The organism is Rhizobium sp. NPDC092011, from assembly GCF_044756305.1.
GTDB lineage: Bacteria > Pseudomonadota > Alphaproteobacteria > Rhizobiales > Rhizobiaceae > Rhizobium.
In genome coordinates, this window is sequence record NZ_JBIVSO010000005.1 from 170198 (window position 1) to 337277 (window position 167080).

Annotated in this window: 152 protein-coding genes, 1 tRNA gene, 2 pseudogenes and 1 riboswitch (1 of these 156 only partly in view); of the genes and pseudogenes, 68 read left to right on the plus strand and 87 right to left on the minus strand. The window is 59.7% G+C overall.

Annotated features, from left to right (window positions below):
• A protein-coding gene (locus ACIQJ2_RS21975) for a YciI family protein (protein ID WP_199144027.1) crosses the window boundary here: on the minus strand, positions 1 to 235 show its 5' portion. Its footprint begins 113 nt before the window's first position; only the first 235 of its 348 coding nucleotides appear in the window; its start codon is at positions 233 to 235; its stop codon lies off the left edge, out of view.
• 189 nt (positions 236 to 424) lie between these two features.
• Complete coding sequence (locus ACIQJ2_RS21980) at positions 425 to 1318, minus strand: LysR family transcriptional regulator (protein ID WP_199144029.1); 894 nt, start codon at positions 1316 to 1318, stop codon at positions 425 to 427.
• A gap of 528 nt (positions 1319 to 1846) precedes the next feature.
• On the opposite strand from ACIQJ2_RS21980, the gene odc2 reads away from it, so the two are divergent.
• Positions 1847 to 2980 (plus strand): ornithine/lysine decarboxylase, encoded by a 1134-nt coding sequence (odc2, locus tag ACIQJ2_RS21985; RefSeq protein ID WP_400672060.1) that lies wholly within the window; start codon positions 1847 to 1849, stop codon positions 2978 to 2980.
• A gap of 113 nt (positions 2981 to 3093) precedes the next feature.
• A complete protein-coding gene (locus ACIQJ2_RS21990) occupies positions 3094 to 3684 on the plus strand; it encodes a GNAT family N-acetyltransferase (protein WP_199144032.1) in 591 nt (196 codons plus the stop codon).
• Positions 3685 to 3864: 180 nt separating this feature from the next.
• Here the strand turns inward: ACIQJ2_RS21990 and cysE are convergent, their stop codons facing one another.
• From cysE to ACIQJ2_RS22010, 4 genes are all read right to left on the minus strand, one after another.
• The gene (gene cysE, locus ACIQJ2_RS21995) at positions 3865 to 4680 is read right to left on the minus strand and encodes a serine O-acetyltransferase (RefSeq protein WP_400672057.1); all 816 of its coding nucleotides are present in this window, start codon (positions 4678 to 4680) and stop codon (positions 3865 to 3867) included.
• 16 nt (positions 4681 to 4696) lie between these two features.
• Positions 4697 to 5686: a WD40 repeat domain-containing protein gene (locus ACIQJ2_RS22000; protein ID WP_199144036.1), complete on the minus strand. Its 990-nt coding sequence runs from the start codon at positions 5684 to 5686 to the stop codon at positions 4697 to 4699.
• Positions 5686 to 6798 (minus strand): CobW family GTP-binding protein, encoded by a 1113-nt coding sequence (locus tag ACIQJ2_RS22005; RefSeq protein WP_400672054.1) that lies wholly within the window; start codon positions 6796 to 6798, stop codon positions 5686 to 5688. Before ACIQJ2_RS22005 ends, ACIQJ2_RS22000 begins: the two co-directional genes overlap by 1 nt.
• 138 nt (positions 6799 to 6936) lie before the next feature.
• On the minus strand, positions 6937 to 7728 hold the full coding sequence (locus tag ACIQJ2_RS22010; protein WP_199144040.1) for a creatininase family protein: 792 nt from the start codon (positions 7726 to 7728) through the stop codon (positions 6937 to 6939).
• Between the two features lie 86 nt (positions 7729 to 7814).
• Between ACIQJ2_RS22010 and ACIQJ2_RS22015 the strand changes: the two genes are divergently transcribed.
• The 3 genes from ACIQJ2_RS22015 to ACIQJ2_RS22025 all read left to right on the plus strand — a co-directional run bounded on the left by ACIQJ2_RS22015 (position 7815) and on the right by ACIQJ2_RS22025 (position 10463).
• Positions 7815 to 8327, plus strand: a complete 513-nt coding sequence (locus ACIQJ2_RS22015; protein WP_199144042.1) for a MarR family winged helix-turn-helix transcriptional regulator — start codon at positions 7815 to 7817, stop codon at positions 8325 to 8327.
• A 115-nt stretch (positions 8328 to 8442) separates the two neighbouring features.
• Positions 8443 to 9465, plus strand: a complete 1023-nt coding sequence (locus ACIQJ2_RS22020) for a LacI family DNA-binding transcriptional regulator (RefSeq protein ID WP_199144044.1) — start codon at positions 8443 to 8445, stop codon at positions 9463 to 9465.
• A 29-nt stretch (positions 9466 to 9494) separates the two neighbouring features.
• On the plus strand, positions 9495 to 10463 hold the full coding sequence (locus ACIQJ2_RS22025; RefSeq protein WP_400672051.1) for a 2-hydroxyacid dehydrogenase: 969 nt from the start codon (positions 9495 to 9497) through the stop codon (positions 10461 to 10463).
• A 32-nt stretch (positions 10464 to 10495) separates the two neighbouring features.
• On the opposite strand, the gene ACIQJ2_RS22030 is transcribed toward ACIQJ2_RS22025, so the two are convergent.
• On the minus strand, positions 10496 to 11266 hold the full coding sequence (locus ACIQJ2_RS22030; protein ID WP_400672048.1) for a gamma-glutamyl-gamma-aminobutyrate hydrolase family protein: 771 nt from the start codon (positions 11264 to 11266) through the stop codon (positions 10496 to 10498).
• A 295-nt stretch (positions 11267 to 11561) separates the two neighbouring features.
• Between ACIQJ2_RS22030 and ACIQJ2_RS22035 the strand changes: the two genes are divergently transcribed.
• From ACIQJ2_RS22035 to ACIQJ2_RS22075, 9 genes are all read left to right on the plus strand, one after another.
• On the plus strand, positions 11562 to 12668 hold the full coding sequence (locus ACIQJ2_RS22035; protein ID WP_400672046.1) for a TRAP transporter substrate-binding protein: 1107 nt from the start codon (positions 11562 to 11564) through the stop codon (positions 12666 to 12668).
• Between the two features lie 231 nt (positions 12669 to 12899).
• A complete protein-coding gene (locus ACIQJ2_RS22040) occupies positions 12900 to 15203 on the plus strand; it encodes a putative bifunctional diguanylate cyclase/phosphodiesterase (protein WP_400672044.1) in 2304 nt (767 codons plus the stop codon).
• Positions 15204 to 15554: 351 nt separating this feature from the next.
• Complete coding sequence (locus tag ACIQJ2_RS22045) at positions 15555 to 16310, plus strand: N-acyl amino acid synthase FeeM domain-containing protein (protein ID WP_400672041.1); 756 nt, start codon at positions 15555 to 15557, stop codon at positions 16308 to 16310.
• 180 nt (positions 16311 to 16490) lie between these two features.
• Positions 16491 to 16715 carry an aa3-type cytochrome c oxidase subunit IV gene (locus ACIQJ2_RS22050; protein WP_400672039.1) on the plus strand — a complete coding sequence of 75 codons (225 nt, stop codon included), beginning with the start codon at positions 16491 to 16493 and terminating at the stop codon, positions 16713 to 16715.
• A gap of 109 nt (positions 16716 to 16824) precedes the next feature.
• A complete protein-coding gene (locus ACIQJ2_RS22055) occupies positions 16825 to 17988 on the plus strand; it encodes a Re/Si-specific NAD(P)(+) transhydrogenase subunit alpha (protein WP_400672037.1) in 1164 nt (387 codons plus the stop codon).
• Between the two features lies 1 nt (position 17989).
• The gene (locus tag ACIQJ2_RS22060; protein WP_400672035.1) at positions 17990 to 18388 is read left to right on the plus strand and encodes a proton-translocating transhydrogenase family protein; all 399 of its coding nucleotides are present in this window, start codon (positions 17990 to 17992) and stop codon (positions 18386 to 18388) included.
• A gap of 10 nt (positions 18389 to 18398) precedes the next feature.
• Positions 18399 to 19793, plus strand: a complete 1395-nt coding sequence (locus ACIQJ2_RS22065) for an NAD(P)(+) transhydrogenase (Re/Si-specific) subunit beta (RefSeq protein ID WP_400672199.1) — start codon at positions 18399 to 18401, stop codon at positions 19791 to 19793.
• Positions 19794 to 19942: 149 nt separating this feature from the next.
• Positions 19943 to 20347 carry a YciI family protein gene (locus ACIQJ2_RS22070; protein WP_199144060.1) on the plus strand — a complete coding sequence of 135 codons (405 nt, stop codon included), beginning with the start codon at positions 19943 to 19945 and terminating at the stop codon, positions 20345 to 20347.
• Positions 20344 to 21600, plus strand: coding sequence for an RNA polymerase sigma factor (locus ACIQJ2_RS22075; RefSeq protein ID WP_400672033.1), 1257 nt, complete (start codon positions 20344 to 20346; stop codon positions 21598 to 21600). The genes ACIQJ2_RS22070 and ACIQJ2_RS22075 overlap by 4 nt, the downstream gene beginning before the upstream one ends.
• A 3-nt stretch (positions 21601 to 21603) precedes the next feature.
• On the opposite strand, the gene ACIQJ2_RS22080 is transcribed toward ACIQJ2_RS22075, so the two are convergent.
• From ACIQJ2_RS22080 to ACIQJ2_RS22100, 5 genes are all read right to left on the minus strand, one after another.
• Positions 21604 to 23259 carry a sensor histidine kinase gene (locus ACIQJ2_RS22080; RefSeq protein ID WP_199144064.1) on the minus strand — a complete coding sequence of 552 codons (1656 nt, stop codon included), beginning with the start codon at positions 23257 to 23259 and terminating at the stop codon, positions 21604 to 21606.
• A 253-nt stretch (positions 23260 to 23512) separates the two neighbouring features.
• A complete protein-coding gene (locus tag ACIQJ2_RS22085) occupies positions 23513 to 24583 on the minus strand; it encodes an NAD(P)/FAD-dependent oxidoreductase (RefSeq protein ID WP_400672031.1) in 1071 nt (356 codons plus the stop codon).
• A gap of 115 nt (positions 24584 to 24698) precedes the next feature.
• Positions 24699 to 25574, minus strand: a complete 876-nt coding sequence (locus ACIQJ2_RS22090; protein ID WP_199144067.1) for a tetratricopeptide repeat protein — start codon at positions 25572 to 25574, stop codon at positions 24699 to 24701.
• 138 nt (positions 25575 to 25712) lie between these two features.
• Positions 25713 to 25925 (minus strand): 30S ribosomal protein S21, encoded by a 213-nt coding sequence (gene rpsU / locus ACIQJ2_RS22095; protein ID WP_004117638.1) that lies wholly within the window; start codon positions 25923 to 25925, stop codon positions 25713 to 25715.
• A 121-nt stretch (positions 25926 to 26046) separates the two neighbouring features.
• Positions 26047 to 26193: a hypothetical protein gene (locus ACIQJ2_RS22100; protein WP_400672028.1), complete on the minus strand. Its 147-nt coding sequence runs from the start codon at positions 26191 to 26193 to the stop codon at positions 26047 to 26049.
• A 108-nt stretch (positions 26194 to 26301) separates the two neighbouring features.
• Between ACIQJ2_RS22100 and ACIQJ2_RS22105 the strand changes: the two genes are divergently transcribed.
• The 8 genes from ACIQJ2_RS22105 to ACIQJ2_RS22140 all read left to right on the plus strand — a co-directional run bounded on the left by ACIQJ2_RS22105 (position 26302) and on the right by ACIQJ2_RS22140 (position 33225).
• A complete protein-coding gene (locus ACIQJ2_RS22105; RefSeq protein ID WP_400672026.1) occupies positions 26302 to 26553 on the plus strand; it encodes a hypothetical protein in 252 nt (83 codons plus the stop codon).
• An 8-nt stretch (positions 26554 to 26561) separates the two neighbouring features.
• Complete coding sequence (locus tag ACIQJ2_RS22110; protein ID WP_400672025.1) at positions 26562 to 27032, plus strand: hypothetical protein; 471 nt, start codon at positions 26562 to 26564, stop codon at positions 27030 to 27032.
• 112 nt (positions 27033 to 27144) lie between these two features.
• Complete coding sequence (locus tag ACIQJ2_RS22115) at positions 27145 to 28398, plus strand: sarcosine oxidase subunit beta family protein (RefSeq protein WP_400672022.1); 1254 nt, start codon at positions 27145 to 27147, stop codon at positions 28396 to 28398.
• Entirely contained in the window at positions 28398 to 28817 is a 420-nt protein-coding gene (locus tag ACIQJ2_RS22120) for a hypothetical protein (RefSeq protein ID WP_400672020.1), read from the plus strand. Before ACIQJ2_RS22115 ends, ACIQJ2_RS22120 begins: the two co-directional genes overlap by 1 nt.
• 15 nt (positions 28818 to 28832) lie before the next feature.
• A complete protein-coding gene (locus ACIQJ2_RS22125; RefSeq protein ID WP_400672017.1) occupies positions 28833 to 29198 on the plus strand; it encodes a sarcosine oxidase subunit delta in 366 nt (121 codons plus the stop codon).
• Positions 29195 to 32191 (plus strand): sarcosine oxidase subunit alpha, encoded by a 2997-nt coding sequence (locus ACIQJ2_RS22130; protein ID WP_400672015.1) that lies wholly within the window; start codon positions 29195 to 29197, stop codon positions 32189 to 32191. The genes ACIQJ2_RS22125 and ACIQJ2_RS22130 overlap by 4 nt, the downstream gene beginning before the upstream one ends.
• The gene (locus ACIQJ2_RS22135; protein WP_400672012.1) at positions 32184 to 32732 is read left to right on the plus strand and encodes a sarcosine oxidase subunit gamma; all 549 of its coding nucleotides are present in this window, start codon (positions 32184 to 32186) and stop codon (positions 32730 to 32732) included. The genes ACIQJ2_RS22130 and ACIQJ2_RS22135 overlap by 8 nt, the downstream gene beginning before the upstream one ends.
• A 64-nt stretch (positions 32733 to 32796) precedes the next feature.
• Positions 32797 to 33225 carry a hypothetical protein gene (locus ACIQJ2_RS22140; protein WP_400672009.1) on the plus strand — a complete coding sequence of 143 codons (429 nt, stop codon included), beginning with the start codon at positions 32797 to 32799 and terminating at the stop codon, positions 33223 to 33225.
• On the opposite strand, the gene ACIQJ2_RS22145 is transcribed toward ACIQJ2_RS22140, so the two are convergent.
• The 13 genes from ACIQJ2_RS22145 to ACIQJ2_RS22205 form a co-directional block, all read right to left on the minus strand.
• A complete protein-coding gene (locus ACIQJ2_RS22145; protein WP_400672007.1) occupies positions 33222 to 33710 on the minus strand; it encodes a MaoC family dehydratase in 489 nt (162 codons plus the stop codon). The two genes, ACIQJ2_RS22140 and ACIQJ2_RS22145, sit on opposite strands and share 4 nt — an antisense overlap.
• A gap of 179 nt (positions 33711 to 33889) precedes the next feature.
• Positions 33890 to 35863, minus strand: coding sequence for a glycogen debranching protein GlgX (glgX, locus tag ACIQJ2_RS22150; RefSeq protein ID WP_400672004.1), 1974 nt, complete (start codon positions 35861 to 35863; stop codon positions 33890 to 33892).
• Positions 35864 to 36161: 298 nt separating this feature from the next.
• Positions 36162 to 37790, minus strand: a complete 1629-nt coding sequence (locus tag ACIQJ2_RS22155) for an alpha-D-glucose phosphate-specific phosphoglucomutase (protein ID WP_400672002.1) — start codon at positions 37788 to 37790, stop codon at positions 36162 to 36164.
• Positions 37791 to 37794: 4 nt separating this feature from the next.
• Positions 37795 to 39237, minus strand: a complete 1443-nt coding sequence (glgA, locus tag ACIQJ2_RS22160; protein WP_400671999.1) for a glycogen synthase GlgA — start codon at positions 39235 to 39237, stop codon at positions 37795 to 37797.
• Positions 39238 to 39240: 3 nt separating this feature from the next.
• On the minus strand, positions 39241 to 40503 hold the full coding sequence (gene glgC / locus ACIQJ2_RS22165; RefSeq protein WP_199093799.1) for a glucose-1-phosphate adenylyltransferase: 1263 nt from the start codon (positions 40501 to 40503) through the stop codon (positions 39241 to 39243).
• A 26-nt stretch (positions 40504 to 40529) separates the two neighbouring features.
• Positions 40530 to 42737 (minus strand): 1,4-alpha-glucan branching protein GlgB, encoded by a 2208-nt coding sequence (gene glgB, locus ACIQJ2_RS22170; RefSeq protein WP_400671997.1) that lies wholly within the window; start codon positions 42735 to 42737, stop codon positions 40530 to 40532.
• A complete protein-coding gene (locus tag ACIQJ2_RS22175) occupies positions 42734 to 45196 on the minus strand; it encodes a glycogen/starch/alpha-glucan phosphorylase (RefSeq protein ID WP_400671994.1) in 2463 nt (820 codons plus the stop codon). Before ACIQJ2_RS22175 ends, glgB begins: the two co-directional genes overlap by 4 nt.
• A gap of 291 nt (positions 45197 to 45487) precedes the next feature.
• Positions 45488 to 46735, minus strand: coding sequence for a pilus assembly protein TadG-related protein (locus ACIQJ2_RS22180; RefSeq protein WP_400671992.1), 1248 nt, complete (start codon positions 46733 to 46735; stop codon positions 45488 to 45490).
• 150 nt (positions 46736 to 46885) lie between these two features.
• A complete protein-coding gene (locus tag ACIQJ2_RS22185) occupies positions 46886 to 47764 on the minus strand; it encodes a transglutaminase domain-containing protein (protein WP_400671990.1) in 879 nt (292 codons plus the stop codon).
• A 4-nt stretch (positions 47765 to 47768) separates the two neighbouring features.
• On the minus strand, positions 47769 to 50186 hold the full coding sequence (locus ACIQJ2_RS22190; protein ID WP_400671988.1) for a circularly permuted type 2 ATP-grasp protein: 2418 nt from the start codon (positions 50184 to 50186) through the stop codon (positions 47769 to 47771).
• A gap of 13 nt (positions 50187 to 50199) precedes the next feature.
• The gene (locus ACIQJ2_RS22195) at positions 50200 to 53520 is read right to left on the minus strand and encodes a DUF2126 domain-containing protein (protein WP_400671985.1); all 3321 of its coding nucleotides are present in this window, start codon (positions 53518 to 53520) and stop codon (positions 50200 to 50202) included.
• Between the two features lie 180 nt (positions 53521 to 53700).
• Complete coding sequence (locus ACIQJ2_RS22200) at positions 53701 to 55128, minus strand: mannose-1-phosphate guanylyltransferase/mannose-6-phosphate isomerase (protein ID WP_400671982.1); 1428 nt, start codon at positions 55126 to 55128, stop codon at positions 53701 to 53703.
• 387 nt (positions 55129 to 55515) lie between these two features.
• Positions 55516 to 56616 carry a DUF475 domain-containing protein gene (locus ACIQJ2_RS22205; protein ID WP_400671979.1) on the minus strand — a complete coding sequence of 367 codons (1101 nt, stop codon included), beginning with the start codon at positions 56614 to 56616 and terminating at the stop codon, positions 55516 to 55518.
• 397 nt (positions 56617 to 57013) lie between these two features.
• Between ACIQJ2_RS22205 and ACIQJ2_RS22210 the strand changes: the two genes are divergently transcribed.
• A complete protein-coding gene (locus tag ACIQJ2_RS22210) occupies positions 57014 to 57265 on the plus strand; it encodes a hypothetical protein (protein ID WP_199149978.1) in 252 nt (83 codons plus the stop codon).
• A gap of 30 nt (positions 57266 to 57295) precedes the next feature.
• On the opposite strand, the gene ACIQJ2_RS22215 is transcribed toward ACIQJ2_RS22210, so the two are convergent.
• Together ACIQJ2_RS22215 and ACIQJ2_RS22220 are read right to left on the minus strand one after the other, a co-directional pair.
• On the minus strand, positions 57296 to 57772 hold the full coding sequence (locus ACIQJ2_RS22215; RefSeq protein WP_199149977.1) for a hypothetical protein: 477 nt from the start codon (positions 57770 to 57772) through the stop codon (positions 57296 to 57298).
• A gap of 81 nt (positions 57773 to 57853) precedes the next feature.
• Positions 57854 to 58084, minus strand: coding sequence for a hypothetical protein (locus tag ACIQJ2_RS22220; protein WP_199149976.1), 231 nt, complete (start codon positions 58082 to 58084; stop codon positions 57854 to 57856).
• A 211-nt stretch (positions 58085 to 58295) separates the two neighbouring features.
• On the opposite strand from ACIQJ2_RS22220, the gene ACIQJ2_RS22225 reads away from it, so the two are divergent.
• Positions 58296 to 58610 (plus strand): hypothetical protein, encoded by a 315-nt coding sequence (locus ACIQJ2_RS22225; RefSeq protein WP_199149975.1) that lies wholly within the window; start codon positions 58296 to 58298, stop codon positions 58608 to 58610.
• A 151-nt stretch (positions 58611 to 58761) separates the two neighbouring features.
• Here the strand turns inward: ACIQJ2_RS22225 and ACIQJ2_RS22230 are convergent.
• Positions 58762 to 58836, minus strand: a tRNA-Val gene (locus ACIQJ2_RS22230).
• 83 nt (positions 58837 to 58919) lie between these two features.
• On the minus strand, positions 58920 to 59282 hold the full coding sequence (gene cpdR1 / locus ACIQJ2_RS22235) for a response regulator CpdR1 (RefSeq protein WP_004117561.1): 363 nt from the start codon (positions 59280 to 59282) through the stop codon (positions 58920 to 58922).
• Positions 59283 to 59554: 272 nt separating this feature from the next.
• On the opposite strand from cpdR1, the gene ACIQJ2_RS22240 reads away from it, so the two are divergent.
• Positions 59555 to 60454 (plus strand): N-formylglutamate amidohydrolase, encoded by a 900-nt coding sequence (locus ACIQJ2_RS22240; RefSeq protein WP_246762318.1) that lies wholly within the window; start codon positions 59555 to 59557, stop codon positions 60452 to 60454.
• A 375-nt stretch (positions 60455 to 60829) separates the two neighbouring features.
• Entirely contained in the window at positions 60830 to 61603 is a 774-nt protein-coding gene (gene hisN / locus ACIQJ2_RS22245) for a histidinol-phosphatase (RefSeq protein WP_400671974.1), read from the plus strand.
• Positions 61604 to 61756: 153 nt separating this feature from the next.
• On the opposite strand, the gene ACIQJ2_RS22250 is transcribed toward hisN, so the two are convergent.
• The 3 genes from ACIQJ2_RS22250 to ACIQJ2_RS22260 all read right to left on the minus strand — a co-directional run bounded on the left by ACIQJ2_RS22250 (position 61757) and on the right by ACIQJ2_RS22260 (position 64520).
• Entirely contained in the window at positions 61757 to 62731 is a 975-nt protein-coding gene (locus ACIQJ2_RS22250) for an alpha/beta hydrolase (RefSeq protein ID WP_199149973.1), read from the minus strand.
• A gap of 139 nt (positions 62732 to 62870) precedes the next feature.
• The gene (locus tag ACIQJ2_RS22255) at positions 62871 to 63938 is read right to left on the minus strand and encodes a cyclic nucleotide-gated ion channel (RefSeq protein WP_400671970.1); all 1068 of its coding nucleotides are present in this window, start codon (positions 63936 to 63938) and stop codon (positions 62871 to 62873) included.
• A gap of 102 nt (positions 63939 to 64040) precedes the next feature.
• Complete coding sequence (locus ACIQJ2_RS22260) at positions 64041 to 64520, minus strand: Lrp/AsnC family transcriptional regulator (protein ID WP_400671968.1); 480 nt, start codon at positions 64518 to 64520, stop codon at positions 64041 to 64043.
• A gap of 131 nt (positions 64521 to 64651) precedes the next feature.
• Between ACIQJ2_RS22260 and ACIQJ2_RS22265 the strand changes: the two genes are divergently transcribed.
• Both ACIQJ2_RS22265 and ACIQJ2_RS22270 read left to right on the plus strand, forming a co-directional pair.
• On the plus strand, positions 64652 to 65068 hold the full coding sequence (locus ACIQJ2_RS22265; protein ID WP_400671966.1) for a DUF2000 domain-containing protein: 417 nt from the start codon (positions 64652 to 64654) through the stop codon (positions 65066 to 65068).
• Positions 65069 to 65479: 411 nt separating this feature from the next.
• Positions 65480 to 65944, plus strand: coding sequence for an Hsp20 family protein (locus ACIQJ2_RS22270; RefSeq protein WP_199089504.1), 465 nt, complete (start codon positions 65480 to 65482; stop codon positions 65942 to 65944).
• A gap of 110 nt (positions 65945 to 66054) precedes the next feature.
• Here the strand turns inward: ACIQJ2_RS22270 and ACIQJ2_RS22275 are convergent, their stop codons facing one another.
• Positions 66055 to 67080, minus strand: a complete 1026-nt coding sequence (locus ACIQJ2_RS22275) for a bile acid:sodium symporter family protein (RefSeq protein ID WP_400671963.1) — start codon at positions 67078 to 67080, stop codon at positions 66055 to 66057.
• A 103-nt stretch (positions 67081 to 67183) separates the two neighbouring features.
• On the opposite strand from ACIQJ2_RS22275, the gene ACIQJ2_RS22280 reads away from it, so the two are divergent.
• Positions 67184 to 68041 (plus strand): LysR family transcriptional regulator, encoded by an 858-nt coding sequence (locus ACIQJ2_RS22280; protein WP_199149968.1) that lies wholly within the window; start codon positions 67184 to 67186, stop codon positions 68039 to 68041.
• Between the two features lie 199 nt (positions 68042 to 68240).
• Positions 68241 to 68363, plus strand: coding sequence for a hypothetical protein (locus tag ACIQJ2_RS22285; protein ID WP_281436314.1), 123 nt, complete (start codon positions 68241 to 68243; stop codon positions 68361 to 68363).
• 73 nt (positions 68364 to 68436) lie between these two features.
• On the opposite strand, the gene ACIQJ2_RS22290 is transcribed toward ACIQJ2_RS22285, so the two are convergent.
• Complete coding sequence (locus ACIQJ2_RS22290; protein WP_400671959.1) at positions 68437 to 69483, minus strand: threonine aldolase family protein; 1047 nt, start codon at positions 69481 to 69483, stop codon at positions 68437 to 68439.
• 564 nt (positions 69484 to 70047) lie between these two features.
• Between ACIQJ2_RS22290 and gltB the strand changes: the two genes are divergently transcribed.
• Positions 70048 to 74787 carry a glutamate synthase large subunit gene (gltB, locus tag ACIQJ2_RS22295; protein ID WP_199149966.1) on the plus strand — a complete coding sequence of 1580 codons (4740 nt, stop codon included), beginning with the start codon at positions 70048 to 70050 and terminating at the stop codon, positions 74785 to 74787.
• 177 nt (positions 74788 to 74964) lie between these two features.
• Positions 74965 to 76419 (plus strand): glutamate synthase subunit beta, encoded by a 1455-nt coding sequence (locus ACIQJ2_RS22300; protein ID WP_400671955.1) that lies wholly within the window; start codon positions 74965 to 74967, stop codon positions 76417 to 76419.
• A 65-nt stretch (positions 76420 to 76484) separates the two neighbouring features.
• On the opposite strand, the gene ACIQJ2_RS22305 is transcribed toward ACIQJ2_RS22300, so the two are convergent.
• From ACIQJ2_RS22305 to ACIQJ2_RS22315, 3 genes are all read right to left on the minus strand, one after another.
• Positions 76485 to 77234, minus strand: coding sequence for an aminoacyl--tRNA ligase-related protein (locus ACIQJ2_RS22305; RefSeq protein WP_400671952.1), 750 nt, complete (start codon positions 77232 to 77234; stop codon positions 76485 to 76487).
• A gap of 234 nt (positions 77235 to 77468) precedes the next feature.
• Positions 77469 to 78668, minus strand: coding sequence for a DUF459 domain-containing protein (locus tag ACIQJ2_RS22310; protein WP_400671950.1), 1200 nt, complete (start codon positions 78666 to 78668; stop codon positions 77469 to 77471).
• Between the two features lie 83 nt (positions 78669 to 78751).
• The gene (locus tag ACIQJ2_RS22315) at positions 78752 to 79975 is read right to left on the minus strand and encodes a lytic murein transglycosylase (RefSeq protein ID WP_400671947.1); all 1224 of its coding nucleotides are present in this window, start codon (positions 79973 to 79975) and stop codon (positions 78752 to 78754) included.
• A gap of 202 nt (positions 79976 to 80177) precedes the next feature.
• Here ACIQJ2_RS22315 and galU point away from each other — a divergent pair, with 202 nt between their 5' ends.
• Entirely contained in the window at positions 80178 to 81065 is an 888-nt protein-coding gene (galU, locus tag ACIQJ2_RS22320) for a UTP--glucose-1-phosphate uridylyltransferase GalU (protein WP_199149961.1), read from the plus strand.
• A 107-nt stretch (positions 81066 to 81172) separates the two neighbouring features.
• On the opposite strand, the gene ACIQJ2_RS22325 is transcribed toward galU, so the two are convergent.
• The gene (locus tag ACIQJ2_RS22325) at positions 81173 to 82690 is read right to left on the minus strand and encodes an outer membrane beta-barrel protein (RefSeq protein ID WP_400671944.1); all 1518 of its coding nucleotides are present in this window, start codon (positions 82688 to 82690) and stop codon (positions 81173 to 81175) included.
• A gap of 196 nt (positions 82691 to 82886) precedes the next feature.
• Here ACIQJ2_RS22325 and ACIQJ2_RS22330 point away from each other — a divergent pair, with 196 nt between their 5' ends.
• Positions 82887 to 83882: an SIS domain-containing protein gene (locus ACIQJ2_RS22330; protein ID WP_400671941.1), complete on the plus strand. Its 996-nt coding sequence runs from the start codon at positions 82887 to 82889 to the stop codon at positions 83880 to 83882.
• Here the strand turns inward: ACIQJ2_RS22330 and ACIQJ2_RS22335 are convergent, their stop codons facing one another.
• Together ACIQJ2_RS22335 and ACIQJ2_RS22340 are read right to left on the minus strand one after the other, a co-directional pair.
• Positions 83883 to 84341, minus strand: a complete 459-nt coding sequence (locus tag ACIQJ2_RS22335; protein ID WP_199147555.1) for an NfeD family protein — start codon at positions 84339 to 84341, stop codon at positions 83883 to 83885.
• Position 84342: 1 nt separating this feature from the next.
• The gene (locus tag ACIQJ2_RS22340) at positions 84343 to 85359 is read right to left on the minus strand and encodes an SPFH domain-containing protein (protein ID WP_199147553.1); all 1017 of its coding nucleotides are present in this window, start codon (positions 85357 to 85359) and stop codon (positions 84343 to 84345) included.
• 315 nt (positions 85360 to 85674) lie between these two features.
• Here ACIQJ2_RS22340 and ACIQJ2_RS22345 point away from each other — a divergent pair, with 315 nt between their 5' ends.
• A complete protein-coding gene (locus tag ACIQJ2_RS22345) occupies positions 85675 to 86583 on the plus strand; it encodes a S1C family serine protease (RefSeq protein WP_199147551.1) in 909 nt (302 codons plus the stop codon).
• Between the two features lie 128 nt (positions 86584 to 86711).
• Here the strand turns inward: ACIQJ2_RS22345 and hemH are convergent, their stop codons facing one another.
• The 9 genes from hemH to ACIQJ2_RS22390 form a co-directional block, all read right to left on the minus strand.
• Positions 86712 to 87746, minus strand: coding sequence for a ferrochelatase (gene hemH, locus ACIQJ2_RS22350; protein ID WP_400671937.1), 1035 nt, complete (start codon positions 87744 to 87746; stop codon positions 86712 to 86714).
• Positions 87747 to 87842: 96 nt separating this feature from the next.
• Positions 87843 to 89957 carry a 5'-nucleotidase C-terminal domain-containing protein gene (locus ACIQJ2_RS22355; RefSeq protein ID WP_400671935.1) on the minus strand — a complete coding sequence of 705 codons (2115 nt, stop codon included), beginning with the start codon at positions 89955 to 89957 and terminating at the stop codon, positions 87843 to 87845.
• Positions 89958 to 90104: 147 nt separating this feature from the next.
• A complete protein-coding gene (locus ACIQJ2_RS22360) occupies positions 90105 to 90428 on the minus strand; it encodes a hypothetical protein (protein WP_400671932.1) in 324 nt (107 codons plus the stop codon).
• Positions 90429 to 90456: 28 nt separating this feature from the next.
• Positions 90457 to 90843, minus strand: coding sequence for a hypothetical protein (locus ACIQJ2_RS22365; RefSeq protein WP_199147543.1), 387 nt, complete (start codon positions 90841 to 90843; stop codon positions 90457 to 90459).
• A 181-nt stretch (positions 90844 to 91024) separates the two neighbouring features.
• Complete coding sequence (locus ACIQJ2_RS22370; protein ID WP_400746593.1) at positions 91025 to 92476, minus strand: homospermidine synthase; 1452 nt, start codon at positions 92474 to 92476, stop codon at positions 91025 to 91027.
• Between the two features lie 242 nt (positions 92477 to 92718).
• A complete protein-coding gene (locus tag ACIQJ2_RS22375; RefSeq protein WP_199147539.1) occupies positions 92719 to 93003 on the minus strand; it encodes a YciI family protein in 285 nt (94 codons plus the stop codon).
• Positions 93004 to 93006: 3 nt separating this feature from the next.
• Positions 93007 to 93648, minus strand: coding sequence for an aminotransferase class IV family protein (locus tag ACIQJ2_RS22380; RefSeq protein WP_400671925.1), 642 nt, complete (start codon positions 93646 to 93648; stop codon positions 93007 to 93009).
• Complete coding sequence (locus ACIQJ2_RS22385) at positions 93633 to 94793, minus strand: aminodeoxychorismate synthase component I (RefSeq protein WP_199147535.1); 1161 nt, start codon at positions 94791 to 94793, stop codon at positions 93633 to 93635. Before ACIQJ2_RS22385 ends, ACIQJ2_RS22380 begins: the two co-directional genes overlap by 16 nt.
• A gap of 24 nt (positions 94794 to 94817) precedes the next feature.
• Complete coding sequence (locus tag ACIQJ2_RS22390; RefSeq protein WP_400671921.1) at positions 94818 to 96668, minus strand: M3 family oligoendopeptidase; 1851 nt, start codon at positions 96666 to 96668, stop codon at positions 94818 to 94820.
• A gap of 221 nt (positions 96669 to 96889) precedes the next feature.
• On the opposite strand from ACIQJ2_RS22390, the pseudogene ACIQJ2_RS22395 reads away from it, so the two are divergent.
• From ACIQJ2_RS22395 to ACIQJ2_RS22420, 6 genes and pseudogenes are all read left to right on the plus strand, one after another.
• A pseudogene (locus ACIQJ2_RS22395) lies at positions 96890 to 98141 on the plus strand (sigma-54-dependent transcriptional regulator); the annotation flags it as partial.
• 107 nt (positions 98142 to 98248) lie between these two features.
• Positions 98249 to 98470 (plus strand): annotated as a pseudogene (locus ACIQJ2_RS22400) (helix-turn-helix domain-containing protein); the annotation flags it as partial.
• Positions 98471 to 98645: 175 nt separating this feature from the next.
• Positions 98646 to 100604, plus strand: coding sequence for a DUF882 domain-containing protein (locus ACIQJ2_RS22405; RefSeq protein ID WP_400671918.1), 1959 nt, complete (start codon positions 98646 to 98648; stop codon positions 100602 to 100604).
• A 314-nt stretch (positions 100605 to 100918) separates the two neighbouring features.
• The gene (locus ACIQJ2_RS22410; protein ID WP_400671915.1) at positions 100919 to 101533 is read left to right on the plus strand and encodes a hypothetical protein; all 615 of its coding nucleotides are present in this window, start codon (positions 100919 to 100921) and stop codon (positions 101531 to 101533) included.
• A 163-nt stretch (positions 101534 to 101696) separates the two neighbouring features.
• Complete coding sequence (locus ACIQJ2_RS22415; RefSeq protein WP_400671912.1) at positions 101697 to 102539, plus strand: glycosyltransferase family 25 protein; 843 nt, start codon at positions 101697 to 101699, stop codon at positions 102537 to 102539.
• A 16-nt stretch (positions 102540 to 102555) separates the two neighbouring features.
• Positions 102556 to 103257 (plus strand): polysaccharide deacetylase family protein, encoded by a 702-nt coding sequence (locus ACIQJ2_RS22420; RefSeq protein ID WP_400671909.1) that lies wholly within the window; start codon positions 102556 to 102558, stop codon positions 103255 to 103257.
• A gap of 72 nt (positions 103258 to 103329) precedes the next feature.
• On the opposite strand, the gene copC is transcribed toward ACIQJ2_RS22420, so the two are convergent.
• The 5 genes from copC to ACIQJ2_RS22445 form a co-directional block, all read right to left on the minus strand.
• Positions 103330 to 103698, minus strand: coding sequence for a copper homeostasis periplasmic binding protein CopC (gene copC, locus ACIQJ2_RS22425; RefSeq protein ID WP_199147521.1), 369 nt, complete (start codon positions 103696 to 103698; stop codon positions 103330 to 103332).
• Between the two features lie 123 nt (positions 103699 to 103821).
• Positions 103822 to 104415: an SCO family protein gene (locus ACIQJ2_RS22430; protein WP_400671906.1), complete on the minus strand. Its 594-nt coding sequence runs from the start codon at positions 104413 to 104415 to the stop codon at positions 103822 to 103824.
• Positions 104416 to 104464: 49 nt separating this feature from the next.
• A complete protein-coding gene (locus ACIQJ2_RS22435) occupies positions 104465 to 104962 on the minus strand; it encodes a copper chaperone PCu(A)C (RefSeq protein WP_400671904.1) in 498 nt (165 codons plus the stop codon).
• 56 nt (positions 104963 to 105018) lie between these two features.
• Positions 105019 to 106392 (minus strand): PepSY-associated TM helix domain-containing protein, encoded by a 1374-nt coding sequence (locus ACIQJ2_RS22440; RefSeq protein WP_400671902.1) that lies wholly within the window; start codon positions 106390 to 106392, stop codon positions 105019 to 105021.
• 246 nt (positions 106393 to 106638) lie between these two features.
• Positions 106639 to 107055 carry a hypothetical protein gene (locus ACIQJ2_RS22445; RefSeq protein ID WP_400671899.1) on the minus strand — a complete coding sequence of 139 codons (417 nt, stop codon included), beginning with the start codon at positions 107053 to 107055 and terminating at the stop codon, positions 106639 to 106641.
• A 135-nt stretch (positions 107056 to 107190) separates the two neighbouring features.
• Between ACIQJ2_RS22445 and ACIQJ2_RS22450 the strand changes: the two genes are divergently transcribed.
• The 4 genes from ACIQJ2_RS22450 to ACIQJ2_RS22465 all read left to right on the plus strand — a co-directional run bounded on the left by ACIQJ2_RS22450 (position 107191) and on the right by ACIQJ2_RS22465 (position 112107).
• Positions 107191 to 108453: a flavin monoamine oxidase family protein gene (locus ACIQJ2_RS22450; protein ID WP_400671896.1), complete on the plus strand. Its 1263-nt coding sequence runs from the start codon at positions 107191 to 107193 to the stop codon at positions 108451 to 108453.
• A gap of 284 nt (positions 108454 to 108737) precedes the next feature.
• Entirely contained in the window at positions 108738 to 109835 is a 1098-nt protein-coding gene (locus ACIQJ2_RS22455) for a branched-chain amino acid aminotransferase (RefSeq protein ID WP_400671893.1), read from the plus strand.
• Positions 109836 to 109967: 132 nt separating this feature from the next.
• Positions 109968 to 110891, plus strand: a complete 924-nt coding sequence (locus ACIQJ2_RS22460; RefSeq protein WP_400671890.1) for an NAD(P)-dependent oxidoreductase — start codon at positions 109968 to 109970, stop codon at positions 110889 to 110891.
• Positions 110892 to 111057: 166 nt separating this feature from the next.
• Entirely contained in the window at positions 111058 to 112107 is a 1050-nt protein-coding gene (locus ACIQJ2_RS22465; RefSeq protein ID WP_400671887.1) for an NAD(P)H-dependent flavin oxidoreductase, read from the plus strand.
• A 152-nt stretch (positions 112108 to 112259) separates the two neighbouring features.
• Here ACIQJ2_RS22465 and ACIQJ2_RS22470 read toward each other — a convergent pair whose 3' ends face one another.
• From ACIQJ2_RS22470 to ACIQJ2_RS22480, 3 genes are all read right to left on the minus strand, one after another.
• Positions 112260 to 112511, minus strand: a complete 252-nt coding sequence (locus tag ACIQJ2_RS22470; protein WP_004117455.1) for a DUF2312 domain-containing protein — start codon at positions 112509 to 112511, stop codon at positions 112260 to 112262.
• A gap of 172 nt (positions 112512 to 112683) precedes the next feature.
• Positions 112684 to 112989 (minus strand): DUF1244 domain-containing protein, encoded by a 306-nt coding sequence (locus ACIQJ2_RS22475; protein WP_400671885.1) that lies wholly within the window; start codon positions 112987 to 112989, stop codon positions 112684 to 112686.
• 28 nt (positions 112990 to 113017) lie between these two features.
• Positions 113018 to 113812, minus strand: a complete 795-nt coding sequence (locus ACIQJ2_RS22480) for an N-formylglutamate amidohydrolase (RefSeq protein WP_400671884.1) — start codon at positions 113810 to 113812, stop codon at positions 113018 to 113020.
• 204 nt (positions 113813 to 114016) lie between these two features.
• Here ACIQJ2_RS22480 and ACIQJ2_RS22485 point away from each other — a divergent pair, with 204 nt between their 5' ends.
• Positions 114017 to 114505: a DUF1036 domain-containing protein gene (locus tag ACIQJ2_RS22485; protein WP_199147562.1), complete on the plus strand. Its 489-nt coding sequence runs from the start codon at positions 114017 to 114019 to the stop codon at positions 114503 to 114505.
• Positions 114505 to 115944, plus strand: coding sequence for a pyruvate kinase (pyk, locus tag ACIQJ2_RS22490; protein WP_400671882.1), 1440 nt, complete (start codon positions 114505 to 114507; stop codon positions 115942 to 115944). The genes ACIQJ2_RS22485 and pyk overlap by 1 nt, the downstream gene beginning before the upstream one ends.
• A 115-nt stretch (positions 115945 to 116059) precedes the next feature.
• On the opposite strand, the gene ACIQJ2_RS22495 is transcribed toward pyk, so the two are convergent.
• Positions 116060 to 116299: a helix-turn-helix transcriptional regulator gene (locus ACIQJ2_RS22495; RefSeq protein WP_199147499.1), complete on the minus strand. Its 240-nt coding sequence runs from the start codon at positions 116297 to 116299 to the stop codon at positions 116060 to 116062.
• A gap of 98 nt (positions 116300 to 116397) precedes the next feature.
• Positions 116398 to 116961, minus strand: coding sequence for a hypothetical protein (locus ACIQJ2_RS22500; RefSeq protein WP_199147497.1), 564 nt, complete (start codon positions 116959 to 116961; stop codon positions 116398 to 116400).
• Positions 116962 to 117033: 72 nt separating this feature from the next.
• On the opposite strand from ACIQJ2_RS22500, the gene ACIQJ2_RS22505 reads away from it, so the two are divergent.
• Both ACIQJ2_RS22505 and ACIQJ2_RS22510 read left to right on the plus strand, forming a co-directional pair.
• Entirely contained in the window at positions 117034 to 117627 is a 594-nt protein-coding gene (locus ACIQJ2_RS22505; protein WP_400671878.1) for a hypothetical protein, read from the plus strand.
• Positions 117628 to 117758: 131 nt separating this feature from the next.
• Positions 117759 to 118394: a LysE family translocator gene (locus ACIQJ2_RS22510; protein WP_400671875.1), complete on the plus strand. Its 636-nt coding sequence runs from the start codon at positions 117759 to 117761 to the stop codon at positions 118392 to 118394.
• Between the two features lie 107 nt (positions 118395 to 118501).
• On the opposite strand, the gene ACIQJ2_RS22515 is transcribed toward ACIQJ2_RS22510, so the two are convergent.
• The 4 genes from ACIQJ2_RS22515 to ACIQJ2_RS22530 all read right to left on the minus strand — a co-directional run bounded on the left by ACIQJ2_RS22515 (position 118502) and on the right by ACIQJ2_RS22530 (position 121034).
• The gene (locus ACIQJ2_RS22515) at positions 118502 to 119473 is read right to left on the minus strand and encodes a threonine/serine dehydratase (RefSeq protein ID WP_400671873.1); all 972 of its coding nucleotides are present in this window, start codon (positions 119471 to 119473) and stop codon (positions 118502 to 118504) included.
• A gap of 153 nt (positions 119474 to 119626) precedes the next feature.
• Positions 119627 to 120238, minus strand: coding sequence for a DUF4865 family protein (locus ACIQJ2_RS22520; RefSeq protein ID WP_199147489.1), 612 nt, complete (start codon positions 120236 to 120238; stop codon positions 119627 to 119629).
• A 2-nt stretch (positions 120239 to 120240) separates the two neighbouring features.
• Entirely contained in the window at positions 120241 to 120636 is a 396-nt protein-coding gene (locus ACIQJ2_RS22525) for a cupin domain-containing protein (protein ID WP_400671871.1), read from the minus strand.
• A 5-nt stretch (positions 120637 to 120641) separates the two neighbouring features.
• Entirely contained in the window at positions 120642 to 121034 is a 393-nt protein-coding gene (locus tag ACIQJ2_RS22530; protein ID WP_400671869.1) for a tautomerase family protein, read from the minus strand.
• Between the two features lie 110 nt (positions 121035 to 121144).
• Between ACIQJ2_RS22530 and ACIQJ2_RS22535 the strand changes: the two genes are divergently transcribed.
• Positions 121145 to 122092: a LysR substrate-binding domain-containing protein gene (locus ACIQJ2_RS22535; protein WP_400671868.1), complete on the plus strand. Its 948-nt coding sequence runs from the start codon at positions 121145 to 121147 to the stop codon at positions 122090 to 122092.
• Here the strand turns inward: ACIQJ2_RS22535 and ACIQJ2_RS22540 are convergent.
• From ACIQJ2_RS22540 to ACIQJ2_RS22565, 6 genes are all read right to left on the minus strand, one after another.
• Positions 122071 to 123120 carry an alpha/beta fold hydrolase gene (locus ACIQJ2_RS22540; RefSeq protein WP_400671865.1) on the minus strand — a complete coding sequence of 350 codons (1050 nt, stop codon included), beginning with the start codon at positions 123118 to 123120 and terminating at the stop codon, positions 122071 to 122073. The two genes, ACIQJ2_RS22535 and ACIQJ2_RS22540, sit on opposite strands and share 22 nt — an antisense overlap.
• Before the next feature lie 216 nt (positions 123121 to 123336).
• Positions 123337 to 123969: a hypothetical protein gene (locus ACIQJ2_RS22545; protein ID WP_199147481.1), complete on the minus strand. Its 633-nt coding sequence runs from the start codon at positions 123967 to 123969 to the stop codon at positions 123337 to 123339.
• 92 nt (positions 123970 to 124061) lie between these two features.
• Positions 124062 to 124187, minus strand: coding sequence for a type B 50S ribosomal protein L36 (gene ykgO / locus ACIQJ2_RS22550; protein ID WP_003582204.1), 126 nt, complete (start codon positions 124185 to 124187; stop codon positions 124062 to 124064).
• A 152-nt stretch (positions 124188 to 124339) separates the two neighbouring features.
• A complete protein-coding gene (locus tag ACIQJ2_RS22555) occupies positions 124340 to 125398 on the minus strand; it encodes a 5-(carboxyamino)imidazole ribonucleotide synthase (protein ID WP_400671856.1) in 1059 nt (352 codons plus the stop codon).
• Positions 125395 to 125889 (minus strand): 5-(carboxyamino)imidazole ribonucleotide mutase, encoded by a 495-nt coding sequence (purE, locus tag ACIQJ2_RS22560; protein ID WP_199096177.1) that lies wholly within the window; start codon positions 125887 to 125889, stop codon positions 125395 to 125397. Before purE ends, ACIQJ2_RS22555 begins: the two co-directional genes overlap by 4 nt.
• Before the next feature lie 19 nt (positions 125890 to 125908).
• Positions 125909 to 126112 (minus strand): YdcH family protein, encoded by a 204-nt coding sequence (locus ACIQJ2_RS22565; RefSeq protein ID WP_037151625.1) that lies wholly within the window; start codon positions 126110 to 126112, stop codon positions 125909 to 125911.
• Between the two features lie 231 nt (positions 126113 to 126343).
• On the opposite strand from ACIQJ2_RS22565, the gene ACIQJ2_RS22570 reads away from it, so the two are divergent.
• Positions 126344 to 126517 (plus strand): DUF465 domain-containing protein, encoded by a 174-nt coding sequence (locus tag ACIQJ2_RS22570; protein ID WP_199147477.1) that lies wholly within the window; start codon positions 126344 to 126346, stop codon positions 126515 to 126517.
• 230 nt (positions 126518 to 126747) lie between these two features.
• Here ACIQJ2_RS22570 and ACIQJ2_RS22575 read toward each other — a convergent pair whose 3' ends face one another.
• Positions 126748 to 127008, minus strand: coding sequence for a helix-turn-helix transcriptional regulator (locus tag ACIQJ2_RS22575; RefSeq protein WP_184702641.1), 261 nt, complete (start codon positions 127006 to 127008; stop codon positions 126748 to 126750).
• Between the two features lie 225 nt (positions 127009 to 127233).
• Here ACIQJ2_RS22575 and ACIQJ2_RS22580 point away from each other — a divergent pair, with 225 nt between their 5' ends.
• From ACIQJ2_RS22580 to ACIQJ2_RS22600, 5 genes are all read left to right on the plus strand, one after another.
• The gene (locus ACIQJ2_RS22580; protein ID WP_400671853.1) at positions 127234 to 127887 is read left to right on the plus strand and encodes a thiamine phosphate synthase; all 654 of its coding nucleotides are present in this window, start codon (positions 127234 to 127236) and stop codon (positions 127885 to 127887) included.
• Between the two features lie 9 nt (positions 127888 to 127896).
• Positions 127897 to 129126 (plus strand): tetratricopeptide repeat protein, encoded by a 1230-nt coding sequence (locus tag ACIQJ2_RS22585; protein ID WP_246761961.1) that lies wholly within the window; start codon positions 127897 to 127899, stop codon positions 129124 to 129126.
• A gap of 305 nt (positions 129127 to 129431) precedes the next feature.
• Entirely contained in the window at positions 129432 to 130232 is an 801-nt protein-coding gene (locus ACIQJ2_RS22590) for an inositol monophosphatase family protein (protein ID WP_400671850.1), read from the plus strand.
• Positions 130233 to 130365: 133 nt separating this feature from the next.
• Positions 130366 to 131412, plus strand: a complete 1047-nt coding sequence (locus tag ACIQJ2_RS22595) for a flagellar motor protein MotA (protein ID WP_400671847.1) — start codon at positions 130366 to 130368, stop codon at positions 131410 to 131412.
• Between the two features lie 3 nt (positions 131413 to 131415).
• Entirely contained in the window at positions 131416 to 132447 is a 1032-nt protein-coding gene (locus tag ACIQJ2_RS22600) for a peptidoglycan -binding protein (RefSeq protein WP_199094967.1), read from the plus strand.
• 170 nt (positions 132448 to 132617) lie between these two features.
• Here ACIQJ2_RS22600 and ACIQJ2_RS22605 read toward each other — a convergent pair whose 3' ends face one another.
• Both ACIQJ2_RS22605 and ACIQJ2_RS22610 read right to left on the minus strand, forming a co-directional pair.
• A complete protein-coding gene (locus ACIQJ2_RS22605; RefSeq protein ID WP_199147467.1) occupies positions 132618 to 132806 on the minus strand; it encodes a YegP family protein in 189 nt (62 codons plus the stop codon).
• A 109-nt stretch (positions 132807 to 132915) separates the two neighbouring features.
• On the minus strand, positions 132916 to 134733 hold the full coding sequence (locus tag ACIQJ2_RS22610) for an ABC transporter transmembrane domain-containing protein (protein ID WP_400672194.1): 1818 nt from the start codon (positions 134731 to 134733) through the stop codon (positions 132916 to 132918).
• A 174-nt stretch (positions 134734 to 134907) separates the two neighbouring features.
• On the opposite strand from ACIQJ2_RS22610, the gene rpmE reads away from it, so the two are divergent.
• Complete coding sequence (gene rpmE, locus ACIQJ2_RS22615; RefSeq protein ID WP_004117397.1) at positions 134908 to 135129, plus strand: 50S ribosomal protein L31; 222 nt, start codon at positions 134908 to 134910, stop codon at positions 135127 to 135129.
• 154 nt (positions 135130 to 135283) lie between these two features.
• Here the strand turns inward: rpmE and ACIQJ2_RS22620 are convergent, their stop codons facing one another.
• From ACIQJ2_RS22620 to ACIQJ2_RS22635, 4 genes are all read right to left on the minus strand, one after another.
• Positions 135284 to 137221: a GTP-binding protein gene (locus tag ACIQJ2_RS22620; RefSeq protein WP_400671842.1), complete on the minus strand. Its 1938-nt coding sequence runs from the start codon at positions 137219 to 137221 to the stop codon at positions 135284 to 135286.
• Positions 137222 to 137478: 257 nt separating this feature from the next.
• A complete protein-coding gene (locus ACIQJ2_RS22625) occupies positions 137479 to 137994 on the minus strand; it encodes a DUF1465 family protein (RefSeq protein WP_184702660.1) in 516 nt (171 codons plus the stop codon).
• Between the two features lie 368 nt (positions 137995 to 138362).
• Positions 138363 to 138554, minus strand: coding sequence for a DUF1192 domain-containing protein (locus ACIQJ2_RS22630; protein WP_400671839.1), 192 nt, complete (start codon positions 138552 to 138554; stop codon positions 138363 to 138365).
• 28 nt (positions 138555 to 138582) lie between these two features.
• On the minus strand, positions 138583 to 139857 hold the full coding sequence (locus ACIQJ2_RS22635) for an MFS transporter (protein WP_199148287.1): 1275 nt from the start codon (positions 139855 to 139857) through the stop codon (positions 138583 to 138585).
• 224 nt (positions 139858 to 140081) lie between these two features.
• Between ACIQJ2_RS22635 and ACIQJ2_RS22640 the strand changes: the two genes are divergently transcribed.
• Positions 140082 to 140243, plus strand: a complete 162-nt coding sequence (locus ACIQJ2_RS22640) for a hypothetical protein (protein ID WP_199094960.1) — start codon at positions 140082 to 140084, stop codon at positions 140241 to 140243.
• A 48-nt stretch (positions 140244 to 140291) separates the two neighbouring features.
• Here the strand turns inward: ACIQJ2_RS22640 and ACIQJ2_RS22645 are convergent, their stop codons facing one another.
• From ACIQJ2_RS22645 to ACIQJ2_RS22685, 9 genes are all read right to left on the minus strand, one after another.
• A complete protein-coding gene (locus ACIQJ2_RS22645; RefSeq protein ID WP_400671835.1) occupies positions 140292 to 141209 on the minus strand; it encodes a PhzF family phenazine biosynthesis protein in 918 nt (305 codons plus the stop codon).
• A gap of 167 nt (positions 141210 to 141376) precedes the next feature.
• The gene (locus ACIQJ2_RS22650; protein WP_400671832.1) at positions 141377 to 142651 is read right to left on the minus strand and encodes a serine hydrolase domain-containing protein; all 1275 of its coding nucleotides are present in this window, start codon (positions 142649 to 142651) and stop codon (positions 141377 to 141379) included.
• 227 nt (positions 142652 to 142878) lie between these two features.
• On the minus strand, positions 142879 to 144078 hold the full coding sequence (locus tag ACIQJ2_RS22655) for a phosphoglycerate kinase (RefSeq protein WP_400671830.1): 1200 nt from the start codon (positions 144076 to 144078) through the stop codon (positions 142879 to 142881).
• A gap of 73 nt (positions 144079 to 144151) precedes the next feature.
• On the minus strand, positions 144152 to 146002 hold the full coding sequence (locus tag ACIQJ2_RS22660; protein ID WP_199148291.1) for a potassium/proton antiporter: 1851 nt from the start codon (positions 146000 to 146002) through the stop codon (positions 144152 to 144154).
• A gap of 316 nt (positions 146003 to 146318) precedes the next feature.
• Positions 146319 to 146903 (minus strand): putative glycolipid-binding domain-containing protein, encoded by a 585-nt coding sequence (locus ACIQJ2_RS22665; RefSeq protein ID WP_199148292.1) that lies wholly within the window; start codon positions 146901 to 146903, stop codon positions 146319 to 146321.
• Between the two features lie 2 nt (positions 146904 to 146905).
• A complete protein-coding gene (gene gap / locus ACIQJ2_RS22670; protein ID WP_400746595.1) occupies positions 146906 to 147916 on the minus strand; it encodes a type I glyceraldehyde-3-phosphate dehydrogenase in 1011 nt (336 codons plus the stop codon).
• A gap of 1005 nt (positions 147917 to 148921) precedes the next feature.
• Positions 148922 to 149926 (minus strand): D-erythronate dehydrogenase, encoded by a 1005-nt coding sequence (gene denD / locus ACIQJ2_RS22675; protein ID WP_400671825.1) that lies wholly within the window; start codon positions 149924 to 149926, stop codon positions 148922 to 148924.
• A 10-nt stretch (positions 149927 to 149936) separates the two neighbouring features.
• Positions 149937 to 150638, minus strand: coding sequence for an aspartate/glutamate racemase family protein (locus tag ACIQJ2_RS22680; RefSeq protein WP_400671822.1), 702 nt, complete (start codon positions 150636 to 150638; stop codon positions 149937 to 149939).
• 161 nt (positions 150639 to 150799) lie between these two features.
• Positions 150800 to 151690, minus strand: a complete 891-nt coding sequence (locus ACIQJ2_RS22685) for a LysR substrate-binding domain-containing protein (protein ID WP_400671820.1) — start codon at positions 151688 to 151690, stop codon at positions 150800 to 150802.
• Positions 151691 to 151895: 205 nt separating this feature from the next.
• Here ACIQJ2_RS22685 and ACIQJ2_RS22690 point away from each other — a divergent pair, with 205 nt between their 5' ends.
• The 10 genes from ACIQJ2_RS22690 (at position 151896) to ACIQJ2_RS22735 (ending at position 164504) form a co-directional block, all read left to right on the plus strand.
• Positions 151896 to 153197, plus strand: a complete 1302-nt coding sequence (locus ACIQJ2_RS22690; protein WP_400671817.1) for a D-serine ammonia-lyase — start codon at positions 151896 to 151898, stop codon at positions 153195 to 153197.
• 124 nt (positions 153198 to 153321) lie between these two features.
• Complete coding sequence (locus ACIQJ2_RS22695; RefSeq protein WP_400671816.1) at positions 153322 to 154869, plus strand: ABC transporter substrate-binding protein; 1548 nt, start codon at positions 153322 to 153324, stop codon at positions 154867 to 154869.
• Positions 154870 to 154902: 33 nt separating this feature from the next.
• Positions 154903 to 155844, plus strand: coding sequence for an ABC transporter permease (locus tag ACIQJ2_RS22700; protein ID WP_400671814.1), 942 nt, complete (start codon positions 154903 to 154905; stop codon positions 155842 to 155844).
• Between the two features lie 2 nt (positions 155845 to 155846).
• Complete coding sequence (locus tag ACIQJ2_RS22705) at positions 155847 to 156737, plus strand: ABC transporter permease (RefSeq protein WP_400671811.1); 891 nt, start codon at positions 155847 to 155849, stop codon at positions 156735 to 156737.
• Positions 156734 to 157738: an ABC transporter ATP-binding protein gene (locus ACIQJ2_RS22710; RefSeq protein ID WP_400671809.1), complete on the plus strand. Its 1005-nt coding sequence runs from the start codon at positions 156734 to 156736 to the stop codon at positions 157736 to 157738. The genes ACIQJ2_RS22705 and ACIQJ2_RS22710 overlap by 4 nt, the downstream gene beginning before the upstream one ends.
• A gap of 41 nt (positions 157739 to 157779) precedes the next feature.
• Positions 157780 to 158784, plus strand: a complete 1005-nt coding sequence (locus tag ACIQJ2_RS22715) for an ABC transporter ATP-binding protein (RefSeq protein ID WP_400746598.1) — start codon at positions 157780 to 157782, stop codon at positions 158782 to 158784.
• A 48-nt stretch (positions 158785 to 158832) separates the two neighbouring features.
• The gene (locus tag ACIQJ2_RS22720; protein WP_400671804.1) at positions 158833 to 160395 is read left to right on the plus strand and encodes a D-aminopeptidase; all 1563 of its coding nucleotides are present in this window, start codon (positions 158833 to 158835) and stop codon (positions 160393 to 160395) included.
• Between the two features lie 90 nt (positions 160396 to 160485).
• Positions 160486 to 161673 (plus strand): glycine C-acetyltransferase, encoded by a 1188-nt coding sequence (locus tag ACIQJ2_RS22725; RefSeq protein WP_400671801.1) that lies wholly within the window; start codon positions 160486 to 160488, stop codon positions 161671 to 161673.
• 58 nt (positions 161674 to 161731) lie between these two features.
• Positions 161732 to 161816, plus strand: a riboswitch (glycine riboswitch).
• A 126-nt stretch (positions 161817 to 161942) separates the two neighbouring features.
• The gene (locus tag ACIQJ2_RS22730) at positions 161943 to 163184 is read left to right on the plus strand and encodes a D-amino acid dehydrogenase (RefSeq protein WP_400671798.1); all 1242 of its coding nucleotides are present in this window, start codon (positions 161943 to 161945) and stop codon (positions 163182 to 163184) included.
• Between the two features lie 318 nt (positions 163185 to 163502).
• A complete protein-coding gene (locus ACIQJ2_RS22735; protein ID WP_400671796.1) occupies positions 163503 to 164504 on the plus strand; it encodes an IS30 family transposase in 1002 nt (333 codons plus the stop codon).
• A 494-nt stretch (positions 164505 to 164998) separates the two neighbouring features.
• On the opposite strand, the gene acs is transcribed toward ACIQJ2_RS22735, so the two are convergent.
• Positions 164999 to 166951: an acetate--CoA ligase gene (gene acs / locus ACIQJ2_RS22740; protein WP_400671794.1), complete on the minus strand. Its 1953-nt coding sequence runs from the start codon at positions 166949 to 166951 to the stop codon at positions 164999 to 165001.
• 3 nt (positions 166952 to 166954) lie between these two features.
• A partial coding sequence (locus ACIQJ2_RS22745; RefSeq protein WP_400672192.1) for an NAD(P)(+) transhydrogenase (Re/Si-specific) subunit beta occupies positions 166955 to 167080 on the minus strand: 126 nt, incomplete at its 5' end.

Genomic DNA, 167080 nt, shown 5'->3' on the forward strand with positions numbered 1-167080 from the left:
CCAGCTGTTCCTTGCTCTCGATATAGGGGCCGTTGAGAACCGAGGGCTTGCCATTCGGCGCACGCACCACGGTTGCCGTCGAGGAGTCCTGCAATCCGCTGCCCGCCAGGAATGCTCCGGCCTTTTTCAGCACTTCCGTGTAGGCGGCGTAAGCCGCAAACATCTCGGCCTTCTGCTCCTTCTTAGCATTCTTATGTTCGGCCTCGTTCCAATACACCAATAGCATATACTGCATGACTCGTTCCTTTCTCGAGTTACGCGGAGCCTTAGTGCCCGCTGCAGCAGTGACGTTTGAGCCGGCGCGATTTTGACAGGGCGCGGAGAGAAATTTCAAGCGAGACAGAGTTGAACGCATTACGTCCATTGACCATGCGGGACATGGGCAATCGGCCGGAAGCCTCGCTGGCTTTGACAGCCGGAGTGCTCAGCCGTTCTTGCGGAACCAGTTGTGCAGGTAGTCCACAAAGATGCGCACCTTTGCCGGGAGGTAGCGCCGATGCGGATAGACGGCATAAATGCCGCGGTCGGTCGGGAGATAGTCGTTGAACAGCGTCAGCAACTGGCCGCTTTCGATCGCCTTGCGTCCGATGAAATCCGGGACGACGGCAATGCCAAGGCCCGAAAGCGCTGCGCGCAGCGTTGCATGCGGGCTGTTGACCTCGAGCGAGCCGTTGATGGCAACGTTGAAGATGGTGCTGTCGGCATCGACGAAACGGATGCTGCCCTGCGAGCGCGTGTTGGTATCGATGATGAACGGCACGCGTGTCAGATCGGTCGGATGCTCCAGGGACGGATAGCGATCGAGGAACTCCTGCGTCGCGCAGAGATGGACGCGGAAGTCTGAAATCTTGCGGGCGATCATGCCGGAATCTTCGAGCTTGGTGATGCGCACGGCCACATCGAAGCCTTCCTCGATCAGATCGACAAAGCGGTCATCTGCCGCGATCTCCAATGCCAGATCCGGATTTTCCTTGGCAAAATCGATCAGCGACTGTCCGACTTCGGCATCGACGAATGTGCGCGGCACCGAAACGCGCAACCGCCCTTTAAGCTGCTGGTTATTCTCGCGCACGAGGTCGGCAAGATTGTCGATCTCCTTCAGGATGTCGGAAGCGGTGCGATAGTAGGTATGGCCTGCCTCGGTCATGGAAAACTGGCGGGTGGTGCGGTTGAGCAGCAGCGCGCCGAGTTCATCCTCGAGTTCACGGACATATTTCGAGAGCAACGCCTTGGAGCGTCCGGTCTTGCGAGCCGCCGCCGAAAACCCCTCTGCTTCCACCACGTCTATGAAGGCGCGAATCCGGGTCAAGGTATCCATGGCGAAGCTCCCCGTTAACTGTTTCCGGATGTTGAACAAAACGCGCTGATTTGTTCAATTATTTTTTTAGGGAGCAGGTGAAAAAATTTCTTGATTATGATCGCGAATGTTCCTATTTCCGGATCAGCCCAAAGTCGCACGTGCCCGTGGGTGTCCGCCGATCCTCGATGTGGTGAGAAAATCGGTAAGGTACCTGGAACTAACCCCTCCAGTCGCTATTTCGGCCAACCGAAAAATGCGAGGACATCTGAAGCAACGACGGTGCGGGCCTTTTTGTTCTCTCCCGGCTTTCCATCAGCCGGGGTTACTGAAGAGGCACACCTTCATTGCCGGAAGTGCGGTTGGGATATTCCCTCCAATCCATGGCAGACAAAGCGAATTAGCGCCGCTTGCGGCACTCGTTCAACATCCGCGCTTCGCGCATTTGCACGGTACCGGGGTCTCCACCGGCTGGTTCCTAAGCGAATGAGCGTCGCCCTTTGTCCTCTGGGTTTTCCCCGGAGCTTTTGGAATTGAAAGGGAATTGACATGACCACCCAGCGTATTCGCGACTTTCTCGCTACCCGACGTCCGGACGGTCCTTGCCTGGTGGTCGATCTCGACGTCGTCCGCGATAACTTCCGTGCCTTCCGTCATGCCATGCCGGACAGCGCCATCTATTATGCTGTCAAGGCCAACCCGGCTCCGGAAGTGCTGCGCCTGCTAGCAAGCCTCGGCTCCAGCTTCGATTGCGCGTCCGTCGCTGAAATCGAAATGGCGCTCGATGCCGGTGCGACCGCTGCCCGCATTTCTTTCGGCAACACCATCAAGAAGGAGCGCGATATCGCCCGTGCACACGCACTCGGTATCAACCTCTTCGCCGTCGACAGCCATGAGGAAGTCGAGAAGATTTCCCGTGCCGCTCCGGGCGCTCGCGTATTCTGCCGCGTTCTGACGGATGGCGAAGGCGCCGAATGGCCGCTGTCGCGCAAATTCGGCTGCGTCCCGCAGATGGCCGTCGACGTTCTCGTCTACGCTCACCAGCTGGGTCTGGAATCCTACGGCGTGTCTTTCCACGTCGGCTCGCAGATGACCAAGGTCGATGCATGGGACGATGCTCTTGCCGATGCCAAGCGCGTCTTCGTTTCGCTCGCCAAGCAGGGCATTCACCTGCAGATGGTCAACATGGGCGGCGGTTTCCCGACCAAGTACCTGCGCGACGTTCCGTCGGCCGAAGCCTATGGCAAGGCGATCTTTGCGTCTCTGCGCGCCCATTTCGGCAACCAGATCCCGCACACGATCATCGAGCCGGGCCGCGGCATGGTCGGCAATGCCGGCGTGATCAAGGCTGAAGTCGTCCTGATTTCGAAGAAGTCGGACAATGATGCCGCACGCTGGGTTTTCCTCGACATCGGCAAGTTCGGCGGTCTCGCCGAAACCATGGACGAGGCGATCCGCTACCCGATCCGCACGGAGCGCGACGGCGACGAGATGGAACCTTGCGTCATCGCCGGCCCGACCTGCGATTCGGCTGACGTGCTTTACGAAAAGAACCTCTATCCGCTGCCGGTGACGCTCACCATCGGTGATGAGGTCATGATCGAGGGCACCGGCGCCTATACCACGACCTACTCGGCCGTTGCCTTTAACGGTTTCGACCCGCTGAAGGCCTACATCATCTAAGGTCCCATAAGGATCCGAAGTGCGATAAAGCCGCCCCCGTAGCCAGTCGGGGCGGCACCCTCACAATAGATTGTCACCGCCGCTGATAACGGTATTGGGTACGGGAGGCCAAGATGGCCGCTGTTCTTGATTCTGTCCGCGCATTCTTTGCGCCCACAACATTCACACTCGACCTCGAAAACGCGGGCGATGTCGTCGCGCGCGAAAGCCTGCTCGACCGCGCCATGGGGCCAGACCGCCGCAAGAAGTCGTCGGAAAAGCTGCGTCAGGGCCGCGTACCGGCCGAAGGCCTGGCGCTGGTTGCGCGTGATCGCACCGGCCACGTTATCGGCACTGTCCGCCTCTGGAACGTCGAAGCCGGCGTCGATCGTGAGACTCGTCCGGTCGATGCGCTGCTGCTCGGCCCGCTGGCCGTCGATCCCGCCTATGAAGGCAAGGGCGTCGGCTCGGCGCTGATGCGCGCCGCCGTCATGGAAGCCAAGAAGCGCGAGCATGGCGCGATCCTTCTCGTCGGCGATGCGCCTTACTACGAGCGCTTCGGCTTTTTTGCCGCAAAGACCCGCCATCTGGTGATGCCAGGCCCGTTCCAGCGCGAGCGCTTTCTGGCTCTGGAGCTCAAGGAAGGCTGGCTCGACAGTGCAGCCGGTCTGATCGTCGCCAGCGGCCGCAAGCTGGCTCAGCCGCCGATCTCCAAGGCTGCCTGAAAGTTGTTTGCCTTCGCTGCGAACGGGTGAGGGCACTGCCATTTTGCGGAACTTCGCTTTGACGTCGCTAGGTGACGGGAAGATGGGGCGCTTTTCGTTGAACAGCGAAAGCGCTCCATCTTCCTGTTCTTTTGCGCGTTGCGGCCGGAAAACCGCTGCGCATTTTTTCCTGAAAATGCTCTAAATATTCTGATCCATCGTTTCGGCCGGGATCTCGTCGGCGCGATGGATGCGCACAACCAAAGCCGGTACGCCGGCGACGGTGCAATGCGCCGGAACCGGCTTCACCACGACGCTGCCGGCTGCGACCTTGCTGAAGGCGCCGACCTCGATATTGCCGAGAATTTTCGCACCGGCGCCGATCATCACGCCGTGGCGGATCTTCGGATGCCGGTCGCCGCTTTCCTTGCCGGTGCCGCCCAAGGTGACATTCTGCAGGATAGAGACCTCATCCTCGATGACGGCGGTTTCGCCAATCACGATGCCGGAGCCGTGATCGAGCATGATGGACGTGCCGATCTTTGCAGCCGGATGGATATCCGGCCCGAAGACGAGCGAGACGAGATTGGAAAGCCAAATGGCAATTTCCCTGCGGCCCTCCATCCATAGCGCATGGGCGATACGATGCGACTGCAGGGCATGAAAACCCTTCAGGTTCAAAAGTGCATGCAGATAGGTCGTGCAGGCCGGGTCGCGCGTGCGCACGGCAACGAGGTCGGCCTCGGTCGCCTGCAGGATTGCAGGATGCCGCGTCAGCACGTCGGACAGCAGCGAAAGCATGTCACCGTGCTCGATCCTGACGACGCAGAGCCGTGCCGCCAGCACGTTGGCAAGGTTTTCGGCATTGGAGCTGCTGGCAAGCAATTGCGCCTGCAGCAGCGGGGCGAGCGTCGGCTCGCGGGCCGCAAGCTCGGCGGCCTCGCAACGGATCACATCCCAGACGTCCTCGGCTGGGGCAGGGGTATTTCCGGCTAGCGCCGTTCCTGACTTGGGCATGATCCTGTCTTTCTGTTTAGGCCGAAACGTCGACAACGCCGCAGTCTCCGGCTTCGGAGGCGAAAGCGAGCAGTTTGCCGGATTTGCTCCAGCTCATCGCCGTGATCGCACCCTTGCCGGGCCGGCGCAAGAGCGCCTCCTTGGCGTCACCGACGCGGACCGCCAGGATCATGCCGTCGATGAAGCCGATGGCGAGGATGTCTTCGGCCGGATGGAACTTCACGCAGGTCGCCATGATGTTGGCGCGGCTGCCGAGTTCGAGCGGTGCCTTGCCCATCGGGCCGTCCTTGCCCTGGAACGGCCAGACGATGGCGGCCGGTGCGCCTGACGATGCAAGCCACTTGCCCTTTGCCGACCATGACAAGGACTTCACCTTGGCGGGATAGCCGGTCATGCGCATGTGACGGGCTTCTGCACCCGGCTTGGCGTCCAGCTTCCAGCCGTGCAGGGCGTTTTCCTGCATGGTGGTTACGATGAACTGGCCGTCCGGCGAGAAGGTGACGGCGGTGTGGGCGCCCTTCCATTCCAGATTGACCGGCGGTGCGCTCATGCCGACCCAGTGCAGCGATACGCCGTTATAGCGGGCAGCGGCGATGCGCAGGCCCTTAGGTGCAAAGGCAATGCCTTCCACCGTGCGCTCCTCGGCGAATTCCTTCGTCGCACCGTCAGACAGGCGCACGACGGTGCTCTTGCCGTAGGAATAGGCGACCGAGCCCTGCGGCCCGGCAGCGACCTGGCTGATCCATTTGCGTGGCGCTTCGGCCAGCACCGTTACGGAGCCATCGGCTGCGATGCGCAGGACCTTGCCGTCTTCGCCGCCGGAAATCAGGCTCTCGCTATAGGGGTCGCGAATGCAGGTGAGCATGCCCTGGTGGGCTTCGGTGACCTTGTCCCCACCTTCCAGTCGATGGATAGCGCCGGCGGCGCTGGCGAAGAGGGGGGTGTCACCTAAAAATTCGACGGCCAGAACGTGGCCGTCGATATCAAGCGGAGCAACAGTCGGCATCAGGCAGACGCCTCGCAGGCTTTGAAGCTTGCTTCCAACTTTTCGCGGTCGAGTTCGCGACCGATGAAGACGAGGCGGCTTTCATGCTTCTCGCCATCCTTCCACGGACGCTGGTGGTCGCCCTCGATGATCATGTGAACGCCCTGAACGACATAGCGCTCCGGATCGTCCTTAAAGGCGATAATACCCTTGAGGCGCAGGATGTTGGGGCCTTGCGTCTGCGTGACCTTCTGGATCCAGGGGAAGAAGCGTTCGGCATTCATCTCGCCGCCGCGCAGCGAAACCGACTGTACGGTCACGTCATGGATCGGCGATGGAGCGTGGTGATGATGGTCGTGACCATGGTCATGATCATGATGGTGATGATCGTGGTCATGGTGGTGGTGGTGGTCATGATCGTGATCGTGATGGTCATGATCGCAATCCGGGCCGCAGACGTGATCGTCGTGGCCATGCTCGAGGAAGTGCGGGTCGTTCTCGAGCGCACGTTCCAGATTGAAGGCGCCCTGGTTCAGCACGCGGGCGAGATCGACGCCGGAGCGGGTCGTCTTGTAGACGCGGGCGGCCGGGTTGATCGCGCGGACGACATCCTCGATCTGGGCCAGCTCTTCCGGCGATACCAGGTCCGACTTGTTGATGACGACGACATCGGCAAAGGCGATCTGGTCTTCGGCCTCGCGGCTGTCCTTCAGGCGCAGCGGCAGGTGCTTGGCGTCGACGAGTGCGACGACGGCATCGAGCTCGGTCTTGGCGCGGACATCGTCGTCCATGAAGAAGGTCTGGGCGACGGGAACCGGATCGGCAAGGCCTGTGGTTTCGACGATGATGCCGTCAAAGCGGCCAGGGCGGCGCATCAGGCCTTCGACGACGCGGATGAGGTCGCCGCGAACGGTGCAGCAGACGCAGCCATTGTTCATTTCGTAGATTTCTTCGTCCGACTCGACGATGAGGTCGTTGTCGATGCCGATCTCGCCGAACTCGTTGACGATGACGGCGTATTTCTTGCCGTGATTTTCGGAGAGGATGCGATTGAGCAGCGTCGTCTTGCCGGCGCCGAGATAGCCGGTGAGAACGGTAACGGGAATGGGCTTTTGCGTGGCTGTTTCGGTCATGGGAGCCTCGAAATATGGAAGGTTGCCCCGGGGAGCAGACTTTGGTCGGGTTCCATATAAGGAGTTGGCGACCTCAGTTCAAAGGCTTTTATATGTTATAAGATCACATTGGGTTGCGGCGGCAGACTGGCAAAGAGATCATGTGAGGATCGACATGTCGAAACCGTCGACGTCTTCGAGCAGCTCGACAAGGCCCTTGACGGCATGTGCGATCAGTCTTTCGCCCTTTTCCGCTGTCGCCACACCGGCATTGCCGGTGACGCCGTGTTCGCTGAGGTCGGACATCTTCCAGCCGAAGGCATGGGGGCCGTAGGCGCGAAGGTGATTGAGGTCGCGGATGAAATCGGATTGGCGGGATGGAAAGTTTGCGGCTTTCGTCATCTCGACCTTCTCCGGGTGGAGGGCGAGCATGACGGAGGTCTCGATATCTCCGCCGTGAATGTCGATGGCCTTGTCATCGGGCGAGATCAGGCCGTCGGGCACGCCGAAGCGGGTCCAGCTGGTTGCGACCGCCAGCATGTTGAAGCGCACGCGCGCTTCCGTCGCGACGATTGTTATCAGCGGGGAGTTGCCGCCATGGGCATTCAGCATGACGAACTTGCGGATACCAAGGTTGCTCATGCTCTCGGCAGTTCCGAGCCAACGGTTGACGGCCTCGTCGAAGGACAGCGACCTGGAGCCGGCGACATCCATGTGCTCGATGGAATAGCCGATGGGCTCGGCAGGCAGAAAAGTGACCGGCAGATCGGCAGGCAAAGCAACCTTGAGGCGTGAGACGATGCCCTCGGCGATCAGCCTGTCCGTATCGAAGGGCAGATGAGGTCCGTGTTGCTCATAGGCGCCAAGTGGCAGCACTACGATCCATTTTGCCCGTTCTTCAGGGGGGAGTGTAGCATCATTGTCGTCGAAACATGGCAAAGGATGCGCCATCTGAGGGTGTGCCTCTTGTTTATGTCAATAACCTGCGCAATGTCATAGCGTGATGGCGCATCGGCGAAAAGGTCAACGGAATCACGATGGGTAAGAAGAACAAGGTCGGGAAGAAAAGTAAGTCAGGTAAGAAGAAGGATCACCGGGACTACACGCTTGCTGATCTGTCGCCGGCATTAACACAGGCGGCGCGTTCGATGCGAACGGTGATGACCCGCAACCTGACGGCAAGCGGTCTCTATGCCGGGCAGGACGGCGTCATTCTTGCGCTTTCGGCCAGCGACGGTCTTCCGGCCGGATCGTTGGCGCAGAAACTCGGCGTCAAGGCGCCGACGATGACGCGCACGATCGGGCGCATGGAGGCGCAAGGCTTTGTCGAACGGCGGCCGGATGCCGAAGATGCCCGCTTGACCAAGGTCTATCTCACCGAGGCGGGCCGCAACAGCGTCAGCGAGATTGAAAGCTCTGCCGCCAGCTGTGATGAACTCGCGACGCGCGGCTTCTCGGAAAAGGACATCCGCTCGCTCGTTCGTTTGCTCAAGGCGATCGAGAACAACCTCCAGGCGGGCGATGACGACGAGGACGATGAGGAAATCTGAAAATCCTCACGAATTCGAGTTGCGCGACGCGATTAAAGCTTTTAATTAAATATTTTAAATTCCGGAATCGTAAAACGAACGGAATAGGTTACGGCTGCTCACGGGGAGGGAGCGCGTGGCGCAAAAGATAAAGCTTTCGACGATCGCGGAAACGCTCGGCATTTCAACTGCAACCGTATCTCTGGCTCTGCGTGACAGTCCATTGGTCGCGGTCAACACGCGAGAGAAGATCAAGGACCAGGCGCGAGCGCTGGGTTACATCTACAATCGTCGCGCAGCGAGCCTCAGAACGTCGCGATCGGGCATCATCGGCGTCGTCGTTCACGACATCATGAACCCGTTCTACGGAGAAATCCTGAAGGCGATCGAAAGCGAACTCGACCGCAGCCGCCACACCTTCATCCTCTCCAATCATTATGATTCGGTCGAGAAGCAGCGAACGTTCATCGAGACTCTGCTGCAGCTCGGCGGCGACGGAGTCATCATGTCTCCGGCAATCGGCACACCGCCGGAAGATTTCGAGCTGGCGGAAGAAAACGGCATGCCGGCCATCCTCGTGGCGCGCCAGATCGAGGCGCTCGATCTGCCGACCTATCGCGGCGACGACAGCTACGGCATCTCGCTTGCCACCAATCACCTGATCAGCCTCGGCCATCGTTCCATCGCAATGATCGGTGGCACGGACCAGACCTCGACGGGGCGCGACCGCTATCAGGGCTATGTCAATGCGCTGCGCAAGGCTGGAATCGAAGTCGATTCCAATCTGCGCATTCCCGGAGCGCGCTCCAAGCAAGGCGGCTTCGAGGCGGCGGTGCACTTCCTGTCATTGCCGCAAAAGCCGACGGCGGCGGTCTGCTGGAACGATCTGGTCGCCATCGGGCTAATGAACGGCATTTCCCGCGCGGGCCTGGTACCGGGACGGGACATTTCAGTGACCGGCTATGACGACCTGGAAGAAGCCGCGATCGCAACGCCGGCACTGACCACGGTCTGGAACGGTCAGGCCGAGGTCGGAAGACTTGCCGCGCGAGCGCTTTTGGATAGGTTGGCAGGAAGCCATGAGCCGGATGGTATCCATCTCATCAAGCCGGAAATGCGCATCCGCCAGTCAACGGCGCCCTACAAGGCTCGCCTTTAGTCGCGCCCGTATCCAAAGAGGAAAGTTCCATGTCCGATAGCCGCGTCGCCATCCTCGTTCCGGGGAAGATACACCCGCGTGTTCTCGAAAGGCTCGGAAAGCAGTTCGACGTTGTTTCCGTCGAACGCGACGGGGGGCCGAATGTCGATGCCAAAACCGCGGCGCGGGTGCGCGGCGTTGCAGTCGGAGGTGGCTTCAGCGCCGCCTGGATCGATGCCTTTCCGAATCTTGAAGTCATCGCCAATTTCGGCGTCGGCTATGACGGCATCGATGTGAAGCACGCCGCTTCGAAGGGGATTGTCGTTACCAACACGCCCGACGTGCTGAACGACGAGGTTGCGGATACGGCGATTGCTCTCCTGCTGAACACGTTGCGGCAGTTTCCGAAGGCGGAAAGCTGGCTGCGCGAGGGGCGCTGGGTAAAGGATGGTGCCTTTCCGCTCTCTCCCTTCTCGATGAAGGGCCGCCGCGTCGGCATTTACGGGCTCGGCCGCATCGGGCTCGAAATTGCGAGGCGGCTCGAACCGTTCAAGGTGAAGATCGGCTATCACACCCGCTCGCCGCGCGACTCGCTGCCCTATGACTACTATCCGACGCTGAAGGAAATGGCGCAGTCGGTGGACACGCTGATTTCCATCGTGCCGAAAACAGCGGAGACCCATAAGGTCATCAATGCGGAAATCCTGTCGGCGCTCGGGCCGCAGGGCGTATTCATCAATGTCGGCCGTGGCTGGTCAGTCGATGATGACGCGCTGATCGCCGCTCTCGGCAATGGTACGCTGGGGGCTGCCGGCCTCGATGTCTTCTATGACGAACCCAATGTCCCTGCCGGTTATCTCTCGCTGTCGAATGTCTCGTTGCTGCCGCATGTGGCCTCCGCCTCGGTACCGACACGCGACGCCATGGCTGATCTCGTCGCCGACAACATCGTCGACTGGTTCGCCAAGGGCCAGCCGATAACGCCGGTGCCGGAAACGCCGGTCAAGCCGCGGGGCTGACCACGCGGCGCCCGCAAAGGAACAAAAATGCTTTATTGGGCGGCGGCGAGCCGCTCCTTGCTCGCTGCATAGTCGCGAACCGCGTCCCCGAAGGCGACGAACAGTTTGCGCGACGGCGAATCCGTTTCGGCCCAGTATTCCGGGTGCCATTGCACGCCGACGGCAAAGGCCCGGGCGCCGATAACGGAGACGGCTTCGATGGTGCCATCCTCGGCCAGAGCTTCGACCTGCAGTCTCGGCGCCGTTTCGGCAATCGCCTGGCGATGTAGCGAGTTTACCTTTACTTCGCCCGGACCGACAACGCGGGCGATGCAGGAACCTTCCTTGACGAAGACGCTCTGGCGGATCGAATACATCGTGTCGCGATCGACATTCTGCGGCTTGCGATGATCCCATATTCCCGGCTGATCCTGGATTTCGCTGGCAAGCGTGCCGCCAAGGGCGACGTTCAGCTCCTGAATGCCGCGGCAGATGGCGAGCATGGGAATCGCGCGCTCGATGGCGCGGCGGATAAGCGGCAGCGATGTCGCGTCGCGCGCCGGATCGAAGGGGCCATCGCTATCTTTTGCTTCTTTCCCATAGAGCGACGGATGCACATTGGTAGCCGAGCCGGAGACGAGCAAGCCGTCGACGCGATCCAGAATGGCGTCCGCATCGTTGTCGCTCTCAAGCGCAGGCACGATCAGGGCCATCAATCCCCCTGCCTTCACGGCGGCGTGGACATATTGTAGCTGTACCGCATGCCAGTTCGTTCCGTCGAACTCGCGGATATCGGCGGGAATGGCGATGATCGGTCTGGACATTCTAGGCTCCGGAAGATGCGACAGGGGCTATTTTCTCAGACCCCTGACCGACGAAGATGTCAATCCGAGGGCGAATTCTCATCGGCTCCAATCTACGTGAATATGGCTTCGGCGGCAACGTGAAGTGGTTTCCACGAGGCTTTGCCTTCATTCGTCACAAGGATGTACAGGAATCGCCATAATGCGATGCGAGAGCAAACTTGAAAGACTGTGTGCGGCGTGGTTAGTTCCATCGCTTGCGCCGGGTCGGGGAGCGCGCCGCTCTCCAGCAAAGCCGTCCGTATGGGAGAATTCGATGGATCGCCGTTCCTTCATAAGGCGGGCAGGAGCCGTTGGCGCAGGTGCTGCCGCCTCGGCACTTGCCAGTCCGGCCCTGGCTCAGGAATCGCCGAAGGTCACCTGGAAAATGACCTCGTCGTTCCCAAAGAGCCTGGATACGATCTATGGCGGAGCCGAGGATATCGCCTCCCATGTGTCCGATGCGACCAATGGCAATTTCATTATCCAGGTCTACGAGGCCGGCGAAATCGTGCCCAGCGCGCAGGCGGTCGATGCGGTGAGCGCCGGAACCGTCGATGCTGCGCATACGTGTTCCTATTATTTCGCGAACAAGGATCCGACCTATGCCATCGGCACGGCGCTACCGTTCGGTCTCAATGCCCGGCTGACCAATGCCTGGTTCTACCAGGGCAACGGCAACAAGCTGATGAACGAGTTTTATGCGACGCAGGGCATGTTGGGCCTTCCTGCCGGCAATACCGGCGCGCAGATGGGCGGTTGGTTCCGCAAGGAAATCAACACGCTCGACGATCTCAAGGGCTTGAAGATGCGCCTGGCCGGTCTTGCCGGAAAGGTGATGGAGAAGATCGGCGTTGCCCCGCAGCAGGATATTGCCGTGAACGATGTCTACGGCGCGTTGGACAAGGGCACCATCGATGCGGTCGAATGGGTTGGCCCCTATGACGACCTGAAGCTCGGGCTGCAGAAGATCGCGAAATACTATTATTACCCAGGATGGTGGGAAGGCGGCGCCGTAGTGCATGCCTTCTTCAACCTGGAAAAATGGAGCGCGTTGCCGAAGAACTATCAGGCCGTTCTTACCGACGCCTGCGCTTTTGCCAACACCAATATGCTGGCGAAATACGACGTGAAGAACCCGCAGGCCTTGAAGGAAATCGTCAAGCAGGGCGTGACGTTGCGGCCCTTTAGCCAGGAAATCATGGAGGCCTGCTTCCAGGCCGCGGGCACACTTTATGCCGAGCTTTCCAAATCCAACGATTCCTTCAAGCGTATCTATGAAGACCAGGTTGCTTACAAGAAGGACGCGTATTTGTGGATGCAGCTCTCGGAATACACGTTCGATACGTTCATGATGATCCAGCAGCGGGCAGGCAAGCTATAATCGACGTTGCATAAGTGTTTAATGATGTTTTGTTTTATTTATTAGTCACTTAAATATTAAGCTGCAGGCGGAACTCACTTGGTTCAGTTGCACGAATACGATGCGTGTCGTAACGTCAACTCAACCTAAGTTACCGGCATAATTGGAAAATCTGTCCAGATGCGTGCTATTTGGGCAATCAAATTTTAAAGTGTTTCACCTAGGGTGTCCGCCGCATCAGGGGAACTCTGAATGAAGCCTCCAAGCCCGGACACCGTACCGACGGATGTTTATCTGTCGTTCGTCAGTTCGCTTTTCGGAAACCGTAAAACATTGTTTACGGGCGTGGTCGTTCATATCCTGACGTATGTCATCGTCTTCATGAGCACGCGCGCGAGCATCTATCTCGTTCTCTGCCTGGCTTTTGCGGCTGTTTTCGCACTGCGGATGTATTCGTTCTGGCTCTTCGACGCCGCCGACAAGCACGGTTTCAAGCGCGCCGATATAGCGCATTGGGAAACCCGCTATGTCATCGGAGCGGCGGGAACCGCTTCCATTCTCGGTATCGGCAGCGGCTATGCCATCCTCATGGTGCAGGATCCGCTCGCGGAATTCATCTGCATCGCGGTGACGATGGCGTCGATGGTCTCGATCGTCGGCCGCAACTACGGCTCCCAGAAGGCGATCGATCTCCAGACCCTGGCCTGCTGTCTACCCATTATCATTGCTTGTCTGATGTCGGAGCAGCTCTACAAGGCTGTGGTGTCCATCATGCTCGTCCCGTTCGGATTGACGACGCGGGCGATGGCGAACGGCGTGCGCGAATTTCTCTACAAGAACGTCATTGCATCGCGCGAAATCTCGCAGATCGCCGACCGGTTCGATACCGCGCTCAACAATATGACGCATGGCCTGTTCATGCTCGATGCCCACAATCGCATCCTCGTGGTCAATCGCAAGGCATGCGAGCTCCTGAATTTCTCGCATCAAGAGCAACTCAAGGATTGCGAATTCGACGTCGTGCTGCGTTACGGCGCCCGTCATGCCTTCATCGACGGTTCGCTGCCGGGGCTTATTCAGCGGCAGATGGCGCAGCTTGTCAGCGGCACGCTTTCGCGCACCCTCATCCAGTTCAACGAGGATCAGTTCCTCGAGTTTTCGGCAAGTCGCCGCGCCGACGGCGTCGTCATCCTGATTTTCGAGGATGTGACCGTGCGCATCCGCGCGGAGCGCAAGATCCTGCACATGGTGCGCTACGACCCTCTGACGGGGTTGCCGAACCGTGAATATTTCGTCGAACTGGTCAAGGAAAAGCTCGCGGCGCGAACCGTCGAGAGCCAGGTCGGCATCCTCGTCCTCGACGTCGACGACTTTAAGCATGTCAACGACACCAAGGGCCATGTGACCGGCGATAGATTGCTGGTTGCCATCGCGGAGCGCCTGAAGGAGCTTGCCGGCACCACCGTGCTTCCCGCGCGGCTGGTGGGCGATCAATTCGTGCTGTTCTTCCCGAACGAGGACAATGCGCCCGACTTGGATTCTCGGGTGCGCGCGCTGCACGCCGCGATGACAGGCACCTACGATGTCGATGACAATAGCCTCCGGATCTCGTTCAGCGGCGGATACGTCACCATGTCGAGCCGCGAGTTCCGTCCGGAAGAGTGGCAGATCAAGGCCGACCTGGCGCTGTTCGATGCCAAGCTGCGCATGAAGGGCGGTTGCAGCGCCTTCGAACAGGAGATGGACGCGCGCTATGTCGAGCGACAGAAGCTGAAGGACGATCTGCGCGAGGCCGTGGAGACCGGCAAGCTTCTGGCCATGTACCAGCCGATGTTCACGCCGGACGGCTCCCGCATCGATTGCTGCGAGGCGCTGGCGCGCTGGGTCCACCCGGAAAAGGGCTCGATCCCGCCCAATATCTTCGTGCAGATCGCGGAAGAGATGGGCATCGTCGGCGGCATCACCCGCTTCATGATCAATCAGGCTTGCCGGGACTGTGTCTCATGGCCGGCGCCGATTGCCGTGTCCGTCAACCTCTCGGCGCACGACCTGCGCAGCAACGATATCGTCGATGTCGTGGTGCAAGCACTCGAGACATCGGGCCTCGAGCCGTCGCGGCTGCATCTCGAAGTGACGGAAAGCTGCCTGATGGACGAGATAGCGACCGTTCGTTCGATTCTGGCGGATCTGCGCGCCAAGGGCATCACGATTGCGATCGACGATTTCGGTACGGGCTTCTCAAGCCTGAGCTATCTCGATTCACTGCCGGTGGACGTCGTCAAGATTGATCGGTCCTTCGTCCGCGACATCACGACGGACAGCCGTCGTTTCAAACTTCTCTGCGGTATCGTCGATCTCTCCCGCGCCCTTAGCCTCCATATCGTGATCGAAGGCGTTGAAACGCTGGAGCAACTGGCACTGATCGTCGAGAAGGATCTGGCCGATATCATCCAGGGCTATGTGTTCTCCATGCCCGTGGCGCAGGAGCAGGTTGCCGGCATGGTGGACAGCCTCAGCCGGCGACAGTCGGGGTTGCGGCACGATCACGTCGCCTGACGCATCCGACAGAAGCGTCCTGGATCGTCTCTTCAAGACATATAGACGTGTTGAATAGCGGCCTTGTTTTGCTGCCAGGTTCGCTCGCGCAGATCATTCATTTCCTTTGAATCATCCAACAGACCTCTGCCCGTTTGACCCGGAGCAGATACGGATGTGATGCCACCCGCATCCTGTCCCCGGTCTCGCCAGGGTGAAGATTTGAACACTTTGCTGGGCTTAAGCCTATACCGGTATTCGTTAAGAAAATTAACCTTAATGAACGAATAGTTAATAAAATTTAAAACAAATATTGATCAAATTTTCCATTAATACGAATGATGGTCCGTTAACCATTACGGAACATTAACCATGACTAACATGAGTGCTTTGCAAAACAGCTTCGCGGGCAAGCTGATGGAGGTGCTCGATCACGTGGAATACCGCCGGATCGAAAGCAGCGAAGACATGGAGGATGTCGCGCGGCTACGCTACAAGGCCTACAAAGCGCGCTCCGTCCTGCCGGTGGCCGCTAAAAACCTGATCGATGACATCGACTTCGACGACCACGCCTATATTTTCGGGGTCTATTACTACGAAGAGCTGGTGAGCACGGTGCGAATACACCATGTCACGCCGGATCATCGGGTATGCCAGTCGACCGGCATCTTCCCCGACGAAATTCACGCTTTCCTCGATGCCGGCATGTCGCTGATCGACCCCGCCCGCTTTGCCGTCGATCCCGACCTCGAACTGGAATTGCCGGCGTTGCCTTATCTCACGTTGCGGCCAGCGATCGTCGGTGCCATCTATTTCGACACCGATCGAGTGATGCAGCATATTCGCCCGGCGCATGCGGCCTTCTACAAGCGTGTCTTCTATGCCGACACGGTTGTTCCGCCGCGCATGACCAAGACCTACGGCTTCGAGCTGACGCTGTTGGCATCGCGGTCGAAGGAGATTCGCGGGAAGTTGATGAAACGCTATCCGTTCTTCGATTCGGAGCCATACGAACGGCGCATGATGTTCTCACGCAGCAAGGATAATAGCTCACCTCCTCTGACCATCCTGCCGACGGCGCGGCTGGCAAGTGGCGGAAGGCGTGAAATTCACGGGCAATTCGGCTAGCCTGCGTACGGCTGCGACCTTCTCGTGCATTGCATTTCTTCTCGCTTTGTGTAACCCCTCGGTAGAGGAAATTTGGCTGCGGCATCGTCTTGCTTGGTGCCGCCGCTTTTGAGGACGAACTCCAACCCTTGGCGCATTATCGAGCCCATGGGTTGAGTGCATCGAGGGGAGATTTTTTGAATGGCCGAACATCATACTGGATCCGCCGAACTGGGTGCTCCGATGGACTACAAGGAGCACGAAAAGACCTACAATCTTTTCATTTCGGGCGCCAAGGTCGGATCCGCGATCATCGCGGCATTGCTGATTGCCATGGCGGCGGGCTTCTTCGGTCATGCCGGCTTCCTCGGCGGTATACTTATTTTCATCGTTCTTTCCATCGCCAGCATCGTCCTTCTGCGTTGACGCTTCCGCGCTGATCGACGCCGGGTCACAGGCCCGGGCCTTCCCGTAATTCTACAGGTTGACGCGCCATCGTATGCGATGCGCTGCCGTTTGATGCGAGGTGTTGTCGTTGGGCAATCTGGTTTTCGTGGCCAAGGAAAGCGTGGCGGAAGAGACGCGTGTCGCCGCTTCCGCCGAGAGCGTGAAGAAGATGAAGAACCTCGGCTTCGATGTCGTCATCGAAGCCGGCGCCGGCGCTTCGTCGCGCGTTCCGGATGCCGACTATGAAGCCGCCGGCGCCCGTGTCGGCACCGCCGAGGACGCGAAGGCGGCGGATGTCGTCCTCAAAGTCAGGCGACCGACAAGCGGGGAGATTTCCGGCTATAAGAGCGGCGCGATCGTCATCGCCATCATGGATCCCTACGGCAACGAGGCTGCTCTTGCCGAAATGGCGCGTGCCGGGCTGACGAGTTTCGCCATGGAACTGATGCCGCGCATAACGCGCGCGCAGTCGATGGACGTCCTGTCGTCGCAGGCCAACCTCGCCGGCTATCAGGCAGTGATCGAAGCTGCCGCGGTCTATGACCGGGCATTGCCGATGATGATGACGGCGGCGGGCACCGTGCCGGCGGCAAAGGTCTTCGTCATGGGTGCCGGCGTTGCCGGTTTGCAGGCCATTGCGACGGCCAGGCGCCTGGGCGCCCTGGTTTCGGGCACCGATGTTCGCCCCGCCGCCAAGGAACAGGTCGCCTCGCTCGGCGCGAAGTTCATTGCCGTGGAAGACGAGGAATTCAAGGCGGCTGAGACGGCTGGCGGCTACGCCAAGGAAATGTCTAAGGAGTATCAGGCCAAGCAGGCCGCCCTCGTCGCCGAACATATCGCCAAACAGGATATCGTCATTACCACGGCGCTGATCCCCGGTCGGCCCGCACCGCGGCTCGTCGGCCGCGAGATGCTGAAGGCGATGCGTCCCGGCGCCGTTGCCGTCGACCTTGCCGTCGAGCGTGGCGGCAATATCGAGGGTGCCGAATACGGCAAGGTCGCTGATGTCGAAGGCGTCAAGGTGATCGGATATCCGAACATGGCCGGAAGGATCCCGGCAAGTGCCTCGGCTCTCTATGCCAAGAACCTGGTCACCTTCCTGGAAACCATGGTCGACAAGGACAGCAAGAGCCTCGGATTGAACCGTGCCGACGAATTGATCAAGGCGACGATGCTGACCGATGGCGGCGAAGTCGTGCATCCGAATTTCGTCGATCCCGACCAGCCGACGGTCAAGAAGGGAGATCTCTGAGATGGCCAGCCAAGCAATGGACCAGGCACTTCAGCAATTGAATGATGCTGTCACCGCCGTCACGAACGCCGCCGCGCAGGCGCCGCAGGCCGCAAGCGCTGCAACGGGCGGAGCAATCGATCCCTTCGTTTTCCAGCTGGCAATCTTCGTGCTGGCGATTTTCGTCGGTTACTACGTGGTCTGGTCGGTAACGCCGGCCCTGCACACGCCGCTGATGGCGGTAACGAACGCCATCTCCTCGGTCATCGTCGTTGGTGCGCTGCTGGCTGTGGGCATTTCCGCGAGTGGTCTCGCCACCGGCTTCGGCTTCGTGGCGCTAGTCCTGGTCTCGGTCAACATCGTCGGTGGTTTCCTTGTCACCCAGCGCATGCTGGCGATGTACAAGAAGAAAGACAAGTGAGAGCGGCATGCTGAGCAATATCGCGGCTTTCCTCTATCTCGTCTCCGGCGTCCTGTTCATTCTGGCGCTGCGCGGGCTCTCCCATCCAGCAACCAGCCGGCGCGGCAATCTCTACGGCATGATCGGTATGGGCATTGCCATCGTCACCACGCTGGTGCTGGCAACGCCGTCGTTTGGTGGCTTCGTGCTCATCATTCTCGGTCTTGCCATCGGCGGCGGGGCAGGGGCCTATATCGCCCGCGTCATTCCGATGACGTCGATGCCGCAGCTCGTGGCCGGCTTCCATTCGCTTGTCGGTCTGGCAGCCGTTCTTGTTGCGGCTTCCGCGCTCTATACGCCGTCTTCCTTCGGCATCGGTGAAATCGGCCAGATCCACACGGAAGCCCGCATCGAAATGGCAATCGGCGTCGCCATCGGCGCGTTGACGTTCACCGGCTCGATCATCGCCTTCCTGAAGCTCGACGGGCGCATGTCCGGCAAGCCGATCATGCTGCCGAACCGGCACGTCATCAACGCCGCCCTGCTGATCCTGATTGTTTTCTTCATCACCAACCTTGCGATCAGCGAGAGCCATTTCGCCTTCTGGGCCGTCGTCCTTCTGTCGCTGGCGCTTGGTGTGCTGCTGATCGTGCCGATCGGCGGCGCGGACATGCCCGTCGTCGTGTCGATGCTGAATTCCTATTCCGGCTGGGCCGCCGCCGGCATCGGCTTTACGCTCGGCAATCTCGCGCTCATCATTACCGGCGCGCTTGTCGGATCCTCGGGTGCGATCCTGTCCTACATCATGTGCAAGGGCATGAACCGCTCCTTCGTTTCGGTTATTCTCGGTGGGTTTGGCGGCGAGACGGTATCGGGCGGGGCCGACAATTCCGACAAGATGGTAAAACTCGGCTCGGCCGAAGACGCGGCCTATCTGATGGCCAACGCCTCAAAGGTCATCATCGTGCCGGGTTACGGCATGGCGGTGGCGCAGGCTCAGCACGCGCTGCGCGAAATGGCCGACAGGCTGAAGGCGCATGGCGTCGAGGTGAAATATGCTATCCATCCCGTAGCCGGCCGCATGCCCGGGCATATGAACGTGTTGCTCGCCGAAGCCAACGTGCCCTATGACGAGGTCTTCGAACTCGAGGACATCAATTCGGAATTCGCTCAGGCCGATGTCGCCTACGTCATCGGCGCCAATGACGTGACGAATCCGGCTGCGCGAGACGACAAGACTTCGCCGATCTACGGCATGCCGATCCTCGATGTCGATAAGGCCAAGACCTGCCTCTTCGTGAAGCGTTCGCTCGGCTCCGGTTATGCCGGCATCGACAATACGCTGTTCTACAAGGACGGCACGATGATGCTCCTGGGCGACGCCAAGAAGGTGACCGAGGAAATCGTCAAGGCGATGAACGACTAAGCGTCGAAACGCGCGGAGCCCTCGATCGGGATTATCGCTCTGCGCGTCTCGTTCTTCAAAAAAGTCAGATCTATTTATGAGCTGCCGTCGATTTCGCGGTGTCTCGTTCGTCGTGTGCTATGTTCTAACCAATCAAGGAGACAGAACTCATGCGATTCATGATGCTGATGATTCCCGACGGCTACGCTTCTGCCGCGCCCGATGCCTTGCCCAGCCTGGAGGCGATCGAAGCGATGATGAAATATAATGAAGAGCTGAAGAAGGCCGGCGTGCTCCTGGCGCTCGAAGGGCTGCATCCTCCGGCTTCCGGCGCGCGGGTGAGCTTCAAGGGCGGAAAGCCTACCGTCGTCGATGGTCCCTTCGCCGAGGTCAAGGAGGTGCTGGGTGGCTATTGGATCATCGATGTGCGCTCGCGCGACGAGGCCATCGAGTGGGCGCGTCGTTGCCCCGCAGGAGAAAACGCCACCATCGAGGTTCGTCGCATTCAGGAGATGAGCGATTTCCCCGAGGATGTGCAGAAGGCGGCTGCAGGCTTCAGCGAGCTGAAGGGGTGACCACCTCCGGTGCCATCGAGGCGGTCTGGCGGATCGAGCAGCCAAAGCTCGCCGCCAGGCTGAACCGCTTGCTGCGAGACATCGGGCTCGCCGAGGAGATCGCGCAGGATGCCTTCGTGCTGGCCCTAGAACGCTGGCCCCAAGATGGTATCCCGCGCAACCCGGCGGCGTGGCTGACACAGGTTGCGAAGAACCGCGCGCTTGACCGGTTGCGTCGCACTACGCTGATCGACCGCAAGAATCGCGAATTCACGATCGATCTTGCCGAACTTGAGCGCGCGATGCCCGATATCGAGGCCCTGCTGGATGAAGATATCGATGACGACCTGCTGCGGTTGATCTTCACCGCCTGCCATCCGGTATTGCCGCCCGAACAACGCGCGGCTCTAGCCCTGCGGCTGCTGGGCGGCCTCTCCACCCAGGAAATCGGTCATGCATTTCTGTTGCCCGAGGCCACCGTTGCCCAACGCATCGTTCGCGCCAAGAGGACGCTGCGCGAGGCTGGTCTTGAGTTCGAGACGCCACGCGGCGAGGAGCGAAGGGAGCGTCTCGCGGCCGTGCTGGAAGTGGTCTACCTCATCTTCAATGAGGGATATGTCGCGACGCAAGGGCCGCATTGGTTGCGGGACGATTTGTGCGGCGAGGCATTGCGCCTCGGGCGATCGCTGGCGGCACTGATGTCCAACGAGCCGGAGGTGCTGGGGCTGCTCGCGCTTATGGAGTTGCAGGCTTCGCGCTTCGCGGCCCGGACCGACGACGCGGGCAATCCGATCCTGCTGCTCGATCAGGACCGCAGTCGGTGGAACTGGTCGCTCATCCGCAGTGGCCTCGATCATCTGAGCCGTGCGTTGCTCCTCACACCAATGCCCGGTCCATATCTACTGCAGGCGATGATCGCGGCATGTCATTCCCGGGCCACGACCGCCGCCGAAACCGACTGGATCGCCATCGCCGCCTATTACCAGGCGTTGGCTCTGGCCGCCCCGTCGCCGATCGTCGAGCTTAACCGAGCGGTCGCCGTCGGCATGGCGTTCGGAGCCGCGCAAGGGCTTGTCATCGTCGATGCATTGAAAGACGAGCCGCGCCTGAGGGAGTCACATTTGCTACCGACCGTGCGCGGCGATCTTTTGGAGAAACTCGGACGAACCGCGGAGGCTCGCGTCGAGTTTCACCGCGCCGCCGAGATGACGGGAAACAGCAAGGAGCGCGCGGTGCTGCTTGCGCGCGCCGAAGCAACCGTCGCCCAGACATAGGCGTCAGCTACGTTCGCGTTCCATCATGCTGCGCGGGGAGAGCAGCGTCCAGACGAGACCGGTTGGGCGGAAGTCTATGTCCACATTGCCTCCGAAGGCGGCGGCGGCATGGACCTTGGTGACGGTGGTGCCAAAGCCGGCTTCGGTTGGCTGCTTGACCTCGGGGCCGCCACTTTCGCTCCAGACGAAGCGGATCATCGGCCCGTTTTCACCGATCTCATTTGCCCATTCGATTTTGATCTTGCCTTCGGGTGCGGAAAGCGCACCGTATTTCACCGAATTGGTTGCCAGCTCGTGCAGGACGAGTCCGAGATTCTGAACGGCCTCGGGCTTCAGCAGGAAATCGTTGCCTTGCACGTCGAGCTGCTGCGGCGCCTGCAGAAAGGTCGCGAGATGGATGTCGATCACTCGCCGCAGCGAGACGCCGGACCATTGTTCGCTGGTCAGCACTTCTATCGAACGGGCGAGCCCTTCCAATCGGTCTGCGACCGCTCGCTGGAACGTGTCGACGCTGTCCGTCTGCCGCGCGAGTTGGCGTGTCATCGCCTGGGCGAGCGCCAGCAGGTTCTTGGTGCGGTGCACGAGTTCGTGCATGACGAAATGGAGCCGATCTTCCGTGACGCTGCGGTCGAAAGAGGCGTTGGAGAGTGCGACTGCCACCTGGTTGGCTTCGACAACGCTGGTGTCGATCGGAGCGACAATCTCGCCGCGGCCCATGCGATCGGCCATGTCGGCGATGCTCTGTATGGTGATGCGCACCTGCCTTGCCAGTGCGTAGACGGCAATCAGCGCGATCAGCAGCAGCGTGACACCGCCATAGATGAGAAAGCGCCAGGTGCTCATCAGAGAAGACTGCGCCGAGGCGATCGGCCCCCAGACCACTGCCTTCCATGACCAGCCGGAGATCTGCGCGTAGCCAAGCAGAGAGCGTGGCAGGACCTTCTCATCCTGATAGACGCCGCTGGATGCAATCAGCTTCGACAGGATCTCCTTGTTGAAAGCATCGCCCGGTGCATGGATCGTCGGGCCGCTGGCCGCGACGACATGGCCGGACTTGTCGATGACAGCAGCCGACCAACCCGGCGGCAACGCCTCCGTCGTCACGAGTTTGGCAAGGTCGTTGGCATCCTGGGTGATAGCCAGGGCGGCGCCGGCCGGGGAATGCTCGAGCGGCAAAGTGACGTTGTATACCCAACGTCGTGCGGTTGAGGCCACGAAGACATCGGAGGTCTCGATGCGTCCGGAATCCAGCGCCGATTGCAGCGCGGGCATATTGCCCGTCTTACCGAGCGCCTTGCCGAGAGGCCAGCGGGTATTCAACCGAATCTGGCCGTCCTTTTCCATGAGCAGCACGAAGAGCGAATCGGTTCGCAAAACCGTCTCCGTCCGGGCGAAGAAGGTAGCGATGTCATTGGTTTCCAGCTCCGGCGAAGAGGAAAGCAGCCGCAGCGTGGTTGCCATGTCCTGCAATTGCCGGTCGATAACGCGCGCCAGACCTTGAGCTGCTTGGACAGTATCGCCCTTCAGGGCGTCGCGTTCATTGTCTTCGAGCTGGACGAGGAGTAGAGCGACAAAGGCCAGGATAGGCAAAGCGATCGCCAAGGCGATGGCGATCAGATAGGCTCCAATCGACGCTTTTGGGAAGTGCGGCTTCCTCATGGAGCGATCAGCAGGTCAGATCTCCGGATCTATCGACCACGCTGGCAGAAGCGGAAATAATGGTTCTGGTCATCATGCCAAGCGCCCCCATGCTTAGACCCGAGCTACATGCTCTTTAGGCACCCATGTTAGGGCCCCGTAAATTACCTTGCAACATCTGAAAAGTCATTGCTGCGAAATCATAAGCGATCCCCGATATTTACGACCATAGCGATTTGTTTCGGCCGCCTCGACAACCGCGATGTCCGTCTGATCAAGCAAAGCGAGAAAGGCGGAACGCGGAAAGCTGCGGCAAACTCGCACCATCAAGCATCTCCTCGGCGGCAAGCAGCCCGACTAAAGGCGCCAGCGTCACCCCGGAATGGAGAACCGCCAGATAAAGGCCGGGTTGAGCATCGACGCTTCCGAGGATGGGCAGGCCGTCCTTCGGTGTCGGGCGGTAGCCGACCGTGTGAAAATCCAGCGCCAGCGCCTCGCCACCCTTCAGTGCCGCCTTGACCTTGCCGAACAGCTCGTCGGCTGCCCCTTCCGGATCGCCGGCGGGATCGGTGCCGCCGAAATCGCTGCCCGCGATGATGCGTCCCTCCACCGTCTGACGCATGTGCAACTCAGGCGCCATGACGAGGCCGTTCAGCAGTTTTGGTGCAGGGCGGGAATGAACGATCAGGCCTGGCGGTGCTTCCAGCGGGAGGTCGATGCCGGCGGATGCTGCAAGCGCCACCGTTCCGGCGCCGGCGGCGAGGACGACATGATCCGCTTGGAAGATCCCCTGGCTGGTTTCGACGCCGGTGACGCGGCCATTCTCCGTCAACAGGCGTCTGACCTCGATATCAGACAATAGCCTTGCCCCCCGATTCCCTGCGTCTTTCAGCAGAATCTCGGCGGCGGCAACCGGCTCGACGGCACCCTCTTCGGCGACATGCAGCGCATATTCCGGCGGCTCCGCAAGGTTCGGCTCGATCATTGCGCTGGCGGTCTGATTAACCGGCTGGAGGCCATAGCCCCAGCCGTGATGTTGCGCTGCGTAGGCGTCCAGTTCGGCCTCGGGGAGATCCCAGCACAATCCACCGCACCAACGGAGCGGCAGATCGGGCAGCTCTCTTGCAAGCCGCGACCATTCGGCCATCGAACGACGACGGAAGTGGAAGTAGAATTCCGGGTTGCCCCAGCTCGCATTGATCCAGGCGAAAGAATTCGGGGTCGCAACGCCGCCGACCTTTTCGGCAACCACCGTGACATCTGCGCCTTTACGCTGAAGATGCCAGGCGATCGAGGCGCCGATGATTCCGGCGCCGATGACGATGATTTTCTGGGCTGAGGGCATGTCGCTGTCTCGTTCGGATGGGAGACTTGAAGACTATGCGTTCATCGGAGCAAAGAAAAGCCGCCGGGCGAAGCATCGCCGGCGGCTGAACATGTCATCAGGATGCGGGTTCCTATCAGGCCCCGCCGCCCACGCGAGCCAGACCGTCTCTGGCCGGCTGATAATTGGGATCGAGATTGACCGCGTGCTGGTAAGAGCGGCGGGCTTTCGCCTTGTCGCCCTTGCGCTCGTAGACGAAAGCCTGATTTGCCCAGGATTCGGCGACCTTGTTGTTCAGGTCGATCGCATGATTGAAATCCGCGAAGGCGTTGTCGTCGTCATTCTGCGCGAGATAGGAAATGCCGCGGCTGTTGTAGGGTTCGGGCGAGTTCGGCGACAACGAGATCGCCTTCGAGAAATCGTCGATCGCCTTGTCCTGCTGATTGCGCTTCTGGAAGATCACGCCGCGGCCGTTATAGGCGCGGCCATCCGTCGTTCCGAGGCTGATGGCCTTGGAATAATCGTTGAAGGCATCGTTGTCGCGGCCAGCCTGGCGATAGAGATTGCCGCGGCCGATATAGGCGACATCGTAACTGCCGTTGATCTGCAGCGCCGCATTGTAGTCCGCTATTGCTTCCGGCAGCTTGCCCATGTTGCGGTAGATGAGCGCGCGATTGGCATAGGCCTGGTAGAATTTCGGATTGAGCTGGATCGCCTGATTGAAGTCGCCGAGAGCACGGTTGAAATCCCCGCCGCGGCCATACGCCGTGCCGCGAACGTTGTAGCCTTCCGGATCCTGCGGATTGGCACTGATGACCGAAGTCAGTGAAGCGATATTTTCCGAGGAGCCTTGTGCCTTGTCGATGCGGATGACGCTATCGGTGGAGGCCGTCTGGCAGCCGGAAAGGCTGATTGCAGCAAGAATCGCCAAAACTGGCAGGGCCGCGACTTGCTTCGAAACTCGGGAGGAGAAGTTCGAAGTGCGGTACTTTTCGAAAGTCGTCATTGCCATTATCGGGTTCGCTTTCCCCATGCGTCATATCAGGCTGTTCTGATTTAATCCGATTTGCGCAGAGAATAAATCAAAAAGGCGGCGGCGAACGACTCGCCCCCGCCACACATGCATCTGAAAACGTCGAAAAAACGGCGATTACTTGGCAACAAGGCCTTCGCGCTGAGCGCGCTTGCGAGCAAGCTTGCGAACGCGACGAACAGCTTCAGCCTTTTCGCGAGCACGCTTCTGCGACGGCTTTTCGTAATAGTCGCGCATCTTCATTTCGCGGAAAATACCTTCGCGCTGCATCTTCTTCTTGAGAGCGCGGAGAGCCTGGTCGACATTGTTATCGCGGACAAGTACCTGCACGAGAATCACGTTCCTTTGGTTTGGTTGATGCCAACGGCGACGGCAGCGCCTGGAGGCAAAAATATAACGTTCGCGCAGCCGTAGCCTTGCGATTGGTTAGGCGAGATAGCAGATCGGTTTGTCAAAGTCTAGCCAGATCGTGAGTTTGCAGAGGAAAAAGCGGTTTGTCGAGCATTGAATTGGCCTGATTATGCTGTTCCCACCATAGGGTGTAGGCTTGAACCTGCGCGTCTTTTGGAAGCGGCGCGCTTGCTTGAAACGTCAGCATGTCGGCTCTCATTCGCAATGAGGCGGCAGCCTGATTCCACGGTTGGCGAATGCGGAGGGGGAGCACGCTATGGATTCACGCCATCTAGCAGGAGATAGGAAAGGGTTCATGGCGCTGATGCTCACTGCGATGCTTGTCGGCGTCGTTCTGGCGTCAATGCTCTTGCCGGCCGCGGCCGGCGAGGTACGCTTCGGCAAGAATGTCCGGGTCGGTGGCCACGATTTTTCGAACCAGACTTTCGACAGAAAACACCGTGCTAAAATCTATCTCTACAACCTGAAGCCGCACAGAGAAGGATGCGTCTGGCGCAAGGATGGTCATGGCGGTCGGGTGAAGGTTTGCCACCTCCAGCGCAAGTAGGGGGAACTATGAGTGATCAGATCGTGCCGACGAGCGTTCGGTATTACGAGCGCCTCACATATGCCGGGATGGCGGTGATTTTTATGAATCAGGTCGTGAACTGGGATAAGGCGGGGGCCAAGCATTTTTCCGAAGCGCCGCTTGCCTATGTAGTTGTACAGGTCGCGTTTCTTTGCGTCCAAATCTTCTGGGTTTGGCTGGTTGTTCGCAGGCGGCTGAACTGGGCGCGCTGGGCGACGCTTGGCGCGCAATTCGTGATGATGTTCATCATTGGTTGTGGCTTCGGCATGCTCGTCGATAGGGGCCACGCCGACGGAACCGTTTTGGAACTCGTTTTCTTAATTCTGGCGACTTCGTCTTATCTGCTTGCGGCGTGTCTTCTTTTTACGCGTGACGCAATACCATGGTTTGTTCCTCAGAGGGTTGAATGCAGCCATGCGGATGCCAACACCTCGAATGGTTCGGCTCATTCTTTTTAGCCGTGTCGAAAGCCGGTCCTGAATGCGTCGCAAAAGAGCCGTTGTGTCGGTTTCTGATTTGCGATTTGTATGATCCACAGAATGGCGTCTTGCCTGAAGGAGTTGAGGGCGAATGCGTAAATACTCGGTTTTTGCCGTGGCACGGGAAGCGATGCGGGCTCACAAGGGCTGGGAGGCTCAATGGACCTCGCCGGAGCCGCGCAAGGAGTATGACGTCATCATCGTCGGCGCCGGCGGTCATGGCTTGGGCGCGGCCTACTATCTCGCCAAGGAGCATGGCATCACCAATGTCGCGGTGATCGAGAAGGGCTGGCTCGGCGGCGGCAATACCGGCCGCAACACGACCATCATCCGCTCGAACTATCTCTATGAAGAGAGCATGCACATCTACGAGCATTCGATGAAGCTCTGGGAGGGGCTGTCTCAGGATCTCAATTACAATGTCATGTACTCGCCGCGCGGCGTGATGATGCTGTCGCACAATGTGCATGACCAGCAGTCCTTCAAGCGGCATATTCATGCCAACCGCCTCTATGGCATCGACAATGAATGGCTGACGCCGGAACAGGCGAAAGCCTATTGTCCGCCGCTCGATATTTCGAAGACGGCGCGCTATCCGATCAACGGGGCTGCCCTGCAGCGTCGCGGCGGCACGGCGCGACACGATGCGGTTGCGTGGGGCTTTGCCCGCGCGGCTTCCGACCGCGGCGTCCACATCATCCAGAATTGCGAAGTGACCGGCATTCGCCGCGGGCCGGATGGCCGTGTGACCGGTGTCGACACCAGCAAGGGTTTCATCGGCGCCAAGAAGATTGGTGTTTCGGCTGCCGGCCATACGACTGTCGTCATGCAGATGGCAGGCGTACGCGTGCCGCTGCAATCGAGCCCGCTGCAGGCGCTCGTGTCCGAACCGCTGAAGCCGATATTCCCCTGCGTCGTCATGTCGAACACGGTGCATGCTTATATCTCGCAGTCCGACAAGGGCGAGCTCGTCATCGGCGCCGGCACGGACCAGTATAATTCCTACAGCCAGACCGGCGGTTTGCAGATCATCACCCATACGCTGGATGCGATCTGCGAGCTCTTCCCGATGTTCCGCCGCGTGAAGATGATGCGCTCCTGGGGCGGTATCGTCGACAACACGCCGGACCGTTCGGCGATCCAGTCGAAGACGCCGGTGCCGGGCCTTTACGTCAATTGCGGCTGGGGCACGGGTGGCTTCAAGGCGACGCCGGGTTCGGCCAATCTCTTCGCACATCTTATCGCTCGCGACGAGCCGCATCGGTTCAATGCCGGACTTAATCTGGATCGCTTCCGCACCGGTCGTCTGATCGATGAAGCGGCAGCCGCTGCTGTGGCGCACTGATGCCGACGGCGGTCGGGATTGTTCTTACGGTCGGCCTTTCATTGCCGGCAGGAGCGGTTGTGACCGAAGTCAACGATCTCTTTCCAGGGGCCGAGGATGTTCGCATGCAGGTGATCCACAAAGCAAAGGACGAGGCGGACTGGCCGTTCACGGCCGAAAGCGGCGTGCTTGCCTGCGTCAAGGTGCTGAAAAAGCCGACGGTCTATTTCGTGCCTGAGCAGACGCCTGAGGCAAAGAGAGCATTTGCGATCGACACGGATCTTTTGGGCATGAGCCTGGTCAATCTGGGAATGACCAACGTACTCAAACCCTACGGATCGTTGGAGACGCTGCTGAAGCGCATAACACCATTTGTCACCATGGGACGGCGGCTCTGCGCCCAGCCTCCCGGCACAAGCCTTTCGGGCACCGAGCTTTAACACAGGTAGAAAACGATGCTGCTGATTTACTGCCCCTATTGTGAGGAAGAGCGTTCGGAACTCGAATTCCGCAATGCCGGCGATGCGCATATCGTGCGGCCGGCCAACATAGCCGGGATCTCGGATGAAGAATTCGAGGAATATTTCTTCCTGCGCGACAATCCGAAGGGCCTGATTTTCGAGCGCTGGCGGCACATTCATGGCTGCGGCCGCTTCTTCAATGCGGCGCGCGACACGGTGAGCGATCAGTTCTACCGCACCTACAAGGCCGGCGAGCCGAGGCCGGATCTGGCAACGCTGAAGCCCGGCGCTTCGGAGCCGGCAACCCAGCATCAGAACGAACAAGAACAGACGGCACAAAAAGAGGGATTTGCTGAATGAGCGGCGCCAATCGTATCGCGGGCAAGGGACGTCTGACGCCGGCCAGAACCGCTCGCTTCACCTTTGACGGCAAGAGCTATACCGCGCTCGAAGGCGACACCGTCGCCTCCGCGCTGCTCGCCAACGGCGTTCATCTCGTTGGCCGCTCCTTCAAGTATCACCGTCCGCGCGGCATCCTATCGGCCGGGGCCGAAGAGCCGAACGCACTGCTCGATATCTCGCGCGATGCGGCGCGCAGGCAGCCGAACGTGCGCGCCAGCGTGCAGGAAGTCTTCGACGGCATGAAGGCGCAATCGCAGAACCGTTGGCCCTCGCTCGCCTTCGATGTCGGCGGCGTCAACAATCTGATGTCTTCCTTCTTTGCCGCCGGCTTCTACTACAAGACCTTCATGTGGCCGAAGGCAGCCTGGAAGCATATTTATGAGCCGCTCATCCGCCGCGCTGCGGGCCTTGGCGTCGCGCCGACGGAAGAGGATCCGGATCACTACGCCAGCCGCTATGCCCATTGCGACGTTCTCGTCGTCGGTGCCGGCGTTGCTGGTCTTTCCGCAGCGCTCGCCGCAGCCGAGACCGGAGCGAAGGTCATCTTCTGCGACGAGCAGTCTGATGTCGGCGGCGCGCTGCGCTTCGACACCGGCGTCAAGATCGACGGCGTCGAGGGGTATGACTGGGCGCAGGCTATCGTCGCCAAGCTCAAGGCGATGCCGAATGTCGAGGTGCTGACCCGCACGACGGCTTTTGGCTATTACAACCACAACTTCCTCGGCCTTGCCGAGCGGGTAACCGACCATCTGGCAAAGCCGGGCCGCAATCTGCCGCGCGAGCGTCTTTGGCAGGTCCGCACCAAGCGCGTCATCCTGGCGACCGGCGCCATCGAACGCCACATGGTGTTTCCGAACAACGACCGTCCGGGTATCATGCTCGCTTCGGCCGCGCGGGCCTATCTCAATCACTATGGTGTCGCCGTCGGTGCGAAGATCGGCGTCTATACGGCGCATGATTCCGCCTATGAGGCGGCATTCGATCTGAAGCGCGCCGGTGTCTCGGTCGTTGCCATCGTCGACAGCCGCGCCCGTCCGGGCGAAGCCGTTCTGGCCGAGGCAAAGCGGCTCGGCATCGAAGTGATGACTGACTATGCCGTCGTCGACACCGCTGGCAAGCTGCGCGTCTCCTCCATGACTGTTTCGCGCAACGGCAGCTCCGCCACCCGCAAGATTGCCATTGACGCCCTGCTGGTCTCGGCCGGCTGGACGCCATCGGTCCACATGTTCTCGCAGTCGCGCGGCAAGCTGAAGTTCGAGGCGGAGAAGCAGCGCTTCCTGCCGGGCACTTACGTTCAGGATTGCCTTTCCGTCGGCGCCTGCAACGGAACGGATGGGCTGCAAGCCGCAATCGAGGAATCGCTGGCAGCCGGCGAACTGATGGCGCGCGCCACCGGAGCCACCAATGGCGGCGAGAAGATCCAGCTTCACGCCGAGCAGGCCTTCGAATGGACCGGCGGCATGATCGGTGCTGCCGAGGGTGCGGGGCCGGATACGAATGCGAAGGCCTTCGTCGACTTCCAGCACGATGTCTGCGCTAAGGATATCCGCCTTGCCGTGCGCGAAGGCATGCATTCCATCGAGCACATCAAGCGCTTCACCACCAACGGCATGGCGTCCGACCAGGGCAAGCTTTCCAACATGCACGGGCTGGCCATTGCCGCCGAGATGCTCGGCAAGGACATTCCGCAGGTCGGTCTCACCACCTTCCGCGCGCCTTACACGCCTGTCACCTACGGCACACTCATCAGCCATTCGCGCGGGCACCTTTTCGATCCCGCCCGCAAGACGCCGATGCATGCCTGGGAAGAGGCACACGGCGCGATCTTCGAAGATGTCGGCAACTGGAAGCGCGCCTGGTTCTATCCGCGTGCCGGCGAGACGATGCATCAGGCCGTCAATCGCGAATGCCGTACGGCGCGCGAGGTGGCCGGCGTGTTCGATGCCTCGACGCTCGGCAAGATCGAAGTGGTCGGGCCGGATGCAGCCGAGTTCCTGAACCTGATCTACACCAATGCCTGGGATACGCTGAAGCCCGGCCGCTGCCGCTACGGCATCATGACGCGCGAAGACGGCTTCGTCTATGACGACGGTGTCGTCGGACGCCTGGCCGACGATCGTTTCCATGTGACGACGACAACAGGCGGTGCGCCGCGTGTGCTGCATCATATGGAAGACTATCTGCAGACCGAATTCCCGCATCTGAAAGTCTGGCTGACCTCGACCACCGAGCAGTGGGCCGTCATAGCCGTGCAGGGACCGAAGGCGCGAGAGATCATCGAGCCGCTCGTCGAGGGGCAGGATCTGTCCAACGAGGCCTTCCCGCATATGAGCGTGGCCGAGTGCAAGGTCTGCGGCGTGCCGGCCCGGCTGTTCCGCGTCTCCTTCACCGGTGAAGTCGGTTACGAAATCAACGTGCCGGCCGATTACGGCCAGTCGGTTCTGGAAGCCGTCTGGGCTCGCGCCGAGCCGCTGGGCGCTTGCGCCTACGGCACCGAGACGATGCACGTCCTTCGCGCCGAAAAGGGCTACATCATCGTCGGCCAGGATACGGATGGTACGGTGACGCCTGACGATGCCGGGCTTGCCTGGGCCGTCTCAAAGAAGAAGACGGATTTCGTCGGCATTCGCGGCCTGAAGCGGCCGGATCTCGTCAAGGAAGGCCGCAAGCAACTGGTCGGTCTCGTCACGCGCGATCCGAAGGTGGTGCTGGAGGAGGGCGCGCAGATCGTCGCCGACCCGAACGAACCGAAACCGATGACCATGCTCGGTCATGTCACTTCGGCCTATTGGTCGGAAAATCTCGGCCGCTCCATCGCCTTCGCGCTGGTTGCCGGCGGTCGCGAGCGCATAGGCAAGACGCTCTATGTGCCGATGCCCGACAAGACGATATCAGTCGAAGTGACGGATCTGGTGTTCTTTGACAAGGAAGGAGGCCGGATCAATGGCTGATCTCGCTACCCGCAAACTGCCACTCGCCGGCCGCCATGGCGGTTCCGCCGCGGTTCGCCTGACAGCTGCAGCTCCCGCAAGCCGTATTGCATTGCGTGCCCCAGCCGATTCCGTCGGCGGCCTTTCGCATGTGCTCGGCCTGCAATTACCGACCCGGTCGAAAACCTCAGCCAGCAACAATGGTCGTCATGCGCTCTGGATCGGTCCGGACGAATGGCTTGTCATCGATGAAAACAGCGCCGATCTGATGGGCGCGACTGCATCGTCCGGTGTGTTGCACTCGGCGACCGATGTGTCGCATCGCAATACCGCTGTCATCGTCTCCGGCCCCGGTGCCGAAGCGACGATATCGGGCGGCTGCCCGCAGGATCTGTCGCGCGAGGCCTTTCCGGTCGGAGCTTGCTCGCGCACGTTGCTCGGCAAGGTCGAAGTCGTGTTACTGCGGCTGGACGAGGAAACATTCCGCGTCGAGGTCTGGCGCTCCTTCTCCGATTATGCCTTCGGCCTTCTGAGCGAAGCTGCGGAGGATGCGGGTCTTTAGGCTCGACATGCTCTCCCGAGCAAAGCTAACGCAAAATTGGAGCACGACATAACAGCCTTAACTGATGGCAATCGATCTTGTCTGCCATCAGTTTCGGTCCCATAATGGTTGTATCGGCGGCGTCGAAATGCTCGCCTTCAACCCGTGCACTGGGACGCGCGACACAAAGGTTCTGCCCATGGGCTCTGACAAAGATGGCCGTGAAGCTGATTCCAAGTCGTGGTCCGGAATAGGATGTGACGAAAGTGCGCAGCCAGAGATATCAAGTAAATTTAGCGCTTTTGATCGTTTTCGAAACTACTTTAAGCTTTTTATAATTATAATAACATTGCTCAATATAATTGATTTGGTTATTGGCGGCAAAATTTCCTTTGATGCCATTTCCATATATCATGCGTTAATATTCCAGATCCTCGAAGTTTTAGGCGGAATTGCGCTGATTTTTGTGATCGTACTCAGGGAGGAGATCCACTCCGCCCTGAAGAAATTCTAAGTCTCCTCGGGCCGGTCCTTCGGATCGAACTGCGATATGGTCGTCCATGTCGCAGTCAGCGCCGGCTTGCGTTCGTTCTCGATTTCAACGGTTACGTCGTGCGTGAGCATCAGCATGCTGGCGCCGCGCAGCCGCGTTTCGGCAAGCAGGAAGCGTCCGCGCACCCGCGCGCCGCATTTGACCGGCGACATGAAGCGGATTTTCTCGAAGCCGTAGTTGATGCCCATGGTCTGTTCGCGGATCTTCGGCAGACCGCTATAGTTCATTGCTGAAAGTAAAGAGAGCGTCAGGAAGCCGTGGGCGATGGTGCCGCCATAGGGCGTTTCCGCTCTGGCGCGCTCGGGGTCGACGTGAATGAACTGATGATCGAGCGTGGCATCGGCGAAGGTGTCGATCATCGTCTGGTCCACGACGATCCAATCGGAAATGCCGATTTCCGTTCCCGCAAGTTTCATGATCTCAGCAAGCGATATGTCGCCGGGCATTCCATCCTCGTCAGTTCAAGAGCATGATGCCGAAAAGTGTGCACGGTTTTCGGGCGATATCATGCTCTGCCTCTTTTATTCCAGAGCCGGATGATTTTAAGTCGAGTTGACCTAAAATCATCCGGCTCTGGTGGCCACTGACCCTTTCTGGCGAATCGGAACGGAAAGTGCAACGAGGATCAGGATTCGACGAAGAAACAGACGGTACGGGCAGGGATGGCGATGTGCTCTCCGGCGGGCGTCTCGTCTGACGCCGTCAGCCGCGACCAGCCGCCTCTTTCCGAGGTCGGCAGCGCGGCGCCGAGTTCTACCGTGGAGCGGTTGAACAGCATGGCAAGGCGCGTCGTTTGGCCATTGGCGCGATCCTCGGTCCGGATCGCCATGCCGAGCATGCCGGCGTCAGGCGCTTCCCAATCCGGCACCGACATCGGCTTGCCGGCCGCCGAGAACCACAGCACGTCGCCATCGCCCTTGAAGAAGTCCATATCGGCAAAGGCGGAGAAGCGGCGGCGCAGGCCGGCGAGCCAGGCGGTATGGCCGATCAGTTCCTCGTCCAGCGTCGTCCAGTCCATCCAGGTGATGGCGTTGTCCTGGCAATAGGCGTTGTTGTTGCCCTGCTGGCTGCGCCCAGCCTCGTCGCCTGCGGTCAGCATGATCGTGCCGCGTGTGGCAAACAGGGTCGAAAGCATGGCTTCGATATCGGCGCGGCGCTTGTTCAGGATAGACTGATTGTCCGTCTTTCCCTCAACGCCATTGTTCCAGGAGTAATTCTCATTGTGGCCGTCGCGATTGTTCTCGCCATTGGCCTCATTGTGTTTGTTCTCGTAGGAAACGAGATCCATCAGCGTGAAGCCGTCATGGGCCGCGAGGAAGTTGACACTGCGGGTCTGTGTGCGTCCGTCGCGGCCGAAGATGGAAGAGGAGCCGGCAAGAATCGTTGCGAGCCCGCCGATCCCTGCGTCGCCACGCCAGAAGCGGCGCAAGTCGTCGCGGGCGCGATCGTTCCATTCGAGGAAGGGTGCCGGGAAGCTCCCCAGCTGGTAGCCGCCCGGACCGATGTCCCAAGGCTCGGCTATCAGGATGCGATCCCGAAGTACCTCGTCCGCCAGCATGGTGCGCAGCGTCATGCCGTCAGGATCAAACCCGTTGCCGCCGCGCCCGATCACCGTGGCGAGATCGAAGCGGAAGCCGTCGATGCCGGCATGCTGGACGAAGTGGCGGAGGCTATCGATGACCAGCCTGCGTGTCGCCGGCTGGTCGCAGGCGACGGTGTTGCCGGTGCCGGTGTCGTTGACCAGCGTGCCGGGTCGATCCGGCAGGTGGCGGAAGTAGGTGGGGCTGTCGAGGCCACGCAGCGAAAGCGTCGGCCCGTGGCGGTCACTTTCGCCGGTATGGTTGAAGACGAGATCGAGGATAACCGCGATGCCTTCGGCGTGAAGAGCGGCGACGGTCTCGCGCAATTCTTTCACGCCACCGGGGGCGAGCCGCGGATCGAGCGCCATGAAGCCGACCGGATTGTAGCCCCAGCCATTGGTGAGACCGAGCGGCGGCAGGTGTCGTTCGTCGATCCAGGCAGTGATCGGCATCAACTCCACCGCATCCACCTGCAGGCGTTTAAGGTGGGCAATTATCGAGGGATGGGCGAGGGCGGCGACGGTGCCGCGTTGCTTGGCCGGTACATCGGGGTGCAGCGCGGTGAAGGGCTTGACGGCGATCTCATAGATCAGGCCACCCGCCTGGAACAGCGGCTTCGTCAAGGCAACGGCCATGTCGCGTGAGACGATCGCCTTCGGCATCAGGTCTTGCGTGTCTTCGCCGACGATGCCGAGACGCGGATCGTATTGAAACGGTCGATCCAACTCCTTGGCATAGGGGTCGATCAGCAATTTGGACGGGTCGAACCAAAGGCCTTGATCGGGATCATAGGTGCCGTGGGCGCGCAAGCCATAGCGCATCCCCTGTTTGGCGCCCTTGACGAACAGGCGATGCTCGTCGCCATCCCGGGTGAATGGCAGGCGCAGAACCTCCTTCTTGCCCTCCGCATCGAACACGCAGAGTTCGATGCGTTCTGCGCACCTGGAGGTGACGGCGAACTCAACGCCGGCATCTGTGAGGGTAGCGCCAAGGGGAGAACGGATTGTCTGATCTGACATGTCTCGAGGGCTTTCCGGATCGCTAGAGGCAGTTCGCTCTCCCTGCTAGCGGGAGAGGTTAAAGCGCGTAGCGATCTTTCAGATGCGCTTCACACGCTTTAGCTCTTTGATTTCACGCATATCGTAGCCGCAAAACCGCTGCACATTTTTGCGCGACATGCTCTAGACTTGAAAGACTGAACTTTGGTGCGGCGAATTTTTAGAAGGTCTCTCAGGCTGATCGCCGCCGCACTGCATTCGGACGCGGCTGGACGCCTTCTCCCCGCATATGCGGGGAGAAGGTGTTTAGGTCATCGGTTCAGGTAATAACCGTCGGCGCATCGCGGCCGGTATGGCCCTTGATGTCGGCAATCGCCTGTGCGGCGGCGATGAGGTCTGCCAGCGCTTCCTGCGTCTCGATATTGTGGCGGGTCGAATCCGGTTCGTAACGCTCGATATAGACGCGCAGCGTCGCGCCCGTTGTGCCGGTGCCGGAGAGGCGGAAGACGACGCGGGAACCGCCCTCGAACAGGATGCGGATGCCCTGATGCTGGCTGGCGGACTTGTCGACAGGATCGTGATAGGCGAAGTCGTCAGCGGCGGAAACCGTGAGGTCGCCGTATTTCGTGCCGGCCAGGGTCGGCAGCTTCTCGCGCAGAGCGGTGATCAGGCCGTTGGCGGCATCGGTATCGACGCCCTCGTAATCGTGGCGGGAATAATAGTTGCGGCCGTAGGTGGCCCAATGTTGCGTCACGATATCGATGACGCTTTCACCGCGCACGGCCAGAATGTTCAGCCAGAGCAATACGGCCCATACCCCATCCTTCTCGCGAACGTGGTTCGAGCCGGTGCCGGAGCTCTCCTCGCCGCAGATCGTCGCCATGCCGGCGTCGAGCAGGTTGCCGAAGAATTTCCAGCCGGTCGGCGTTTCGTAGATGCCGACGCCGCGCTTTTCAGCAACGCGGTCCGCAGCACCGCTTGTTGGCATGGAGCGGGCAATGCCGGCAATGCCGTGCGAATAGCCGGGCGCGAGATTGGCGTTGGCTGCCAGGATCGCCAGGCTGTCGGACGGCGTGACGTAGATGCCCTTGCCGATGATGAGGTTGCGGTCGCCGTCACCATCCGATGCCGCGCCGAAATCGGGCGCATCGTCTCCCATCATCTCGTCGTAGAGTTCCTTGCAGTGGACGAGGTTCGGGTCCGGGTGATGGCCGCCGAAATCGGGCAGCGGCAGGAAATTACGCACCGAGCCGTCTGGCGCGCCGAGACGGATCTCGAAGATTTCCTTGGCATAGGGGCCGGTAACGGCGCTCATCGCGTCGAAACAGATGCGGAAGCCGAGGCTGATGAGATTGCGGATCGCGCCGAAATCGAACAGCTCCTCCATGAGGGCAGCGTAATCTTCGACCGGATCGATGACCGAAACGATCATGCCGCCGACATCTTCGCGAGCGATGCGATCGAGGTTGATATCTGGAAAGTCGGCGATCTTGTAGTTGTCGATAACCTTGGTGCGCTCAAAAATAGCGTCGGTGATCTTTTCAGGCGCGGGGCCGCCATTGCCGATATTGTATTTGATGCCGAAATCTTCGGTCGGGCCGCCGGGATTGTGGCTGGCCGACAGGATGATGCCGCCGAAGGCCTTGTATTTGCGGATGATGTTCGAGGCAGCAGGCGTCGAGAGGATACCGCCCTTGCCGACCATCACCTTGCCGAAGCCATTTGCGGCGGCCATCTTGATGGCCTTCTGGATGACCTCGCGATTGTAGTAGCGACCGTCGCCGCCGATGACCAGGGTCTTGCCCTGATAGCCCTCGAGCGAATCGAAAATCGACTGGATGAAGTTCTCCGCGTAATTCGGCTGCTGGAATTCGGGAACCTTCTTTCGCAGGCCGGAGGTGCCGGGTTTCTGATCCGTGTAGGGGGTGGTGGATACGGTTTTAATCATCGGGTTAAGCGCCTCTCGAGACTAGACTGGAGTAGAGAGCGGCATAGCGTTCTGCGCTCCTGCCCCAGGATACGTCGGATTTCATGCCCTGCTTTTGCATCTGCGTCCAGACCTTTCGGTCTTGAAAAAGGTGCATGGCACGGCGCATGGCTTGCAGCAGTCCTTCGGCGGTAACGGGCGAAAACTGGATGCCGGTCGCGACTTTCGCCTGGAGCGCGGCATGGTTGGCGTCGATAACGGTATCGTTAAGGCCGCCCGTCCGTGCGACGATCGGCAGGCAGCCATAGCGTAAGCCATAAAGCTGCGTGAGACCACAGGGTTCGAAGCGCGAGGGGATGATAATGGCGTCGCTACCGGCCTGCAGCAGATGCGACATGGGCTCGTTATAGCCGGCCGAGACGCCGACACGGCCGCGGTGTCGGCCGGCTGCGGCAAATAGCGCGCCTTCCAGCGCAGCGTCGCCGGCGCCGAGGATTGCAAGCTTGCCGCCCATTTGGACGATCTCGCCAGCGATGCTCGCCAGAAGGTCCATGCCCTTCTGCCAGGTCAGACGGCTGACGACACAGAAAATCGGGCCATCATCGACATCTAAGCCGAAATGTTCGACCACGCGTTGGCGGTTCGCGGCGCGGTCCTTCAGCGTCGTGGCGCTGTAGGTCTGCTCGATCATCGCATCGGTTGCCGGATTCCAGACGTCATCGTCGATGCCGTTGACGATGCCGTGCAGGCTGTTCGCCCTGCTGGCGATAACGCCTTCGAGGCCCATGCCGAATTGCGGCGTCAGAATTTCCTCAGCGTAGGACGGGCTGACGGTGGTCAGGGCATGAGCCGTCTGCAGTCCGCCCTTCAGAAAGCCGACGTCGCCGTAATATTCGACCCCCTCCACGGAAAAGGCGTGCGCCGGCAGGCGCAGGCCGGGGAAGATATCGGAGCCGAACTGGCCCTGAAACGCGATGTTGTGGATAGTGAGTACGCTCGGCAGCTCCGGCGTGGGATAGTAGCGCATGTAGACCGGCACCATCGCCGACTGCCAATCATGCGCATGCACCAGATCCGGCCGCCAGCCCGGCAGCAGGCCTGCGGCTATTTCCGCGCCAGCCAGCGACAGAGCGGCGAAACGCCGCCAATTGTCCGGATAGTCCTTACCGGTCGCATCGACATACGGGCCGCCGGTGCGGTTGTAGTAAGCCGGCGCATCCAGCACGAGGAAGGAAATGCCGGCGTGCTCGACTTCCAGCACGGTCGCCTTCTCGCCGAGCAGGTCGGCGAATTCGAGGCGGGCGACCGGCTTGCGAATGACCTTCATGACCGCGGGATAGCCCGGGATCAGGGTCTTGGTGTCGATGCCAAAGGGCTTTAATGCGATTGGCAGGGCGCCGGCCACATCGGCCAGCCCCCCTGTCTTGATCAAGGGGAAGACTTCGGACGATACCGAGAGAACCTTCATAAGTTACAAATCCAGCTTGTCGATCATCGTTTGGGTGATCAGGCAGATGCCGCTTTCCGTACGACGCCAGCGCTTGGCATCCAGCTCCGGATCCTCCCCGACGATCAGGCCTTCCGGAATGGTGACGCCATGGTCGATGACGACATTCTTGAGCTGCGCGCGGCGACCGACCTTCACGCCCGGCAGCACCACCGCCCCCTCCAGCTTGGAGTAGGAATTGGCACGCACGCCGGTGAACAGCAGGCTGTTATAGAGGCTGGCACCGGAGATGATGCAGTCACCTGCAACCACCGAGGAGACGGCCGAACCGCGGCGATCTTCGTCGTCATGGACGAATTTGGCCGGCGGGCTGATTTCCGCATAGGTCCAGATCGGCCAAGACTTGTCGTAGATGTCGAGCTCCGGCACCACGGCGGTCAGGTCGATATTCGCCTGCCAGTAGGCATCGATCGTGCCGACATCGCGCCAGTAAGCCTCCCGCTCGAAATCGGAGCGGACGCAGGACTGCGTGAAGCGGTGTGCGACGGCTTTGCCGTTCTTGACGATGTAGGGGATGATGTCCTTGCCAAAGTCTCGGCTGGAATTCGGGTCCGCAGCGTCGCGCTTCAGGCATTCGATCAGGAACTTCGTGTGGAAGACATAGATGCCCATCGAGGCCAGCGCGAAATCCGGATTGCCCGGGATACCGGGTGGATCAGCGGGCTTTTCGACGAAATCGATGATCTCGTCCTTCTCGTTGACATGCATGACACCGAAGCCGACGGCTTCCATGCGCGGCACTTCGAGGCAGCCGATGGTGACCTGGGCGCCTGAATCGACGTGCTGCTGCAGCATCCATTCATAGTCCATCTTGTAAATATGGTCGCCGGCAAGGATGACCATGTATTCCGGGCCGTAGGGCTCGATGATGTCGATGTTCTGGTAGACGGCGTCGGCGGTGCCTTCATACCATTGCGTTTCCGACACGCGCTGCGAAGCCGGCAGAATATCGAAACTCTCGTTTCGCTCCGGGCGGAAGAAGTTCCAGCCGCGCTGCATGTGGCGGATCAGCGAGTGCGCCTTGTACTGGGTGGCGACACCGATGCGGCGAATACCGGAATTGAGCGCGTTGGAGAGGGCGAAATCGATGATGCGGGTCTTGCCGCCGAAGTAGACGGCCGGCTTGGCGCGGCGATCGGTCAATTCTTTCAATCGACTGCCTCGGCCCCCGGCAAGAACGTAGGCCATGGCGTCGCGTGCCAGCGGCTGGAAACGTTTTTCTACCATTTTATTCCTCCCTGTCCGTAATGATCTCAAAATTCCGGTTCGAGCATGATGGTCGCCAGCGGGGGTAGCGTTATTGTCGCTTGTATGCCGCCGCCGGCACTTACGGCCTGCACACGCCCGCCGTTGCCCTTGCCGCTGCCGCCATAAATGTCGGCATCGGTATTCAACACCTCGCGCCACCGCCCCTCAGCTGGCAAGCGCAATGTATAATTCTCACGGTAGACTGGCGTAAAATTGGTGATGACCGCAACCGGTTTTTCACCCGGCGCCTTGCGCAACCAGGCGAAAACCGAATTCTCGAAATCATCGACCACAAGCCATTCGAAGCCATCGCCTTCACAGTCGCGTGCATGCAGTGCCGGCTTGCTGCGATAGGTGAAATTGAGATCGCGGACGAGGCGCCGCATGCCTTCATGCATGCGATACTGCAGCAGGTTCCAGTCCAGCGCGCGCTCTTCGCTCCACTCACTCCATTGGGCGAATTCCTGGCCCATGAACAGCAGCTTCTTGCCGGGATAGCCCCACATGAAGGCATAGTAGGCGCGCAGATTGGCGAATTTCTGCCAGTCGTCACCGGCCATCTTGGCGATCAGCGATCCCTTGCCGTGCACGACTTCGTCATGGGAGAGCGGCAGGACGAAGTTTTCCGAGAAGGCATAGATCAGGCCGAAGGTCAGCTCATTGTGATGATACTTCCGGTGCACGGCCTCGCGGGAGAGATAGCTCAGCGTGTCGTGCATGAAGCCCATGTTCCACTTGAAGCCGAAGCCGAGGCCGCCTTCGTGGACCGGCTGCGAAACTTTCGGCCAGGACGTGGATTCCTCGGCGATAGTCATGACACCCGGGTGGGCGCCATAGACCCTCGTGTTCATGGACTGGAGAAAGCGGACGGCTTCGAGGTTTTCGTTGCCGCCATATTCGTTGGGGATCCATTCGCCATGCTTGCGCGAATAATCGAGGTAGAGCATCGAGGCGACAGCATCGACGCGCAAACCGTCCAAATGGTATTTTTCCGCCCAGAAGAGGGCATTGTTCTCGAGATAGGAGAGAACCTCGGTACGGCCGAAATTGTAGATCGCCGTATTCCAATCGGGATGGAAACCCTTGCGCGGATCCTCGTGCTCGTAAAGCGCGGTGCCGTCGAACCAGCGCAGGCCGTGCTCGTCGGTCGGGAAATGCGCCGGCACCCAATCGAGAATGACGCCGATGCCGACCTTGTGGCAGCCGTTGACGAAACGGGCGAAACCGTCAGGCTCGCCGAAGCGGGCGGTCGGGGCGTAGAGGCCGGTCGTCTGATAACCCCAGGAAGGATCGTAGGGGTGCTCGGTGATCGGCAGGAACTCGATGTGGGTGAAGCCCATATCGACGCAATAGGGGATCAGGCGTGAGGCAAGCTCGTCCCAGGAGAGCATGGAGCCGTCATCGCGGCGCTGCCAGGAGCCCGCATGTACCTCGTAGATGCTGATGGGCTGCCGGCGCTGGTCGACGCTTGCCCAATGCTCGCGATGCGCCGCATCCTCCCAGACCTGATTGAGTTCGTTGGCCGTGACGGATGCGGTCTTGGGGCGCAATTCGCTGCGGCGGGCGAAAGGATCGGCCTTCAGCGGCAGCAGCACGCCATCCTGCCCGCGGATCTCGAACTTATAGGCGACGCCGGCCGGCACATCGGGCGCGAAGATCTCCCATATGCCGGAATCCGACCGGTAGCGCATGACGTGCCGGCGGCCATCCCAGTTGTTGAAATCGCCGACGACCGAAACGCGTTGAGCATTCGGCGCCCAGACCGCGAAATGAAAGCCCTGGACCCCTTCATGCTTCAGCGGATGTGCGCCCATCTTGTCGAACAGGCGCAGATGCGTGCCCTGGCGGGCAAAGTAGTCGTCCATCGGACCGAGGACCGGGCCGAAACTATAGGGGTCGGTTACTGCCCATTCGGCATCAGCGCGCCGGGCCCGGTAACGTACCGGTTGTTGTTTGGAGAGTTTTACCTCGCCGGTGAAGAAACCCGCCGAATCGAGGCAATCGAGTTCGCCGATGACGGTGCCATCGAGCGCCGTCGCGGTCACTGCTTCGGCGCCGAGAATGAAACAGCGGGCCACAAATCCATCGTCGACCCGGTGGACGCCGAGGACGGCGAACGGATTGGAATGGGTGCCTGCGAGGATTGCAGCAATATCGTCTGCCGAAATGTCCCTCAAGCCTGTGCCGTCAGCGGGTCTCTTCGGCTTTTTCATCCAGCTCTCCAGATTTCCTTGGCATATTGACGGATCGTCCGGTCGGAGGAGAACCAGCCCATGCGTGCGGTGTTGTTGATCGTCTTCGCGTACCACTCCGACGGATTGGCCCACAGGATGTCGACTTCGCGTTGCGCCGAAGCGTAGGCATCGAAGTCGGCGGCGACCATGAACCAGTCGTGGCTATAGATGCCTTCGATCAGGCTGGCATAACGGCTGCGATCGTCCGGCGAGAAGACGCCGGAGGCGATGGCCGCAAGCGCCTGGGCGAGTTCGCGCGAGCGCTCGATGACGGCACGAGGATCGTGGCCGTCGCTGCGCAGGCTGGCGACTTCGTCTGCCTTCAGTCCGAAGATGATGATGTTGTCTTCGCCGACATTGTCGCGCATTTCGACATTGGCGCCGTCGAGCGTGCCGATGGTCAGCGCGCCGTTGAGGCCGAATTTCATGTTGCCGGTGCCCGATGCTTCCATGCCGGCGGTCGAAATCTGCTCGGAGAGGTCGGCGGCCGGAACCATGACTTCGGCGAGAGAGACATTGTAGTTCGGCACGAAGACGACCTTCAGCAGGCCGCGCACCGACGGGTCGTTGTTGATGACGCGGGCGACATCGTTGATCAGCTTGATGATGAGCTTGGCATTATGATAGCTCGGCGCCGCCTTGCCGGCGAAGAGCTTGACGCGCGGCTGCCAATCCAGCTCCGGATGCGAGCGGATCTGGTCGTAAAGCGCCACCGTCTCGATGATATTGAGAAGCTGGCGCTTGTACTCGTGGATGCGCTTGATCTGAATATCGAACATCGCGTTCGGGTCGAGCTTGATGCCCATGCGGCTGGCGACGAGATTGGATAGCTGCACCTTGTTGGCGCGTTTTACCGCGGCAAACTTTTCCTGGAAGGCGCTGTCGTGGGCGAATTTGTCGAGCGGCTTTAGCTTTTCGGCATCGTCGAGAAAATCGTCGCCGATGGCTTCACGGATAAGACCGGTCAAACCGGGATTGCACTGCATCAGCCAGCGGCGCGGTGTGATGCCGTTGGTCTTGTTGTTGATGCGATCCGGATAGAGCTTGTGCAGGTCGGCAAAGACCGTGACCTTCATCAGGTCGGTGTGCAGTGCCGAGACGCCGTTGATGGAGTGCGAACCGACAAAGGCGAGATTGCCCATGCGCACGCGACGATCGCCGTTTTCGTCGATCAGCGAGATCGAGCGGATCTCCGTGTCGTTGAAATTGCGGGCCTTGCGGGCCTCGACGAGGATCTTCGCATTGATGGCGTAGACCAGCTGCATGTGGCGCGGCAGAAGCCGTTCGAAGAGCGGCACGGGCCAGCTTTCGAGAGCCTCCGGCAGCAGCGTATGATTGGTGTAGCCGAACGTCTCGCGGGTGATACCCCAGGCCTTGTCGAAATCGAGGCCGTGAACGTCGACCAGCAGGCGCATCATTTCGGCGACGGAAACTGCCGGATGCGTGTCGTTCAGCTGGATCGCGACCTTGTCCGCCAGATTGGTCAGGTCGTCGTACTGCTGCAGGTGACGGCGCAGAATGTCCTGCAGCGAGGCCGAGGAGAAGAAGAACTCCTGGCGCAGACGGAGTTCCTGGCCGGCAGGCGTCGCGTCGGCGGGATAGAGGACGCGCGTCAGGCTTTCAGCTTTGTTGCTTTCCCTGAGCGCACCGATGTGATCGCCGGCGTTGAAGGCATCCAGCAGGATCGGGTCGATCGGCTGTGCCGACCAGAGGCGCAGCGTATTGACGCGCTTCGCCCGCCAGCCGACGACGGGCGTATCGAATGCGGTGGCGATGACGCGCTCGGCCGGTTTCCATACATAGCGGGGCTGATCGTCATGACCGCCGACCGTTTCGACGCAACCGCCGAAGCCGATTTCGTAGGAGCTTTCTTGGCGCTCGAATTCCCAAGGGTTGCCGTGGGCGAGCCAGGTTTCCGGCAGTTCTACCTGCCAGCCATCGGCCATCTGCTGACGGAACAGGCCGTGGACGTAGCGAATGCCGTAGCCATAGGCCGGCACGTCGACGGTCGCCATGGATTCCATGAAGCAGGCGGCGAGCCGGCCAAGACCGCCATTGCCGAGCGCGGCGTCGGGCTCCAGGCCGGCGATGACGCGGATGTCGACGCCAAGCGAGGACAGGGCATCGGTGATCTCTTCCATCAGGCCGAGGTTTGAGACCGCGTCGCGCATGAGGCGTCCGATCAGAAACTCGAGCGATAGGTAGTATACCCGCTTGGCGCCGGTCTCGTAGACGCGGCGGGTCGATTCCATCCATTTGTCGATGACGCGGTCGCGTACAACGAGGATCGTGGCTGTCAACCAGTCGTGCGGCTTGGCCACTTTCGCATCCTTGCCGATGCGATAGGTCAGGCGTTCGATGATTTCTTCCGCAAGGATTTCGGGGCGGGAACTGCGCGGGGCGGGGACGGGAAGATCGGCCTTCGTCAAATTATTCATATTATCAACTCTCGCCATTTGTGTTTTATATTCAGGGTGTTATGCCCGATTAAACCGAATTTCCTCTCCTCTTCCCTAGCAGTTTACGCACTGATGTAAAGCAGTTGCAACAAGTGAGTTGAGCAGATGCCAAAATAGCCGCCAACTGCTCTCTCCCGGCGGGAAAAGACTTGATTCCGATGATGTTTCCGGCTCTTATTCGCGCACCGTCGAAACAGAAAACCCCGCGATACTCGTATCGCGGGGTTTTCTGTTTAAAATCCATTCATGGTTGTTTGGCGTGAGGCCCGGTCACTGCGTCAGGAGCGTCATCTGTTTGGATGTCTCGGTAGCGATCGTCTTAAACGCGTTGAACAGATCCGCCGCGCTTTGAGGCGTAAAGTAGTCGGAAGCCGAGGTGGCGCAGTATTTCAGCAATGCCTGACCATTTGCAGGCGCCATAAAGGCAATTGTATATACGTGAATGCCGTTGCTGCGTGCTTTGTCGCATTGGATTTTGGTAGTCGCATCGGCATTAGCCACGTTGTTGTCGCCATCGGTCATGAAAACGATGTACATGGTGGGGTTTGCCACGCCGCTTTTCTTCTTGTGCTGTAGCTGCTCATTCGTCAGCCCTGCCGTGGTTGAAGGTTGCGTCAGCGCGCTGACTGCGGTCGTGAAAGCGGGTGCGGAATTCGTCGAGCCGCTGGAAGTCAAATTGTTGACATAAGTGGCGATCCCACTCGTACCCCATGCCAGAGATGAAGGCGTTTGAGCGGCGTTGTTATAGGATACCGCACCGGTGCGTACATACATCATGTTCGGATCGGCGCTGTTCAGTTGCGCGGAAAGATTGGATGTCGCGATCTTCAACGATTGCATTTTGCTATAATAATTCGGTTTGGTGCCGGTGCAGGTGCCAGTCACCTGCTTGCCATACGAATTTGTCGTCGTGCAGCTGTAGGTGTACGTTGTCGTGGGTTGATCGCTATTAACCGTATCCGTGGCTTCGTCCATGGAGCCGGATCGATCCAGAACGAAATACATCGACAAGGCATTCTTCTGGGATTCGGAAGTTTTCCCGCTCGTCGAGCTGCTTGACGTGCCGACATTCAATGAGCTTTGACCGAGCAGCTTGGTCATACCGTTCGCGGTCATGGAATATGACGCGTTCACGACGACCGAATAACCGACATTGCCTGAGGAATCTGTCGTCTTTGTCACCGTCGCGGTAACGCCGGATTTAAGCGAATTCGTTGAGGTGGTGTCGCCGCCAAGATAATTCGACATCTGCCCAAGAACGAGACTGGTAGCCAGGTCCTTTGCGTTTGCCGTGGTTGCGCCACCATTGACGAGTGCTGTGGCCGTGGCGAGTGCAGCGGCGTCTGTCGCTTCCTGTAGCTGGCTGCGCGACAGCGACATGTTCGCAACATCGATTGCAACCCCGCCGCCTGCAACCAGCACCGGTATGGCCACTGCGGTCAGAATACCGAAGTTGCCGGCACTATTGCCGAGAAGTTTCTTAAATGTACGAAGTATATCCGAACCGGAGATCATCATGTCCGCCTGCTGGAGGGAGTTAAAAGCCTCAAGAACGGGCGGGACTATCGATGATAAATATGAGTCAATCGTTTAAGTGGTGGTTTTAATTTTAATAAACCGCCAGTTTGGTATCATTTTGATTGTGTCTTATACTATATTAGCTTTGTACTATATTAGTGGAATGACATCTACGGCCTGAACCGTCTTTTGGTTACCATAGCCTTTCAAGACTCCGATAACGGGGGCGACATCGGAATAATCGCGGCCATAGCCGACGACGATATGGTCTGTGCCGGCCGGAATGTTGTTGGTAGGATCGAGCTCGATCCAGCCCGCGATCTCGCCACACCAGACGCGCACCCAGGCATGCATCGCGTCGGCGCCTTCGAGCCGCTCTTTGCCTGGTGGCGGGATGGTGCGCAGGAAGCCGCTGACATAGCCGGCCGGGATGCCGAGGCTGCGCAAGGTGAGGATCATCACATGCGAGAAATCCTGGCAAACGCCGCGTTTCAGGCGGAAGGCCTCCTTGGGCGAGGTGTCGACCGTCGTTGCCTTCGGATCGTAGGTGAAGTCCTTGTGGATCTGGGCGCAGACCGCATGGGCGATCTGCATGGTCGTCAGCTTTGTCGTCTTCCACTGCTTGCCGTAAGCGGCAATCTCGGGTGTGTCCGGCAGGCGAGGGCTGCTGCCGAGGAAATGATGCGGCGAGGCGGGATCGATCGACCAGCAATCGCTGATTTCCTCGGGCAGCTTCGCCAGCAGTGGCGAGAAGTCTGCCGCGACCGGCTGGCTTTCGACCTGAACTCGAGCCTGCATGCGGATATCCAGTTTCTGATGCGGATCACGCACCAGGATGGAGGTTGCCGGATGCTGGAAGAAATCGGTGAAGTTCGACTGTTCGTTCGGATGGGGGCTGATTTTCAGCGAACCGGCAATCAGACGCTGGCGATTGGCGAGCGACAGCGGCAGGAGGCGCAGAATGTGGCGCGCGCCGCTGGCCGGAACGTCGTAGATATAGCCCATATGCAGCGACAGGTCGTAGAGCATTACATCATCCGAGATAGGTGCGGGCGAGCAGATCGGAGAGCTGCTCCAGCTCTCGTTCCAGCCGCTGATAGACCTCGCCGTTCATCGTTTCCGGCGTCATGACGGCGAGCCCCGAATGCAATCGCATGGCTTCCCGATAGAAGGGCGACATCTGACCGTTGACGAAGGCGTTCGGCAGTTGCTCCACCTCGTGGCGGATCTCGTTCACCTGGAAGAGGATCGAGCGTGGGTTGAGAGGATCAAGCGCCAGAAGATCGGTCACTGTCAGGCGAGCGGTGTTGACGTTGTAACGGCGTCGATGGGTCATGACGCTGTCGCCGATTTCGAGCAGCATATCGAGCGCGCCATCGGGCGCATCGGGGCCGGACATGTGGCCGAGCAGCCGCGTCATGTGCAGGCCGCGCTCGATATAGCGGCCGAGCGACAGGAAGCGCCAGCCGGTGAAGCGATACATGTTCTCGTGGACGAGGCCGGCAAAGCCTGCGAGCTTGCGCAGCAGGACGGTCATGGCATGGCTGGCGTCGTCGCCGTGCCTGACATTTTCCTTGAAGCGGCGGGCGGTCTTGGCAAGGTCGGTCAATGCCAGCCAGCCGTCCGGAGAGAAGCGATCGCGGATATTGCTGGCCGAATAGACGGCGCTGTCGATGTTGCGCAGCAGGCTTTCCGGCACCGCCTTGCCGATGTCGATGTCGATGCCGGCGAGATAGGCGCTGACATTGGCGAGCAGCGGCTGATCCGGATCGGCAGCTTCAGCAAAACGCCCGTGCCAGGCGCGCAGAATGCGCAGCGCCCCTTCGGCACGCTCGATATAGCGGCCGAGCCAGAAAAGGTTGTCGGCGGCACGGCTCGGCAGGCTACCCGGCATGTTGCGGGTGAAGCTTTCTTCGGTCGGCAACAGTGTGTGTGCTTCGACGGGCTTATCGGAAACGATCCAGACGTCGGCTGCCGAGCCGCCCGACTGCATGGCAATGGCGGCGACATCGTCGCCGCTGCCGATGCGGGCAAAGCCGCCGGGCATGATCTGCCAGCCATTTTCCGTGCGGGCGGCGAAGACGCGCAGGCTCATCGGCCGCGGTATCAGCTTGCCATTGACCCAGGCCGGCGTTGTCGAAAGGGTGACGACCTCCTGTCCGACCAACTTGTGACCTTCGGTCGCCAGCCAGTCAGCAATCGAATCGCGGGCGGTGCTGCGCAGTGTTGAACCGAGCACCGATTGGCCGTTGTCGTCGAAGAAGGGCATGCAGGAATAGGCCGGCCCGATGACCATCTTCTCGATGTTGGCCGCGACATGCTCGCGCTCGCTCTTCTGGCCGCACCACCAGGTCGCGATTGACGGCAGCTTCAGTTCCTCGCCGCGCAGATGCCGACAGATGGTCGGCATGAAGGCGAGCAGGGCGCGGGTTTCCAGAATGCCGGAGCCGAGCGCGTTGACGATGCTGACGGTCTGTGCCCGCAGCGCCTCGACCATGCCCGGCGTGCCGATATGAGAGTGCTGGTTCAGCTCAAGCGGGTCGGCATAGGACGCGTCGAGGCGGCGCCAGAGCACGCTGATCGGCCGCAAGCCGGCGACCGTGCGAACCATCAGCTGGTCTTTGACGACCGTGATGTCCTCGCCTTCCAGCAGCATGAAGCCAAGATAGCGGGCGATATAGGCGTGTTCGTAATAGGTCTCGTTGGCCGGTCCCGGGGTTAAAACCGCGACACGTCCTTCGCCGCCGCGTTTGCCACCGAGCAGCGCGTCGCGAAAGGCGCCGAAGAAGGAGGCGAGGCGATGAACCTTGGTTTCCGCATAGATGTCGGAGAAGGCGCGAGTGGTGGCGACGCGCGTTTCAAGCGCAAAGCCGGCGCCAGACGGCGCCTGGGCACGGTCGGCCAGCACCCACCAGTTACCATCGGGGCCGCGGCCGATTTCGAAGGCGAGAAAGTGCAGATAATGGCCGTTCGCCGGTTTCACGCCAGCGAGCGGGCGCAGGAATTCCGGATTGCCGGCGATCAGGGCAGGCGGTAGCAGGCCTTCGTTCACCAGGCGACTGTCGCCGTAAATGTCGGCGATGACGTCTTCCAGCAGATCGGCGCGCTGGCGCAGACCTTCGGAGAGGCTTTGCCATTCGCGCTCGTCGATCAGAACAGGGATATGCGAGATCGGCCAGTTGCGCTCGCTGACGCCTGCTGCGCCATAGGCCCGATAGAAAACGCCGGCATCGCGCAGATAGCGGTCGGCGCGGGCAAAGCGTTCGGTCAATTCCTGTTCCGACATACGGCTCAGTGCAGATAGCAGATTCTGCCAGACCGGCCGCACCGCACCGGTGTTATCGACCATTTCGTCGGCGACGCCGGCCAGCGCGCTATAGGCAAAGGCCGGATCGTTGCCGATTCCAGCCTTCACGTCGTCGCGTTTTTCCGCCGCCGGTTTTCTAGCCATGTACAGTTCCGTCTCAAATTCCTGCCGGCCGCCGAAGATCGAGCGTCAGCGGGAATTCCACCGATGCGGTCTCAGGTCTCAGGGCATAGCCGCCTGCTGTATGCCCCCAAGGCTCGAAACGCGCAAGACGCCGTGCTTCCGCCTCGTTGCCGTTGATCGGGAAGGTGTCATAGTTTCGGCCGCCTGGATGAGCAACATGATAGATGCATCCGCCGATGGAGCGTCGCGACCATGTATCGTAGATATCGAAGGTCAGCGGCGTATCGATGGGGAGGACGGGATGCAGGCCGGAAGCGGGATGCCATGCCTTGTAGCGCACGCCGGCGACGGAGACGCCGGCCATTCCCGTCGGCGTCAGCGGCACGGGCCGACCGTTGCAGGCAATTGTGTAGCGGGAAGGATTGGCCGTTTCGAGCCGCACCTGTAGGCGCTCTACCGATGAATCGACATAGCGTACGGTGCCGCCGATGGCACCTTCTTCACCGAGCACATGCCACGGTTCCAGCGCCTGGCGCAGTTCCAGCTTGCTGCCCTCGTATTCCACTTCGCCGCAGAAGGGGAAGCGGAATTCGAGCTGCGCCTGGAACCATTCCGGCCGGAGATCGAAGCCGCTTTCACGGAGATCGGCGAGCACGTCGAGGAAATCCTGCCAGATATAATGCGGCAGCATGAAGCGGTCGTGCAGTGTCGTGCCCCAGCGGACGAACCTGCCGTCGATGGGGTTGCGCCAGAAGCGGGCGATCAGCGCGCGCACCAGCAATTGCTGTGCAAGGCTCATGCGGGCATTCGGCGGCATCTCGAAGCCGCGGAATTCGACGAGGCCGAGCCGCCCCGTCGGTCCATCCGGCGAGAACAGCTTGTCGATGCAGATTTCCGAGCGATGGGTGTTGCCCGTCACGTCGGTCAGGAGATTGCGGAAAAGCCGATCCACAAGCCATGGCAGCGGCTGCAAGCCTTGGCCCGGTGCTGGCACCTGGGCAAGGGCGATTTCCAGCTCATAGAGGCTGTCGTGACGGGCTTCGTCGATACGCGGCGCCTGGCTGGTCGGCCCGATGAACATGCCGGAAAACAGATAGGAGAGCGAGGGATGGCGCTGCCAATGCAGCACAAGGCTCTTCAACAGGTCGGGGCGGCGAAGGAATGGGCTGTCGTTCGGATTGGCGCCGCCGACGACGACATGATTGCCGCCTCCGGTGCCGGTGTGACGTCCATCGATCAGGAACTTGTCCGTGCCGAGACGTGTTTGCCGCGCTTCCTCATAAACCGCAGTCGTGATGTCGACGCAGTCCTGCCAGTTGGATGCAGGGTGGATATTGACTTCGATCACGCCCGGGTCCGGCGCGACGCGAATGACGTTGATGCGTTCGTCCTGCGGCGGCGAATAGCCCTCGATGTGAACCGGCAGTCCAAGTTCAGCCGCGGCATTCTCGGCCGCTGCCAGCAGCTCGAGATAATGTTCGATCTTTTCCACCGGAGGCATGAAGACGCAGAGCCGACCGTCACGCGGTTCGACCGAGATGGCGGTGCGAACGGCGCCACCGATTTCGCCGAGCGTCTGTTCGACCCGCGATTGGGCGCTATCGTCCGACTGGAAGGAAGCTTCCGGCATGGCGCGGCCGGCGGGCAGGATGACGTCAGGCAGAGGCGTGCGCGGAATGGAGGGATCGGCCGTATGGATATAGGGGTAATGCGACGGCGGCACATAGGGGAGCGTGCCGAGCGGCAGGCGATAGCCGACCGGCGAATCGCCCGGCACAAGGAAAATCTTGCCACGACGCGTGCGCCACTTTTCACTGACCCAGCGTGTCGTGCCGGCACGCGCGTTCCAGGCCTGTACGGGCAATATGTAGCCGGTCGGGTTTGTCAGGCCACGCTCGAAGACGCGGGCGATGCGGCTGCGTTCCTCCGGATCCTTGAGCTTCGAATTGGAAGGATCGACGTTCTCGGGCAGACTGCCTTCCTTGACGATCCATTCAGCCGGATCTTCGTAAGCCGGTTGCACCATGTCGGGCTCGATCGCCAGTTCCTTGGCAATCGCATTCAGAAGCTTGCCGGCGCTCTCCGAGTCCGCGCCGGTCTTTGCCGTTTCTTCGGCGATCAGCGCGGGGTTCTGCCAGATCGGCCTGCCGTCCTTGCGCCAGTACAGCGAGAAGGTCCAGCGGGGCAGGCCTTCGCCGGGATACCATTTGCCCTGGCCGTAATGCAGGAAGCCGCCGGGCGCGAAACGCTCGCGCAGGCGTCGGATCAACTGATCGGCAAGGTCACGCTTGGTCGGACCGACGGCTGCCGTGTTCCATTCTTCCGACTGGAAATCGTCGATCGAGACGAAGGTCGGTTCGCCGCCCATCGTCAGGCGTACATCGTCCTGTCTGAGAACGGCATCGACTTTTTCTCCAAGCGCGTTCAATGCATCCCAGCTTTCGTCGGAGAAGGGTTTGGTGATGCGCGGATGTTCGGCGACGCGGGTCACCGTCATCGCGAAGTCGAACTCGGTGCTTGCCTCGCCGAAGTAGCCGCCGGAGATCGGGGCGGCGTTGCGATAATGCGGCGTGGCGGCAAGCGGAATGTGGCTCTCGCCGGTGAGCAGTCCCGAGGTGGGATCAAGACCGACCCAGCCGGCGCCGGGAAGATAGAGTTCCGCCCAGGCATGCAGATCCGTGAAGTCGACTTCGGTGCCGGACGGGCCGTCGAGCGCTTTCAGGTCAGGTGTGAGCTGGATGAGGTAGCCGGAGACGAAGCGGGCGGCGAGACCGAGGTGGCGCAGCACCTGCACCAGCAGCCAGCTGGTGTCGCGGCAAGAACCCTTAGCCTTTTCGAGCGTCTCCTCTGGTGTCTGCACCCCGGCTTCCATGCGGATGACATAGCCGATCTCCTGCTGCAGCCTTGCATTGATGCCGACGATCATATCGACGGTCGGCTGTTCGGAGCGGTCGAGCGTGTCGAGGAAGGCCTGGAGCCGCGGCCCGGTTTCTTCCGGCGTCATATAGATCGACAGATCCTCGCGGATCGTCTCCGGATAGGCGAAGGGCCATTTGGTGGCTTCCTCTTCGACGAAAAAGTCGAAGGGATTGTAAACGGTCATATCGGCAATGAGATCGACCTCGATCTTCAACTCTGTGACCGGATCGGGAAAGACGAAACGGGCGAGGTAGTTGCCGTAGGGATCTTGTTGCAGATTGACGAAGTGATTTGACGGCGTGACCTTCAGCGAATGGCTCAATACGCGCGTTTTGGAATGCGAGGCGGGTTTCAGGCGGATGATCTGTGGGCCGAGGCGGACCGGATTGTCGTATGTGTAGTGGGTGAGATGGTAGATGCTTGCCGTGATAGCCATACGTCTCTTTGCCTAGCCCGCATCATTGTGCGGTGATTGCTATTCCCGAAGGCAGTGTGTGCAATGCAGCGAGAGAAAGCAAGACGTCTTGGCGGTTGGGGGAAGTCTTGCAGTGTCCGGTCAAAATAAAACGGCGAGCTTTTGCCCGCCGCTCGAGAATCTTTATTCCACTGGTTGCAATCAGCTTCTGCCGAACTCGTCGACGAGGCGGATGATATCGTCTTCGCCGAGATACGAGCCGGTCTGTACTTCGATCAGTTCCAGCAGGATCTTGCCGGGATTTGCCAGACGATGCACTTCGCCGAGCGGGATATAGACCGACTCGTTTTCGCGCAGCATCTGCACGTTTTCGCCGACCGTCACCTCCGCCGTACCCTTGACGACGATCCAGTGTTCGGAACGATGGTGATGTTTCTGCAGCGACAGCTTCTTGCCGGGCAGCACGAAGATGCGCTTGACCTGGAAGCGGTCGCCATTGAGCACCGACGTATAGCCGCCCCATGGGCGATAGGATGTCGGATGCGTTTCGGTGAGTTTCGCCGTCTTCTTCTCGCTCGCCAGCAGTTTGACGAGCTTGCCGACTTCCTGGCTGTCCTTGAGGCGGCCGACATAGACGGCGTCTTCGCTGGCGACCACGGCGACGTCCTCAAGCCCCTGCACGGCGACGTGCAGGCTATGGCTCATGACGAGCGAGTTCTTGGTGTTGACCAGCGTCGTGGCGCCGGTCGTCACGTTGCCGCTTTCGTCACGATTGCCGACTTTCCAGACCGAATCCCAGCTGCCGAGATCGGACCAGATGAAGGGGGAGGGAACAACGGCCGCGTTGGCCGTCTTCTCCATCAGAGCGTAGTCGATGGAAATATCCGGGCTCTTGGAGAAGTGATCCGCATCGAGGCGGGTGAAATCGAGGTCGCGTGTCGATTTGGAAACGGCCTTGCTTGCCGCCTTTTCGACCTCGGGGGCGAATTCCTTCATCTCGGTTACGAGCTGGGCGGCGGAGAACATGAACATCCCCGAATTCCAGTAGAAGTTGCCGCTGGCGACCATCTCCTTCGCCTTTTCCAGCGCCGGCTTTTCGACGAAGCGCTTGACGGCGTGAGCACCGCTCGGGAGGGCCTTGCCGCTTTCGATATAGCCATAGCCGGTCGCTGGTTCGGTCGGCGTAATGCCGAAGGTGACGAGCTTGCCCTGCAGTGCCGTATCACGCGCCTGGCGCACGCAATCATAGTAGGTCGTGGTGGCATCGATCTCATAGTCGGAGCCGAGGACGTGCATGATCGCGTCCTTGCCGAAAAGCTCGGTCACGAGCGCCGCGGCGGCGGCAACGGCGGCGGCTGTGTTGCGGGCGACCGGCTCCAGCAAGATCGCGGCCAGCTTCAGGTCCAGCTCACGCGCCTGTTCGGCGACGAGGAAGCGGAATTCCTCGTTGGTTAGAACGATCGGCGCTTCATAAAGCTCGGCATCCGCGACGCGTTCCAGCGTGTTCTGAAACAGCGTCCTGTCGCCGATGAACTGGATGAACTGCTTCGGTGCGGAAGCGCGCGACAGCGGCCAAAGCCGTGTGCCCTTGCCGCCTGCCATGATCACCGGAACGATTTTGGCTGCCATGCTCTGCCTCCCCTGGACGCTTCATTCTGGAACTGCTTGCGAAGATACACAATCAATACTCTATGGGTTACGTTTTGCGGGCAACTTCAATCGCGATTGCGTTATTTTTTTATGAAACGCCGGCGTCAATATTTCGGGATGGCAAATATTCCGGACGCCGATGCAGAGGTTTCAACGGTTTTTGGCTGAAAGCGCCGGAAAAGGTATGGGCGAGCGCCGCAAAAGCAACGCTCGCCCATGATCAAGATGTGCTCGCAGGCGCGAGGCCCACGTTTATTTGGTTTGCCGCCCGAAGCGCATTGCGATCTCCAGAATTCGCTTCCTGCGCTTTAGCTCTTACGCATTGGCGCAGCCGCAGAACGGCCGCGCCCTCTTGCGCCACATGCTTCAGGCTTCCGCCCGGTCGCGTTGCTCATCATGGGCAGCAGCATGGGTAAGACCGTTGCGCTTGTTGTAGCGGATCGACGACCAGAGCGAGATACCGATCAGGGTCGCGCCGCCAAGGCCGGTGATGACTTCCGGAATATGCGTCAACGTCTGCACATACATGATCACCGAAAGGATCAGGATGGCATAGAAGGCGCCATGTTCGAGGTAGCGGTAATGGGCAAGCGTGCCCTTTTCCACCAACATGATCGTCATGGAGCGAACATACATCGCACCGATGCCGAGGCCGATGGCGATGATGAACAGGTTCTGCGTCAGGGCAAAAGCGCCGATCACGCCGTCGAAAGAGAAGCTCGCATCGAGGACTTCGAGATAGAGGAAAGCACCGAAGCCGCCTTTTGCCGCCGCGGACATCGTCTTTTGCGAGGCGTCCAGGAAGCCTGCCAGCACCTCGACAAGCAGGAAGGTCAGCAGGCCATAGATCGAAGCATGCAGGAAGGTCGTCGCATCGTCGCCGTCGAGAATGTAGGTGAAGGCGAGGACAATAACGAGCACGAAAGCGATTTCAACGCCTTTGACCGTGGCGTAATGCGCCATGCGCTTTTCAATGAAGCTGATCCAGTGAACATCCTTCTCGTGGTTGAAGAAGTAGGTCAGGCCGACCATCATCAGGAAGGTGCCGCCGAAGGCCGCGATCGGAAGATGTGCGGCCCGCATGATCTCGCCATACTGCTCCGGCTTGGTCGCGGCGAGCTTCAGCGCTTCCCAGGGATCGATCCACGCGGCGATGGCAACGATTGCCAGCGGAAAGACGATGCGCATGCCGAAGACGGCAATGATGATGCCCCATGTCAGGAAGCGATGCTGCCAGACGGGGGTCATTTCCTTCAGCTTGTTGGCATTGACGATGGCGTTATCGAAGGAAAGCGAAATTTCGAGCACGGCCAGAACCGAGCATATGAAGAACGCCGTCGCCAGGCCGCCAAACGTGCCTGTGGTGTTCCAGCCTAAAAAAGCCCCAAGGGCAAGGCCGCCGATGGTGACGGCGAAAGCCCAGCCGAAATAGCTGAGCAAGGATTTGGAAGCGGTGGGCGTCGTCATCGACGCACCTCGCCGCAGAGGAGGTTGAATCCCGAAAAAGCGCGCAGCCACATACCGTAGACGGCATGCGGGTGAGGCATGGTCAAGCTGTTCATGGAAAAAGTCCGCCGGCTCATCTGCAGGCGGTACCGACATCGCGAGAGCGCCGTAAAAACTCTCGCCAGAGGGGCCCGGCACCATAGTTCAATCCATCGCCGATGTCAGGGAGGCGTGGAGATTGATATAAGGTAGTGAAGTCACAGCGGACGTCAAGAGCCAGGGGTTGAAATCCTGCCCGAGGCACCACTTCCAAATTCGACAATGTGGGGAACCAAACGGGAAGGGTGGCGTTTGACCATCAGGCTTGTTTGTGCTGCCCGTCTTGCCTGGATGACTGAGACCGATAGGAGAACTTCCCATGAGCCCTAATCCCATTCATCATAAAGCGCAGGAAAAGAAGCCGGAGTTGACCGAACGGCAGAAGAAGGCACGATCGAATACGCTTCGTCAGGCGCAGGTGCTGCCGCCGCACCAGGTCGATCTCACCCTGCATCCGGTAACGCATGAGGACGTCCATGTGCCGGCCCATGTCAACGGTGCGGACCTGTCGCGTGAGGCGCCGGCCGACGCCAATCATGGACATAGGCCGAAAAGCGGTTCGCGGCATTGATGCGGCCGCGAACCATCCAATGATCCGTGCCTATTTGTGGCGAGGGGTCTTGCCGTCTGACGTGAAGCTGCCATTGAAGCTCATCTCGGGCGATTTGGCCGAGCATTGGATGGCGATCGCCTTGCCCTCGTAGGGGTTTGCGAAAGTGCAGGTACCCTTGGCTTCGACCTGGCCCGACATCTTGTTGCCGGCTCCCGTCGAGATAACGTCGATCGGCAATTGTGCGGTGCCCTTCTGGCTGCCGGGCTTGATGCCTTTGCCATTGCCGCGGAAGCCCAGCATTTTGCCGCCGGAGGTGAAAATGAAGGTCACGGAGCCATCAGGTGCGGTCACGCTGGCGAGTTCCGCCTTGCAGCCTTTGGAGGCGTCGAGCTTGCCAACCACGAGTTTGGAGCATTTTCCAGTGACGACGGTGACGCCCTGTGTCGGAAAATTCTCTACGGGCGCAGCCGCGGCCGATGTGGCGACCAGCGCCGTCAATCCAAAAGCAATGCATGCGAATCGCATAAGAGGGGCTCCTTTCAAGCCCCTGCAAGTTCGCCGATCAAAATGTGGCAGTCAACCCGAAGCCTTCATGGGGTTCGGGCGTCATTCCGGAACGAGCGAGCCGATCAAGTGCAGCAATGCATTCTGCCTGTTGCCGCCGCCGGCCAGAAATTCATAGAGGGTCATGGTTTTTTCACTGCCGCCATCGACCGTAAAATCGGCTTCACGGATGACGAAGACCTCGCCGCTTTCCGTGTCCCGGGCAAGATGGAAATGATACTCGTCTCCATTTGGCTTGTGGTTTTTGTAGAAGTGCCGCTTTACGACCGTCATCTCGTCCTCCCGTATGACCAATGCCCTGATATGACAGTAGGATGACGGCGCGCTTGGAAGTCAAGCGGCTTGTGGCGGGAAGTTATGTCGCAGGGTCACCAGGGCCGGATCGCTGTGAACATCAGCATGTGATTGGATATCGGTGAAAAGGCGATTATTCTAAATCCTGCGCTCGAATATTCGAGCCGCTACAAGCGGGAGATCGAAGCTCATGAAAATGATGTTGGCTTTGGGTGCGATATTGAGTCTGGCATGCGTCTCAGCCGGCGAGGCGCCTTCGAATTATCAGTCCTATCATGGTGCCGTGCGCGTCGACAGCGATCCGGTGTTGCTGGCGAAATATGGCAGAGCCCTCAATCATTGCGAACCTGAGGCCTACTCCTGGCGGCGAGGCTCGCCGGATCCGGAGAGCACGCTTTACTGGCTGGCGCTGAGAAACTGCCTCTATCGCCAAGGGTTCCTGGATAGGGGCGCCTACGCCTATCCGACGACGACATTGGGACTTCGGCATATTCTGGAGCAATAATCCGCAGGGATCTATCGCTGCCGCTAGCGCATAGCTGCCGGACGAACACCGGACGGACAAAGGTTCGGCAGGAGATCGGCGCATTGCGGGAACCTGAAACTGAAAAGGCCTTTCGATTTCTCGAAAGGCCTTGCTTTTCAGCGAATTAGGATGGTGGGCGTGACAGGGATTGAACCTGTGACCCCTACGATGTCAACGTAGTGCTCTCCCGCTGAGCTACACGCCCATCCGATGGCGGCGCATAGATCACAAAACCCCGGGTGCCGTCAATAGGCTTTTTTCGGTTTTGTGACGAGGCCGCCGGAAGCCTTACGCGGCAAGGAGTTTGTTGACTTCATCGACCAGCTCGCGAAGGTGGAAAGGCTTGGAAAGGACCTTCGCATCCTTCGGTGCCTTCGAATCAGGGTTCAGTGCCACTGCGGCAAAACCGGTGATGAACATCACTTTCAGATCCGGATCGAGTTCGGTGGCGCGCCGCGCCAGCTCGATGCCGTCCATCTCCGGCATGACGATATCCGTCAAAAGCAGCGAGAACGGCTCTTCGCGCAGCCGGTCGTAGGCGCTTGCTCCATTGTCAAAGGACAAGACCTTGTAGCCGGCTTTTTCGAGCGCCTTCACAAGGAAGCGACGCATGTCGTTGTCATCTTCGGCAAGAAGTATCTTCTGGGTCATCATCTCTATCGCTAATCAATATTGTCTTGTTGGCACGTCCAGGGTTTAGGTTAGCGCTCCGCCGTAAACAAGCCGTGAATGGTGAGCCATAACGCGCTCATCCGGCATTTGTTCGAGGCATAAGCACATCCTACGAAAACGTTTCAGGTTTTCGCTGAGCGCACATCGGGAGATTTCGATTTCGGCGCTTTGGATTAAGGCCATTTCGGTCAAGTTACTATGGACTTGCCGTCATGCAACTGGCAACATGACAACTGCGACAAGTTGTTGACATGGTAAAGACGTTGATGTCCGCGGAAATGCGTAGTTACGAGATTTACGAGGTATTGGAGCCCGCCTCCCAGACGATACCGTTTGTCTATAGCTCGCCGCATAGCGGCCGCATCTATCCTCCTGATTTCGTCGCTCAATCCCGCCTGCAGGGCATCGCCATACGCCGCTCGGAAGATCACTATGTCGACGAGCTTTTTTCGGCGGCAAGCTCTCTCGGTGCACCGCTGCTGCTCGCCAATTTTCCGCGCGCCTATATCGATGTGAACCGCGAGCCCTATGAGCTCGATCCGCGCATGTTCGACGGCGCCCTGCCGCCCTATGCGAATATCAATTCGCTGCGGGTTGCGGGCGGGCTCGGCACGATCCCGCGAATCGTTGCCGAGAATATGGAAATCTATGCGCGTCGCGTGCCGGTAGAGGATGCGCTTCAGCGAATCGAAACGATCTACAAGCCCTATCATGCGACCCTTCGGCGGCTGATTGCGCGCACGCATGTCAAATTTGGTTTCGGCGTGCTGGTCGATTGTCATTCCATGCCGGGCAATATCCGAATCGCCGGCAGCAATATCCGGCCGGATTTCATTCTCGGCGATCGCTATGGCACCAGTGCCTCGGCTGAGCTGTCACGCGCGGCCATGCAGATTCTTGAAGAGCTGGGTTTCAACGCGGTGCGCAACAAGCCCTATGCTGGCGGTTTCATCACCGAGCACTATGGTCGTCCATCACGCGGGCTGCACGCGCTGCAGATCGAGGTTAACCGCTCGCTGTATGTCGACGAGACGACGCTGGAGAAGCGCCCGGATTTCGATCAGATCGCCGCAGCCATCACGCTCTTTATGAAGCGCATTGCCGAACATGTGGAATCCTATACAGGCGATCCCGCGCTGGCCGCGGAATAGGATCGATTTCCGTATTTCATTCTGAATATTTGGGATGTTCTCGCGTCACCGCGACCGGCAATCCTGCTTGTGCGGGCGTCGTCGTGCTTCTTGCCGGTTGGTCATCTGACAATGCGCAAAAAGAACCGCGCTCGTGGCGCGGCTAAGTCTAGGGAGGAAACACCCAGGAAGGGCATTTACAGTCGGAAGACTGTAGCGGGATAATGCTGCTGCATTGCACAAATGTCAAGCATTTTGTTGCACTGCAAAATATCTAGGCAATTTGAAAAATCCTGCCTGATTCGCAGGCATTCTGCGCGCTGTGTCATCATCCGGTTTGCTTCGTGGCGCTTATGCGCTATGACATCGCCATCCCGCCACGCACCTGGATTGACCATGCTCCCCGATCGCTCGTTTTTCTATCGACTGGCCGAAGCGGCCAAGGCCGAAACCCTGCCGCGCTTCAGAGCTGGCGTTGACGTGGTCAACAAGGAAGCCAAGGGCTTCGATCCGGTGACCGAAGGCGACCGCGCCGCAGAAGTGGCGATTCGCGCGCTGATCGAATCAGAGTTTCCCGGTCACGGCATTCTCGGCGAAGAGCACGGTAGCGTCGGTCTCGATCGCGAGCATGTCTGGGTGATCGACCCGATCGACGGCACGCGCGCATTCATCTCCGGCGTTCCGGTGTGGGGCACGCTGATCGGCTTGCAGAAGAACGGTCGCGCCATCATGGGCCTTATCGACCAGCCTTTCACCGGCGAGCGCTATTTCGCCGATGGTAACGGGTCCACCTATTCCGGTCCGGACGGCGAAAAAAAGCTGCAGGTTCGCGATTGCGGCGACCTCTCGAACGCTATTCTCTTCACCACGTCACCGCATCTGTTCGTCGGCGAGGAGCTTGCCAAGTATCGCGAAATCGAGAGCCAGGTGCGTCTCTTCCGCTACGGCACCGATTGCTATGCCTATGCGTTGCTGGCGGCCGGCCATGTCGATCTCGTCATCGAGAATTCGCTGAAGCCCTACGATGTCGGCGGTATCATTCCGGTCATCGAGCAGGCCGGCGGCATCATCACGACATGGGATGGCGGCCGTCCGGAGATGGGCGGTTCGATCATCGCGGCCGGCAGCCGTGCCGTCTATGAGCAGGCTCGGGCTATTCTGGCTCGCTAGAGCATTTCCAGGAAAAGCGCGCAGCGGTTTTCCGTCCGGAATGCGTAAAGAACCAGGAAGATGGAGCGTGTCCGCGATTCAAAGCGGAGCGGAAACGCTCTCTGATCTCAATCTGTGCATGGCTTATCGGGCGATTTGCGAAAGACGGGTCTCTTAAGCCCCTGCTTCCACTTCATAAGCATTCGTCACCGCGTCGCTGCCGGGAATGAAAGCGTGGATCGCGGCGAGTGCCTGGTTTCGGTAGATATCCCGCTCCTGCAGGATTTCATGCTTGGACCCGTGAACAGGCACGAGTTGTGCAGCCCGAAAGTAACGCGACAGCCGTTCCTGATTGGCATAGGGCACCACGCCGTCTCGCGTCGGTGCGATCAGAACGGTCGGAATGGGTATCGAGAACAGGTGTTCGGGTCTGTTGACAAGCTCGATCGTCTGGAAGGCCTGGGATAGCCAGCGTGCCGTCGGCGGCCCCAGGCAGAGCTGCGGATAGGTCGCGCCGATACCGATATTGCGCCGATAGCGCTGCTCGTCCGTCGTCAGCGGATTTTCGGCGAACGGCTTTTCCTTGAATTTCTTGCTGAACTGCATGCGGCCAAGTCCGATATTGCTGGCCGTACTGGAAAGAAAGCGGATGAGGTTGGGGGAGGCGCCGTGACCCATCAGGCCAATAAAGGGCGCGGACAGCACCATTCGCTCGATGCGGCTTCCGAGCCTGGGGGCGGCAGACAGAGCGATCAGACCGCCTGTCGAATGTGCAAGCAGAAAGAAGGGAAGGCGCGTATCCGGCAGGACGATTGTGTCCAGGAAAGCCGTGAGATCGCGCTCGTAGTCAGAAAACCGGCGGACATGGCCGCGCAACGGATCCTTCAGCAACCGCTCCGATCCACCCTGACCGCGCAGATCGAAGGTTGCAACCCAAAGACCCTTGGCCGTGAGATCGCGGATCGTCTCGAAATACTTCTCCATGAATTCGTTGCGGCCCTGCAGCAATACCACGGTCCCGCGGGCAATCGGCTGCTCGCACCGGAAAACGGCATAGCGCAGTTTGCGCCCGTCGAAGCTCTCGAAGAACCCTTCGGTGCGGTTTTCCGGCACTGGATTGTCTGCCGTGGAATAGAGGACCGAATCCATCGCGATGTCGCGCCTCGCTTGAGAAATGGCTTGTTCTAAGGGGATAGCTCAGGTGGGACGAATTGCAACAGGTTTGTGGCTTTTCTCGGCATGAGGCCTTCCCGGGGCTCTTGAGGGACGGGACGCGGGATTGTCCTTATCAGGATTTCGGCGCTGCACCGCGCCGTTCGAGTGCGGTCTTGCGGATGATCTCGGCGATCTCCGGGCTGCTGCTCGACAGCATCTGGAAATCCGAGGAATAGAGCGACAGCAACGAGACTTCGGTCGTGGCGCTGACGGTTGCCGAGCGGGGTTCGCCGGTGATCAGCGCCATCTCGCCGAAGAAACTTCCGGAGCCAAGTTCCACCGGGTTCGGGGTGGCGACGCTGACGCGACCTTCGACGATGAAGAACATCTGGTCGCCGGCCTCACCCTTGCGGCAGATGATGCCGCCGGCTGGCACGACGCGAGGTCTCAGCGCGCGCACGATTTCGATGAGCGCTCCCGAGCCAAGTTTCTGGAACAGCGGCACGGCTGCGACCAGCTGCCAGTTGCGCACGAAATCCTGGCGGCGGACCTCCTCGTAGAAGCCTGTGGCGAGGATACCGGCCCAGAGTGCGAAGATGCCGATCCCGCTCATCATCACCAGTCCGGCGAGCACGCGACCGGCAAAGCTCTGGGGGATCTCATCGCCATAGCCTGTCGTCGACAGCGTGACCACCGCCCACCACATGGCCAGCGGAATGCTGCCGAACTTGTCCGGCTGAACGTCGCGCTCGATGACATAGGCCGCGAGTGCGGCGGCGAAAAGAACGATGACGAAGATCGAGGTGACGCCGATCAGGTTGCGCGCCTCCTTGGTCAGGACCCTGCCCAAGAGGCGAAAGAAGGTCGAACCGCGTAGCGGCTTCAGCAGCCAGATGGCGCAAAAGAGGCTTTGGTCGCGGCCGCGGGCGAGAAAGAATGCGGCCAGGGGGACCAGAACGGCAAGCACGTCGACGGCTATTTCCAGCGATCTGCCGCGGATGTCTCTCGCCCGCTGCATGATCAGCGTCTCGATCAATTGCAGAACATAGGCGACCCACACGCAGATGAGCACGATTTCCAGGGTGCTTCTGGTCTGGCCGGTCATATCGGGCGTGGTGAGTGCGGCCACGGTTGCCAGACCGATTGTCGCGAGCAACGCATTCAGCGATGCGGAGATTTTCGAGAAAGAAAGTGCCGACATTCGATACCCCAGGGCAGGCCCGCCATATCGCCAGCATAGGATGCCTCCGATCCCGGCGTAAAGGCCCGGCAGTTCATGCCCGGCAATCCATGTCATCAGCCGCTATCGCTGGCCGACATCCAGAGGAAAACCCTTGAAGGGCTTGATCTCCTTGAGCACGAACGTCGTTTGCATTTCCTTGATGCGCGGCAGGCGGCGAACGACGGCCATGGCGAAATCCGCGTAACTGTCGAGGTCGGCGGCAACAACCTGCAGCAGGAAATCGGCGTCGCCGGCGATGCTGTAGCACGCCACGACTTCGCTCAGCTTCAAGACATCGCGCGAGAATTCCTCGGCTTCCGCTTCGCTATGGCTATCGATCTTCACCCGGATGAAAGCCAGCACGCCGAGGCCGATCTGGCGCCTGTCCAGGGTTGCCGTGTAGCCCTGGATCACGCCGGTTTCTTCCAATTGACGCACGCGCCGCCAGCAGGGGGACGTAGAGAGCCCGACTTCCGACGAAAGGGCCTGGTTCGTCAGGCGTCCGTCCTTCTGGAGCGCTCCGAGAATTTTCAAGTCGATCTGTTCAAGCGTTGAGGGCATATCTGGCCGTAATTTCCGTTAGACTAGGTAGATTCTACCATATTCAATCAAATCCCGGCAATGAAAGGTAAGATCGTCCCCGGTATTGGAGATAACCTGATCGGGAAATCAACGTCAGCAACAGGCCTCCCATGTTTCCCGATATTCGTCTCGCCATCGTCATCAATCCGGACCTGCCGCTGGGGCTGATCGCCAACACCGCCGGCGCCATCGCAATCGGGCTGGGGGCGCGATTTCCAGTACTTGCCGCGCAGCAACTGACCGACAGGGAAGGGCGCGCCATCGACATCAGTTCGAACATGCCGGTTCCGATGTTGCAGGCCGATGCCGAGACCATCCGGTCGCTACTATTGAAGGCATTGCCGCAACAGGGCGAGCGGGCGGTCGTTGCATTTCCGGCCTTTGCGCGCTCGCTGCACGACTATAGGGAGTATGAGGCAGCATTTCCCGACCGCGACCTCAACATGGAAGCGATCGACGGCTTGGGAATTGCAGGCCCGTCGAAATGGGTGAAATCGCTGACGGGCTCGCTGAAGCTGTTGCGATAACGGCCGACGTCGCCTCGATTGCGGACGGAAAACCGCGTCACTCTTTTTGTTGAATTGATGGGTCGCCGGAAAGAAAAGGGCCGGCTCGCGGGATAGAGAGATCCGCTTCGCCGGCCGAGCAGGACTGAAGAAGAAGGGACGATACACTTCAGTCATCGGATGATGGTGTTCCGATGGTTTATTGATAGACCCGCCAGCCTGAACGGGTTCCGAACCGCTCGTTCATCTACGGTTCACGCAGCTTTCTTTGTAAAATGCGCCCTGCCGCAGAGGGGGCTTGAACTCTGGAAATGCGATCCCCATCTCTTTTTCGCGGGTGCCAAACGGGCCTGCGGAACCGTCCCGAGGCTGCCAGAAGTGGGGTCATGGGACAAAAATTGAAATCGCAATCGTCGCTCACAGGAGGACTCCATGCGTCACGTAGACTTCTCTCCCCTCTACCGTTCTACCGTCGGTTTCGACCGTCTTTTCACCATGCTCGACAGCCTTGGCCAGCCGGATCAGGCCCAGACCTATCCGCCCTACAACATCGAGCGCACGGGTGAAAATACCTATCGCATCACCATGGCCGTTGCCGGTTTCGATGAAAAGGAACTGAGCATCGAGGCTCATGCCCATGTCCTTCAGGTCAAGGGCGAAAAGAGCGAAGAGCCGGCTGAAACCAGCGAATATCTTTATCGCGGTATCGCCAAGCGCGCCTTCGAGCGCCGTTTCCAGCTCGCCGACCATGTCGAGGTCCAGGCTGCTTCGCTGAAGAATGGTTTGCTGCACATCGATTTGCTGCGCAACATTCCCGAAGCCATGAAGCCCCGCCGGATCTCTATTGAAGCCGAGCCCGTGGAAACCCCGAAGGCTATCGAGGCTCACATCAACTAACCCATGCCGGGGTGGCGGACTTAGGCCCGTCGCCCCTGATCCTCCCAAGATCAAACAAAAGCGGCGTCCCACAGGGACGCCGCTTTTGTTTTGGCGGTATGGGCAGGCGCTCAGGCTGCGCTGGTCGCTTCGCCCGATTTTGCCCCTGCCTGTGCCTTTGCGGCCTCGCGCCGTTTGGCGGCGTCGGCATATTTCTGGGCGAGCACGGCGCAGGTCATCAGCTGGATCTGGTGGAACAGCATCAACGGCAACACGATGGCGCCGATGCTCTGGCCGGCGAAAATGACATTGGCCATCGGCACGCCGCTTGCCAGAGACTTCTTGGAGCCGCAGAAAGTGATGGTGATCTCGTCTGCTTTGGCAAAGCCGAGAGCGCGGCTGCCGAACATGGTGATGCACAGCACCATCGCCAGAAGCACCATGTTGGCGACGATGACCGTGATGATGTCGAGCACGGAGAAGGTATGCCACAGGCCTTCAACGACGGCCTCGCTGAAAGCCGAATAGACGACCATAAGGATCGAACCGCGGTCGACGGGCATCAGGATCTTCTTCTTCGAACGAATCCAGTCGCCGATCCACGGCTGCAATAGCTGTCCGGCAATGAAGGGTGCCAGCAGTTGCAGCATGATCTGCCACAGGACATCCCAGGAAAAGCCGCCGCCCTGACCGCCGACCGAGAACAGGATGCCGACCAGCAGCGGTGTCAGGAACATGCCGAAGATGTTCGAGGCCGAAGCGGAGCAGATGGCGGCGGGCACGTTGCCGCCAGCGATCGACGTGAAGGCGATTGAGGACTGCACGGTCGAGGGCAGGACACTCAGGAACAACATGCCGGTATAGAGCGACACGGGCAGGATGCTGTTCGGGACGATCTGACCCATCGCCAGTACAAGGAGCGGGAAGACGCCGAAGGTGGTCAGCAGGATGACGAGGTGCAGCCGCCAATGCAGCATGCCGGCAATGACGACATCGCGCGACAGGCGCGCACCATGCAGGAAGAACAGCAGGCCGATGGCGAAGTTGGTGGCAATGCCAAAATACTTGGCGCTCGCGCCATGTACCGGAAAGAAGGATGCCGTCAGAACGGTGAGCACCAGCAGCATGGTGAAGGTGTCTGGAAGAAAGCGGCGCATCGTGCCAATCCCAATCGCAAGTCTTGATATTAATCCTTGCAGATAGACCTATCGCGATCCACGATGCAAGGAATAACAGTTATCGTAAAGTCGGATAAGCATCATGCTGGACCTCACACAATTACGCAGTTTCGTCGCCGTCGAGCAGATGGGCAGTTTCACGCTGGCGGCGGAGCGGCTTGGTCTCGGCCAATCCACGGTCAGCCAGCATATACAGCGTTTGGAAACCGAGCTTGGCCGCAAGCTCTTGGCGCGCGACACGCATCGCGTCGTTTTGACGGGTGATGGCGAGGCGTTGCTTGGCCATGCCCGGCAGATGCTCTCGATCGAAGGCGAGGTGCGGCAGCTCTTTGCCGGCAACAGCCTGCGGGGCAGCCTGCGCCTCGGTGTCTCTGAGGATTTCGTCACCAGCCAGCTTCCCGATGTGCTGGAGGAGTTCGTTCGGTCGCACCCCTCCGTCGATCTCGAGTTGACGGTCGCCTTGAGCGGCACTCTCTATGAAATGCAGGATAATGGCGATCTCGATCTGGTGCTCGCCAAGCGTCGGCTTGGCGATGTCAGAGGAACGCTTGTTTATCGCGAGCCGCTGGTCTGGCTGGCACGCGATCCGGAGCGGATCCGCAATCTTGCAGCGCCCTTGCCGCTGATTGCCTTTCCGACGCCGAGCGTTACACGGGCGGTTGCGCTGGAGGCGCTGCGCCGGCAGCAGATGCCGTGGCGGATCGTCTGCACCTGCGGCAGCCTCAGCGGCCTGACGGCGGCAGCGCGCGCGGGCATGGGGGTTCTCGTTCAGCCGAGGAGCATGGCGCCTGCGGGTTTGATGGAGATCGCGCCGGGTTGGCTGCCGGCTCTAGAGGACGTCGAGTTCGTGCTCGTGCCCCGCAAGGGCGCGGACCAACTTTTGGTTAGAGCGCTCTCCGAGGATATTCTGGCGAAGGTCAGAGGTCCGCGATCAAGCTGACGATAGTCGGCCTATCACGCGACGGTAAAAGCCGTTTTCGATCATGCCGCTAGGATCGGGCATTTGCCGTCACATATTTCGCCGGCGCACATTCTTCTTCATGCGGCCAAATCGTTTGGCGGAGACGATTCAGACTGACGTCAGCTTCCGGCGCTATCTTGAGTAGCGATGTACGAGCTGCGCAAGGATATCCGAGCCGATGACATATGGTGCCATCTTCATTTCCGGGCTTGTTGTCTGCGTCATGGCAATGACGATGATCGTTCACCGCGCACCAGCCGCCGATCTATCGAGCTTTGCAATGCTCGCCCATAGCAACTAAGAATTATATTCCAGTCGTTCTTCTGAGCGCCGTCCGGCAAGAAGCCGGCTACGGCGCTCCTTTTAATCTGCCATCAGGCCAGGCAGGCGAGGAAGTTCGCGACATCGGCTTCGGTTGTCGCGAAGCTGGTCACGAGGCGGATCAGCGTTTCATCGCTGCCGACGAGTTCCGGCTGAGATTCCGGGATCGGCCATTCATAGAATTTTGCGCCCTTGTCTTCGGCTGCCTTGGCGGAGGATTTCGGTATGATTGCGAAAACCTCGTTGGATACCGTTGGCCAGGCGAGGTGGGCATTCGGAGCCTTCTCGATGCCGGCGCGCAGACGGTCGGCCATGCTATTGGAATGGCGGGCGAGATCGAGCCAGAGACCATCCTGGAAATAACCGTCGAACTGGGCGGCGATGAAGCGCGACTTGGAGAAAAGCTGGGCGGCGCGCTTGCGGATGAATTGCATCTCCTTTGCCTTCTCGGGATCGAAGAAGACAATGGCTTCTGCGCACCAGCAGCCGTTCTTGGTGCCGCCGAAGGACAAAATGTCGACGCCGCGCTTCCATGTCATCTCGGCCGGGCTGGCGCCGAGGGCAATCAGAGCATTCGCGAAGCGCGCGCCATCCATATGCAGCGGCAGGCCGTTCTCTTTGGCGATGGCGGCGATGGCGTCGATCTCGGCGAGCGAATAAACGGTGCCGATTTCCGTCGCCTGCGTGATGGTCACGGCAGCGGCGCGACCATGATGCACGGCATCCTGCGGAAAGCGGCCAACCTTGGTGGCAAGCGCCTTGGGATCTATCTTGCCGAGCGCTCCGTCCACCGTTGCGAGGCGCGCGCCGCTGAAGAAATCAGGTGCGCCGCATTCGTCTTCGGCGACATGCGCCTCGGTATGGCAGAAGCTGATGCCTCCCGGCTTTTGAACGCTGGCAAGCGACAGCGAGTTGGCAGCCGTGCCGGTGGCGACAAAGAAGACGGCGACTTCACGCTCGAAGATCTCGCTGAATTTGGCTTCGATTTTTTGGTCGAGGTCGCTCGTGCCGTAGGCCGATGCGAAGCCTCCGGACTCGGCGAGGAGACGTTCGGCGATCTTGGAATGGGCGCCGGCCCAATTGTCGGAGGCAAAGAACATGGAAATGCACCAAATAAAATGAGTGAGCTACGGGAGCGATAGATAGGGTCGGCGGGACATTACGCCAATGCAAAAACCTATCAAGAGCAAGAACTTGAAGAACCCATCACAGAAATTGATCTGCGCAATCAACAAATAAAATGATGCGCTAAAGCGAAACTTTATTGCTCCATTTCTGCAGCATAGGCAATCTTCCGTCTTTCGTTGTCGAATTTTTGCCGTTTTGCTCTTGCGAAGGCACAAGCTTTCTGGCATAGAGCTGATGAATTAGGACAGGGTTGCTGTCCTATTTTGGCCGCCTAGGCCGAAGATGCGTCGAAGGGTCCTGACGATGTTGGGATTTCGAGCTATAGTTACCGGGAGCATGCCTCTGAAAGCCTTTCGGCTGCGGGCAGGGCGGCGGTGGAATAGCAAGGCGCGAACGCTGACGACAGGCTCCGCAACGGGGCCATGGTTCGCGGCCGGATCTTCACAATGCAACAGAGCTGTCGCGCGTCGGCGCCGGAAACGGACCGCGCGGGACGAAGGAGCGCCCGCGAGGCGGGCCTTACCGGAGGGAAGACGATGACGAACAGGAAGACGTTCACGAGTTTTGACCAGACCGCTGTAGCCAACGCTGCCGCGACGGCCAAAACGTCGAAACGTGCCAATCGTTCGAAGTCGGTGGGCATCCCGCCGAAACAAGGCCTGTACGATCCGCGCAACGAACATGATGCCTGCGGCGTCGGCTTCGTTGCGCACATGAAGGGTCGCAAGTCGCATCAGATCGTGCGTGACGGCCTGTTCATCCTCGAAAATCTGACGCATCGCGGTGCCGTCGGCGCGGATCCGCTGATGGGCGACGGTGCGGGCATTCTCGTGCAGATCCCCGACCGTTTCTTCCGTGAGGAGATGGCCAAGCAGGGCATCATCCTGCCGAAGGCCGGCGAATATGGCGTCGGCCATTTCTTTCTGCCGCGCGACGAGGCGCTGATCGAGCATTTCAAGACCGCGATCAAGCAGGTCGTGGTCGAGGAAGGCCAGGTTCTGCTCGGCTTCCGCGACGTGCCGGTCGACAACTCCTCGCTGTCCAAGGCACCTGAGATTGCGGCCACCGAGCCGTATCATGTGCAGGTCTTCATCGGCGCCGGCCGCGATGCCGGCACGAACGAGGAGTTCGAACGCCGCCTCTTCACCCTGCGCAAGGTGATCTCCAACCGCATCTATGCGGAATACGAGGGCGAAGAGAGCAGCTTCTATCCTGTCTCGCTGTCGAGCTCGACCATCGTCTACAAGGGCATGTTCCTCGCCTACCAGGTCGGTGCTTATTATAAGGACCTGTCCGATCCGCGGTTCGAGACGGCGGTTGCCCTCGTACACCAGCGCTTCTCGACCAACACCTTCCCGTCGTGGAAGCTGGCGCATCCCTACCGCATGGTCGCGCATAACGGCGAAATCAACACGCTGCGCGGTAACGTCAACTGGATGGCCGCCCGTCAGGCATCGGTATCTTCGCCGCTCTTCGGTGAGGATATCTCCAAGCTCTGGCCGATCTCCTATGAAGGACAGTCGGACACGGCCTGTTTCGACAACGCGCTCGAATTCCTCGTGCGCGGTGGATATTCCATGGCGCATGCCATGATGATGCTCATCCCGGAAGCATGGGCCGGCAACCAGCTCATGGCTGCCGAGCGCAAGGCATTCTACGAGTATCATGCTGCCCTGATGGAGCCGTGGGATGGCCCGGCCGCCGTTGCCTTTACCGACGGCAAGCAGATCGGCGCGACGCTCGACCGCAACGGCCTGCGTCCGGCCCGCTATCTCGTCACCGACGACGACCGCATCATCATGGCATCCGAAGCCGGCGTTCTGCCTGTTGACGAAGAGAAGATCATCCAGAAGTGGCGCCTGCAGCCGGGCAAGATGCTGCTGATCGACATGGAAAAGGGCCGCATCATCTCAGACGACGAGGTGAAGTCGGAGCTGTCAAGCAAGCACCCCTATCGCAACTGGCTGAACCGCACGCAACTGATCCTCGAAGACCTGAAGCCTGTTGAGCCTCGTGCGTTGCGCCGTGACGTGTCGCTGCTCGATCGCCAGCAGGCCTTCGGCTATACCACCGAGGATACCAAGCTCCTGATGTCGCCGATGGCGACGACGGGGCAGGAAGCCGTCGGCTCGATGGGCACGGATACGCCGATCTCGGCCATGTCCGACAAGGCAAAGCTGCTCTACACCTACTTCAAGCAGAACTTCGCGCAGGTGACGAACCCGCCGATCGACCCGATCCGCGAAGAACTCGTCATGAGCCTTGTTTCCTTCATCGGACCGCGTCCGAACCTGCTCGACCATACCGGCATGGCCAACGCCAAGCGCCTGGAAGTGCGCCAGCCGATCCTGACCAACGGCGATCTGGAAAAGATCCGCTCGATCGGTCACACCGAGGACCGCTTCGACACAAAGACGCTCGACTTCACCTATGATGTCGAACGCGGTGCCGAAGGCATGCCCGAGATGCTCGACCGTCTCTGCGAACGGGCGGAAGCCGCCGTTCGCGGCGGCTACAACATCATCGTGCTCTCCGACCGCCAGATCGGCCCGGACCGCATCGCGATCCCCGCGCTGCTGGCGACGGCTGCCGTGCATCACCACCTGATCCGCAAGGGCCTGCGCACCTCGGTCGGTATCGTCGTCGAAACCGGCGAGCCGCGCGAAGTGCATCAATTCTGCCTGCTGGCGGGCTATGGCGCGGAAGCGATCAACCCTTATCTTGCCTTCGACACGCTGCTCGACATGCATCAGCGCGGCGAATTCCCGAAGGAAGTGGACGCGACCGAAGTCGTCTACCGCTACATCAAGGCGGTCGGTAAGGGCATCCTCAAGGTCATGTCGAAGATGGGCATTTCGACCTATCAATCCTATTGCGGCGCGCAGATTTTCGATGCGATCGGCCTGCAGCAGGAACTGGTCGACAAGTATTTCTTCGGCACGGCAACGATGATCGAAGGCATCGGTCTCGAGACCATTGCCGAGGAAACCGTTGCGCGGCACAAGGCTGCTTTCGGCGGTGATCCGTTGCTGGCGAGCACGCTCGACATCGGTGGCGAATATGCCTACCGCATGCGTGGCGAAAGTCATGCCTGGACGCCTGACGCGGTGGCCGCCCTTCAGCATGCCGTCAGAGGCAATGCCGAGGACCGCTATCGCGAATTCTCCGAAATGGTCAATGATTCGGCCCTTCGGATGAACACCATCCGCGGCCTCTTCAAGATCAAGGGTGCGGAAGCGCTCGGTCGCAAGCCGATCTCGGTCGACCAGGTCGAGCCGGCCGTCGATATCGTCAAGCGCTTCTCGACGGGCGCCATGTCCTTCGGCTCGATCAGCCGCGAGGCGCACACGACGCTGGCGATCGCCATGAACAGGATCGGCGGCAAGTCGAACACCGGCGAAGGCGGCGAAGAAGCCGACCGCTACATGCCGCTCGTCGACGGTTCGCCAAACCCGGAACGTTCGGCCATCAAGCAGATCGCGTCCGGCCGCTTCGGCGTGACGACGGAGTATCTGGTCAATGCCGACGTGCTGCAGATCAAGGTTGCGCAGGGCGCGAAGCCCGGCGAAGGCGGCCAGCTGCCCGGCCACAAAGTCGACGCAACGGTTGCCAAGACCCGGCATTCGACGCCGGGTGTCGGCCTGATCTCGCCGCCGCCGCACCACGACATCTACTCGATCGAAGATCTGGCACAGCTGATCTTCGACCTGAAGAACGTCAATCCGACCTCGGACGTATCGGTCAAGCTGGTCTCGGAAGTCGGCGTCGGCACGGTTGCCGCTGGCGTCGCCAAGGCGCGCGCCGATCATATCACCGTTTCGGGCTATGATGGCGGCACCGGCGCTTCGCCGCTCACGTCGCTGAAGCATGCAGGTTCGCCATGGGAAATCGGCCTCGCCGAGACCCAGCAGACGCTGGTGCTGAACGGGCTGCGTTCGCGTATTGCCCTGCAGGTGGATGGTGGTCTGAAGACCGGTCGCGACGTCATCATTGGCGCTCTGCTCGGTGCGGACGAATTCGGCTTCGCCACCGCGCCGCTGATCGCGGCCGGCTGCATCATGATGCGCAAATGCCATCTCAACACCTGTCCAGTCGGCGTCGCCACTCAGGATCCGGTGCTGCGCAAGCGCTTCAAGGGTGCGCCTGAGCATGTCATCAACTACTTCTTCTTCGTTGCCGAAGAAGTGCGCGAGATACTCGCCTCGCTGGGCGTTGCCAAGCTGGACGACATCATCGGCGCTTCCGAGCTTCTGGAAAAGGACGAGATGCTCGCCCATTGGAAGGCCAAGGGACTCGACTTCAGCCGTATCTTCCACAAGGTCGATGCGCCGAAGAAAGAGACTTATTGGACGACCGTGCAGAAGCACCCGATCGACGACATTCTCGACCGCACGCTGATCGAGAAGGCGGAGCCGGCTCTGTCTTCCAAGACGCCGGTCGCCTTCGAAGTCGACATCAAGAATGTCGACCGTTCGGCCGGCGCCATGCTGTCGGGCGCGGTTGCCAAGCGCTACGGCCATCGCGGCCTGAAGGAAGATACGATCAACGTCACGCTCAAGGGGACCGCTGGCCAGTCGTTCGGCGCATTCCTGGCGCGTGGTATCACGTTCAAGCTCATCGGCGACGGCAATGACTATGTCGGCAAGGGTCTCTCGGGCGGCCGCATCATCATCCGTCCGCCGGAGAATTCGAAGATCAAGGCCGAGCATTCGATCATCGTCGGCAACACCGTGCTTTACGGTGCGACCGAAGGGGAGTGCTACTTCCGGGGTGTTGCAGGTGAGCGCTTCGCGGTCAGAAACTCCGGTGCGGTCGCCATCGTCGAAGGCGTGGGCGACCATGGCTGCGAATACATGACCGGCGGCGTCGTCGTCGTGCTCGGCGAAACCGGGCGCAACTTCGCGGCCGGCATGTCGGGCGGTGTAGCCTATGTGCTTGACGAAAAGGGTGATTTCGCTAGCCGCTGCAACATGGCCATGGTCGAACTGGAGCCGGTTCCCGAAGAAGACGAACTGTTAGAGAAGCTGCATCATCACGGCGGCGATATCATGCACAAGGGACGCGTCGACGTCTCCGATGACATGACGCGCCATGATGAAGAGCGTCTCTACCAGCTGATTTCGAACCATTTCCACTATACGGGCTCGACGCGGGCCAAGGAAATTCTCGATCACTGGGCCGATTACCGCCCGAAATTCCGCAAGGTCATGCCGGTCGAGTACCGTCGTGCGCTTGAGGAAATGGAGCGCGGTCGCATGAGCGTGGCGGCGGAGTAATCCGCCCCGGCTTGTCAAGCCAGTCGAGGATTTCGCCTCGCATTGCGGTCGCCGACCAGGCGATCGCAACTGTCGAATAGCGGAATCGGATTTGAATTAAAGTGCCGGACTGGGCAACGTAGATGACCCTCAGGCACGGGAGCCGCGGCTCCTCTTTTTGAGTGAGGAAACGATAGCATGGGCAAGGTAACAGGCTTCTTGGAGATCGACCGTCAGGTCGGCAAGTATCAGCCGGCTTCGGATCGCATCCGGCATTTCCGCGAATTCACGATCCCCATGTCGGACCAGGAAGTGCAGAAACAGGCAGCGCGCTGCATGGACTGTGGCATTCCCTATTGCCACGGCCCGACCGGCTGCCCGGTGCACAACCAGATCCCGGATTGGAACGACCTCGTCTATAACAACAACTGGGAAGAGGCGATCCGCAACCTGCATTCGACCAACAACTTTCCGGAATTCACCGGCCGCGTCTGCCCCGCACCTTGCGAGGAGGCCTGCACGCTGAACCTGGAAGACGCACCGGTCGCCATCAAGACCGTCGAGCAGGCGATTGCCGACAAGGCCTATGAACTGGGCTTCATTCGTCCGCAGCCGGCAACGGTGCATACGGGCAAGAAGGTTGCCGTCATCGGGTCCGGCCCTGCCGGCATGGCAGCCGCACAGCAGCTCGGCCGTGCCGGTCATGAGGTTCACCTCTACGAGCGCGAAAGCAAGCCCGGCGGCCTGCTGCGCTACGGCATTCCGGACTTCAAGATGGAGAAGAACTTCATCGATCGCCGCGTCGAGCAGATGAAGGGCGAAGGCGTCACCTTCCATTGCGGCGTCAATGTCGGCGTCGATGTCAAGATTGAACAGCTTTTGGCCGATCATGATGCGGTGCTTTATTGCGGCGGCTCGGAAACCCCGCGCGAGGCCGGCATTCCCGGCGTCGAGCTGGCCGGCGTTCATGACGCCATGCCTTATCTCGTGCAGCAGAACCGCCGCGTCGGCCGCGAAAACATCGACAGCGCCGGCTGGCCTGCCGACCCGATCCTGGCCGGTGGCAAGCATATCGTCGTCGTCGGTGGTGGTGATACCGCCTCGGATTGCGTCGGCACGGCATTCCGCCAGGGTGCGGTGAAGGTCACCCAGCTCGACATTCGCCCGCAGCCGCCGGAGAAGGAAGACAAGCTCGCCGTCTGGCCGTTCTGGGCGACGAAGATGCGCACCTCTTCCTCGCAGGCCGAAGGCGCGGTTCGTGAATTCCAGGTCGCGACGCTGGAATTCATCGGCGAAGACGGCGTGTTGACCGGTGTGAAGTGCTGCGAAGTGGATGAGCGCCGCAAGCCGATCGCCGGAACGGAATTCGTCATCCGCGCCGATCTCGCCTTCATCGCCATCGGCTTCCGCGGCCCATTCACCGACAGCGTGCTCAAGGAACTCGATGGCAAGCTGACGCTGAACACGGACCGCCGCGGCTCGACCAACGTCGTTGCCAACGACAAGGACTACAAGACCTCGGTCGACAGGCTCTGGACCGCCGGCGACGTTCGCCGTGGCCAGTCGCTGGTGGTCTGGGCGATCCGCGAGGGCCGCCAGGCCGCGCGTGCGATCGACGAAGCCCTGATGGGCGCGACGATTCTGCCGCGGTAAGCCTTACCGATATCGTCTGTCAATCATGCAGAAGGCCGGGCTCGCAGAGAGCCCGGCCTTCTGTCTTATCTGCTTGCGGCAATGTTCCAATTGTAGATGCAACGGTCGAGGCCGATGGCGATCTCAAGCACCGTGACGTCATGGTCGATCGCCGGGCCTTTCTTGGCTTGGCTGCGGTAACGCTGTGGGAAATCCGTACGCTTCGAAATGGAGCAAACCTCCATCCATTTGTCGCCATTGTCCACTTCGATATCCATCGTGACCTGCGAGTAGGCCGGCAGGCGGTCCGACGGCACGATCCTGCTGGGCAAGTGGATGACCGAGGCAATCATGCGGCGAACCGGCTCCAAGCTTGCCATATGATAGTCGTTGCCGCTATCGGCGGTGAAGGCGCATTGGAATTCGAGCTGCCAGAACTCCTTGAGCCGCACATGCTTGCTCGGTTGATCCTGTTCGCGGCGATAGGATTTGCCTGCCTGCCAGATGCAGAGAGGCAACCGTGTCTTCGAATGATTGCCGAGAAGATGTTGCATGTAGATATAGGTGGAAGGTGTCGTTTCCGGGCGAAGCACAAGTTCTGCCTCGGTTTCCGATAGTCGTTCCTGCACCCATATATCCGAATTGGAATAGGCGTCGGAGACCAGGTTTCTCGGCATCAGGGTAGGAGCTTCGACCCTGCGGATATCCCAGGCCGGGTTTGCCGATCGTAGGAAGGTTGAGACTTCGTCGGAAAAGAAGCGGATGAGGTCGTCACGCAGACGAATGTCTCGCTCTTCCCAGTGAACGAGCGAATTGACGTTGTAGATATTGAGCACGTGCCATTCTCCATGGGCAACGTTGATGTTTTGGAGTGAGGGGCTTTACGTCCAGCAATGGCCGGACGCGCAAAGCCTCCGGTCGTCACGACTGGACGCGGAGACCGCGGCCGGAGAAAGCGCGCAAAACCGCGGCCTGCAGGCAGGTGCGGTTACGATCGATTTGATCTGCGCGGTCGGTGCTCATGGCATTTTTCTATTGGCGCACGGCAGGATTGTCAAACGGCTTCGCCTTCAAGGCGTGGCGGTCGGCGTCGCAGGTAGCCGATAGTCATCCACACGACCTGCGGGGGCAGGAGCCATCTGGCCCTTGTCGACCAAGAGATCCCTTGGCGAAGCCGCCGCCGCAGCCGGTGCTGGCGAAGCGCCCAGAAGCTGCGAGCCGCCATCGAGATCGGGGTCGGAGAGGCTCATCGGCGGCGTGCTCACGATTTTCTCCGGCTCCGCGCCCGGCAGGCTCGCCTGCTGTGCGGGCAACGGGCTGCCGGTGTCGAGGCGGGTAATATCCGGGCTTGCCTGATTGCCCAGCAAACGCCGCGCCGATTTCTCGACATAGAAGGCGATCTTGCGCTTGCCGGCAGCCGTCATGTTGACACCGTCGGCGGTTCTGAGACGCACCTGCTGGCCGTTGATATCGGAGCCGGTCACGACGAATTCGCCGTTTTGATCGGTGAAGCCGTCCCATATGTCTATGAACTCGCCACCGACGGCCGCCATCTGGCTTTGGTAGAGATGGTTGAGCTTGACCGCACTTGCCGTCAGCTGGTCGGATTGGAAGGGCGGCAGCCCGACCCATAGCAGCGGTATATGCCGGTTTGCTGCCAGCTTGGCAAATTGCTGCACCCGCTCCTCGTAGGCGAGAAACCAGGGGTCCGTGCCGTATTTTTCGTTCAGTCCGTCGCCGATGATCGGTTGCCTGTCGTTGGCGCCGAGCATGACAATGACCATTGCCGGCTTCAGCTGATCCATCATGCCTGTCAGTTGCTGAGGCCAGTTGTAGTAGTCCTGGCGGACGAGGCCGGAAGCCACGTTGCCGCGTGTCTGGATGACAACGCCGGGTGAAGCCGAAAAGGCGTCTTCCAGTCCGGTTCCCAAGCCGCTCGCCAGAAAGTCGCCGACGACGAGGATCGTCTTTGCGTCCGGAAGCTTTTCTGCCGCTGGCGGCGTTTGCGGCTGAACCGCTACCGGCTGTCGCGGCGGCGGCGTCGGCCGTTTGCGCGGCTGGCTCTTTCTTTGTGGCGGCGGCTGTTCGGCGGGCTGGTCGGGATAGTCCGGCTCGCGGGTACCGAACAGCATGTCGAACAGGTTTCTGCGCGGCCGTTCCTGCGCCTCGGCCGCCGGCGACAGGCAGCCGAGCGCGATGACGGCCGAGAGCAGTGCCGTGAAGAGAGCCCTCAGGGTGGCCGTGATCGCGCGGGCAGGTCGCTGTTTCATCATCTCTTTCCGCTCACGGCTCGTGATCGCATGAGGGGCTTTTCCCCGTCCAGCGAACCTGGAGCCCACAGATGGCGGCGATCCTATTTACGCAATGCGTTCAACAGGTTCATCGAGGGCTCACCATCTGCATCCATACCGATGCGCTGCTGAACCGCGGAGATGGCAGCCTTCGAGCCGGACCCGAAATTGCCGTCGACAACGCCATCATAATAGCCGAGCTGCTTCAGCCGCGTCTGCAGCTCGAACTTCTGCTGGACATTGAGCGTGCCGCTCGGGCGTGGCCAGGATTGCTGCATGCCGCCATAGCCGGCAATCTGATCGGCAAGCAGGCCGACGGCCAGGGCATAGCTGTCGGAAGCGTTATAGCGCTTGATGGTGAAGAAGTTGCCGGTCATCAGGAAGCCGGGGCCGTTCGAGCCGCCGGGCATCTTCAGTTGCGCGCGGTCGGAGGTCTGGCGGAAGCCCTTGCCGCCCGGACGAACGAAGCCGAGAGCCGCCCACTGGGCGATGGTATGCGTCTTGCCGACCTGGGCGTGACCGCCGGGCGGGACGACGACTTCATAGCCCCAGGTACGACCGGTGCTCCAGCCGTTCTTGGCGAGCAGGTTGGCGGTCGTGGCCAGAGCGTCCGGAATTGAGTTCCAGATATCGGCGTGGCCTGTCCCGTCGGCGTCGACAGCGTAGAGCAGATAGCTGGTGGGGATGAATTGGGTGTGGCCCATGGCGCCAGCCCAGGAACCGTTGAGGTCCTTGCGCGAGATATCGCCCTTCTGCAGGATCTTCAGCGCGGCGATAAGCTGTTTTTTGGCATAGCCTGCCCGTTTCGGGTCGGCATAGGCAAGCGTCGCCAGCGCACGGGGCACGTAATGTAGCCGGTCATTCTTGGCGAGAACGGCGCCGTAGTTCGACTCCATCGACCAGATGGCCAGCATGATGTTGCGATCAACGCCGAAGTGCTGTTCGAGCGTGCGCAGTGTGGACCCGTATTTGACCGCCATCTTACGGCCAATATCGACCGTATAGGGATTGACACGGGAATCCAGATAATCCCAGATTTGGGATTTGAATTCCGGTTGATACTGCGCCTTTTCAAGGACCGTGGGGTCGGGATCCGTCACGCCGGCAAATGCATTGCGGTAGGTCGATTGCGTAATGCCGCTCTTTGCGGCGGTCGCATAGAAGCCCGCGATCCATTTTTGGAACCCTGGGTCGGCATTGGCGTTAACGGGAGCGAGTCCCGCGAAGGCACCGAGCGCGAGCGCCAGAGCGAGACCAAGAAGGGAGTTTTTGCGGTTTACGGTCATCTACAGCCTTGTCCATCGATTGTTGGATTTCGGTGCGGCGATGCACGTAGCATCGGCCCAAGCTTGACACTAAACGAACGAAGTCAACAAATTCTTTACCATGGAAGTGCCGGCCAGTCATTATTTGCAAAACAGTAGCAAATTTAATCTACTGACCCTTAGAATGGCTTGGCGCCAGCTATTTAATGCCCAGGAGGTATGAGTGGGACAGCATAAGAAGGTTCGTAAGGCAGTATTTCCGGTCGCCGGACTAGGGACGCGGTTCTTGCCGGCGACCAAGGCGGTGCCGAAGGAAATGCTGACCGTCGTCGATAAGCCGGTAATCCAGTATGTCGTCGATGAGGCGATGGAAGCCGGTATCGAGCATTTCGTATTCGTGACGGGCCGCAGCAAGCACGTCATCGAAGATTACTTCGACATTCAGTTCGAACTCGAGCAGACTTTGCGCCAGCGCAACAAGAATGCCGAGCTGTCGCTGTTGAACGGTCTGCTGCCGAAGGCCGGCACGGCAAGCTTCACGCGCCAGCAGGAGCCGCTCGGTCTTGGCCATGCCGTCTGGTGTGCGCGCGAAATCGTCGGTGACGAGCCGTTCGCGCTGCTGCTGCCCGACATGGTCATGCGCGCCGAAAAGGGCTGCATGAAGGGCATGATCGAGCTTTACGAGCATAGCGGCGGCAATGTCATCGCCGTTGAAGAATGCGCTCCGGATCAGACCCATAAATACGGCATCGTCGGTGTCGGCGAAACGGTCGGTAATGGCTTCCGCATCACGGAAATGGTCGAAAAGCCGGCCAAGGGTACGGCTCCGTCCAACTTCTTCATCAACGGTCGCTACATCCTGCAGCCGGAAATCTTCCGTATCCTGGAAAGCCAGGAACGGGGTGCCGGCAACGAGATCCAGCTGACCGACGGTATGCTGAAGCTGGCGCAGAACCAGGATTTTGCCGGCTATCACTTCCAGGGCCAGACCTTCGACTGTGGTGCGAAGGACGGCTTCATCCTCGCCAACGTTGCCTTCGCATTGGCACGCGCAGATATTCGTCCGACCATCGAGGATGAGTTCAAGGCGTTGATCGCTGCTTTGAAGTAAGCTGCCGATCGCTCCCTGCTGAAAATTCAAGGCCCGGCTATGCCGGGCCTTTTTCATTGTCGAAGCAATGGTTTTCGGCGAGGATCAGGCGCATTGCGAAATCGCCGTCAGCGCTTCACAGTCAAGCCGACGCCGGCCTGGAGCTGACGGGTATCGTCGCCGGCCTTTCTGGTAGTCAGCTGATAGCCAAGATTGCCTGTCAGATCGAGATAGCGGTTGATCCCCCAGGTCAGGCCCAGGGCCGCGTCATATTCGGTCTCGTCGGATACGCTGCCGCTCGAAGGGTAGTCTCGCCAAATCGTTCCGCCCGTTACCTTGGCGGTGAGATCGTCGCGCAGCTGGTGGCTCACGGTGCTGGTGAGCTGGTAGGCGGTGTAGCCGCCCAGGCCTGGAGTCGTCGACGGTTGAACTGTGCTCGAAAGGCCGATGCTGACATCGGTGCCGCGCTGCGGTGACCAGGCGAGGCTGCCATCGATCGTCGGTGCGTCGATCGAGGCGAGGCGCGCATCGTCGAATTGCGTGTGCTGATAGCCAAAGCCGAGCTCGCCCTTCAGCTTTTCTCCGAGATCGAGCTCGATGCCAGCCTTGCCGCCATAGCTTTGGTTTGAGCGCGCGTAGCCGTTGCTGTCGCGCGTCTGGTCGTAGACCGCGGCGCCGAGGTCGGCTTCCACAAAGGGAATGATTGCGGGCGACAGCTCGTAACCGATGCGGCCGCGCCACGTGCCCGCCGTCTGGTCGCGGTCGCTGAGCGTGACCTGGGTTCCATCGGAGAGCACGGCGTTGGAGTAGATCGTTCGGGTCAGCGCAACGGCCGTCGAGCCGCGCAGCACGCCGAAGTCGCGCTCCAGCGAAAGCCCGGTTGAGAACTGGTTGACGGCGGATTGCTTCGAAGCGCCGATAATGGCGTTGGGATCGCTGGTATCTTCCCTGTAAAATTGATAGCCGGCCGTGACATGGGCAATCGTGTTGGCGGGAAGGTCGAGCCGCAGGTCGGCATTGATCGTAACCACAGGCCGTTCTGCCGCGGTGCCGCTGAGATTCTTCTGCCAGACGCCTTCGCCGGTGACGGTCAAGGCGTGGCGATCCCAATCAGAAGTCAGCGTGCTGCGCAGGTCCGTCTGCAGGAAAGTGCGGTTGTCCTTGACGGCGCCGGTACTGTTTCGTTCCACATTGATCGACTGGTTGATCGATGGACGGAGCGTGAATGTGCCGAGTGGAATGCCCTGAGCGTCGGCGCGATCGGGATATGAACGCGCCCTCAGTCCGTCGACAGTCGGTTCCCGCGAGTTGACTCGACGCAGGTCGTCATCGAGCGTCGAGCCTGTCGTCAGCGAATCCAAGCGAAGACGCATGTTCGGCGGCGCGTCGGCATTTGCGCTGGATGCCTGATTTGTGGCGGATGCCGGCTGCGCGCCGGCTGCGGATGCCCCTGTGGGATCAGCCGTCGGGTTCGATGTCGGCGCGGCTGTCGGCAGCGAGTCGTCGAGATTTTGGTCAGGAGGAAGCGATTGGGCACTTGCGGACATCGGCGCAGCGAATGCGACACCCCAGCCCAGCAAGGCGGATGTTGCCCATGCCGTCAGCCGGAGGGTGCTTTTCCCCGCCTTGTTCTTGCCGATGCTCATTTTATCTAAGTCTGACCTTGCTGGAAATACTCTAAATCCTTACTCAAGTGTAAAGCTGTGTGGTTAACGGTTGGTTGCTAAACGCGAGTTGCTTGGAAAGAACCGGTAATATTCCGGAGCTTAGACAGCGAGCTGCAGCTGCGGAGAGGGCGGATCTTCGGTGGACAGATTTGCAGAAAAGCGTTAGGCCTCGCTCATGAACAAGAGAGCTGTCAGATTGATCGAGAACGGTGCGATCGAATCCGCCATGCGGACCATCGAGACCGAGAGACGGGGCCTCGAAGCGCTGGAACGTGCCTTGGCCAACAGTCTAGCCGGGCCCTTCAGCCGCGCGGTCGAGATCATCGGCGATATCAACGGCCGTGTCGTCATTACCGGCGTCGGCAAAAGCGGCCATATCGGCAACAAGCTTGCCGCCAGCCTGGCCTCCACCGGCACCCCGGCGTTTTTCGTTCATCCCGTCGAGGCCAATCATGGCGATCTCGGCATGATCACGCAGGATGACGTCATCATCGCTATCTCCTGGGGCGGCGAAAGCGCCGAACTTCGGGGCATCATCAGCTATTCCCGCCGCTTTTCGATCCCGATGATCGCGATCACAGCCGGCGAGAGTTCGACGCTGGCGCGCGAGTCGGATGTCGTTCTCCTGCTTCCGAAAGAGCAGGAGGCCTGTCCGCACGGACTTGCGCCGACCACGTCGACGATGCTGCAGCTCGCCATCGGCGATGCGCTCACTGTAGCATTGCTCGAGGCCCGCGGCTTCACCGCCGAGGATTTCCGCACCTTCCATCCGGGTGGCAAGCTCGGCGCCAGCCTCTCGCATGTTGCCGATATCATGCACAAGGGCGACCGGGTGCCTCTGGTCAAGCTTGGCACCGGCATGCCCGAAGCGGCGATGATGCTGTCGAAGATGCGTTTCGGCTGTGTTGGCGTGATCGATGAAGAGGGATGCCTGTGCGGCATTGTCACCGATGGCGATATCGCCCGCAATCTCGGAGCCAGCCTTGCCGAGAAGCTGGTGGATGAGGTCATGACTCCCAATCCGAAGACGGTGAAAGAAACGACGCTGGCGACCAGCGCCATGGCCGTGCTCAATCGTCACAATATTTCAGCACTCATGGTGATCGATGATGCACGCCGGCCGATCGGCGTCGTGCATTTCCACGATCTGTTGCGGATCGGCGTTGCCTGATCAGACGGGTTCAACTGTCAGTTCGCGGCCATTGCTGGCAACGACCTTGACGCGGGTGCCGACCGGCAAGTCCGGCCCGTTGACTGTCCAATAGGTATCGTTCAATCGGATGCGGCCCCGACCTTCGGTGATCGGCTGATCGAGCGTTGCCGTGCGCCCGACGAGGCTCGCGCCGCGCTGGTTCAGGAAAGGCTCGTCCGTGACCTGGTTGTTGTTGTAGATATATCGCCGCCCGATGAGGGTGACGACAACGGCCGATGCCGCAAAGATCAGCCATTGCACCTGCCAGGTCCAGAAGGCGCTATCCCACAAAAGCAGCGAGAGCGCCCCGACGATGATGCCGGCGAGGCCGATCCAGACGAGAAAGAAGCCGGGCAACACCAACTCGGCGGCAAGCAACACGAGACCTAGAAGCCACCAGCTCCAGGGACCGAGTTCGACGACGAGGTTGTCGAACATCTCAGGTCTCCCTTGATATCAGCGGGTTGACGGAAGGTGTGGTACGTACGGGTCCCGAGCGCGGCCGCGGAGGCTGCGGCGCTCCATTGCCGTCGCCATTGTCGCCGAAGACTTCGCGGGCGATGGCGCCGATACCGCCGAGCGAACCGATGAGGGAGCTTGCCTCCATCGGCATCAGAACGATCTTGGAATTGTTGGCCGAGCCGATCGAGGTCAGGGCCTCCGTGTATTTTTGTGCGACGAAGTAGTTGATCGCCTGCACATTGCCTTCGGCGATGGCCTCGGACACCATGCGGGTGGCCTTGGCTTCGGCTTCCGCAAGGCGTTCGCGGGCCTCGGCATTGCGGAAAGCAGCCTCGCGCTGGCCTTCCGCCTGCAGCACGGCCGACTGTTTTGCACCTTCGGCGCGCAGGATCTGCGCAGCACGCAAGCCTTCTGCCTCAAGAATCTGGGCGCGCTTTTCGCGCTCGGCCTTCATCTGCCGGCCCATGGCGTCAACGAGATCCTTCGGCGGCTGAATGTCCTTGATTTCGACGCGCGTCACCTTGATACCCCAGGGCTCGACCGCCTCGTCGACCACGCGCAGCAGCCGCTCGTTGATAGCGTCGCGGTTGGACAGAAGTTCGTCCAGATCCATCGAACCCATGACCGAGCGAATGTTGGTCTTTGTGAGGTTGAGAATCGCGCTTTCGAGATTGGTGATCTGATAGGCAGCCTGCGCCGCGTTGAGTACCTGGAAAAAGGCGACCGCGTCGGCGGAGACGCTGGCATTGTCCTTCGTGATGACTTCCTGTGTCGGCACGGCCAGCACCTGTTCCATCACGTTCATGCGCACGCCGATCGTTTCGATGAAGGGCACGATGAGATTGAGTCCGGGCTCCAAGGTGCGAATATAGCGGCCGAAGCGCTGGATTGTATAACGATAGCCCTGCGGCACGGTCTTGATCCCTGCAAACAGCACCAGGATGACCAAGATCACCAGGGCAACCACGACGATGCTGAACCCACCGACTACCATTGAATTCCTCCTTGGCGCTTGTCCGCGATGCGGATCTTGCGTCCGACAAAAAAGCGCCGCCATGTCGTTACCGCTTCGGTCGCATACGCGAAATGGCAGCTCAATCAGATGTGGTGGGTTAGCACGTTCTCGGCAAGGGAGGAATGGGGTGCTACAACACCTCTTCGGTTCTTTCGTGCGCGAGGAGATGATCAATCATTCGCGATCCGGCTCTTGCGCCTGACGATTGATATTCATACCTTATTGGTAAGTTCTTCGGCCCCGCTGACACGTAAACTTTCGGGCCCAGCCATAGCGCATCGTCAGGGTGAAACAATGAATATGGATAGGACCTTACGGTCGGTCGTGGCCGTTCATGCCTCAATTCCGGAAGACGCCTTCACGGCGGCGACGCTCGGCACCCGCAGGGAAGGCAATGGCGTCGTCATCCGGGGGAACGGGCTGGTGTTGACGATCGGCTATCTCATCACGGAAGCGGAGGAAGTCTGGCTGACGACGAATAGCGGTCGTGTTGTGCCGGCGCATGCACTTGCCTACGATCAGGAGACGGGATTCGGTCTGTTGCAGGCGCTGGGCCCACTGGACGTGCCGGCGCTTGAATTCGGCGACGCCGACAAGGCGGAGATCGGCGATCCCGTTGTCATCGCCGACGGTATCGGCCAGTTCGTAGAGGCGAAGATCGTCGCCAAGCAGGAGTTCGCGGGCTATTGGGAGTATCTGCTCGACGAGGCAATCTTCGTCGCGCCGGCGCATCCTTCCTGGGGCGGCGCCGCTTTGGTGGACGAAGACGGCAAGCTTATCGGTGTCGGCTCGCTGCATCTGCAGATGGCGACCCAGAACGGAGAGGGGGCCGACATCAATATGGTCGTGCCCATCAATCTGCTGCTGCCCATTCTCGACGATCTCGTCAAGCGCGGTCAGGTCAACAAGCCGCCGCGGCCATGGCTGGGCGCCTTCTCTGCGGAAAGCAATGGCGAGGTCGTCGTCATGAGCGTGACCGAGGGTGGTCCCGCAGCCAAGGCGGGACTGCGCCGCGGCGATGTCATCTCGGAGATCCGCGATGCGGAGGTGGATGGGCTTGCCGATTTCTACCGCAAGATATGGGAGAGCGGGCCTGCGGGCGCCGAAATTCCGGTGCGGGTCTTGCGCAACGGCCGTGAGACTTGGCTGCGCATAAAATCCGCCGATCGACGCAGCTTCCTCAAGAAGCCGCAGCTGCAGTGAAGTGGTGGCCGGGATCGGCGCATGTCGTGCAAAGCGAGTGCGGTTTTGCACGACATGTTCAGAATCGAGCGGCTAAAGCGCGCGAGGCGAATCTTGGAGATCGCGACGCGCTTTAGCCCGGCGACCGATCAAGCCCAGCCGAGCAGTTCCCGCCGTACGACTTTCTCCAGTACGTTCATGCCGTCCCCGGTGTCGTTGAGACAGGGGATATGGGTGAATTTCTCGCCGCCATTGTGGTGGAAGGATTCGGCTGCCTGCTCGGCGATCTCCTCCAGCGTTTCCAGACAATCCGAGACGAAACCGGGATTGAGCACGGCAATGCGCTTTGTGCCGTTCTTGGCAAGCTGTTCCACCGTCTTGTCCGTGTAGGGCTGCAGCCACTCCTCCGGGCCGAAGCGGGACTGGAAGGTGACCATGAACTGGTCTTCTGAAAGGCCGAGCTTTTCGCGCAGCAAGCGGCCGGTCTTTTGACAGAAACAGTAATAGGGGTCGCCCAGCTTGAAGTAGGACATCGGTATGCCGTGGAAAGAGGCGAGGATCTTTTCGGGCTGCCAGTCCAGCGTCGAGAGGTGTCGGGTCACCGAATTGGCAAGCGCTTCGATGTAGGTTTCGTCGTCGTGATATTGCGGGACGGTGCGGACGGCCGGCTGCCAGCGCATCGTCGCCAGTTTTTCGAACGCTTTGTCGTTGACGGTCGCCGTCGTTGCCGCCGCATATTGCGGGTAGAGGGGAAAGAGCACGATGCGCTCGCAGCCGTCATCCTTCAACGCCTGGATGCGATCGGCGATCGAGGGTTGGCCGTAGCGCATCGCCCAATCAACCTTGACGTTCGGCAGATCGCGCAGGCGCTCGGCCATCAGGTCTGACTGGTTGCGCGTGTAGGTGCGCAGATAGCTTTCGTTCTTGTCCTTGTTCCAGATGGTCTCGTACGCCTTGCCGACTTTCTGCGGCCGGGTATTGAGCACGATGCCGAAGAGGATCGGATACCATTTCCAGCGCGACCATTCGATGACGCGGCGGTCGGTCAGGAATTCGCGCAGGTAGCGGCGCATCGAGGAATAGTCGGTGCCATCGGGTGTGCCGAGGTTGATGAGCAGCACGCCAACCTTGCCGTATTTCACGCTTGGGTGATCGGACGGAAGCGTTGTCGGGTTTGCTGGCATCGGTTGAATTCCTCTCAGGATACGGAGCACTTCACATAGGAACAAAAACCGGTCCGGGGAAGCCCGGACCGGCTGGTTGATGCGAGACAAATCGTCTTACTTGGCCGGAATTCTCAACTTTTCGCCGACAGGCAGATGATGGGGCTTGATATTGCGATTGGCGGCCAGAAGTTTGCGCCATTGCTTGGCACTGCCATAGTAGGCTTTGGCGAGATCCCAGAGCGTATCGCCGGCGACGATGACATGCGTTGCCGGGGTCTTCGGCTGCTCGTTGACGGCAGCCTTCGGCGCGATTGCTGCGGGCTCCGCAGCTGCCGGTGGAACAGCGGTCGGGGTTTCGGCAGCAGGGGCTGACGTGGCAGGCGCCGACTTTACCGGATCCGTTTTGACCGGATCCGCTTTTGCCGGAGCGGCTGGCGCCGGCGTCGGATTTGCCGGCATCGTCGTGCTCGGAGCGGTCACGGAAGGAGCAGAGGTGGCCGGTGCCGTCGTAGCCGGCGGAGTGGCGGTGTTTTCGGCGGCAGCCGGTGCCGGCTTTTGCTCAGTCGCAGCCTGCGGCTTGGTATCGACGGGCTTTGCCGGTTCGGGCTGGGCGGCTGGCGCTGCAGCGACCTGCGTCACGCGGCCATCCGTGTACGGCTTGTAGGGATTGTGGGCAGCAAGATAGTCGGCGACCACCGATTCCAGATTCGGGCCGAAGTCATAGGCATTCTTTGCGTCCTTGGCGAAGACCGTGTAACCGTCGCCGCCGGCCCGCATGTAGTTGTTGCTGACGACGCCGTAAGTCTTTTCAGGATCGATCGGCTTGAATTCTGTGCCTTCCTGCACTTCGACCGAGACGAGACGGCTGCCTGCCGGCTTCGATTTGTCGAAGCTGTATTTGAGACCGGCAACCTGCGGGAACCGGCCGGCACCGTCGTCGATCTGGCTGAGGCCGTTTTCAAGCGCCGCCTTCACATCGGCGCCGGTGAGCTGGAAGGTCGCGACCGTGTTCTGGAAGGGCAGCACGGTCAGAACGTCGCCCATGCTGACATCGCCGGCAGCGATGGAGGCCCGCAGGCCACCACCGTTCTGGATGGCGATGCTGATGCCCTGTGCCTTGGTGCGATCGAGCATGGCGTCGGCGACGAGATTGCCCATCGGGCATTCCTGGACGCGGCAGATTTCGCGCGCACCCTCTATTGGCCCCTGCGAATTGCCGATGACCTTCTTGCGTAATTCTTCGATCGGCTTGGCCATCTCCTGCACGCGGGCGAGGATCGTCGGGTCGGGCTTGATCGAGGCGTCGAGCAGGATCGGATCGCCCTTGGCCTCCTTGACCGCGCCGTTGTCATCGAAGGTGACGACGAGATCGCCGAGATATTTGCTGTAGGAGGCGGCCTGAACGACAGGGACCTTATAGCCCGCCGGGTTGTCGACCATGGTCGGATAGGGGCCGGCTGCTTTCGGATCCGTGTTTGACAGCAGCGTATGCGAATGGCCGCCGACGACGACGCTGACGCCGGCGATCTTGGCGATCTTCTCGACATCGCGGGGATAGCCGACATGAGTCAGCGCGATGATCTTGTTGACGCCCTGCGATTTCAGCGCGTCCACCTCGGCGCTGATGGCGGCCGCATCGTCGGTGATCTTCACATGCGGGCCGGGAGAGGCGAGTTCTGGTGTTTCGGTCGTCACCGCGCCGACGATGCCGATCTTCTGGCCACCGATGTCGAGGACGATCGACTTCTTGATCCGGTTGCCGAGCTTCGACTGGTCGTCGATCACCAGATTGGCCGTCACGACCGGGAACTGCGCCTTGTCGAGGAAGGCGGCAAGCGGACCTTCGCCATCGTCGAACTCATGATTGCCGACGGTCATGGCGTCGATCTTCATATCGTTGAGGAATTCGACTTCGGCCGCGCCTTTGTACGTCGTGTAGAATAACGAGCCCTGGAAATTGTCGCCGGCATCGAGCACGACGACATTCTGGCCGGCAAGGGCGGCGCGGCGATGGTCGATTGCAGCCTTCAACCGGGCGGCGCCTCCGAAGCATTCATTCTTGGCTTCCTCTGCTGCCGAGCAGGTTGCGTCGAACTTGTTGATCGATTCCACGCGCGAATGGAAATCGTTGAAGTGCAGGATGTTGAGCTGATAGTCCGCGAAGGCGGCGCTAGTGCTGAGCGCCAAAACCGCGGCGGCCAAAAGACCCACTCCGAAGGGCTGCTTCATCTATCTCTCCTGTTCGTCTTTGCAATCGGCCCGCGCACAACCCGCAGCGGTCCCCCATGCGAATGTTTTCATCATGGCGGAGCGAGCGCAAGCGAAAGCTGTTGGCTTCTTTAGGATTTTACAAAGCGACGGAGCGCGATGGTCACGTCAGGTGCAGGCTTCGATGGGAGCGCTTCCATAGGATTCACGGACTGCCAATGCGGCATTCCAACCGACGGAGATGAAGAGGAGCAGACAGCACAAGGCCACCGCAAAATGGAAGCGCCGACTGCGATCCCGATAAAGCAGGATCGCGCCGGCGCCATAGATCAGCAGGGCTGGAAGCGCGAAAATGAGGATGCTGATGGGCCCATCGCAATCGAGCGCGTCGATACCCTGCGCCCTGTAGGTGTTGACGGGAAATACCACCGCCATAAGGGCGAGGGGCAATGCCGCAATGAGAGCCAGATAAAGAACTGTCATGCTGCGCATGGCGTCCTATCCATCCGGTTCTACCCGCTCAGCCCTGGCGATTGAGAGAGAAGTGCCCGCCCGTCTCGGAGGTGCAGTTCAGCTGGCCTGGGTTCGCCATGAAGCAATTCACCTTGGAGCTGGTGCGCTTGATGTTCGAGTAGAGGTTGATCTGGATCACGCCGGAAGGATCGGTCGTGTAGGTTCCTGAAGCCATCTGCTGGTTCGTGCCGTCGGTCGTGTGCGTTTCGAACCGGCCGGCGTTGAACGTCGAATTCAGGCCGTTTGAATCGGCCCAGCTGCCTTCCACCGAGTTTGTCCGCGGCTGTGCGCCCGGGCTCATCGTCATCGGCGGCGGTCTCGATCCACCGAAATCGACGCAGGCGGACAGGGCTGCTGCGACAGCAACGAGGGAAATGGTGGTTCTGAGCTTCATAAAGGTCTCCCGCGATGAAGGGCGGAGTGGTGTCGTATCGGTTGTGAGAAAGATGGCGCGGCTATTGGGTTAAAGCAAGGCTTCAGAAGGCAACTGCTTGATTTATCCCGCTTGCGTAACAAAAATGCCCGCACGATCTGTGCGGGCATTCCAGCATTTCGCATCGCGAATGCTATTCCTATCAGCGAACGAGGATGTTCTTGAACTGCCAGGGATCCTTCGTGTCGATGTCTTCCGGGAACAGGCCCGGACGGCCGTCGAGCGGGGTCCAGTCGGTATAGTGACCTTCAACCGGGCCGAGATAAGGCAGCTGCACTTCGAGGCAGCGCTTGTAGTCGATCTCGTCGGCTTCGACGATGCCGGCCGTTGGGTTTTCGAGCGCCCAGACCATGCCGGCGAGAACTGCAGAGGTTACCTGCAGGCCGGTCGCGTTCTGGTAAGGAGCGATGCGGCGGGTCTCTTCGAGAGACAGGCGCGAGCCGTACCAGTAGGCGTTCTTGTCATGGCCGTAGAGCAGCACGCCGAGTTCGTCGATGCCGTCTTCCAGCTCGTCCTCATTGAGAACGTGGTGAACCGGCTGTGCGGTGCCGCCATTGCCGAACATTTCGTGCAGCGAGAGCACGGCGTCGTTGGCGGGATGGTACGCATAGTGGCAGGTCGGGCGGAAGGTAACTTCGCCATCCTTGTCACGGACAGTGAAGAAGTCGGCAATCGAGATCGACTCGTTGTGCGTGACAAGGAAGCCGTATTGCGGACCAGGCGTCGGGCACCAGGTGCGGACGCGGGTATTGGCGCCCGGCTGCTCGAGGTAGATCGCCGCCTTGTTGCCCTTCTTGTGCTTCTTGGCGTTCTTCGGCATCCAGTTTTCATGGGTGCCCCAGCCGAGTTCAGCCGGCTGCAGGCCTTCGGAGATGAAGCCTTCCACCGACCAGGTGTTCCAGAAGACGTTGAGCGGCTTCGGATGCTTGGTGCGCTGGGTGTCGCGTTCGGCAATGTGAATGCCCTTGACGCCGACCTTCTTCATCAGCTTGGCCCAACCTTCGCGGTCGTGCTGATCCGGCTCTTCGAACTTCAGGCCGAGATCCTTGGCCAGATTGACGAGCGCCTGCTTGACGAACCAGGAGACCATGCCCGGATTGGCGCCGCAGGTGGAAACGGCTGTCGTGCCGCCCGGGTTCTTCGCCTTTTCCTTGCGCATGGTTTCGCGCAGAGCGTAGTTGGTGCGGTCGGCGTTGTTGAGGCTCTTGTCGAAATAGAAGCCGAGCCAGGGTTCAACGACGGTGTCGATGTAGAGCACGTCGAGCTTGCGGCACAGCTTCACCAGGTCGAGCGAGCCGGTATCAACCGAGAGGTTGACGCAGAAGCCCTGGCCGCCGCCTTCCGTCAGGAGCGGCTTGAGCAGCTCCTTGTAGTTGTCCTTGGTGACGTGTTCCTTGATATGACGGACACCGTGCTTCGCCAGGATTTCCATATCGGCTGGTTCTTCACGCGGGTCGATGACGACCATCCGGCTCTTGTCGAATTTGAAATGGCGCTCGATCAGCGGCAGCGTGCCGCGACCGATGGAGCCAAAGCCGATCATTACGATCGGACCGGTAATTTCGGCATATACCGGATAGTTGTGTTTCGTCATTCTTTTCTCCTTCGAAAGGCAGGACGCCGTTCGGTTCACGAAATTCAATCAGAGTTTGCGCGAAAACGCGAGGTGAGCGGCTCTAATCATAATTTGATGTCACAATAAAGAGCTGTTCAGAGTTAGCCGGACAAAGTCAAGTCGGCGCCAACATACACGCCATATGCGACGAGTTTGTTGCCTTCAAGGGTGGTTTTCGCTGAGATATCAGGAATCGGCTGTTGATCTCGGTCCGCCGTCAGTTACGCCTTCAGGGTTTCCAGCCCGTCGATGACGGTGGTGAGGGCAATTTCCTGAACCTCGTAAGCGGCGATTCCGTGGATGGTGAAGGGGTCGGCCGCGACATGGGCTTCCAGTTCGGCGCGTTCGCCACGCGCGAAGATGACGCCGCCCGTGCGTGGAACCTTGCGACCGGATGCGAGGAACCAGCCCTTGGCATATCCTTCCTTCACCCAGGCCATATGCGGCTCCATATGCTTGTCGGCTTCGTCATTGCTCTTGAGGTAAGTGAGCGAGAGGATGAACATCAATCAATTCCATAGAAGTTGCGCGCGGATCAGGCCGCGCAGGGAGTTTCCGACGTAAAGGGGGCGATCTTTCAGGTCGTCTAGCCGGATACGGCCGACACGGGCCTTGCGTTGGCAGATCAGCTCCGTGCGCAACACGCCGGCAAGTAGGCCAGAGGAAATGGGCGGGGTGCGAAGAGTGTCGGGACCATCCTCGACGAAGACAGACGTGATGGTGCCTTCGCAAACCTCGCTCTTCTCGTTGAGGAGCAGCACTTCGTCCGCCTCGTCGGGCCGATATTCGGCGCGTGCCTCTTCGTAGACGGCGCGACGCGTGGTCTTGACGCGCAACAGCTTGTCGGCGGAATCGAGCCGGGTTGCGGCAATGCGGACGCGCCATATCGTCTCGGGCGGCAGGGCTGAGAAGGGCGCTGTCGTGACATCCGCCTGTCCGTTGGGGTCCAGCGTCAACCTCACCCTCAGGGGTGTGGAAGCATTGGCAACGGCTTCTTCCAGTTTGGCGAGCGCATTTTTCGGAGCCGGGAAGCCAAGGCGGCGTGCGGAGCGCTGTAGGCGTGCAAGATGCAGGCGCAGGCGGACGAAGCCGGTTTCCGGCTCGTAGCGCAGCGTCTCGATCAGGCAAAAGTCCTCTACCGGTCGATCCATCGGTCCCCCACGGCGAAGCGCGCCTTAAGGAGGCATTCCTCGTATTCCGCTTCCGCCGTCGAATCGAAGACGATGCCTCCGCCGACATTGAACACCGCGCGGCCGTCTTCGAAAAGCGTGATCGTGCGGATCGCCACCGAAAAACGCATGGCGCCAGTCGGGGAAATCATGCCGATCGCGCCGCAATAGGCATCGCGGGGACTGTCCTCCAGCCCATGCAGGATTTCCATCGCCCGCATTTTCGGCGCGCCGGTGATCGAGCCGCAGGGGAAGAGCGCGGCGAAAAGGTCTCGAATGGTCATGCCCGACAGCAGCTTCGCCTGCACATGGCTCACCATCTGGTGCAGGGTCGGATAGGTCTCGATCTCGAACAGCTTGGGCACATCGAGCGTGCCGACCTCCGTGACGCGGGAGATATCGTTGCGCAGGAGATCGACGATCATGCGGTTTTCGGCTTGCGTCTTCTCGTCGGCCAGCATCGCGGCGATGATCGCTTCGTCTTCGGCAGCATTCGCGCCGCGTTTGGCCGTGCCCTTCATAGGGTGCGTCTCAATCCAGCCTTCCTCATCTGTCCGGAAGAAAAGCTCCGGCGAACGCGAGAGGATAATCGGGCCGCCGAGATCAACGAGTGCGCCGTATTTCACAGGCTGCCGTTCGATCAGCGACCAGAAGGCGGCCCGCGCATCACCATTCCAGCGGGCCTCAATCGGCATGGTGAGGTTTGCCTGATAGCAGTCTCCCAGCCGAAGATGTTCGTGCAGGCTGTCGAACCTCTCTTTATATGTCGGGAAATCCCAGGCGGCTTTCGGCTCCGTCAGGAATTCTTGATTCTCCCGACGTTGCATCGTTTGGCCCAACGGGTGATCGTTTGCTGCCGGCGCATCGAAGACGCCGAAACACAGCAGCGGCGTTTCCCGATTCTCCTCGATAAACGCGGCCAGCTTTTCTTCGAACAGATAACCGGCTTCATAGGCCATGTAGCCCGCCAGCCATTTTCCCTGCTGCCTGGCCTTCTCCATCCGATCCAATGCATCGAAGAATTCAGCGCATGTTTGAGCGGTAATGATCTCGGCCGGTTCGGCAAAGATCATCAATTGTCCTGTGCTGTCGTCCCTGAAGAGGACGTAGGGTCGGGCGTCGGCCATGGCGCAATTCTTTGCCGATCTTTGTCATGCAGTCTTATCTAGCGCTTCCAGCTCGTCGATTAGCCCTTCGATCATCGACAGTCCCTTGCTCCAGAACGACGGATCGGTCGCATCGAGGCCGAAGGGCTTCAGAAGCTCCGAATGATGCTTGGTGCCGCCGGCCTTCAGAAGCTCGAAATACTTCTCCTGGAAGCCCTTCTCGGCATTGCGGTAGACCGCATAGAGCGAGTTTACCAGGCAATCGCCGAAGGCGTAGGCGTAGACATAGAAGGGCGAGTGGATGAAGTGGGGGATGTAGGCCCAGTAGGTCTCGTAGCCCTCGGATATCTTGATCGCCGGTCCGAGGCTGTCGGTCTGCACGGACAGCCACAATGCGTTGATGTCATCCGCCGTCAGCTCGCCGTTCTTGCGGGCGGTGTGCACCTTGCGCTCGAATTCGTAGAAGGCGATCTGGCGCACGACCGTATTGATCATGTCCTCAACCTTCTGGGCAAGCATGGCCTTGCGCTCGCGCTTGTCGGTGGTCTTGTCGAGGAGGGCGCGGAAGGTCAGCATCTCGCCGAAGACGGAGGCAGTTTCAGCTAATGTCAGCGGCGTCTGGCACATCAGGGCGCCCTGGCCGCCGGCCAGGACCTGATGCACGCCATGGCCAAGCTCATGGGCGAGCGTCATGACATCGCGCGGCTTGCCCATATAGTTGACGAGCACATAGGGATGGGCTGATGGTACGGTCGGATGCGCAAACGCGCCCGGCGCCTTGCCGGGGCGAACCGGCGCGTCGATCCATTCTTCATCGAAGAAGCGCTTGGCGATATCGGCCATTTCCGGCGCGAAGTTGCCATAGGCTGATAGCACCGTCTCCTTCGCATCGTTCCAGGGGATCAAAGCATTGGGCGTTTCCGGCAGCGGCGCGTTGCGGTCCCAGAAATTCATCTGGTCCATGCCGAGCCACTTGGCCTTCATCTTGTAATAGCGGTGCGAAAGACGCGGATAGGCCTCGCGAACGGCGGCGGCCAGCGCGTCCACCACTTCACGCTCGACGCGGTTTGCCAGATGCCTGCTATCGGCGATGTCTTCGAACCCGCGCCAGCGGTCGGAGATTTCCTTGTCCTTGGCGAGCGTGTTGGTGATCAGCGTGAAGGTGCGCAGATTGGCCTTGAAGGTTTCGGCAAGTGCCATGGCGGCCTTGCGACGTGCTTCCGGATCCTTTTCCTGCAACATGTTCAAGGCGACTTCCAGCGGATGCTTCTCGCCGTCGATTTCGAAGCGCAGTTCGGCCATCGTCTCGTCGAACAACCGGTTGAAGGCGGCGGCACTGGTCATGGACTTCTCGAGGAACAGCTGCTCAAGCTTGTCGTCGAGCTGATGCGGCTTGTCCTTGCGCAGGTCGACGATCCAGGGGCGATAGTGGCCGGCAGCCGGATCGTTCGCCATGCAGGCGTCCATGACGGCGTCATCGATGCGGTTGAGTTCCAGCGAGAAGAACAGCAGGTGGGACGCGTAATCCGTCAGCCGCGTCTGCACGTCGCCATAGAGTTTGCCGTTGGCGGGATCGCTGGTGTTGGAAAAATAGGTGAGCCCGGCGAAGGAGCCGAGACGGCCCATGATGTCGTCGAGTGCCTCATACTCCTTAAGGGCTGCGCCGATGCCTGCCTCGCCGGTCTTGCCAGCGGCGTCGGCAAGCTTGCCCTTCCACTTTTCCTCGAAGGCAACGGCGAGCTTCCCGGCCTTTTCCATATCGCCCATGAATTCCGGCGAATTCGCCGACGGATAGAGGTCGCTGAGCTTCCAGGCCGGCAGGTCTCCAAGCGCGCCGCTTCCTGCAGCTGGGGTCGCGGAGAAGTTAAGGGCTCGATGGAGCGAGGTCGGGCTCATGGGCGATATTTCCTCTGCTTTATTATTTCGGAACGTCCGGTTCGTTCGTGTCTATTCGGCTGGAAAGCCTGCCGCAAGGCCTGATTTTCCTGCACCGGCGGGTTGAATCATAGGCCAGGATACATTCGTCACAATGATTAAAATGCGATGATTTGGCAAAACTTCATGTTCAAGCCTTTCTGCGAGTGTTTGCGTCAGGTTTCGCATGAAGTGAGGCACCAATGACCGTTTATAATGGCGCCAAGGCTGGCGCGCAGGTTCTCGTTGTTGAGGATGATCCGATTCAACGTCGCCTGCTGAAAAATGCCATCGAGCGGCACGGACACGTGGCCCATTTGGCAGAGAATGGCCGTTTCGGCCTTGAAGTTCTGAAGCGTAACAGCGAGCAGATCAATGTGATCGTGCTCGATCTCATGATGCCGGAAATGAACGGCATCGAGTTTCTGGGTGCGCTGAACGACATGGGCATCGACCTGCCTGTGATCGTGCAGACGGGGCAGGGCGGTATCGACACCGTGGTGCAGGCCATGCGGGCCGGCGCCTTCGATTTCGTCGTCAAGCCGGTATCGCCGGAACGCATAGCTGCGTCCATCGCCAATGCGCTCAAGCTCGACCAGCGTGAGGCGAAGGCCCGCGCCGGACGCAAGTCGCGTTCCAGCGCCATCACCTTCGACGATATCGTCTCGGCAAGCCCGGCGATGATGCGCGTGCTCGATCTTGCCCATCGCGCGGCGCAATCGAACATCCCCGTCGTGCTGGAAGGCGAATCCGGTGTCGGCAAGGAGCTAGTCGCTCGCGCCATCCAGGCTGCCAGCGATCGCGCCGGCAAGCCCTTCGTCACCGTGAACTGCGGTGCGATCCCGCACAATCTGGTCGAAAGCATTCTCTTCGGACACGAGAAGGGTGCATTCACCGGTGCGGCCGAGCGCCATGTCGGTAAATTCATGGAGGCCGACGGCGGCACTCTGTTCCTCGACGAGATCGGCGATCTGCCGCTGGAAGTACAGGTCAAGCTGTTGCGCGCGGTGCAGCAGGGAGAGATCGAGACGGTCGGCGCGCGGGTCGCGCAGAAGGTCAATGTTCGCCTGATTTCCGCCACCAACAAGGACCTGATCGAAGAGGTCAAGGCCGGCCGGTTCCGCGAGGACCTCTATTACCGCCTGAACGTCTTCCCGATCACCATGCCCGCTCTGCGCCGCCGCAAGGAGGATATTCCTCATCTGGCGCGCGCCTTCGCTGATCGTTTCGCAATTGAGCAGAAACTCGACTATTCGCTCTCCATCAGCAACGGCGCACTTGCCCTGCTGACGGCCTATGACTGGCCGGGCAATATCCGCCAGCTCGAAAATGCCGTGTTCCGGGCGGTCGTTCTTTCGGAAGGGCCGGAGCTGCTGGATACCGATTTTCCGCAGATCGCTGCACAACTGCCCGGCTATTTCACCGGCGAGCATCCGACCTTAGTTGTGGATAATTCCCACGTTCAGGCCGGAGAAACTGCAACGGAAGAGCGAATGGAACGCAGCATGCGGGTGGTCCCATCCGAGATGGCTGCAACCTCTCCGCATTCCGCCGGCGACGCGCTATCGGGTGCTTCCGACAATGTCATTGTCAGCACGAATACATCGGGAGATGTACGAAAACTTGCGGATGTGGAGGAAGAATTGATCCGATTCGCCCTGAAATTCTATCGGGGACAGATGAGTCAGGTCGCACGGAAGTTGGGAATCGGGCGCTCAACTCTCTATCGTAAGTTGAAAGACTATGGTATAGACCCGGATGACCCGCAGAAAAGCGCGGCCTAAGGGGATGCTTAACGTTTAGGCAAGCATATTTTGTTACCCGTCGTAAAGCACTTGTTAGTGCATCGTTCACCATGTATGAAGAGGGCGACCATGTGTGGCATTTTTGCCATCGTGTCACCGCAATTGACAGCCATTTGGAACACGATGCGACATTGTCTGTCGGACGGGGATCGAATTGCCGAACTTGAGTAGAGATACCAAGCCTAATAGCTTGAGCCGGTTTTCTGCGTGCTCGAACTTATTTAGCAAGGTGGCCAAGGTTGTAGCCGTTGGCCTCCTTGCTTTGGCCGTTTCTACTCCCGTTTTCGTTGGCACGCCCTCCCAGGCGGGTGGTGAAACCCGCAGCCTGAAGATCTATTACGTTCATACCGGCGAAAAAGCCGTCATCACCTACAAGCGCAACGGAAAGTTCGATCCGGATGGTCTGGAGAAGCTGAACCGCATCCTGCGCGACTGGCGCAAGAACCAGCCGACGAAGATGAACCCGCGCCTGTTCGACCTGATCTGGGAAGTCTACCGCGAAAGCGGTTCGCACGAATTCATCTACGTCATCTGCGGTTTCCGCTCGCCGGGCACCAACGAGATGCTGCGCACGCGCAACGCCCACACAGGCGTTGCGAAGAAGAGCCAGCATATGCTCGGCAATGCGATGGATTTCTATATTCCCGACGTCAAGCTCACCAAGCTGCGCGAACTCGGCATGAAGCTTCAGGAGGGCGGCGTGGGCTACTACCCGACCTCGGGCTCGCCCTTCGTGCATATGGACGTCGGCGGCGTGCGTGCATGGCCGCGCATGGATCGTCAGGATCTCGTTCGCCTGTTCCCGGACGGCAAGACGATGCATATCCCTGCCGATGGCCGGCCTCTGCCGGGCTACCAGGAGGCGGTTGCCGACTATAAGCGCCGCATGTCGTCCGATATCCAGATGGCCAGCTCTTCGTCGCCTCGTCGTGGCTTCTTCGCGCGCCTGTTCGGTATCGGCGGCGGTGCTGACGAGGAAGAGGACAATGCCGAAAGCGGCGCGGCCGCTGCGCCGGTGGCTGTCGCTTCGGCGACCCGCAAGGCTCAGCCGGCTCCGGCCGCAAGCGACGACGGCGACGACAGCGCTCCCGTTCTGGCTCAAGCCAAGCCTCAGGTTCAGGTTGCCAGCATAAACGCGCCCGTTCCGCAGGTTCGCCCGGCTTTCAGCAATCAGCCTGCCGGCAGCGAGGTTGCCTCTGCTCTCGTATCGCAGCCGAGCAGCGATGCGCAGGCCGCGCTTGCCGCCGCTATGCCTGAAGCCAGCGACCAGCCGCAATTTGCCGATCTGCGCTCCTATCGCGTGCCGGTGCCTTCGCTGCTTGAGCGCCGTGCGCCCGGCGATGCCGAAGTCGCTTCCGCCGAAGCTGACATGAAGGGCCAGATTGCGGCAGTACCGCTGCCGGCACAGCGCCCCGAAGTTGCCGAAAGCCTCCTGGCTTCCGCCAATGCCGATCAGGAAGCGATGGACGACCAGGCCGATGCGAACACGCTGTCGCCTTCGATTATTGCTGCTCTGGAGCAGAGCCGGCCGGACCGGTCGGATGCCAATGTAGCCGCTGCGGCGACCCCGGCGCTCAACAATGTTGCGTCGAAAGATCAAATTGCGCCGGCGAGCAATGGTGTGATTGACAACAGTGCCGCGCAGGCAATCGCGTCCGTTCTGCCGCAGCAGCGGCCGACGCAGCAAATGCCGATGCAGGTGGCCGCGCTGGCGCCGATCCGCAATGAGGTTAAGGCCACCAGCCGTCGCTTCAACGATAATTTCGATGCGGCAAGGCCACAGGAGCGTCCGATCGCTGCCGGTATTCCGGCCAAGGGCGGCCGCCCGAACAAGCAGGACGCGGTCGATGCGGATGCCAGCCATGCAACGATCACGACTGCGCCGAAGCTGACGGAGAAGATGATTTCCCAGTGGGCGATCGCAAAAGCCCGCGTGGAGATCGTCAATCGTCCGGTTAAGGCACCGCGCTTCGTGAGCCCTGCGCTCCGTGCCCAGCCGACGGCCGTTTATACCGACGGCTTCAAGGTCCAGACAGCCTCGATCGATCCGGAGCGTTTCAGCGGTTCGGCAGTGAACTTCCTTCAAGTGAAGAAGTTCAACTCGGTCGAATAAAAAGGCTGCATCTCGGTATTCAGGGAGCCCTCTTGGGCTCCTTTTTAGTATCGCACATGAAATAATATTGTTGCAGCTGCATCGATGCGGAAGCATCGTCATCGCACCCAACTGGAGCCATTTCGGCGAAGATACTCAGCAGCCTTGCGTGAAAACAAAGGGATAGAGTATTTCCGGGGCTTCGCCTACAGGCAATAGATCTCACCCGTTTGGATTATTGTGCCGCTTCCTTTGTTCAGTAGTAATGTTGACTTAATTTTACTTCATATCGCATAGCTGCGTGAGAAAGTATCAGGGGTGGGCATTTTCAATCTATGCGGAAGACGGCTGTTATTATCGGCAATGGAGAGCTGCATCGTGATCTATCCGAGATCGTGGATAATGCAGACTTCACAATGCGCTTCAACGAGCCAGCGGCCTCGGCCGATATGACTGGGTCGCGCACGGACATCCTTGTGCTCGGAGCGTCCGGCGGGACAACGCAGCGCCCGCTTTCAACCCCTTCTTTCCTGAGCAGCGTGGCTTTCAAGGCGGCAGAGAAGGTCGTGCTTGCCTATCATCCAGACAGCGTCCGCAAACCTCGCGGCAGGCTTCGCCCTTTGTCGCCCCGCACGGGTCGCGCGGGCGACTGGGTCAAACGGACGATCGAGCTTGTCGGAGCCGCCGGCAAGGAAGTTCGCATCATGCCACGGCAGTTCTATATTGATGGCTATTCCGAACTCGGAGTGACCGAGTGCCGGATGCATCAAGCTTCGACAAGCGCCGGTTTCTTTGGAATCCGCTACGCGTTGTCAACATTGCCTGCCTGCGAATGGGAAGTGAAATTGTGTGGCTTCAGCTGGGAGGGAGCGGAGCGCCATTCCTGGCTGGACGAGCGCCGCTGGGTCAAAGACAAGATTGCGAGCGGTCGAATCAGCATGCTTGTATGATCAGCGCCAATTCATCGAGAGATCGCATCTCGCGATGCGTTGGGATGTCGGCATGTATATCAGGGTTGAATAAGGCGAATTTCAGTTTTGGCTCAGTTTTGCCTAATCTCGCTTTCATTCACGGTTGCTAGAGCCTGCTTTTACAGTATCGGGGTTACATTTAATGCAGAATCGCGAATTCAATCCGTCTTCAGCGATCCCGCTTGAAAGATCGCATATGGGATTCGGATTCGATAAGGTTTCCAACGCGAGCAAGCACGGCTCACCTGAGCCAGGCCAGCCCGTCATTCGCGCCTTCGTCGTCCACCTGGATCGCGCGCGCGATCGCATGCCGCAGGTCGAAAGGTTGATGGCGAAGCTTCCGGTCCCCTCTGAGATCGTCGAGGCCGTGGACGGAAGGCAGCTGACCAAGGCCGAGATCGACCAGGTATATCGCCGCCGACTTCACAAGCCGGCCTATCCTTTCGAAATGAGCACCGGCGAGATCGCCTGCTTCCTGTCGCACCGGAAGGCATGGGCGACCATCGTCGAACAAGACATCGACGCGGGTCTCATCTTCGAGGATGACGTCGAGGTCGATGATCTTTTCCCCGCGGCCTTCGCGGCTGCCAAGGCTTGCCTGGAACCCGGCGCGTTCATTCGCTTTCCTTTCCGTATGGGTAAGGAACATGGCAGATGCGTGCTGACGCAGGGGCAGACCAATGTCATTCGCCCGGTCCGCATCGGCCTCGGCATGGTGGCGCAGCTGGTAACCCGAGAGGCGGCCGTTCGTCTGTTGGAAGCGACCGAGACATTCGATCGTCCGGTCGATACCACGGCGCAGATGAGCTGGCTGACACACGTCTCGCCGCTTGCGGTCCTGCCCGGCGGCGTACACGAAATTTCCTCGCAGCTCGGCGGCAGCACGATCAAGAGCAGCAGGACGCTACTGGAAAGGCTTTCCAGAGAGGTGCTGCGCCCGCTATACCGTGCAAGAATTGCACTGCGCTCGCGCCGCTCCATCTGACTTTGAGACCATCAACTTGGCCGTTCCAATCCTCGCATATCATCAGATTGCGGTGCCGCCTTCGGGCAGGGCGCCGTTCAGAAGCATGGTGGTCCATCCGGACGCTTTCCGCAGCCAGATGAGATGGCTGAAAAGGTTGGGGATCCAGGGGCTGTCGCTGCGTGAGGCGATGCCCTACGTCACCGGCGCGAAGACGGGCAAGGTAGCGGCCATCACTTTCGACGACAGTTATCTGAACGTCTATGAGAATGCCTTGCCGGTGCTGCAGGAGTGTGGCTTCACCGCGACGAATTTCGTGGTCGTCAATCAGATCGGCGGCGGGAACGTGTGGGATGTGCCGCTTGGCGTCGCACCGGCGGCTTGCATGTCCGCGGAACAATTGCGTCACTGGTGCAGTCTTGGGCATGAAGTCGGTTCGCACACGCTGGATCACGTCCACCTGCCGCAATTGGAGAAGGAGGAGGCACGCCGCCAGATCTCCCAATCGCGCAGCGCGCTTGAAGATTTGCTTCGCGTCGATGTTTTGTCCTTCTGCTTTCCCTATGGCGATGAAACGCCGCTCGACAGAATGCTGATCCGTGACGCCGGCTACAGTGCGGCGACCACGACGCAGCGCGGCAGAGCGCGTCCGCAGGATGATCCGTTCGGCTTGCCGCGGGCCACCGTTCGGCGCAACGACACCTGGCTGCATTTCGTCAAGAAATGCGTATCCGGATAGCGGACCGCGTCCCATCCTCCTTATTGGCCGGATGTTTCCGGAGCGGCCGCCGGCCGCCCCGGACCTGCCCGATCAGGGGGCGATGGTGAAGGTATAGGTACCGTTGGTCTTGTGACCATCCGTCGAGAGCACATGCCAATCGACCGTGTATTTTCCGGGTGCGAGCTTGTCGCTTACGGGAACCATCAGCGTCTTGTCGGCATCCATCAGCGAGGACGTGCCCGTCTTCACAGCTTTCTTATCGGGACCGGTTACGGTCACGCCGCTGAATTTCAGGTTGAGGCTCTCGGTGAAGGTGAGGTCGAGTTCCGAGGGCGCCTGCTTCACGGCACTGTCTGCGGCGGGGGCCGAGGTCTTCAGGTGTGCATGTGCCAGGGCCTGGCCTGCAAGCGCGAGGCTGACGGCGAACGTTGCAAGCACTAGCGTCTTCATCCGGGGCATGTCGTTTTCCTTTCGGGTTGTGAGCTGCAGCAGCTGCTACGGCCTGTTTGCTGGCGATCGAAGTCGCCGGTAATATCCGTTCGGATTGCGCCGACGGGATCGATACGAACGGCCCTTGGCCGCTTATTTCAGAAGGTTGCGGATCTTTTGCAGCGCGACCCCCTCGTCTTCCCCATAGGCAATCAGGCTGCGCAGATTGCCGTCTGCATCCACGAGCAGAACGGAGGCCGTGTGGTCCATGGTGTAATCGCCGCCGGGAGAGGGCACCTTCTTGGCATAGATGCGCCAAGCTTTGATGGCCCTCTGCATTTCCGCGGTATCGCCGGTAACGCCGGTGATGCGATCGGTGAAATTGCCGGTGTACTTGTGCATGACATCAGGCGTGTCGCGTTCGGGATCCACCGAGAAGAAATAGGCCTTCAGCCTATCCGCTTCGGGGCCGAGCGTCTTGAGCCAGCCAGCCATCTCGAACAGCGTCGTCGGGCAGACATCGGGGCAGTGAGTATAGCCGAAGTAGACCAACGACGGATGGCCCTTGAGCGCCTGCTCGGTGATGGGCTGGCCGCGGTCATCGATCAGGTTGAACGGTCCGCCCATATGGCTTTCAGCAGCCGTTGCCGGCGGAATGAGGCTCCAGGTGAAATAGGCGATCAGGCCGCAGACGCCGAGCAGGAAGACAGTCAGGATCGCCGGGATCGACCACTCTTTTGTGAACATAGGCTTCTCCTTTCCGCTGTGAAGGGAGATGCGGCTGGTGCTGCGCCGTTCATTCAGCTGCGTTGGCATGATCGCCTCCATTGCCGGCCTTCTTGGCAATCGCCGATCCGACGGGGAAATCGACATCGATCGATCCAGCCTTCTCGAAGGTCAGCCTCGCTTTGATCGTCTCGCCCTGTTTGAACGGATCGACGACATCCATGAACATCACGTGGTAGCTGCCGGGCTTGAGCTGGACGCTCTTGCCGGCCGGTAGCGGCAAGCCGTTTTCGAGCTTGCGCATGACCATGACGTCCTTGTCCATTTTCATCTCGTGGATCTCGACCTTGACCGCTCGCGATGACGTTGCCGAGACCAGCCGGTCGTCGGTCTTGCCGCTATTGGTGATCGTCAGATAGCCGCCGCCGACCTCGGCGCCCGGCACCATGGCGCGGGCGTAAGGGTCGGCGATCTTGAGATTTCCGAGCGTTACGTCGGCGGCGCAAGCTAGCCCCGGAGCGGCGAGGCAGAGGCTGACGGCAATGAAAGAGCTGATAAATCGGTTCATGATCGGTTTCCTCTGGGGATTTGGATGCCGCGCGGCAAATGCTGCCGCGCAGCGTTTCATGAGAAGAACCGCTTTAGCGGCGGCACGAAGCGAAGGATGGTTTGATCGACCAGAAGCATCACGACGATGGCAAGGCCGGTGAGCGGAAAGGCGGCGCCGAAGACGATCGCGATCAGCCACAGGCCGATGTAGACGGACCTCTGCGGCGGCATGGGTGGCACGCCCAGGCGGCCGGTCGGGCGGCGCTTCCACCACATCATGACGGCCGTGATGCAGCTGAGGATGATGGCAAGGCAGGTCGCCAGCATCAGCAACTGGTTGAAGAGGCCCCATTCCTGTCCCTGATGGACGTTGATGCCCCATTCGATCGCTTTGCCGAGCGCCGGATATTGATCGAAGGAAATATCGACCAGCGGTTTGCCGGAGTACTGGTCGATATGAACGGTGCGCTCCTTGCCAAGGTCGCCGAAGTAGTGGCTGGCGGTGTAGACGCCGGTGTCGTCACTCGGAATCGCGAGATCTGCGCCGGTGATCATTCCCAATCCGTGCATGATCCCGACGGCCTCATTCAGGCCTATCGGCTTTGCGGACTGGGCTGAAGCCGTGTCGGAAAGCGGAACGGGAGCATTCTCGACGATCCAGCCGGGACGGCTGACGACATCCTGCGTGACCTTGGTCGATTTGGGAACATCGTCCCAGACTGCCGCCGGCGTTCCCAAGTCGTTTGTCGTCAGCCAGGTGTTGACATTGGCGCCCCAATAGCCGGACCAGGGCATGCCCGTGAATGCCAGGAAGAAAATGAGGATGCCGGCGATCGCGCCGGTCACGGCGTGCAGATCGCGCCAGAAGACGCGGCGGGACGGAGTGCCGCGAACCGTCATGACACCGCCCATCTGGCGCCGAGGCCACCAGAGATAGATACCGGTGACGACAAGCATCAGCGCGAAGCCGCCGACGATTTCGATGATGCGGTTGGTCCAGGTGCCGAAATATTCGAGACTGTGAATGCGTTTGACGACCCAGCTGAACTCCTGCTTGGAGCCGACCGAGCCGAGCACCTCGCCATTGTGCGGATTGACGTAGACAAGCGTCGATTGGCCGGCCTTCGACACCGTCACAATAGCGGATCGATCTCCGGCTGCAGGCTCCCGATACGACGTCGCCTTGGCGCCCGGCATTGCCGTCAGCGCAGCGTCGACGATCTCCTGTGGCGGAAGCATCGCGCCGGTGTCGGCAACAATGTAACGGTGGGCATAGAAGGTATCGGCGATCTGATCCTTGAAAAGATAGATGGATCCGGTGATCGCCAGATTGAGCAGGAAGGGTATGACGAGCAGGCCGGCGAAGAAATGCCAGCGCCAGATCGCGCGATAGAGTGAGATGTTATCGGCTGCGACGGCGCTCGGCTCGGTCGCGGTGAAGGCGGACATGGGGAACTCCCCGAAGATGCGGCGGCGCGAATGACCCGATTTGCAAGAGGCCCAATTTGCGGGAGATATGCGACCGATCGGTCGCGGCCCGTGCCGATGTTACCTGCGGAGCCGCTATGAGCGATCCGTCTGAGCATTTGAATATCGGCAGGAGGGCATCTTACCCGCAGCCGGCACGACTAGCGCTCGTGCATGGTCCGGCCGCCATTGACGACAAGCGTCACGGCATGGGCCGGGACGCAGGGTTCAGGCAAAGCTTCGCAGGGTGGGAGGAGCGCGTGGGCCGCTATTGGGCGGATAGAGCTGCCGGCGGAATGCTTCGTTTTTGGCAACGACGACATCGTCACGGACAAAGGCGAGATGCTCGCAAATATCCGTGGGCGGATTGGGGAGCAGGGCGGCTGCGGAAATGCGGCATGCTTCGCATCCCGGCATATAGGCCTTGCTATGCTCCTTGCCGTCTGGCGTCCTTTCGGTGACGCAGATGATCGGCAGGGTTCCGTCGGGCAGGCGGTATTGGGCGAGTTCGAACGGCGTCGGTTCGGCCGCTATCGAAACGGCCGGGCGATGGGCAAAACCGACGGACAGCAATGCAAAGGCGCATAGAATGCGCACCAGCCACTGCGTTGTCCCAAAGGTTCGCTTCCGCACGTTTGTCCCCATTATTGCCCAAAGCAACTACGACATTCGCAGCCGCATCTCAATGCGGCAATTTGGTATGCACAGCTGCAGTGCCGTTTACATGCTGCGCGAGGGTCAGCTACAGATCGTCAAGCGCGTGTGCGAAAGGGAAATGGAATGCCCATCGGGTCATGGAGGGGAGGCGAGGTCGATGTCGCCGTGATTGGCGCCGGGGCTGCCGGCGTCGGAGCCGCCCGGCGGCTGCAATCGCTCCGGCCCGACCTTTCCATCGTGCTCCTCGAAGCATCCGATCGGGTCGGCGGGCGGGCGCGGACGGTCCATCCTTTCGGCGCGAGTGGCGCAGCGCTCGACCTCGGCTGCGGCTGGCTGCACGGTGCGCGCACCAATCCCTGGACAAAGATCACCGAGGAGATCGGCCTGACGGTCGACCGCACGCCGGCCCCCTGGAGCGACGGCGGGCGGCAGCTCGAGCGCGGTGATCCCGGACTGAAGGCGGCCGCAAGCGCAGTGGCTGAATTTTTCGAGCGGGTTGATGCCTATGATGGGGCTGGCGACGTCGATCTTTCGGCCATGCTGCCTGTAGACGAGCCGTGGCGCGAAAGGATCTATGCTGTCGGCGCGTTCATGACCGGGGCCGAGTTGCCCAAGTCTTCAGTGATCGATCTCGGCCGCTATGACCCCGGCCCCGGCCCGGACTGGCGCGTTCGGCAGGGCTACGGCACGCTTGTCACCACCTATGGCCTGCCGGTGGCGACCGTTCTGGGTGTTGAGGTCAACCGGATCGACCACAGCGGCGCCGATCATGTCGTGATTTCGACGACCGAAGGCGAGCTGACGGCGAGGGCGGTCGTTGTCTGCGTCTCCACCAATGTCCTTGCGGCAGAGCGGATCGCCTTCTGGCCGCCGCTGCCGGAGAAGGTCGAGGCTGCTTCGCGTTTGCCTCTCGGGCTGGCCAACAAGCTTTTCATCCAAACCTCCGAGCCCGGAATGCTCCCCGAGGATACGCATGTCATGGGGTCGCGGCAGGATCGCCGCACCGGCGCCTATCAACTAAGACCATTCGGCGCGCCGGTAATCGAAGCTTATTTTGCCGGCGACCTTGCGTTCGATCTCGAACGCCAAGGCGTGGAGGCGGCCTTCGATTTTTCGGTGGAACAGCTGAAGCGCGTCTTCGGTGGGGATGTCGGAACGAAACTTTCGCCTTTGGCAGCGTCGTCCTGGGCGAGCGAGCCCTTTGTCGGCGGGTCCTATTCCTATGCTGTTCCGGGAGCTTCCGATCTGCGCGGCGTGTTGGCCGCGCCCTGCAACGAACGTCTGTTCTTCGCCGGAGAGGCTTGTTCGCGAGCGCGATACTCGACGGCGCACGGCGCCTATGAGAGCGGGGTTGCGGCGGCCGAAGCGGTGGCGCAGGCGCTATGATCTGGACTTGGTGAAAGGAGTGACGCGCTCAAAGCGCATCGCGATCTCTCGGACCAGCTTTGGCTCTTTATTTTGCGCATGTCGTTGTCGCAAAGTCGCTCAACGCTTTTGCGCGACATGCGTTCGCCGAAAAAATAACGATTCCGGTCGAAAATTTATGCGAAGCGCTCTTAAACTTGCGCGGCAACAGGCGTAAACGCAATCAAATACCACCCGATTTGGTTTAAATCTTCTTTCGGGAGATGGGCGGCGAAAGCCGCGACAAATAAAGCATTGGAGGAGCCATGAGTAACGGCGACACACTGACGTTCGACATTCAGAAAAATTCCAGCCCCGCAACGGCCAGCGAGCGTGAAGCTCTGCTGCAGAATCCGGGTTTCGGCCGCGTATTCACCGATCACATGGTGACGATCCGCTATTCGCAGGACCGCGGCTGGCACGATGCCAAGATCGAGGCGCGCAAGGCGCTGGCTCTCGATCCTGCGACCGTGGTGCTTCATTACGCTCAGGAAATTTTCGAAGGCATGAAGGCCTATCACCTGCCTGACGGCGGTGCTGCGCTCTTCCGCCCGAGCGCTAACGCGCAGCGTTTTCAGAATTCGGCCGAACGGCTGGCGATGCCGCCGCTGTCGGAAAAACTGTTCGTCGAGTCCGTCCGCGAACTGGTCAAGATCGATCGCGAGTGGATCCCGACCGCCGAAGGTGCTTCGCTCTACCTCCGCCCGTTCATGATCGGCTCGGAATCCGCGCTCGGAACTCGGCCGGCCACCGACTACCTTTTCTGCGTCATTGCCTCTCCCGTTGCCTCCTATTTCAAGGGCGGTGCGTCGGCGGTTACGCTTTGGGTTTCCGAAAATTACACGCGTGCTGCCCCCGGCGGCACCGGTGCAGCCAAGTGCGGCGGCAATTATGCCGCAAGCCTCTCCGCGCTCGCCGAAGGCCAGCGTGAAGGCTGCGACCAGGTCGTCTTCCTCGATGCCGTCGAAAAGCGCTGGATCGAAGAGCTTGGTGGCATGAACATCTTCTTCGTCTTCGACGACGGCTCGCTGCAGACGCCGCCGCTGACGGGAACGATCCTGCCGGGCATCACCCGCGATTCGCTGATCAAGCTGGGACACGACATGGGCCTTACGGTTCGCGAAGAGCCCTATTCGATCGAGCAGTGGCAGGCCGATGCTCAGAGCGGGCGTCTGCGTGAATCCTTCGCCTGCGGCACGGCCGCAGTCGTGACGCCGATCGGCAAGGTGAAGGGCCGCAAGCACAACTTTACGATCGGCGATGGCAATGCCGGCGCTACAACGCTCCGTCTGAAGGCCGCGCTGACCGATATCCAGTTCGGTCGTGCGCCTGATAAGAACGAGTGGCTCGACCGCCTGTTCTAAGCGGAAAGCCCTTGATCCGCGTCAGTCAGACCGGAGATCGATAGACATCCGGCGGGAAGCGCATGTGGCGCTCCCGCCGGAACCTGACTTTTGAGATCGCATAGTCGCCCGAAACACATCGGAGTTGTTGTGATGACCAACGTCAGCGAACGTCCCGGCGTCGAGCCGGGCGAGGAGATCGGCTTTGTCGGTCTCGGCGTCATGGGCCAGCCGATGGCCCTCAATCTTGCAAGAGCGGGCACGAGGCTCGTCGTTTGGAATCGCTCGCCGGAAGCGGCCGACCCGTTGCGCACGGCCGGCGCTTTTGTCGCGGCTAGTGTCGAGGAAGTATTCGAGCGGGCCCGCATCGTCATCCTGATGCTGGTCAATGAGGCCGTGCTGGATACGGTTCTACAGCGGGGAACGCCTGACTTCGCGAAGCTGGTTTCCGGGCACATCGTCGTTTCGATGGGATCCAATTCGCCCGATTACTCGCGCGAGCTCGCTGCCGACATTCTTGCCGCCGGCGGACACTATGTCGAAGCGCCGGTTTCGGGTTCGAGGAAGCCTGCGGAAACGGCGCAGCTTGTGGCGCTGCTCGGCGGCGATGAGGAGACGGTTGCGGAGGTACGCCCGGTGCTTGCCCCCATGTGCCGCGAAACCATCCTCTGCGGCCCGGTCGGTAATGCATTGCTGATGAAGCTTACCGTCAATCTCTACCTTTGCACGATGCTGGCGGGGCTTGCCGAAGCGGCGCATTTTGCCGAGCAGAACGGGCTCGACCTCAAGACTTTTCAGGCTGCCATCGATTCCGGACCGATGGCGAGCGACCTGACGCGCGTGAAAATTCCAAAGCTCGTTGCCCGTGATTTTTCAGTGCAGGCCGCCACGGCCGATGCGTTCAACAGTACAAATCTGATTGCACATGCGGCTCGCGCCGCCGGCATGGCATCGCCGGTCCTCGATCTTTGCCGTGCGCTCTATGGCGAGAGTGTCGAACTTGGCAATGGCAGGCTGGATATGGTGTCGGTAGTGACGGCCATTGAGGCCCGTACCGCGGCGCTTGGTCGCTCTTAGACCGGACAAAGCCTCATCCACCTTCTAAATCATTCTATTTGTTCGCTTTTGCGAAAGCGAGGCAAAGGGTTGTGTTGCACTTTTCCTGGATTCGCTCTGGCAAGCGATCGTGCAATGCCTATGTTGGGTTGAGATCGAAACAGACATTCCTGAAAGGAAAATGGACATGTCTGCCCCCAAGGACAGCAATCTTTTTCAAAAGCTTGGTTTGAAGCATCCATTGATCGTCGCCCCGATGGCGGGCGGCCCGTCGTCTGTCGACCTCGTAGCATCAGCCTCGGCTGCGGGAGCGCTTGGCGCTATGGGAGGTGCCTATTCCAATAGCGCCGCCATAGAAACCTTTGCCGCGCAGGTCCGCCAGCGAACCGACAAGCCTTTCGCGATCAATCTGTTCGTTCCGCATGGCATAGCCGAAGTCACGCCCGATCGGCTCGAACGGGCAATAGAGGCAACCGCCGTGTATCGGCGCGAGCTCGAGCTGGCCTCGCCGCAGCTTGCTCTTCCCTATGAAGAGGATTTCGATACACAGTTCGAAACCGTGCTGCGCCTCAAGCCCGCGTGCTTCAGTTTCGTCTTCGGCCTGCTACCGGTCGATCATGTGCGCGAGGTGAAAAAGGCCGGTATTCCACTGATCGGCACGGCGACGACGCTCGATGAGGCGAGGGCGTTGGAAGAGAGTGGCGTGGATGCCGTTACGCTGCAGGGCTTCGAGGCTGGCGGCCATCGCGGTATTTTCGATGCCAAGGCGGCGGATTCTGAAATCGGTCTTCGCGATCTTCTGGCACAGTGCGTCGGCGCCATCCGCGTACCGCTGATCGCGGCAGGCGGCCTTATGACGGCAGAAGACGTGCGGGTGGTGCTCACGGCAGGGGCGCAGGCCGCCCAGATGGGCACGGCCTTTCTGGCCTGCGCGGAAGCTGGAACATCGGCGCCCTATCGCAAGAAGCTTCTCGAAGCATCGGAGCGCAGAACGCGGACAACGCGCGCCTTCTCCGGCCGCTTCGCCCGCGGCATCGAAAACCGCTTCATGGACGAAATGGATCGAAAGCCGGAAGGCATTCTTCCCTTTCCGGCGCAGAACAAGTTCACGCGCGATATGCGCGGCGCATCGACTGCGAAGGGGTCGCCGGACTTTCTGTCTCTGTGGTCGGGAACCGGCAAGGGCGAGCTCTGGCAGGGCAAGGCTGCCGATCTGATCGAGCGCCTTTTTGCATAGAGCGATTCCAGGAAAAGTGCGCAGCGGTTTTCCGTCCGGAATCGCTTGACAATAAAAGGCGCTGGTAACGCTTTTGCGTCTCTTGCGGGACAAAAAGAAAGGAGCCGGCAAGCCGGCTCCCGATCATCGCGCAAGGCTGTCTAAAGCCTTGCTTATTCCATGCCGAGAGCGGCCATGTAGGTCTGCAGGATGGATTCTTCTTCCAGGCGCTCATTCGCGTCCTTCTTGCGAAGGCGGATGATGGTGCGGATCGCCTTGGTGTCGTAGCCGCGGCCCTTGGCTTCGCCCATCACGTCCTTGATGTCGGAGGCGATCGCTGCCTTTTCTTCTTCCAGGCGCTCGATACGCTCGATGAATTGGCGCAGTTCGGCTGCCGCTACGTTCTCGACGCTATTCTCTTCCATGCACTTCTCCTAAAGGGTCCTAGAGGGTCGCTCGAGGCCGGTCGCAAATGGAATCGGTGGGTCAACCGATGCTGCACTTCGCTTCAGGGCCTGCGCGGTATTTCGAATTCGATCGGGCAGTTGACCTGCCGCGAATGGCGCGCAAGGTCAAGCGCTATTGGTAAAGGCGGCGTTAATCTTTCGGCTTGTTTTGCTCGAAAGCGGCTTTTTGCACAGCCGAAGCTTCCTTCTGATGCAGGTTCTTCCAATCCTCATAGGGCATGCCGTAGATCATCTCGCGCGACTCGTCCTTGCTGACGGGCAGACCTGCCTCCTCGGCCGCTTCGCGATACCAGTTTGACAGGCAGTTGCGGCAGAAACCGGCAAGGTTCATCAGGTCGATGTTCTGAACATCTCTGCGTTCGCGCAGGTGCGCAACGAGATGGCGAAACGCGGCGGCCTCGAGCTCGGTCTGCTGTTCCTTGGTGAGTGCGCTCATCTTCATTCTCCTCAATGCGCTCGCCGGTTCATGCCTCATAGGGGCCGGTCCGCGACGGATATCGCTTGTATTCGTGCAATGCCGGATCGGCGTTCAGTTCGGCGAAAATCCGCGACAGGCGGTCGGCCCATTCGGCAATGCCGGCTTCGTCGCCGATCAGATCCTGCCGGACCTCCAGCAGCGCATGCGGAATGCCTTTCATCATGCAATGGCGGAACATGGTGTCGTTGCGCAGGGCGCCGTCGTAAGGCTCGTTGTCTCCGACCACGAGATCGGTATCCGCGCCGAGCTTTGCAAGGAGCGGCGTAACGGCACGATCATCGCTATCCCAGAGCACGCTTGCGTGCCAGGGTCTTGCCACGCCTTTCCATGCCGGCGTGAAGGAATGCATCGACAGCACGAGAGGCGCCTGGCCCGTTGCTTTCGCTACTGCGGAAATCGTCTCATCGACCGCCTTGTGGTACGGCCGGTGGAATGCCTCTATGCGGTAGTTCCACTCCTCATCCGTGATCGGATGATTGCCGGGAATGATCGCTCCATCGGAGATCTTCATGATCAGCGTCGGGTCGTCTTCCCCGCGGTTCGGATCGATGAGCAGACGGGAGAAGCCGCCGAGCACGCCGGGCGCGTCAAGCGTCTGGCACAGGCGGCGGCAGAGGCTTTCGATGCCGATATCGTAGGCGATGTGGCGTGAAAAGGCAGCCTCCGGCAGCCCCAGGCGGCCATAGCGCTCGGGCAAATGCCGCATGGCGTGGTCCCCGAGAATGACCATGCCTTTGTCACGATTGCCCGATATGATTTCGAAAGATGCGAAGTTGGTCATGCGGATTGTCGATTATTGAAATTTTCAACTCTTTGTTTGATTGCATGCGCGGATGGAAGGTGCAAGGTTTGCAGCCTCCGTCGGATGAACAGCGGCGCATGGCGCCGTCACCATCCCGTGAAGAAAATATAATCGATTAGAGTTGCGTTGACATTCATCGGATGGCAGCGCAAGAAGACGCAACAACGAATAACCGGGAGCCAATTGGAAGCCGTGTCCAGCCAAGTCGCGCCACGTTTCGTTAAGCGGTCCAGTCCGCTAGCCCGAATCGCCTTCCTCATTCTCGCTATAGCAGCGCCGTTCTTTTTCATGCCGAATGCGGCCCGTGCCGATTTCCGAACGTGCAACGGCACTCAGAACCTCGTCGGCGTAGCGATCGGCTATAGGGCCAAGGAAGGTTGGGTAACGGAAGGCTGGTGGCAGATTCCGGCCAATACCTGCGCCACCTTGATCGAGGGACCGCTCCAATCCCGCTATTACTATCTCTACGCAGAAGACGCGGCCCGTGGCGGCCGCTGGACCGGCGATGTCGAAATGTGCGTGGCGGAGAACGAATTCAAGATCCCAGGCGTGAAGGACTGCTACGCGCGCGGCTACCAGAAGATGGGATTCAAGGAATACGACACGGGGCGTCAGGCGAGCTGGATGGTTCAGCTCTCCGATACCCCGGGCAGCCAGGAAAGCCAGAATTGATGAAACGAAACAGAAAAGTCAAAATCCTCGCAACGCTCGGCCCGGCCTCTTCTTCCGAGGAAATGATCCAGAAGCTTCATGAGGCCGGCGCGGACCTGTTCCGCATCAACATGAGCCACGCCAGCCACGATGTGATGCGCACGCTCATTCAGCGCATCCGCGCCGTTGAAGCGCGCTGTGGTCGTCCGATCGGCATTCTCGCTGACTTGCAGGGTCCCAAGCTGCGCGTTGGCAAGTTTGCTGAAACCAAGGTCGATCTCAAGCCCGGCCAGACGTTCACGCTCGACAATCAGGATATCCCTGGCGACAACACGCGTGTCTACCTGCCGCATCCGGAAATTCTGGAATCGGTGCAGCCGGGCCACCGCCTGCTGATCGATGACGGCAAGCTGGCCTTGCGCGCCGAGAAGTGCGACGGCAAGAGCATCGTCACGACGGTCATTTCGGGCACGAAGATTTCCGACCGCAAGGGCGTCAGCCTGCCGGATACGCTGCTCGGCGTCGGCGCACTGACGGATAAGGACCGCGTCGACCTCGATGCCGTTCTCGCCACCAATGAAGTTGATTGGGTTGCTCTTTCCTTCATCCAGCGCCCGGAAGATCTGACGGAAGTCCGCAAGATCTCGCATGGCCGCGTTGGCCTGATGTCGAAGATCGAAAAGCCGCAGGCCGTCGAGCGCATCGAGGAAATCATCGAGCTTTCGGACGCATTGATGGTGGCCCGTGGCGACCTTGGCGTGGAAATGCCGCTGGAATCCGTTCCCGGCATTCAGAAGCAGTTGATCCGCGCCTGCCGTCGCTCGGGCAAGCCCGTTGTGGTCGCCACGCAGATGCTGGAATCGATGATCTCCGCGCCGGTTCCGACTCGCGCCGAAGTGTCCGACGTCGCGACCGCCGTCTTCGAAGGCGCCGATGCCGTCATGCTCTCGGCAGAATCCGCATCCGGCGACTATCCGGTCGAAGCCGTTTCCATGATGGCCTCGATCGCCGGCACCATCGAGCGCGAGCCGCATTATCCGGGCATCATCTATGCCCAGCGCGCTCTGCCTGAGGCAACCGGTGCCGACGCGATCTCGCTCGCCGCCCGCCAGATTGCCGAGACGCTGAAGCTCGCCGCCATCGTCTGCTACACCTCGTCCGGCACGACTGGCCTTCGCACCTCGCGCGAGCGTCCGCAGGTTCCGATCCTGGCGCTGTCGCCGATCATTCAGACGGCACGTCGCCTGTCCGTCGTCTGGGGCATGCACTGCGTCGTCACGCATGATGCGACCGACCTCGACGACATGGTCAACAATGCCTGCCGCATCGTTGCCGAAGAAGGTTTCGGCAAGCCGGGTGACCGCATCATCATTTCGGCCGGTGTTCCGCTCGGCACGCCGGGCGCGACCAACATGCTGCGCATCGCCTATATCGGCTCGGACGGCCAGTCGGGCGTCTGATTGCCGACATAGGATACAAGGCAGCAGCTTTAGATGCGAGAAACCCGCCTTCGAAAGAGGGCGGGTTTTCTTTTGAGGCCAGAAGTTCATTTCGCAGGTGGTGACGATCGCGTGCCTACCCAGTCTCCGGGCGGCTCAAGCGCGGATCTCCGTCGCCGACGAACTCCAGAAGATCTCCCGGTTGGCAATCCAGGGCTTTGCAGATCGCCTCCAAAGTCTCGAAACGGATGCCCTTCACTTTGCCGGACTTCAAAAGCGAGATATTGGCTTCGGTGATGCCCACCTCTGCAGCCAATTCCTTTGAGCGCATCTTTCGACGCGCCAGCATGACATCGAGATTGACGAGGATCGGCATGAGAGCATTTCCATGAAAATGCACGGCGGCTTCGCATCCGGAGTGCGCAAAAACAAAGAGATAGAGCTTTTCGCGATTCGAAGAAAAGCGAAAACTCTTTAGACGAAGTTCGCATTTTCGTCGGCGATGCGGGCTGCTTCCCGCAAGGTCCAACCGATGGCGACGAGAAGGCCTCCGACAATCGCCCACAGAATATCGTCAAGGCTTATGGTCAGGGCAGCAAGTCGCTGCCCGGGAGGATTGCCGAACGTGATGAGAACGCTGGCGGCCATCCGCCAGAACGGCAGGAGAAGGCCCTTGGCAATCAGGATCATGCCGATACGCCACACCCGTGCCGCGGCAATATCCGTAATGGCTCGACCAGCGATGAAGCCGGTGAAGATCGCGCGCGCCTGCAACAGGAGATAGACGAGCAGAGCCGCCGGCGGCGCGGACAGGGCCAGACCCATGAGCTGAGTCGCTAACGTGACTGTTACCGGGGATCCGGCAATACCGAGATAAGGCGCCAGCATGGTCTGAACGGTGCTCTTGTCGATCCATATCCAGATCATGGCCGCGACCGTGAACACCATCCCCGCAACGGTCGATCCCGACATGATGCGCGCCCAGCGCCGGCGGCGATCCGTCACCCCTGGCGGTGGGTGATCGATGATATGCGTCATGTGAGCGCTCCAATTGACTCGATATTTAATTTCTGTATTACGATAATTAATGATCGTCAATGAGGAATTCTTATGTCGATATCCCCTGTTGTCCCGCGTGTCTTCATGCTGCTTGCCTTGCTCGTGCTGAGCGGCTGCCTGAGCACGCCGCTCTCCAGCTTGCCGAAGCTCGCCCGGCTCGATTTCCTCACCATGAATTTTGCCGAGGTCAGGGCGGGGCTGCGTCAGCCTTCTGCGCTGGCGTTGCGGCCGGGTGATTTCGTCATGACCGTGAAGACGAAGACCGAGGGTAGCAGCGATGAAACCGTTGACCGGTTCGTTCTCGTCGAGGCAGCCGAGCCCACTGAGCGTCACCCGCTTTCCATGGAGGCGAAGCCAGGATTTGTCTTGAGCGTGTGGCGGATCGCTCCCGAGGATGTTCCACGGTTGGCGGCGATCCAGGAGCGCACTCGCGTTTCGATCAAGTATGGTCCGCGCGTACGTGGCAGCATCGAGATTGCCGTAACCGGCGGATGCGTGCGCGAGGATATTCCTGCCGGGCCACTGCCAGTGTCCACCTATTTGAAGCCGGCTCGCGACGAGAGCTTCATCACCTTGAGCGCCAATGCCGACCTCAGGGGGATGATTACAGGAAACGATCGGCAAGTATCCCTTCCTCGCTGCTGATTACCTGGAGGCGTGGTCTGGTCGATGGAGAGGCCACAGAGGGTGTCGCGATGCGGCATAAGAGAGACCAGGCGGGTCTTGCTAAGCGCTGCACCACATGCAACCCTCCGGGCTCAAGGAGGAGGGACATCATGCATCTGACCACGCTGCTCGCCTTTGCCGCCGTCTCTTTCATCGGTATCGCGACGCCGGGGCCTACCGTGCTTCTGGCGCTCACAAATGGCTCGCGTTTCGGCGTCCGGCGCGCCTTGCCGGGCATGATCGGTGCTGTTCTGTCTGATGCTGTGTTGATCTGTGCCGTCGCTATCGGCCTCGGAGCGCTGCTGGCGGCTTCCGAATTCTGGTTCTCGGCACTGAAATGGGTGGGCGCCGCCTATCTCGCCTTTCTTGGCATCATGATGCTGCGTTCGAAGGGGAGCATTGATGGCGCCTTGCAGGCTAGTGCGAGCCAGTCGAAGGGAACGGCATTTTCCATCGGATTGAAGAGCTTCATGGTCGCCGTCACCAATCCGAAGGGCTATCTCTTCTTCTCGGCCTTCTTGCCGCAGTTCATCGATCCCTCCATGCCGCAGCTTCAGCAATACTTCATTCTGGGCAGCATCTTCGCCGCGCTCGATTTCATGATTATGTTCGGCTATGCGGTCTTCGGCTCACAGGCTGTGCGGGTTCTGAAGTCCGAAGGGGCAAAGTGGCTCGAGCGCGCCTGTGGCGGCGCGCTGCTGGCTCTTGCGGGATCATTGGCGCTCTATCGTCGCGCCGCCAACTGAGGATCGACAGCATCGGCCCGAAAATCTGATAGGATTTTCGGAAAGCCCGATGCGTAGATTCAAGGAGATAGGGCGTCCTTAGTGCTTCCAAAAGGAAGCACGGCGCTCTAGTGGCGGCTCAGAGCCGCTTCGAAGACATCCTGGTCGACATTGCCGCCCGATGTGACCGCGATCACCGTATCGCCCTCTATGTTTTTGCCGTGAAAGAGCGCCGCTGCCAGCGCGACGGCTCCGCCTGGTTCCACCACGATCTTCAAACGGGTGAAGGCGAGCGCCATGGCCTTTTGAGCTTCCTCATCCGTAACGACGAGACCGGCACCGCAAAGCCGCTTCAGGATCGGGAAGGTGATGTTGCCCGGCTGCGGCGTGATGATGGCATCGCAGATCGAGCCTTGCAGCGCGGCATTGCGCTCGATCTTGCCTGAGGCGAGCGAGCGGGCGGTGTCGTCGAAGTCCTGGGGTTCGCAGGGATGTACCTTGAAGCCCGGGGCGCGGGATTCAAGCGCCAACGCGATACCGGAGGTGAGCCCGCCGCCGCCGCAGGGAACGAGAACGCTTGCGGCCTCGATGCCTTCCTCGGCAGCCTGTTCGGCGATTTCGAGCCCGGTCGTTCCCTGGCCGGCGATCACCTGTGGCTCGTCGAAGGGCTTGATGAGCGTCAGGCCACGCTCCTTGGAAATGCGTGCGCCGATTTCGTCTCGGTCTTCCTTGACGCGGTCATAGAGTACGACGTCTGCACCGAAGGCGCGGGTATTGGCGATCTTCAGCTTCGGGGCGTCAGTCGGCATGATGATGACAGCGGGAACGCCGTGAAGCTTTGCGGCCAGCGCCACACCTTGCGCATGGTTGCCGGATGAGAAGGCGATGACGCCCTTGGCGCGCACGGATGGCTCAAGCGCCGAGACCGCCGACCAGCCGCCGCGGAACTTGAAGGAGCCGGAGTGCTGCAGGCATTCGGCCTTCACGAACAGGCGGCGGCCCGCAATCTCATCGAGAAAGGGCGAGGAGAGAAGCGGCGTGCGCCGTGCCCGGCCACCGAGGCGAGTGCGGGCGGCTTCGATCATTGCAATATCGACCATGGAGGGATCACTCTTCTGCTTCAGAAAGACTTTCCATCCATAGAGCGCCCGCCTTTCCTTTAAAACAAGGAGATTGTCTCCGTGACACTTCAGGCGACGCCGGAGCGCCGTGCTTCCTTTGGGAAGCACAAAAGATGCTCCGTCCTGTTTGTTCTACGCATCGGGCTTTCCGAAAATCGGTTCCGATTTTCGGGCCGATGCCGTCGGCAGCGAGAGGTGCCCGACATCGTATGTCTGCAGGCCGGATCTTGCCGGATCTTTCGGCGGCTCAGCCAGCAGGCGGAAGCGCACCAGCGTCCAGTGCGTCGGTTCGAATGCAGCGACCGAGGCGAGCGCCTCGCCATTCGATATGGCACGTGCTGCTGCCTCGCTCTCCTTCGCGCGCAGTTCTGAAAGCGATGTTTCGGCGTCGATGGCGACGATCTCGCGCGTGGCGAATTTGGCGCTGCGAATATCCGCGGAGGTCTCGGCATGCCAGGCGATCCAGGTGTTGATCTGAGGGCGGCCAAAATTCTCGGTCAGGGCCAGGAAGCCAGGGCCGCACAAGAAATCGCTCAAACCCTCTTCCTGCTGCCAGACGTAGAAGGGTGAATAGAAATTCTGCCGGCTCCCCGTAGCGGCATCGCCCTTTCTCGCCGTCAGATAGGCCTTGAATTTCAAGCCGGGGAGATTGTCGAGCAGGGGACCTTTCTCGCGGATGCGGCGATCGATGATCGCCATGTCGTAGTCCGCGGGGAGGGGAAAGTTATATTGCATGGCGATCATGGTCATTCCTCCAGCCAGGTGACGGCGCTTCCATTTTGCGCTGCCTGGATGCTGATATAGGAGAAGGCATTCTCCGGTGCCGCACCGTGCCGATGGCGTTCGTTCGGTGCGAAGCTGATACAATCACCGGCATGCAGTTCTTCTGCGGGACCGCCGAACCGTTCGGCAAGGCCGACGCCGGACAGAACGTAGAGGATCTGTCCGTGTGGATGCGTGTGCCAGCGGGTCATGACGCCGGGTTCGAGTGCACAGCGCATCGCGGTGAGGCCGCCGTTTTCGGCACTCTCCACCAGCGACTCCACCAGGAAGGTAGCGGTAGCGATGCCTTCGGGCGATGGCTGCATGTTCGTGCCGGCGCGATGAATGGCGGGCGACTGGATAGATGTGGTTTGCGACATGGTTCTCAAACCTGCTCGATCATCTGCGCGCGGCCATCGGCGAATGACCAGTCCTCCCGCGTTGCCGTGGTGATGGTGATCATGATGTCCTCAGGGCGGACGCCCGGAGCGTCGGCAAGAAGTTCGGCGATGCGGCGATAGAAGGCTTTCTTGGTCTCGGTGCTGCGCGGCTTGCCCGTGGTGACATCGAAGAAGACGTAATCGTCCGTGCGTGGCTTGCTGGCGAAATAGGTCCGGTCGAAAACCAGCTCATGCGGCTCCAGCTGATGGATGGACTGAAAGCGATCCGTCGGCGGCACCTCGAAAGCCTCGACGAGCGCGCGATGGAAATTGTCCGACAGCGCCTTGAGATATTCAGGTGACTTGCCGCGCAGAAGGGTGATGCGGGTGAATGGCATGGGATGCTCCTGTTTCCGTGTCTCTTGACGATCATAGAATGACAGCAGATAATAATCCCAAAAATCAGATAATTATGGATCTATGATTCCAAAAAAGTGGATGGTTGTCCGTGCGGAAGGTTATCTTTGATCTCGATGTGCTGCGCAGCTTTGTGACCGGTGTGGATCTTGGCAGCTACGCCAAGGCGGCAGACAGGCTGGGGCGCTCTACCTCGGCGATCAGTGCACAGCTCAAGAAGCTGGAGGAGCAGGCAGGTACGCCCATCTTCCGCAAGGCGGGCCGAGGGCTAGCGCTGACGGACGCCGGAGAGACGATGCTAGGCTATGCCAGAAGGCTGCTGGATCTGAATGACGAGGCGGCCACGGCACTGCACGGGACGGGGCTCGAGGGTTGGGTTCGTCTCGGCTTGCAGGAGGATTTTGGAGAGACCTTGCTGCCCGAAGTGCTCGGGCGTTTTGCCCGCGCCCATCCGAAGGTACGCATCGAGGCGCGCGTTACGCGCAATGTCGAGCTGGTCGAGCGGGTGACGTCGGGCAAGCTCGATCTGGCGCTTGCCTGGAGCGACGGCTTTCGCACTGCTCATACGGATCGAATTGCCGAAGTGCCGATCTGCTGGGTCGGCCCGGCAAATGGTGACGTGCAGTGGCATGCCGATAGCGGCGAGATCATGCCGCTTGCCTCGCTCGAGGCGCCATGCCTGCTGCGGAATATCGCCACAAAGACGCTTGATCGAGCTGGAATCGGTTGGCGAGTATCCTTCGTCAGCCCCAGTCTGGGCGGTCTGTGGGCGGCAACGGCTGCAGGCCTTGGCCTGGCGCTGCGCACGCCGCTCGGGCTGCCGAGCAAGGTGCGGCAGCTAGCGCCTGGTGAGGCCGGCCTGCCGGCTTTGCCGACGCTGGATCTCGTGCTGCATCGCGCTGAAGCGGAAGCGAGCCCGGCGACGGAGCGGCTGGCCTCGATCATGCTGCAGGCGGTGAGGCAGACAATAGAGACCGTGCCGCACAGTCGTATATTCGCGGATGCCGCTGCAGCTGACTATGACGTCGTCATGGCCTGAGAGGAGGGCGTCCGCCCGGAAGCTTTGTTGCCGAGGCCGCTGATGCGGATTTCCGCTTGTGCGGCAAGCATCTGCAGGTCGCGCGATTGGCCAGCCAGCCGCTCGATGGCAGCGATTGCAACATCCGTCGTCACGTAGTCCGGCTTGTGGCCGAGATTACTTATTGTGACGAGCTCGGCGCCGGCAATATCCCGGGCGAGCCCGCGGGAATGTAATTCCTCCAGCACGATGTCGTCGCTGTCGCCGGTGATGATGACGGTTGGCGCCTTGATCTCGCTGTACCGCGGCGCATGGGCGGAGACATAGGCGAAAAGGTTGACCACGTCGGTCGCATTGTTGCGGAATGTATGCGGCCGCAGCACCAGTTCCGGCGCTGTTTTCTCTATGTAATCCGCCGGCCTCGCATTCGGGCGGAAGATGCTGAGCGTGCCGGTCTCGACCCTGCGCAGGCCGATCGGCATGACGATCAGATGTGTGAAGAGCCAACCGAGAACGGGCGTGGCGGCGAGCGTATAGTACCAGTCGACGCCGCCGGGCCAGGGATGGGTGGCTGGTGCCAGAAACAACAGTCCTTCGGTCCGGCCGGGATGCCGCATGCCGAACGCCGCGGCGATGGCTCCGCCGAAAGAATGGCCAATGATGATGGCGCTCCCGATGCCGCGCTTGTCCATCAGTCTGGCAATGGCGTCGGCCTGGCCCGAGGGGAGGGCGTTTTCCGCCGGTCCGCGCTCGGAATAGCCATGGCCGGGTCGATCGACGAACAACATTTCGGCGCGGCCGCTCAAAGGAGCCGCGAAAGCTTCGAACTGATCGCGCAGATTGCCGCTGGCGCCATGAATGAAAACCAGTGCAGGCAGATCCGCAGTCGCTGGGCGTGGCAGATGCACGGCGTTCAAACGGTAGCCGCCGATATCAGTCAGTTCGCCGATATTGGGATAGGTTTGCTCGATCGCACGCGTCTTGTATGCCGAGAAGCCCGCGGCAAAGACGACAACAGTAATAATGGCAGTGAGCAGAGAATCGATCATTGCGGCACGGATCAAATATCAGAGGCCACCAAAGCATGTCGCGATCTTTCAGATGCGCGTCTAGCGCTTTAGTTCCTTGTTTTGCGCATGTCGTTGCCGCAGAACCGTTGTGCTGCACACTTTTGCGCGACATGCATTAATCTAATGTCCCATCGCGGTTTTTCATCCCCTGGGATGCAGTTTCTGCTGTGCGCGATGGCCACGCTGCGTCAACAATCAGGTGCGGCTGCCCGCAATCTTCTCCGAGAGCTTGCTGACCTCTTCCTGTGCCGAGCGATTCGCCGGATAGATGTCGAGGAAGCGTTCCCAGGTTCTCAATGCAAGCGCATCATTGCCTCGTTCGGTCAGCAGCGCCGCCATGCCGGCAATAGCGCCAAAGTGGCGAGGCTCTATCCGCAGGACCTGATTGATGTCTTCCATCGACTTGCGATAGTCGCCGATAGCGAAGTTGAGCGTCGCGCGCCTGTTCCAGCCTTCGACATAATCGGGCCTCAGCGAGATCACCTGATCGAGATAGTCCATCGCAGCGGCGTTGCGCTTGTCCAGAATGGCCTTGTCGGCCCATTGCATCAGGAGATTAACGGTGGCGCTGCCGGAATCACTGAGTTCGGCATTGATCTGATCGGCGATGAGGCTCGCCTGATCGGGATCGCGCTGACGTTTCAATGATGTGAAGAGATTGTCGAGCCGCTGTTTGGGTGAGAGGCTGCCGGAGGTGTCACCGGAATCCTTCCGCTCGACGATACTGCTCGAATCGTCGGCCACCGCTGTTTGCGGAGTTGCTATACTCAAGGCAAGCAGGATCGGAAGGGCAAAATAGGGCAAAGCTAAAACGCGCATGGCGGGCATAGTAGCCCGCCAGTGTCGAAGATCAAAAACAAATTTGATGCGATCAACTAAAACTGTGCGCTCGATCCGAGGGATCAGAGCCACGCGCTATATCAGCCCTGACGAGCCTTGTAGCGCGGGTTCAGCTTGTTGATGATGTAGATGCGGCCCTTGCGGCGAACGAGACGGTTGTCACGGTGGCGCGCCTTGAGCGACTTGAGCGAATTCTTGATCTTCATTTTTCTGATCCGCGATGTTCGAGGGGGAATGTCACATTCGCCCGTGTCATTAACAATCAAAAGCGCGCTCAGGGCGCGCTCTTTAGGGTGGGGAGCAAATACCCTGTCGCCCGTGCCCTGTCAACCATGTCAGGGGCTTTTTCCCGCCCGTCTTAACGGACAAGCTGTGTAACATGGCCCATTTTGCGGCCCGGGCGCGCTTCGCTCTTGCCGTAGAGGTGCACCAGCGTGTCGTCAAGGCGCAGCCATTGCGGCAGCGCCAGAATGTCGTCGCCGACCAGATTCGTCATCACGCAATCGGAATGGCGCTGCGGATTTCCGAGTGGCAGGCCGGCCACCGCCCGGATGTGTTGCTCGAATTGCGAGATGACGCAGGCGGCCTCAGTCCAATGGCCTGAGTTGTGGACGCGCGGCGCCATTTCGTTGGCGATGAGGTCGCCGTTCGCCAGCGCGAAGAACTCGATGCCGATCACGCCGACATAACCGAGCGCAGTCAGGATCTTTTCCGCAGCCGCGCGCGCGGCTGCAGCCGTCTGCTCGGAAATGCTGGCGGGCAGGGTTGAAGTGTGGAGGATGCCGTCTCGGTGGACGTTCTCAGCCGGATCGTAGCAGGCAATCGTTCCGTCGATACCGCGTGCGGCGATGATCGAGATCTCGCGCTCGAAGGATACGAAGCTTTCAAGAATAAGAGGTACGCCGCCGAGGGCCGCATAACCGCCTTCGGGGCTGTCGGTCGATGAGCGATAGACACGCTGGCCCTTGCCGTCATAGCCGAGACGGCGGGTCTTCAGAACGCCTTGGCCGCCGAAATCGGCAAGGGCTGCCTCAAGATCGGCCTGGCTGTCGACGGCATGGAAGCGTGCGGTCGGGATGCCGCAGCCGTTGATGAAGCGCTTTTCGGTCAGCCGGTCCTGCGCCATCTCCAGAGCCTTCGGCGGCGGATAGACAGCGATATCGTCAGCCAGCCTTTCGGCGGCCAGGACTGGAACATTCTCGAATTCGTATGTCACGACGTCGCAGCGCCTTGCCAGTTCGGCAAGGGCAGCCGCATCGTCATAGGCGGCGACAATCTGCTCGCTGGCGACCTGGGCTGCCGGACAGTCGGCTTGCGGTTCGAGGATGATGATGCGGAAATTCAGGCGCGCAGCCGCCATGGCGAGCATGCGGCCGAGCTGGCCGCCGCCGATGATGCCGATCGTCTTCTCGGTCATAGGTCGTCCATCGGGTATTCGGCAACGCCTGCGCTCTGGCGCGCACGCCATTCGTCCAGCCGGTCGGCGATTTCTTCGTCGCCGAGCGCCAGGACGGCGGCGGCGAGAAGGGCGGCATTCACCGCGCCGGCCTTGCCGATCGCCAATGTTCCGACGGGGATGCCGGCCGGCATCTGCACGATGGAGAGAAGGCTATCCTGCCCGGAGAGCGCGCGAGACTGTACCGGCACACCGAAGACCGGCAGCGGCGTCATGGAGGCGGCCATGCCGGGAAGGTGGGCCGCCCCGCCGGCGCCGGCAATGATGACCTTGAAGCCTTCATCCCTTGCGCCCTTGGCGAAACTCACCAGCCTGTCCGGCGTGCGATGCGCTGAGATGATGCGCGCATCATAGGTGATCTCCAGGGCTTCAAGAGTGTCTGCGGCATTTTTCATGGTTTCCCAGTCGGACTGGCTTCCCATGATGATGGCGACAGGCGGTCTTTCGGTCATCATCGTCGCGTTATGCTCCTCAGGCTATAATGTCGGGAATAATCTGGTCTTCCAGCTTGGAAAGCTTGTCCTTGATGACGAGCTTCTTCTTCTTCATGCGCTGGATGCGAAGGGCCTCGCAGCCCGTCTGGATCATGGCATTGATTGCGGCATCATAATCTTCGTGTTCCTGGCGCAGCCGCGCCACGATCAGCCTGATTTCCGCCTGTTCCTGATCGGCCATGTTCATTTCCCCAGCATATCGCGGAATCGCATGTCTTCCGCCTCTTAAATCCCGCAAGCTCCTATCATCAAATGGCGGTAACGGGAAGTTATCCTTCATCACGAATTTGCCGCCTATAGGCCACGTTTTCGCCTTCGACAAGGGCCGGATATTATGGCACAGTGGGAGGGTTGACACCTAGGGCCTTGGCGAATGGATGGTCAGGGCCCCTAAAGAGGAAGGAAGGGTCATATGACTGTTCAAGCTCATCTTGAATCGCTCGAAAAGAAACATGTCGCTCTGGAGGAAGAGCTGCATACCGCACTGACGTCTCCCTCTATCAATGATACCACGATAGCCGACATCAAGCGCAGGAAACTGCGCGTCAAGGACGAAATCCAGCGTCTGCGTTCGTCGGTTCACTGACGCAAAGCGTCAGGGATCAAAATTATCGATCTTGGCGGGTAGGCCAGTGGATCGAGAGATTCCGGAATAGCTGCCGAGATCGAAAACTATTGTCGCTTAGAGCGAGTGCGCCGACGTTATAGTATCAGGGTGGGTCGGCGCAGCTTTCTTAACCATGCTGCGCAAGAACATTTGGACGCATTGCGATAGAGATTGCGCAAAGCAAAAAGTTTAGATGGAAGCGGCGGCTTTCAAGCCCAGAATTGATCCAGCCATAAATTCAGTTTGTCGAAGCCGCGGCTGTTGACGGCATATATGCGTTTCGTGCCCTCATTGGTCACGGAAACGAGATTGCTGTCGAGCAATGCCTTGAGATGCTGCGACACTGCCGGGCGACTGATCGGCAGGCCTTGCGCCAGCTCATTGACCGTTTTGGGTGAGCGTCGCAGCTCCTCCAGCAAGTAGCGCCGGTTCGGGTCCGCGATGGCTGCGAAGGGATCCATGGTCGACATAAGGAAAAGCTACGTCAAACGCTAGGGTGCGGCAAGTTAATTGTGCGCTGCACGATATAATGTGCGGCAGGCATCGATGGCAGGCGATATAATCGCGATCCACACCACCTTCGGGAGGCCAGTTTCGGCGGCTGCCCCTTGTCAGAGCGGACTATCGGATTTACTCACGACTATCGAACCGGTGCATCATCCCCCAAGGATGAGCCCGAAACCATGGAAGCTCGCATGACCGTGCCCGAAGATCGTTGCCGCCTCGTTCTCATCGTTCCCGATATCGCCGATATGGAGGAACAGGTGAAGGTCGTTGCCGATGCACTCAGGGGCGGCGATGTCGCCTCCGTGATCATTCCCCAGTATGGGCTGGACGATAACACATTCCAGAAGCATGCGGAGAAGCTGGTGCCCGTCGTACAGGCAGCCGGAGCCGCAGCGTTGGTATCAGGCGATAGCCGCGTGGCAGGCCGGGTGAAGGCCGATGGATTGCATATTGCCGGCAATCTCGCTGAGCTTACCGAAGCCGTCGAGAAGTTCGTGCCGAAGCTGATCGTTGGCGGCGGCAACGCCACCGAAAGGCACAGCGCTCTTGAGGTCGGAGAACTTCGGCCGGACTATATCTTCTTCGGCAAGCTTGATGGGGATATCAAGCCCGAGGCGCATCCGAAGAATGTGGCGCTTGGCGAGTGGTGGGCCTCGATGATCGAAATTCCGTGCATCGTCATGGGCGGCACGGATCCGAAGTCGGCGCTGGAGGTGGCTTTGAGCGGCGCCGAATTCGTCGCCTTGCGCACAGCCGTCTTTGCCGAGCCAGCGAACGCACCTTCCATCGTTGCGGAAGTGAACGCGCTTCTCGACGAAAAAGCGCCACGGTTTGAGGATTGATAGCGATTCATGTCGCCGAAGCCACGATTCTGCCATCGATCCTTCCTCGCCGTGCTCGCAGCCGGGCTTGCGGCATTTCCGCTATTGGCCGTGGCGCAATCGGGTAATGGCGGCGATACGTCGCTGCCGGGCGTGACGGCGCCGGCGGAAAAGAGTGCGCCGGCTGAGGACAATGCGCAGCCCGACGATTCCTCCGCTGCAGCGGACAAGGATGTTCCGCGGCCAAACCAGAGCATCGTCACGCGGCCGCTGAACGCCGATGTCAGCACTTTCAAGACCGAGAAAATTCAGCCGGGCGCAGAGCCCAAGGCCGATGACAATATCAAGCCCTCTGCGGGCGTGGGCGTTTTCGAGCGCATGGGCGCGAAGTTGCCCGATCTGCCGCCGGAGAAACCCTTCACCGGCAAGGTCGACGATGCCTATGGTGCCTTCCAGCGCGGTTATTACCTGACGGCGTTTCAAAGAGCCTTGCCACGGGCGCAGCTTGGCGACCCTGCCGCGCAAACCTTGATTGCCGAACTGATGACGCAGGGGCTGGGCGTCAAGCGCGACACCAAGGATGCAGCCTTCTGGTATAGCAAGGCGGCCGAGGGTGGCGATGCCACGGCCATGTTCAAATACGCACTGGTTCTGATGGAGGGGCGTGACGTCCCCCGCGATCAGAAAAAGGCGGATCAGTGGATGAGGAAGGCGGCCGACGCCGGCCAAGCCTCCGCCGAGTTCAACGTTGCGCAGATCATCACCGCAGAGAACCCCGGCTTGAAGGGGTTGCAGATGGCGCTTCCCTATTATGAGAAATCCGCCGAGCAGGGCATTGCCGATGCGCAGTATGCGGTCTCGCAGCTTTATCTCAACCTTCCCGATCTGCCGCCGGAAAAGAAGGCGCGCGCTCGGGAATGGCTGTCGCGCGCCGCAAATGCGGGTTTCGATACCGCGCAGCTCGATATGGGCATCTGGCTGATCAACGGCACGGGCGGCAAGCAGGATCTCGAAAACGGCTTCAACTGGATGCGGGTGGCCGCCTATCGCGGCAATGTCGTCGCGCAGAACAAGCTCGCGCATCTCTATATCAATGCCATCGGCACCAAGCAGGATCCGGTTGCTGCGGCGACCTGGTATGTCATATCCCGCCGCGCCGGCCTGAAAGATCCCGAGCTTGAGGATTTCTATCAGGGTATAGAGGACTATCAGCAGAAAGCGGCTATCGATGCTGCCAACAAATACCGCCGAGCACGCTAGAGCCGGATGATTTCAGGTCGGTTCGACCTGAAATCTGAAGTCGCCGTAGAATTCAACAGGCGGGGCGTGATGTCGTCCGAAATCGCCTGACACTTTTCGGCATCATGCTCCAACAGCTACCGTCAATCCGGTGTTATTGCGCGCCCTGCTGCGTCAGTTTGCGCCTGCAATTGCCTCACCACTTGAAATTCCCCCGATTTTATGGTCTTGAGGCCGCCAATCTTTTATGTGCGCTGACGTTCCCGCTCCGCCGGGGCTCGATTTCGGGTCCGGTCAGCACCTTCTGCATTATCCAAGGAAACCCGATGGCCCGTTCTGCTCTTCTCAATGTCATGGTTCAGGCTGCCCTCAAGGCAGGCAAGTCGCTCAGCCGCGATTTCGGCGAAGTGCAGAACCTGCAGGTTTCGGTGAAGGGACCAGGCGATTTCGTCAGTCAGGCCGACATCAAGGCACAGAAGATCATCCGCGACGAATTGATGAAGGCCCGTCCGACCTACGGCTTCCTCGGCGAAGAGGGCGACGAGATCAAGGGTACGGATGGCGCGCACCGCTGGATCGTCGATCCCCTCGACGGCACCACCAACTTCCTGCACGGTATTCCATTCTTCGCGGTCTCCGTCGCTCTGGAGCGTAACGGTGAGATCGTTGCCGGCGTCACTTTCAATCCGGCGACGGATGAACTCTATACGTCAGAGCGCGGTGGCGGTGCATTCCTCAATGACCGTCGTCTGCGCGTCGCCTCGCGCCGCGTTCTCTCCGACAGCGTCATCAGCTGTGGCGTTCCGAATCTCGGCCGCGGCAATCATGGCAAGTTCCTCGTCGAGCTGCGCCATGTCATGGGCGAAGCCGCAGGCGTGCGCAGCCTCGGTTCGGCGTCGCTCGATCTTGCCTATGTGGCGGCCGGCCGCTTCGACGGCTTCTGGGAAACCGGCCTTTACCCTTGGGACGTGGCCGCGGGCATTCTGTTCATCCGCGAAGCCGGCGGTTTCGTCTCGGATTCCAACGGGGGCACCGATATGCTCAACACCGGCTCGATCATTTGCGGCAACGAGCACATCCAGAAGGCGCTTGCCGAGGTCGTGAAGCGACCGATCCCGACGAAATAACTTACGTCCCGACACGTTCCTTCAGTCATAAAACAGTCTGTTGCCAACGGGCTGTTTTGTGCTTTCCGTCTCTTCAATTCGGCACAATGATGCTCTAGTCTCCGCAGCGTAAAATGCGGCGGCGGAGCGTATGATGGAAAATGTGAAACTGTCGGATCTGGGATCGACCGACAACGTATCGGGAAATTACACCTACAAGCTCTCAAGCCCGATGGCCTTTTTCTGGACGATGATCCTTTTCCTGATCATCGTCGGTTTCATCGTGGCCATCCTGTTCCGTCAGGCTCAGGTCGCCTTCCTGCACAATCCCGGTCTCAACGGCTTGATCGTCGGCGTTCTGGTCGTCGGCATATTGCTTGTCTTCAATCATGTGCTGATGCTGAGGCCAGAAGTTCGCTGGTTCAATCATTTCCGCGCCGTCGGCAATGCCGACAAGGTCGGCCGCAACCCGCGGCTGCTCGCGCCGATGCGTGCGCTGCTCGGCAATCGCCGCGCGATGCAGTTCTCGACGGCGACGCTGCGCTCCATCCTCGACTCGATTGCCACGCGCCTTGACGAATCGCGCGATACCTCACGCTATCTCATCGGTCTGCTCGTCTTTCTCGGCCTGCTCGGCACATTCTGGGGCCTGATCGGCACGATCGGCTCGATCAACGACGTTATCCAGGGGCTCGATGCCGGCACCGGCGATAGCGGCGATATCCTAAGTGCCCTGAAATCCGGCCTCTCCGGGCCGCTGGTCGGCATGGGCACGGCTTTCTCCTCCTCGCTGCTCGGCCTTTCCGGCTCGCTGATCCTCGGCTTCCTCGATCTGCAGGCGGGGCGGGCGCAGAACCGCTTCTATACCGAACTCGAAAACTGGCTTTCCTCGGTTACCGATGTCGGTTCGGATATCGCCCCCCCGGTCATCGACAATGCCGCCGGTGCGTCCTCTGAGGATGTGCGGGCCTTGTCGGACTATCTGCGCAAGATCGCCGACGAGGGTGGTGGCCAGCGTTCGGTAACCGCGATGGCGAACCTTGCCGAGGGTATTCAGGGGCTAGTCAAAAACATGCGTAACGAGCAGCAGATGCTGCGCGACTGGATCGAGGCACAGCAGGAGGAGGCCAAATCGATGCGGCGCACGCTCGACCGGCTTGCCGATCGTATCAGCCATGCCGAGAAGACCGGGAGCAAGTAAGCCATGGCGCTCGCCCGCAACCGACGTCACCAGAGGACTGTCGACTACTGGCCCGGCTTCGTCGATGCGCTGTCGACGCTGCTCATGGCAATCATGTTCCTGCTGACTGTCTTCGTCGTCGGTCAGTTCATTCTCAGCCGCGAGATTTCCGGGCGTGACGAGGTGCTCAACCGCCTCAACAGCCGTATCAACGATCTCGTCGAGCAGCTGGCGCTGGAAAAGAACGGCAAGCAGGATCTGGAGGATACTGTCGCCAATTTGCAGGCCTCCCTTTCATCGGCGGAAAGCGAACGCTCGCGCCTGCAAGCCTTGCTCTCTGCCGGTTCCGGCAACAGCCAGGCTGCAGAGGCGAAAGTCGGCACGCTCTCGCAACAGCTCGACGAGCAGAAGCAGGCGAGCGCCCGGGCGCTGAGCCAGGTCGATCTCCTCAATCAGCAGATTGCTGCTTTGCGCAGTCAGATCGCGGCGGTGGAAGCGGCGCTTCAGGCGTCCGAGTCCAAGGATCAGTCGTCGCAGGTGAAGATCGCCGATCTGGGACGACGGTTGAATGTGGCGCTGGCCCAGCGCGTTCAGGAGTTGAACCGCTATCGTTCGGATTTCTTCGGTCGGCTGCGCGAAATTCTGTCTGACCGCGACAATATCCGTATCGTCGGCGATCGTTTCGTTTTCCAATCCGAGGTGTTGTTCCCGTCCGGCGCTGCGGATCTCAATCCGGCAGGTCAAGCGGAGATGGCCAAGCTGGCTGCTGCGTTGATCGATCTTTCCAAGGAAATCCCGCCGGAGATCAATTGGGTGCTGCGTGTCGATGGTCATACCGACAATGTGCCGCTCTCGGGTAGTGGCCGCTATCAGGACAACTGGGCTTTGTCTTCGGCGCGCGCCATCGCCGTCGTCAAATTCCTGATTGCGCAGGGTGTTCCGGCCGACAGGCTGGTGGCGGCAGGCTTTGGCGAGTTCCAGCCGATCGCTCCTGGCGACACGCCGGAAGCGCGCGCCACCAACCGCCGTATCGAACTGAAGCTGACCGAGAAGTAGTCGGTCAGTATTCCGCCAATATAAGCAAGCAAGGTCGGAAGAAGTGGCTGCAGGGCTTTGCTGCAGTCGCCGATAGCGACGATGTTTCATATCCATTGCGGACGAATGAAAACGGCCGGCACGCCAAATGGCAGCCGGCCGATCTTAATGCGCAGCTTTGACGCGAAGTTTCAGGCGGTAGCGGTCGTCTGGTCTTCGGTAGTTGCGCCAGGAGCGTGAGCCTTGATGGATTCGATGGCATGAAGAGCCGATGCCTTCGCCTTGTAGCCCTCGGATCCGAACATGATTTCTCCGTTCGAGGCCCTGAAGCGGAAGCGAAACTCGCCAGCTTTGTCCTTATAGACTTCAAATTTATACATGGTTCTCGTCTCCTAGAATCGCGTCAGCGCGGGATAACACTGAAAACCTAGCTCAACTTCGAAGCTATTTCTACATGGTTGTATAAAGTGCTACTGGACCCGGTTCGCGCTACCTGGCGATGAGCATCCGTTCCTCGATGCCGGCATCGAATTGCAGGCGCGCCAGCTTGGCATAGATACCGCCATGGCGGATCAGGCTCTGATGCGTGCCTTCCTCGACGATGCGGCCCTGATCGAGCACGAGAATGCGGTCTGCCTTGAGAACCGTCGCGAGGCGATGGGCAATGACGAGTGTCGTCCGTGCCTCCATCAGGCCTTCAAGCGCCTTCTGAACTAGCGTTTCGCTCTCGGCATCGAGAGCGGATGTCGCTTCGTCAAGCAGGAGGATCGGCGCATTTTTCAGGATGGCGCGGGCGATGGCGATACGCTGGCGCTGGCCACCGGAAAGCGTCACGCCGCGTTCGCCCACCTGTGTGTCGTATCCTTGCTCCAGGCGCGAGATGAATTCGTCCGCCTGTGCGGCAATCGCGGCGACGCGCACCTCGTCCCGCGATGCGTCCGGGCGGCCGAAGGCGATGTTGTCGTGGATGGTGGCGGCAAAGATCGTCGTGTCCTGCGGCACGATGGCAATGCGCTCGCGCAGCGTCTCCGGCAAAACATGGCTGATATCGACGCCGTCGACGGCGACACTGCCCTGCTGCGGGTCGTAGAAGCGTAGCAGCAGCGAAAAGATGGTGCTTTTGCCTGCTCCGGATGCGCCGACGATGGCAACCGTCTCTCCCGGTTTGACCGAAAAGGAGAGGCCGTGGAGCGCCGATCTGCCAGGGCGCGACGGATAGAAGAAGTGGACGTCGGAGAATTCGACGCGCCCTTCGGGCGGCGGCAGGGGCACCGGATTCGCCGGTACTGTAATCGGCGATACCTCAGCCAGCAGTTCGCCAAGCCGGTCGGCCGCGCCTGCGGCTTGTGACAGTTCTCCCCAGACTTCGGACAGCGAACCGAGCGAGGAGCCGGCGATGACGGAATAGAGCAGGAACTGGCCGAGCGTCCCCGCCGACATCGTGCCGGCGAGCACGTTCTGCGCGCCGACCCAGAGAACGGCGACGATGCTGCCGAAGACCATGGCAATGGCAAAGCCCGTCAGCAGGGATCGGGATTTGATCGCCGCACGGGCTGCCTGGAACGCATTTTCAACGGCCGCACCGTAATGTGCGGAGGCGGCATTCTCGCCGTTATAGGCCTGTATGGTGCGGCTGGCGGCGATGGTTTCGTTGGCATAGGCCGATGCGTTGGCCAGCGTGTCCTGCGCGGCGCGGGAACGCTTGCGCACGGAGCGGCCGAAACTGAACAGCGGCAGGACGATGACGGGGATTGCGATCAACACGATGCTCGACAGCTTCGGGCTCGTGATGATCATCATCGCCATGGCGCCGAGGCAGAGGATCAGATTGCGCAGCGCCACTGAAGCCGTTGCGCCGACGGCGGACTTGATCTGCGTCGTATCGGCCGTCAGGCGCGAGACGATCTCGCCGGACTGGTTGACGTCGAAGAAGGAGGGCGGCAGCCGCGTGACATGGTCGAAGACTTCGCGGCGCATGTCGGAAACGATGCGCTCGCCGATCGTAATGACGAAGTAGTAGCGCAATGCACTCGCGGCGGCCAGAATCAGAGCCATGATCATCATTGCGACGAAATAGCTGTCGATGAGACCGCGATCGGCTTGGTCGAAGCCGTGATCGATCATGCGACGCACGGCGATCGGCAGGGTGAGGGATGTGACGGCAGCAACGACGAGGGAGACGATCGCTCCAGCCACCATGCCCCTGTACCGCTTGAGATAGGGCGCCAGTCGTCCAAGAGGTCGGATTGATCTGTTTCTTTTTTCGTCTGCCTGGCCAATTTCCGACAAGTCGTCTCCAATCCCCATATCAGCAAGGGACTTGACGTTTTCGCCCCTTGTTATCCCTGCCGCCTTCATGTATAGGCACGCCATCTTAATTGGAAGCCGTGGCCTAACCGGACTGCGGCTTCATTTATTCAATCGGTTCGGTTGCCGCAATGCCTTGCGACAAATGGACCCTGCCATGACAGGAAGATTGTTATGAAGGCGAACATCCATCCCGACTACCACACCATCAAGGTAGTAATGACCGACGGCACCGAATACGAAACCCGCTCGACCTGGGGTTCCGAAGGCGCTGTCATGAACCTCGAAATCGACAGCAAGTCCCACCCGGCCTGGACCGGCGGCAATCAGCAGATGCTCGACCGCGCTGGCCGCGTTTCGAAGTTCAACAAGCGCTTCGGCGGTCTCGGCATCTAATCGCTCTGCGATCTGGTGTTTTGAAAAGAAGCCCGGTTTTGCCGGGCTTTTTTGTTGCGACAATTGGCTGGGATCTTCGGCTGAAGCCTGCCACCTGTTTGTGGATGGGACGGCTTTGAACCAAAGCCGTCCCATAGGTTTTGTCGCAGCGGCCTCAGCGTATCCGCTGCAGGTAGTCGGCGCGGTGGAACGGATTGGCGCCGGCGCGCTGACGGAGCGGCGGCGGGCCTCCGATCCGGGCGTAATGGTCGAAAGAATGATCCAGCACGCCGGCTCCGCTTGTCAGCCCGGGAAGCTGCTTCTGAATGCCCTGGATCAACGCTGAAGCAACTGTACCCTCAAGCCGTGCCATGCCGGTCGTAATGACGGACTCGGTGGTCGATGCGCCTGTTTTCGCCAGCAGTGTGAGTATTCCGGTTAACGCTGTCGTCGGCACTTCGAGCTGGAAGCGATCGATCGGCTCGCATACCGCTGTCTGCGCCGAGGCGAGCGCCGCTGCCAATACCAGTGGCGTCAGCCTGCGGAAATCGACGGCCGTGGTTGCGGGAGAGCTCTGGCGTGCTGCGGTCATGGCAACATGGCAATCGATGACCTGCCAGCCGAAGATACCCTCTTTCAACGTTTCGAAGACGGCCTCCTCGACCGCACGATAGAAGCTGGCCGGCATCTGGCCCATATCGACCTCGAATGCGAAACTGTTTCCGGCTCCCGGCGGCCCTGGTGTAACACGCAGGCCGACGGTCGCGAGAAAGGGGTTCGGCTCCTTGAATATGATCTCGACTGCGCTCCCGGTCCCGATCGGGCGTTCGGCATGGATGATCGTGCTTTCCTCGAAAAGAGCCTCCAGTCCGAAGTCGTTGGCCAAGGTTGCCTGAATCACTTCCTTTTGCACTTCGCCATAGAGCGAGACGAATATCTCCGTCGCACCCTCGTTCGTGCGCAGGTTGATGAGCGGATCCTGATCCGCCAGTTGCGTGAGCGCCAGCCATAGCGCGGCATTGTCGGCTGGGCGCACCGGGCGCACCCGCGTTTCCAGCGTCGGCGGCGAGAAATGCAGGTGGCTGCGCGACGAGCCTCCATCACCGATCGCATCGCCGATGCGGGCGCCGCTCAACCCGCTGATCTTAGCAATATGTCCGGCGGCAGCCCGTGTGGTCTTTTCGACCCTGCCGTCGGTGAATAGCTGGATGGCGCTCACCTTTGCGGCTCCCTTGGGCAGATCGAGATAGTCGCGAACCGAGATTGTGCCTGACGTCAGGCACAGGTAGGCGAGTTTTTCGCCACCCCATCCCCGTTCGATTTTGAAGATTCTACCACCGACCGGCCCGTCGGGATCCGGCCGTCGGCTTGGCAATAGGGTTCTCATGGCGGATATCAGGGCAGGGACCCCTGCGCCGCTCATAGCCACGCCGGCAAAGGCTGGATGTATCAGGCCTCTCGCCACCTGATCTGCAAGAGCGTGTTCGAGCCTTTGTGGAGTTAGCCGGTCCGGCGCCAGAATGTAGTCGTCCATGACTCCTTCGTCGCCGGCCGCAAGTGCTTCGCAAACAGCGCTGAGATAGGGCTCTTTCGCCATATTGGCAGCTTGGACTTCGGCCAGCTTGCTGCCGGCATTGTAGACGGCCGACATCGCGATCGGGCGCGCAGACAGTTGGCTCGCAATCTCCTCGAGGACCTGCTCATAACGAGCGCCCAGACGGTCGATCTTGTTTATGAAGAACAGGAAGGGGACGCCGAGCTGCCGCAGGGCGCGGACCAGCACGCGGGTTTGCGGCTGTACGCCTTCGACGGCCGAGACCACGACGATTGCCGCATCGAGCAATTGCAGTACACGCTCGACTTCGGCGATGAAGTCGGGATGGCCGGGCGTGTCGATGAGATTGACAACGAGGTCATCGATCGTGAACGACACCACTGCGGCTGCAATCGTGATGCCGCGTTGTCGTTCCAGGTCGAGACTGTCTGTCTGGGTATTGCCGCTATCGACGCTGCCGAGCTTGTCGATGACGCCAATGTCAAAAAGGAATCGTTCCGTGAGGCTAGTTTTGCCTGCATCTACGTGGGCCAATATGCCCAAATTCAAAGTGCGCATGTTCCATCATCTTCTCAGAATTTCGGATTTGATTTTCGTGAGAAGTGAGTCGGCGCATTGGGGCCTCCAGGCACAGTTGATATCGGCTGGCACGGCTCTCGAAAGTTGAGAGAACGCGCGGGGACACTCTTACAGCTGCTTTGTGAAATTCGTCAAGCGTGCTGGTGGCTGCCGATTTCGGCTCTGGCACGGCAACAAAACAAAACCGGCCGCGCGAGGCGCAGCCGGTTGAAATTCGTCATAATGCTCAGATCGGCTCAGTTGTTGCCGAAGGCTGTCTGCAAGAGGCTGAGCTGTGCCTTGACGCTGTTCTGGTTGTCCGGAACGATTGCGGGCTCGGTCGGGCGGTAGATTTCGCGGTCGAGCAGGGCGACGCGGTTCTGCAGACGAAGCGAACGCTCGACGAGGTCGCGGAAGGATTCCGGCAGATCGTTCCAGCCGGGAGCGGTGCGATCGACGTTGAAGCCGTCGAGGCGAACCTTGTTCTTTTCCGCCAGCACCTGATCGCGGGACATTTCACCGTTGTTGACGGCGCGCTGCAGCAGCAGCCAGGAGGCCATCTGCATAAGGCGGGTCGTCAGCCGCATGGATTCAGCGGCGTAGAGCACGGAGGCCATGCGCGGCAGAACCTTGGAAGCGGCACGGCCCTGACCGTCCAGATAACCGGCGGTTTCCTCTACCAGCGACATGCCTTCCGAGTACAGCGCCCTGAACTGTGCCGACGATGCCGCATGGCCAGCAAAGCTGATGGTGTTCAACCCAAGTTCCGACATCGAATAAATCCCTGCTTCACGCAACACTTTTGTTCAGGAAAAGCCGGTCAAGTCCCTAAGAGCTTTCGGCATCCGCTTTTATGACTTTAAGATGGTGGTTTTAACTGAAATCCGCAAGACGATTCTTAAGAAAGGGTTAATCTCCACAGTTTCGTCGCGGGAGACGATACATGGCAAAAAAGAAGAGCCGCAAAAGCGGCTCTCAAGGTAAAACAGGGAGAAAAATCAGACCAATTCGCCAAGTGAAGGAACCGTCTGAGTCCAGAGCGAATCTGGATGATCATAGTAATATGTCGTAAAGCTTAATATTCTGTTGAGCATGTCTCAATCTTGAGCTTGCCACCCGAGGTTTTGTTGATCGTGCCTCTTCAGAAACGAAAGAGGCCTTCCGCCGCCTTGCGGCCGGATGCTTTGGTGGCAACTTCCTTTTCCAGTCTGGTAATTTCGCTTTTGAGCAGCGCTATGCGGTTGTTCAGTTCGTCGACCGACAACAGCGACAGGTCGCTGCCGATCTCATGCGCCGATGGCTGCTGCGGACGATCGTCGTCGAAAATGCTCATTTCGGCTTCTCCTTTTCCTGCAAAGGGATCAGGTGCCGTAATTTACAGATGTATCGTCCTTTTTTGAAGTCTCGCTTCGCGCAAGCGTCATGCTCTCGGGTGTGATCATCTGAGCGTTGGCCGACGGCATGGTCGTGTACGAGTCGCGGTCGCCGGCGGGCTTGGCGGCGCGGCGGCGGCTGCGGAAGATCGAATAGGTGGTGATCAGCACGTGGGCGAGGGCGGTCAGGAAGAAAAGCGAATAGGGACCGACCGCAGACATGATCGGGCCGCCGATCGTCGGGCCGATGATCGTGCCGATGCCGTAGAGCAGCAGCAGGCCGCCGGAAACCTTGACGAAATCCTCCGGCGCGGCGAAGTCGTTGGCGTGGGCGACGGCGATCGGGTAGAGCGTGTTGGCGAAGGCGCCGTAGATCACCACCATGCTGATGAGGAAATACGGGCTGGCCGGTTGCAACAGGAAGAGCAGCAGCCCGTCCACAGCAGCGATGGCGGCCATGCCTGCCAGTACGTAGCGTCGATCGATGCGGTCCGAAAGGCGGCCGGCCGGCAGCTGCATGACGGCGCCGGCAAAGATGGTCAGGCTCATCATCAGCGCGATGTCGCCTCCGGAAAGGCCTGCATTGGCGCCGAAGACGGCGCCAAGCGTGCCGTAGGCGCCGTTGGCGATGCCCACCAGCAGGATGCCGAGCGAGGCAACCGGCGAATTCCGATAAAGTGCCTTCAGATCGAGGCTGACGGCTTTCAGCGGCTGGGGGGAGGCTGCCGTCGACAAGGTGGTCGGCAGCATGGCGACACAGTAGCAGATGCCGCAGAACATGAAGAGGATCGGGGTGTGAATATCGGCGAAGGGCACCATCATCTGGCCCGCAACGGCGCCGATGAGGGTGATGCCGATGTAGAGCGAGAAGATCGCGCCGCGGCTCTCGTTGGTCGCGCGTTCGTTGAGCCAGCTTTCGATGATCATCGAGGTGCCGGCCGTGCAGAAGCCGGTGACGGCGCGCAGCGCCACCCACCAGGTCGCATCGACGACGATGCCGGTCAAAAGCGCGATGATGGCGATGACGGAAATGAAGCCCGAGAAGGCCCGGACGTGGCCGATGCGCCTGACCAGTTTCGGCGCGGTCAGGCAGCCGAGAACGAAGCCGGTGGCCCAGGTCGTGCCGAGCAGGCCGAGCGTCGTTGTCGCATAGCCTTCCGCCGTGCCGCGCATCGGCAGCAACAGGCTATGCAGGCCGTTTCCCGTAAAGAGGAAGAGCGTTCCGAACAGCAGGGCCAATACGGGCAAAATATTTCTTTTCATGCTCCCCACCTTCATGCGGATCCGCTTAAGGAACCGATAAGGCAGGATCCCACCTGCCTGATTTCACTATTGATTGTGTCCCGGATTGCCGCTATCGGCCTGTAGAAACAGTCTGTTGGCGCGGAAAAATGTCCGTCCTATGACGATTAGAGCATGATCGCGAAAACTGTGCAGCGGTTTTTGGTCGCGGCTGCTCTCACTCTTGCGCAAACGGGGAAGATAACGTGACAAAAGCCATCGCGGTGCTGCTGTTGCTCGCCATGGCGGTGCAGCTCATCAAGCCCTTGGGGCTGCCGGGGCTCCGGCGCCGGGCCGATTTCTGGAAGATCGCCATCATCGCTTTTGGCGTCTGGACGATCGCTCTGATCATCAACGAGACGTTTTAGGGCGTTTTGGCCCACATTTAGACCCCTTGACGGGTCCGGTCCTCTGCTTCAGAGCAAGATCTCTCCGCGCATGACGTGGACGCTGCTGCCGGTCAGAAAGACTTCGTTTACCATGCCGACGGTTTTGCTGATCTCGACGCCGATCACGCTGCGTCTTCCCATCTCCACGCCCTGCTCGATTGTGATGTTCACTTCGGCGTCCGGTGCTGGCAGCAGTGAGGTAAGGTAAGCGCCGAGCGCTGCGGAAGCGCTACCGGTCGCAGGATCCTCGGTGACGTTGTCGAGCGGGGCAAACATGCGGGCGCGGATATGCCACGGGTTTTCCGCCGAGCGTACATAGAGAAACAGCGAAAAGCCGGTCTTGTCTTCCTTGTGTCGTGCCGCGGCCTCGGTGAACACGGCGGCGTTCGGCTGCGCCTTGCCGAGCGTTGCGAGACTGCCCAGCTCCGCAAAGGCAAAAGGCAGACCGACGGATGCGAATGTCGGTGCGTGGGCGGTGCGCAGGATCGACTGCGGATCGATCTGTACGCAACGCGCGATCAGATCTTCGGCGATGGTCTCGCCGGTCGTGAGCTTTGCAGGCGCACGGATCCGCGCGCCTGTGACGCCGGAAGCATCGCGCAGCATCGTCACTTCCACCAGGCCGGCATCTTCTTCGAAGGTCAGCCGATCATCGGCCGACTTCCCGAATATTTCCGATTGCTGGCCGAGGACGAAAGCGGTGCCGACATTGGGGTGACCGGCAAAAGGGATCTCGGCGGTCGGCGTAAAGATACGGACTCGTGCAGTATGGTCGGGGTTGTCAGGCGGCAGCACGAAGGTCGTTTCCGAATAGCCGAATTCGGCTGCGATCTTCTGCATTGCGCCGCTGCTCAGCCCGCGGGCATCCAGAATGACGGCCAGCGGATTGCCGGCGAAGCGCTCCGAGGTGAAGACGTCGACGGTGACATAGGCGACGGTGTTCATTGGCGGCTCCCGATGCATCTATAGGATCGGGAGGATATAACCGCTGACGGACGATGGCTGAAGGAGAGAACTTGTGTCCATGACAAGTTCACGAGCGGTCCGGCCCCGGATTTATGCATTGCATGCATCGTGCGGGTGCGGCTTTCCGCGCATGGGCAAGGGCCGCGTCAATTGCCCTGGAACTGTTTCAGCAGGCTGGACCATAACTCGACCAGTTCGGCGCTGCCTGCATCGGCCGGTTTGGCGCGCACCGCCGTATGGACCAGGACCAGATGTGTCGTCGGATCGACGATGATGCGCTGACCTGCCCGACCGTCGAGAAAGAACGTTCGGCGCGGGCCGGGCATCAGCCAGGTTTGATAGCCGTAGCCCCACGGGTTGGTCTCGTGATTTACGGCGAGGAACGAGCCCTGCTGGACCGGCTGCGTCGCATCCAGCAGCCATTGGCGCGGTATGATCTGACGGCCGTTCAGCGCACCGTCATGGGCGAGCAATAGACCAAAGCGGGCGTAATCGCGAAGTGTCGCGCTGAAACAGCAATAGCCGACTTCCTGGCCCGTGCTGTCGACCTGCCAGTTGGCGCTCGCTTCCGCGCCCATCGGCTGCCATATCCGGGATTGCAGGTAATCCGACATCGTCATGTGGGTGGCGTGTGTCAGGACCAGGCTCAGCCCTTCGGTATCGAGATTGCTGTAGTGCCAGACGGTGTCGGGAGGTGCCACCCGCTTGTTGAAACGCGAGACGGCCGTGATGGGGTCCAGCCTTTCCGGACCGAGCAATGAGTTGCTGAGCCGAACGTTGTCGTCGGGATTACCGAAATTTTCGGTGAAGGCGATACCGGAGGCCATATGCAACAATGCGCGTATCGGCGTGCTGCCCATCTCGGTACCCTTCAACTCCGGCACATAGCTCTGCACGGTATCGTCGACGGAGTGGATGGCGCCTTCGGAAATGGCAATGCCGATCAGCATGCCGGTCAAGGTTTTTGCCATGGATTGCGAGACAAGGCGGTCCCGATCGGTACGGCCGTATTGATAGTGTTCGAACAGGATCGTGTCGTTACGTGCGATCAGCAATCCCGTTGTGGGATTGGTGTCGAGATACTTCGCCAACGAGGCCGTTTCCTTGCCGAATGCGAACTTGACCGAGATCTCGGCCGCAGCGCGCAGCAGCGGCAACGGGCGTTCGGCTGGAGCGACCGTGTGCGTCGGCGCCAGTTGATCGGCGTGACTGAAGTTGCCGATCATGTTTTGCTGCTTGCCCATTGGTGGGCTTAGCGACGGGCCTGTGGGATAGCCGAGTTTCTGACCATAGGCCTCCGCATCCGGTCCGGTTGGGGAAAAGACAGGGTTGGCCGGCTGTAGCTGCTGGGCGCGCGCAGCAGCTACTTGAAAAACCATCACCACGGCAAGAACAGCAACAAGACTGCGCCAGGCAAACATGCGGCAACCCCTCAATTAAGCCCCTCTATAATAGGCGGGACAAGCTAGTGCCGCGCTTTCGTGACATCTGTTTGACATGATTGCTTTCCGATGCCGCATCAAGCCATCATTTTATTGTCTTGCCCTGTCATGGATGTCGGGCTGCTGGACGTCTATTAGCTGAAAGCAAAAAAACCGCGAAAGGTTTAGCTTTCGCGGCTTTCGTTGTTCATGACAAGGCAGTTCGATTATTTGCCGTGCAGAACGGCGACGCCCGGAAGGACCTTGCCTTCCATCCATTCGAGGAAGGCGCCGCCCGCCGTCGAGACATAGGTGAAATCGTCGGTGACGCCGGCGTGATTCAGCGCCGAAACGGTGTCGCCGCCGCCAGCGACCGACGTCAGCTTGCCAGACTTGGTGCATTCGGCTGCATATTTGGCAACCGCGACCGTTGCGGCATCGAAGGGGGCGATTTCGAAGGCGCCGAGCGGGCCGTTCCAGACGAGCGTCGTGGCGCGGCCAATCCAGCTGTTGATCGCTTCAATCGACTTCGGGCCGACATCGAGTACCATGGCATCGGCCGGGATGGCTTCGATGGCAACGACTTCGTTGTCGGCGCCGGCCTTGAATTCGCGTGCGATGACGCCGTCTTCAGGCAGCACGATCGCGCAGCCGGAGGCGGCTGCTTCGATCATGATCTGCTTGGCGGTGTCGGCGAGATCGTGCTCGCAGAGCGACTTGCCGACATTGGTGCCACGGGCGGCGAGGAAGGTGTTGGCCATACCGCCACCGATGACAAGCGCGTCGACCTTCTTCACGAGGTTCATTAGAAGATCGATCTTGGTGGAAACCTTGGCGCCGCCGACGATTGCGACGACCGGGCGCACCGGATTGCCGAGGCCCTTCTCGAGCGCTTCGAGCTCAGCCTGCATGGTGCGGCCTGCATAGGCCGGCAGCAACTGGGCGAGCCCCTCGGTCGAGGAATGGGCGCGATGTGCAGCGGAGAAGGCGTCGTTGACGTAGATGTCGCCATTGGCGGCGAGCGCCTTGGTGAAGTCTGCTTCGTTCTTCTCTTCGTTCTTGTGGAAGCGGGTGTTCTCAAGCAGCAGGATGTCGCCATTGCTCATCTTGGCAACGGCGTCGGCTGCCGACACGCCGATGCAGTCGGAGGCGAAGAGAACGGCATGGTCCAGAACTTCTTCGACGGCCGGTACGATCAGGCCGAGCGAGAGGTCCGGTGAGGGGCCATCCTTCGGGCGGCCGAAATGGGCGAGCAGGATGACCTTGGCACCCTTCTGCGACAATTCGAGAATCGTCGGCGCGACGCGCTCGATACGGGTCGTATCGGTGACTTTGCCATCCTTGACCGGCACGTTGAGGTCGACGCGTACGAGCACGCGCTTGCCGGTGATGTCGTTGAGATTGTCAAGGGTTTTGAAGGCGGCCATGGGGAGGATCCAGTGTTGTTGGTGGCGTGAAGCGCGCAGACCATACTACGGATGATCGGAGACGCAAGGACATTCAGCTGTCGTTTTTACCTGCATTTGAATCGTTTGAAATGGCTTCCGCCGGGCGTTCCCGACGCTTTTGCAGATAGGCACGGATGCTCTTAAAAATATCGTGGAAATTGACGAAGATCGGCAGGAGGACAGGCGGTTCGACTGCCTCCAGCGACATGCCGACCGACTGGATGTGGTCGTTCTCGTCGAGATCGCGGACGATGAGGATGATTTCGCCCAGGCGAATACGATCCGCATAATCGGCCTTGCCGCCCAGGCGATGGCGCATCAGTTCGGCGATGGTGAGGCCTTTTTCCTGTTCGCTCAGCAGCCCAGGCCCGTAGGCGGCATCGAGATCTGCGGCGGGCCGCAGCGGCGAAATGGAGAAGGCGCCGAAGAATTCCGCGTCATCCGGATCGACCGGCGCACGGCTGGCGAAGAGGCGGTCGAGCAGACGCGAATAATTGGGCGAAACGAACAGATAGACGACGTCGTTCTCGCGCAGGCGGCCGGCATATTGATAGCGCATGGACTTGCCGTCGCGGACGACGAGCGAGGGCATGGCCCAACGCGGAATGCGCTCGCCGCGCAGCACCGGGCTGTCCTTGACGACGCGGTAGGTGAGCAGCTCGTGATTGACGGTGCCTGGCAGGTCGACCTCCACCTTGTCGATCGCGCCCATGCGCGGCGGCACGATGAGGCCGAGACGTCGCGCCATCGGTTTGATCGTCCATCCCTGTACAAGCAGCGACACCAGCACGACGATGAAGGCAACGTTGAAATAGATGTGGCCGGCCTCAAGGCCGCCGAGGATCGGCATGATGGCGAGCAGGATGGACACGGCGCCGCGCAGACCGACCCAGGCGACGAAGCCGGTCTCGCGCTGTGTGTAGTCGAAAGGCAGCAGGCAGAGCCAGACGGCGATCGGTCGTGCGACGAAGATCAGGAACAGCGCGAGCGCCACGGCGGGAATGGCGATGGCGGGAAACTGCGATGGCGTCGCGAGCAGGCCGAGCACAAGGAACATGATGATCTGCGCAAGCCAGGTCATGCCGTCCTGAAAGCGCTTGATCGAGGCGGAGGCTGGCATCTTGCGATTGCCGGCATAGATGCCGGCGACATAGACGGCCAGGAAGCCGCTGCCGCCGACGGCGCCGGTAAACGAGAAGACGAGAAGCGCTAGCGCCAGCACGAAGATCGGCGTCAGGCCGCGATCGGTTTCCAGGCGGCTGACGATGAGGACGATCATCATACCGCCGATAAGGCCCAGAATGACGCCGAGGCCCATCTGCTGAACGAAGGTCGCCAGCATGGCAAGGTTGATGCCGCCATAGCCTTCGCCGCTGGCCAGAAGCTCGACCAACGCCAACGTCAGGAAAATGGCCATCGGGTCGTTGGTGCCGGATTCGACCTCCAGCGTCGAGCGCACCTTGTCACGGATATTGATGCCGCCGATGCGCAGCAGGAAGAAGACGGCCGCCGCATCGGTGGAGGCGACGATGGAACCGAGCAGCAGGCCCTGGAGCCAGGTGAAACCGAGCAGCCAGGAGGCCGCAAGACCGAACAGAGCCGCCGTTACGAGAACACCGACCGAGGCGATGGTCAGCGCCGGTGCGGCGGCAAGCTTGAAGGCCTGGATCGGCGTGCCGTAGCCGGAATCGAAGAGGATGATCGCGAGTGCCAGCGACCCGAGGATATAAGCGAGATAATTGTTGGAGAATTCGATGCCCAGCCCGTCAGTTCCTGCGGCAAGGCCGATCATCAGGAAAAGCAGCAGCAGGGGTGCACCGAAACGGAATGCGATGAGGCTGGAAAAAGCCGCTATGAGAATCAGCACCGTGCTGATCAGCACGATAATGTAAAATGCCTCCACTCTCTTTTCCCTCTTCCGTGCGCCGCTGCTTGGGCCAAAGCCCGGAATGTCCAAAATCCCTCCGCCACCCATCATGCCGTCGTATCGCGCGGATTGGCAAATACCATATCGCTCGGGGAGGGTTCTCAGTTGAAACCCGCTCCAGCGATTGCAACGTCATGGTGTGATGCGCCTTGCCAGAACGACAAAGCGGCTTGAAATGCCCTGGGAGACTTTCAGCCCGAAATTTATAGGTAAATCTGGACCATAGCAGGGCAGGGGAGGAAAAGTTTCGAAATGTTTTTAAGGCGATGCCGGGATCTGCATCTGTCGCCGATCAAAGCTCGGCGCGCCTGAAATAGATCGGATAGTCGATCACGAGACCGTCCGCGTCGACGGGCAGATCGACGGTAAAGTCCCGATCTTCCGCCGCATAGCGATAAAGCGCTTCCGGTGCGATGCAGGTGTAGTTTTGCCGGTCGCGCACGGGTTCGAAACTGTCGAACGGGATATAGAGCATGGATAGTTTCGCCGTGCCGTCCTGCGGCGCTGGTTCGAGCCGGCGGATCGGCAAGCTGTTGGTGAAGGGCGAACCATAGAGGTCGATATCGATGCAGCCGTCGAATTGCGGCAAGGCACGGCCGCTTTCGGTACGCCAGCGGCCACTGCCATCCGAGGTAAGCGCAATGCGGCGCCCATCCGTGGCTTCGACGGAAAAGGAGAGGACGGCCCAATTGGCTGCGCAATCGATGCGGTAGGAGACGCCATAGGGCGTGCCGCCGCGTGCACCAATAATAATGCCGGCGGCGCGAATGGCCGCACCGCCGGCATTGTCGATTGGGGTAATCGTCAGGTGCTCCAGCCCGTCTCCTTCCAGGGGACGCCAGCGGACTGTCGTCGGAAGGAGCGGGCGGAAGGCCATGATCAGATCAGCTTTGCGAAGGCAACGGCCGTGTCGGACATACGGCTGGAGAAGCCCCATTCGTTGTCGTACCAGGTGAGGATACGCACGAAATTGCCTTCCATGACCTTGGTCTGGTCGGTCGCGAAGATCGACGAGTGGCTGTCATGGTTGAAGTCGCGGGAAACCAGCGGCTCGTCGGTGTAGCCGAGGATGCCCTTCAGCTTGCCGTTCGCTGCAGCCTTGATGGCTTCGTTGATTTCGCCGACCGTCGTTGCCTTCTTGGCCACGAACTTGAAATCGACGACCGAGACGTTTGGCGTGGGAACGCGGATCGACGTTCCGTCGAGCTTGCCCTTGAGGTGCGGCAGGACGAGACCAACAGCCTTTGCGGCACCCGTCGACGTCGGGATCATGGACAGGGCTGCGGCGCGAGCGCGGTACAGGTCCTTGTGCATGGTGTCCAGCGTCGGCTGGTCGCCGGTGTAGGAGTGGATTGTGGTCATGAAGCCGTGATCGATGCCGACGGCGTCGTCGAGAACCTTGACCACCGGCACCAGGCAGTTCGTGGTGCAGGATGCGTTGGAGATCACCAGGTGTTCCTTGGTGAGCTGGTCATGGTTGACGCCGAAAACCACGGTCAGGTCGGCACCGTCGGCAGGAGCCGAAACAATGACGCGCTTGGCGCCGGCCGTCAGGTGAGCGGCAGCCTTGTCGCGGGCGGTGAAGATGCCCGTGCATTCCATGGCGATGTCGACGCCGAGATCGCGGTGCGGCAGGGTTGCCGGGTCCTTGATCGCCGTGACCTTGATCGGCTTGCCGCCGCCGACGATGATCGAGTCGCCTTCGACCTTCACTTCGGCGGGGAACCTGCCGTGGATGGAATCGTAACGCAGCAGGTGAGCATTGGTCTCGACCGGGCCGAGGTCGTTGATGGCGACGACTTCGATGTCGGTACGGCCGGATTCGACGATGGCGCGAAGAACGTTGCGGCCGATACGTCCGAAACCGTTGATGGCAACCTTGACTGTCATGTGCATTCACTCCCTAAAGGTGGCGAAAGTTTCACGGCGTCGCTGGGCGAGCCCGTTTGCTAATGAATTGCAGGAAAACTTTGCGGACGCTCGACGGCATTGCCAACGAGCCTTCTGATCTCCTCCAGCTACCTCATAACTGCGTTCCGGCAGATGGCAAACCATTGAATCGATTATAATAACAATGACATTTCCAGGAAAATCGATTGAATCCAGACTCATGTTTTGGAACGGATTCGAGTCGATTTGCGTAAGCGCCTTAACGAGGGGACAAAACGTCACCGGCGAATTGAGGAGTTAAATTTGATGCTTTGCAGGCCCGTTGAGACGACGTAACTTTGATGCCGCTACTTCGTATGACGCTAATATGGGTTCACCCACGCTAATGGCGTAAGTCTGGCGGACCGGCCTCCACTGGCGAGTGGGCATTTCAAATTCTTCCTTCTGGTGGCTCATCGGAGCGTAAACCCGACACCTCCCCAAGGGATATCATATGCGCCAATAGTTTCTCGTGGAGTCATGCAAATTCTGAACAAGTTCCGCAGAACACCTTTAACGAAGGCTACGCGATCAGGTAACCTTCTAATTGAAGATCAATGAGACGACGAGACTGGGCCGTCCAATCAGGTATTCTGGCCGAAGCTCTTAGAGAAACGCCAGCGGGTCGTTCTCGACGTCTGGATGAGGGCTGTCAATGGCGGAAACCGAGATGCTCATGCACATCACTGAACATGGAATTTTAGATCGCCTGCGTGTTCAGGAGATGTGTCGGCAGCCCAGCCTTGGAGTAACCAACCGCATAGGCGATCTACTCCAGCGAAGTATTGGCGAAATCGTGCCGGGCGAAGAGCGCGGCGGCACGATCGACCATCTCGGCGTCTATCTGGGTCTTGGTCGGTCTGAGCATGAGCGGATTGCGTTGAGGTATCTTCAGATCACCCTATACGCAATCAGGCGGCAATTGTCTGTGCCTCTTCCTGGAAGCAACTGCGTTCGTCCAGATACTCAACTCTGCGACATCGTCCCAGCCCTGTTGTCTCGATAGTCCTCAATATATTGCGAGACTATACTGTCGATCGAGCCATCGGCGCTCAATCCGATACGAGTTGCCTTTTGCAACGAGAACCGTGTCGGCCAGCTGGTAATAATCCTACGAACGAAGGAATCAGGGTGCCAGCTCACAAGTTGTGCTACCGACGCACCAGCTACGCGTCCAAGCGCCTCAACCAGTTCACCTGCCGTACAGCTCAAACCAGACATCATGACGGAGCGGTCGCGACCCCACACGTGATCAGGGCTATTGTGGCCCAGGATCAATCCATCAATTGCTTTTCGAGGTGACAGCAAAAAGCCGCGATCTTCAGGAGCGACAGCACATGCATATGCAACACCATTCAATGGCTCGCGTACGATAGCGCTTGCCCACGACGAGGCCGCTGAATTAGCGCTTCCTGGGCGTACGGCGATGATCGGAAGACGCAAGGAGCGGCCGTTGATAAAACCCTTACGCGTGTAGTCATTCACGAGAAGCTCACCAATCGCCTTTTGAATGCCATAGGAGCTTTCGGGCGTCAGCTGCTGCTCATCCGAGATCAAGTTCGGAAGATCACCGCCATACGCCGCTATCGAACTGGTAAACACGAGCCGAGGACGAATGCCAGTTCGTCTCGCCGCGTCCAGAATATGCATTGTACCGGCTAGATTGGCCTTCATGCCAGCATCGAAATCCTGTTCGGCGCCGCCGCTGACCAGGGATGCAAGGTGGAAAATGCTTTGTGACGGCTCCGAAAACAGCGATCCAACAAACTCGGGATTTGCAAGGTCGCCGGATCGATAGACGATCCTGTTGTCCTCGGGCAATCCAGCAACCTGAGGCAGAATATCGGTCGCAAGGATCTGCGATATTGGTACTGAGTTTCCTTCGGAGCCAACCAGGCTGCCGCGATCCAGGATTTCTTTGATCAATTTTGCGCCAAGAAATCCACAAGCGCCAGTCACCATGATCCGCATCGTCTGTCTCCTAATTTTCAATGAGTGCTAGTTCAACGGTCGCTTCTGCCAATGTGACGCTGGGGTCGATCAGCGGGGCTGCGCTTCCCGACGCTGGATCGACCAGTGCAATTTCAGTGCAGCCGAGAATGACTGTCTGAGCTCCGCGAGCCACCAGGGCGTCGATCAGAGCGAGGATGTCGGTGCGTTGTTCCTCACCCAAGTTGCCGCCGCGGATTCGAGCGAGAACTCGCATCAATCGCTCAAGTTCGTCGGCCTTCTGCAACACGGGCTTTAGGCCGCGACCGGCAAGCTGTTTCTGGTAGAGTTCCGACTGCAGACAGCCATTCGTCGCCAGAAGGCCAACATTCTCGAACCCGGGGAACTCAGACGAGATCTTCACCATGGTTTCGTCGATCATGCTGACGAACGGAATGGCAATCGACCGCCGCAGCTCTGCCTCGTATTGATGCGCCGCATTGCAAACCATGACGATGAAGTCTGCCCCGGCCCCTTCGAGGCGCCTTGCTCCCTCCACAAGCCCGGCCACGGCGCTCGGTCCGGTGTTGAGAACAGAGGCATTGATGTCGGGAACTTTTGGATTGCAATCGACGATCATATGAAGATGATCGCGATCGCTATCAGCCGGGGTGAATTTCAAAATGGAATTCATAAACGTGACTGTCGCCATTGGGCCTAGTCCGCCAATGATGCCAACTGTTTTCTGTGACATGCTTCCTCCGAATGGGAAGTGCCACGCCGGCGCACAGACAGTCTGAGCCCTGCCACGTAGTTCACGACCCCAAGACCGTTGGCAAAGTTGCTAACGTGGGAGGTTCTGCTCGTCCAATTATCTTAGGTGCTAGACAGTATTAGGTCGCCTAATATCAAAAATCATTCATCGTCCATCATTCTGTCGTGAAGCCAGCTCGTAAATTCGCGCACGTGCGCCGGGGGCGTCTCCGTCTGCGTCGAGACAAAGTACTTCATGATGTCGAGTGGCTGGTTTTCTGATAGGGCGACAAGCCGGCCGGCAGCGATATGCGACTTGACCAGCAAGGAGCGTCCCAGCGCGACGCCCTCTCCCTTCATGGCCGATTGATAGGCCAGATGCGCCATGTTGAAGAAGCGGTCCCGTGTTGGCAGATCCCAAAGTTGGCCATACTCGCTCAGCCATAGGGACCACTCGACCGTCTGTTCGGACGTGTTCGCCCAAGGTGTGGCATCGTGAAGAAGAACCAGTTCACCCAGCTGACGTTGCTCTATTGCGGATTTCAGCTCTGGAGACGACACAGGGAAGATCTTCTCAGGATGATCGAAGATGACGTTTGCGCCTGGCATTGGCGAAGGGCCGTAGCGGACAACCACATCGATGTCCTCGGAGATCATTCGCGGGGTGTCCAGTTGCCGCATTTCAACAAAAATCCGAACGTCGATATCCGGACGCTCGCTGGTAAATTCCGCAAGCCGCGTCGTCAGCCAATCGAGTGTCAATGAGGGCGTGCAGTTTATGCTGAGACTTGGGCGGGAGGAGGCCTTGGCAATCTGAACGAGGCAAGTCTCGATAGTGTCAAAGCCCGATCTGCTGGCGCGCAGGAGAAGATTTCCCGTATGCGTCACCTTGAGGCCGCCGCGCTCCCGTTCGAACAGCTTGATGCCAAGACGGGCCTCCAACCGCTGAATGCGTTGAGTCACTGCGCTTTGGGTGATTGCAAGCGCTTCGCCGGCGCGACTGAAATTGCTCGTTTCCGCCGCCACGCGGAACACCCACAAATCTGCAACCAAGCTAGCGTCCAGTTTTCTCATCAAATCCACCAACGAAGGTTGCAGATGCTTCGATGAGCATCACAGTTGCCGCTTCCGCGCCCGGTATTCCAAACATATCTATTAGTCTAGCTAATACCAGAGGAAAGTAATGATAATTCGATCTGCGGCGTCAAAAAGGGGACATTAATTCGCCGACAGATCATTCAGGGAATTACGGTTGAAGATGATGGATGCTTCGCATGTCCCAGACAGGTTCGATCAGCTTCGCACGAGGAAGCCGCTGTTCTGGATTAACGATGCACAAAGGCTGTCAACCGACGATCCGCTGACCGATGCCGTTGCGGCCGCGGAAGAGCGAATGTTGGCGGCACGAGAATTACTGTGCGAGCTCTTTCCGCAGGTGCGCCAAAGCAGTAACCCTCTCCGCTCGCCGTTGATACCGATAACGAAGTTTCCGGAATCCATTGGATGGGCGCCGAATGCAGGTCGCTGGCTGGTGAAGGCGGACCATATGCTGCCGGTCGCTGGTTCGATCAAGGCGCGCGGCGGCTTCCACGAAGTCATCGTCTTTGCAGAGCGGTTGGCGCGAGAAAACGGCATTCTGAACGCGGACAACAGCCTGATCTCGCTGGCGGGACGCGATGCGCGGGGCCTGTTTTCGCAGTATTCTATCGTAACCGGCAGCACTGGCAATCTCGGCCTCAGCATCGGTTTGATGTCCGCGGTACTTGGCTTTAAGGCCGTCGTGCATATGTCGAGTGATGCGAAAGCGTGGAAGAAGGAACGCCTACGGTCGTCCGGCGTTCAGGTGATCGAGCACTCCGGCGACTACGCGCTGGCTGTGGAGAGCGGACGGCAACTGGCAGAGGCAGATCCCTATGCGCATTTCGTGGATGACGAGAGGTCGATGGATCTGTTTGCTGGCTACGCTGCGGCAGCGATTGAACTTCAGAGCCAGCTTTGCGACGAAGGGATCGTCGTCGACGCCGATCATCCGCTCTGTGTTTACATTCCATGCGGCGTAGGGGGCGCTCCGGGCGGTATCACTTATGGGCTGAAACGACTTTTTGGCCCGAACGCCCATTGCTTTTTTGCCGAGCCGGTAGCGTCGCCGTGCATGCTCGTTCAGCTTCTTTCAGGAGATACTGTCACTTCCGTTTACGATGTTGGCCTCGACAACAAAACAGAGGCGGATGGGCTCGCAGTGGCGCAAGCCTCGATGCTTGTGGCGCCGTTGATGCAATCTCGGCTGTCGGGCATCTACACCGTTCACGACGAGCAGCTCTATTGGCTTCTTGCCAAAGCGTCGCAAACAGAAGGGATTGATGTTGAGCCTTCGGCGGCCGCTGCCTTTGCCGGGCCCCTGGCGCTGACGACGAGTGAGGAAGGGCGGTCCTTTCTTCAAGGACGAAGCCTTGCTGATGCAACGCATATTGTATGGACAACCGGCGGCTCGCTCGTACCGGAACAAGAACGTCAAAATTATCTCATGAAGGGTCCGCCCAGGCTCATGCCTTGGGAATGAAGTTACCGCGGAAGACTGGAGTGGGAAACTGATTGCGAGCGAATTGCCCGCAACGCGCAGCCATGAAGCTGTGCATGACGACTAAGCAACTGCACGTAGATGCAAAAGTGAAAAGGGAACGAATATGAAGCACAAAACTTATGGGGCCGCTACGGCCCTGGCCACGATCCTCGCAATCCTGCCGGCCATTAACCCGGCATTTGGTGCCGAGCCGCGACGAGGTGGCACTTTGACGATGGGCCGCCCGGAAGAGCCGCTGAGTTTCGATCCGTTCAAGCCGACGGATAACGGCTCGGTATTCGCGATTGCGCAGGTGTGCGAACCACTGATCCTCGCCGACAAGGACGGGACCGGACTGGAGCCGGGTCTGGCGTCGTCATGGAATATTTCTGCCGATGGTCTCACCTATGTGTTCACGCTGAGAGAAGGCGTGGTGTTCAGTGACGGCAAACCGCTTACGGCCGACGATGTGGTGTTTTCGCTGACGAAGCAGATGGATCCGACGTCTTCCTTCGGCTTTGCGCTCGAGCCGGTAAAATCGATCACCAAGGTCGATGACGCCCATGTCAAAATTGAGCTGAAACAGCCGTACTCGCCGATCCTCTCTGCGCTTTCGCTCTTTGCGACATCCATCGTCGAAAAAGCAGCCTATGAGGCCGGCCCGGAGGCTTTCGCAACGGCACCCGTGTGCACCGGGCCGTTCACCGTTGAGAGCTACCGTCGCGGTAGCGATGTCCAATTGGCAGCCAATCCGCATTATTGGGGTAAGGGCGCCGACGGGAAGCCGTTGCCTTATATCGACAAGGTTGTCATGAAATACATGCCGGACGGCAATTCCCGCGTACTCGGGCTGCAGAAGGGGGATCTTGACGTTGCCGAGCAAATACCGCTCAGCCAGGCATCTGCCGTTAAGGCAACCGATGGGCTGGTGCTGGAAGTTGCGCCTACCTATGCGCTCGACTTTGTCTATCTGAACCATGCCAAAAAGCCGCTTGATGATAAGCGAATTCGTCTGGCCCTCAACTATGCCACCAATCATGATGCGATCATGAAGGCGGTCTATTTTGGCTATGGTGAAATACCCAATTCCTTCACGCCGAAGGTGAACTTTTGGTCGTCAAAGGTCGACCGGATCCCATACGATCTCAAGCAGGCAGAAGATCTCGTCAAGGAAGCAAATTACGACGGCACCCCGATCGAGCTGATCGTCAGCTCGGGTAATTCTGCGGCACGTCAGACCGCGACAATCCTGCAAGCAGCATGGACGAAAATCGGCCTGAAGGTAAACATCGTCCAGTACGAGGGCGCGACCGCCAGTGCAAAGCTGCACAAGGGTGACTATCAGGCACGCGTCGGGCTGATTACCAGCGATATTAACGACAGCGACGAACTGGCAACGATGCAGGCAGACTACCATGGCTCCACCAATGCCTGGTTCTCCTGGTACAAGAATGACGAGGTCGTGAAACTTCTCGATCAGGCACGCGCCGAGCGCGACGATACGAAGCGGGCAGCTCTCTACGCCCAGATCCAGGACGTCGTTTATCATGACGGCTATAATGTACCGCTGAATTTCGTTCCCTTTGTCAACGGCTATAAGGCCAACGTGCAGGATTGGCGGAACATCGCAATCGGCTGGTGGTGGTTGAAGACCGTCTGGCTTGCCAATTGATCTGACGTGGCCACCTGAAACGGAGGGGCGCTCATGATTTACCTGCGCTACATTCTTATCCGTTTGATCGCGGCTTTGCCGGTGCTGATTGCCGTCACGCTCTTCAGTTTCGTCGCGATCAAATTTGTTCCCGGTGACCCGGTTCGCATCATGATGCGCGATCGTGTCACCGACGCACAAGTCGCCGAAATCCATGCCAAGCTTGGATTGGACCGGCCTGTCCTCTCGCAATATGCGAGCTTCGTCGGAAAGGTTGCGGTTGGCGATCTCGGGCAAAGTATCGTTCAGAACCAACCAGTGGCAACACTGGTTGGAGAGAGGATTACCCCGACTCTAATGCTGCTGGCAGTCGGATCGGTCTTTTCAATAATGATCGCGTTTCCTGTGGCAGTACTGGCGGCGGCTAGACCAAATCGACTCTTTGACCAAGTCGTTCGCGCCCTGTGCATGGTCGGTTTCGCCATGCCGCACTTCTGGGTTGGGCTCCTTCTGATGTTGGGTCTGGGCATTAAGCTACAGCTGTTGCCTATATCGGGATTTGGAAATGGTTTTGTTGACCACCTTATCCATATGATCCTCCCGGGGCTGACAATTGCACTCTTCCTTGGACCTGTTCTGATCCGGACCTTGAGGGCGTCTATGCTGGAAGTCATGGCAACCGACCATATCGAGGTCGCCCGAGCGCGCGGGCTGCCGTCCTGGCGCATTTTTGGCAAACATGCGCTGCGCAATGCCCTGATCCCAACGCTGACGGTTCTTGCAGTGAACATAAGCTGGCTCATCAGTGGCGCCGTTGTTATCGAGTCGGTTTTTGCGTTGCCAGGCTTAGGCTCCTTGTTGATTCAGGCCGTGAACTTTCGCGACTATCCTTTGATCCAAGGATTGTGCGTGGTCCTCGCCCTAACCACGATCGCCATCAACCTCATTGCCGACTTGAGCTACGTGCTTGTCGACCGGCGCGTTTTGCGGGATTGAAAATGACTGACATCACGGACGAGATATTGCCGGAACCATCACGCCACGGCGTGGCAAGGCTTGTGTTAAATGAACTGCGCAACTGGCCGGTAACGTTGATAATCGGCGCCGTGCTGATGTCGGTCCTGGTGATTGCTGTCGTGGCAACGCCGTGGATCGCCCCTTACGATCCGGACCTACAGGACTTTGATGCGATCATGACGCCTCCCAGTCTGATGCATCTCTTCGGCACGGATAGTATCGGCAGAGATATTTTCTCACGCGTCCTGTACGGAGCCCGCATCGACCTCATCGCCGGGTTCATCATGACTTACGTGCCGATGGCCTGCGGTGTACTGATCGGTGCCTATGCAGGATATCGCGGCGGCTGGTTTGATTCCCTGGTGTCGATGATCATCAATATTGTCATCGCCTTTCCGTTTCTGGTGGTGATTATCATTATCGTCGCTGTCGTTGGCCCTGGGCTCCAGAATATTTTCATCGCGGTGTTCATCGGCTCATGGACAATGTATGCGCGGCTCGTCCGGGCGGAGATGCTGGTCGAAAGCGGCAAGGATTATGTGCTGGCCGCTCGTGTTCTCGGCTTTCCTCAACGGAGGGTCCTGTTTTCGCACGCCTTGCCGAATACGATAGGTTCTGCCGCGGCATATTCTCTGTCCGACTTCGTCCTCAATATCCTGATGCTTGCAGGGCTGAGCTTCATCGGCTTCGGGGCGCAGCCGCCGATGCCCGAATGGGGATCGATGATCGCGGAAGGCAAAGAGTTCATCCTCGATGCTTGGTGGATCTGTGCGATGCCTGGTCTTGTTATCGTCTACACCGGCGTTGCACTCAGCCTGATCGGTGACGGTCTGGCCCAGCGTCTTGGCGTTCGGAATGGAGCGCATGCATGACGAATATTACTCCTATCGCCAAAGAACCTCTGCTCGAGGTTAGCGGCTTGAACGTTCGCTTCGGCACAAAAAACCGGCAGGTCCTTGCCAACAACGACGTCAACCTCGTCGTCATGCCGGGCGAGACAGTAGGTATCGTGGGAGAGTCCGGAAGCGGCAAGTCCGTGCTCTGTCGCGCGATCCTGCGCCTTTTGAATGCTGACGTGACCGCCCGCCGGCTTTCCTTCGAAGGCAAGGGATTGCTGTCACTGCCGGAGCGCGAAATGCGGCGTCTTCGCGGTGGCGGCATATCGATGATCTTTCAGAGCCCTATGAGCAGCCTTGATCCCGTTTGGACGATCGGCGACCAGCTCATGGAGACATTGCGCCAGCACGATCAAATCGACCGCACGACGGCGCGCCGGCGCGCCATCGAACTTCTTGAGAAGGTCGGAATTCCGGCTGCGGCGAGACGTGTGGATGACTATGCGCATCAATGGTCCGGAGGCATGCTTCAGCGAGCGGTGATCGCGCTTGCCCTTGCTGGACGTCCTCGCCTCATTCTCGCGGACGAACCGACAACCGCCCTCGACGTCACTATACAGGACCAAATTCTCTCCCTGCTTCTTAACCTTCAGGCGGAAATGGGAATGGCCCTGGTACTCGTCTCGCATGATCTTGGCGTCATTGCCGAAACATGCGATCGGGTCGCCGTGATGTATGCGGGACGCATCGTCGAGGAAGCCTCGGTGAAGCGGATTTTTTCCGCACCCGCTCATCCCTATACGCGCGGTCTTTTGAATTCGATGGTCCACATCGATGGCGGCGTCGAGCGGCTGTCGCCGATACCTGGTCAGCCGCCAGATCTGACACGGCTTGGAGATGGCTGCGCATTCGCTCCGCGTTGCGGAAATGTGAGGGACGAATGCCTCAGGCAGTTCGTGCCGCTTTTTGACGTCGCCTCCTGTCAGCAGGCAGCTTGCCTCTTTCCGACCCGAGAGAAGAACGTGGAGATGGAATGATGAGTGACGGTCTCACACGTCGACAGATGAGCCGGATCGAAATGCCGGCGATCACCCCAAATGGCTCCTTGTCCAAAGCAAAGGTTGCTGTCGATCACCTCTCGGTGGTCTTCAATCTGAATCAGACGCTCATGGCTCTTCTAAAGGGAGAACCTAGCAACACGATCCGTGCAGTCGACGCAGTGAGCTTCGAGATTGCGTCTGGTGAAACGCTCGGCCTTGTGGGTGAAAGCGGTAGCGGCAAAAGCACGGTCGGCAGGGCATTGATGGGCCTGAACAAACCGGCCGGGGGTCGCTTGTTTCTGGATGGTGAGGATCTGGCACGCCTCAGTGAGGAGCAGACGCGAGAATTGCCTCGGCGCATGCAAATGGTCTTTCAGGACCCCTACGGCTCGCTCAATCCGCGCCTGAACATCCGTCAAACACTGTCAGAAGTCCTGTCTTTTCACCATGTTGTACCAGCGAGTGAAATCACCGACGAGGTGAAGCGGTTGATGAGCGTCGTCGGGCTTTCCCCCACGCTCGCCGAGCGGCGCCCGCGACAATTGTCCGGCGGACAGAGGCAGCGTGTTGGATTGGCAAGGGCGCTGGCTGTTCGGCCTTCGGTGCTTGTTCTCGACGAGCCGGTCGCGGCGCTTGATGTATCGATCCAGGCGCAGGTTCTCAACCTTTTGGACGATTTGCGCCAGCAACTTGGTCTCACCATGCTTTTTATCGCGCATGAACTCGGGGTCGTCAGGCATGTGTCGGATCGGGTAGCCGTCATGTATCTCGGACGGGTAATGGAAATCGGCAAGACTGACGAAATCTTTGCGAACGCGAAGCATCCTTACACGATCAGTTTGATAAAGGCGATGCCAAGGCTTCTTGCTGAAAAACGCAATAGACCGCCGATTCTTCAGGGAGAGGTTCCAAGCGCGCTCGCTCTGCCATCAGGATGCAGGTTCCGTACGCGGTGTCCAATGGCTCAGCCCATTTGCACGACCGAGCCACCGGTTGAAAAGCTCAGCGACACGCATTTTGCCAGCTGTCATTTCGTCAGCTGATTCCCTGCGAAAAATACTTTCCTTCAAATCCTTTCGATGGAGACGTCAATGTTCCAAACCGGAAACGCCCTGCTAGACGAAGTGCTCGAATCCCTGCCCGCCATTTATCGCGGCCCCGGCGGCGCAGTCGCAGTACTTCAGGATGGCAAGGCGATTGCCCGTCACGCTTGGGGCTACGCAGATCTAGAGCGCCACATTCCCATGACTGCAGCGACGTTGATGCCAATGTGCTCGATCAGCAAAGAGTTTACTTGCGGTGCAATCCTGGCTGCCATTGGCGACCCCTCCAAGCTTCAGCCAGTGTTGGAGCGTCATCTTCCATCGATGGGAGGACAGCGGCCAACCGTCGCCGATCTTTGCAACAATCAGTCGGGCTTGCGCGACTATTGGGCATTGACCGTCCTCTGTGGTGCCGTGCCGGAAGGCGAGTTCACCCCGGAAGACGCTAGAACCCTTCTGTCACGGACCACCTCGACGCATTTTGATCCGGGATCGCAATATTCTTATGCAAACGGCAATTTCCGCTTACTCGCCAATATAGTTGCTGAATACACCGGCCGGTCGCTCGGAGACCTAGTCGCCGAGAGCATCTTCGGACCTGCAGGCATGAAGACCGCCCAATGGTGCACTGAATCCAGACGTTTTCCCGGCGATGCCGTCGGCTATGAAGGCAGCATGGCGACCGGCTTCGTCCCGGCTGTCAATCGGATCTCGCTTGCGGGCGATTCCGGCGTCAACGCATGCCTCGACGATATGATTGCATGGGAACACTTTATCGATGAGACACGCCATGATCCCGATAGCATTTACCATAGAATCTCGGCACCGACATTCTACATCGATGGCGCGCCTGCCTGTTACGGCTTCGGACTGAAGAAAAATAGAATTCACGGCATTGAAGTTTCCGGGCATGGTGGCGCGTTGCGCGGTTGGAGTTTGCAACGGCGCTACGCTGCGTCCAAGCGAATCTCAGTCGTTGTGATGTTCAATCACCAGGCCAATTCCAACGAGGCGGCAAACCGCATTATCGAAGCGGCGTTGGGTTTCTTGCCCAAACCGAGCCCGGAACGGCAGGTCGATCCTGTATGGTACGGCAACTACCTAGATTGGGAAACAAAACTGTCGTTAAGCCTCAGCGCCTTTGGGAATGGGCGGATGAAGGCACGTTTCGCCACGCTGCCGGACATCATGGAAGTTGAAGCGGACGGCATTGCGCGCTCTGGAGCGATGACGCTCGAACGCAAATCTGGTGGCGTGATCAGGCTCGCGCGGACAGACGAGAACCTGTTCATCGAGCTTGAGAAGATCGACGGCGACGCCCGGAAGGATATAGAAGGGCGATTTCACTCTACGGAACTAGGCTCCGACCTCGTGTGTGCGTCGTCCGGTGGCGAGATTTATGTAGCCTTCGAGGGCTTCCTCGGCAAAGGCGCCATGCAGCCGATCTATGCCATTGGCCCGGATGTCTGGCTGATGCCTAACGAACGAGCGATGGATTCCAATCCGCCCGGGGATTGGACACTCGTCTTCGAACGCGATGATGCGGGCAATGTCAATCGCCTAACGGTTGGTTGCTGGCTCGCCCGCAAGGTCGTCTTCGAGCGGCAATAACAGAGAGCCGCGTGTACATCTGTGGGCTAATCTTCGCCGACTTGGCCTGCAGGTTTGGCTACCGACCAAAATGTTTACTTGGAAGCGAAAATGTCCTCTGCTTTTCTTTCACATCTCACCACCGAACTCGCGTCCCTGAAGGATGCCGGCCTCTATAAATCCGAGCGCGTCATCACGTCGAAGCAGGCCGGCGAAATCGCCGTTGCCTCCGGCGAGCGCGTACTGAACTTCTGTGCCAACAACTATCTCGGCCTTGCCGATAACGAGGAACTGGCGGACGCGGGCAAGAAGGCGCTCGATCGCTACGGCTATGGCATGGCCTCGGTACGTTTCATCTGCGGCACGCAGGAAGAGCACAAGCAGCTCGAAGCGCGCATCTCCTCCTTCCTCGGCATGGAGGACACGATCCTCTATTCCTCCTGTTTCGATGCCAATGGCGGCCTGTTCGAGACGCTGCTCGGCGAAGAGGATGCAATCATTTCCGATGCGCTGAACCATGCCTCGATCATCGACGGTGTGCGCCTCTCCAAGGCGAAGCGCTTCCGCTACGCCAATAATGACATGGCAGCACTCGAAGAAGAGTTGAAGAAGGCCGAGGGCAGCCGCTTCAAGCTGATCGCGACGGACGGCGTGTTCTCGATGGATGGCATCATCGCCAACCTTCAGGGCGTTTGCGATCTCGCCGAAAAATACGGCGCGATGGTCATGGTGGATGACAGCCACGCGGTCGGCTTCGTCGGCAAGCATGGCCGCGGCTCGCCGGAATATTGCGGCGTCGAAGGCCGAGTCGATATCATCACCGGTACGCTCGGCAAGGCGCTCGGTGGCGCATCCGGCGGATATACGTCCGGCAAGGCCGAGATCGTCGAATGGCTGCGGCAGCGCTCGCGCCCCTATCTCTTCTCCAACACGCTGGCGCCTGTCATCGCCGCTGCCTCGCTGAAGGTGTTCGATCTGATCGAGAACGGCGATGCGCTGCGCGAGCGGCTGACGGCCAATGCCACGCTTTTCCGCTCGGAAATGACCAAGCTCGGCTTCACGCTTGCCGGCGAGGGGCATGCGATCATCCCGGTCATGCTCGGCGACGCGAAGCTCGCGCAAGACATGGCAGCGTCGATGTTGAAGAAGGGCGTCTACGTGATCGGCTTCTCCTTCCCGGTCGTGCCGAAGGGACAGGCGCGTATCCGCACGCAGATGTCGGCGGCGCATTCGACGGCGGATGTCGAGCGGGCGATTGCGGCCTTTGCCGAAGCCGGCCGCGAACTCGGGGTTATTTGATCACCACCGGTTCTGATCGCGGCTCTGCTGCTGCGCGAACGAAGGTTGCAAAGTTCCTACAAGCTGTTCGGAAGAGATCTGCAAAGGCGCCGACGGAGCAATTCCCCCCGGAAACTCTCAGGCAAAAGGACCGTACAGCCGGAAAATCTGGAGAGTGGCACTTGTGCCCACCGAAGGGGATACCGCGCTTGCGGGAAGCTCTCAGGTACCAAGGACAGAGGGGGTGAAGAAGGCCCAGAGCCTAAGACAACTGTCCGTGGAGACAAACTATGAAACACGTAGCCATCGTCGGGGCCGGCATCACCGGCATTACCACTGCCTACACTCTCTTGAAACGCGGATATCGCGTAACGGTTTTCGATCGTCATGCCTATCCAGCAATGGAGACATCCTTTGCCAACGGCGGCCAGCTTTCCGCAAGCAATGCCGAAGTCTGGAATCATTGGTCGACACTTTGGAAGGGCATGAAATGGATGCTGCGGAACGACGCACCACTCCTTCTCAGCCTCAGACCTTCATGGTCTAAATACAGCTGGCTCGCCGAGTTTGTCGCCGCAATTCCGAACTACCGGCTAAATACGATCGACACTGCGCGTCTCGCCATCCAGGCCCGTCATCACATGCTCGATATTGCGCAGCGCGAAGGCATCGATTTTGATTATGAAAATCGCGGAATCCTGCATTTTTACAATGACGAGAAAAGTTTTCGGCATGCGATGGCAGTGAACGAACTTCTTGTCGAAGCGGGTCTCGATCGGCGGCCGGTAACGCCCTTAGAAATTCGGTCGATCGAGCCGTCATTGCAGGGGGCGTTCTACGGTGGTTTCTTTACGCCATCTGATTCTACGGGAGATATACATAAGTTCACACGTGGACTCGCTAGGGCCTGCGAAAATATGGGCGCGATATTCAGACTTGGTACAAACGTCGTCGGTTTTAGGCCAGAAGGCAACGGTGCGGCTGTCGAATGGCATCCGGCAAGTGCCGACCACGGCATCCAAGAGAGCATTTCCGGTTTTGATGCGGTCGTGATCTGCGCAGGCGTCGCAAGCCGGAGGTTCGCATCGATGTTGGGTGATCGCGTCAATGTCTATCCTGTGAAAGGCTATTCGATCACGATCAACTTGAACGACAACGACGGCTCGCAGGACGCTGCACCTTGGGTTAGCCTTTTGGACGACGCAGCGAAAATTGTCACTAGCCGTTTGGGCAAGGATCGTTTCCGGATCGCGGGCACGGCTGAAATCAATGGCACAAACTTAGACATTCGCGCCGACCGGATCGCGCCTTTGGTCAAATGGGCGCGCAAGCATTTTCCTGCCATGAACACCGATCGCGTTATTCCCTGGAGCGGATTGCGGCCGATGATGCCAAATATGCTTCCACGCGTTGGAGTGGGGCGCCGCCCATATGTATTCTACAACACTGGACATGGACATTTGGGTTGGACTTTGTCTTGCGCTACCGCCGAGATAGTCGGAGCGACTATCCACGACAAGCTCCGTGGCTAAGAGCTTTTCGACGTGAGCATCCAAGTCTAAACCTATGAACTCGCGACCGATGCGGGGGGATGCCAGATGTAGGATAATAGTGGTCGTCGGATAACGCTTCCGACGACCAAATCAGTAAAGCACTGAAGGTACATCGTAGATAGCCGCCAACAGGACAAAGCGGAGCCGCCAGCAGCTGGACCAGACGCACGAGGACAATAGCGAGGTCGGCAAAGTTCCATAAGCTATCTTATGCGATATGTTATATCGTAACGGTACATTCCATTTCCAAGTGCGACATGCCAATGATTTCAATGGTTTCGCTTTGGAGATTTTGCCATGTCTCGCTGCTATAAGCAATTGACCCTCGCCGATCGGCGCCGCCTTCATCATCTTGTCGAGCGCAAGGTTTCGATCAATGAGATGGCGCGCCAGCTCGGCCGCCACCGCTCGACCATCTACCGTGAGATCCGTCGCAATACCTTTCGGGATCACGAGCTTCCTGAATACAGCGGTTACTTCTCGACAGTTGCTGATGACATCGCCAAAGAGCAGCGTCGACGCTTGAGAAAGCTCCGTCGCCATCCGCATTTGCGTCGCATGGTGATTGAGAAACTGCAGGCCTATTGGTCACCGGAGCAGATTGCCGGCCGTCTGCTGGCCGACAGCGTCAGCCTGGTTCGCATCTGCGCCGAGACCATCTACCGCTTCATCTACAGCAAGGAAGATTACGGGCTTGGCCTCTATCGATATCTGCCCGAGGCGCGCCGCAAACGCCGCCCGCGTGGATCGAGGAAGCCGCGAAACAGCGTGTTTCCAGCCAGTCACCGAATATCGCAACGGCCTGATTTTATTGATGATCGGACGCAGTTTGGTCACTGGGAGGGCGACCTCCTGATCTTCGAACGCGAACTCGGACATGCCAACCTCACCTCACTGGTCGAGCGCAAGAGCCGCTACACCGTCATGCTCAAGAACGCCAGCCGCCACTCGCGCCCGATCATGGACAAGATCATCGAAACATTCTCTCCTTTGCCGGCCTTCGCACGTCAGAGCTTCACCTTTGATCGCGGCACGGAGTTTGCCGGCTTCAGGGCTTTGGAAGATGGCATAGGTGCGCGCAGCTGGTTCTGCGATCCCAGTGCACCCTGGCAGAAAGGTGCGGTCGAAAACGCCAACAAACGCATCCGCCGCTTCATGCCAGGCGACACTGACCTGGCCGAGGTGCCGCAATCGGCCCTGGTTCAACTCGCTCACCATCTGAACAACCTACCGAGAAAATGCCTGGGCTATAAGACACCAACCGAAGTGTTCATGGCACATTTGCAAGCGGGTAGCTGATCCCCTCCCCTCAAAACTGGCCATGATGCACTTGGAGCAGATTCTCCAAACATTAAGTACTCTCCGTCGTGGGAATGCGGAACTACTTTGTTGGAAATTTGAGGGATTTCATTCCAAGCATGCATGATCCCGAAGGCCATGTCGCCCCTTAACGCCAACGTCTCAGCCAACAGAGCGCGTGACGGCTTTTGAGGGAATAATGTCGTTCGGCTCGCAACGAAATGGATGTAGTCGATAAAGGCCTTGAGTTCGACGAAGCCACCAAAGTGATTTGATCATGGGACGCGCGCGTTGACCAACCGCCCTTGCCGACACCTGTCAACATACTGAAGAACAGGAAAACCGGTTCCTGTCTCGCTCGGCGAACTGGAGACAGGACCCATCTTTTGCAAATCGCAAGCAGAAAACGTGACGGCACGCTGGTAGATCAACGGGTGGGTTGAGCGCTGGTGACTTGGCTTCGGAGAAACAACCCAATCACCCCTCCTCCGTCATCAGCCCATCCGGTTCTGCCGGTTGGCGATCAGGTCATCGACGACGGCCGGATCGGCGAGCGTCGAGGTGTCGCCGAGCGAACCGAAGTCGTCCTCGGCAATCTTGCGCAGGATGCGACGCATGATCTTGCCGGACCGGGTCTTTGGCAGGCCAGGCGCAAACTGGATTTTGTCCGGTGCAGCGATCGGGCCGATTTCAGCGCGCACATGTTTGACCAGTTGCTGACGAAGTTCGTCCGAGCCTTCATTGCCCGCCATCAAGGTGACATAGCAATAGATACCCTGACCCTTGATCGGATGCGGATAGCCGACGACAGCAGCTTCCGAGACAAGATTATGGGAGACGAGCGCCGATTCGACTTCAGCCGTACCGAGGCGATGGCCGGAAACGTTCAGAACGTCATCGACGCGGCCGGTGATCCAGTAATAACCGTCCTCGTCGCGACGACAGCCGTCACCTGTGAAATACTTGCCCTTGTAGGTGGAGAAATAGGTCTGGATGAAACGCTCATGGTCGCCGTAGACCGTCCGCATCTGCCCGGGCCAGCTATCGGTGATGCAGAGATTGCCGTCCGCTGCACCTTCCAGCACCTTGCCTTCGTTATCGACGAGCTGCGGTTTGACCCCGAAGAAGGGCTTCGTAGCCGACCCGGGCTTGATATCGGTCGCGCCCGGCAGCGGCGTGATCATGTGGCCACCGGTTTCCGTCTGCCACCATGTATCGATAACAGGGCAGCGCTTGTCGCCAACGACATTGTAGTACCATTCCCACGCCTCGGGATTGATCGGCTCACCGACGGTGCCGAGCAGACGCAGGCTTTCGCGCGATGAGCGCGTCACGAAATGATCGCCGGCGCCCATCAAGGAACGGATCGCCGTTGGCGCCGTGTAGAAGATATTGACCTTGTGCTTGTCGATGATTTCCCAGAAGCGGCCCTCATCCGGAAAATTCGGCACGCCTTCGAACATCAGTGTGGTGGCACAATTCGCCAGCGGCCCATAGACGATATAGGAGTGACCGGTGACCCAGCCGACATCGGCCGTGCACCAGTAGATATCGCCGGGGTGATAGTCGAAGACATATTCATGCGTCATCGATGCATAGACGAGATAACCGCCTGTCGTGTGCAACACGCCCTTCGGCTTGCCCGTCGAGCCCGACGTGTAAAGAATGAAAAGCGGATCCTCCGCCTTCATTTTCACCGGCGGGCACTCGGCCTTCACCGTAGCAGTTTCCTGGTGATACCAGAGGTCGCGGGCGGGCGCCCAGCCTGTCTTGCCACCGGTACGGCGAACGACGAGCACCTTGTCGACGATGACATGCTGACGGGCAGCAATGTGAATTGCGGTATCGGTATTGTCCTTCAGCGGAACCGGCTTGCCGCCACGAATGCCTTCATCGCAGGTGATGACAAAGGTGGATTCGCAATCGACGATGCGGCCGGCGAGCGCTTCCGGCGAAAAGCCGCCAAAGACCACGGAATGTACCGCGCCGATGCGCGTACAGGCGAGCATCGCGTAGGCCGCTTCCGGAATCATCGGCATGTAGATGGTGACGCGGTCGCCCTTCTTGACGCCATGCTTTTTCAGCACGTTCGCCAGGCGGCAGACATGCTCGTATAGCTCGTTATAGGTGATCTTCTTGTCGACGTAGGGATTGTCGCCTTCGAAGATGATGGCAGTCTGGTTGCCGTTTGTCTTCAGGTGACGGTCGATACAGTTGTAGGAGACATTGGTCTGGCCGTCCTCGAACCACTTGATCGAGACCTTACCCGTAAAGGACGTATTCTTGACCTTGGTGTAGAGCTTGAACCAGTCGATGCGCTTACCGTGTTTGCCCCAGAACTTGTCCGGGCTTTCAATGCTTTCCTCGTACCACTTTTCGTACTTGGCCTGATCGATCAGCGCGCGCTGCCTGGTCGCTTTCGAAACGGGGTAATGATTGGGCGTCATCAATCAGGCCGCCATCTTTGACGGAAGAAGCTGAAGCAATCGATCGATGCTATTTTTAGCGTCGCCGTAGAACATGCGTGTGTTGTCCTTGAAGAAGAGGGGGTTTTCGATGCCGGAATAACCGGTTCC

Coding starts and splice junctions, on each gene's coding strand:
- ACIQJ2_RS22215 (WP_199149977.1), bottom strand. CDS start 57,772: ATGCGATTCGCATGCATTGCTTTTGGATTGACGGCGCTGGTCGCCACA.
- ACIQJ2_RS22705 (WP_400671811.1), top strand. CDS start 155,847: ATGACTGACATCACGGACGAGATATTGCCGGAACCATCACGCCACGGC.
- ACIQJ2_RS22290 (WP_400671959.1), bottom strand. CDS start 69,483: ATGTTCTTTGCCTCCGACAATTGGGCCGGCGCCCATTCCAAGATCGCC.
- ACIQJ2_RS22515 (WP_400671873.1), bottom strand. CDS start 119,473: ATGGTCGATATTGCAATGATCGAAGCCGCCCGCACTCGCCTCGGTGGC.
- ACIQJ2_RS22580 (WP_400671853.1), top strand. CDS start 127,234: ATGACCGTGCCCGAAGATCGTTGCCGCCTCGTTCTCATCGTTCCCGAT.
- ACIQJ2_RS22180 (WP_400671992.1), bottom strand. CDS start 46,735: ATGATGATCTCCGGTTCGGATATACTTCGTACATTTAAGAAACTTCTC.
- ACIQJ2_RS22115 (WP_400672022.1), top strand. CDS start 27,145: ATGCGTAAATACTCGGTTTTTGCCGTGGCACGGGAAGCGATGCGGGCT.
- pyk (WP_400671882.1), top strand. CDS start 114,505: ATGAAACGAAACAGAAAAGTCAAAATCCTCGCAACGCTCGGCCCGGCC.
- ACIQJ2_RS22355 (WP_400671935.1), bottom strand. CDS start 89,957: ATGAAGCAGCCCTTCGGAGTGGGTCTTTTGGCCGCCGCGGTTTTGGCG.
- odc2 (WP_400672060.1), top strand. CDS start 1,847: ATGACCACCCAGCGTATTCGCGACTTTCTCGCTACCCGACGTCCGGAC.
- ACIQJ2_RS22495 (WP_199147499.1), bottom strand. CDS start 116,299: ATGCCGATCCTCGTCAATCTCGATGTCATGCTGGCGCGTCGAAAGATG.
- ACIQJ2_RS22575 (WP_184702641.1), bottom strand. CDS start 127,008: ATGTCGACCATGGATCCCTTCGCAGCCATCGCGGACCCGAACCGGCGC.
- ACIQJ2_RS22255 (WP_400671970.1), bottom strand. CDS start 63,938: ATGTCGGCACTTTCTTTCTCGAAAATCTCCGCATCGCTGAATGCGTTG.
- cysE (WP_400672057.1), bottom strand. CDS start 4,680: ATGCCCAAGTCAGGAACGGCGCTAGCCGGAAATACCCCTGCCCCAGCC.
- ACIQJ2_RS22600 (WP_199094967.1), top strand. CDS start 131,416: ATGGCGCTCGCCCGCAACCGACGTCACCAGAGGACTGTCGACTACTGG.
- ACIQJ2_RS22110 (WP_400672025.1), top strand. CDS start 26,562: ATGAGTGATCAGATCGTGCCGACGAGCGTTCGGTATTACGAGCGCCTC.
- hemH (WP_400671937.1), bottom strand. CDS start 87,746: ATGCCAGCAAACCCGACAACGCTTCCGTCCGATCACCCAAGCGTGAAA.
- ACIQJ2_RS22460 (WP_400671890.1), top strand. CDS start 109,968: ATGACCAACGTCAGCGAACGTCCCGGCGTCGAGCCGGGCGAGGAGATC.
- ACIQJ2_RS22605 (WP_199147467.1), bottom strand. CDS start 132,806: ATGTATAAATTTGAAGTCTATAAGGACAAAGCTGGCGAGTTTCGCTTC.
- ACIQJ2_RS22500 (WP_199147497.1), bottom strand. CDS start 116,961: ATGACGCATATCATCGATCACCCACCGCCAGGGGTGACGGATCGCCGC.
- ACIQJ2_RS22135 (WP_400672012.1), top strand. CDS start 32,184: ATGGCTGATCTCGCTACCCGCAAACTGCCACTCGCCGGCCGCCATGGC.
- ACIQJ2_RS22545 (WP_199147481.1), bottom strand. CDS start 123,969: ATGCCCGCCATGCGCGTTTTAGCTTTGCCCTATTTTGCCCTTCCGATC.
- ACIQJ2_RS22480 (WP_400671884.1), bottom strand. CDS start 113,812: ATGACCAACTTCGCATCTTTCGAAATCATATCGGGCAATCGTGACAAA.
- ACIQJ2_RS22060 (WP_400672035.1), top strand. CDS start 17,990: ATGGCCAGCCAAGCAATGGACCAGGCACTTCAGCAATTGAATGATGCT.
- copC (WP_199147521.1), bottom strand. CDS start 103,698: ATGCCCCGGATGAAGACGCTAGTGCTTGCAACGTTCGCCGTCAGCCTC.
- ACIQJ2_RS22250 (WP_199149973.1), bottom strand. CDS start 62,731: ATGGATTCGGTCCTCTATTCCACGGCAGACAATCCAGTGCCGGAAAAC.
- ACIQJ2_RS22555 (WP_400671856.1), bottom strand. CDS start 125,398: ATGACCGAGAAGACGATCGGCATCATCGGCGGCGGCCAGCTCGGCCGC.
- ACIQJ2_RS22310 (WP_400671950.1), bottom strand. CDS start 78,668: ATGAAACAGCGACCTGCCCGCGCGATCACGGCCACCCTGAGGGCTCTC.
- ACIQJ2_RS22380 (WP_400671925.1), bottom strand. CDS start 93,648: ATGGATCGACCGGTAGAGGACTTTTGCCTGATCGAGACGCTGCGCTAC.
- ACIQJ2_RS22565 (WP_037151625.1), bottom strand. CDS start 126,112: ATGGCCGATCAGGAACAGGCGGAAATCAGGCTGATCGTGGCGCGGCTG.
- ACIQJ2_RS22275 (WP_400671963.1), bottom strand. CDS start 67,080: ATGCGCCGCTTTCTTCCAGACACCTTCACCATGCTGCTGGTGCTCACC.
- ACIQJ2_RS22700 (WP_400671814.1), top strand. CDS start 154,903: ATGATTTACCTGCGCTACATTCTTATCCGTTTGATCGCGGCTTTGCCG.
- ACIQJ2_RS22450 (WP_400671896.1), top strand. CDS start 107,191: ATGCCCATCGGGTCATGGAGGGGAGGCGAGGTCGATGTCGCCGTGATT.
- gltB (WP_199149966.1), top strand. CDS start 70,048: ATGACGAACAGGAAGACGTTCACGAGTTTTGACCAGACCGCTGTAGCC.
- ACIQJ2_RS22090 (WP_199144067.1), bottom strand. CDS start 25,574: ATGGCAATGACGACTTTCGAAAAGTACCGCACTTCGAACTTCTCCTCC.
- ACIQJ2_RS22415 (WP_400671912.1), top strand. CDS start 101,697: ATGCAGAATCGCGAATTCAATCCGTCTTCAGCGATCCCGCTTGAAAGA.
- ACIQJ2_RS22270 (WP_199089504.1), top strand. CDS start 65,480: ATGCGTCACGTAGACTTCTCTCCCCTCTACCGTTCTACCGTCGGTTTC.
- ACIQJ2_RS22475 (WP_400671885.1), bottom strand. CDS start 112,989: ATGAGCGCACTCACCAAGGAACAGCAGACCGAGCTCGAGGCCGCCGCG.
- ACIQJ2_RS22525 (WP_400671871.1), bottom strand. CDS start 120,636: ATGTCGCAAACCACATCTATCCAGTCGCCCGCCATTCATCGCGCCGGC.
- ACIQJ2_RS22070 (WP_199144060.1), top strand. CDS start 19,943: ATGCGATTCATGATGCTGATGATTCCCGACGGCTACGCTTCTGCCGCG.
- ACIQJ2_RS22470 (WP_004117455.1), bottom strand. CDS start 112,511: ATGGAAGAGAATAGCGTCGAGAACGTAGCGGCAGCCGAACTGCGCCAA.
- ACIQJ2_RS22015 (WP_199144042.1), top strand. CDS start 7,815: ATGGGTAAGAAGAACAAGGTCGGGAAGAAAAGTAAGTCAGGTAAGAAG.
- ACIQJ2_RS22005 (WP_400672054.1), bottom strand. CDS start 6,798: ATGACCGAAACAGCCACGCAAAAGCCCATTCCCGTTACCGTTCTCACC.
- ACIQJ2_RS22335 (WP_199147555.1), bottom strand. CDS start 84,341: ATGTTCGACAACCTCGTCGTCGAACTCGGTCCCTGGAGCTGGTGGCTT.
- ACIQJ2_RS22175 (WP_400671994.1), bottom strand. CDS start 45,196: ATGAATAATTTGACGAAGGCCGATCTTCCCGTCCCCGCCCCGCGCAGT.
- ACIQJ2_RS22280 (WP_199149968.1), top strand. CDS start 67,184: ATGCTGGACCTCACACAATTACGCAGTTTCGTCGCCGTCGAGCAGATG.
- ACIQJ2_RS22540 (WP_400671865.1), bottom strand. CDS start 123,120: ATGATCGATTCTCTGCTCACTGCCATTATTACTGTTGTCGTCTTTGCC.
- ACIQJ2_RS22595 (WP_400671847.1), top strand. CDS start 130,366: ATGGAAAATGTGAAACTGTCGGATCTGGGATCGACCGACAACGTATCG.
- glgA (WP_400671999.1), bottom strand. CDS start 39,237: ATGAAGGTTCTCTCGGTATCGTCCGAAGTCTTCCCCTTGATCAAGACA.
- ACIQJ2_RS22155 (WP_400672002.1), bottom strand. CDS start 37,790: ATGATTAAAACCGTATCCACCACCCCCTACACGGATCAGAAACCCGGC.
- ACIQJ2_RS22030 (WP_400672048.1), bottom strand. CDS start 11,266: ATGTCCAGACCGATCATCGCCATTCCCGCCGATATCCGCGAGTTCGAC.
- ACIQJ2_RS22655 (WP_400671830.1), bottom strand. CDS start 144,078: ATGGCCGCCTTCAAAACCCTTGACAATCTCAACGACATCACCGGCAAG.
- ACIQJ2_RS22190 (WP_400671988.1), bottom strand. CDS start 50,186: ATGGCTAGAAAACCGGCGGCGGAAAAACGCGACGACGTGAAGGCTGGA.
- ACIQJ2_RS22435 (WP_400671904.1), bottom strand. CDS start 104,962: ATGAACCGATTTATCAGCTCTTTCATTGCCGTCAGCCTCTGCCTCGCC.
- ACIQJ2_RS22100 (WP_400672028.1), bottom strand. CDS start 26,193: ATGCTGACGTTTCAAGCAAGCGCGCCGCTTCCAAAAGACGCGCAGGTT.
- gap (WP_400746595.1), bottom strand. CDS start 147,916: ATGACAGTCAAGGTTGCCATCAACGGTTTCGGACGTATCGGCCGCAAC.
- ACIQJ2_RS22730 (WP_400671798.1), top strand. CDS start 161,943: ATGAAACACGTAGCCATCGTCGGGGCCGGCATCACCGGCATTACCACT.
- ACIQJ2_RS22240 (WP_246762318.1), top strand. CDS start 59,555: ATGGTAAAGACGTTGATGTCCGCGGAAATGCGTAGTTACGAGATTTAC.
- ACIQJ2_RS22330 (WP_400671941.1), top strand. CDS start 82,887: ATGAACAAGAGAGCTGTCAGATTGATCGAGAACGGTGCGATCGAATCC.
- ACIQJ2_RS22725 (WP_400671801.1), top strand. CDS start 160,486: ATGTCCTCTGCTTTTCTTTCACATCTCACCACCGAACTCGCGTCCCTG.
- ykgO (WP_003582204.1), bottom strand. CDS start 124,187: ATGAAGATCAAGAATTCGCTCAAGTCGCTCAAGGCGCGCCACCGTGAC.
- ACIQJ2_RS22000 (WP_199144036.1), bottom strand. CDS start 5,686: ATGCCGACTGTTGCTCCGCTTGATATCGACGGCCACGTTCTGGCCGTC.
- ACIQJ2_RS22625 (WP_184702660.1), bottom strand. CDS start 137,994: ATGTCGGAACTTGGGTTGAACACCATCAGCTTTGCTGGCCATGCGGCA.
- acs (WP_400671794.1), bottom strand. CDS start 166,951: ATGACGCCCAATCATTACCCCGTTTCGAAAGCGACCAGGCAGCGCGCG.
- ACIQJ2_RS22720 (WP_400671804.1), top strand. CDS start 158,833: ATGTTCCAAACCGGAAACGCCCTGCTAGACGAAGTGCTCGAATCCCTG.
- ACIQJ2_RS22220 (WP_199149976.1), bottom strand. CDS start 58,084: ATGACGGTCGTAAAGCGGCACTTCTACAAAAACCACAAGCCAAATGGA.
- ACIQJ2_RS22195 (WP_400671985.1), bottom strand. CDS start 53,520: ATGGCTATCACGGCAAGCATCTACCATCTCACCCACTACACATACGAC.
- ACIQJ2_RS22045 (WP_400672041.1), top strand. CDS start 15,555: ATGACTAACATGAGTGCTTTGCAAAACAGCTTCGCGGGCAAGCTGATG.
- ACIQJ2_RS22430 (WP_400671906.1), bottom strand. CDS start 104,415: ATGTTCACAAAAGAGTGGTCGATCCCGGCGATCCTGACTGTCTTCCTG.
- ACIQJ2_RS22680 (WP_400671822.1), bottom strand. CDS start 150,638: ATGTCACAGAAAACAGTTGGCATCATTGGCGGACTAGGCCCAATGGCG.
- ACIQJ2_RS22010 (WP_199144040.1), bottom strand. CDS start 7,728: ATGGCGCATCCTTTGCCATGTTTCGACGACAATGATGCTACACTCCCC.
- ACIQJ2_RS22715 (WP_400746598.1), top strand. CDS start 157,780: ATGCCGGCGATCACCCCAAATGGCTCCTTGTCCAAAGCAAAGGTTGCT.
- ACIQJ2_RS22050 (WP_400672039.1), top strand. CDS start 16,491: ATGGCCGAACATCATACTGGATCCGCCGAACTGGGTGCTCCGATGGAC.
- ACIQJ2_RS22140 (WP_400672009.1), top strand. CDS start 32,797: ATGGCAATCGATCTTGTCTGCCATCAGTTTCGGTCCCATAATGGTTGT.
- ACIQJ2_RS22265 (WP_400671966.1), top strand. CDS start 64,652: ATGTTTCCCGATATTCGTCTCGCCATCGTCATCAATCCGGACCTGCCG.
- ACIQJ2_RS22080 (WP_199144064.1), bottom strand. CDS start 23,259: ATGAGGAAGCCGCACTTCCCAAAAGCGTCGATTGGAGCCTATCTGATC.
- ACIQJ2_RS22365 (WP_199147543.1), bottom strand. CDS start 90,843: ATGAAGCTCAGAACCACCATTTCCCTCGTTGCTGTCGCAGCAGCCCTG.
- ACIQJ2_RS22455 (WP_400671893.1), top strand. CDS start 108,738: ATGAGTAACGGCGACACACTGACGTTCGACATTCAGAAAAATTCCAGC.
- cpdR1 (WP_004117561.1), bottom strand. CDS start 59,282: ATGACCCAGAAGATACTTCTTGCCGAAGATGACAACGACATGCGTCGC.
- ACIQJ2_RS22630 (WP_400671839.1), bottom strand. CDS start 138,554: ATGAGCATTTTCGACGACGATCGTCCGCAGCAGCCATCGGCGCATGAG.
- ACIQJ2_RS22285 (WP_281436314.1), top strand. CDS start 68,241: ATGACATATGGTGCCATCTTCATTTCCGGGCTTGTTGTCTGCGTCATG.
- ACIQJ2_RS22635 (WP_199148287.1), bottom strand. CDS start 139,857: ATGAAAAGAAATATTTTGCCCGTATTGGCCCTGCTGTTCGGAACGCTC.
- ACIQJ2_RS22465 (WP_400671887.1), top strand. CDS start 111,058: ATGTCTGCCCCCAAGGACAGCAATCTTTTTCAAAAGCTTGGTTTGAAG.
- ACIQJ2_RS22340 (WP_199147553.1), bottom strand. CDS start 85,359: ATGGTAGTCGGTGGGTTCAGCATCGTCGTGGTTGCCCTGGTGATCTTG.
- ACIQJ2_RS22025 (WP_400672051.1), top strand. CDS start 9,495: ATGTCCGATAGCCGCGTCGCCATCCTCGTTCCGGGGAAGATACACCCG.
- ACIQJ2_RS22125 (WP_400672017.1), top strand. CDS start 28,833: ATGCTGCTGATTTACTGCCCCTATTGTGAGGAAGAGCGTTCGGAACTC.
- ACIQJ2_RS22665 (WP_199148292.1), bottom strand. CDS start 146,903: ATGGCCTTCCGCCCGCTCCTTCCGACGACAGTCCGCTGGCGTCCCCTG.
- ACIQJ2_RS22735 (WP_400671796.1), top strand. CDS start 163,503: ATGTCTCGCTGCTATAAGCAATTGACCCTCGCCGATCGGCGCCGCCTT.
- rpmE (WP_004117397.1), top strand. CDS start 134,908: ATGAAGGCGAACATCCATCCCGACTACCACACCATCAAGGTAGTAATG.
- ACIQJ2_RS22645 (WP_400671835.1), bottom strand. CDS start 141,209: ATGAACACCGTCGCCTATGTCACCGTCGACGTCTTCACCTCGGAGCGC.
- ACIQJ2_RS22185 (WP_400671990.1), bottom strand. CDS start 47,764: ATGCTCTACGACCTGTCGCTGCATATGGGCTATATCTACGACGTTCCG.
- ACIQJ2_RS22610 (WP_400672194.1), bottom strand. CDS start 134,733: ATGGGGATTGGAGACGACTTGTCGGAAATTGGCCAGGCAGACGAAAAA.
- ACIQJ2_RS22710 (WP_400671809.1), top strand. CDS start 156,734: ATGACGAATATTACTCCTATCGCCAAAGAACCTCTGCTCGAGGTTAGC.
- ACIQJ2_RS22690 (WP_400671817.1), top strand. CDS start 151,896: ATGATGGATGCTTCGCATGTCCCAGACAGGTTCGATCAGCTTCGCACG.
- ACIQJ2_RS22130 (WP_400672015.1), top strand. CDS start 29,195: ATGAGCGGCGCCAATCGTATCGCGGGCAAGGGACGTCTGACGCCGGCC.
- ACIQJ2_RS22520 (WP_199147489.1), bottom strand. CDS start 120,238: ATGATCGCCATGCAATATAACTTTCCCCTCCCCGCGGACTACGACATG.
- ACIQJ2_RS21980 (WP_199144029.1), bottom strand. CDS start 1,318: ATGGATACCTTGACCCGGATTCGCGCCTTCATAGACGTGGTGGAAGCA.
- ACIQJ2_RS22105 (WP_400672026.1), top strand. CDS start 26,302: ATGGCGCTGATGCTCACTGCGATGCTTGTCGGCGTCGTTCTGGCGTCA.
- ACIQJ2_RS22390 (WP_400671921.1), bottom strand. CDS start 96,668: ATGAGCCCGACCTCGCTCCATCGAGCCCTTAACTTCTCCGCGACCCCA.
- ACIQJ2_RS22145 (WP_400672007.1), bottom strand. CDS start 33,710: ATGCCCGGCGACATATCGCTTGCTGAGATCATGAAACTTGCGGGAACG.
- denD (WP_400671825.1), bottom strand. CDS start 149,926: ATGCGGATCATGGTGACTGGCGCTTGTGGATTTCTTGGCGCAAAATTG.
- ACIQJ2_RS22585 (WP_246761961.1), top strand. CDS start 127,897: ATGTCGCCGAAGCCACGATTCTGCCATCGATCCTTCCTCGCCGTGCTC.
- glgX (WP_400672004.1), bottom strand. CDS start 35,863: ATGTCAGATCAGACAATCCGTTCTCCCCTTGGCGCTACCCTCACAGAT.
- ACIQJ2_RS22120 (WP_400672020.1), top strand. CDS start 28,398: ATGCCGACGGCGGTCGGGATTGTTCTTACGGTCGGCCTTTCATTGCCG.
- glgC (WP_199093799.1), bottom strand. CDS start 40,503: ATGGTAGAAAAACGTTTCCAGCCGCTGGCACGCGACGCCATGGCCTAC.
- ACIQJ2_RS22620 (WP_400671842.1), bottom strand. CDS start 137,221: ATGCGCACTTTGAATTTGGGCATATTGGCCCACGTAGATGCAGGCAAA.
- ACIQJ2_RS22370 (WP_400746593.1), bottom strand. CDS start 92,476: ATGACGAAACACAACTATCCGGTATATGCCGAAATTACCGGTCCGATC.
- ACIQJ2_RS22570 (WP_199147477.1), top strand. CDS start 126,344: ATGACTGTTCAAGCTCATCTTGAATCGCTCGAAAAGAAACATGTCGCT.
- ACIQJ2_RS22035 (WP_400672046.1), top strand. CDS start 11,562: ATGGATCGCCGTTCCTTCATAAGGCGGGCAGGAGCCGTTGGCGCAGGT.
- ACIQJ2_RS22510 (WP_400671875.1), top strand. CDS start 117,759: ATGCATCTGACCACGCTGCTCGCCTTTGCCGCCGTCTCTTTCATCGGT.
- ACIQJ2_RS22200 (WP_400671982.1), bottom strand. CDS start 55,128: ATGGCAGCCAAAATCGTTCCGGTGATCATGGCAGGCGGCAAGGGCACA.
- ACIQJ2_RS22530 (WP_400671869.1), bottom strand. CDS start 121,034: ATGCCATTCACCCGCATCACCCTTCTGCGCGGCAAGTCACCTGAATAT.
- ACIQJ2_RS22085 (WP_400672031.1), bottom strand. CDS start 24,583: ATGCCCTCAGCCCAGAAAATCATCGTCATCGGCGCCGGAATCATCGGC.
- ACIQJ2_RS22210 (WP_199149978.1), top strand. CDS start 57,014: ATGAGCCCTAATCCCATTCATCATAAAGCGCAGGAAAAGAAGCCGGAG.
- ACIQJ2_RS22440 (WP_400671902.1), bottom strand. CDS start 106,392: ATGTCCGCCTTCACCGCGACCGAGCCGAGCGCCGTCGCAGCCGATAAC.
- ACIQJ2_RS22300 (WP_400671955.1), top strand. CDS start 74,965: ATGGGCAAGGTAACAGGCTTCTTGGAGATCGACCGTCAGGTCGGCAAG.
- ACIQJ2_RS22590 (WP_400671850.1), top strand. CDS start 129,432: ATGGCCCGTTCTGCTCTTCTCAATGTCATGGTTCAGGCTGCCCTCAAG.
- ACIQJ2_RS22385 (WP_199147535.1), bottom strand. CDS start 94,793: ATGGCCGACGCCCGACCCTACGTCCTCTTCAGGGACGACAGCACAGGA.
- ACIQJ2_RS22505 (WP_400671878.1), top strand. CDS start 117,034: ATGTCGATATCCCCTGTTGTCCCGCGTGTCTTCATGCTGCTTGCCTTG.
- ACIQJ2_RS22375 (WP_199147539.1), bottom strand. CDS start 93,003: ATGTTCATCCTCTCGCTCACTTACCTCAAGAGCAATGACGAAGCCGAC.
- ACIQJ2_RS22445 (WP_400671899.1), bottom strand. CDS start 107,055: ATGGGGACAAACGTGCGGAAGCGAACCTTTGGGACAACGCAGTGGCTG.
- ACIQJ2_RS21990 (WP_199144032.1), top strand. CDS start 3,094: ATGGCCGCTGTTCTTGATTCTGTCCGCGCATTCTTTGCGCCCACAACA.
- ACIQJ2_RS22225 (WP_199149975.1), top strand. CDS start 58,296: ATGAAAATGATGTTGGCTTTGGGTGCGATATTGAGTCTGGCATGCGTC.
- ACIQJ2_RS22410 (WP_400671915.1), top strand. CDS start 100,919: ATGCGGAAGACGGCTGTTATTATCGGCAATGGAGAGCTGCATCGTGAT.
- hisN (WP_400671974.1), top strand. CDS start 60,830: ATGCTCCCCGATCGCTCGTTTTTCTATCGACTGGCCGAAGCGGCCAAG.
- ACIQJ2_RS22650 (WP_400671832.1), bottom strand. CDS start 142,651: ATGTTTGCCTGGCGCAGTCTTGTTGCTGTTCTTGCCGTGGTGATGGTT.
- ACIQJ2_RS22315 (WP_400671947.1), bottom strand. CDS start 79,975: ATGACCGTAAACCGCAAAAACTCCCTTCTTGGTCTCGCTCTGGCGCTC.
- ACIQJ2_RS22345 (WP_199147551.1), top strand. CDS start 85,675: ATGAATATGGATAGGACCTTACGGTCGGTCGTGGCCGTTCATGCCTCA.
- ACIQJ2_RS22205 (WP_400671979.1), bottom strand. CDS start 56,616: ATGACGACGCCCACCGCTTCCAAATCCTTGCTCAGCTATTTCGGCTGG.
- ACIQJ2_RS22325 (WP_400671944.1), bottom strand. CDS start 82,690: ATGAGCATCGGCAAGAACAAGGCGGGGAAAAGCACCCTCCGGCTGACG.
- ACIQJ2_RS22040 (WP_400672044.1), top strand. CDS start 12,900: ATGAAGCCTCCAAGCCCGGACACCGTACCGACGGATGTTTATCTGTCG.
- ACIQJ2_RS22695 (WP_400671816.1), top strand. CDS start 153,322: ATGAAGCACAAAACTTATGGGGCCGCTACGGCCCTGGCCACGATCCTC.
- glgB (WP_400671997.1), bottom strand. CDS start 42,737: ATGAAAAAGCCGAAGAGACCCGCTGACGGCACAGGCTTGAGGGACATT.
- purE (WP_199096177.1), bottom strand. CDS start 125,889: ATGACCGAAAGACCGCCTGTCGCCATCATCATGGGAAGCCAGTCCGAC.
- ACIQJ2_RS22360 (WP_400671932.1), bottom strand. CDS start 90,428: ATGCGCAGCATGACAGTTCTTTATCTGGCTCTCATTGCGGCATTGCCC.
- ACIQJ2_RS22260 (WP_400671968.1), bottom strand. CDS start 64,520: ATGCCCTCAACGCTTGAACAGATCGACTTGAAAATTCTCGGAGCGCTC.